The following is a 230,686-nucleotide window of genomic DNA, read 5'->3' as shown; positions in this document are numbered from 1 at the left end:
CCGGGCGAAGGCGGGCACGGGCTCTTGCCCTTCGCGCGCGCCCGCACCCTCGCCGCCCTTCAGCTCTCGCGCATCCTGGCCGTTGACGTTGCCGGGGTAGTGCCCGTTCCTCTGCGGATCGATGTCGTCGATGAGCGGCTGGAGCAGCGCCGTCGCACCCAGTGCCAGCGCCTTGGCACCGCCGGCCGCATCCGACAGGTTCTGTGCTTCGCGCAACGCACCCGCGATTTGGCCGCGCACGCTGGTGGTGTCCTGTACGCTGCCTGCCGCCCGCTCCTGGGCCAGCGTCGAGATCAGCAGGCCTTCGCCCGCGCGCGTGACCACCCATGCATCGGAGCGCAGTTCGGCACCGGTGCCGCGCCAGGCGCCGCGATTGCTTTCATCGGGCGACTGCGCGTTGAGGTGGCCCAGGTTCAACTGGCTCGCCGCATGCGAGCTGGCCAGGCGCGTGCGCACCTGGCCGGGCGCATCGTCGGCAATCCACTGGTTGTAGCCGCTGCCGTCGAGCGCACGGCTGTGCCAGCCCGAGAGCACGCCCGCATGGTTGGCCGACGAATCGGTGCCGGCCGACCACGGGGGCAGGTCTTGTCCGTTGTAGAGCTGCTGGCCGACCACCGGCCGGTCGATGTCGCCTTCGATGAACGACACCAGCACCTCGGAGCCGACACGCGGCAGATGGTGTGCGCCCCAGTTCGGACCGGCCACCGGCGCGGCCACACGCAGCCAGACCGACTGGCGGTTGCTGGCATGGCGACCGGCTGCGACCAGGCTGCCCTGTCCGCCTCGGCCCGGCTGACCCGATTGCTGTTGCGTCGCGCGCTGGGCCTGCCAATGAAAGCGCACCTGCACCCGGTGGTCGCGCTGCGTGTGGACTGCCGTCGGCGCCTCTTCGTCATCGGCGCCGACCACGAGCGCGACCATCGCCTCGGGTGCCGTGGGCTTGGGGCGCCAGTGCGGCACCACCTGCGCTTCGGCCGGCTGCGCCTCGAAGCTGTTGCGGTAGCTGCCTTTTTCAAGCGCGCCGGCTTCTAGCACCTGTGCAGCCTGCGCGCCCAGGTTGTTGGCGGCCTCGTGGCGCACGCGCAGCGCAAGGAATTTCTGGCCCTCGAAGCGGTCGTGTTGCGTGAGCGTGAAGCACTCGCCGGCGCCCAACTGCCGCACGCTGCCCGCGCCGCCATAGCGTTTGATGCGCGACTCGAAAGCCACCAGTTGCTGCTCGGCGCGACGGCCTGCAGCGGCGCTGTCGGCATAGCGCTGCGCGCCGGCGCCGTCGTAGTGCTCCAGCACGGGCACGTCGCCCGTCTCGAGCGCGCTCTGCACAGAGCCGGTGGGCGCCTGCAGCACGCTGGCATCCCAAGCGTTCAGCGTCACCGAGTTGGTAGCGACCTGGCGCCGGCTGCTCCATGCGGTGATGCTGTCCTGCTGCTCGGTGGCGTCGACGCGGTGAAAGCGGATTTCGGGCAAGGCGCAGTCGGGCGCTTTGGCCTCGCAGTCGAAAATCACCAGGCGATGGTGCGACGGTGCTGCATTGTTAGCGGCGCTGCTGCTGCCCTCGCCGCCTTTCGATTGCTCGTGCTCGAAGCGAAAGCTCAGGCCCTCCTGTGCGAGCAGGCGCAACACAAAGGCGAGATCCGACTCGCGGTACTGCACGCAGGTGGGCCGCACGGGCAGCTCCTGCGTGACTTCAAAGCTGAAGCTGGCGGCGGTGTGGTCGGCGAACACTTCGCTGACGATGTCCTGCACATTCTTGGCGGCATACACAAAGCTGTCGCGGCGCAGGCCCAGCGTGGCCAGCCAGGGCTGCAGGTGCAACCGGTAGCGCGCGAGGCCGCCGTCGCCGCCCAGTGCATCGACTGCGGTGAGGTAGCCGTGCCAGGTGCGGAAACTGCCGTTGGCGAGCAGCAGGCGCAGGCTCAGCTCTTCGCCGATCAACGCGAAGGGATCGAACTCGCTCGACGTGGCGAGGGTGTCGATGGTGAAGTCGAAAAGCTCATTGATGGCTTCGGTGCCGGTGAAGCGCTCGACGACGACGGCGTTCTGCGGCGCCGATGCGGGCAGTTGCAGCTTGATGAGGCGCGCCTGCTCGGAGAGCCGCGCAACGTTCAGGCCGTCGGACGTCCATGGCGTTGCGCCATAGGTCGGCATGAAGCTGTTTGAAGTGTCTGACATTGATTTTTTCCCTCCCTGATTTCACACCCAGTACGTTCCTACACCGCCACGCCAGGCAGACCCGCCAGCCGGGCAACCTCTTCCACACTCGACGCCGGCCCGCCGGCCGCTGCAATGACCTCTGCCGGCAACTCTGGCAGCTTGCCCGCGCCGCTGGTGCGCAAGCTCTCGCCCGGCTGGATGGCTGGGCCGCCCTCTTCCATGTAGCGCCGGATGTGCTCCCACAACCGCCAGAGTGCGGCATCTTCATACCAGCCAAGGTAGCCGATCAAGGCAATGCCTTCCAGCTTGCGCGGGTTCTGGCGCTCACCCCAGAGCAGGCGTAGCACATGGGTGTCGCGCGCCGACTCGCCGGTGAGTTGCATGATCTTGTAGCTGCGGGCCTGCAACTCGTCCCACGAAGTGGTGATCACTCTGTCGATGCCCACGCGCTCCCAGAAGCGCCAGAAGCGCAAGCGCCCCAACACGCTGATGCTGACTTCTCGGGTCCTGCGGTTGAAGACCACGGGGATGTCACGGGGGCTTAAGTAGGTAGAGCGGATGGCAAAGCAAAAAGGGAAAAATCCAAGCGCAAAAAAATACTTCCAAAGATTACGAGGGAAAGGTTTGGCCAGAAGAGAGCCTCAAAAAGAAGCCATCCTCCCATTCCCATACAACCCAAAGAGAAAACCGCAAAGGTCTTCCCATTTCCCACTGTCTCGCCGGTTCCGAACGGTGCGCCAATCTGAATCGCATCCGGGTGCACCGCCAGCAGTGAATCGCAGGTGCTCGCACCCTGGTGAACGGGCCGCTTCTTGTCTTCGGGCGCCACACGCGTGATCGTGCCATTGAGCATCGGCCGCAGCGCCTCGCCAATATCGTCGAACTGCGTCTCCGATCCCTGCCAGTCCGGCAGCAGTACCTTGTATTCAGGTAGCTTCTTCATGTCACTCCGTCATCCCCAGCGCTGTCGGCACCGCTTGAGTCTTGATAGCCGCTGGCGTCCGACTGGCAGGGCCTGGGAGCACTTTCGCTTTCAACCTACGCCTCCACGCCTGCCAGCCGGGCAACCTCTTGCGCACTCAATGCCGGCCCGCCGGCCTCTGCAATGACCTCCGCTGGCAACTCCGGCAGCTTGCCCGCACCACTGGTACGCAAGCTCTCGCCCGGCTGGATGGCTGGGCCGCCCTCTTCCATGTAGCGCCGGATGTGCTCCCACAGCCGCCAGAGTGCCGCGTCTTCATACCAGCCGAGGTAGCCGATCAGGGCGATGCCTTCCAGCTTGCGCGGGTTCTGGCGCTCACCCCAGAGCAAGCGCAGCACATGGGTGTCGCGGGCGGCCTCGCCGGTGAGTTGAATGATCTTGTAGCTGCGAGCTTGCAACTCGTCCCACGAAGTGGTGACCACTCTGTCGATGCCCACGCGCTCCCAGAAGCGCCAGAAGCGCAAGCGCCCCAACACGCAAATGCTGACTTCGCGGGTCTTTCTATTGAAGCCCACAGGGATGTCCCGGGGGGCAAGGTGGGACATGCGAAGGGCAAAAGAACAGAACAAAAATCCCATCCCAAACATGACAATCCCGACGAGCAGGGGCAACCAAAAATTTGAAGCCCCCCAAGCGACCCAGAACGCGGCAATCCCGATACCCATCATTCCGAGCGAGAACGCAATAAAGGTATTCCCATTCCCAATCACCTCCCCCGTACCCATGGGCGCGCCAATCTCAATCGCATGCGGGTGCACAGCCAGCAACGAATCACAGGTGCTCGCCCCCTCGTGAACGGGCTGCTTCTTGTCTTCGGGCGCCACACGCGTGATCGTTCCATTGAGCATCGGCCGCAGCGCCTCGCCGATGTCGTCAAACTGTGTCTCCGGCCCCTGCCAGTCTGGCAGCAGCACGTTGTATTCAGGTAGTTTCTTCATATCACTTCGTCATCCCCAGCGCTGTCGGCACCGATCGAGTCTTGATAGACGCTTGCGTCCGACTGGCAGGGGCTGAGAGTTCTTTTGGCTTGGGTTCTACGCTGCCACTAGACACACCCGCCAGCCGGGCAACTTCTTCCACACTCAATGCCGGTCCACCGGCCGCTGCAATGACCTCCGCTGGCAACTCCGGCAGCTTGCCCGCACCGCTGGTGCGCAAGCTCTCCCCTGGCTGAATGGGCGGACCGCTCTCTTCCATGTAGCGCCTGATGTGCTCCCACAGCCGCCAGAGCGCGGCGTCTTCGTACCAGCCGAGGTACCCGATCAAGGCGATGCCTTCCAGCTTGCGCGGGTTCTGGCGCTCTCCCCAGAGCAAGCGCAGCACATGGGTGTCGCGGGCGGCCTCGCCGGTGAGCTGCATGATCTTGTAGCTGCGGGCCTGCAACTCGTCCCACGAAGTGGTGATCACTTTATCAATGCCCACGCGCTCCCAGAAGCGCCAAAAGCGCAAGTGCCCCAGCACGCAGATGCTGACTTCGCGGGTCTTGCGATTGAAAACCACGGGAATGTCGCGGGGGGCAAGGTGAGACATCCGAAGGGCGAAGGAGCCGAACAAGAATCCCATGGCAAAAAAAATACTTCCGCCCAGAAGAAAAAAACTATCTAGCCAAATCGCCGCCTCGACAAGAAACCAAACCCCCATGCCCATTATTCCGAGCGAAAAAGCAATAAAGGTATTCCCATTCCCAATAACCTCCCCTGTACCCATGGGCGCGCCAATCTCAATCGCATCCGGATGCACCGCCAGCAACGAATCACAGGTGCTCGCACTCTCGTGAACGGGCTGCTTCTTGTCTTCGGGCGCCACACGCGTGATCGTGCCATTGAGCATCGGCCGCAGCGCCTCGCCGATATCGTCAAACTGCGTCTCCGGCCCCTGCCAGTCCGGCAGCAGCACGTTGTATTCAGGTAGCTTCTTCATGTCATTCCGTCATCTCAAGCGCTGTTAGCGCCGATTGCGTTGTGATGGCCGCGCGTCCGACTGGTAGGGGCTGAGAGTGCTTTGGGCTTGGGTTCTACGCTGCCACCGGACACACCCGCCAGTTGAGCGACCTCTTCCACACTCAATGCCGGCCCGCCGGCCGCAGCAATGACCTCCGCCGGCAACTCCGGCAGCTTGCCCGCTCCACTGGTGCGCAAGCTCTCGCCCGGCTGGATGGCTGGGCCGCCCTCCTCCATGTAGCGCTGGATGTGCTCCCACAGCCGCCAGAGTGCCGCGTCTTCGTACCAGCCGAGATAGCCGATCAAGGCGATGCCTTCCAGCTTGCGCGGGTTCTGGCGCTCACCCCAGAGCAGGCGCAGCACATGGGTGTCGCGTGCCGACTCGCCGGTGAGTTGCATGATCTTGTAGCTGCGGGCCTGCAACTCGTCCCACGAAGTGGTGATCACTTTGTCAATGCCCACGCGCTCCCAGAAACGCCAGAAGCGCAAGCGCCCCAACACGCTGATACTGACTTCTCGGGTCTTGCGGTTGAAGACCACGGGGATGTCACGAGAGGCTAGGTGAGACATGCGAAGGGCGAAGGAGAAGAAGAGAAAGCCCATTCCAAAAATGATGAGACCAAAAACCAATGGCTCTAGAAAACTGGCCGCGCTCGGTGGGTTGCTCCAAGGGCTTGGATCGTCGTAGGTAAACCAATTCAGCCAACGCTCCCCAGCTTTCCAAAACCAAGGAATCCCAAAACCCATACAACCCAAGGAGAAAACCGCAAAAGTATTCCCATTCCCTACCACTTCTCCGGTACCCATAGGCGCTCCAACCTGAATCGCCTCCGGATGCACAGCCAATAGTGAATCGCAGGTGCTGGCGCTCTCGTGCACAGGCTGCTTCTTGTCTTCGGGCGCCACGCGCGTGATCGTCCCGTTGAGCATCGCGCGCAACGCGTCACTGATATCGTCAAACTGCGTCTCCGCCCCTTGCCAATCCGGCAGCCGCACGTTGTATTCGGGTAGCTTCTTCATGTCAGTCGGTTATCGTCTGGTCCACCACATAGTCTCCGCTGGTGGCGTCGACCAGCACCTGAACCTGGACCTGGGCTCGTGGGTACAGCAACCCATCGGTGTCGATGGTGATATGGGTGAAGTCGCCTTCGTCGCTGCGCTTCGGGCTCTCCACACCCTTCAAGCTCAGCGGTGCCGCGGGCGGCACGCTGCGGCCTAGCAGGTAGACCAAGGTCGAGATGCCGTCGCGGCCGGCCAACGTGATGCCAATGGTCCATTCGAGGCTGTCGCGCAATGCCTTGGGCATCCACAGGCGCAACTCGACCGACTTGAACAGGCCACTGTGGTCTCCGAAGGGGTCTTTCATGAACAGAGAGCCCAGGCCAGCATCGCCGCGCGACACACCGGCCCCGGTCGTGGCCATGGTGTTCATGCCGTAGTCGAATTCGACGCGGATGCCCATGAGCAGTTTGTTGAGTTCCTGCTGCTCAACCTCCAAACTACCCCATTTGTCCTTGGCGCTGCCCCAAATGCTCTTGGCGACCCATTCTTCGGTGGGTGTGTCTTGCAGCAGCATGGCGATGTAGCCGACACCGATGGCAAGCCCGATCAGAATCAATCCCCAGCCGGTCCAAGACAGGCCCAGCAGGCCGGCACTCGCGACAGAGCCGCCTATTTGCCCAGCGGCCATCAGTCCGGCTCCACCTGCGAGTCCGAAAAAAATCGAAGAGGTGAGATACGCCGCTGCAGAGTCCGAATCCCCGCTAGCTTTTCGTTTGTAGAAGTTCAACCCCGCCAGCCCCGCATCCACAAACAGCCCCGCAGCCGACAACCTGCTCGCCATCAGCTTCAGCATGGTCGCCCTCGAAGCCCATGCACCGTTCGTCTTGGCCACCTGCTCTGCGACCTCGAGGCTGGCCGCCGTGATGCCCATGCCCGAGCCGGCCAGTCCAAACCACGCGGCAGTGCGCTGGTCTTGTGTGCCGTGCTCCAGTGTCTTGACGGACTTGGCAATCGAGAACCCATGCAGCACCGCGCCGGCCGCCGAAAAGGAGGCCGCACCGCCATTCATGACGGCGGCAGAACCCTTGGCAAAGCCGGAGAGCTGTGCGGCGGTCCAGCCGGCCGCACGGGTGGCCGCTTGCGTCGCCGGAGCGGTGGCGCTGCCGAGCGCCCGCCCTGCAGCGGTGGCAGCGGTGGCCGCAGAGCGCCCCGCCTGGGCCGTGGCGTTGACAGCGGAACGCCCTGCGAAGGAAGCCTTTTTCGTCAGCTCATCTGCCGATTCCGCCGTGAAAACCCACACGTCGATCAGCGTGTTGAGACCGCGCGAATGACCCGACAGCGCCAGGCTCAGGCCGCCCGCCAGCACCACGTTTTTTAGCTTGCCTGTGGCGGCGGCGCCAGCCTTGTTGGCCGCGGCCGCCACGGCTCCCGCGCCCTGCGCCGCGCGGCGCCCCAATTCGCCGCGCAGGCTCTCCCAGTACTGCACAGCCTCGGACAGGGTCATCTTGACCGTCTGCGCCATCGCGCCTTCGGGGCCTGCCGTGGCGGTAATGCTCTGGATGACGGCAGTGAGAAATTCCCGTGTCTTGACCGACACCGGGTCGGTGCCTGTCGTGGCCATGCTGATCCCGCCGGCGATGGTGATGAGCGGATGCACCACGCCCGAGGCGGCGGTTTTCAACGCCGGCAGGCTGCTGACGACCTTGTCGTAGAACGGATAGCTGGCAAGCAGGGCCTGGCTGGCCAACGGAACGCTTTTGCCCGCGGCAGCGTCTTTCATCGCCTGCGCTGTTTCCTCGAACAACTTGAAGATGTTCTTGGTTTCCTTGTGGACCTTGGTGGGCTTGAAGGCATCGAAGAACGCCACCTGATTGCCCAGAAGCGCGCGCGTGAGCAGCGCTTCGCTGTCGTGCGGGTTGCTTCCCACGAAGGGCTGGTACCACTCGAGGCCGGTGGCGCTCATGTGGCCGCCGAGCGTGCTCTGTGCCACGGCGTAGGCGTAGTGCAGGCCGTCGATGCGTTCGTTGGGGCCGAAGTCGTTGCCGGTCACCAGCTTGCGGGCATTCGACTTGAGCCAGTGACCGTGATCGGGCTCGACTTTGACCAAAAGCTTTTTGTCCGCCTCTGCGCGCGTGCTGAAATTCTGCAGGAAATCCCTGAACGGGTACTGTCCGCCGGATGCGAGCTTTTTGAGCAGGTCGGCCTTGCGGTTTGCGGTCTCGTGGTCGAGCTCCTTGTCGTCGGGAAAGGTGATCGTGCCGTTGACCGGATCCGGGTAAGTGCCACCGCGCCCCGTGGCGATGCCTCGGCGCACGCCCTGGTAACGCGCTTCGGGCGGCAAGGTGCCGGCCTTCTGCTGGGCCTGGAATTCTTCGTTGGTGATGGGCTTGCCTTTGAGTTGCGCCGCACCCGCCACACGCTGCTTGGCCGCCTCGCCGCTTGAATCCACCTCCTTGAGCAAGCCCTCGATGGTGAGCGCGGTCTGCAACTTCCACTGACCTTTGTCTTCCTTGTTCAACCACTCGGCTGCGGTGTTGCAACGGGCCATCCGCATATAGGCCGACTCGGAAGTCACTCCAATGGCGTCAGGTACGCAGACCATGTGGACGTTGCCCATGGTGTATTGCCCCTGCGAGGCATCCACCAGGCGCTGCGCAGCCTGCACGACCTGCACCGCCGTCTCCGGCCGCACGGCGGTGTCGCCTGCGACACCTGCCTTGACTTGCAAGGGCGGAAATGGCGAGCCCAGCAATGCATCCGGGGGCAATTTTTCGTCGTAGTCGGCAACCAGCGACAACATCGCCCCGGCGGTCAACGGCATGGAGCGCTTGGCCGTGCCGCTCGAAGCTTGTATCTGCGTCATGCGCCTGCTGCGCAGATCCGCCTTCGACGCGTAGGTATTGCGAACAGGCTCGGACCAGGGATGGTCGCTGTAGCCGACCCAGACCGAGCCGGCCTTCTTGGCTTCTGGAATCACCAGCAGCATGGCCATGGCATAAGCGTCCGAGCGCTGGCACACAAAACCACCATCGGCACTGGTGCTGTTGGTGAGCGGCGCCGCCCCCAATGGGAATGGACTGAGATAGCCCCCATTGCTGACACGGTAGAACGCCCATCCTTTGTCGGCTTTCAGTTGAGCCGTGTGGGGCTTTTCGTAATAGACCATGACAAACCCCGTACGCAGGGTTCGCATCGTGTAGCGGCTGAAGCTCAACGCCACTTCGGCCGTGTGCATGTCGAGCAAGGGACGCGCTGCGTCCTGCCTGGCTTGCGCGTAGCCTGCTTCGGCAAGACCTGGACGCACGAGCAGCACGGGCAGCCCCGCCTTGACGCACGCCGGGCACCCGCCAGTGGCGCATGCGGGAGTATTGGCAGCCGCTTTCTGCGCGCCTGCCGAGTAGCTGGGGGGCGGTGTACTAGCCAAGTTGTTCTCTCTGTTCGATGGGTCGCGTGGGGGCGAATCCGGCATCTCGCTCAAGTTCGGCCCGGATGGCGTCCCAGCCCTGCGGGTCGGGGATGTCTTCGAGTGCCTGCGCGAGGGTGACGCTTCCACTCAAGGCGCGATTGACGGCCGAGTGCAATGCCGGATGGCTTGTGAGCTGCGGATGCACTTGCAGGATGTAAGCGCCCAGCAGAACGCGGTCTTGACGATTCGTCAGCCCGGTAGCGATGACTGCGCCTGCAGCCTGCGCCGCTCTTCGCAAATAGTCGGGGGGCAACGCGCCGGCAAACCGAAGCCAGCCTCGCAACAGGTCTTGAACCGCTTCGTTCTGCTGTGCATGGGCCCATTGGTCAGGACTGAATGAGAGGGCTTGCGGCAGCACATCGGCCTGCGCCTCGTAGCACACCAGTTCGCCACAACGATCAAGAACATACCAGCGCGGTATCGGGCGCAGCAGCCCCGCCTGTTGGCGGGCTGTGAGCACAGGCCACATCCACTCGAGTACGCGCCGATCGGCCCAGCGCAGCAGCATATTGCCGGCTTTGGGCATGAGCGAGGGTTGCATGCACCGCGCAAGGTGGCGCGCAAGTGCCTCGCCCGGCGCATTGGTCAACAGCCATCCGCCAAGCGCAAACCCCTGCTGGCTTTCCTCATCGGGATCAGATTGCTCGGTGATGGCCAATGCAATGGAAGCCTCGAGCAAATGGGTGTCGTGGGGATGCAGATGGATCAACCGGGGGTGCTGACTGTCTTTGAGCAGCGGGTGACGAACGGAAACGGGCCACACCTTGCGCGACTCTTCCTGCAGCCAGTCCACAGCAAAAGGCTCCTTCAGCATCGGATCGACCAGCAAGTACGCCGAGAGCGTTTCGTCCGCCTGCAGCGCCTCGCCCAACTGTCTAGCAACGCGTTGAAGCATCTGGCTTCTGCCTCAAAGGGTTACGGCGCCGCTGGCAGCCGCATCGTTCTGTTTTGGGCACGGCTGTGCTTGCGCCTTGCCCACGCTGTTGCTCGCGCTGTCGCCTTGCGGCCCCACGAAGTTGTGCATTCCCCTGAACGTCACCTTCCCCGGCGCATGGATCTTGATGCTCGCGCCTTCGAGCTTGATGTACGCACCGGCCACGGTCAGCAGCACGTGCGTCGGGGCCTCGACGTTGACGTCCTTCGTCACGCTGGCGATCGTCACCTTCTTGTCGGCTGCGATTTTTGTGGCGCCCTTCTGGCTTTGCAGCGTCACTTTGCCGCTGGCTGCATGCATCGCGATGCCGCGCTCCTGGTTCGGCTCCTGTCCTGCGCCGGCCTTGGCGCCGAGCGTGTACAGGCTCACGCCTTTGGCCACGCTCATGGCAATCTGGCCCTGCGCCGGCAGGTCGATGTCTTGGTTGGCAACGATCGCGGTGTTCTTGCCGCTTACTGCAATCGCCTCCTTCGGCGTGACGAAGCCAATGCCCATCGGCGCACTGAACTGCAGGTGCGGCTCGCTGTACGCGGTGACGCTGCCCTGCCCGCCCTCAGTCGCCTTGATGCCACCACCCGAGCCCGCAGCGCCGCCGGTCGCTGCGTTTCCTTCCTGCTTCGTGCCCAGAACTTCCGCTACGTGTTTCAGCCCGTCGATGGCCGGCAGCTTGTCGGGGGGGCCTTCGCCCTTGATCTGCGCCTTCTGGGTCTGCGCGCTCTGGGCCAGTGAAGTGGCGAGTTCTTCAGCCTGCTTCGTCTGCTGTTGTGCCTCTTGGCTCGCCATGAAGGCGCCCTTTGCGTTCGACTGGGCATGCGCGCTCACGAGCAGGCCTGCCCCCGCGCGGATCGCGCCTTGCGCGGTGGTCGCCAGTTCGGCCCCGTGCCCCCGCCCCTTGCCGCGCGCGTTGTCGTCCTGCTGCTTGTGGTGCCCCAAGTGCAGCCGGCTCTGCGCCTGCGTGGTGGCCAGGCTCGTGCTGCCCTGCCCAGGCGTGTCGTCGAACACGAGCTGGTTGTAGCCGCCGTCGCCGCTCTGGCTGGCGCTCAGCTCCTGGGTCTTGATGCCGGAGAACACGGCGTTGTGCGCGTGTTCCTTCGCCTCCTTGCCTTCGCCAGCGAACCAGGCGGGGGCGTTGCCGGTGGACTGCGCCGCACCGGCGGGTTTCTGGTTGTGCTGGGCATCGGTCTGGCCGGCGCCGTTGTAAAGCGCCGCAACGACCACGGGGCGGTCGATGTCGCCGTGGTGGAACTCGACGAGCACTTCCTGCCCCACGCGCGGCAGGGTGACCTGGCCCCAGTTGTCGCCGGCGGCGCTGGCAGCCACGCGCACCCAGGCGCCCAGGCTGTCAGAGGCGGGTGCGTTGTCCTGGCCGTCGGTGCGAGGCTGGCGCGCACTGGAACCGCTGCCGCGCTGCCAGTGGAACTGCACCTTGATGCGGTGGTCGCGGTCGGTATGTATCGGCGCATCACCGCCCACACCAATGACGATGGCGCTCTGGCTGCCGTGCACGCTGGGCTTTGGATGGATGCGCTGGCCGTGGCCATCCATGCTCAAGGGCCGGTAGGGGATGGCGGCGCGCACGGTGCTGAACTCGTTGCGGTAGTGGGTGACGGTGTCGGGCTTCGCATCCGCATTGCCACTATCGGTTGTTGCATCGAACTCCGTGGCCACGTCGGGCAGGCCCAGGCGTTCACCAACCCCGGCCTTCACGTCTTCGTCGAAGTTGTTGCGCGCGATATGGCGCACAGCAAGCAAGGCGAAGCGGCGGTCCTGCTCGCTGTCCTTGTCGTGCTGCTCGTGGCCGCTCAGCGTGAAAGTGGTGGCGGGTGCGAGGGTGCGCACGGCGCTGCGGCCTTCAAAAGTCTTGTTGCGCAGCTCCAGCGCCTGCAGGGCATTGGCCACGAGGCGTTCGCCTTGCGCGGAGGTCTCCCAGCCATAGGCGCCGGGGTCGTCGCTCCACTGCAGCACGCGGTGGCCGCGCGACGATGCCCCCGTGCCGGTGTTGTCCGTGCCTGTGCTGCGGCTTTGCTGCTGCACGGGCCGCGCGCTCACGCTCTTGTAGTCCCAGCTCTGTTGATCGAGGCTGTTGGTCTGCAACTGGCGGCGTCCGCGCCATTGCTGGATGGTGTCTTCGGCCTCGCTCGCATCGGCCCGGTGAAAGCGGATGGTGGGCTGCGCGTTGGCGCGGAAGGCGCCCGCATGGTCGGCGATGACCAGCACATGGCTGCCGAGCGCGCCGTCCTTGCCGTTGGCGTGCTCGAACCAGTAATAGAGCCCTTCTTCGGCCAGCAGTCGGGCGACAAAATCAAAGTCGCTCTCGTGGTACTGGGTGGTGATGCCGCGCACGGGGTAGATGTCGTGCTGGGCAATCTCCCAGCGCCATTGCACGGCCAGTTTTCCTTGTTGCTGGTAGCGGGCGAACACGGCATCGACAATCTCGACCACGCCCTGGTGCTGAAACAGGCAGCTGTCTTGGCGATAGCGCAGGAACGCGAGCCACGGCTCGATGACGATCCTGTAGCGCGCCATGCCGCCGTTGCTGGCCACGCACTCGGCCTCGGTCACGTGACCGTGGAAGGGGCGCAGTTCGGTGCGGCTCTGTGCGGTCTGAAGATCGAGGCGCACGCCCTGCCCCACCAGGGTCTTGAGTTCGATGTGGGCGTCGTCGCTCAACGCGGTGAGTTCGAAGCGAAAGCCCCCGTCGTCGATGGACTCCACGCCGTCAAGACGCTCGGCCAAAAGCTTGTCGTCGCCCAGCGGCGTGTGCAGCACCAGCAACCGGTCGCGCTGTGTGGTTCCGGCGCGCAACAGCGCACCGAGTGAAGCCGAGTTGAAGTCCGCCATATTTGTAGTTCTCCCATTGACCCGAACCGCTGCCGCGCCTAGGTGACCCGGTAGCGGAACTCGCCGCTCTTGCTGCAGCTGGCCTTGATCCTGGCGAGCGGCGCCTCGTCGGCCATGCGCGTGAGCACGACCTCCGCGATCTCGGGCAGCAGCGTGCCGTTGAGGATGTGATCGACATTGCGTGCGCCCGAATCGACTTCGGTGCAACGCGCAAGCACGGCCTCCACCAGCGCGTCGTCCCACTCGAACACGGCCTTGTGGTTGTTCGCGATGCGGTCGCGGATGCGGCCGAGCTTGAGCGCGATGATCTGCTCCAACACCGCATCGGTGATCGGATAGAACGGCGCCACCTTCATGCGGCCGAGAAAGGCCGGCTTGAAGGACTTCATGAGCACGGGGCGCAAGGCATCGGCCAGCGCGTCGGGCGCGGGGCGCTCGTCGTCGGCCTTGTTGAGACAGGCCTGCATGATCTGCGACGAACCGATGTTCGAGGTGAGGATGATCAGCGTGTTGCGAAAGTCGATCTCGCGGCCTTCGGCATCGTCCATCATTCCTTTGTCGAACACTTGGAAGAACATCTCGAGTACATCGGGGTGCGCCTTCTCGACTTCGTCGAGCAGCACCACGCTGTAGGGCTGGCGGCGCACGGCTTCGGTGAGCACGCCCCCTTCGCCATACCCCACGTAGCCGGGCGGCGAGCCCTTCAGGCCCGAGACGCTGTGCGCCTCCTGGTACTCGCTCATGTTGATGGTGATGAGCTTCTTCTCGCCGCCATAAAGAATGTCGGCCAGCGCGAGCGCGGTCTCGGTCTTGCCGACGCCCGAGGGGCCGACGAACATGAACACGCCGCGCGGCTTGTTGGGGTCTTCGAGGCGTGCGCTGGCGGTGCGCACGCGCTGGGCCACGGCAGCGAGCGCGTGGTCCTGGCCGATCACGCGCTCGGCCAGCAGGGTGTCCAGGCTGCGCACGGTCTTGATCTCGTCCTTGACCATGCGGCCCAACGGCACGCCGGTCCACGCAGAGACGATCTCCGCAACGACAAGGCCGTCGACCTGCAGCGGCACCATCGGCGTGCTGCCCTGCAGCGCGCGCAGTTCGGCCAGCAAGGCGTCGAGTTGATCGCGCTCAGGGTCCGCGGCGGCAGCGGTTTTCTTGCGACCGGTGGTGCGGGCCGGTGCGGCCTTTTCTGCGGGCGGATGAGGCTCGGCCGCTGCATCGGTTGCAGCAGGCGCATCGCGCTGCGCACGCAGCGCGCGGATGCGTTCGACCAGCGCCCCCTCCTCCACCAGCCGTTGCTGGCTCGCGGCCAACTCGGCCTGCAGCGCCGCTTTCTGTTCGGCCAGTTCAGCCTGTCGCGCTTCGTGGCGTCCACCGGCAGCCGTGTCGCGCACCAGCGCTGCGCTCTCGGCCTCGATGCGTTCGAGGCCGCGGTTGGCTTCCTCGATGAGCGCGGGCGTGGCGCTCTGGCCGAGTGCGACCTTGGCGCAGGCAGTGTCGAGCACGCTCACCGCCTTGTCGGGCAACTGGCGGCCGCTGATGTAGCGGTGCGACAGGCGCACAGCCTCGGTGATGGCTTCGTCGAGCACGCGGATGTTGAAGTGCTTTTCCATCAGCGGCACCATGCCGCGCAGCATGGCAGCGGCCAGCGTTTCGCTGGGCTCTTCGACTTTCACGACCTGGAAGCGCCGCGCGAGCGCCGCGTCCTTCTCGAAGTATTTCTTGTACTCGCCCCAGGTGGTGGCGGCAATGGTGCGCAGCTCGCCACGCGCGAGCGCGGGCTTGAGCAGGTTGGCCGCATCGCTCTGCCCGGCCTGGCCGCCGGCGCCGATCATGGTGTGGGCCTCGTCGATGAAGAGCACGATGGGATGCGGGCTCTTCTTGACTTCGGCAATGACGTTCTTCAGGCGGTTCTCGAACTCGCCCTTGACGCTCGCGCCGGCCTGCAGCAGCCCCATGTCGAGCGTGTGCAGCGCCACGGCGCGCAGCGACTCGGGCACGTCCTGCGACGCAATGCGCAGCGCAAGCCCTTCGACCACCGCCGTCTTGCCGACGCCGGCCTCGCCAGTGAGGATGGGGTTGTTCTGGCGCCGGCGCATCAGGATGTCGATGACCTGGCGGATCTCGGTGTCGCGGCCGATCACGGGGTCGAGCGCGCCGTCGCGTGCGCGCTGCGTGAGGTTGGTGGTGAACTGGTCGAGCGCAGGCGTTTTGGCGGGTGCGCCCGCCGTCGGCGCATCGGCCGGTGACTGCGGCGCATCACCACCGGCAGCATCCGACGATGCACCGGCTTCCACCGCTTCGCTCGAACCATCGGTGAGCTTGTCGAAGTCGTGCTTCAAATCTTCGAGGCGGATCTTCGCGAACAGCGGCGAGCCACGCTGCGCGAGCTGCGCAAGGTCGGGCTCTGTTAGCAGCGCCAGCAGCAAATGGCCCGAGCGGATCTGCGCCACGTGCGCATCGAGCGAGGCCAGCAGCCACGCTTGCTGGAACAGCTGCTGCAGATGCTGCGAGAACACAGGCGTGCGGGTGTTGCCGTTCTTGAAGGTCTGGATCTCGCGTTCAAGATCGGACTGGATCGCGGTCGCGCTGATGCGGTTGGCGCGCAGCACGCGCGCAAGGTCGTTGTCGGTCTGCTCCAGCAGGGCCAGGAACAGGTGTTCCAGGTCCACTTCATAGTGGCCATTGGCCAGGCACAGATTGGCGGCGCGCTGCGTCGCCATGCGTGCGCTGCCGTTGAGCTTGGTGATCAGTGTTTTCAGCGATGTGCTCATGAGCGATGGTTGTCTTCTGTCGGTCTTCTTCGTTGAACGGTCGGTCACTGCAGGGGCTGGAGTTCGTACTGGGTGTCGCTGCGGTCGCTTTCAGCCTCACTGGTGGTGATGAAGCTGTCCCACCCCAGGTGGCTGCCACCGCTGTCGCTCAGCTGCACCGCGCTGACTTCTTCGCGTGCCAGGATCAGGCGCACCTCGTATTCGCAGGTCACGCCGGCAAGCAGTGCCAGCATTTTTTCGAGCGCCTTCGCATGCGCGCGGCCCGGAAAGAATTCGCGCAGCGCGCTGCGCTTGAGCGGGCCTATCCACAGACGGATGCGCAGGTCGCGCTGCCAGATGCGCTCGCCCGCCATCGCGTTCTGCCCAAGGCTCACATTGCCCTCGCCCAGCTTGGAGCGCTGCTGCTCTGGCATGTCGTACCACTTGCCCAGGAACTGCTCGATGCGGATCGTGCTGCGAAAGTAGTCGGACAGCACGCGCTGCAGGTAGGCGGCCGACATCGGCCGGTGCCGCACGGCCGCCGCGTAGCCGGCCACGGTTTCGTCGAACACCGTGCCCGTGCCGTCGGTCAGCGGATCGCGCTGCGCCGTGTGCTCCAGCCCGGCCATCGACAGCAGCACCGGCAGGTAGGCGCGGCTGCGCTCGTGCTCGTAGTGCAGCGGCAGGCGGTACTTGCGCCAGGCCGCATAGAACAGCGCGGCGGCGCGGTTGCTGAACACGTCGAGAAAGGCGCGTGCCGAGCTGTCTCGCAGGTGTTGCTCCCGCCGCATCAGCATCTCGGTGTAGACGATCGGCAAGGCGCCCGACACACCCAGCATGCCGAAGGAGGCAGGCGTGAGTTCGATCCGACTGAGCGCGCCGTCGTCATCGGGCAGCGCCGAGGGCTCGCACCATTCGGCGGCCGATACGAGCTGCCCCACCGCATCGCGCACCGTCAGTGCCTCGATCTCGCTGGGCGGAAAGTTCAGGCTCGTGGAGCTGCGAAAGCGCACCCAGCGCGACACCATGCGCTCGCCGGGCACCAGGCGATGGTGCACATCGCGCTCCTGCCGTCGCAACAGCACGAGCTCGATCAGCCGCACCGCCTGGAAGAACTCGAAGCGGTAGGGTTCGCGCAGCAGCCGGTCGGCTACAGCAGGATCGATTCGCCGCTGCGGGGTTTGCATCGCACCAGCTCCTCCTTGTCGCGCGCCGAAACGATCACCAGTTGGGTGAAGCTGTTCAGGTGCACATAGAGACCGAAGAAATGATCCATCACGCGGGCGAAGGCCTGCAGGCTGCTGCCCACGAAGCCGGCCTCGTCCACCGTGAGCGTGAGCTCGATGCCGCGCACGAAGGTGGCGAAGGGCTTGCCCGGCAGCCACTGGGTGGTGGCCTTCTGCTCGATGGCGGTGATGGCCTCGATCTGCCGCGCCGACACGGCCGAGCGGCCGAGGTCGTACAGGCGCAGCATCTCTTTCAGCGCCGGCAGTCCGCTGGTGGCCAGCGACAGGTGGTTAAGCGACAGGTGCGACACCAGCCGCCATTGCACGCCCTTGCCGCGCGGCATGCGCAGCGTCTGCGTGGGGCGGCGCAGCATGCGGATCGAGCGTGCCACCGAGTTGCCTTCGATGAACAGGTCGCCGCCGGGCAGGCCGAAGGCCAGCGAGTGCGGCAGGTCGCGGTTGGTGCAGGTGAGGTCGATGCTCAGCGTTTCGGTCTGCGGCAGCGAGGGTTGGAAGTCGATGTCGACGATCGAAAGTTCGGTCTCGTAGCCCGGGCTGCGCTGCGCCACGAGTTCGTTGCGCCGCGCGAACCAGTAGTGCTCGGCTTCCTTCGGATGCTCGCCGTGGTGCAGCGAATAGAAGGGCCTGAACTCGATGTAGGCGTCGCCCTCGGCGGTCTGCTTGACGAGCTTGACCGAGTCGATGCTGTAGACCTCGAAGCCGAAGGCCCGGCGCGCATCGGCCACCACCGGATAGGCGGCAGCGGCATGCGTGACGCGGATCGGATCGCTGCGTTGCTTGAACAGGTTGATGACGGGCGTGCAACCCAGCCGCAGGTTGCGGCTGGAAACGCCCTCGAGCAGTCGCGCCGTGGGCGAATCGGCGCGCACGCCGGTCATCACCAAGTGCAGCGTGATCGAGCGGCACGAGCCGATGTGGCGCATGGCGTTCGCCAGGTCGACGTCAACGAAGTTGAACTTCTCGGGGAACGCGAAATACTCGCTCAGGAGGCGGTAGGCCGGGTGTGAGCGCGGCGGCAGTTCGATGAGTGCATCGGCCTCGTCGAAGCCCACGGGGTGCAGTGCCTCGCCCGGCACCAGCGTCCATTTGCCGCTGCGCTCGGGCTCCACGAAGACGGCGGCTGTCTTCAGGAAGATGACATCGGCCAGCGCGGTGGCAAGCGAAGGCTCGGCGTCGATGAAGGTGCGCAGGCGCGCCATGGTCAGCGCCAGCGTGCCCAGCGATTTCTGTTCGCCGGTGGCCTCCAGCGTGACCGACAGGCACCCCGTGGCATTGCGCGGCAACGAGGCATGCGCGGGCGCGTTCACCACCGAATGGAACACCACGTTGGACACCTGCACCGCCGCCAGCGTCACGTCGAAGACGCTGCGAAAGCGGCAGGCGCCGCCGCGCACCGGCTGCGAGGTGAGCTCGGTGCCGCGCGCGATGGTGATGGGCTTGCTCAGCTTCGCGAGCGCAGCGCCGCCGGCGTCGAACTGCGCGATCGAGCAGGAGGGAAAGGGCCGCAGGTAGTGCGGATAGAGCACCTCGAGCAGTGCTTCGGTCAGCTCGGGATAGTCGTCGTCGAGCTTCTTGCTGATGCGGGCGGTGAGCAGCGCGAACGACTGGATCATTCGCTCGACATGCGGGTCTTCGCTGCTGTCGGCGGAAATGGCCAGGCGCGCCGCGATCTTCGGATAGCCCTTGGCGAACTCCTGCGAGTAGCTGCGCAGGAAGGCCAGCTCTCGCTCGTAGAAGGGCAGCAACTCGTCCATGGTGTCCTAGGCGAACCGGCTCTTGCCGGTGCCGCGCGTGATCGAGTACTGCAGCGTCGTGGGCTGCAGCATGGCGTCGAAGTTCACCGGCTCGGCCAGATCAGGCAGCACGAGCAAGGCGTTGATTCCGAAATAAAGCATGTTGGTGCTGGTCTGTGCATCGACTTCCAGCGACACCACGACATCGCGCAAGCGCGACTCATGGCGGCCGATGGCCTGCTCCAGCGAGCGGCAGATGAACGATCGGTCGTAGTGGCTTGCGAGACTCAGGCCCGAGAAATCGCTCAGGCCGTAGGTCATGACGGAACGCCGGCATTCGGGGAAAGTCTCCAGCTTCGCGTCGCTGAAGACCATGCGCGTGTTGAGCAGGGATTCAAGGTCGCGGGCGACCATGTTCTTGACTTCTTCGAGCGACAGATACCTGAGCACCGGTGAAGCCGGCCCGCGCCAGTCGTCGTCGAACAGTTTGTCGAGCAAGCCCGGTTCGAATTCGGTCATGGGTCCCCCCTCGTGCGTCCGGATATCGGGCACGGCACCGCGCGTGGACGCGGCGCCAAAAAGAAACCGCGGCCTCTCGCCGCGGTCAGCATTGCCCGACTGGCGTCAGACCGAGTAGGTCTTGTCGTTCTTCGTGAGGCTCCAGGCGCCTTGCGAATTACCGCCCTGGTTGCCGCCGATCTTTTGCTGCGTGTACTTCCATTGCACGGCGGCGTACTTCAGCGAGAAGGTCTCGCTGGGCACGCTGGCCACGTCGGTGCTCACGACCTTCGGGTTCACGCTGGCGATCAGCACGTACTTGAGCTTGATCTCCATGTACTGCACGCGCTTGCCTTCGCCGTCGGCGCGGTAGAACTGCACCGTCACTTCGTCGAAGGTGGTGCCGCCCGAAGCGTGCTGGTACAGCAGCGGGCTTACGACGTCCATGTCCTTGGTGAAGATCATTTCGCCATGCTCGCAGCGCTCGGCGGTGTGGCCGCCGGCGGTCGATGCAGTGGCCGAACGCGGCTGCACGATGGAGTGCTGCCACGAGCTGACTTCGATCCAGTCCTTGTGGTCCTTGTCCTGCGACTCACCGTTGATGGCCGGGCTGCCGAACTTGACGTAGATATCTTTCATGTTTCTTCCCCTACTTGATTGATTGATTGACCAATTGACTAACGAGTTGATGCGCAGCCGCATGGCCGCGCTCCCGATCCGCCCCTTCTTACTTGTTCACTGACTTCGGCAGATCGGCGACCAGGCGCAGTGAAATCGACAGCTCATCCAGTTGGAAGTGCGGCCGCAGGAAAGCAACCGCGCGGTACACGCCAGGCCGGCCAGGCACTTCGCCCACCTGGATGGCCGCTTCCCGCAGGGGGAATTGCGCCTTCTGTTCCTGCGTCGCGTTGTCGTCGAGCAGCACGTACTGCGCGATCCAGCGGTTGAGGAACTGTTCGACGTTCTGTGCCGAGGCAAAGCTGCCGATCTTGTCGCGCATCATGGCCTTGAGGTAATGCGCGATGCGGGACACAGAGAAGATGTACTGCAACTGCGCCGACAGCACTGCGTTGGCGTTGGCGCTGTCGGTGTTGTACTTCTTGGGCTTTTGCAGTGACTGCGCGCCGAAGAAAGCCGCGTAGTCCGAGTTCTTGCAATGCACGAGCGGAATGAAGCCGAGGTCGCTCAGCTCTTTTTCACGCCGGTCGGTGATGGCAATCTCGGTCGGGCACTTGAGCGCGATCTCGCCTTCGTCGGTCTTGAAGGTGTGCGTGGGCAGGTCTTCGACCAGGCCGCCGCCTTCCACGCCACGGATGGCGGCGCACCAGCCGAAGTCGTCGAATGCAGCGGTCAGCCGCGTGGCGAAGGCCCAGGCCGCGTTGCACCAGAGGTACTTGGAGTGGTCCGTGCCGTCGACGTCTTCCACGAAGTTGAAGCTGTCGACCACTGTGCCGTCGCGCGGGTGATACGGCAGCCGCCCAAGGAAGCGCGGCAGCGTGAGGCCCACGTAGCGCGAGTCTTCCGAATCGCGGAACGACTTCCACTTGGCGTATTCGACGGTGTCGAACACCTTGGCCATGTCGCGCGGCTTGCCCAGATCGTCGAAGCTCTCCAGGCCCAGCAGCTCGGGCGAGGCGGCGCCGATGAAGGGCGCATGGGCTGCGGCGGCCACGTGCGCCATCTGGTCGAGGAAGTACATGTCCTCGGGCTGGCGGGTGACGGCGAAGTCGCCGACCAGCGCGCCGAAGGGCGCACCGCCGAAGGTGCCGAACTCTTCTTCGTAGACCTTCTTGAACATCGCGCTCTGGTCGAACTCGACGGCGGCCTTGAAGTCGCGGATCAGGTCGCGCTTGGTGGCGTTGATGACCTTGATCTTGAGCATCGTTCCGGTGGGCGTTTCCTTCACCAGGTATTCGAGGCCGCGCCACGTGCTTTCGAGCTTCTGGAACTCGGGCGCGTGCATCACGGCGCTGAGCTGCGCGGAGATGAGCGCATCGAGGTCGGCAACGCGCGCATCGATCATGGCCGAGACGTTGTCGGAGACGATCACCGAGCCTTCGAGCACCTGGCTGACCAGTTCGCCGATGAGGTCCTTGGTGCGCGTGTGTTCCGCGTCGGACTTGGCAACCTTGCTCTTCTCGACGATCTGGTCGAGCAGGTCGACCGAAGCCTCGGGAGAAGCGGCGGCGCCCGATGCCGATAGTGCTTGCGCAGTCATGTTCAGCTTTCGTCCTTCTTGCCGGCGCCCTGGCCCAGGCGCTGGAGTTGCTCGGTGTTGTTCAGCACGTCGGCCAGCAGGTCTTCGAGCTTGCTGTTGCCGGCCATCTTGTTGCGCAGGTCGGCCAGCTTGGTGCGCGCGTCGAGCAGGCGCTTGAGCGGCTCGATCTGCTCGACCACGGCTTCGGGCGAGAAGGCGTCCATCGAGTTGAAGGTGAGGTCCACGCCGAAGCTGCCGCCGCGCTCGTCGAGTTTGTTGGACACTTGGAAGGCTGCACGCGGAGCCAGGCCCTTCATGACGTCGTCGATGTTGTCGCGGTCGATGCTGACGAACTTGCGGTCCTTGAGCTTGGGCTGCTCCACCTCGGACTGCCCCGCCAGGTCGGCGACCACGCCGACGACGAAGGGCAATTCCTTTTTCTCGATGGCATCGCCGAGTTCGACGTCGTACGTGAGTTGCACGCGCGGCGGGCGCACTTTCTGGAGGCGCTTTTGCACACTCTGTCTTTTGGTCGCCATAAGCTTCTTTACCTTCCCAATTGGACTGCGAGACGAATTACTACTTTGTGCGTCTTATTTCAAGCCACACACATGCGAATTAATGTTTTGGTTGAACAACCAATTCAGAACACCAGCGAAATCACTTCAGTGCGTCGAATGGATTGGCGCTTCCACCCGCGCGCGGGGGCGGAGGCGAAGCAGTGGCGGCGACTGCCGGCGCGGCAGTCGGGCGCACTCGCGGCGGCGGGCGTACCGCGGCAACTGGGGTTGCAACCGCCGAGCTTGTGGAAGAAGACGATGGCGAAGACCCGGCCGCCGGATTGGCCGCCACGGGGCGACGCTGGGGCGCTTTGCCGTCAGCGCTGCCAGGCACCAGCACCGAGAGGCCCAGGGTTTCGCGCAGCAATGCGGCCAGACGGTAGGCGTCGGCGTTGGCATCGCCACTCAGGCTGCTGTCCTTGCCCAGGTCTTCGATGGAACGCGCTGCCAGTCGCAGGCCGCCCACGGCGGTGATGCTCTTGGCCTGGCGGCTGGCGGGGTCGCGCCGCAGCGTTTCCTCTGCCGACGAAATGGCAAGGCTGTAGCGGCCTTCGTTGAAGTAGATCTGCGCGATCCGCGACCACGGCTCGCCGCGGGTCGGGTTGTCGGTGGCGATCTTCTGATACTGGCGGATGACGACGGACTTGTCGCCGGTGGCTGCTGCCGCAGCAGCATCGGCTTCCGCGAGGCTCTTGTTGAAAGCGTCGGTGGACTGTGCCACCGCGGCCTCAGGTGTGGTGGTGCAGGCCGACAGCAAGCTGGTGGCCGCAATGGCTCCAGCAATCATCGTGCAAGTCATGTAATTTCGAATCAACACAATCCCTCCGCTTGGATCTGACTTTTTTTGGCAGGTCGCAATCATTCATTAAGTTACGACCAATGACAATACACGATACTACATATCGATTGCATTGATTAACAGAAGATACGTAATCCAAACTGCTTAATCATCAAACCATTCGGCTAATTATTTAAACCAAATGGCATCTATTTGAATTTGATTACATCCGTCGCCCCATGAAAATACTAATCACACTTGGCGTCCTGTTGATGACGTCGATGCTCGGCGGATGCAGCTCTCCAGCCCTGGCGATCGCCAACATCGCCCTCGAGGCGAGCGGCCTGAAGAAGCCCGAGCTGCCCGAGTCGCAGAAGCCGCCGCGCAAGGTGTCGATGTCGATCGCTGCAGGCAAGAACCTCAACGCCGACAGTCGCAACCGGCCGCTGGCCGTGGTGGTGCGCATCTACAAGCTCAAGGAAACGACGGGCTTCTACCAGTCCTCCTTCGACGCCTTCGTCACTCCAGGGAGAGACAAGACGCAGCTCGGCGACGACCTTGTCGAGAGCCGCGAGATCACGCTGATTCCCGACCAGCAATACACCTGGACCGAAACCGTGCCGCGCACAGCCAACGCGGTGGGCGTGGTAGTGCTGTTCCATTCGCCCGACGCGCAGCGCTGGCGCTTCGCCTTCAACGCCGCGGAGGCCGAGAAGACCGGCATCGTGATGGGCGCGCATGCCTGCGCGCTGACGGTGACCCAGGGCGCCGTGGTCGGCCAGCAGAACGCGCAAGGCGCGGCGCCCGCGGGCTCGCTCAACCTTCTGGGGCCGGTGAACTGTCGCCCCTCGCCCGCCTGACATGCTTGTCCATTCGCAAACTACGATGCGATACTGCCGAAAAATTTGGGGAGCTGATACGACGTGAGCTATGCCGCCAAGGTCCTCTGGGGGGAGGGCCTGTTTCTACGCCCCCAGCATTTCCAGCGCCAGGACGCGTACCACGAGGCACGCTTGCGCGCCACGGCGCAGACGCTGCATCCGTACTTCTGGGGCGTGCGCTCCATCAGCTTCGACCTGGACGCGCTTGCCAGCGGCATGCTCCGCGCCTCGCAGTTGTCGCTGGTCTTTCCCGACGGCGAACCCTACTCGGCGCCGCAGGCAGACGCCCTGCCCCCGCCCATCTCGCTGGACACGCTCAACCCGGGCCAGAACGAGATCACCTTCTACCTGGTGCTGCACCCGGTGAAGGAGCTGGGCAAGAACTACACCGACCCCAACGAAGAAGGCTTTGCCGCGCGCTACACCAGCGACGCAACGCAGTCGCTGGACCTGTACACGAACGCGGTGAGCGCCGAGGTGGTGTTCCTGCGCAAGAGCGTGAAGCTGCTGGCCGACACCGAGCCGCGCGAACAGTTCGTGTCGATTCCCGTGATCCGCATCCGCCGCACCGCCGCAGGCGGCTTCGAGATCGACCGCAGCTTCGTGCCGCCGTGCACCTCCATCGATGCCTCGGCCACCATCTTCCAGCAACTGCGGCGCCTGCTCGACGTGCTGCAGGCCAAGGTCAACTCGCTCTATGGCATTCACCGCGAGCCGAGCAAGAACATCATCGAGTTCCGCTCGGGCGACATCGCTTCGTTCTGGCTGCTGCACACCGCCAACTCGGCTTTTGCGTCGCTCTCGCACCTGTTTCATCACCCGTCGCTGCATCCAGAGCGGCTGTTCCAGGAGCTGCTGAGCCTGGCCGGCGCGCTGATGACCTTCGCCAAGACCTACTCGCTGAACGACCTGCCGGTGTACGACCACGAGAAGCCGGGCCCTGCTTTTGCCGAGCTGGACCGCATCGTGCGCGACCTGCTCGACACCGTCATCTCCACGCGCTACTTCGCGATCGCGCTGACCGAGACGCGCAACGCGTTCTACCTCGGGCGGCTGGACTCCGGAAAGATCGACGAGAAGACGGTGTTCTACATGTCCGTCACCGCCAGCATGCCGGCCGCCGAGCTGGCCGAGGCGGTGCCTCAGCGCTTCAAGATCGGCGCGCCCGAAGACGTCGACAAGCTGGTGCTCTCGGCCATGCCGGGTGTGCGCATCGTCTATGCGCCGCAAGTGCCGCCAGCCATTCCGATTCGCGCGGGCGCCTGCTATTTCTCGATAGACAGCAAGAGCCAGCTCTACGACCGCATGCTGCAAGCGCAGAGCGTCACCATCTACGCACCGGCCGGCATTCCCGACATGCAGCTCGAACTGATTGCCGTGACCGGCTGACCGCAATGAACACCACCACAACCAAGGCGCCTTCCCTGATGGGCGGCGACGCGCCCGCCGCGTCGTTCACCCCCGCAGGCATTGCGCCCGATGCCGATTCGAGCCTGCTCGACCTGCTGTACGACGGCTTCGTGATGCTGTTCCTGCTGAAGAAAAAGCAGCAACCCGCCACCACCGAGCAGTTCCTCGTCGGCATCCGCAATTACCTGGCCGAGTTTGAGCGCAATGCGCGCAAGCTCAATGTGACAGCCGAGCAGATCCATGCGGCCAAGTACGCCTTCTGCGCGACCATCGACGAGTTCGTGCTCGCGGCGCCCGAGTTCGCCATTCGCTCCGAGTGGGAGCGCAGGCCGCTGCAGCTCACGCTGTTCGGTGACCAGTTGGCAGGCGAGAATTTCTTCAAGATGTTGGAGATCGAGCGGGCCCACGGTGCCGCGCGCATCCAGACGCTCGAGGTGTTCTACATGTGCCTGCTGCTGGGCTTCCAGGGCAAATACACGATCGACGGCACCGAGAAGCTTTCGTACCTCACTGCACGCGTGGGCGACGAGATTGCCAATGCCCGCGGCAAGCGCACACCGTTCGCGCCGCATTGGCCGCTGCCCGACCTGATTGCGCATTCGCTCAAGCGCGAGGCACCGCAGTGGGTGGTGGCCGCGCTGTTCGCGCTGATCGGGCTGCTCGGCTTCATCGGCCTGTCGGCCCACCTGGGCAGCACCACGCAGACCACGCTCGCGAGCTACCAGGACATCGTGAAGCTGGGCCCGCGCCAGGCCAACCTGACCATCTCGCTGCCATGACAGCACGGCTCGACCTCCCTGCCCTGCTGGCCCCGATCTCGCAGACCTCGCCCTGTGGCGAAGACATGCTGTTTTCGCGGCAATTCGATGCCATTCAAGAAGCACGCAAGCACGACGACCCATCGCTGGAGCAAGGCGAGTGGGTCATCGAGCTGAAAGAAGCCAACTGGCCCTTCGTGATCTCGGAGTGCGACAAGCTGCTGCGCGAATCCACCAAGGACTTGCGCCTTGCCGCGTGGCTCACCGATGCACTGGCCAGCCAGCGCGGCTTCGAAGGGCTTGCCGACGGCTACCGCCTGCTCACGGGCCTGTGCGAGCGCTACTGGAGCGACATCCACCCGCTGCCCGAAGGCAGCGACATCGAGATGCGCGTGGGCAACGTCGCCTGGCTGATCGCGCGCTCGGTCGAGCTGCTGCAACGCGCGCCCATCGTGAGCGATGCCAACACCGGCTATGGCGCACTGGTCTGGGAGACCGCGCTGGCGCTCGAACAGAGCATCCGCCGCACACCGGCACAGGCCGACGAGCTGCAGCGCAACAAGGTGACCGTCGAGCAGTTCGACCGCATCCGCCGCGCCACGCCGGCAAAATTCCTGCAGAAAACGCACCGCGACGTGCAGGCCTGCGAGCAGGCGCTGGCCGAATTCGAAACCGTGTTCGACAAACACACCGCATCGAATGGCCCGAGCTTTCGCACCGCGAAGGATGCGGCTGCAGCCATTCGCCAGACGCTCGAGCGCTTTGCGCGCGAGGCCGGCGTGCCCATGGACAGTGGTGCGCCACAGGCTCCTGCGGCCACGCCCGACGCGCGGGCCGCCACCGTCACGCCGTCGCGCATCGAGCCGGTGCTCGACGTCGTGGTGCCGCATCCACACCACGCCCCGGTGGCCGCCCCCGCCGCGTTGCCGGCCGGCATCCACAGCCGCGCGCAGGCCATCGCACAGCTCAAGGAAGTTGCGACGTATTTCGAGAAGACCGAGCCCTCCAGCCCTGCCGCCTACATGGCGAACAAGGCCGCGCGCTGGGCCGACATGCCGCTGCATGCCTGGCTGCGCAACGTGATCAAGAACGAGCAGGAACTGGCCCAGCTGGTGGACCTGCTCGACCTGCCCAAGAGCGACGATACGTCGCATTGAGCGGCCTGCCGTTCACGCACTGAGCGGCCTGCGCATGCAGCCCGCCCGGGCCTCGCTCAGGTACGCCCGACCCGGAACTCGATGCGCCGGTTGCGCGAGCGGCCTTCGTCGTTCGCATTGCTTGCCACCGGCTGGTCAGGACCGACGCCCGAGGTCGTGAGGCTCATCGGATCGATGCCCTTGCCCACCAGATAGCCCTTGACCGCCTCGGCACGCGACTGGCTCAACGCCAGGTTCGATGCCCGGCTGCCGGCGTTGTCGGTATGGCCGACCACCGCCACCGACTTGTTGGTGAGCTTCTGCAGGATGGGGGCCATCTCGTCGAGGATGTCGCGGCCCTTGCGCGTGAGCGTGGCGCTGCCCAGCTCGAACTCGATGGTGCGGTTGGCCAGCGCCTGGTCGACCGTGATCTGCTCGGACACGGGCACGCGCAGGCTGTTCTTGATGGTGTAGGTGGGGTTGAGCGAATTGGCCATGTCGCTCACGATCTTCTGGCGCAGTGCCTCGTTGCCAACCTCGCCGCTCAGGGCCATCTGCGTGCCCTCGATCTGGAACTGTCCACGATGGATGTCCTTGAGCGAAGGCGTGATCAGCCGCTGCACGTTGGCGGCCCAGTTGGCCGGCATGCTCACGCCGTTGACCACCTCGATCTTGTCGATCACGGCGCCGGCCCCGTAGATGCGGCGCAGCGCCTCGATGACAGCGACGCGCGTGGCCTCGTCGGGCACCTGCCCGCCGGCCACGACCTGCTCGCCCTTGCCGACGGCTGCCGTGGTGGTTTCGACGTGGGCGCCGGCGGCGCCCGTCGTCTGGGCCTGCGCGACCCCGACGAGCGCAAGCCCGAGGGCCAAAGACAGAACGCGCAAAGAACAATTCATGACCGTGTCATTCCCCGATGAAGACTTCGCGAAACGCGGAAAGCACGATGTCGAGCGGCAGCTGCGGCTGGTCGAGGTAACTCACCAGCTTGAACATCGCATAGTTGCTGTGGATGGTGTCCTCGACCCACTCCGGATTGTCGATATCGATGTTGTGCTCGGTGTAGACCTGCGGATGCAGCACACTCTGCAGGCTGCGCGGCGACAGGCCGTTGAAGCCGATCACCAGCCGCGAGCGGCCGTCAACCTCGGTGACCAGCAGCACCAGCTCGAAGTCGGCCTTGGCCAGGAACTGCGACACCAGCTCCAGCCAGAACGTGGCAATCAGCGAGCGGTCGACCGGGTTGCGCGGCAGCGGCAGCGTGAGTCCCTTTTCCAGGTGCGACACCGCACTGGCCATCACCGGCTGCAGCAGCAGGCCCAGTGCCAGGATGGCGCGGCGCAGCGACACCTTGTGGCCGTCGAAATTGAGCATCTGCTCGATGCGCAGCAGGCTGTTGTCGCGCGTGAAGGCCGCGTAGGTGGAGCGCGCCGCCGACTTCTTGAAGCCCGTCTCGATGGCCGGATCGATGGCCTCGAACTTCTTCAACTCGCTGTCGAGGTCGGTCCCGGCGGCCAGCGCATTGACCTGCACCGCCATGCGGTCCCAGTAGGGGCCGATGAGCATGGGCGCGCCGCGCATGAAGTCGAGCGCCTCGTCGACGTCCACCGAGGTGGCGGCCAGGAACGGATAGCGGCGCGACGACTCGTCGCGGCTCGCCTTGACGTGCCCGGCAATGGCCACGCGGCTGCGCGAACCCAGGCAGACGAAATCGATGGGCGCCGCGTTGTCGTAGATGAGCTTCCAGCGCGGGTCTTCCGACAGCATCTCCATGGTCTGCGACAACCAGTTGTCGAACACCTTGATGAGCTGCGGGTTGTAGAGCCCCTTCACGAAGTCGCCACGGGCCGGCAACTTGCCGAAGTAGCACAGCTGTTGTGTCTGCGGTCCGCTCATTTACCGACTCCCGATGCTGGTGCCGTTACCGGTGCGCGCGCTTGCGCGGGTACGCCAATCTCCGCGACCGACGAAGGCAGCACGGTGCCGCGCAAGCCCTTGCCCTGCGGCGAATCGCCACCCGAGGCGCCCGACTGCGTGTTCTGGATCACGCGCAGCTTGATGGTCACGCTCGCGTTGTCGCGCGTCCATGTGAGCTCGAAGCTGCCGTCGGGCAGCCGCGTGCGCTGGGCCGTGCTGAGCAGGCGCTCCAGCCCGAAGTTGCCAGGCTCGTTGATCAGCTCGACGGTGCGCCCGTCGAAGGTGACGGCGGTGATGCGCGCGCCCGGCGTCCCTTGCGCGTTGGGCCAGACGAAGTTGGACCACTGCGGCGGCGTGTTGCGGTAGCGCAGCTGCTGGCCGTCGATTTCCACCATGTATTCCGTCAGGCCTGACACAGGCTGCGGCAGGATCTGGAACAGCGTCTGCGGTTGTGCGGCGCCGCCTCCTCCGCTGGCCGCAGCGCCCGAGAGCGGCGCCACCCATTGCGCGAAGCCGTTCACGAAATCGGGACTCAGCGTGAGGCCCTGGTCGCCCCAGGCGCGCGGCGACAACAGGTCGCCACGTCGGATGACCAGCGAGCCCAGCGTGGTCGTCACGAACTTGCCGATGGCGCCTTCGGGCCCGAAGAACTGCGCGATTTCCGCCGGCGAAGCCTCGATCTTCGCGCCGGCGGCAAACGGGTACTTGGTGGCGAGCGACTGCTGGAACGGCTGGTGCACCTGTGCGCTCCAGATCTTGTTGACCTCCACCGCCGTCGGCTGGATCGTCACCGCATAGGCCTGCAGCAGCGGCCGCACCAGCAGTGGCCGCAGGGCCTGGCGCTGCGAGGCGTCCATGCCCGTGAGCATCTGCTCGTCCACGTACTTGAGCGCGTCGGCCAGCTCAGAGCCGTTGCCCTCCAGCGTCTGCTGCATGAGCTGGCGCGCACCCGGTCCGGGGTCGCCCTGGTTCTTGATCTGGTTGAAGCGACCGCGCAGCTTGGACAGCGTGCTCAGGTAGCCGCGCAGCAGCGAGGTGTTGTCGCGCTCGACCACCAGGCGCGCCACGCCTGCGAACTCCTTGCCGATCGGCCCCATCGGAATTTCCGTCGGGTTGCCGCTGGCGTCGATGGTCACGTTGAGTTGCGACGGCGTGGCGCGGCTGAAGAGGCGCTTGATCCAGTTGAACGCCCCCGTGCGCGCCTGCTGCAAGCCGGCATTGACCAGCGAGGGGTTGTCCCAGGAGGTCTGCTCGTAGACCGTGTCGAAGACCTTGCGGATCGGCGAGTTCTGCGGATCGCCCAGCAGGTTCATCGCCACCACCGCCTGCTCGAAGCTGCCCATGTCCTTGACCGCGATGCCCTGCAGGAAGCGCTGCCACTCCTTGGCGTACTCCAGCTTGTACATGGTGGCCAGCGTCTTGCGGATCTGCTCGGGGCTGCCTTCGAGCGTCAGGTCGTCATTGCCCGCAACGTTGAGCACCCAGTCCTTGCTCGAGGTTTCCTTGTTGGCGGCGTCGCGGATCGCATCGTCCACGTACTGCTGCCAGGCCTCGCGCGTGAACGCGCCCGAGATGGCGATGCTGCCGGCAATGGAGCCTTCGCTCTCGGTGCTACCGGCGGTTGCGCCCAGGATGCGTGCCACCGTCATCGGCGCGAAGCGCGTGGAAGCGCGCGCCTTGATTTCGGCGTAGACCCGTTCGCGTGCGGGCATGCCGCGCACGACCCGGCGCAGGTTTTCGCGCGTCTGCTCGACCAGCGCGAGGTTGGTGTCCGCCAGCGCGGGCCAGTTGTCGTCGCCCACGCGGCGCAGGTAGAAGGTGATCATGCGTTCGGCGTCGCGGATGACCGCCGCGCGGGGCATGTCACCGCGGTTGCTCTCGAGCCAGCCGCGCCAGAATCGCGAGATCTGGTCGGTCAGGTGCGCGGTCTCCACCTGCCGCTTGTCGGACAGCATGAGGTAGGTCTTGAGCGCGTTGTAGGCATCCTGCACGTCGGCCGGCGAAGAGCCCGCATACAGGCCGCCGCCCTCCGCGACCGGCGGCACTGCCGGCGTGGCGGCCGAGACCGCCACCGGCGCGGCCGGGTTGCCGGCCGCATCGGCGCGCTTCAAGCGCTCCGGATGCGCGTTGACCTCGCGCAGAAAGGCCTGCAGGTTGTCGGACACCGGCACCAGCATCAGCTGCTTCACGCCGCCGTAGTACTCGGCCACGAGCTTGTCTTCGAGCTGGTTGCCCTGGTAGAGCCCGAGCGACAGCGACAGCGGCCGGTCGTTGCGGAATTTCTCGAGCTGCTCGATGCGGTCCTGCAGGATGCCCAATGCCTCGAAGCGCGTTCGCAGCCCGTTGTCGCTGGCCTGCAGCTTGACCACCTTGTCGAGGTCGGCCTGCACGTTCTCCACCAACTGCTTGTTGCCGAGGTAGGACCAGGTCCAGCCGCCCAGCAGGAGCCCCAGCACGGCGACAAAGGCGAAGAAGCTCAGGTAGCGCAGCCGCGACTTGACCGGGCTGGAGAACTGCCGCACGGTCTTCTTGTCGGCAAAGATCACCTTGGAGAACAGGTCGCGCAGGAAGAACCCGTTCTGCGAATAGATTTCCTTGGACTTGGTGGCCGCGTTGTTCAGCGTGAGCCCGAAGCGCTTGGCAATGCGCTCGGTCGACAGGCTGCGCATCGTGCCTTCCTGCAGCGCACTGGTGAAGTAGAAGCCGCGGAACACCGGCTTGTGCTGGAACGGATTGCTCTCGAACAGCGTGGCCAGGAAGGCACGCAGCGCGGGCTTGATGGCCGCGAACTCGAGCGGAAAGATCAGCAGCTCGGGCGACGGGTCGCTGCTGCGATTCGTCGCGAAGTGCGAAACGCTGATTTCCTTCAGGCCCAGGTAAAGCTCATCGAAGCGCTTGTCGAACAGGGCCACCGCGTCCTGTTTTTCGTCGCCGTCATACGGCAGCGAGGCGCCCCACACGCGGTCTCGCTCCATCTTGTCGCTGTCGCCGAAGAACTCGGCGAAGCCGGTGATCAGGTCGGCCTTGGTGAACATCACGTAGACCGGCGCAAACACCTCGAGCCGCTCGGTCAGCTCCTGCATGCGCTGGCGCAGGTTCTTCGCAAGCTGGATCGCGAAGTCGGGCCGGCTGCCGATCAACTCAGGAATGCTCGCCGTGATGATGATCCCGTTGATCGGTGCCTTCGGGCGGTACTTCTTGAGCAGGTCCAGAAAGCCGAACCACTCCTTGCGGTCTTCCTGGTGAATGGAATAGCGGCCCGCGGTGTCGAGCACGATGCCTTCGGTGGTGAAGAACCAGTCGCAGTTGCGCGTGCCGCCGATACCCTGGATCACCGCGTTGCCCTTGTCGGCAAACGGGAACTGCAGGCCCGAATTCAGGATGGCGCTGCTCTTGCCCGCGGCTGGATTGCCGATGACCATGTACCAGGGCAGCTCGTACAGCGCCTCGCTGCCCGACATCTGCCCGATCTTCGAGGTCTTGATGGTCTTGACGGCTTCGACCATGCGCGCGCGCAACTCGTCGATCTCGGCCTTGCGCTCGGGGTCGCTGTCGCGCACGGCCGCATCGGCCTGCTCTTCGAGCATGTCGCCGAGCTTGCGGTTGGCCGCACGGGTGCGCATGCGCCGGATGAACCAGACCAGCAGCCACAACAGCAGCAGCACCGCGAAGATCGCGACGGCCCAGATCGCGCCGATCTCCAGCGTCTGTGCGCCGATCAGCAGGAATGCGCCCAGCGCGATGGCGCCGATCACCGACAGGGTGCGTGGGTCGACCAGGAAACTGAAAAATCGCCGCATAGTTGTTTCTGGAATCGGTCCGGTTTAAGTAACTTGGGGCGCGAGGCTCGCGCGACCGGCCAGCATGGCCGTTCGTGCGAGCGCGTCCCGCACGGAAAGCGCGAGCACGTGGTGTGACTCCCGCGTTGCGAGATGGCATGCCAGTGCCACGGCCGTCATGTCGGCTGCAGCTCCCAGGTAGCCCAGGGTGGCGCAGATGGAAAGGTTGCTCTCGAAGGGCACGTGGGGCAGCCGCTCCTGCACGAGCTTGGCCACTTCGGTGACGCGGCTGGCGCGATGGTCTGCATCGCTCACAACCCAGTCGATGGCATCGGGTTGCAACGCCGAGGCCGCCAGCAGGCGTTGAGCGAAAACGTCGAGCAAGTCGGCGTTGGGTGCGCGTGCCGTGTCGGCGGACTCGTCCCGCTGGCCGCTCGCGCAATGCGACAGCAGCACGGTGTCGGGATTGGCCGGAGCAAACAGCGCGTCGCCGGCCCGCGCCAGCAGCAGGCCTGCGGCTGCTTCGCCGGGCACACGGCCATTGCGGCGTGCCGCCGAATGCAGCAGGCCTTCGGCCTCCCACTTGGCAATGCACTCGCTGGAAATTGCAGAGTCGGCGGCCAGTGCCATCCACAGCGCGGGCCGCTGCTCTCGATGGAGCGCGATGTTGATGCGGTCGAGCAGCGCCATGGCCGAGGCGCCGGGCTCACTCTTGAAGCAGTCGACAGTCCAGTGCTGCGAGGGATAAGCCTCGCGGGCCTGGTGTTGCACCCACTGCGTGGCGATCGAGCGCTCGCTCTCGCTCCATGCACCGGGCAATAGCAGCGAGATGCACAGCACCGGCGCGGCCGCAGCGCCGGGAATGACTTCGCCGCTCGACACGAAACGCCCGGGCGCGCGCACCAGCAGTGCATCGCCCGCATTGATGATGGCATCGGCGGCCGAAGCAAGTAGCTCCTGCAGCACGTCCGACATCAGTTGAATGGCGCGCAGCCTGTCGTCGGGCAACTTGTCTGCATTCAGGGCATCCGGCGCGGACAACAGGGTCTCGCGCAGATGCTCGCGAAGTTCGTTCGCATCGATGCCGGCAACACAGCCCGCGAGAACCGGAAAGCCCTCGTTGTCGCGAAGCTCCGGGACCAGGTCGGGCATCTGCCCCTGGCTGACGGCGGCGGCCACCGCTTCTGCGTCATTGCCGCGCGGCGTGTGAAGACCGAAGGCAAGCACCGCCATTTGCAGGCGCTCCTGCAGCGCATCGGCTGCGCCTGCGGTCGATGCGCTGGCACCCGCACCGGCCACCGCAACGGATGCACCGCGCGCGGCCGAAGGCAATGCGGCGGCAGTCGGCGCACCCGTGAAGATCCGCCGCAGCACCACATAGAACACCACCAATGCCAGCGGCAGCACGATGAGGTAGAGCAGGATGTCACTCGTGCTCGGCATGCGCGCGGTGAAGTTCCAATAGACGACCACGATCACCCACACCGTGATGAACACGGCGCAGACCATGAGGACAGGTTTGATCAGTCGCGTCAACATCAGGAGTTCGTGGATGCCTGTGTCACGCGACGGCGCACGCGGTCGCCGTGCCGCAAGCCGTGCGTGCAGCCAATCGGAGGGGCTGTGTCATTCGGATGCGGAAGCGATCTGGCTGGACAGCAGCGTGCAGCCGCATGCGCTCTTGTCGCCGTGCCGCGCCACGCGCCGGCCGTCGAGCGTGACGTAGCGGCTTCCTGTGACGATCGGGTTGACGCCGTGGCCGGGAAGCGGGCATGACACCAGATCGCCGATGCGCGCCACGCGGCGTTCGTCGATGCTCGTGTTTTCGGATGCGGTGATCACGATGCCGCCATGGTCGGTCTTGTCATGCAGAACGATCCATGGCCGATCGTCATCCGCTGCGGGTTGATCCTCATCCATTCGAACTCCCCCTTGCTTGCCTCGTGGTTTGTCGATGCAACAGATGCCTTGCCGGCATTCAATCGCGTGGCAATTTGAAACCGGGCTTGCGGTACTCCACGTGACCGTAGTCCTTGAAAGACCACCGACCACCCCAGACCAAGCCCACGGACTCGGCAACTTCGCCGTAAAGACGGTAGCCCTCCATGGCCCATGGGTCTCTTTCCGAGATTACCAATTTGCCATTGCGAAAGAACGCGTTGTCTGCCGCAAGTCCGTACTGATGATAGCTTTGATTCGCCTTGGCCAATGTCACTGTATTGCCCAATGCAGCGAGTTTGGCCTGCCGTTCGGGGCTGCGATAACCCTCGAGCAACGCGAGGTCGTAGCCATGCTTCTCTTTCATGATCTTGTAGACAAGCAGCAGGCGATTGCGAAAGTCCGCATCGAGCACAGCCCAGTCGCGACTGCCCTCCTTCGTGAGCGGACGCACCTGCTCGACTTCGGCCGTCGCGAAGACTTCAGGAGGCAAGGGCTGCGGCGGCACCAGTTGCTCGCCCTTGAGCAGCGCCTCGATCTTGGGATCGCTTGTGGTCGCCCAGTCGTCGAAAAAAAGAACACGGCCGGTTCCGAAGGCCACGCTCAACATCACTGGAACAATAAGAAGGCCCATGCCCGAGAGCAACAGATAGCGATGACGTACGGCAAAAATACGCACACCCGAACCACCATCGCGCACTAACTGAAAACTTGCTTCGGACACTAATCCGAATCGATGGCCAATCTTGATGAAAAAGACTGCAGTTGCGGTGGCAATTGCGACCGTCGTTCGCAAGACACGATCGCGAAAAGAAGGGAATAAGAAGATGGCAAGCGCGGCCACCATCAGGGCAAAATAACAAAAGAGAGTGAAGAAGATCAACGGTGTTCGAAGAGTGCAATTCATTGTATGAGTCGCTCGACAATCCGAACCCGTTGCGCGCAACAACTGCATCCATGTTGCAACGTTGCGTCGTCGGTCACACCATAAAGCTGCGGGGAGAGAAGATATGCCTGCTTTCGGGACCACCCATCCATGATGGGCGCGCCAGACGCCAACAAGGGGCGGCCGAGCCTGCTCGGCTCGAACGAACCCACCACAGCAGCATCGCCCGCTGCATCCGGTGGCGAATCCACACGTGTGCTCGCGCAACTCGGCGGTCGCAATGCCGACAAACGGTCTTTCATCAAGAGACCCGGCGTGTGGGCTACGTTGGTGCTGCTGATCGGCGTTGGGGGCGCAGCAACCTACCAGTTGCAATCCAGGCGCGCCGATACGTCGGTGAATGTTGCAGTCGCCACGCCAGCGAATCCGACGCCGGCCGTTGTGGCTGCCCCCCCGAAGCCCGAGGCGCCTGTAGTCACCGCCACGGCGCCCTCCTCCGCAACGCCAGAGCCCACGCCTGCGCGCATCGTCGAAAGCGACACGCCCCCACCACAACAACAGCAATCCACGCCGTTCGCGGCGATCGGCGCGCAACCCATGGCCGTACAGCCTGCAGGCAAGTCCACGCGCGTCGCAGCCAAGCCGCCCGCGAAGTCGACTGCGCGCACCGACAAGACGACGGCGACCGCGGCAGCAAAGAAGCCTGAGCACGTCGCGTCCAAGCAGCCCGCGCGCACGGCAAGCAACAACAAGCCCGTCAAGACGGCCGCCAACGGATCGAAGACGCCACGACGCGCCAACGACACCACGCAAGCGTCGTCACGCCCTGGCAAGCCCGACCCGGACACCGACCTGCTGAGTGCCCTGCTTAAACGCAGCAAGACATCAGACCCCGCGCCACAGCCGTCGGCGCTGACCGAGGTTGCAGCGGATTGCAAATCCGGCCAGCGATGCAAACCATGAGCACCCGTGCCAACGCGAATCAAGACAATGCCAACTGCTGACCGCAGCACACTCTGGGCCGAACTCAGCCAGGCCAACCGGCTCTACCGTCTCGAGGTTCCAGGCGCTGCACCGAATGCCAGCATCGATGCCCTGCGCGTCGAAGGCTGGGTGCAGCGCGAGGCCGTGTCGCAGCCGTTCGAGATGCGCATCGTCTGCCTGAGCCTGCGCGCGGACCTTGCGCTCACCTCGATGATCGACCAGCCCCTCACGCTGATCACCGTGCTGGCCAACGGCTCACTCGGCAAACGCACAGGGCTGATCCGCGCGGTGGAATCGTTGGGCTCCGATGGCGGCCTCGCGCGCTATCGGCTCACGCTCGTGCCTTGGATCTGGCTTGCCACGCAGCAGGGCCGCAGCCAGGTGTTCCAGCAACGCTCGGTGGCCGACATCATCGAGCGCGTGCTCGCACCCTATGCCGATGCGGGCAACTGGGCCTTCTCTTCCGAAGTGAGCGGCTTTCTCGCCGATGCGCCCGTTCGCACCTACTGCACGCAGTACCGCGAGAGCGACTTCGATTTCTTCTCCCGCCTACTGACCGAAGAGGGCCTGGCCTGGCGCATCGAGGAAGACGAGAAGGCACCCATGGGGCACAAGCTTGTGATCTTTTCCGCGAACGATGCGCAACCCGTCGATCCGGGCTCGCCCATCCGCTTTCATCGCAAGAGCTCGCAAGAGCGCAGCGACGCCGTGCAGGCGCTGGTTCGCCGCATGCGGCAGTCGGTGGCGCAGGTGCACCTGAGTGCGTGGAACGTCGACGGCAAACGCCAGCTTGCGGGCAGCGCTGCCGCACGGTTCGCCGTGGGCGGCAAGAACGCGCCGCGCATCGAATACGACGACGTGCTCGGCCTGAACGATCACAGCCGTGGCTGGGACAGCAACCGCACGCTCGAGCGCTACGCCGGCCTGATGATGGAGGCAGCCGAATGCCGCGCCGACGTGATGCTCGGCCACAGCACCGTGCGCACGCTGCGCGCGGGCACCCGCATCGACATCGACGATGCGCCCGCGCTCGGCCTGCAGGCCAAGCCTGCACTGCTGCTGGACACCGTCGAGCACGTGGGCATCAACAACCTGCCGAAAGACACCGCGGCATCGATTGCCGCGCAACTGGGCGATCTGTCGGAGCACCTCGTGTTCGACATGCCATGCGCGTCTGTCACTTCCGAGGCCGATGTGTTCGGACTGGTGCCGACGGCCACGGGCAGCACACACGAAGGCGCGAACGATGTCCGCCCGCAGGCGCAGAGTCTTGCGGCCGCAAAGACCCTTGGCTACGCCAACAGCTTCTCGGCCGTGCATGTGGAGCGCCCTTGGCGCCCCGTGCTGGCGGCTGCAGACGGGGCACGGCTGCACGCCAAGCCCACGGCCAGCGGCGTGCACAGCGCGATCGTGGTCGGCCCCTCGGGCGAGACTTCGCCCAGCGGCGCCGACGAGCTCTATTGCAACGATCGCGGCGACGTGCGCGTGCGATTCCACTGGCAGAGCAACACGGCCGGGAACAGGGGTGGCAACGGCGACAACGCGCAAGACAACCGCAGCACCCGCTGGATCCGCGTAGCCCAACGCCAGGCCGGCCCCGGCATGGGCTGGCAGTGGCTGCCGCGCATCGGCCAGGAGGTGCTGGTGAAGTTCGTCGACCTCGATGTCGACCAGCCCGTCGTCGTCGGTGCCCTGTACAACGGACGCGGCGACGGCGGCATCGCCCCCACGCCTGGTGGCGCATCGCGCAATCAGGAACGCTCGGGGCAAGGCCAGGAGGCCGATGTCTTTGCGCAGGCCCACAACGCAGCGCCCAGCGCGCAAGCCAACCTCGCTGCCGGTCATGCGCCGGCCTGGCACGGTGCCAGTGCGGACGACAAAGGGCATCGCAACGCGGCTGCGCTGAGCGGCTTCAAGACCAAGGAGTTCGGCGGCGACGGGTTCAGCCAGTTGGTGTTCGACGATTCGAACCAGCAGTTGCGCGTGCAGTTGCATGCGAGCACGGCCCACAGCCAGTTGAACCTGGGGCATCTGATTCATCAGGCCGACAACTTCCGCGGCAGCTTCCGCGGCCAGGGGCTGGAGCTTCGCACCGATGGCTATGCCGCATTGCGTGGCGGCAAGGGCGTGCTGTTGAGCACGTACCACGGTGCGGGCGGGAAGCGCCTTGAGCCTGTGGGCGACTTTGCGCCTGGCATGGCGCTTCTCAAGCAGGTGCAGCAGTTGGGGCAGGCGCTGAGCGAAGCCTCGATGAAGCACGAGACCGTGCAACTGGCCGGACACATCGGTGCCGACAAGACCAATGATTCGCAGCTCGACAAGGAGCGCGCGCCTTATGCAGCGATGCTGCATGCGGTGAGCGGCATGGTGACGGACGATGCACTCGATGCGGCCTATTCAGATGCGTCAGGCAAGGCCGTTGCAACCGGAGATGGCAAGGTGCCTCATACGACCGATGCGGTGATCGCACTGGCTGCCCGTGGCGGTCTTGCGATGGTGGCCGGGCAGCAGTTGCAGATCGTGGCGGGCGAGACCGCCACGCTGGCCAGTGGTGGGGATATCAACCTTGCGCTGGCTGATGTGCTGAGGGTGCACAGCGGGCAGGCCATCGGGCTGCTGGCTGGTGCGCAGAAGGCGGATGCTGAAGCGGGCCTTTCGATCATCGCGGGCAGTGACGACCTGGACTTTCAGGCACAGCACGATGAGTTGCGGATACAGGCCAAGGATGCGTTGAAGATTGCCAGTACCGACAAGACGGTGGAGTTTGCGTCGAAGAAGAAGATTCGCATTGCCACTGCGCAAGGTGCTTCGATCACGCTGCAGAACGGGGACATCACGTTTGAGTGTCCGGGGAAGATTACTTATCACGCGGTGCAGAGGAAGCTGGCCGGACCGACCAGTTCACCGTACGGACTGCCTTTGTTCCCCCAGAGCATCTGCATAGAGTGCATGCTGAAGGCGGCAAAAAGCGGAGCTCCCTTCTCCGCCCTGCAATGAGCGCCGCACTGGAATTCGCCACCGACCCGATCGATCCCTCCAGCCTGGCGCAAGCTGTGCAAGAGCTCACCGTCGCTCAACCATCCCTCAGAGCCTGGCTGCTGATTGACGCGGCGCTGCTGGAGCCTGAGCGCCTGGCGTCGGCGCTTCGCCGCAACGAATGGACTTATGTGGGCGCCCTGGCAACCACGCCGCTGGCTGCCTATGGCACACAGGGCCCGCAGTTGCTGGAAATTCCACTGGATGACGACGTAGCGGCCGAAGGTATTCGGCGGCTCGTTTCCATCGGGCCTGAGGCTCCTGCATTCAGTTGGCTGGTTTCGAATCAGCCCATCAAGAATCTGCAGGCCTGCTTTGGATACCTTGCGCAAGCTCGGCAAGATGGATTGAAATTGCATTGCCGCATGAGCGATACGCGCGTTCTTCCGGCACTTCTTGCAACGCTTTCCGGGTCACAAACTGGTCGTGTTGCGCAAACCATTGCGCAATGGCAATGGTTCGATCGTGATGGCACCATCGTTGATTGGCTTGCTCCAGTATCGGAAGACGGCATCTCAGATACAGGCGATCATCTCGAACTCGACGCCCTGCAATTTTCCTCGCTTATCAATGCGGCGGAGGCCGATGGCATCTTTGCGCAATTGCTTGAGACGGTAGCGCAACTGGTGCCCCGAACCGGCCGTGCATTGTTTCATCGGCAGCTTCAAGGCACCCTTGGGCATGCTACGGATCTGGGAGTAACAGGCAACCCGGATCGACTTCAGTTTGTTGTGCTGTCGCTGACTTGCGGCGAGGATTTTTACAAACACCCCGCCCTTTCAGACACTTGGCAATCTGTTGCGCAGGGAGCCAGTCTTACAGCCTTGATGAAAGACTGGAGCGATGTTCTGTGGAACGCATTGGAAAACCGTACTCAATGAAACGCATCACCACCCTTACGCTTTGCGCGCTTGCACTGCTGGCTTTTCCACTGGTGGCCTGCAGTGGCAAAGAACGGGCACCTGAAGTCTATAGCGCCAATATCAGTGCCTACAACCACACGGGCAAATACATTCATCAGTTCTATGTGGACGGCGCGGGCGGTGGCAACTCGCGGCCGTATGGCGGCGGCGGCAGCTTCGTCTGTTGCATTTCCTATCCAGGTCAATGGCGTCCCGGCCTCAGCGCAAAGGTGAAGTGGACGACTTCCAGCGGCGACCCCAGAGATACAAGCCCCGAAGCGGCAGTTGAGCACTGGCACGAGAAAACTGTACTCATCGAAAAATACGACATGCCAGGTAGCACGCTCAATGTGCACTTCCTTTCTGGAGGCGAGATTCGGCTGATCATCTCCAGCAAGGGCGCAGGTGCTAAAGGCTATCCCGGCCCCGACTATCCGCTAAAGCCATCGAGCTTGAAATGATCGGTCAAGGCAAGCAAGAGACTATTTGAAGCATCTGGGAGGAAAGAGAAATGGCCAAATTTCGCGAAGGCTGGTACGAGATCAGCTTTGACGCCAATACTCGCAACCGACGCTGTCGTTACTACAAGACCACTTCGCTCTACACGGCCGAATGCATCGTCAAGGAGTCCGGGCTGCAGATATTGCTGTGGGCAGATGAGGCAGGCCGACACAGTGCATGGTCATCCAACTATCGCCCGCTGGATAACGCACCTCCGGGTGACTGGTGGGACAACGACCCCGGTGGTACCAACTACCAGCCTGGTCTGCCTGGCGATCAATCGCGCGCCAATCGCAAACTCAGCGCGCGCGAACTTTGTCAGCGTGCAGCCAGCGCCGACCCTGCCAAGGCCGATGGTCTGAGTTGCTCCAAAGAGATTCACGTGGGATTGTTTTTCGACGGTACCAACAACAACATGGCGCGCGATCTGCGCGACCAAAGCCATTCGAATGTGGTCAGCCTCTTCAACGCTCACAAAGAAGAAAAAGCCGAATACTTTCGCTACTACATGCCTGGCGTCGGCACTCGCTTTCCAGAGATTGGCGAAGACAAGGAATCCGATGACGGCAAGCGTTTTGCAAGTGGCGGCGAAGCTCGAATCCATTGGGCGCTACTTCAGGTCTACAACGCGTTGCATCGGACCTACCACACATCCGACCTTATACAGCCGGACGAGATGAAGAAGCTCTGCGTGAGCGGGTTATCGACCTTCTGGCGCCTGGGCGACGACAAGCTGATCAGCATCTTCAAGGACATTCAGGACCGCCTGTTAAAAGCCATCCGGGACCAACGGCCGCGCGTAACCAAGCTGCATTTATCGGTTTTCGGTTTTTCGCGTGGATCGGCCGAAGCACGCACTTTTTGCCAATGGATTCAAAAGGCCGCCGAAAACATGATCGTCGGCGAAGCCAAATTGGAGCTTCATTTTCTCGGCATCTTCGACACCGTAGCCTCTGTGGGACTTGCCGATTCGTCGCCGATCGGCCAAGGCTTTCAAGACTGGGCCGACGGGACGATGGACATTCATGGTGTCAATCAGACTGTTCACTATGTGGCGGCACATGAAATCCGCCAGTCATTTCCGTTGTCAACGGCACGCATTCGGGCCAAGAGCTATCCACCGAACACCAAGGAGTTTGTCTATCCGGGGGCGCATTCCGACCTAGGGGGAGGCTATCCCGCGAAATCTCAAGGCAAGGGAATGGGTGGGCGAACCGCATTGCTTTCGCAGATCCCCTTGATGGATATGTATTTCGAGGCCCTGGCGGCGGGTGTTCGATTGGATGCCAAAGACGAAATGTTGCCAGCGGCGAAAGTCGACTTCAATGTTGACTCTGCCCTGGACAAGGCTTTCAGCGACTACGCCGCCTGGACCAAAGCGCAGGAAAAACAGAATGTGGCCAATGGCGGCGAGCCGGTGCAAAACCGCATGCGCTATCACATGGAGTTGTATTGGCGCTGGCGCGCATCCAAGGCCGACAAAGCAGTATTCGAGGCCATGTCGAGCTATGTGAATTCCAAGGAGCAAGACCGACAGGACCTCTGGGAGTCTGAACTGGACTGGCGCGCGGACGTCAAGGCGGCACAAGACGCCAGCCGCCCGACACAGGTCTTCAACGCAATGTCGGGCACCTTCGTCGATCTACCACCAGCCGCCGACGAAGTGCAAAAACGCATCGTGCAGGCTGTGGCGGCAGCAAAGGATGTCCCACAGAACGCCGGTGATTTCTTCGACAAGTATGTCCACGACTCCCACGGCGGATTCTGGATGCTCGGCCCCATCACCAAGGAGAACCGTCAGGATTTCATCGCCAGCATCAAACAGAAAAAGGCCACGCGTGATCGATTGCTGAAAGAGGCAGAAGAGCAAGGCAATCCGGGGCGCGCGAGAAACTTCCGCAATCAGGCCAGCGCCTATGAACTCAACAACTTCGAACGTCGTGTGCTTGAGGCTAATGCGAAAGAGCCGGAGACGATACCGCTGATGACAGACGCGGATGCAGCCGACCTGCGCGACAACGCTGGCACCGCCGCCACGATTGCGCTGAAGATCATGGGCACCGGCACTCGCCGCGAGCCGCACGGCCATGGCCGCTATCGGCGCGTATTTGACAAAAGCTGATCCTCCTCCCGGCGATGAAAGGCGCAGCCATAGCCTTTGGTCACTTGGGCTGTTCATTTTCCTTCTACGTGCTGCTGACCGATTGCGAGCAAAAAATGGGGCTTTTTTAAAAACGTTGCTTCTCGCGCCGTTTTCTATGTTGCTGATCGGCGCGTTGGTTGCTGCCTGCCACGCCAAGGAAGCAGCGCAGCCAGTTGCCGAGGAAAAGGAGATCGGATTGCAGGTAGAAGGGCTGAACTACTCTGGCATTCCCATTGGCGTGTTCTACGTGAATGACCAATGGGCGGGTAATGTGGGCACATTCGCGGGTGGCGGAGGTGTTGCCACCAGCATCGGACTTCCTCGCGCCTGGAACCCTGGCCTGAAAGTCACGATCAAGTGGCGCAACGACCTGCTGTACGCCAAGGAACCCGAGGGCCTCTACACCAGGGTGATCGATGTTCCGCAGTACAGCGGCCTTCTCGGTGGTTCTTTCTGGGTCGCATTCCTGCCAGACGATCAGATCAAGGTCTATGCCTCCCAGTACGCCCCAGGACATCCCGAGTTCCCGAATTCAGAACTCATCAATCCCCGGCAGTACTGCTTGATACGCCCGGTGTGCCACGACAAGTTTTATCCGGGTGAGCGCGTCCCCGAGGCATGGGAGACCTTGCCGATTGCACTGCAGCCCTCGCCTCCGCCAGGCTCTGTCGCGGTCACACCCCCTTCGAAAGACGGGGAAGAAAAACCCAAGCGATGACTGCAAGCAGAGTTCTGGAGCCCAGCTGCACGAGAGAACGCCCGTTGCGTGTACGTGCATTGAAGACGCTCGCGTAACTGAATCCCTCCTCCTTCAGCCTGGCGTTGACGGCCTCTATGTCGAGCGTCGATTTCTCGATGATGAGGCGCAGGTCGTCACGAATCTCCTTGAGGGCCCATAACGTCTCGATCGCGCTGATCTCGTAACCGCTTTCGAGCGAGGCAATTTGGCCGCTGAGCGTCATGCCCAGCCCGTCAAAGGAGAGGGCCCACCTCGCGCCAACTAGCCATTGCGGCTAGTGCCCGCCCTCTCCTATCGGGCGAGGATCACTGACAGATCCGATTCCGCCGTGCCGTCCTCGCGCTTGCGCGCTGCGCGCCGGCTGCAAAAAAGCCCACACCCGGGGCAGGAGACGCGCAACATGAGCGACACAGTCACAGCGGCGATGCGATCGGCGGATGCACGCGAAGCACCGCGCTATCGCGATGCGTTCCTGTCGCGACCCACCACCGCCCACGAGATCCGCGCCGATGGCAGCCTGCTGCTCCGCTCGGTGAACACGCCGGTCGTGGCCACCGAAACCGGCTTCAGCGGCTTCGTGCCGCGCTGGGCCGTCACCCGCGGTGCGCAAACGGCTTTCGGCGAACGCAGCGGGCCGGATGCGTGGCGCACCATCACCTGGGCCGAGTTCCACCAGCAGATGCTTCGCGTCGCGGCGGCGTTGCTCGAACAGGGACTCTCCCAGTCGCGGCCATTGATGATCCTGTCGGGCAATTCAATCGAGCAAGCCCTGCTCGTGGTGGCCGCGGAATATGTCGGCATTCCGACTGCGCCGGTCTCCCCTGCCTACTCGCTTCAATCCGGCTCGTTCACGCGGCTGCGCGGCATTCACGAGTTGGTCGAGCCCGCCGCGGTCTTCGTGCAGTCGGCCCTGCCGTTCGCCAACGCGCTGGAGGCCGTGGGCATGTCGGGCAATGCAGTGATCGCGGTGAACGGCGCCGCAGATGGCCAGATCGAATGGCGCGCCTTGATCGACGCACCGCTGACGCCGTCGCGCCTGGCCGCAGTGGAAACAGCCCGCGCGGCCATCGCGCCGAAAGACGTGGCACGCATCTTCTTCACGTCGGGATCAACCGGTACGCCCAAAGGCGTGCCGCTCACCTACGACAACGTCTCGATGATGATCGGGCAGATCCTGTACGCGAACCTGCCTTCGCAGGGCGAGCCGGTGGTGATGCTGGACTGGCTGCCCTGGAACCACGCCTTCGGAGGCCTTGGCAATCTCGGCCGTGCGCTCACGATGGGAGCCTCCTACTACATCGACGACGGCCGCCCGCTGCCGGGCCAGTTCGCACGCACCGTGCAGAACCTGCGGGAAATCTCGCCCACGCTGTATGCCAACGTGCCGGCCGCGTGGGGCCTGCTCGCCACGGAACTGGACCGCGATGAGGCGCTTGCACGTTCCTTCTTCTCGCGCATCCGGTTCGTCGGCTATGGCGGCGCCAGCCTGCCGCGCGACGTCTGGGAGCGCTTCCAGGCCGCTGCGGTGCGCACCGTGGGCGAGCGCATCGTCTTCACCTCGGGTTTCGGCTCGACCGAAACCGCAGCACTGGGAATGACCTTCAACAGGCCCAGCGACGACGTCGGCAACATCGGCGTGCCGAACCCCGGGATGGAGGTGAAGCTCGTTCCACTGGAAGGCGGCGACGGCCGCTACGAAGTCCGCATGCGCGGCCGCCACCTCTTTCCCGGCTACCTCAAGCGCCCCGACCTGACCGCCGCGGCTTTCGACGACGAGGGCTTCTACAGCCTGGGCGATGCAGTTCGCCTGGCCGATCCGTCGATGCCCGAAGCCGGGCTGCGCTACGCCGGCCGCTGCGTCGAAGACTTCAAGCTCAGTAACGGAACCTGGGTGCGCACCGGGTCGACCCGGCTGGGCCTGATCGAACAGTGCGCGCCGTTGATCGCCGACGCCGTGATCTGCGGCCACGACCGCGACCATGTCGCCGCGCTGGCCTGGCCCAACGTCGCGGCCTGCCAGCGCCTGGCACCCGAGCTGGCGAATGCGACGGCGCAAGTCCTGGTGACGCACCCCCTCGTCGTCGGTGCCATCCAGCGCCAGTTGCGCGCGCAGGCCTCGACCATCGCAAGCCAGCAGATCCGGCGCGTGCTGCTGATGGCGGAGCCGCCCTCCCCCGACGCCAACGAGATCGCCGACAAGGGCTACATCAACCAGGCCACAACCCGCCAGCGCCGTGCCCATCTGGTCGAGGCGCTCTATGCCGATGCCCCCGGTGCCGCCGTGGCGACCACCGACTGATCACCCTGTTCCGTCATCCAAGGAGTTTGCGACATGCAAGTCGAACGCAGCGTCTATCGTGAGGACCACGAGACATTCCGCACCACGGTGCGCCGTTTTCTGGAACGCGAGTGCGTACCGCACCAGGCCGAATGGGACCGCGACGGCCAGGTCAGCCGCGAGGTCTGGCTCAAGGCCGGCCGCGAAGGCCTGTTGTGCACCACGCTGCCGACCGAGTACGGCGGCGGTGGCGGTGACTTCGGCCACGCGGCCATCATTGCCGAGGAGATCGCGCACGCCGGCGTCGGCGGCCTGTCGATCGGGCTGCACTCGGACATCGTGGCGCCCTACATCAACCGCCTGGGCACCGAGGCGCAGAAACAGAAGTGGCTGCCGGGCATCTGCCGCGGCGAACAGATCCTGGCGGTGGCCATCACCGAACCGGGCGGTGGCTCGGACGTGAAGTCGCTGCGCACCACCGCAGTCCGTGACGGCGACCACTACATCATCAACGGCAGCAAGACCTTCATCAGCAACGGCTTTCTCAGCAACCTGGTGGTCGTGGTGTGCAAGACCGACCCTGCCGCTGGCGCCAAGGGGGTGAGCCTGGTCGTGGTCGAGACGGACCGCCCGGGCTTTCGCCGCGGCCGCAAGCTCGACAAGGTCGGCATGCACGCCCAGGACACGGCCGAACTGTTCTTCGACGACATCCGCGTGCCGGTGCTCAACCGGCTGGGCGAAGAAGGCAAGGGCTTCGCCTACCTGATGCAGGAACTGCCGCAGGAGCGCTTCATGATCGCCATCAGCGCCGCAACCAAGCTCGAGCGGCTGCTCCAGCAGACCCTCGAATACGTGAAGGACCGGCGCGCCTTCAACCAGACCGTGTGGGACTTCCAGAACACCAAGTTCAAGCTGGCCGACATCAAGGCCCAGTCGGTGGCGCTGCGCACGATGGTCGACTACTACCTCGCGGCGCACATGAGCCGACGCCTGACGGTGGAAGAAGCCGCCATCGCCAAGCTGTTCGCCACCGAGACGCTGTGGAAGTGCATCGACGACATGGTGCAACTGCACGGCGGCTACGGCTACATGCTGGAGTACCCCATCGCACGCGCCTTCGTCGACATGCGCGTCAGCCGGATCTACGGCGGCACCAGCGAAGTGATGCGCGACCTGATCTCGCGCAAGCTGTAGGCCGGGCAAACCGGCACCCCAGAAAGGAGCATTTTCGTGATCGACAAGAACATCATCGGCATGGCGTTCCCGCCTTTCGCCATCACCGCCGAAGCCGGGCAACTGCGCTTCTTCGCCAAGGCCATCGGCGAGACCGATCCGGTCTACTTCGACGAGTCCGCCGCGCGCGACGCCGGCCACCCCACGTTGCCGCTGCCGCCCACCTTCCTGTTCTCGCTGGAGCTTGCGCGTCCGCCGAGCAACTGGCGCGAAGAAGCCGGCATCGAGCTGGCGCGCGTGCTGCATGGCGAGCAGTCCTTCACCTACCGGCGCATGGCCCATGCGGGCGACACGCTGCACTTCGACAGCCGGGTCACCGACGTCTACGACAAGAAAGGCGGCGCGCTCGAATTCGTCGTCATGGAAACCCGCGTTACCAACCAGCGCTCGGAACACGTGGCCGACATCCGCAAGGTGCTGGTGCACCGCAATGGCTGAGCACAAGGAACATCCGATGAAGACACTGAATTTCGACGCCCTCGAACCTGGCGACACCCTGCCGCCGCTGGCACTCGCCCCGATCACCCGGACGACCCTGGCGCTTTTCGCCGGTGCATCGAACGACCACAACCCGATGCACATCGACCTCGACTTCGCGCGCCGTGGCGGCATGCCCGACGTGTTCGCGCAAGGCATGCTGTCGATGGCCTACCTGGGCCGGCTGCTGACGCAGTGGGTCGACCAGCGCAAGGTGCGCCAGTTCAACGCGCGCTTCGCCGGCATCACGCACCTGGGCAACGAGATCACCTGCACGGGAGAGGTCGTCGAAAAGTTCGAAGCCGACGGCGAGGAGCGTGTGAAGGTGGAGATCCGCACCACCAACCAGGACGGCGAGGTGAAGATCCTGGGCGACGCGATCATCGCGCGCTGAACCTGCCAAAGCGTGACCCCGGTGCCACGGCGCCGGGGTCACCACGCGATCACTGCATGAAATCCGGCCCGGCGAGCCTGACCAGTTCGCGCGTGCGCGCCGACTCGCTGGCGATCAGTGTGTTGAACGCCTCCCGGCCCGTGCCGGCAAACTCCCCGCCGCTGATGCGCACCACCTGCTCGCGGAACGCCGGATCGGCGGCCGCGCGCACCATCAGCGCCTCGAACTTGCCGGCAATCGGCGCCGGCGTCCGGGCGCGGATCGCAAAGCCGATGAAGGTGAAGAGCGTGTAGTCGGCCACGCCGCCCTCCTGCGCAGTGGGCACCGCCGGCATCAACGGATGGCGCTTGCCCGACGACACGGCCAGTCCCCGCACCTTGCCCGAAGCGATCAGCGGCGCCGCGCCGCCAACGTCGATCAGCGCCGCATCGGCCACCCCGCCGATCACGTCGGCGATGGCCTGCGAAGCGCCCTTGTAGGGAATGGCGTTGAACTTCACGCCCGCGCGGCGTGCCAGATCCAACGCGCCCAACCGGTACGAGTTGCCGTAGACACCGATGCTGACCGACCCGGGCACCTTGCGTGCCGCATCGAGCAGATCGCCCAGCGTCTTGAACCGCGAGTCGGGCGACGTCACCAGCACGGCCGGAATGCGCACCAGGTCGAGCATCGGCGCGAGGTCTTCCACCTTGTAGGGCAGGTCCTTGATGACCAACGGATTGATCACCATGGTGCTGTTGCTGATGAGCACCACCGAATGGCCGTCCGGCGGCGACCCCAGCAGGTTCTGAGTGCCGACGACAAGATCGGCGCCGGGCCGGTTCTCGACGAAGGTCGCCTGCCCCGAGACCGCCCTGAACTGCTCCGCCATCAGCCGCGTGAGCGTGTCGCCGCTGCTGCCGGGCCCGATGGGCACGATGAAGCGCACCGCGCGGGACGGATAGCCCTCGTCGGCCTGGGCCAGCGAGAGTGCGGGCATGGCCAGGGCCAGGCCCAGCAACGCGAATACACCGGTCTTCTTCATGCTTTGTCTCCTTGGAAGGTCCACTGGATGCGGCGCACCAGCGGCCGGATGTTTTTCACGCAAGCGCGGACGCGGCAGCGCGCGCGGCGCGGTCGCGCTCGTCCTGCTGCGCCTGCAGCTCGCGCCACAGGATCTTTCCCGTTGCCGTCTTGGGCAAGGCATCGACGAACTCCACCATGCGCGGCACCTTGTAGGCCGACAGGCGGGTGCGCGCCCATTCCGTCACCGCGTCCGGCGCCAGCGTGCCGCGCGCGGCCGGGCGCAACACCACGAAAGCCTTGACGGTCTCGCCGCGGCGCGCATCGAAGGCCGAGATCACGCAGGCCTCCTGCACGGCCGGATGGCCGTAGAGCGAGGTCTCGATCTCGGCCGGCCAGATCTTCAGGCCCGCGGCATTGATCATTCGCTTGAGCCGGTCGGTGACATAGAAATAGCCGTCCTCGTCGTGATGGCCGATGTCGCCGCTGCGCAGGAAGCGCTTGCCGTCGATCTCGATGGTCGCCGCCGCCGTCGCCTCCGGCTGGTTCCAGTAGCCCCCGAACAAAGTGGGGCCGTGGATCACGATTTCCCCGGCGTGCGCGGGCCCCAGCTCCACGCCCGAGTCGGGATCGATCACCCGGGCATCGCAGTTGATGTGCGGCACGCCCGCGCACTGGCGCCGCGCGGCCTGCGGCGGGTTGATGTGCGAGGCGCCGCAGGCCTCCGTCAAACCGTAGCTTTCGATGAAGGACAGCCCCAGCCGTTCCTCGATCTTGCGGATCAGTGCCTCGGGCATGGCCGTGGCGCCGCCGTAGAGGCGCCGCAGCGAAGACAGGTCGCGCTGCGCGATGTCGGGTCGCGAGAACACCTCGGCCAGCATCGGCGTGACGGCGCACCAGGCGTACAGGCGCAGGCGCTCGATCAGCTCGACCACCGCATCGCCGTCCCAGCGCGACAGCAGCACGACGGTGCGGCCGACGTAGATCGCCAGGTTCATGACGTTCATGCCGGCCAGGTGGCTGGTCGGCATGACGAGCAGTTCGGTCTGGTCGGCCTGCTCCGACAGCCACTGCACGCGCTGGAGCGACGCATGGGCGAAGTTGCGATGGGTCAGCATCGCGCCCTTGGGCTTGCCGGTGGTGCCCGAGGTGTAGGCCACCACGGCGAGGTCGCTGCCCCCGCCCTGCATCGGGGTCGGCGCGATGCCGGCCGCAAGCGCGCCGGAGAACGCGTGCAGCCCGGTGCCGGTCAAGGGGCGCCGCGCCTCGCGCACGAACTCGGGAATTTCGAGAAAGGGCACCTCCTCTGGCCGCCCGGCGAACTCGCAGGCCGCGCCGACCACGCAACCGTCCAGGCGGTTGTCATCGAGCAGGCACTGCGCCCTGTCCATCATGTCCTGCGTTGCGATCAGCACCCGCGCACCGGAGTCGCTGGCGTAGTAGGCAACCTCCTGCGCGGTGCTCATCGCGTTCATTGCCACCACCACGGCGTCGCATCGCAGCACCGCGTAGTAGGCAATGACGAACTGCGGGCAGTTCTGCATCAGCAGCAGCACCCGGTCGCCGCGCCGCACGCCCAGCCGCTGCTGCAGATAGCCGGCCAGCGCCAGTACATCCGCATGCAGGCTGCGGTAGCTGGTCGAGCGTCCGTAGTAGGAGATGGCGGCCTTGTCCGGCGCGGCCTCGGCGCTTTTCGCGAGGTGGCTGAACAGGTTGCGATCGGCCACTTCCAGCGTCTGCGGAACGCCGGCGGGCCAATGTGCGTAGTGGCGGGTCAACCGTGCCATGAGAAATGCCTTGCGAAAGTCGCCGAGCGAGCGCCCGTGCTAGAAACCGCCGCGCCCGCCGCCGCAGATCAGCGTCTGGCCAGTGACGTAGTTCGACTCCGGGATGCAGAACATGTAGACCGAGCCCGCCGCTTCCTCCGGCGTTCCAGGGCGGCCCAGCGGAATTTCGCTGCTCGCCCGCTCGATGGTCTCGGGCCGCACACCGATGCGGATTTCCTTGCCCTCGATCTGGATCGTCTTGGCTTCTTTCACGGGCTGCGTGAGCCGGGTCGCGATGAAGCCGAAGGCCACGCAGTTCACGTTGACCTTCATGCGGCCCCATTCCTTGGCCAGCGTCTTGGTCATGCCCACCAGGCCCGCCTTGGCGGCCGAGTAGTTGACCTGGCCCGTGCTGCCTTGCGTGCCGGAAATGGAGGAGATGTTCACCACCTTGCGAAACACCTCCTTGCCGCTTTCGGCCTCGGCCTTGCTCACCTCGCGGAAGTACGGCTGTGCGGCGCGCAGCACCTGGAACGGCGCCTTCAGGTGGCAATCGAGAATCGCGTCCCACTGCTCGTCGCTCATCTTCTGGATCACGTTGTCCCAGGTGTAGCCGGCGTTGTTGACGATGATGTCGATGGCACCGTAGGCGTCGAGCGTAGCCTTGACGAAGTTGTTGCCGAAGTCCGTCGCGGTCACGCTGCTGGCAAACGCGACGGCCTGGCCGCCGGCGGCGCGGATCTCCGCCACCACCTCGTCGGCCGGTCCCGCATCGAGGTCGTTGACCACCACCTTGGCGCCTTCATCAGCGAATTTCAGCGCGATGCACCGGCCGATGCCGCGTCCTGCGCCGGTGACCATGGCCACTTTGCCTTCGAGTTTTCTGTTCATGCTTTCTTTCTCCTGTGGATGAATGTCAAAGGGCGGCCACCACGGCTTCGCCGAGGATCTTCACGTCGCCGTTCTGGTTGGCGCACTGCACTTCGACGCGCAGGCGCGGCTCGCCTTCGTGTTCGAAGCGCTCGGTCACACGGCCGGTACACAGCGGCACGTCGTGCACCTGCGTGATGCCGGTGAAGCGCACATGCAGGCGCCGCAGCCGCTGCTGCCCCGCCCAGTTCGTGACCAGCCGCCCCACGTAGGCGGCCGAGAGCATGCCGTGCGCGAACACGTCGTCCAGGCCGGCGTTGCGGGCGAAGTCGATGTCGATGTGAATCGGGTTGTGATCGCCCGAAGCGCCGGCATACAACGCCAGCGTGGTGCGGGAGATCGCGGGCAACTGCAGTGCGGGAATGCTGTCGCCCACCTGCATGTCTTTCAGTGCCAGAGTCGTCATGTCTTCATGCCTCCGTGAGCTGGCGTTGCACAAGGGCCGTGCGCAGGTCGGCGATGTGCACGCCGTCCTGGTTGGTCACGCGCGTCTGCTTCACCAGAAACTCCAGCGTTCCGCCCTTCTTGTCGTAGACATCGACGATCTTGGGTTCGTAGCTGAGGGTGTCGCCGGCATAGGCCTGCGCGTGGTATTCATAGGTCTGCTCCGCGTGCAGCAGGCGCTTCAGGTCGATGCGGGCCAGCTCCAGCAGCGCGCGCGTCTGGAACAGCCGGCCTTCCAGGCACGACAGGAAGGTGGGTGGCACGCGCAGCGCGCGGTGGCCGGCGTCGCGCGCCGCGGACGCGTCGAGGCAGGTCGCATCGGTCTCGCCGATGGCCTGTGCATACGCGCGCACGGCGCCTTCTTCGACGGTGAGGCTGCGCTTGCCGAGGGTGTGGCCGATGAGGTTGCGGTCGAGCATGTCGCTTCTCCCTTCAGTTCCGGCCGTACAGCGTCACCACGCAGGCGCCGCCAAGACCGAGGTTGTGCTGCAGCGCGAGCGTCACGCCATCAACCTGCCGCTGGTCGGCCGTGCCGCGCAACTGGTGCGTCAACTCGTAGCACTGCGCCAGGCCGGTGGCACCCAGCGGATGGCCCTTGGACAACAGGCCGCCCGACGGGTTGGTCACCACCCGCCCGCCATAGGTGTTGTCGCCGTCCTCGACGAACTTCTCGCCCTCGCCCACCGGGCACAGGCCCAGCGCCTCGTAGGTCAGCAGTTCGTTCTGGGCAAAGCAGTCGTGCAGCTCGCAGACACGGATGTCCTTGGGGTCGACGCCGGCCTTCTCGTAGACCTTGTGCGCCGCCGCCTGCGCCATGTGGAAGCCGGCGTAGCTGATCATCGACGGCGGATCGAAGGACGCCACCGGATCGGTGGTCATCGCCTGCGCCAGGATCTGCACGTCGCTGCGCAGGCCGTGCTTTTTCGCGAACTTCTCGGACACGATCAGCGCGGCGGCCGCGCCGCAAGTCGGCGGGCAGGCCATCAGGCGCGTCATCACGCCGGGCCACATCACCTTGTCGTTCATCACGTCCTCGGTGCTGAGGACGTTCCTGAAAAGCGCCAGCGGATTGCCGGCCGCATGCCGGCTGGCCTTGGCGCGGATGGCGGCGAAGGTTTCCATCTTCGTGCCGTACTTCTGCATGTGTTCGCGGCCCGCCCCGCCGAAGGTGCGCAGGGCCTGCGGCAAGTCGGCCACGTCGGCCGTGAGGTCGCTGACGATGTGCGCGACGCGTGCGCGCGTGCGCGGCCGGTCGTCCCAATGCGACTTGAGCGCACCGGCCTGCATCTGCTCGAAGCCCAGTGCCAGCACGCAGTCGGCGTCGCCGAGCGCCACGGCCTGGCGCGCCAGGTAGAGCGCGGTCGAGCCGGTCGAGCAGTTGTTGTTGACGTTGACGACCGGAATGCCGGTGAGCCCGACTTCATACAGCGCGGTCTGCCCGCAGGTCGAGTCGCCGTACACGTAGCCCACATACGCCTGCTGCACCAGCTCGTAGCCGATGCCGGCGTCGGCCAGTGCGCGGCGCACCGCGTCGGCCCCCATGTCGGTGTAGCTCGGGCTCGCGCCGGGTTTGGAAAACGGGATCATGCCGACGCCGCCGACCAGGACTTTTTCACTCATGGGTTCTCCAGTTCAAAAAAGGAAAAGGGATGCAAACAGCGCAGGCTCACAGCTTGCGTGCGATGAGGTCGCGCATGACCTCGTTGGCGCCGCCCACCACGCGCGAGACGCGGTAGTCGGTGAAGGCGCGTGCAATGGGGTACTCCAGCATGTAGCCGTAGCCGCCGTGCAGCTGCACCATGTCGTCCAGGCACTTCCACAGAGCCTCCGTGGCGTACATCTTGGCAATGGCGGCCTCCTGCACGCTGAGCTTGCGGCGCAGGTGTTCACCCAGGTAGTAGTCGACCATCGTGCGCACGGCCACCGACTGCGCCTTGACGTCGGCCAGCTTGAACTTGGTGTTCTGGAAGTCCCACACGGTCTGGTTGAAGGCCCGGCGGTCCTTCACGTATTCGAGCGTGAGGCCGAGCAGGCGCTCCAGCGCAACGGCCGCGTACAGGGCGATGATCAAACGCTCCTGCGCCAGCTCCTGCATCAGGTAGGCGAAGCCCTGGTTCTCTTCGCCCAGGCGGTTGGCAACCGGAACGCGCAGGTTGTCGAAGAACAGCTCGGCGGTGTCGGCCGCTGGCTGGCCCACCTTGTCGAGCTTGCGGCCCCGGCGAAAGCCCGCGCGGTCGGCCTCGACCATGATCAGGCTCACGCCCTTGGCGCCGGCGGCCGGATCGGTCTTGCACACCAGCAACACCATGTCGCAGCTCAGGCCGTTGCTGATGAAGATCTTGCTGCCGTTGATGACGTAGTCATCACCGTCGCGCACGGCGGTGGTGCGGATCGCCTTCACGTCGGAGCCGCCACCCGGCTCGGTGATCGCCACCGCCAGGATCTTCTCGCCGCGGCAGATGCCCGGCAGCCACTGCTGCTTTTGCGCCTCGGTGCCAAGCCGCACGATGTAGGGCGCGACGATGTCGGAGTGCAGCGAGAACCCCGCGCCCGACACACCCGCGCGGTGCACTTCTTCGAGAACGATGGCCGCATGGCCGAAGTCGCCGCCACCGCCGCCGTATTCGGCAGGCACCGTCACGCAAAGCAGGCCTTCGCGACCGGCCTTGCGCCAGGTCTCGCGGTCGACCATGCCGGCCTTGTCCCACGCGGCCTGGCGCGGCACGCACTCGCGTTCAAAGAACCGCCGCGCGCTGGGCCTGAGCATTTCGTGGTCTTCGCGAAAGACCGTGCGATTCACTTCCACTGGGAGCTCCTCTCGATGCGTCTGTTGATGGAACTGCGGCTTCGGGAAACCGGGCCGCCTTGGGGTTCATGATCGCCAGTCGCGCCGCAAAATTCACTAGCCGTAATGGCGAGTCGGCCCGCGCAATCGCCCTGCCGGCACGCGCGCTCAGTCCATCCGTGCGCCCGAGATCCGCACCAGCTTCTCGATGACCGGCCCACTGGCCTCGAAGCCCTCACGTGCCTCTTTGGCGCTGTTGCCGACTCCGATCAGGCCGAAGACCTGAAAGCGCGCCTTGAGCTGCGCGGTCTGGATCGCGGCGCGCGCCTCTTTCTCCAGGCGGGCGAGCACGGGCGCAGGCGTGCCGGCGGGGACCATCATGGTCAGCCCGCCGATGATCTTGAATTCCGGGTCGCGAAAGCCGGCCTCGATCAGCGTCGGCACGCCCGGCAGGTCGTCGAGCCGCTGCTCACCCACCACGGCCAGCGGCCGCAGTTGGCCGCTCATGAAGTGCGGCGACAGGGAGCCGGCCGTGGCGAAGGCCCATGGGATGTGGCCGCCCACGAGGTCCTGGATCATCGGTGCCTCTCCCTTGTAAGGCACATGGGACATGCCGAGCTGGCGCGATTCGCTGAGGTAGGAGCTCATCAGATGCCCCGAGGAGCCCACCCCGTAGGACCCGTAGCTGACATGGCCTTTTCTGGTCTTGGCCCATGCAATGAACTCCGTCATGTTCCTGGCAGGCACGTCCTTGTGCACAGCCAGTACCAGGCTCGCATCGCAGATGTGCGTCACGAATGCGAGGTCGCGGCGCACGTCGTAGGGCACCTTCGCGAACGTGTAGTGCGCGTAGTAGATCGGTGTGGTGTGCGTCACCAGCAGGGTGTAGCCGTCGGCCGGTGCACGCGCGACGAGCTGCGTGGCCAGCATGCCCGACGCGCCGGGTTTGTTGTCGACGATGACGATCTGCCCCAGCGCCTTGCCCATCGTGTCGGCGAGCGATCGCGCGATCGCATCGGAGGCGCCGCCGGCGGGCGCAGGCACGACCATGGTGATGGGCCGCCTGGAAAAGTCCTGGGCGAAGCCGGGCGCGCTCCCCGCCAGGGCGGCGGCAAGCACGAAGGTCGGGATGCGGTTCATGGCGGACTCCTTGCCGGGCGTGTGGCTCCGGTCACGTGGCGGGGTGAATGGAAGGGCCCGCAATGCCGCTCGGCGTGCCGGCGGGCGAAGACCTGCGCGCTATTCCGGCTGGAGGCCCGTGGTGGTGATGTAGTGCTTCCACCGCGCCTGGTCGTCCAGGATGGCTTTCGCGAACTCACCCGACGCCGCCGGATAGGCCGCCGTTCCACGCTGCGTGAAATGCCTGTTGGCTTCGGGCGAACTGACGAACTCCACGGCCAGCAGCGAGAGCTTGTCCACGACGGCCCGCGGCGTGCCGGCCGGTGCGAACAGGCCCAGCCAGCTCGTCAGCGTGGCATCGCCCAGGCCCAGTTCGTTCAGCGTGGGCACGTCGGGCAGCGCGGCGACGCGCATCGGGCTCGACACCGCCAACGCCCTCAGCTTGCCGCCTTCCACCTGCGGCACGGCCTGCGACACCTCCAGCATCGCGTAGTCGAGCGTGCCGGAGATCAGGTCGGGCAGCAGCGCGGCCGAGCTCTTGTAGGGAATTTCCAGCGCCTGCACCTTCGCAAGGCCGTTGATCGCGGCCACCATGACCTTGTAGCCGGTGGTGCTCGTGCCGTAGCTGAGCTTGCCGGGCTGCGCACGCGCGCCCGCCATCAGGGCCTCCATGCTGCGGTACGGCGAGGTGGCCGGCACCATCACCACGATGGGCACCACGGACATGCGTGCAATCGGCACCAGGTCCTTGTTGGCGTCGTAGGGCAGCTTCTTGTAGAGGTAGGGGTTGGCCGTCACCGCGCTGGCCGCGGTCAGCAGCAGCGTGTAGCCGTCCGGCACGGCCTTGGCGACGTGGTCGGACGCCAGGATGCTGTTGGCGCCCGGGCGGTTCTCCACGTAGAAGTTCTGGCCGGTCTTCCGGCTCAGGTACGTTGCCGCGAGCCGCGTGAAGTCGTCGACCCCGGTGCCCGCGCCGCTGACCGACACGATGCGCACCGGGTGCGCGGGGTAGGACGCCGGCTGCGCCATCGCCGGCACGGACAAGCCCAGCCAGGTGCAACACAGGCTGGCCAGCACGCTCCGTCGATGCCGCGCAGTAGATTCTTGCGAGTTCTTGACCATGGCCTTGTCTCCTGGTGTTCTGAAAGAAATCAATGCTTGCCGTACAGCGTGACCACGCAGGCGCCGCCCAGGCCCAGGTTGTGCTGCAGCGCGAGCCGCGCACCGTCGACCTGGCGCTTGTCAGCCGTGCCGCGCAACTGGTGCGTCAGCTCGTAGCACTGGGCCAGGCCGGTGGCGCCCAGCGGGTGGCCCTTGCACAGCAAGCCGCCGGAAGGGTTGGTGACGACACGGCCGCCGTAGGTGTTGTCACCGTCAAGCACGAACTGCTCGGCGCCGCCTTCGGGGCACAGGCCCAGCGATTCGTAGCTCAGCAGCTCGTTGTGGGCAAAGCAGTCGTGCAGCTCGACCACCGGAATGTCCCGTGGGTCGACGCTGGCCTGCTCGTAGACCGCGCGCGAGGCGCGCTCGGCCATGTAGGCGCCGACGAAGCCTTTCATGGTCGGTGGCTCGAAGGATTCCTGCGGGTCCGTGACCATGGCCTGCGCCAGGATCGCAACGTCGGTGCGCAGACCGTGCCGCCGCGCGAACGCGGGCGAGCATACGATCGCGGCGGCCGCGCCGCAGGTGGGTGGGCAGGCCATCATGCGGGTCATCACGCCTTCCCACATGACCTGGTCGTTCATGACGTCTTCGGTCGTCACGATCTTCCTGAACAGCGCCAGCGGGTTGTTCGCCGCGTGGCGGCTGGCCTTGGCGCGGATCGCGGCGAACGTGGACATCCGGGTGCCGTACTTGCGCATGTGTTCGCGGCCGGCGCCGCCGAAGGTCACCAGATTGCGCGGGATCTCGCCGGCATCGCCGCACAGCGCGTCCTGTATCGGCAGCACGTCACCGCGCGGAATCGGGCGATCCGGAAAGTTGGAACGCGTGGCCCCCGGCTGCATCTGCTCGAAGCCCAGCGCCAGCGCGCACTCGACCTGCCCGCTCTGCACCGCGGCGCGCGCCAGGTAGAGCGCGCTGGAGCCGGTGGCGCAGGCATTGTTGACGTTGAACACCGGGATGGCCGTGCGCCCCACGCGGTACAGCACACCCTGGCCGCAGCTCGTGTCGCCATAGACATAGCCGGCGAACGCCATCTGCAACTGCCCGTAGCCGATGCCGGCATCGGCCAATGCCATGCGCACGGCATCGCCGCCCATCTCGAGGTAGCTGGGGCCAGCGCCGGGCTTGGTGAAGGGCACCATGCCGACGCCGGCGATCAGAACGTTTTCAGTCATGCGTTTTCCTTTGCGATTCAGGAGGCAGGACGCCCGGCCGCCATGCGGTCCCAGTCGTAGCGGAAGGCGCCGTCGCGCGCGAAGTCGGCCACGGCCTGGGCGTGGTAAGGCGTTTGCATGGCCACGGCTTGCGCGCTGGCCTCGGCCATGAACATCGCGGCGCAATCGGTCTCGAAACTCCTGTTGACCAGGTTCTTGGTCATGCCGGCCGCCTCGCGCGGGCCTGCGCACAGGCGCTGCGCAAACGCCCTCGCCTCGGTTTGCAGCGCATCGTCTGCATGGACCGCATGCACGAGGCCCCACGCCTGCGCTTCCTGTGCACCCAGGCGGCGCGCCGTCAGCATCAGCTCCTTCGCGCGGGACAGGCCCACGATGCGCGGCAGCGTGTGCAGCAGGCCGAAGTCGGGCACGGCACCCAACCGCGCGAAAGAAGCACAGAACACGGCGCGCGTCGATGCCAGTACGAAGTCGGCCTGCAAGGCAAGACCGAAGCCCGCGCCGTAGGCCGGCCCGTCGACCGCGGCAACGACCGGCACTTCCAGCTCGCGCAGGCGGGTCAGCCACTGGTGGGCCTTGCGCAGCCGGCCGCGCATGTAGTCCGCCGTCGCCACGCCCGGGTCGGTCAGCCGTTCGCGCATGAACTTGACGTCGCCGCCGGCAGAGAAGCTGCCGCCCGAGCCGGTGATCAGCAGCACGCGGATCTCGCGGTCGCTCTCGACGCGCGCGATGACGTCGGCGTAGTCCATCTGCAGTTCGGTGGACAGCGCATTGCGCAGCGCCGGGCGCTGGTGGCTGAGCTCGGCGATGCCGCCTTCGATGCGCAACTGCGAGGCGCGCAGGGTTTCGGTGGTGTCGTTCATGTCTGGGTCTCCTTGCTCGGTTCGGCCTTGGCATAGCGCTCGCGCAGCGCGCGCTTATAGAGCTTGCCGGTGGGAAGGCGCGGCATCTCGTCGATGAAGTCCACCGAGCGCGGCAGCATGTAGCTCGCGACCTTGCCGCGCAGGAAGGCGATGAGCGCTTGCGCCAATGCCGGCGTGGGTGCCACGCCGGGCGCGGGCTCGATGACGGCCTTCACGGCCTCGCCCATCTCGGCGTCGGGCACGCCGATCACGGCGGCGTCCTGCACGCTGGGGTGCAGGGCCAGCGCATCCTCGATGGCCTGCGGGTAGATGTTCACCCCGCCCGAGATGATCATGTAGAAGAGCCGATCGGTCAGGTACAGGTAGCCGTCCGCGTCCAGGTGGCCGATGTCGCCGATCGCGGTCCAGTTCGGGTGCCGTGGATGCTGGGCCGCGCGGGTCTTGCCGGGGTCGCGGTGATAGTGAAAAGGCAGGCTGTCGCGCTCGAAATAGATCAGCCCGTCCTTGCCCGCCGGCAGCTCGTTGCCGTCGTCGTCGCAGATGCGCAGCACGCCCAGCACGGCCCGGCCCACCGAACCGGGGCGCGCGAGCGCTTCCTGGCTGTCGATCGAGGTCAGGCCATTGCCTTCGCTGCCGCCGTAGTACTCCCGCACGATGGGCCCCCACCAGTCGATCATGCGGCGCTTGACCTCGGCGGGACACGGCGCCGCGGCATGGATGGCCACGCGGTGGCTGGACAGGTCGAAGGCTTCGCGGGACGCATCCGGCAGCTTCAACAAACGGATGAACATGGTCGGCACCCACTGGCTGTGGGTGACGCGGTAGCGCTCGATCAGCGCCAGCGACTCGACCGCGTCGAACTTGGGCATGAACACCACGGTGCCGCCGAAGAAGTGCGTGTTGGTCGCATAGGACAGCGGGGCTGCGTGGTACAGCGGCGCCGTGGACAGGTAGACCGAATCGGCATTGAAGCTGTAGCGGTGCATCATCATCAGCCGCGGGTCCGCCACGTCCTCATCGAAGCGCGCACGGGCCGCCGCACGCACGATGCCCTTGGGCCGGCCTGTCGTGCCCGAGCTGTACAGCAGCGTGCCGCCCACCCATTCCTCGGCCAGCCGCTGCGCCGGCGCACAAGCCACGGCCTGCTCGTAGGACTCCCACCCGGGGATGACGCCGTCCATCATCAGCCGGCGTGCGCAGTGCGGCGTGGTGCCGGTCAGTTCGGCCGCGACACCGGCCATGGCAGACGAGGAGATCAGCACCTGCGCGCCGCTGTCCTCCACGATGTAGGCCACCTCCCCCGCCGTCAGGAACCGGTTGACCGCCGTCACCAGCAGCCCCGAGCGAAAGGCCGCCCAGGCCACCTCGAAACAGCGCATGTGGTTCTCCAGCAGCATCGCGATGCAATCGCCGCGGCGCAGGCCCTGGGCATGCAGCACCTGCGCCAGCCGGTTGGAACGCTCATCCAGTTCGCGGTAGCTCAGGCGCTCGCCGCTGCTGCCGTTGATGACTGCAGGCTTGTCCGGCGTCAGAGCGGCAAAGTCTCCAAGGTAGTTCGCCGTTTTCATGCGGTGTCTCCTGCCGCGGACCGGTGCCCGCAGTCCTTGTTCATGTCACGCGTTCGACGGATTCAACTGGCCGCTCAGGTCGGCGTTCGGCGCCGCGCGTGCGACCAGGCCGGGCAGCACCTCGCCCAGTTCGGCAACGGTCCAGCGACTGTCTTTCTGCACATGGGGACCCGCGCGCCACCCCTCGGCCACCGTGATGCGCCCGCCCTTGGCGCCGAACACCCGGCCGGTGACAGCGCCCGAATGCACACTGCCCAGCCAGACGACCAGCGGCGCCACGTTCGCCGCGTCCAGTGGATCGAACCCGGCGGCGCCGGCGGGCGCCTTGGGGTTGAGCTGTCCGCTCTTGAACAGGTCTTCCGTGAGGCGGCTCATCGCGGTCGGGTAGATCGCATTGACGGTCGCGCCATAGCGCTCCAGCTCGCGCGACGCCACGATGGTCATGTTGGCGATGCCGGCCTTGGCCGCGCCATAGTTGGTCTGCCCGACGATGCCGTACAGGCCGGACGACGAACTGGTGTTGATGACGCGCGCCACGCGCGGGCGCCCGGCCTTGGCTTCTTCGCGCCAGTATGCGGCGGCATGGCGCATCGGTGCGAAGGTGCCGCGCAGATGGACGCGGATCACGGCGTCGAAATCGTCGATGTCCATGTTCACGAGCGTCTTGTCGCGCAGGATGCCGGCGTTGTTGACCAGCACGTCGAGCCCACCGAACGTGGTGATCGCGGTCTGGATCAGCCGCTGCGCGCCCTCCCAGTCGGACACGTCGTCGGTGTTGACCACGGCTTCGCCGCCCATCGCACGGATCTCGGCCACCACTTCCTGGGCGGGGCCGTTCATGGCGCCCGTGCCGTCGGGCTTCGCGCCCAGGTCGTTGACGACCACCTTCGCGCCCTGGCGCGCGAACTCCAGTGCGTATTCGCGGCCGAGGCCACGGCCGGCGCCGGTGATGACGACCACGCGGTCCTTGCAGAGTTGCTGCATCTCCATTCCTTTCGTTTCGCTGGGATCGATGTGCCGGACCGGGCGGTCCGCAGCGGCAGTGGGTGCCGCATGCATCGATGATGCGAAGCCGAAGGCCGCGAGCCACTAGCCGCGATGGCTAGCCGGCGTTCAGCGCAGCTTGGGGGTTTCCCGCAGCAGCGAGAGATCGCGCATGCGCGCGACCGCTTCGTCGCGCTCGGCGACGCCCAGCTTGCTGTAGATCTTGCGCAGATGCCACTTCACGGTGTGGGGCGTGACGCCGAGCACGCGGGCGATCTTCTTGTTGGGCATGGCCTGCGCGACGAGGTCGAGCACCTCGCGCTCGCGCTCGTTGAGCAGGTCGACGGCAACGCCTTCGGCTGCGGCGCTCGCTGCAACGCCGACAGCCGCACGCGCGCGTCGCGTGGCCGCGGCCGCATCCACCAGCCGCTGCGCATAGAACGCGAGCACCGGGTCGAGCGCCGCGTCCGCCAGCAGCGCATCGAGCAGCGACGGCACGTTCGCCGACACGTCCAGCAGGCTGCGCACGAGTCCGAGCCTATGGCCCAGCCGCAAGGCTTCGATCGCCTGCTGGCGCGCGGTCCGCTGGTTGCCGCGCCCCGACTCCGCGATGGCCAGTTGCAGCCGAAGCGCGGCCAGGATGCGCCACCGGCCGGCCGACGCGGTGCACTCGACGAGGGGCTTCAGGCAATCGACGGCGCCGTCGAAGTCGTTCCAGTGCAGGCACATGTCGGCGCGCGCACGCTCGGTGATGCGCCAGGTTTCGGCCGCCGTGCCCTTGCCCGCATCGGCATGGCGTGCATTCAGCACCTTGACCCGCTCGAACACCTGGTCGGCCTGTGCGGTCTCGCCTTGCTTGAGGTACAGGCGCATGCGCAGGACCAGCGCATGCGCGAGCAGGCGGTCCAGGCCGTTGCGCACGGCGTAGTCCTCCAGGTGGTCGAGGTGGTCGAGCGCTTCGAGGCGCCGGCCCGCCAGCCAGTGCGCGCATGCCAGGACGACGAAGGCGCGCAGCACCGCATCGGGAATCGAGGCGCGTTCCAGCACTTCGATGCGAGGCTCCAGCAGACTGCAGGCAGCTTCGAGTTCGTTCCACTCGTAGAGCACATCGCTTTGCAGGCCCGCGGCCATGCTGGCCACGCCGATGCGGGCGGCGCCGTGCCCGTGCGCCTCTTGCAGGACCGCACGGAACAGGTGTTCCGCCTCGGTCATGCGGCCTTCGAGCGCGTAGCTCATGCCGGCGAGACAGCGCCCGATCAGGCCGCGGCCGGTCGAGGTGCCGTGCTGCTGCGCGGCCTCTTCCAGCAGCGTGCGGGCCTCGCCGTAGGCGTCGCGGTACATGTGCATCCAGGCCAGGAGGTGGTTGCGCCCGGCGAAGATGGCCTGTGCATCGTCCGGAATGGCTTCGAGCTGCGGCGCAATCGCCAGCAGGGTCTCGGTGTCGTCACGCTGAAGCGCCAGACCGCCGCGCAGCAGCGTGAGACCCCGGCGCTGCAGTGCGTCCAGCGTGTCGAACTCCGCTTCCAGTTGCGCGATGCTGCCTTCAAGCGCTTCGATGTCGCGCGCATACAGGCGCAGGTAGGCGGCCACGAGCCGAAGCTCAAAGCGCGCCTGTACCTGCGTCGCAGGCAGCCGCCGCATCAGGCCGCCCAGCGAGGCCAGCTCGCCCCGGGCCAGCAGATCGGACGCGCAAGCCTCCACGATGTCGGCGGCCGCGTGCGCGTCGCCCGCCAGCACCGCATGGCGCACGGCTTCGTCGAAATGCCCGTGCGCCTCGAACCAGCGCCAGGCTTCGCCATGCAGCGCGCGGCGTTCGTCGCCCGGCAGTCTTTCCAGGCGTGCCAGCAGGATCTCGCGCAGGAGCGGATGCACGCGATACCAGATTTCACGGTCGTGGCTGCTGACCTGGCTGATGAACAGGTTCTCGCTGTCCAGCCGTGCCAGCCGCAAGGCCATGCCCGCGCCGGCGTGCGGCAGCGCCAGCAACGCGGCGCACAGGGAGGCGCAGAAACGGTTGCAGATGGCCAGCCGCGTGAGCAGCGCAAGCTCTTCGGATGGCAGGTGCGCCAGCACCTCGCCTTCGAAGTAGCTGGCGAAGGCCTGCGCGTCGCGCACCTGCACCCGCGCATATGCGGCGCCCTGCTTGGCCTGCATGTCGACCACGAACAGTTGCAGGCCGGCGACCCAGCCATCAGTGAGTTCGTGCAGCACCTGCACATCGCGCTTGTCGATGCTGCCCAACTGCTCGCGCAGGAAGCGCTCGGTTTCCTCGGCGGTGAAGCGCAGGTCACGCAGGTCGAACTCGCTCACGAGTCCTTGCGAGCGCAGCCGTGCGAACGACAGCGGCAAGGCGTTGCGCGAAGCAAAGGCCAGGTGCAGCCGCGGCGGTGCGTAGTCGAGCAGCCATTGCAGCACCTGGAAGATGCGGGCGTCCTCCAGGTGCTGGAGATCGTCGAGCATCAGCACCAGTTCCCGCGAGCGGGACGAGATGGCCTGCACGACGGTGATCACGGCGTGCTCGAGCGCCGACTCATCGCTGTCCCGCCCCATCAGGAGCGCCGCCTCGCGCACCGCGTCGGGATCGATCTCGCCGATGCTGGCCAGCAGGCAGTCGAAGAAACGTGTCGGCTCGCAGTCTTCGGCAGACAGGGACAGCCAGGCGACGTCGAAGTCCAGCGCCAGCAGTGCCTGCCGCCACGCCACCAACGTGCTGGTCTTGCCGCTGCCCGCGGGGCCCTGCACGACCACGCAGCGCTGGCGCCGGGCCTCCAGCAGCCGCGCCTGCAATGCGTCGCGCGGCACCAGCCGGCGCGACGGGCGCGGCGGAAGCAGCTTGGTGCTGGCGACCGGCTCGATCCTGCGGTCGGACACCACCGCAAGAGTGTTGTTCAAGGATTCATCCATGGACACGAAGGAAGAGATTCCTCGCAGTATGGAGCGTCCATGCCGGAATCAGTTTCGCGCGGCGCGCCATTCGGCGGCAATGGCGGCGAGATCGGCGTCCGGCAATTCCCGGGGTGGCCTGGGCATGGCCGGCACGGTGCGGCTGAAGCGTGGTGCCGGGGCCGGCTGCACCACGCCGTCGACCTCGACGAAGGTGCCGCGCGCCTTCATGTGTGCATGCTGGGGTGCCTCGGCAAAAGACAGCACCGGTGCAAAGCAGACATCGCTGCCTTCGAGCAGGTCGCACCACTGCTGTCGCGTGCGCGACTTGAAGCGCTGTGCGATCTGCACCTTGGCCTGCGCCCACGCGCTGCGGTCGTGCTGGCCGCCGAGTGCTTCGGCATCGAGGTCCAGCTTCTGCAGAAGCTGCGCATAGAAACGCGCCTCGATCGGGCCGACCGAGATCCATCCGCCGTCCTGGCATTCGTAGACCTCGTAGAAAGGCGCGCCGGAGTCCAGGATGTTGGTGCCGCGCCGTTCGTCCCACAGCCCTGCGGCATGCAGGCCGTAGAAGGAAGTGGCCAGCGAGGCCGCACCGTCGACGATGGCGGCGTCGACCACCTGGCCCTTGCCGGAGCCGCGTGCTTCCAGCAACGCCGCGAGCACGCCCATCACCAGGTAAAGCGCGCCACCGCCCATGTCGCCGGCCAGGGCCAGGGGAATCGAAGGCGCCTGGTCCTTGCGGCCGATGGCGTTCAGGGCGCCGGTCAGTGCGAGGTAGTTCACGTCATGGCCAGCAGCGTGGGCGAGCGGGCCGGTCTGGCCCCAGCCTGTCATGCGGCCGTACACGAGGCGCGCGTTGCGCGCGAGACAGGGCTCAGGCCCGAGCCCGAGGCGTTCGGCCACACCGGGCCTGAATCCCTCGATCAGCACATCGGCGTTTTCCACGAGTTCCAGCACCTGCTCGACGGCTGCGGGTTGCTTCAAGTCGAGCATTGCGCATTGGCGGTTGCGCAGCAGCAGGTTGTATTTGGCCGGGCGCTTCACGCCAAGGTCGGCCGCCTCGGTGCGATCGATGCGCAGCACCGTGGCGCCCAGGTCGGCCAGCAGCATGCAGGCCATGGGGCCCGGGCCGATGCCGGCAAGCTCCACGATCCTGATTCCTTGAAGGGGTCCCATCCGCTTGTCTCCTTCGATGCATGGCGACTGCCGGCCATGCTGATTGGTAAAAATTCAGGCAAGGGCCGGCGCGGACAACCGCAGCCGGACGAAATCGAACAAGCCGTCGGGCTGTGCCAGCAGGGCCTGGCCCAACAGGCGCGCGCACTGCGTTTCCGTGCCCGGCGCGGCCCGCCATTCATGCAGGCGGCGCGTGTACAGGCCGAGCACGTGCTCCTCGGTGATGCCGATGGCGCCGAACACGGCGTGCGCGATGGCACAGACGCTGCGCGCCGCCTCGCAGGCCCGCAGTTTCGCGGTGGCGGCCAGCAGCGGATCGGGCCGCATGCCAACAGCGCTGCAGCCCAGGCGGGCGGCCAGTGTGGCCGAATGCGCCTGTTCGGCCAGCACGCTGAGTTCCTGCTGCACGGCCTGGAACTGCGCGATCGGCCGGCCGAACTGCTTGCGGTCGCGTGCGTAGTCGGTCACCAGTTCGAGCACGCGTGCCATGGCACCCGCCATGCCTGCGGCGTGAAGCGCATTGCAGAGCGCCACGGCATCGGCGGCGCCTGCATCGAAGCGCGCCACCGCGAGATCGGGTGTGTGCCACTGCAAGGTGGCCGAAGCCTGCGGGCGCCACGCACCCGGCGTGGCCGCTGCGCGCTCGCGCGGCAACAGAAGCCACTCGCCTTGCCAGCTCACGAGCACCTGCTGCGCCAGCGCGCCGCCAGGCACGTCACGGCAAACGATGGCACCTGCGTCGCCGGGGATGCCGGGCGCGATCGCGATGGGCCCGGCGCCGTGCCGCTCGCCATGACCCGCCGCGGCCAGCAGAGCGCGCGCGACGGCGGTTTCGCCGAAGGGAAGCCCCAGCCCGGCCTTGCCTGTGGCGAACACCAGCGCGAACAGCTCGCGCAGCGACAGGCCCGCACCGCCCTGCTCTTCCGGCACGAGCGCATCGGTGTAGCCCAGCGCGTCGATGGCATGCCACAGCGCATCGGTGGACGCGCCCGCCTCGATGGCGCGCAGGCTGTCGTCGGTGCAGAGTTCGCGCAGCGGGCGTTCGAAATCGTCAAGGAGTGTGTCGTTCATCATGTGTCCTTGTGTGCCGTGCTGCTAGCGAACGCCCAGCCCGCGGGCGATGATGCCGCGCATGATCTGGCGCGTGCCGCCGCGCAGGGAAAAGCTGGGCGCCAGTTGCGTCACGTAGGCCAGGGTCTGCAACAGGCCCACCGATGGCACCGGATGGCCGGGCGCATCGAAGGCTTCCTCGATCCATCCGGGTATTGCCTGCTCGAACTCGGTGCCCAGGTCTTTCACCAGCGAGGCCTCGAAAGCGGGATCGAGCCCTCGGCCCAATTGCTCGGCCACGGCCAGCGACATCGCGCGCAGCACCGCCATGCGTGCGGCGATGCGCCCCGCAATGACCTGCACGCTGGCCGCCGGCGCCGCGCTCTGGCGCAATTCAGCGAGCCAGGCTTCGGCGAGCACGAGGCTGGAGTAGATGCGCTCGGGCCCGCTGCGCTCGAAAGCCAGTTCGGCCGTTACCTGTTGCCAGCCCGCGCCCTCTTCGCCAACCAGTGCATCGGCCGGCAACTCGACGTCCTCGAAGAGCACCTCGCAGAAGTGGCCGTCGCCACTGAGATCGCGGATCGGCCGCACGGTGACGCCGGGCAGCGCCATGTCGACCAGCAACTGCGACAGGCCCTTGTGCCGGTCTTCCGGCATGCCCGAGGTGCGGACCAGCGTGCACATGTAGTGCGCCCGGTGCGCATTGGTCGTCCAGATCTTGCGGCCGTTCAGGCGCCAGCCGGTGGCGGTAGGAACAGCCCGCGAGCGGACGCTGGCCAGGTCGGAGCCGGTGTCGGGCTCGCTCATGCCGATGCTGGTGAAGAGTTCGCCGCGCGCGATGCGCGGCACGAAGAACGCGCGCTGCGCCTCGGTGCCGTAGCGCAGGATCAGCGGCGCGGTCTGCCGGTCTGCGATCCAGTGGGCCGACACGGGTGCGCCTGCCGCGAGCAGTTCTTCCAGCAGCACGAAGCGCGCGAAGCTGCTGCGCCCCGCACCGCCATAGGCCGTGGGCAGCGTCAGGCCGATCCAGCCCTGGCGCCCGAGCGCGCGGCTGAAGTCGGCGTCGAACCCCATCCAGGAGCGCGCCCGCACGGCCGGCGGCACGCCGTGCAGCGCCGATTGCAGAAAGGCGCGGACCGGCGCGCGCAAGGCTTCGTCCTCCGGTGGAATCGCGACCAGCGAAAACGATTGCAGGGTGTTCAATGGTGTGTCCTCACAGATGCTTCATCGGGTTTTGCCCGCTTCGGGCGATGGATGCGAGCGCCATAATCCGTGTGGCTCCTGCACCGTTTGGCAGCCGCAGCGGGCCACCCGTCACTGCCGCAATCACCGAGACATTCGCCCCCATGGAGCTTCGCCAACTGCGGCAGGTCATCGTCCTGTCGGAGACGCTCAACTTTCACCGCGCCGCGGAACGGCTGCACATGGCGCAGCCGCCCTTGTCCACCTCGATCAAGAAGCTCGAGGAAGAACTGGGCGTGCTCCTGTTCGACCGGCTCTCCACCGGCCTGCGGCTGACCGCCGCCGGCGAAGCCGTGCTGCAGAACGCCAAGCGCGCGCTGTTCTTCGTCGACGAGGTCCGCCGCGCGGCGCGTGACGGCGTGGCCGGCGAAGAAGGCCTGCTGCGCATCGGCTTCGTCGGCTCGGCCACCTATTCGCTGATGCCGCAGATCGTGCGCAGCTTTCACCGCCAGTACCCGCGCGTGGACCTGGAGATCGAAGAGTCGACCACCACCGAGCTGCTGCGGCGCATCGAGGACCACTCGCTCGACCTCGCGCTGGTGCGCCATCCCGTCTTGACGCCGACCGCCGCGCAGCTCACGGTGCTGCAGCTTGACCACCTGGTGCTGGCCGTGAGCGCCGATTCGGCCTTCGCGCAGCGCAGCGAGATCGCCATCGCCGAGCTGGAGGGCGAGCCCTTCGTCGCGTACTCGCGCACGCTGGTGCCCACCATGCACGTGCTGACCATGCAGGTGTTCCAGGATGCCGGCGTGCAGCCGCGCATCACGCAAGAGGCGGTGCAGGTTCAAACGATCCTCGGCCTGGTGGAAAGCGGACTGGGCATGGCCCTGGTGCCGGCGGTGGTGCAGCGGTATGCCAGCAACGGCGTGCGCCTGATCCCGCTGACCGACATGCCCTCCAAGTACACCGTGGGCATCGCGATGGCTTCGCTGCCCGATGCCCTGACGCCGGCCGCGCGCAATTTCATCGCGGTGGCGCATGCTGCGGTCCATCCGTCTGCAACGCAGCCACCGGCTCAGTCTTCGTAGCCGATGTTGGCGGTCTTCACGATGCGCCGGGTCTTCTCTATCTCGGCGCGCTGAAACTCGCCGAAGGCTTGCGGCGCGCTGTAGAACACCGCCCCGCCCTGCAAGGTGATGAAGGCCTTGGCCTCGTCGCTTTCCATCAGCGCCCTGATGGCCTGCGATGCCCGGTTGAGAACGGGCTCGGGCACGCCTGCGGGAAAGAACACACCGGTCCAGGCATACGACTCGTAGCCGGGCGTGCCGCTCTCGCTCACGGTCGGCACCTGAGGCAGTTCCTTGATGCGTTCGGTCGCGGCGACGGCCAGCGCACGCACCTTGCCGCCGCGCACCAGCGGCATCACCGCGCTGACCTCGGCCATCGTGTAGTCGATGTTGCCGCCGGCCAGGTCGGTCATGGCCGCCGAGGTGCCCTTGTAAGGCACGGCCGTGGCCTTGATCTGGTTGCGCTCGTGCAGCAGTTCGAGCGCAACGCGGTAGGTGGCGGTGCCGCTGCCGAAGTTGAGCTTGCCCGGCGCCAGGCGCGCAGCCGCCACGAGGTCCTGAAGGGTCTTGAAGGGCGAGCTGGCGGGCACGACCAGCACCATCGGAAAACGGGCGATGCGCGCCAGCGGCTGGAAGTCTTTCACCGCGTCGTAGGGCAGTTGCCGGAACACGGCCACGTTGGTCACCATCGGCGAGTTGCTGGCGACGAACATCGTGTAGCCGTCGGCCGGTGCGGTGGCCACGGCGCGCGCGGCAATGAAGCTGTCGGCGCCGGGCCGGTTTTCCACGAGGAAAGGCTGGCCGAGTTTTTCGGTCAGGTGCCTGGCCAGAAAGCGCGCGGTGGTGTCGGCGCCGCTGCCGGGCGGCAGCGACACGATCATCTTGACGGGCTTGTCCGGGTAGCCGGCCGCGGCCGCCAGCGTGGCGGCGCAGCCGAGTGAGAGCGCCAGCAGCCAGCGTGCGAGCAAAGGGGTCTTCATGTCTCGGGTTCCTTGTAGTTGTTGTACGGCCCGGTGTTCCGGGTCCGCTGTCTGTCGTCTTACTCTGCCTCGATGCCCGCCGCCTGCACCGCGCCGGCCCAGCGCTTGAGTTCCGCGCGCAGGTAGATGCCGAACTGCTCGGGCGTGGAAGACTGGAGCAGCACGCCCTGCGGCTCGAACTGGCTGCGCAGGCCTGGGTCGGCCACCGCCTTGTTGACCGCTTCATTGAGCACCTTGACGATGGCCGGCGGCGTGCCCCTGGGCACCAGCAGACCGTGCCAGGTGGGTGCATCGAAGCCCGGAATCAGCGACTCGCCCAGCGCCGGCACGCCGGGCAGCACGCTGATGCGCGCCTTGCCGGCCACGGCCAACGCGCGCACACGGCCATCGCGGATGAAAGGCAGCGACGAGTTCACGGCGTCGAGCAGGAACTGGGTCTGCCCGCTCATCAGGTCGGCCATGGCGGGTGCGGTGCCCTTGTACGGCACATGCACCGCATCGAGCTTCAGCGCCTGCAGGAACAGCGCGACACCCAGGTGCGTGACGTTGCCCTGCCCGCCCGAGCCGTAGCTGAGCTTGCCGGGCCGCGCCTTCATGTACTGCACGAACTCCTCGATGTTGGAGACCGGCAAGGTCGGGCTTGCCATGAGCACGGTCGGGATCAGCGCAGGCAGTGCCACGGGCACGAGGTCGCGCAGCGTGTCGTAAGGCAGATTCTTGTGCAGCGCCGGACTGATGGCCAGGCCTGAGGAGTGGTACAGCACCGTGTAGCCGTCCGGTGCCGAGCGGGCCACGAACTCGGTCGCGATGTTGCCGCTGGCACCGGTGCGGTTGTCGACGATCACCGGTTGCCCGAGCAGTTGCGAGAGCCTGAACCCGATGGCGCGTGCCACGACGTCGGTGGGGCCGCCGGCAGCGTAAGGCAGCACCAGCCGGATCGACTTCTGCGGCCAGGCGCCTGAATCGCCGGCTGCGCGGGCCAGCGGCATCGCTGCGAGCGCGCCCGCAGCGGCAAGGATGTGGCGGCGTTGAAAGGACATGTTCATTTCCTGGTGTCAGCCACGCGCAGCGGCACGGGCCGCTGCAGCGTCGAGAAAGGCATCGAGTGCAGCCTCGTGCGCGGCGGTGTGGTGTGCCAGCGCCTGGAAACCCGCCGACATCTCCAGCACCGTGTCGAGCCGTGCATGCTGTGCTTCGCGCAGCAGGCGCTTGGTCATGCGCAAGGCATGCGACGGATTGCTGGCGATGCGCTGCGCGAGCCGCAGCGCGGTGGGCATCAGCGCATCGGGCTCGACCACATCGGAGACCAGCCCCCATTGCAGCGCCTGCGCAGCATCGATGGGATCGCCGGTGAAGGCCATCTCGCAAGCGCGCGACATGCCGACCGCGCGGGGCAGCAGCCACGCACCGCCATCGCCCGGAATCAGGCCGAGCTTGACGAAGCTCTCGGCAAACACGGCGGTGCGAGAGGCGATGCGGATGTCGCACATGCATGCCAGGTCGCTGCCCGCGCCGTAGGCCGGCCCGTTGACGGCCGCGATGGTCGGCACTTCGAGGTTGCACAGCGCCAGCGGCAGGCGCTGGATGCCGTCGCGGTAGGCGTAGCGGCTGTGCACCGGCTCGCCCAGACCGCTGCCGACGATGTCGCGCAAGGTCTTCAGGTTGCCTCCCGACGAGAACGCCGTGCCGGCACCGGTCAGCACCACGGCGCGCACGGACAGGTCGCGGTTGACGGTGTCGCACAGCGCGATCAGCGACTCGACGGCATCCGCATCGGACAGCGCATTGCGGGTCTGCGGACGGTTCATCGTCACCACGGCGACACCGCCGTCGCGCTCGATCTTGAGGAAGTCTTCCATGTCAGTGCGCCTTCGTTTCGTTTGCAGGCTTCATGCGCATCATGCGCAGCGGCGTGTAGGTCAGGACGGTCTTGCCATGCTGGTTGAGGACCGCATTGCGGGTGCGCACGAGGCCGCATCCGGGCTTGGCGGTGGCACGACGCTCGATCACCTCGCACTCGACATGGATCGTGTCGCCCACGAAGGTCGGCGCGGCGATGTCGAGTTCGGCATTCAAAAATGCGAGCCCTGTGCCCTGCATGGACGGCGTGATCAGTCCTTCGGCGAAGGCATAGATCAGCGCGCCCGGCACCACCCGGCCCGGAATCGCCATGTGGGCCCGGTCGCTGGTGTCGGTGAACAGTTCCTCGTTCAGCCAGCTCAGGTTGATGAAGCTCACGAGGTCTGCCTCGGTCACGGTGCGGGCGCGGGAGCGAAAGCGCATGCCCGATGGCAGGTCGTCGAAATAAAAGCCGGTGTTCAGCTGGATCAAGAGGTCGCTCCGTTCGGGTCAATACGATTTGGGAAGGCCGAGCACCTTCTCGGCAATGAAGCACAGGATCAGCTGCGGGCTGATCGGCGCGATGCGCGGGATCAGCGATTCGCGCAGGTAGCGCTCGACGTGGTATTCCTTGGCGTAGCCGTAGCCGCCGTGCGTCATGACCGCGGTCTCGCAGGTCTTGTAGCCGGCCTCCGCCGCCAGGTACTTGGCCGCGTTGGCTTCGGCGCCGCAGGGCTCGCCGCGATCGAACTTTTCGGCGGCATGGAACACCATGAGGTTCGCCGCTTCCAGTTGCATCCAGCATTCGGCCAGCGGATGCTGGATGGCCTGGTTCTTTCCGATCGGGCGGTCGAACACCACGCGTTCCTTCGCGTACTGCGTGGCCCGTGCCAATGCCGCACGGCCCAGCCCCACCGCCTCGGCGCCGACGAGGATGCGCTCGGCATTCATGCCGTGCAGGATGTAGTGGAAGCCCTTGCCTTCTTCACCGATGCGGTCCTCCACCGGCACCCGCAGTCCGTCGATGAAGACCTGGTTGGTGTCCACCGCCTTGCGGCCCATCTTGTCGATCTCGCGCGTTTCCACGCGCGCACGGTCGATGGTGGTGTAGAAAAGGCTCAGGCCCTCGCTGCGGCTGCGTACATCGGCCAGGGGCGTGGTGCGCGCAAGAATCAGCATCTTCTCGACACTGCTGGCGGTGGAGATGAAGGTCTTGGCGCCGTGGATCAGGTAGTGGTCGCCGTGGCGGTCCGCACGGGTCGTCAACTGCGTGGTGTTCAGGCCGGTGTTGGGCTCGGTGACTGCGAAACAGGCGCGCTCGGTGCCCGCGATCAGCGGCGGCAGCATGCGCTGCTTCTGCGCCTCGGTACCGAACGCGATCACCGGGTTCAGCCCGAAGATGTTCATGTGCACGGCCGATGCGCCGCTCATGCCGGCCCCCGACTCCGCGATGGCCTGCATCATCACCGCGGCCTCGGCAATGCCCAGCCCCGTGCCGCCGTAGGCCGGGGGAATGCAGATGCCGAGCCAGCCGTCTTGCGCGAGCGCTTGATGCAGCTCGAAGGGGAATCCGCCGACGCGGTCTTTCTCCAGCCAGTAGTCGGCATCGAAGCGCGCGCAGGTCTTGAAGATCGACTCGCGAATCTCGCGGTGTTCGGGTGAAAGGTTCAACACCATGGGGTTTCAGCTCGCTTCGGAAATCAGTTCGGCGGGCAACAACGTGGCGCCCTGCGCAGCAAGCGCCTCGATCTGCGCCGTGCTGTAGCCGGCCTCGGCCAGCACCTCGGCGCTGTGCTCGCCGAGCCGGGGCGCCTGGCGCGACACCACGGGGGGCGAGTCAGACCACCGCGTCGGGATCGCCATGGTGCGCAGCCGCCCTTCGCTGGGGTGTTCGACGGTTTCGAAGAATCCCACGGCTGCGAGGTGCGGGTCTTCCATCAGCGACTCGAGGGTGTGCATCGGCATGACGGGGATGTCGGCGGCTTCGAGCCGTGCGGTCCAGTCGGCCGATGTGCGGGTTTTCATCACCTGGCCGACCAGTTGGTACAGCTCGCCGATGTTCTCGGTGCGCCGGCCGATGGTGCGAAAGCGCGGATCGGCCTCCATCTCCTGCGTCTTGCCGATCAGGCCGAAGAAGGTCCTCCACTGCTTGTCGTTGTAGATCAGCACGCACAGATGACCGTCCAGCGTGGCATAGGGACGGCGGTGCTCGTTGAGCAGCCGCGCATAGCCGGCAGGCCCGATGGGTGGCTCGAAGGTGTGGCCGCCCATGTGATCGCCGAGAACGAACTGCGCCATGGTCTCGAACATGGGCACGTCGATCGACTGCCCTCTGCCAGTGCGCTCGCGATGGAACAGGCCTGCCGACACCGCATTGGCCGCGCTCATGCCCACGATACGGTCCACCATCGCACTGGGAACGTAGCGCGGCACGTCGGCGCCCGCGCGCACGCTCAAGGTGGGAATCGCGGTTGCGCCCTGGATCAGGTCGTCATAGGCGGGCTTGGCCGCGTACGGCCCGTCCTGACCGTAGCCGTACACGCCGACATACAGGATGCGCGGATTGACGGCGGCAACGGCCGCGTAGTCCAGTCCCAGGCGCGCCATGGCCTGCGGTCGAACGTTGTAGATGAGCACGTCGGCATCGGCGGCCAGCCGCAACAGCGCGGCGCGGCCATCGGGCTGCTTGAGGTCCAGCACCACGCTGCGTTTGCTGCGATTGGCGTGCAGGAAGATGCCGCCCATGCCGGGGTTCCGGCCGGGCCCGATGCCGCGAACGGTGTCGCCGCCGGGTGGTTCGATCTTGATGACGTCGGCGCCGAGGTCGCCGAGGATCTGGGTGGCATAGGGCCCCATCAGCACCGAGGTCATGTCGACGATGCGCACACCTTCAAGGGGGCCGCTCATGGGGAAACCCGTTTTCTTGAAGTCGGCTGTGCTGCGCCGGGATGCAAGCGACTCACCGCATGCGCTGTCCGTGTATCCATTCGGTCTCCGTATCGTTGGAACGATGCTAGGGGGACGAAGGCTCGCCGTGAAATACCGTCTGGGTGTCGGGCGATACGCGCGCGGTATCAGTTGCTTGTTGCGTTGCGGCAAAGATCACGAGACTCCGATCTGCTGGCGCAGAGGGAGCGTGGCATCGGATATGGACGCCTACCTCAGGGCCTTCCTGGCTGGCGCCTTCGCACCTTGGCGCAGCGCGCGTTGCCGTACCGTCGAGCCCGAGCCTCGCGGCGGGCGTGCAACGACCACGTCGTGCTGGCTTGCCCGCAAGGTGAAGTCGCAGGTCTTGACGGCCAGCTCGACGATGCGCGCCAGCGCCGGACTGGCGTTGTCGCGCCGGTAGACCGCGCTATAGACCAGCGGCGGCGGCATGGGGTCGCTCTTCACGATGCGCAACAGGCCGCTCTTGATGTCCGGGCGTACATAGTCGAGTGCCTGCTGGCTGATGCCGAAGCCGCTGATCGTCAATTCGCGCAAGACGGTCGTGCTGTTCGTCAGCATGACCTTGCCGAAGCGGAATCCGTGCTCCGCGCGCCACGCCTCGTAGAACCTGTTCTTCGAGGCGCCAGCGGGCTGCTCGATCACCGGGTAGTCGGCGAACTCGTGCGGTTTCAGTGCCCGATGGGGAATGTCCAGCCGCGGACTCGCGATCCAGGCCTGATCGACCTGCCCCACCTTGATCGATTCGAAGGCCTGCCCCCAGAAGATGCCGGGCATGATGGACAGGTCCAGCTTGTTGGCTTCGAGGCGCTCGAAGAGCGTCAACCCCGCGTCCACCACCGGCTCGAGCGTGAGCTGGGGATGCAGCTTCTGGAGCAACTGAATCAGGCGTGTGAGCCAGGTCATGGCGATCAGCTCCGTCACGCCCACGCGGAAGGTGCCGCGCAGCGTTTTGTCGACACTGATGTCGTGCTGGATGCGCTGCCACAGGCGCAGGGCCTCTTCCGCGAGAGGCAGCAGTTCGCGGCCGGGCTGGGCCAACTCCAGGCCGTGGGAGGTGCGATGCAGCAAGGGGCCGCCCAGAGATTCCTCGAGTTCCGCCAGGCGCTTGGAGATGGCCGACTGCGTGGTGTGCAGCTTCACCGCCGCGGCGCTGAAGCTCTGGAGCTTGGCGCTGAAGAGAAAGGCCTCCAGCTGCTTGAAGGTGAAGTTCATAGCTGCGGAATGTACGCCGATGGGCTGCCAGGAAAAAAAGGAATACCTCGCTCCTCCGATTTCTCGTTTGTCCTGCGGCACTCCGACTTTGATACTGCGGGCATGCTTCACATCGCACCACGCCTGAATCGAATCAAACCATCCCCCAGTTCCATGGCCGGCCAGAGGGCGCGCGAACTGCGCGCGATGGGCCGGGACATCCTCGGCCTCACCGCGGGCGAGCCCGACTTCGAGACACCCGGGCACATCAAGGAAGCGGCAATCCGGGCGATGGCCGACGGCCAGACACGGTACACGGATGTGGGCGGCACGCCGATGCTGAAGGAAGCCATCGCAGGCAAGTTCCTGAATGAGAACGGGCTGTCTTACGCGCCGGGCGAGATCATCGTCGGCACCGGCGCCAAGCAGGTGATCTTCAACGCGCTGATGTGCACGGTTGCAGCGGGCGACGAAGTCATCGTGCCGGCGCCCTACTGGGTGTCCTACCCGGACATCGCCCTGCTGGCCGGGGGCGTGCCGGTCTTTGTCGACTGTCCGGCGGCGGCAGGCTTCAAGCTGCAGCCCATGGACCTGGAGCGCGCCATCACCGGCAGGACACGCTGGCTGATGCTCAACTCGCCGAACAACCCGAGCGGCGCGACCTACACGCGCAACGAACTGCAGGCACTGGCCGAGGTGCTTCGGCGCCACCCGCAGGTCTGGGTGCTGACCGACGACATCTACGAGCACCTCATCTATGGCGATGTCGAATTCGCCACCATGGCCCAGGTGGCGCCCGACCTCAAGGACCGCACGCTGACGGTGAACGGCGTTTCCAAGGCCTACGCAATGACAGGCTGGCGCATCGGCTACGGCGCAGGCCCTGCGGCGCTGATCAAGGCGATGGTCAAGCTGCAGTCGCAAAGCACCTCCGGCCCCAACTCGATCGCCCAGGCCGCAGCGGTCGCGGCGCTGACCGGGCCGCAAGACACGATTGCCTCGAACCGGCGCGAATACGAGAAGCGGCGCGACACGGTGGTTGCTGCGCTCAATGCCATCGACGGCATTCGTTGCGATGTGCCGGACGGCGCGTTCTACGTCTTCGCGTCATGCAGCGCGCTGTTCGGTCTTCGCTCGCACAAGGGTGCGGTCATCGAGAGCAGTGACGACTGGGTGATGCACTTGCTCGATTCGCAGGATCTCGCGGCGTTGCAAGGCAGCGCCTACGGCGTGCCGTCGCATTTCCGTCTCTCATTTGCCGCCAGCACCGAACAACTGCTGGAGGGTTGCCGCCGCATTGCGCGGGCGCGCGGCGAACTCTCGGGCCAAGCCATCAACCAGGAACCGCAATGAAACTTCGCCCTCTTCTCACGCTGCTGCCGGCCCTTGCCGCGGGCGCCGTCTGGCTCGGTGCCACACCGGCGCAGGCTGCAGATGCCTTCCCGTCGAAACCGGTGAAGATCCTCGTCGGCTTCTCACCGGGTGGCTCCAACGACGTGGTGGCACGCCTGATCGCCCCGAAGCTGGCCGAAGGGCTCGGACAGCAGGTCCTGGTCGAAAACCGGCCCGGCGCCGGCGGCAACATCGCGGCATCGACGATGCTCGGTGCGCCTGCGGACGGGCACACGCTGCTGATGTGCACCACGGGAACCTTGTCGATCCAGCCGCACATCTTGAAGAACATGCCCTTCGATCCCGAGAAAGACATCGCACCGGTCACCCAGGTCGTCAACGCACCCTACATGCTGCTGGTCAATGCAACCCTGCCGGTGAAGAGCGTCAAGGAACTCGTTGCCTACGCCAAGCAGAAGCCCGGGGAGATCAACTTCGCCTCTTCGGGCACGGGCACCGGCGGGCATCTTGCCGGGGAGATGCTGAAGAGCCGCGCGGGCATCGACATCGTCCACGTGGCCTACAAGGGCACCGGCCAGGCGATGACGGATCTCATTGCAGGCCAGGTTTCGATGATCTTCGACCAGCCCGTCAGCTCGATGCAGTACGCGCGCGCGGGCAAGCTGCGCGCACTGGCGGTGGCCAGCCCGCGCCGGCTCGCGGCCTTTCCGGACATTCCGACCGTAACGGAAGCTGGCGTTCCGGACTTCGACCCCGTGACCTGGGCCGGCATCTGCGCGGCAAAGAACACGCCACCAGCCGTGGTCGAGCGCATTCAGCGCGAAGTTGCCAAGGTGCTCGCGATGCCAGAGATCGCCAAGCGGCTCGCCGCCGACGGACTGGAGCCCGTGGGAAGCACCCCCGAGCAGTTCCGCGCCTTCCTGGCCGCTGACAAGCGCAAGTGGGGCCGCGTGGTGAAGGACGCCGACGTCAAGGCCGAGTAAGAAAGAGACAGACTATGAAACAGCTTCCCGATATCGTGCGCGACTTCGAGCGCGTTCCCTCCGATCTGGTCCGGCAGGCCGCGGCGTTCCAGCCTGCCATCCTTGCCGACGTGGCAGGCCGCCGGGGCGCCCTGCACGGTCGCATCCAGGCCTTGCGCCACCGGATGAAGCTGGCTGGCAGCGCGCTCACGGTCGAAGTGCGGCCGGGCGACAACCTGATGATCCACGCCGCCATCGCGCTGGCAAAGCCCGGCGACGTGCTGGTGATCGATGGCAAGGGCGACCAGAGCGCCGCCCTGATGGGCACGATCATGATGAACGCCTGCAGGCAGGTCGGTATCGCCGGCGTGGTCATCGATGGCGCGGTGCGCGACAGCGTCGAGATCGACGAGATGGACTTTCCTGTTTTCTCGATCGGCACCAATCCCAACGGCCCGACGAAGCTGGCCTCCGGGCGAATCGGACATCCGGTGTCCGTCGGCGGCGTAACCGTTCGTCCTGGCGACCTCGTTGTCGGCGATGCCGATGGCGTGGTGGTCGTCGAGCGGGAGAAGATCGAGATGCTTCTTCAGGCTGCGGAAAAGAAGGTCGAGGATGAAGCAGCGCGCATCGATGCCATCAAGAAAGGCAACACGGCGGCCAAGTGGCTGGACTCTGCGCTGCGCAACGCCGGTGTGCTGAAGGAAAACGAGAGCTTGTAAAACCAGATAGCGGAGGTCGGGCTGAGCCTCGAGAAGTCGCACAGGTTACTGCGCACCAAGCCGCGTACGTGCTGTTTGTGCCTAACATCGCCTCACTTCAGGAGACGACAAACATGCCATACGCGCAGGTCAATGGACAGAATCTCTACTACGAAGACAGCGGCGGCGACGGCCCTGCGGTTGTGTTCTCGCACGGCCTGTTGATGGATGGCAGCATGTTCGAGCCGCAGGTGGCTGCGCTGAAGTCGCACCATCGCTGCATCGTGTGGGACGAGCGCGGCCACGGCCGCACCGCTACCGATACCTGCGCGCCCTTCACGTACTACGACTCCGCGAACGACCTCGCCGCCTTGCTCGCCCATCTGGGCGTCCGGCGCGCAGTCCTTGCAGGCATGTCGCAAGGCGGCTACCTGTCGCTGCGCTGCGCGCTGACGCATCCGGCACTGGTGCGCGCCTTGATCCTGATCGACACCCAGGCGATGCTCGAGGACCCGACCCAGATGCCCCATCACCAGGCCCTCTTGGAGGACTGGACCCGCAACGGCCTCAGCGATGCCAACGCGGGCGTGATCGAAAGCATCATCCTCGGCGACGGATGGTCCGGTGCGGCAGCCTGGCGCGCCAAATGGAAGCAGACGCAAGTCGTCAACCTGCTGCAGTGCTTCACCACCCTGGCCATGCGCGACGACATCAGCGCGCGAATTCCTGAAGTGACTGTGCCTGCCCTCGTGGTTCACGGCGAAGCCGACAAGGCCATCGACCTGTCGCGCGCCATGGCCATGGTCAAGGCACTTCCCAACGTGCAGCTCGTCACCGTGCCGGGCGCCGGCCATGCGGCCAACCTGACGCATCCTGAAGTGGTCAATCCGTCGATTGCGCAATTCCTGCAGGGGCTGAACGACAGCTAAGGGCGAAGAGCGCTCGCTGTGAAGGCCTGCCGGCTCAACCCATGTGCGCACCACCATTCACATCGATCGTCGCGCCCGTGACATAAGACGAAAGCTCGGACGCGAGAAACAGGCAGGCCCCCGCGATCTCGCTCGCATGCCCCGCGCGGCGCAGCGGCCAGCCGCTGGTGGACGCGTGCTTTTCTTCGTCCGTGCGCCCGCTGCGCGAGAAGTCCGTGAGGATGAGCCCCGGCGCGATCGCGTTGGCGCGGATGCCGTCCGGCCCCAGCTCGCGCGCCATGGCACGCGTCAGCCCCAGCACGCCGGCCTTGGCAGCGCAGTAGTGCGCGCCGCCGAAGATGCCGCCGCCCTGCTGCGCCGACATCGAGGAGATGCAGACGATGCTCCCCTTGCGCTGCGCACGCATCGCCGGCAACACCGCCTGCGACAGTTGCAAGGTGCCGCGAAGCACGACATCGGTAATGAGCGCGTAGTCGTCGTCGGCAATGTCGGCCAGGCCGCGCTTTTGCGTGAGTCCGGCGTTGTTGACCAGCACGTCGATGCGGCCCTCGCCGGGCGCCCAGGCCAGTACCTGTGCAATCGCGGCTTCGCAGTCGCCGCGCTGGCGGACGTCGCAGGCGAGGCCCAGGGCCAGGCCTTCGTCGCTGCCGGCCACGTCACGCGCCGCGGCCTGCGCCCCTTCGCCGTCGAGGTCCAGCAAGACGACGCGCGCGCCATGCTCGATGAAAAGACGGGCCGTGGCCTTGCCGATGCCGCGAGGACGCCCCGCACCGGAGATGACGGCGGTGCAGCCTTGCAGCAGCCGGGACGAGGGAGTGACGGGTGCCTGCATGCCGTGTTCGCTTTCTTTTTTCAATCGAGCTTGAGGTTGGCGTCCTGCGCCACCTTCTTCCAGACCTGCACGTCGCGTGCATTGATGGCCGCCTGCTGCTCGCCCGGCACGAAATCGACCGAGATGCCAAGGTTGAGCAGCTTGGTGACCACGTCGGGCTCCTTGAGCGAGGCCTGCAGCGCGCCGGCGATCGCATCGCGCACCGGCTTGGGCACGCCGGCCGGCGCATACATCACCCAACTGAGCGTCTGGTCGAAATCGATGCCCTGCTCCTTGTAGCTGGCCACATTCGGCACGCTGGGCGAACGCTGGGTGCACACGGCCAGGGCCTTGAGCTTGCCGTCTTTCACGTACGGCGTGCCCGTGGCCATGTCGACAAGGCCGACCTGGATGTGACCACCGAGCATGTCGCCCACCAGCTTCGTGGTGCCATTGAACGGAACATGCTGCAGTTCAAGGCCCGCCTTCTGCGCCAGCACTTCACCGCAGAAATGGCCGGTCGAGCCGATGCCCCAGCTTCCGTACTGCACCGAGCCGGGCTTGGCCTTGGCGAGCGCGATGAAGTCCTTGAGGTTGTTGGCGGGGAAGTCGTTGGTCGCGAGCACCAGGATCGACGAGTTGCCGATGCGGCCGATGACGGAAAAGTCCTTCACCGGGTCGTACGGCAGCTTCGAGTACGTGGCCGGCGCCAGCACGTGCGTCGTCATGCCGCCGATCATGATCGTGTAGCCGTCGGCCGGCGCCATCGCCACCATGTGGGTGCCCAGCGTGCCCGCCGCGCCGACCTTGTTCTCCACGAAGATGCTCTGCTTGAGGCGCTTGCCCATCTGCTCGCCGAGCACGCGACCCAGCAGATCGCCGCCACCGCCGGCCGCGAACGGCAGGATCATGCGGATCGGCTTGGACGGATAGTCGCCCGCGGCCTGCGCCTGCGCGCCGGCTGGCAGCAGCGCGGCGCCCAGGCCCATCAGCAGGCCGAGGGCCAGCATCGTCTTCTTCATGGTTTGTCTCCAGGTGGTTGTCTTGTTCTGCGCGCGCGGCTGCGGCAGGTTCAGCCGAGCGACACGCCGCCGTCCACCACCAGCTCCAGGCCGGTGACGTAGGCGGACTCGTCGGACGCGAGGAACAGCGCTGCGTTGGCGATGTCCTGCGGCGAACCCTGCCGGCCCATGGGGCAGCGGGCGTCGCGCTGCTGGCGGCCGGCTTGTGCGGCGGCCGCATCCGGGTAGAGCGCCGCGGCGTGCGGCGTGTCGATGAGGCCCGCGACGATCGCGTTGCAGCGCACCTGGTGCTGTGCGTACTGCCGCGCCACCACGCGCGTCATGTGGTTCAGCGCCGCCTTCGACGTGCTGTACGACAGGAACTGCATCGGGCTCCACTTGCGGCTGGCAATCGAAGACATGTTGATGATCGAGCCGCCGCGCTGGCGGATCATGTGCGGCATGGCCTCGCGCGCGGCCAGCATCGCGCCGCGCAGGTTGATGGCGTGCACGCGGTCCCACGATTCTTCGGTGATGTCGAGCAGCTCGCCGAACTCCTCGATGCCGACATTGTTGTGCAGCACGTCGATGCGGCCATGCAGCGACAGGCAGGCGTCGACCATGGCCCGCAGTTGTTCGGCGCTCTGCACGTCGGCCACGATGGCGCTCGCCTGGCCGCCTTCGGCTTCGATGCGGCGCACGGTTTCGTGTGCGGCATCGAGCGAGCGGTCGGCGCACAGCACTCGGGCGCCTTCGCGGGCGAAGGTGATGGCGCAAGCGGCGCCGTTGCTCAGGGCCCCTGCCGGGGTGCCAGCACCAACCACGATGGCGGCCTTGCCATCGAGCCGCAGCGGCTGCGGCGAACGGGTGGCGTTGTTCATTCCGCCGTCCGCTTCGTGGGCTTGCGCAACGGCACGGCCTCGCGCGGCGCCGGGCGCGGTGCGGCCGGCGGACTGCAGGACTCGCGCAGCACCATTTGCGTGGTGATGACGATGCGCTCCGCTTCCAGGCCGTCATGCGCCGGTGCCGTGGGCAGCCGCTTGAGCATCAGCTCGGCAAGCGCGCTGCCGACCGCGTCGAAATCCCAGGTGAGCGAGGTGATGGCGGGCGAAAAAAGCTGCGACAGGTCGGTGTCGCCGACGCTGATCACGCTGGCATCGTCGGGCGCGCTCAGGCCCGAATGGCGCAGCCCCTGCAACACGCCGGCCAGCAGCCGCGTGCCGAGGCAGACGAAGGCCGTCGGCGGCTGCGGCGACGAGAGCAAGGCCAGCACTTCGCTGAACGCGAATTCCATCGCCGAGGGTTCGGCGCGAATCAAGCGTGGCTCCGGCTGCATGCCACGCTCCGCGAACGCCGCGCGAAACCCGTCGATGCGCTCGCGCCCCGGCCGCACGGCCTTGCCGGGCGTGAGCAGCGCGATGCGGGTGTGGCCCAGGTTCAGCAGGTAGCGCGTGGCCTGCAGCGCACCATGGAAATGGTCCACGTGCACGCCGCTGACGCCGGCGTTGAAGTCCCGGTCGAGCGCAACCACGGGCATGCCCTGCGCATGCAGCGTGTCCAGCAGCTCCGGGCGTTCGAGTTCGCAGGGGCCGAGGATCAGCCCGTCGACGCGGCGGCGCCGGAAGAAATCGATCATGGCGCGTTCGCGCGCGGCGTCGGAGTGCGTGTTGGCCAGCAGCAGCGCGCAGCCGTCGCGCTGCAGCCGTGCTTCCACCGCGTTGACGATGCGGGCGTAGAGCGGATTCGCCAGGTCCGACACCAGCAGGCCCACCACGCCGGTGCTGCGCGTGCGCATGCTCTGGGCGATGGCATCGGGCTCGTAGCCCAACCGGTCGGCGGCGGCCTGCACGGCGGCGATGGCCGCTGGGCTCACGCGGCCCGCACGGTTGAGCGCACGCGAGGCGGTGCCGATCGATACGCCGGCCTGTTCCGCGACGTCGCGAATGGTCGGCCGGCGGCCGGCGGCAGCGGGTGTCGGGCGCCGGGTGCTCACGATGCCGCGCCCCCGGCGTGTGGCGCCTCCTCTGGAACCTCGGCCTGCATCAGCCCCGGGGGAAAGCGCCGCGCGCCCTCTTCCAGCGGCACGCCCGTGCTGTTGAGGAAGAACGCGGCCATGTGATAGAAGCTCGACGCCAGGATCAGCTCGACGATCTGGTCGTGCGGCCAGTGCGCGCGCAGCGCCTGCCAGGTGGCATCGCCCACGGTCGAATGCGCGTGCAGCTCGTCGACCATGCGCACGATCACGCGCTCCTTCTCGGTCCACAACGCCTCGCTCAGCGGGTGGCTCACAGGGCCGAGCGTCAGCTCCAGCACCTGCGCTTCGCTCAGCCCGCAACGCTCGGCATAGATGCTCACATGCATGCCCCATTCGTACTCGGAGCGCGTGAGCGCGCCGGTGCGGATGATCGCGATCTCGCGTTCGCGCTCCGACACCGCGCCCTTGAAGAGCACCACATGCGCCATCTGCTGGAACGCGGTGGCCAGTTGCGGTTCATGCGCCAGCACAAGCCGCAGGTTCTGCGGTGACAGCCCGCCCTTGAAGGCACTGTTCCCAACCGCCTTGGCGACGGCATCGGTATAGGGCGGCGCGCGCAGGGGCATGCGCGTCGACGCCGCGAGATCGTGGGCGGTGCTTGGGAGGGCAACGGCGGAAGTGAGGGGGGCAGCAGACATGGGCTTTGAATGAAGGGCTGTAGAAACGTTTCTACAAGCACTCAGTTTGCGCCTTGTCGATGCATGGCCTCCATCCGTAAAAACCCGCTCCTGCCTTGTGAATCAACGAAGAACAATGAATGCGTAAACGTTTTTACATTCAGGAGATTTCCGTATGAGCATCCATTTCGGCGCCGCAAGGCAGGTCGGCTTCGTCGTGCGCGACATCGAGAAGGCCATGGCGCACTGGAGCACCGCACTGGGCGTCGGCCCGTGGTTCTACAAAGAGGCGGTGGGCACCACGGAATTTCGCTACTACGGGCAAGACTCGGCGCTGCCCGCGTTGTCGATCGCGCTCGCCAATTCAGGCAGCCTGCAGATCGAGCTGATCCAGCAGCGCAACGACGCGCCGTCGCTCTATCTCGACACGCTGGCGCGCAACGGGGAATGCGCGCAGCACATCGCCTACTGGACCGACGACCGCTTCGACGCGATGCACCAACAGCTTCGCGAGGCCGGCTATGTGGAGGGCCACGGCGGGCGCATGGGCACGCGCGGGCGCTTCGCGTACTTCGTTCATACGGACCTGCCCAGCGGGATGATCGAACTGTCGGAAACCACGGGCGGCAAAGGCGCCTACTTCCAGCAGATCGCAGCCGTGGCCGAGGCCTGGGACGGGCACACCGAGCCGATCCGCCGCGTGGCCGGCGCGACCGTGGACCTTGCCCGCTCTTCTCCCGCAAGCACCACCTGAGTTGCACCCACGGGTGTTGATGCCACCCTTGCCCCATCACCGAATTCACAACATTCGCAAATCGCCTCTCTCCCGTTCGCAAGTCTTCGCCCTTTCAGTCCTTCTCTCCGAAGGCCTTTCTGCGTAGATTGCGAACCATGACGACATCCGTTGGAACCACCGAACTTCGCGAACTGGTGCTGCCGGTGCATGCCAATCACCGCGGCACGTTGTTTGCCGGCCAGGGCCTGCAGCTGATGACCAAGGCGGCCTTTCTGGCCGCGCGCGGCCTGGCGCAGCGCGAGGTGGTGATGGCCGGCGTGACCAGCGTCAGCTTTCTCTCGCCCGTGCCGGTCGGCCATCAACTCATCCTGCGCGGATGGGTCAGCCGCATCGGCCGCTGTTCGATGACCGTGTGCGTGACCGGCCTGGCCGACACGCCAGGGGCTCCCACGGAAGAAGTCCTCAAGGGCGTGTTCGAGATGGTGGCGGTCAATGCCGCCGGTCGCCCCGCTGCCATTGATCGCTCTTATCTGGACAAGGAAACCGCATGACCACCACGACCGAAACCGCCGCACCGGCAGGCTTCAGACCCAAGAAATCCGTTGCCCTGTCGGGCGTGACGGCGGGCAACACCGCGCTGTGCACCGTGGGCCGCACCGGCAACGACCTGCACTACCGGGGCTACGATATCCTGGACATTGCCGAGGTCTGCGAGTTCGAGGAAATCGCCCACCTGCTGGTGCACGGCAAGCTGCCCACGCGCGCCGAACTCAAGGCCTACAAGGCGCGGCTGAAGGCCATGCGCGGCCTGCCGGCGAACGTGAAGGGCGCACTGGAGAGCCTGCCCGCCGGCGCCCACCCGATGGACGTGATGCGCACGGGCGTCTCGGCGCTGGGCTGCATCCTGCCCGAGAAGGACGACCACAACCTGCCCGGCGCACGCGACATCGCCGACCGCCTGATGGCCTCGCTCGGCTCGATGCTGCTGTACTGGTATCACTGGAGCACGCAGGGCAAGCGCATCGACGTGGAGACCGACGACGACTCCATCGGCGGCCACTTCCTGCACCTGCTGCATGGCCACAAGCCCTCCGATGCCTGGGTGCGCGCCATGCACACCTCGCTGAACCTGTACGCCGAGCACGAGTTCAACGCCTCGACCTTCACCGCGCGCGTGATCGCCGGCACCGGCAGCGACATGTATTCGTCCATCGCAGGCGCGATCGGCGCCTTGCGTGGCCCCAAGCACGGCGGCGCGAACGAGGTGGCCTTCGAGATCCAGAAGCGCTACGACTCGCCCGACGAGGCGGAGGCCGACATCCGCCGCCGCGTGGAGGCCAAGGAGGTGGTGATCGGCTTCGGCCACCCCGTCTACACCGTGAGCGATCCGCGCAATGGGGTCATCAAGGGCGTGGCGAAGCAGCTTTCCGATGAAGCCGGCTCGGCCAAGATGTACGACATTGCGGCGCGACTCGAATCGGTGATGTGGGAGGTCAAGAAGATGTTCCCCAACCTCGACTGGTTCAGCGCGGTGAGCTATCACATGATGGGCGTGCCCACTGCGATGTTCACGCCGCTGTTCGTGATCGCACGCACCAGCGGCTGGGCCGCGCACGTCGTCGAGCAGCGGGTCGACAACAAGATCATTCGCCCGAGCGCCAACTACACCGGTCCCGAGGACCTTGAGTTCGTGCCGATCGAGGCACGCGTCTGAGCCGTACACGATCTCCGGTATCCGGCGGCGCCTGAAGTCTGCGAGGTGCAAACTACGGTGTGCCACCGCGATGGCGCACCGTCGCGGGACGCATGAACAACAACACTGGAGACAACTGCATGACCCTGAATCGCCGCGCCTTCACATCCGCTGCCCTGGCCGGGCTGGCACTTCCCGCAGCCCGCCCGGGCTGGGCCCAGGATGCCTTTCCGGGCAAGCCGCTCAAGATCGTCTGCCCCTTCGCCCCCGGCGGAGGCTCCGACTTCATTGCGCGCGTTGCATCGAACGTGCTCAGCCAGCGGCTGGGCCAGGCCGTGGTGGTGGACAACCGCCCTGGCGCCGGCGGCACGCTGGGCACCGAGTACGCGCTGCACACGCCCGGCGACGGCTACACGCTGCTGCTGGTTGCGGGCAGCTACACGGTCAACCCCTCGCTGTACAAGCTGCGCTTCGACCCCATCGCCGACATGACGCCGGTGATCCAGTTGTCCAAGGGCGCCTACGTGCTGTGCGTCAACCCGGCCAAGGTGCCGGCGAAGAACCTGCAGGAGCTGCTTGCCTACGGGCGGCAGAACCCCGGCAAGCTGACCTTCGCCTCGGCCGGCAACGGCAGCCACCTGCACATCGTGACCGAGTACATGTTCGGCATGGCCAAGGTCAAGGCCACGCATGTGCCCTACCGTGGCACGGGGCCGGCGGTCACCGACCTGGTGGCGGGCAACGTGGACATGCTGATCGCGGGCACGGAGGCGCTGATGCCGCACGTGCAGTCGGGCCGGCTGCGCGCGTTCGCCGTCACCACGGCGCAGCGCCTGCAGGCCTACCCGGACATTCCCTCGATTGCCGAGGCCGGCGGCCTGCCCGAGTACGACGTGGTGGCATGGCACGGGTTGATCGCACCCAAGGGCGTGCCGGCCGCCGTGCTGGCCAAACTCAACGGCGCACTCGATGCCGGCCTGAAGGCGCCCGAACTCAACGCCAAGCTCGAGCCCACCGGCGTGTCGTCCGCAGGCGGAACGGCAGAGCACTTCGGGGCGCTGATCCGTACGGAGATTCCGCGCTACGCCAAGGTCGTGAAAGACAACAACATCCGCTCCGAATAAACCTGCTTCTTCCAGAAGAAGCGCCCGGCGCAGCCTGCTGCGCCGGGCCCATTGACCGATTCGCCACGATGAACTCCCCCTACAGAAAACAACTCCCGGGCACCGGCCTGGACTACATCGACGCCCGCGCCGCGGTCGATGCGCTGCGCCCCGGCGCCTGGGACACCCTGCCCTACACCGCGCGCGTGCATGCCGAGAACCTGGTGCGCCGCTGCGACCCCGCCATCCTGGACGAATGCCTGCTGCAACTCATCGAGCGCCGGCGCGATCGCGACTTTCCCTGGTTCCCGGTGCGCGTGGTGTGCCATGACATCCTGGGCCAGACCGCGCTGGTCGACCTGGCGGGCCTGCGCGATGCCATCGCCGCGGAAGGCGGCGACCCCGCGCAGGTGAACCCGGTGGTGCCGGTGCAACTGATCGTGGATCACTCGCTGGCGGTGGAGTGCGGTGGATTCGATCCGCAGGCCTTCGAGAAGAACCGGCAGATCGAAGACCGCCGCAACGAAGACCGCTTCCATTTCATCGACTGGACGAAGCGCGCTTTCGCCAATGTCGAAGTGATCCCGGCGGGCAACGGCATCATGCATCAGATCAATCTGGAGAAGATGTCTCCGGTGGTCTACGTACAAGACGGCCTGGCATTCCCCGACACCTGCGTGGGCACCGACAGCCACACGCCGCACGTCGATGCGCTGGGCGTGATCGCGGTGGGCGTCGGCGGCCTCGAAGCCGAGAACGTGATGCTGGGCCGCGCCTCTTGGATGCGCCTGCCGGACATCGTCGGCGTGGAGCTGACCGGCCGGCGCCAGCCGGGCATCACCGCCACCGACATCGTGCTGGCGCTCACCGAGTTCCTGCGCAAGGAAAAGGTGGTCGGTGCGTACCTGGAGTTCTTCGGCGAAGGCACGCTAGGCCTGACGATCGGCGACCGCGCCACCATCTCCAACATGTGCCCCGAGTACGGCGCCACCGCCGCGCTGTTCTACATCGACGACCAGACGCTCACCTACCTGAGGCTCACGGGTCGAGAAGATGCGCAGGTCGCGCTGGTCGAAACCTACGCGAAGACGGCCGGCTTCTGGGGCGACGCGCTGAAGACGGCCAGCTACGAACGCGTGTTGAAGTTCGACCTGTCCAGCGTGGTGCGCAACATGGCCGGCCCGTCCAATCCGCATCGCCGGCTGCCGACCTCGCAACTGGCCGAGCGCAACATCGCTGTCGGTCTTGCCGAAGCCAGGCTGCAGGAGGCGGCGGGCCTGATGCCCGACGGCGCCGTGATCATCGCGGCCATCACCTCGTGCACCAACACCTCCAACCCGCGAAACGTGATCGCGGCCGCGCTGCTGGCGCGCAATGCCAACCGGCTGGGCCTCCAGCGCAAGCCATGGGTCAAGTCGTCGCTGGCACCGGGCTCGAAGGCGGTGGAGCTGTATCTGCGCGATGCCGACCTGCTGCACGAGCTGGAGCAGCTCGGCTTCGGCATCGTCGCCTTCGCCTGCACCACCTGCAACGGCATGTCGGGGGCGCTGGAGCCGAAAATCCAGCAGGAGATCATCGAGCGCGACCTGTACGCCACCGCGGTGCTCTCGGGCAACCGCAACTTCGACGGCCGCATCCATCCCTATGCGAAGCAGGCCTTCCTGGCATCGCCACCGCTGGTCGTGGCCTACGCCATTGCGGGCACCATGCGCTTCGACATCGAGCGCGACGTGCTGGGCGTGGTGGACGGCAAGGAAATCCGCCTGCAGGACCTCTGGCCGAGCGATGAAGAGATCGATGCCATCGTCGCGGCCTCTGTGCGGCCCGAGATGTTCCGCAAGGTGTATGAGCCCATGTTCGCGATCCACGCGGACAACGGCGAAAAGGTGAGCCCGCAGTACGACTGGCGGCCGCAGTCCACCTACATCCGCCGCCCGCCCTACTGGGACAGCGAGGGCGTGGGCGCGCTCGCGGCCAATCCGCGCACGCTGCGCGGCATGCGACCGCTGGCCATCCTGCCGGACAACATCACGACCGACCACCTGTCGCCCTCCAACGCGATCATGCGGGACAGTGCCGCCGGCGAGTACCTGGCGAAGATGGGCCTTCCGGAGGAAGACTTCAATTCCTACGCCACGCACCGCGGCGACCATCTGACGGCCATGCGCGCCACCTTCGCCAATCCGCAGCTCGTCAACGAGATGGCGGTGGTCGATGGCGTTCAGAAGAAGGGCTCGCTCGCGCGCATCGAGCCTGAAGGCCAGGTCGTGCGCATGTGGGAGGCGATCGAGACCTACCTCAACCGCAGGCAGCCGCTGATCATCGTGGCCGGTGCCGACTACGGCCAGGGCTCGTCGCGCGACTGGGCCGCCAAGGGCGTGCGCCTGGCCGGCGTGGAGACGGTCGTGGCCGAGGGCTTCGAGCGCATCCACCGCACCAACCTGCTCGGCATGGGCGTGCTGCCGCTGGAGTTCAAGCCCGGCACCACGCGCCTCACGCTGGGCCTGGACGGCACCGAAACCTACGACGTGGCCGGCGAGCCCGCGCCGCGCACCGACCTCACGCTGGTCATTCGCCGCAAGAACGGCGACACGCTGCAGGTGCCGGTGACCTGCCGTTTGGACACGGCGGAAGAAGTGTCTATCTACGAGGCAGGCGGCGTGCTGCAGCGTTTTGCGCAAGACTTCCTGGCCGAGAACAAGCCGGCCGCCTGAGAAGACAACCACCATTCCCATCACCATGGCATCCGTTCCCCAGATCAAGATTCCCGCCGTCTACATGCGCGGCGGCACCAGCAAGGGCGTGTTCTTTCGCCTGCAGGACCTGCCTGCGGCAGCGCGCCAAAGCGGGCCGGCGCGTGATGCGCTGCTGCTGCGCGTCATCGGCAGCCCCGACCCTTATGCCAAGCAGATCGACGGCATGGGCGCGGCCACCTCCTCCACCTCAAAGACGGTGATCCTGTCGCGCTCCACGCGACCGGAGCACGACGTCGACTACCTGTTCGGCCAGGTCTCCATCGACAGCGCTTTCGTCGACTGGTCGGGAAACTGCGGCAACCTGTCCGCAGCGGTCGGGCCGTTCGCGATTTCGCAGGGCCTGATCGACCGGTCGCGCGTGCCCCAGAACGGCACGTGCACCGTGCGCATCTGGCAGGCCAACATCGGCAAGACCATCGTCGCCCATGTACCCATCGTCGAAGGCGAGGTGCAGGAAACCGGCGACTTCGAACTCGACGGCGTGACCTTTCCCGCCGCCGAAGTGCCCCTGGAATTCATCGACCCGGCCGACGAAGGAGACGGTGACGGCGGCGGCGCGATGTTCCCGACCGGCAACATGGTCGATGACCTCGAAGTGCCTGGCGTGGGCACTTTGCGCGCCACGCTGATCAACGCGGGCATTCCCACCATCTTCGTCAACGCCGGCGAGATCGGCTACACAGGCACCGAGCTGCAGGACGCGATCAACAGCGATGCGAAGGCGCTGGCCATGTTCGAGGCGATCCGCGCGCATGGCGCGGTGAAGATGGGCCTCATCAAGGACATCGGCGAGGCGGCCAGGCGCCAGCACACGCCCAAGGTGGCCTTCGTCGCACCTCCCACTGGCTACACGGCCTCCAGCGGCAAGGCCGTGAAGGTGGCGGACGTGGACCTGCTCGTGCGTGCGCTCTCCATGGGCAAGCTGCACCACGCCATGATGGGCACGGCCGCGGTTGCCATCGGCACCGCCGCAGCGATTCCCGGCACATTGGTGAACCTTGCGGCCGGCGGCGGCGAGCGCCAGGCCGTGCGCTTCGGCCACCCTTCGGGCACGCTGCGCGTCGGTGCCGAAGCGCGCAAGGTCGATGGTGGTGAATGGGTGGTGACCAAGGCCCTGATGAGCCGAAGCGCCCGTGTATTGATGGAAGGCTGGGTGCGCGTACCCGGCGACAGTTTCTGATTGATTGAATGGAATTTCTCTGATGTCCACCCGCAAGCAACTCAAGTCCCTCGCCGAGGCCCGTCGCGGCCTGATCGTTCCAGGCGCCTTCAATGCGCTGTCCGCCAAGGTCATCGAAGACCTGGGCTTCAAGGCGATCTACATCACCGGCGCAGGCGTCACCAACATGTGGTTCGGCATGCCCGACCAGGGCTTCATGGGCCTGGCCGAAATCGCCGACCACACGGCGCGCATCCGCGATGCGGTCTCGGTGCCGCTGATCGTCGATGCCGATACCGGCTTCGGCAACGCCTTGAACGTGCGCCACACGGTGCGCACGCTGGAGCGTGCCGGCGCCGACTGCATCCAGTTCGAAGACCAGGTGGCGCCCAAGCGCTGCGGCCATTTCTCGGGCAAGGAAGTGATCTCCACCGAAGAAGCCGTGAGCAAGATCAAGGCGGCCGTCGACGCACGGCAGGACCAGGACCTGCTGATCATGGCGCGCACCGATGCGGCGGCCGTCCACGGCTTCGAGGCCGCGGTCGAGCGGGCGCAGAAATTCGCCGAGGCTGGCGCCGACATCCTCTTTGTCGAGGCAGTCACCAGCGCCGACGAGATCCGTTCGTTGCCCCAACGCCTGGCCAAGCCGCAACTGATGAACATGGTGATCGGCGGCAAGACCCCGATCTTCAACGCCACGGACCTGGGCGAGCTGGGCTACGGCATCGTCCTCTACGCCAATGCCACTCTGCAGGGTGCCGTCGCCGGCATGCAGAAGGCCCTGACTGTCCTGCGCGACGAGAAGGAAGTGCAGGAATCCAGCGGCCTGGTCGTGACATTCGCAGAGCGCCAGCGGCTGGTGGGCAAGCCGGAGTGGGATGCGCTGGAGAAGCGCTATACGTGACGAATGCGAGAAGGAAGTCGAAGCCGAACTGACTTTTTCGCGTCCAATCAACTAGCGCGAAGCAGCCCAGGCAACGCGGTTCCAGGCCGACTGCGGATCGCGCAGCAGTGCATGCATCGCATCCGCCAGATCGTCGTAGTGCGAGACCGCCTCTTTCTCGGCCGGCGTCAACTGCGCGTCGAAGACGCGCTTGCTGAACAGAACGCCCTCGCCGAAGTCGGCCCATGAGCCGAACTGATCGAAGCTGAGTTCGTGGGCCTGCCGCAGAAAACCCAACGCTTCCGTGCGCGTCAGGTAGCCCACGTAGAACCCGTGGCGCGCAAGGTTGGCATAGCGGGCCACGTCCCAGGCCAGCAGCGCGCGATGCGCCAGGCTTGCAGACGCTCCCGCATCGACGGCCTGCCCCGCCTGTGCCCGTTCCTCGGCGGCAAGCCGCTCGGCCTGCCGGCAAAGACCGGGGTCCGAACGATGGCCGGACTGCAGGCCGGCATTCATCTGCTCGCGCATGCGCGCGGGCGCCTCGCGCCCTCCGACATGCCACACGGTTTCAAGCATCTGCTTGACCTCTTTGGCATGGCGCATGTCTTTCCGGCCGCTCAGGGTGCGTTCGTCCATGCTGTTCAGGCGACCGTAGATCGCACCGAGCGCCAGTTGTCGCTGAAGCAGCGGATCGCTGACGTCGTCGTTGCGTGACGCTCGCCGTTCCCGAAGGTACATGACCAGCGCAAGAATCAGCATGCCGACGACCAGCGCCGGTGTGTAGTTGGTAGAGGATGCCAAGAGATTTCCTTTGCCTGTCCGAGATGCAAGGTCCGAACCGACGATGTCCGGGCGGGCCTGGGCGCGAATGCCATAGCGTAGCTGGCTATATTCGATGCCTCCCGATCTCTCGCTGAAAAAGATGCCGTTGAATGCCCACGAACTGAAGCAGCTCGCCGAAGCCGGTGAACAGTCGACCGTATCCGCCTGCGGGTGTTGGCTGCACCGGACGGATTCCTGGGAGAGCATCACCGAAGAGCGCTGGCCCGCCGACCTGCTCCAGCGCGTCGGTACACTGCGCGCCGACGACATCGACGAACCCACTTTTGAAGAATTCCATCCGAACGGCACACGCTACGACTCGGCCGATGCGCCGATTTCGGTCGCACACTTTCCGTTCAACCGCTGCGACGTGTTCCGCTGTGTGGCCTGTGCGCGGCTGGTGCTGCGCTACACCGAGTTCGGCGGCTACTACATCGACCATCGGGCACGGCGGGTCGATGCCGCGCTGGTGGCTGTTTAGGGAATCAGTCCAGCAGGCCCTTCCAGTACAGGTGCGCCGCAGCCAGCACGGTTCGCATCTGCGTCGTGTGGGCCAGCCGGAACGCCGGGCCGCGAACCGTTTCGTCGGGAAACTCCGTGATGAGCGTGAACGGCACCGTGGAACGCTTGTCGGTCATGACCATGCAGGGAATGCCGTTGATGCGCTCGAATGGCAGCTCGCCCACATGGGCATGCCACATGCGCTGCTGGCTCGCATTGAACTCGGCAAGCTCCGCTGAACCGGACTGCAGCTCCTCGGTGAGCGCGTTCAGGAAGCGCATGCCGTCGTGCCCCGGGTGGCGACGCAAGATCAGGAAGAAGCCCTTGGGCACCGTCCACAACTCGTTGTACCGTGGCACATAGCCGGCGCGGGGGCGCGTCCACTCGTGGGCGGGATAGCCGTGCAGGCTCAGGTGCAGCCGGGCACCGGTGCGTTCGATGGCTTCGAGCCGCGCGGCCTTTTCTCCGAAGGGCGGTGTGATCCGCGCCTCCAGATCGTCCCCGAGTGCCGTGTACCGGGCCGCATGCGCCATGTGCGCTGGATGGCTTTCTTGCAGATGGTGGTGAAGCGCCGCACCGTCGGGGTTTTCGAGCGGCACGAGCGCGTAGTGGGCACCGCGCTCGCGGTTCAAGTGGCGGGCCGCGCGCAATGCACCGACCACGCCCGAGCTTTCGTTCGCATGCTGTCCAGCGGTGACCACCAGGCCCGGCAGCGCGCCGCGCACATGAACGCCGGCAACCTTTCTACCCTGGTGCGAGGTCACGGAGAACGGCTCGCCAGGAAGCGCCGCCACGGCAAGCTCGACCTCTGCGGGCACCAGCGAACGATCGGCGGTGTCCAGCGCCACTGCACCGCCTGCGGGTGGATCGACGCGGCGATGGGTTGTGAGCCGCACCGCGACGCGCGTGTCCCCATCGACTTGCGAGATCAACGGAACGATCTGTCCCGGCTGCAGCGTGCGGTCGGCATCGGCCAGGCCTGCACGCGCCTTGAAGAATTCCAGGGCGCCGTAGTAGCAGTCTTCATGAAGCCCCTCGAAGGTGCTGATGGTCTCGTGGCCGAACGAGAGCCGCCGCTCGATGCCGGTGGTCGCGATGTCGATTTCCAGTGTGTCGAACAGCGGCAGCGTGGCCGGCCATGCGTGGCGGCGAACGGCGCCGAGTGCGGCGTCGCAGGCGATCTCGCATTCGGTTCGCAGCGCCGCGTCTTCGGTCAGCGTGTCGCCTTGCCAGACGCGCAACCAGCCGCATGGCGACGCGGTGTCGTCGTTCGGTGCGAACACCTGCCAGTGCCTGTTGCCGGCCGTGACGCGATAGTCCGACTGAAGAGCGGTGCCCTCGACGAACCGCAGCGTGGCTGCATCGCCGATCAGGCCTGCCAGTGGATAGGCTTCGAGACGGAAGCGTTGGCCCTTGCCTGCAGGTGTCTGAACCGCGATCTCGCCCATTCCGGTGCCATCGAACTCTTCGAGAAAGAAGTGCACCAGCGGCTTGTACGCGCTGCGCAGCACGGCTTTCACTCCCGCCCTGGCCAGGGTTTGCTCTGCCGCCCGGCGGGCTGCCGCATCCTCGAACAGCCAGGCCTCGATCCGAGTCACCGGATTCGCGGTAAAGCGCTCGATCAGTTGCGCCAGCGTGCGGGGAATGACGGTGTCGATCAGGAGGGTCATAGGATGAGGCGGGTTCAGGAGATGGGTGTTTCGGACGTTCATTCCACAGCCCTCGGTTCGCGCGCGGCCCTGCGGCGCTCGCCCAGCAGTTCCAGGCGCGGCAGCAGGCTTTGAATGACCCGTGGCAGCAGATAGATGGGCAACTGGGCGCATGCGAAGAACAGCGCAACGGTGGGCGTTGCCGCGGCTCCGAGCGCAGCCCACAACAGCCCGACGTTGCGGTTGCCCATGAGCAGCGCGACATTGAGGCGGGTCCGCACGCTGCCCGGCGTGAGCAGGTACGCAACAGCCTGAACGCCGACGTTCGCCGCGAATGCCAGCGCGATCACCGACGTGACAAGACGCGGATCGTCGAGCAAGGACTTCTGCATGCCGGCCATGGTGCCGACCGCAAAGACCAGCAGCGCGACGACCACGATGCCGTCGATCGCGCCCGCGTGGGCGGCAAGGCGTTCCTTCGCGAACCGGCGCACCAGGAGCGCCACGCCTTCGGCCGTGCCGACCAGAAACAGCAGCCGCAGCGCCAGGCTGGACGGCTCGATCGCAACGCCCGGATCGCGGCCGAACCATTGCGCCAGCAGCGGCGCGGTGAACGGCACGATCGCCATCGCCGCCAGGGTCGCGACCAGCGCAACGGCCGCATCCAACCCCAACATGCGGGCCACGGCCGAGGTGCCGCTGGCCGGCGGCGCGCAATAGGCGAGCACCAGCGCAAGGGTCCACGCAGGCGGCAGGCCCAGCGCATGACCGGCGAGCCCTGCCACCACCGGGCAGACGACGATGGCGCACAGGGGCAGCAGCACCGAAACCGCAGGCCGGCGCAAGACCGACAGCACGGTGGCCGGATCGACGCGCAAGAGCGTGCCAAGAACGAAGATGAACACGGTCACCGGCATCAGCGGGCGTGCCGCTTCCGCGAATGCCGGCACCAGCAGGCCGAGGAAGACGCCTGCGGCCAGGACGCTCGGGCCCTTGCTTGCCATGAAAACTCCTTGAATGTGGCTACAGGCACGGGGCAACGCGCGTCGCCGGGTAGCGCCTGGGTGTGCCGACGCTGGATGCGAGGCTACGGTCCATTTTTATCTCCAAATCGAATTTGTTGAATGTTCTATATCTGATAATCAGATTTACAATCTTCAGACGATTGCACCAAGAGGAACGCCATGGACCGTGTATTGCTCGAAACCTTCAAGGCCGTGGTGGACGAAGGCGGCGCCCTGAAGGCGGCCAACATGCTCGGCTGCGCCCAGTCCAATGTGACGACGCGGCTCAAGCAACTGGAGCAGCGCCTCGGCGTCCAGTTGTTCAACCGTCTGGGCAAGCGCCTGCAGCTCAGCGAAGCCGGGCAGCGCTACCTGCCCTATGCGGCGCGCATCCTCGACCTGATCGATGAGGCAACCGTCAATGCGCGCGCAGAGACGCTTGCGGCACAGCGCCTGCGCCTGGGCACCATGGAGAGCACGACGGCCATGCACCTGCCCGGCGCGCTGGCGAGCTTGCGCCAGGCTTTTCCTGCGCTGGAACTCCAACTGGAGGTCGAGGCCGAGCCGGCCCTGTCGCAGATGCTGCTGCAGCACCGCCTCGACCTTGCCGTGACCGCGCGCACGGCCGAGCGCGCAGGCTTGATCTACGAGGCCGCCTTCGACGAACCGCTCGTGCTGGTGGCCCAGGAAGACCCGGCGGAACTGCTTGCGCAGGCGCCTTCGCATGCACCGACACTCCTTGCCTTTCGCGAAGGCTGCCCCTACCGCACCATGGCGCAGCGCTGGCTCGAATCGCGGCACATCGCCTGTGCGCGCGTGCTGTCGTTCAGCACCTATGGCGCAGTGCTGGGCTGTGCAGCGGCGGGCATGGGCATTGCGGTGGTGCCGCGCCGGCTGGTGGAATCGCAGGCGCAGAACTACCAATTGCAGGCCTATAGACCACGCGACCTGGCACCGGCCACCAGCTATTTCGTGCATCGCACCGACTGGCAGCCGGGTGTGGAAGCCAGGGCGCTGATGCAGGCGCTGCGGCGCTCCGCGCGCCGGCCGATGGCGCCGCTCTGACGATGCGTGCGAAGGCCAATGCTTCATTTGGCAAAACCAATCGGTTAAAAGATCAAACTCGCCCGAAAATCAACGAGCCGAATACGCCTTGACCGCTCCATCACCCGCCACCCATCCGCACTACGACCGCCTGATCGCCGCCGCACGCGAACTGCCCGCGCTGCGCGTCGCCGTGGTCCATCCCACCAACGAGGTGTCGCTCGAAGCCGCACTCGCTTCGGCACGGCTGGGGTTGATCGCCCCCGTGCTGATCGGCCCACGCGCACGCATCGAAGCGGCGGCGCTGGCGATCGGCGCGAATCTCTCGGACCTCGTGATCGTCGATGCACCGCACAGCCATGCCGCCGCCGACCTGGCGGTCGCCATGGCCCTGCGTGGCGAAGTCGATGCCTTGATGAAAGGCAGCCTGCACACCGACGAGCTGATGGGCGCGGTCGTGCGCCGCGAAGGCGGCCTGCGGACATCCCGCCGCATCAGCCATTGCTTCGTGATGGACGTGCCCGGCCATTCGCAGCCGCTGATCATTTCGGACGCGGCGATCAACATTGCGCCCACGCTCGAGGAAAAGGTCGACATCGTCCAGAACGCGATCGACCTTGCGCATGCGCTGCGGATGCCGGCCGTGCGCGTGGCGCTGCTTTCGGCAACGGAAACCGTCAACGCCAAGGTGCCCTCGACGCTCGACGCCGCCGTGCTGTGCAAGATGGCCGACCGGGGACAGATCACCGGCGCGCAGCTCGATGGCCCGCTGGCGATGGACAACGCCATCGATCCCGAGGCGGCCCGCATCAAGGGCATCACATCACCAGTCGCGGGCCGTGCCAACGTGCTGATCGTGCCCGACCTGGACGCCGGCAACATGCTGGCCAAGAGCCTGACCTTCCTGGCCGGCGCCTATGCCGCAGGGATCGTGCTGGGCACGAAGGTGCCGGTGATCCTGACGAGCCGCGCCGATTCCGAGCCGGCACGGCTCGCGTCCTGCGCGGTCGCCTCGATGCTGGCGAAGGCCGGGCGCGAGCGGCTCATCAAGGCGGTCGGCTGAGCGCCTTGATCCCCCAGCGCTCTCAGAGCGCCGCGGCGTCGTCGGCCTCCGCCTGATCTCCAGGGGCCTGCACTTCGCTGGCCAGCAACGGCTTGCCGACGGGCGCTCCGGCCTTTCCTACCTGGACTGCGGCCATGTCGGCGTCATTCGGGTATTGCCCCGCGATCCAGTAGTCGAACACGCGGCGCACGATGGGCGCCGCATGCGCCGCGCCGAAGCCCGCGTTCTCGACGATGGCGGCCACCGCGATGGTCGGGTTTTCCGCCGGCGCAAAAGCCATGTAGAGCGCGTGATCGCGCTGCCGTTCGTCCAGCGCCTTGCCGCTGGCGCGCGCCTTGGGCCCCAGGCTCACGGCCTGCGCGGTGCCCGTCTTGCCTGCCGAGGTGTACGCGGCACCAGCAAACACACGGGTGCCCGTGCCGCCCTTCGTGACCGCCACCATCGCATCGCGCACCACGTCGACGTGCTTGCGCGCGTAGCCCAGGTCCTGCGCCGGTGGCTGCACCTGCTGCACGACCTCCCCGCTGACCGTGTCCCTGATGGCGCGAACCAGATGCGGTTGATAGCGCACCCCGCCGTTCGCCAGCGTGGCGTTGGCCGACGCGAGCTGCAGCATCGTGAAGCTGTTGTAGCCCTGGCCGATGCCCAGCGAGATGGTTTCGCCAGGATGCCAGGTCTTCATGTCGGCGCGTCGATACGCAGCGCGCTTCCATGCCTTGCTCGGCAGCACGCCGCGCGACTCGCCCTGCAGGTCGATGCCAGTGAACTGGCCGAAACCCAATGGCGCCATGAAGTCGTGGATCAGGTCCACGCCCATCTCGCTGGCGAGCGAATAGAAGTACGTATTGCTCGAGAACTGGATGGCGCGGTGCATGTCGACACCGCCCAGCCCGCCCCGGTGGCTGAGAAAGGTGCGACCGCCGAAGTTGTAGAAGCCCGGGTCGTTCTCCACCTTGTCCGCCGTGCGCTTGCCGGTCTGCAGCGCGGCCAATGCCATGAAGGGCTTGTAGGTCGATCCCGGCGGATAGGTGCCGCGCAACGCGCGGTTCAGCAAGGGGTTGTCGAGCGATTCGCTCAGTGCCTTCCAGCTCTCGGTGTCGATGCCTTCGACAAACAGGTTGGGGTCGAAGGTCGGCTTGCTCACGAAGGCCAGCACCTCGCCGGTCTTGGGGTCGATGGCCACCAGCGCACCGCGGCGCTCGCCGAACATGTCTTCCACCAGCTTCTGCAGCTTGATGTCGAGCGACAGCATCACCGTCTGGCCCGGCGTGGCGGGATGGCGGGACAGCCGCCGGACGGCGCGCCCGCCGGCCGATGTTTCCATCTGCTCCACGCCGGTCTGGCCGTGCAGGGCCTTCTCGTAGCTCTGCTCGATGCCCAGCTTGCCGATGTAGTCCGTGCCCCGGTAGTTCGCGCGGTCTTCTTCTTCCCAATCGTCCATCGCGGTTTTCTCGCGCTGGTTGATGCGGCCGATGTAGCCGATGACGTGCGAGGCCACATCGCCATGCGGGTAGGTGCGGAACAGTCGCGCCTTGATCTCGATGCCCGGGAAGCGGTAGCGCTGCGCGGCGAAGCGCGCGACTTCTTCATCGCTCAGGCGCGTGCGGATCGGAATGGAGTCGAAGCTGCGCGAGTCTTCGCGCAGCCGCTGGAAGCGGCGCCGGTCCTTGGGCGTGACTTCGACGATGGCACCCAACTCGTCCATGGCCGCGTTGATGTCGGCCACTTTCGACGGCGTGACCTCCAGCGTGTAGGCCGCGTAGTTGGACGCCAGCACCACGCCGTTGCGGTCGAGGATCTGCCCCCGGTTGGGCACGACCGGCACGATGGCGGTGCGGTTGCTCTCGGCCCGGTCGGCCAGCTCTTCGTGCCGCACGACCTGCAGGAATGCCAGGCGCGCGCCGATCAGCCCGAACCCGAACAGCACCACGCAACCGACCACCACCACACGGCGACGGAAACGAGAGAGTTCGGCGGCGGCATTGCGGATTTCATTCATCGAGGAAGCGGAGAAACTGGGTAAGAGGACCGCAGCGCCCGTAGGTTCCGCAACTCAACCCGCATCCACTGTCTCTCTGCGAAGCTCGATGATGTTCACGCCACCGGCGAACACCTCGCGCACGAACGGCAACAGGTGATCGTGGTGCGTGAGAAAGACCACCTGCGTGCGCTTGGACAGCTCGCACAGCGCCCTCAAGCCGGCCTTCGCCCGCTCGTCGTCGAAGTTGACGAAGAGGTCGTCGGCCACGAAGGGAAGCGCCTTCGCGTTCTCCAGATGAAGCTCAAGCGCGGCGATGCGCAAGGCCAGATAGAGCTGGTCGCGCGTGCCTTCGCTCAGGCCCGAGACCTCCACCACCTGCCCGCCCTTGCGCCGGGCGTACAGCGCAGGCGTGTCCTTCTCGTAATCCACGCCCAGCTTGGTGAAGTCGCCCAGCGTGAGTTCGCAGAACACCGTGCTGGCGCGCTGGAGCATCGGCCCCTGCTTGCGGTCGCGATACCGGTCGATGGCCCATTTGAGGAGCTTGCCCGCCGTCGCGACTTCCAGGTATTGCTCGGCGACTTCGCCCATCGCGGCCAATGCCTCTTGCCGTCTTGCCTCGGCCGTCGCGGCATTGGCCTGCCCCGCGATGGCAGAAAACGCCTGCTCTGCGGTAACGCGCTTTTGCACCAGCAGATTCAGGCGCTCGGTCACTGCGGCCAGATCGTTCCTGGCCTGCTCCAGCAGCCCGAGGACTTCTGTCGGAACGTATTCGGAAATCTCGGCTTCGATGGCCTCGCGGGCGAGCCCGTCACCGTCCTGAATCAGCGCCTCGCGTGCCTCGGCAAGCTCCTTGCGAAGCGCCCGCTGCCTGTCGGAGCGCTCCACGAGCGGAACGGCCTCGGGCGCCGACTCGACGCTGGCGAGTTCCAGCAACGGCTTCAGCCGCGCTTGCGCCGTGCTTACGCGAAGGCCGGCCTCGCTTTCCTGTGATTGCGCCGTGAGCAGCGCGGCATCGGCCAGCCCTGCCTTCTGCGCCGCGCTGGCCGTTTCCTGAAGGCGCTGCGACAGGCGCCTGGACACCTCGGGCCAATCGCCCAGCGAGAGCAGTTCCGGGTCCAGTTGCGCTGCGAGCCGCTTCGCTTGCGCCTCCAGCTTTTCCAGGTCCGCCCGCATGGTGTCGATGCGCTCGCGACGAATGCCGTCCGCCCTGTCGAGCCGGTCCGCCACCTCGTTGGCCAGTTCGACGGCGCCTTCGGCTTCGGCGAAGGTCGCGGAAGCCGCTTGCAACTTGGCACTTTGAAGGGCAGCGGACCATTGAAGCGCCCATGCCTCGTACTGGCGCGTCGCCGATTCGGCATTCGCCTTGAAGCCCTCCAGCGCGCGCCGGGCCTGCGTCACCTGTTGCTGCAATCCACTCTTTCGCGCAAGCGTTGCGTCGACCTGGCTCACGTGAAGACTGGCAGCGGTGCACAGCGCCGCGAGGTCGCCCTCGTCCTGCGTGGCAACGGCCGCGTCTTTCAGCGCCGAAACCAGCGCCTCGCGTGCATGACGCGAAGAAGCAACCTCTTCGTCCAGATCGCGTTGCCGTTGCTCCAGCGCTTCCTGCGCTTCGAGAGTTTCTGTCCGCTTGTCGAGCCAATCGGCGGCATCGTCCAGGGGCATGCCTGTCCAGCCGGCTGCCGAGGCGGCGGTTGCCCAGTTCAGTTCGAGTTGTTCGAGTTCGGCCGTGCGGTCGGCAAGCAACTGTGCATGCCGCAAGGCATCCGCCCTCGCCTGTTCCAGCCGCTGCCTGATGCTCTGCAGGGTCGCGGCATCGGTCGCCGTGCCGAGCTGCGAATCAACCAGCTCGTCCGCAAGCCGGATGGCCGCGTCGAGCGAGGGCGCGCCAGTGGCGACCTGCACGTCACCGCGCTTGATCGACGTCCACGTCGCATCGCGGCTCGTTCGGGCTTCATGCACCTCGGTCGGTGTGACCACCTTGTGCGCGTGCTCGAAATGCGCCACTTCGAGTTCGAGCCGATCCACTTCGGCACGGGATGCGTCCAGCTTCTCGCGCGCATGGGTGCATGCCGTCGCGCTTTCATGGCGCTGGCGCTGCAGCGCTGAAATTCGCGTGGTGGACGGCACCTCCATGGCACGCAGCTTGTCGACCGGCGCGCTCCAGCGGCCCAATGCCGCCAGCGCATGGCCCAGCCTCGCGCTCGCCTGATCGACCCCGGCGCCCAAGCTTCGCTGCCTGGCGCCGCTGGCCTTGAGCGGCAATGCTTCGTCGAGTGCCTGCCGCAATTTCAGGGGCACCTCCGACGACTGGAGCCCTTCCAGCTCCGACAGATGGCCGTCGAGGTCCACAGTTTTTTGCTGCTCGGCCTCTTCGGCGCTGCGCATCGTCTGATGCACCGCGCCACGGTCCCGCAGCAGGTTGGAAACCGCCTTCAGCGCGAGCGCCGTCGGCAGGCTGGCGCGAATGCCCGCCTCGTCCGCCGGCCACCCCAATTGCGCGGCGGCGGCCTTGGCCTCTTCGAGAAGCCGGTCGACTTCGGCCTGCCGCAAGGGCAAATCCCGCGGATGGTTCGCGCACAGGCTTCGCAGGGCATCGAGCGCTTCGATGTCCTTGCGGAACGCCAGCGCGGCACCGTCGAACGACACCTCGTCGCACGCTTGCCGACGCGCCTTCACGTCCATGGCGCGCGCCTGCAGAAGCGCCTCGGCAGATGAAAGCTCGGCTCCTCCGGCGCTCAGGTCCGCAAGGGCGCTGGCCGGGAACTCGACCACCTCGCCCAGTTCGGCCAGCTCTTTCTCGCGGGTCTGGAGCTTGAGCAGGAAAGGCGCGAGGCGGCGCACCCGCTCCAGTTGGGAGCGCGACGTTTCCACCGACAGGCGCCGGGCCTCCTCGGTGGCGATCTCGTTCACAGCCTCGTCCAGTGCGCTCTTGGCTTCGCTCCACACCTTCGTCTTGACCTGTGCGTTCTTCAGTTCGGCGCTGGCTTCCTCGAAACGCTGTGCCGCCAGCGCGTAGTCGCTGCTTGGCTTGCGGGGTGCCCACAGGCTGCTCGCCTGCTTCTCCAGCGCCTCGCGCACGGGGCCCAGGCTCGCGATGCCGGCTGCGGACTGGAACAGGACGCGCCCGACGTCTTTCGAGCCATCGAGGATGCTCTTTCCGCCTTCGACAAGCTGCTCGTGGTCCATGCAGAACATCTGCTCGAAGAAGGCCTTGTCGGCGGTTCCGAGGAACGGCGCGAGATGGTTCTCGGGCAGCGTGTCGTCGGCCGGCGTGCGCAACGGCGTTCTGCCCCGGGCCCGGTGGAATTCCGTCTCTGCGGCTTCACTTTCCAGCGTGCCGCCCAGGCGCATCTCGGTGAGCGCATGCCTGAAGTCCAGTTTCGTGCGCAAGGGCATGCCGAACAGCAGCTCGGAAATGGCATTGCGAACCGTCGACTTGCCGGCCTCGTTCGGCCCGACGATGACATGGAAATCGCACGTGGCCTTGGGAAACTCGATGGACGTGCCATCGAACTTGCCGTACTTGAGCAGTTGCAGTTGTCGGATGCGCATGGCCTTCACTCCCCGTCCATCAGGCTGGCCAAGAGCGCCGGCGACACATGCGCGAGCAGCGCGGTGAAGTCGCCCTCGCGCGCCATCGCGAGGAAGGGCACATCCTCCTTCACATCGGCCGCCACCTTGCCGAAGAAGGGTTGCAGTTCGCTGCGCAACTGTTCCAGGAACGCCGGGTCGGCCGCCGCCTCGCCAAGAATCTCCTGCAGATCGGCAATCGCGTCCATGCGGGCGCCGACATCCTTCATCGCATCGAAGGGCTGCGTCGCGAGCTTCACCTTTTCGAGCCACAGGCGTTCATTGCCGATGGCCGCGATCTGCCCCAGCACTTCCGCGCGAAGCTCGTTGGCCTTGCCGAACAGCGCGCCGTGCGCCCGCGTGCGCCCACGCAGCGTGACCCGAACGGCGCGGGGCACATGGCCGTCGACCAGGAGCAGGTCTTCCAGCGAACGGCCAACCTGGCGGGCCACGTCGGCCATCGAGTGGCACTCCGAGGCATCGACCTCGACCGACTCCCACCGCAGCACATCGAGGAACAGTCGCTCGACGTTCGTGCGGCCCTCTTCCACCGTCACCAGCACCGCGCCACGGCGGCCGGTTTCGCGGATATGTCGCCCCTGCAGGTTGCCGGGAAAGACGATCTCGGACTGCTCCGACCAGTGCTGGAACTCGTGCACATGGCCCAGCGCCCAGTAGTCATAGCCCCGGGCATTGAGTTCGGCCAGCGAGCAGGGAGCGTAGTTGGCGTGGGCGCTGTATCCCTCCAGCGCCGTGTGAAGCACGCCGATGTTGTAGTAGCCGGCGACAGGCTCCGGATAACGGAGCGCGAGGTTGTCGGTGATGGCCTTGTCCTTGAAGCTCTGGCCATGCAGCGCGACCTTCAGGTCGTCCAGCCTGTGCACTTCGGGCTTGCGCGAGGAAAAGCTCACCACGTTGTCCGGCAGCGTGAGCTTCTTCGTCATCTCGCTCTCGGCGTCGTGATTGCCGAAGAGCAGGAACACCCGGATGCCCGCACGCTTCAGGCGCCCCATCTCCTTGCTGAAGAAGATGCCGGTGTTGTGGTCCTTCCAGTCGCCGTCGTACAGGTCGCCGGCGATCACGACAAACGCCACCTGCTCTTCGATCGCGCGTTCGACCAGTTGCGAAAACGCGTCGCGCGACGCGTTGCGCAGTTGCGCGGCGGGCGCGTCGGGGTACGCGCTCAGGCCGTGCAAGGGGCTGTCGAGATGGATGTCCGCGGCATGAATGAATTTCACGCGGCCTCGCTTGGTTGGTAGTTGGTGTCAGGCAACCGCGCATTATCGGTTCCGCTGCATCGGCGCCGTGGGCCGGGCACACCGCAAGCCGGCGTCACAATCCATCCTCAGGAGATACACACGATGGACGGTCTGGAAGAAACGGCGGAAGCGGCCAAGGGCAAGCTCATATATCCCTTCGCGGAGCTGCCGCAACGCGGCAAATCGATCGAGGTGGCGGCCGGCGTGCACTGGATACGCATGCCGCTGCCCTACTCGCTCGATCACATCAACCTGTGGGCACTGGACGACGGCGCCGGCTGGGCGGTGGTGGACACGGGCGTGCGCACCGAAGACACCGTGGCGGTCTGGCGTGAACTGTTCGCCAACTCGCCCGATACGCGCGGGCTGACCCGCGTTTTCGTGACGCACATGCACCCCGACCACGTGGGCATGGCGGGCTGGCTCACGCGCAAGTTCGGCGTTCGGCTGTGGATGACGCGCTCCGAATACCTGATGTGCCGCGTCATGGTGTCCGACACCGGGCGCGAAGCGCCGGACGACGCCATTGCCTTCTACCGGCGCGCCGGCTGGAGCGATGCGGCCATCGAGACCTACCGCACGCGCTTCGGCAACTTCGGCAAGCACATCCATCCGCTGCCCGACAGCTTCAGGCGCCTTCGCGACGGCGAGGTCTTGCGCATCGGCGCGCACGACTGGCGCATCGTCACCGGCAACGGCCATTCGCCGGAGCATGCCTGCCTGTACTGCCCCGACCTCAAGGTGCTGATCTCGGGCGACCAGATCCTGCCGCGCATTTCGTCGAACGTCTCGGTGTCTCCCGCCGAGCCCGATGCCGATCCGATGGGCGACTGGCTCGCGTCCCTGGCCAAGCTCAAGCGCGAGATACCCGACGACGTGCTGGTGCTGCCCTCGCACAACGAGTGCTTTCGCGGCCTGCACGCCCGCATCGACAGGCTTCAGACGGGGCAGGAACGCGCGCTCGAGCGCTTGAAGAACGCGTTGAAGACGCCCAAGCGTGCGGTCGATGTGTTCGGCAGCCTGTTCGCGCGCGCGATTGCCGAGTCCGACGTTCCGCTGTTGGGCATGGCGACGGGCGAGAGCCTTGCTTGCCTCAACTACCTGCTGCACCGCGGCGAGGTTGTCCGCGAGACCGACGACGCCGGCATCGACTGGTACAGGACCCAAGCCGGCGCCTGAACCCTCGCCTTCAGCGCAGGCCCGGCACCAGCAGCGTGATCGCCAGCCCTGCTGCGCCGCACAGGCCCAGCAGCGGCATCACACCGACCTTGAAGCGGAACAGCGCCACGCCGGCGGCAACGGCGATGACCGCCGAGACGATGTCGAAGTGCCCACCGAAGCCCTTCGGCCAGAGGACGTGGTACGCGAAGAACAACGCCAGGTTCAGGATCACGCCCACCACGGCCGCAGTGACGGCCGACAGCGGCGCCGTAAAACCCAGCTTGCCATGCGTGGCCTCGATGGCCGGCCCGCCCGCGAGGATGAAGATGAAGGACGGCAGGAAGGTGAAGAAGGTCACCACGCTGGCCGCCAGCGCCCCCGACAGGAACAAGGCGTCCGGCCCGATCACCTGCTTCAACCATCCGCCGACAAAGCCGACGAAGGCCACCACCATGATCAGCGGGCCGGGCGTGGTTTCGCCAAGTGCCAGGCCATCGATCATCTGCACACCCGACAGCCACTGGTATTGCTCGACAGCCCCCTGGTAGACATAGGGCAGCACCGCATACGCGCCGCCGAAGGTCAGCAGCGCCGCCTTGGTGAAGAACCAGCCCATCTGTGTCAGCGTACCGTGCAGGCCCTGCAGGGCGATGAGCACCCCCATCGCCAGCAACCAGAGACCCAGGCCGACGCCCAGCACCTTGGCGAGATGCGAACGCGAGAAGCGCGCATGCGGCGGCGGTGGCGTGTCATCGTCGATCAGCGCCGGGCCGTAGCTCTTGCTGGCGCTTCCGTGGCCGCCGCCGATAGCGAACACTTCCGGATGCCATCGCGCGCCGAAGTAGCCGATGAGCCCGGCGCCGAGCACGATGGCTGGAAACGGCGTGTCGAACGCAAAGATCGCCACGAAGGCAGCGGCAGCAATGCCCCACATCCACCCGTTCTTCAGCGCGCGGGTGCCGATGCGATGCGCCGCGTGCACCACCAGCGCCGTCACGGCCGGCTTGATGCCATAGAAGATGCCAGCCACCACCGGCACATTGCCAAAGCGCAGGTAGACCCACGACAGCGCGACGAGGATGAACAGCGAAGGCAGCACGAACAACGCACCGGCCACGATGCCGCCCTTCGTGCGATGCATCAGCCAGCCGATGTAGGTCGCCAGTTGCTGGGCCTCGGGGCCGGGCAGCAGCATGCAGAAGTTCAGCGCGTGCAGAAATCGCTTCTCGCTGATCCAGCGCCGGCGCTCGACCAGTTCGGCGTGCATCAGCGCGATCTGCCCTGCCGGGCCGCCGAAGCTGATGAAGCCGAGCTTGAGCCAGAAGCGCAAGGCTTCGGCGAACGAAACCGGCTCGATCGGCCCTGCAGGCGCTGGCGTTGCGGGAGGCTGTGGGGTGTCCGCGGATGGCTTCGTCATGGGTCGCCCACATTACCAACATGTAATCTCCGCCGGACGACGCGCCGATAAAATTTTCGGCATGTGTCGTTTCCGTGCGTTCTTGCTGTGGGCCGTGATGCTCGCGATTCCCTTTCAGGGATTTGCGGCCGTGTCCCAGGCGTTCTGCGCACCGGCACCGGCACCGACCCAGGCGCAGGCGGTGCATGTGGCGTCTTCTTCGCATGACCACGTCGCGCCGGACGGCGATACCGCCCACAAGTGCGGCACTTGCGGCGCCTGCCAGGCAGCGGCGCTGATGCCTTCGGCATCCGTCATGGCCTTCCCTCATCTGCCGGCGGCGGATCTGGTGGAACTGCACAGCGCCATGCAGGCCATCGCGCCCCGCGTTCTCGAAAAACCTCCTCGCGCCTGACCACGCCCGTTGTCGTGCCCGTGATCCGTCACGGGTGCGGCTGCGCGCGCTCGTTCATCTGGCTCCCGATTTTTCTCTCACATCCCCCGACACAAGGAATTTCATGACAACGCTTCACTCCCTGGCCCTGTTCGCCCTTTCCGTATTCACCGCCGCGAGCGCCAGCGCAGCCGGCAGCCATGCGGGCGGCCACGACACCGACGACGCCACGGGCAAGCCCGGCGTCGCCGCCAAGGTCACGCGCACGGTCAAGGTCGACATGACCGATGCGATGCGCTTCACGCCCGCCAACATCGACGTCCGGCAGAACGAGACCGTGCGTTTCGTCGTCACCAACTCCGGCAATCTGAAGCACGAACTCGTGCTCGGCACCGAGAAGGACCTCAAGACGCACTACGAGGCGATGAAGAAAAACCCCGAGATGGAACACGCCGAGCCGAACATGGTGACGCTCGCGCCCGGCAAGACGGGCGAGATCGTCTGGCAGTTCACCGAGGCCGGCAAGGTCGATTTCGGCTGCCTTCAGCCCGGCCACTACGACATGGGCATGAAGGGCGCCGTGAGCGTTGCCAAGGCGGCCGGCAAGTAGGTCGGCAGCGGTTCCCTGGAGGCTGCGTCGGGCTCGCCCTTCGCCGCCCCCAGGTCAGGTGTTGAACCAGTCCCCGGCCGACCGCCCCTGGTCCGGCCCCAGCATCGAGAACCCGCCATCGACCGGAATGTCCGCGCCCGTCACGAAGCGCGCCGCGTCCGAGCACAGGAACATCACCACCTGCGCCACGTCGTCGCCGTCTCCCGCGCGACCCAGCGGGTGCATCGGCGCCGCGACGCGGTCCGCATGCGCCCGGTCGCCGCCGGACATGCGGGACAGCGCGTCCGACCACGTCCAGCCGGGCGACACCGAATTCACCCGCACGCGACGGGGCGCAAGGCTCACCGCCTGGTTGCGCGTGAGCTGCAGGATCGCTGCCTTGGCCGCGGGATACAGCGCCCGGCGCGCCGCGCCGAACTTGCCGCCGACGCTGCCCATGTTCACGATCGCCCCACCCTGCGCCGCCAGCGCGTCGGCGGTCTTCTGCACCAGCATCGCACCGGAAACCAGGTTGACGTCGAGCGCGTGCAGCCATTCGCCGCGCGAAGCCTCCAGCCCCTTGTCGCCGTAGACGACCGCGTTGTTGACCAGGAAGTCGATGCGGCCCGTGCTGGCGAGCGCGTCGGCCACCAGTGCATCGAGCGCCGTGTCCGATGCGATGTCGCAGTTCACGAAGCGGCACAGCGGCCCCAGTTCGGCCTGCAACGCTTCGCCGCGCGCAGTATCGATGTCCACCGCGAGCACCTGCGCGCCGGCCTGTACGAAGGCCCGCACGATGGCGCTGCCGAGCATTGCGGCCGCGCCGGTGACGATCGCGACTTTTCCCTCGAAGCTCATGGCATGGCCTCCATCTGCGCGATCGCGCTGTCGACATTCATCACATCCGCGAGCATGGCCAGCGTTTCCAGGCTGGCCGCGTGCAGGTGTGCCTGCGCGGTGCTGCAGGCATCGGCCACGACCGCCACCTCGAAGCCCAGGTCGCTGGCGTGGCGCGCGCCGTGCTCGACCACATGATTGGTCGCAATGCCTGCCACGTAGAGCCGCGAGGCGCCGGTGCGCCGCACGGCCTCTTCGAGACCGCTGGCCCAGAACGGGTTGTTCCGCTTGTGGGTGATGACGGCCTCGCCCGGCAGCGGTGCCAATTCGTCATAGAACTCCGCGCCCCACTTCCCGTCGAGCACCGCGCCCGTTTCCGCCACGCGCCGGAACAACGTGCAGTTGCGCAGGCAGTCCGCGTAGCCCGGCGCAAAGGCGATGCGCACGAAGATCACGGGCACGCCGTTCGCCCGCGCCCCGGCGATCAGGCGCGCGGCCGATGCGATCAGCCGGGGGCGCGCGGGATCATCGGCCGCCACCCCCACCCGCACCTTGCCGTCGACGTGCAGCACGTCGTTCTGGTAGTGCATGGCCAGCAGCGCGGCGGTCACATGAACACCTGCAGGGCTTCGTGCGCCGCGTCGCAGTTGATGAGGTCGACGCGCTTCATCTGGATGCGGAAACCGCGGCCCTCGCGCTGCAAGGTATGCAGCACGCTGCCGCCGAAGCTGCGCTGCTCGGTCTTGCGCCATTCGAGCAGCAGGAAGGTCGAGCGCACGACAACGCCTGTTTCACTGCGTGATTCGAGCGAGATGTTGCCCAGCACATGCACGGTGCGCGTGGGCGGCTGTTGCGAATAGGCGCGGGCCTGTTCGAGCCGCCGCGCCCGCATCGAGCGCAGCAAGGCGTCTTCGCAGAACAGCGAGGCGTGGTTGAGGTGGTCGGTCTGGCCGTGCACCAGCGGCACCCAGTACAGCCCGTCGGGCGTGAACAGCCGCTGCCATTCGTCCCAGCGGTGCTCGTCCAGGAGGCGTGCTTCGTGGTGCAGGAACTGGGTGATCTCCTGCTGCTCTTGCCAGTCGTTGAAGTTCATTCGGCACCTCCGGCCTGCACGCCCATGTACGCGGCCCAGGTTCGGAACATGTTGCGCGCCGGCATTTCGCTGTTGCCGTTGGAGGCGCGCCCACCAGGCAAAGGCTGGTCGCGCCCGGCCGCCCGGTGCATGCTGACCCAGTCGCCGCCGTCGGAGGCCAGGCCTTCCTGCACGCGATTGTAGGCTTCCAGGTCGTCGGGCATCACGTTCGACGAGGGTGAATTGACGATGTTGGTGTACTTGAGCGTGCGCTGGAAGGTTGCCTCTGGCGCGCCCTTCAGCCGGAAGCTGAAGATTTCCACCAGCGTGCGATCGACCGACAAGGGCCGGATCACGCGGATCTGCTGGAACGAGGTGTGCGGCGAACAGCTCGGGTAGACGATGGTGTTGTGCCGGTTCACGCGCAGGATTTCATCGGCACGCTGCGCGCCCTGGCTGGCTTCGAGCGAGGCCACGTAGGCCAGGCTCACCGGATCGGTCGGCGGCACGAAGATGCCTTCCATGAAGCCGTGGCCATGGTCGTAGCCCTTCAGTTCCAGGTTGGCCCAGAACTCCAGCGGCTCGCCGTTGCCGTCGACGATCACCACCTCGAAGGGCTTGGGCGTGCCGGCCGGCATGGCTTCGTACTCTTCCTTGGCCGCGCGCCACGACGACTCGTGCGTGGCCACCGCGTGAATCGTGTCGTGCAGGTTCTCGAAGAAGATTTTCCAGTTGTTGCGTTGGATCACGCGCTGCACGCCGCCTGCCACCTCCACTTCGCCCTCGGGTGCACGGTCGCAGAAGTTGTCGAGCGACGTGGCCACGCCACCCAGGAATTCGCTGAGTTCGGGGCCGTCCTCGGACAGGCTCGCGAACACGAAGCCGCGGTGGCTGGCCACGCGCGCCACCTTGCGCACCGAATACGCCGGGCTCTTGAGGTCGAGCGCCGTGTCTTCATAGCCGCTGCGCAGGGGCACCGACAGCAGACTGCCGTCGCACTTGAAGGTCCAGCCGTGGTACAGGCAACGCAGGAATTTTCCGGCGCTGCCGCTGCCGTCGGGCACGATCTTGGCGCCCTTGTGCGGGCAGCGGTTGTACAGCACATTCACCTCGCCGTCGGTGTGGCGCACCATCACCACCGACTCGCGGCCCAGGCGCGTGGTGAAGTAGTCGCCGACGTTGGGCACCTGGCTTTTGTGGCCGACGTACAGCCAGGCCTGGCCGAAGACGCGGTCCATTTCCAGCTCGAAGATGGCGGGGTCGGTGTAGACGCGCTTGTGCACGCGGTCAGGCTGCACGAGCGCCTGCAGGTCGATGGTCGTTGTCGTCATGGGGTGAGTCTCCTGAAACTTCGTCAGATGTCGAGCACCAGGTGCGGCGTCTTCGCGCGGGACACGCAGGTGCACATGGTTCGGCCCTCGGCCTTCTCGCGTGCGCTGAGGTTGTGGTCGCGGTGATCGGGAATGCCCTCGACCACATCGACGGCGCACACGCCGCAGTCGCCCTGGCGGCAGTCGTACAAGGGGTCCAAGCCGGCGGCGATGAGCACGTCGAGCAGGCTCTGGCGGGGTGAAACGGTCAGTGTCTTGCCCGAACGCAGGGTGCGCACCTCGAAGGCCGTGTCGCCCGTCTGTTCGAGGGCGCCGGCAAAGAGTTCGCAGTGCACGTGGTCGTCGGGCCATCCGAGCGCTCGGGCGGTGTCCACCACGGCCTGCACCATGCCCCGGGGGCCGCAGACATGCAGATGGCGCCCGGCTTGCGGCCCGGTCAGCACCGCGCGCAGGTCAAGGCCGCGCGACGGGTCGCCACCGTCGTGAACCACCGTGCCGCCCAGCGAACGCACTTCATGCAGATAGGCCGTGGCCTCTTCGCTGCGGGTGGCGTAGTGAAAGTCGAAGGACAACCCTTCGGCCGCCAGCGACCTCGCCATGCAAAGCAGCGGCGTGATGCCGATGCCACCGGCGATCAGCAACGGCGGCGCGCTCCCTTTATGCAGTGCGAAGTCGTTGCGCGGCGGATGCGTGGCAAGGATGGCGCCTTGCGCAAGGCCGTGCATCCAGGCGGAGCCGCCCGCGCCTTGCGGCTCGTGGAGCACGGCGATCTCGTAGCAGTCTTCGCCGGCATGCGGCGCCACCAGCGAATACGCACGCTGCCCGATGCGCCCATTGGGCTGGACCACCTGCACGCCCAGGTGTGCGCCCGGCGCAAACGGCGGCAATGCGCCGCCTCGCGCATCGCTCAGCACAAAGGACTTGATGGCCGGCGTGAGCGGCCTCACGGCCGCCACCACGAGTTCCAGCATGGCGTCGGCGTCTTTCATCCCAGCGGCAGCGCGGGGTCGGCGATGGTCAGCCCGTTCGACTTCGACCAGCGCGGCATCAGGGTGTTCGACGGTTGCGTTTCGTCCACCAGCTTGCGCGCGGTTTCCACGCCCGCCACGGGCAGGCCCTGGGTGTCGAGCAGGCCGATCTGCGCCAGCACGCTGGCCTGGTCCCAATAGATGTGCTCGTGAAAGAGCTTGTCGCCGCGAAATTTCACGATGGCCACGAGCGGAATCTCCACGGCTTTGCCCGTGGGCGCGATGCCCGGCAGCATCCAGTCGATCTCGACCGTGTGGGTGAAGCAGAACAGCATCTCGTCGACGATCTGCGTCGCGCCGACGGTGCGCGAGATGGGCGTGAGCCGCGTGTCCGGCGGTGTGCTCGGAATGAAGTGGTGCTTGTAGAAGCGCGACAGCTCCTTCGCACCCACACCGCCGGTCATGGTCGGGATGTGGTTGACGTAGGGCTCGCTCACCATCGTAGCCATGGTGGCGACCACGTCGCGCATTGCGAACTCGTACTCGCAGTGCTTGTCCCAGAGCGCCGACAGGTCGTAGACGGGCCCGATGGCTTCCTTGAACAGCGCCATGGAGCGCTGGTGCGCCATCAGCGTGGAGGGTTTGTCGAAATGCTCGCCGCCGGTGCGCGCGAAGGCATGGTCCACGCCGGGGTACACATACATCTGCGCGCCCTGCTTGCCGGCGAAGGCATCCAGCACCTGGGTGCGCGCCTCGGCCGGGCAGAACTTGTCGAGTTCGGCAAAGTGCAGCGCGATCGGGCATTCGATCTTCGGCACCAGGTCGAGGGCGGCCTCGATGCCGACGCCGTAGTAGCCCACGGCGGCGTCCACGCCCGAATGCGCGGCCGCCATGTAAGCCAGCTTGCCGCCCAGGCAAAAGCCCAGTGCGCCGACCTTGCCGGTGCAGGCCGGGTGCGCTCGCAATGCCTTCACGCTGGCGGTGACGTCCGAGATGCCCGCCTCGATGTCGAACTTCTGGAAGAAGCCGAATGCGCGTTGCCAGTCTTCCGGCGAATAGCCCAGATCGACATTCGGCTCCATCCGCCAGAACAGGTCGGGCGCCAGCACCACGTAGCCCTCTTCGGCATAGAGATCGGCCACCTCGCGCACGTAGTCGTTGATGCCGAAGATTTCCTGGCACAGCACGATGCCGGGGCCTTTCCCCGAGGCGGGCAATGCCAGGTAGCCGCGAAAGGTCTGGCCGTCGGCGGCCGGGATGTCGATGTACTGACTCATCGTGGGTGTCTTCCGAAGTGATGGGGTTTGCGGGCAATTCTGGGCAGCGCCCTGCCCGCTGTCTGTCCATTTCGTGCAGCCACCCACGCTGCAAGAAACGGATAGCCCGCCGTCACGGCGGCACGCAGACTCCGACCCGCGCTTCGCATCCCCCCACGTCACCCGAATCACCCCGAGAGGAGATTTTTCATGTCGCAGGCAAGCATCAGAACGGCCTTGTTGGCCATCGCCGTCGTCACCGGCGCATCGCCGTCGCTATCGCAGGCACAGGCACAGGCACCGGCCGTCAAGGTCGGTCTCGCGATGGATCTTTCAGGCCCGTTCGCGGTCGGTGGCGCAGAGGCCAAGGCCGGCTTCGCCGTCGCGATGAAGCAGCTCGACGGCAAGCTCGGCGGCGTGCCGGTCGAGTTCGTCGAGGCCGACACCGCCGGCAACCCCGAGACGGCCAGGCAGGTGGTGGATCGCATGCTGTTGCGCGACAAGATCGACCTGTTCACCGGCCCTGTGGGTTCATCCGTCGCGCTCGCCGTGGGGCCACCGCTCTTCGCCGCCAAGGTGCCTTATCTGTCGAGCAACGCCGGGCCGAGCGACTATTCGGGCGCGCGCTGCAACCCGTACTTCTTCGGCGCGTCGTACCCCAACGACGCGTACTACGAATCGGCCGGCAAGTTCGCCTCCGACAAGGGGTTCAAGAAGGTCGCGATGATCGCGCCCAGCTACCCCGGCGGCAAGGACGCCATCAACGGGTTCAAGCACACCTTCAAGGGCACGGTGGGCGATGAGCTTTACACCAAGCTGGGGCAGCTCGACTACTCGGCGGAACTGGCGCAGATCCGCGCGTCGAAGCCCGAGGCGCTGTACTTCTTCCTGCCCGGCGCGATGGGCGTGAGCTTCATCAAGCAGTTCGTCGCCGCGGGGCTGTCGAAGGACGTGGCACTGATCTCGACCGCGTTCTCGGCCGACGAAGACATGATTCCCGCCGTGGGCGAGCCGATGCTCGGGCTCTTCAACACCGCGCACTGGTCGTTCGACCTCGACAACCCCGCCAACCAGCGCTTCGTGGCCGCGTTCCGCCAGCAGAACAACGGGCGCAACCCGTCGTTCTATGCCGGCCAGGCCTACGACGTGCTGATGGCCATGGATGCGGCCGTGCGCGACATTGGCGGCAAGGTGGCCGACAAACCCGCGCTGCTCAAGGCGATCAAGGCGGCGAACTACAGGTCGGTGCGTGGCGACTTCCGCTACGGCCCCAACAACTTCCCCATCCAGAACTACTACCTGCGCGTGATCGCCAGAGATGCCAACGGACGCATTGCCAACAAGGTGATCGGCACCGTGTTCCAGAACTACCAGGACAGCTCGGCCGTGAAGTGCGCGATGAAGTCCTGATCAGTGTCTTGAGGCAGGCTCCCGCGAGGTGTCGCGCGGGAGCTGGCCGAAGCGCTCGCGGTAACAGGCGGCAAAACGGCTCAGGTGCGAGAAGCCGCAGTTGAACGCGATCTGCGTCACGCTCGCGCCGTCGTGTCGTGCCAATTGTTCGTGCGCGGCATCGAGCCGCATGTTGCGCAGCACTTCCATTGGCGAAAGATCGCGGTGGCGCCTGAACAGCAGCGCCAGCATGCGCCGGGTCACCCCGGCAGCATCCGCCACCTCTTCCAGCGACAGCGGGGCTTCGAGCCGGCTGCGCATGAATTCCTCTGCCCGCCGCAACTGCCGCAGGCTGGTCGCCTCCGATCCGAGCCGCAGGGCATCGTGCTGCCTTCGCACCGAGTTGGGCCGGTGGCACAACAGGTAAAGCATGAGGTTGTCTTCGCAGTGCGCGAGCCACCGCGGATCGTACGGTGTGCTGCCGTTAGATGGCAGCAACGACGCCAGGTTGGCCACCATGCGGCACCACTGCGTGCCGGCGGCGTCGTCGAGCCGCAGCGGCATCTCGAAGTCGATCTCGCCGATCTCGTCCGCATGGCGCGCTGCAAAGGCGCGGCGCGCCACTTCCTGCAGGCGGCTGAGTTCGATCTTCAGCATGAGCTGTTCGCAGTCCGCATGCCAGCGCAGCCGCACGGGCTTGTGCGCGGACACCACCGCGCCCTGCCCGGGATGGATATGCAGCGTCTCGCCGCCCGCGTGGATTTCGGCGTGGCCCCGCAAGGGCATCTGGACCAGCACGAAATTGCCCAGCGCATCGGGCTCGATGTCGACATCGCAGCCATAGCGCAGGATGCACAAGGACAGTGCGCCCAACTCGGCGCGGCAGAAGATCGAATCGACCTTGCCGCGCCCCCAGACGCTGCGGTGCGCCTTCAGCTCATGGGCAACCAGCGCATGCGTCTCGTCCGCCTTGCGCGAGCGGAAGACCTCGCGTCCGTACAGAGGAAAAAGCTGCTGGCTCGACCATGCGTCCACGAACACTCCCAAGGGCCAAAGTGGGGAAATTTACTGCCGGCTGGCGCTTCCTGCCATGGGGGTTGCCCGGGCGGTAGCGCCAAAGCTGCAAGAAGCTTGCCCGGCCATGAGCCCCGCCGGGCCCTCAGCGGGCCGCTTCGAGGTGCGTCACGGTGGGCTTGCCCTTCATGACCTCCACATGGAACTTGACCTTGTCGCCGGCCTTCACCTGGTCGAGCATCTTCCTGTCGGCGACATCGAAGCCCATGGTCATGGGCGGCATGGCGAGGTTCGGAATGTCGCCGTGCTTGAGCACGATCACGCCGCCCGCCATGTCGATCTTCTGGACGACCGCGTCGGTCAGCATGCCGGCCGCCTGCGAAGCGGGTGCCGCTGTCTTCATGGACGACATTTCGTCCTTCGACATCTGGGCCTGGGCAGCAACGGCCGATGCTGCGAGCAGCACGAATGCGAGGGAATGCAGGGCTTTCATGGGGTAACTCCTTCAATGGGTTGGGTGGAAACAGCAGACAAACGGGTGCGCGCGGCATTGCCACGCCGGCGCATCAAGTACCAGGCGGCCGGAACAACGAGCATGCTGAGCAGCGGCGCGGTGATCATGCCGCCGACCATCGGCGCGGCAATGCGCGTCATCACCTCCGAGCCGGTACCGCTGCCCCACAGGATCGGCAGCAGACCGGCCATCACCACGGCCACCGTCATGGCCTTGGGGCGCACGCGCAACACCGCGCCTTCGCGGATCGCGGCCAGCAGGGTGTCGTCGTTCATAGGTTCGCCGGCTTCCAGGCGCCGCGCCAACGCGTTCTTCAGGTAGACCAGCATCACCACGCCGAACTCGGTCGCCACGCCCGCCAGCGCAATGAAGCCGACCGCCGTGGCCACCGAGATCGAATGGCCCAGCGCCCAGATCAGCCAGAAGCCGCCAATGAGCGAGAACGGCACGGCCGCCATCACCAGCGCCGCATCGCCGAACGAGCGGAACAGCAGGTAGAGCAGCACGAAGATGACCGCCAGCGTGACGGGCACGACCAGCTTCAGCCGCTCGGTCGCGCGCTCCAGGTACTCGAACTGGCCCGACCACGACACCGCATAGCCGGCGGGCATCTTCACGGCCTTGTCGACAGCGGCCTGCATGTCGTTGACGGCGGAACGCAAGTCGCGGCCGCGCACGTCCACATACACCCAGCCCGACAGCCGCGCGTTCTCGCTGCGCAGCATCGGCGGGCCGTCTTCGATGGTGATCTTCGCCACGTCGCCGAGCAGCAGTTGCGCGCCCTTGCCGGTCACGAAGGGCAATTGCCGCAGACGCTCCAGCGAATCGCGGATCTCGCGCGGGTAGCGCACGTTGATCGGATAGCGCTCGCGGCCCGAGATGACTTCGCCCACGTTCTCGCCGCCGATGGCCGTGGACACCACCGCCTGCACATCGGCCACCGAGAGCCCGTAGCGCGCGGCAGCCAGCCGGTCGACATCGACGTCGATGTAGCGCCCGCCCGTCAATCGTTCCGCCAGTGCCGACGACACGCCGGGAACGTTCTTCACGGCCGCTTCGATCTGCGTGGTCAGCGCATCGATGGTGGCCAGGTCGGCGCCCGCCACCTTGATGCCCACAGGGCTCTTGATGCCGGTCGCCAGCATGTCGATGCGGTTGCGGATGGGTGGCACCCACACGTTGGTCAGGCCCGGCACCTTCACCGCGCGGTCCAGCTCTTCGACCAGCCTGTCGGCCGTCATGCCCGCGCGCCATTGCGCCTTCGGCTTGAACTGGATGGTGGTCTCGAACATTTCGAGCGGGGCCGGGTCGGTCGCCGTGTCCGCGCGACCCGCCTTGCCGAACACGCGCGCAACCTCCGGCACGGTCTTGATGAGGCGGTCGGTCTGCTGCAGCAGCTCGGAGGCCTTCGACACCGACAACCCCGGCAGCGCGGAGGGCATGTAGAGCAGGTCGCCTTCGTCCAGCGGCGGCATGAACTCACCGCCGAGGCGCATCAACGGCACCGCCGTCAGCGCCAGCAGCACTGCGGCCATGGCCAGCGTTCCCTTGGGAAAGCGCAGCACCAGTTCCAGCGCGGGCCTGTACACCGCCATCAGGAAGCGGTTCACGGGGTTGGCGGCTTCGTGCGGAATGCGCCCCCGGATCAGGTAGCCCATGAGCACCGGGATCAGCGTCACAGACAGCCCCGCCGCAGCCGCCATCGCGTAGGTCTTGGTGAAAGCCAGCGGTGAGAACAAGCGCCCTTCCTGTGCTTCGAGCGAGAACACCGGCACGAAGGACAGCGTGATCACCAGCAGCGAGAAGAACAGCGCGGGCCCGACTTCCACGGAGGCATCGGCAACGAGCTGCCACCGTTCCGCCACGGTCGGTTGCCGGTCATGCGTCGTCTCGAAGGTCTCGATGTGCTTGTGCACGTTCTCGACCATCACGATGGCGCCGTCTACCATCGCGCCGATGGCAATCGCGATGCCGCCCAGCGACATGATGTTGGCGTTGACGCCCTGCCAGTGCATGACGATGAACGCAGCCAGCACGCCGACCGGCAAGGCCACGACCGCCACCAGCGCCGAGCGCAGGTGGAACAGGAAGACCGCGCAGACCAGCGCAACAACGATGAATTCCTCGATCAGCTTGGCGCGCAGGTTCTCGACGGCGCGGTCGATCAGCAGCGAGCGGTCGTAGGTCGGCACGATCTCGACGCCCGGCGGCAGGCTGGGCTTGAGGGTTTCCAGCTTCGCCTTGACGGCCTCGATGGTCGAGCGCGCGTTCTTGCCCGAGCGCATGACGATCACGCCGCCGGCCACTTCGCCCTCCCCGTCCAGCTCGGCGATGCCGCGCCGCATCTCGGAGCCGACCTGCACCGTCGCCACATCACGCAGCAGCACCGGCGTGGCGCCGGACACGGCCAGCGGGATCGTGCGGAAGTCGTCCAGCGAGCGCAGGTAGCCGCGCGAGCGCACCATGTACTCGGCCTCGGCAAATTCGACGACCGAGCCGCCCGATGCCTGGTTGGCCTTCTGCAAGGCGTCCACCACCGTCTGTTGCGTGATGCCCAGCGCGCGCATGCGGTCGGGGTCGAGCACCACCTGGTATTGCCGCACCATGCCGCCGATGCTGGCGACTTCGGCCACATCGGGCACGGTCTTCAGCTCGAATTTGAGGAACCAGTCGTTGAGCGCGCGCAACTGTCCGATGTCGCGCGTGCCCGTGCGATCGACCAGCGCGTATTCGTAGACCCAGCCGACGCCCGTGGCGTCAGGGCCCAGCGAGGCGTTGGCGCCTGCGGGCAGCTTGCTCTGCACCTGGTTCAAGTACTCCACCACGCGCGAGCGTGCCCAGTACGGATCGGTCTTGTCGTCGAACAGCACGTAGACGAACGAATCGCCGAAGAAGGAATAGCCGCGCACGGTCTTGGCACCGGGCACGCTGAGCATGGTGGTGGTCAGCGGATAGGTCACGAGGTCTTCGACCACCTGGGGCGCCTTGCCCGGGAAAGGCGTGCGGATGATGACCTGCGTGTCCGAGAGATCGGGCAATGCATCGAGCGGCGTGCGCGCCACCGACCACCAGCCGGCGGCCACCAGGAACACGGTCGCGATCAGCACCAGGAAGCGGTTGCCGACCGACCAGCGGATGAGCGCGGCGATCATGGCTTGGCGCCCGCCTGCACGCGCTGCACGGAGACCAGTTCATAGCCCGTGGGGCCACCTTCCTTGAACTCGAAGCGAACCGTGTCGCCGGGCTTGATGTCCGGGAAAGCAGCCGGCGCGGTCTTGGCGAAGCCCATCGTCATGGCCGGCCACTTGAGCGTTGCGACGGGGCCATGCGAGATGGTGATGCCGTCGGGCGCCACGCTTTCGACCTTGCCTTGTGCCTTGTGAATTGCGACGGCCGGCGCCGAGGCTGCTGTGGCCGGAGCGGTTGCCGGTGCAGCCATGTTGCCCAGCACGGAGCGCAGCCGCGCTTCGGAGTCGATCAGGAACTGGCCGCTGGCCACCACCTGGTCGCCGTCGACAAGACCCGAGACGACCTCGATGTCGTCGCCCATGTCCGCACCCAGCGACACGTCGCGCGGCTCGAACGCGCCATCGGCCTTGCGCACGATGACGACGGCACGCTTGCCGGTGCGGATCACGGCTTCGGCGGGCACGACCAGCCGGGTGCTGCTGGCACCGGCCACCTGCAGCCGCAGCAGCATGCCGGGCACCAGCTTTCCGTGCTTGTTGTCGACCTCGAAGCGGGCTTTCAGCGTGCGTGTGGCCACGTTGACTTCGGGAAGGATCTCGTCGAGCGTGCCGTCGAAGGACTGCGCCGCATCGGCCTGGAGAGTCGCCTTGACCTTCTGGCCGCGCACAAGGCGCACCGCCTGCGCTTCGGGAATCTCGACCACCGCCCAGACTTTTTCCAGGCCAGCGATGCGGAACAGCGTCATGCCGGGCGTGACCGCGACGCCTTCGCGCACGCCGAGTTCGGCCACGACGCCATCGGCCGGCGCGGCCAGAACGTAGCGCGCCTGCGCGGTGCCCGTCTCTTCACTGCGCCGGATGAGATCGCCCGGAATCGACATGGCCCGCATGCGCTCACGCGCCGCCGCGATGAGGTCGGAAGAAACGCCGGATCGCTTGAGCGCAAGCAGCTCGTTCTGCGGCCCGAGCCATTCCGGCGCGAAGACCGTTGCCAGGGCCTGCCCCTTGCGCACACGCTCCATCGGCGCGCGCACCGACAGGTGTTCGACATACCCGCCAACGCGGGTCTGCACCGCGACATTGAGCCGTTCGTCGAACTGCACGCTGCCGACCGCGTCGAACGAGGCGGAGGTTTCCGTCCGTCGCACGCTGGCATAGCGGATGCCCAGGTTCTGCTGGACCGAGGGACTGACCTTCACGCCCTCCTCGCCACCCGAGCCCGTTGTGCTGTCGGCGTACACCGGGACCAGTTGCATGTCCATGAAGGGTGACTTGCCGGGCTTGTCGAAACGCTGGCCCGGCACCATCGGATCGCGCCAGTAGAGAACCTTGCGGCCATCGGCAGCCGGAGCCGCCATCGACGCATCCGCAGGCTGCGCGGTCTTGCGGCCCAGGTAGAAGGCGCCTGCGGCGAGCAACAGGGCGGCCAGCAAAAAGGCGCCCATCGTGTGTGTTCTGTTCATTGCGCCACCTCGGCGGTCAGCGGCCGCAAGGCCAGTTGGATTCGAGCTTTGGCAAGGTCGCGCTGCAGCGTCAGCAGCTTGCGCCGTGCCTCGACTTCGGCGTGCCGTGCCTCGAACAGCACGACGAGGCTGCCCTGGTTGGATTGGTAGGCGGCTGTCGCGGCAGCCGTTCTTTGACCGGCGGGAACGACGACGCCGCTGCCATAGCGGTCGATGCGCTGCTGCAGGCGCTGCGCATCGCCGTACAGCGACCGGTACTCGGCGATGGCAACCCGGGTGGCTTCGGCCAGATCGGCTTCGGCCTTCTCGACCAGCGCCAGCTTGCTCGCGGTGTCCCGGTCCTGGCGTTCGCCAGGCGCCACGGGCAGCGGGATGCTCACGCCCACCGACACCATGTCGGAATAGCCGGTGCGCTGGCCGTAGGCCACCTCCCAGGTCCAGTTGGGCTTGCGGTTGGACGCTGTGACGTCTGCCGCCCGCCTGGCCATATCGACATCGCGCTGCATCGCGGCGACTGTGGGGTGGCTGGCGATGTAGCTTTGCTCGGTGGGGAGCGGGATGACCCCCGGGGGCATCAATTCGTCGGGCGGTACGCCGACCCAGCGCTCGAATGCGACGCGCGCGGTGTTCTGTTGCTGCCGGACTTCGGCCGTCTCGTCTTCCGAGATGCCGCGTGCGCCGGCCAGTGCCAGCACGTCCTGGCTGTTCCCCACCGCCGAGGACAGGCGTGCGCGCGATGCTTCCAGCTCTTCATGAGCGTGGTGTTCCATGAGCGTCGAGAGCTTCAAAGTCTCGCCGGCATAGAAGGCGTCGAGGTACGCGAGCGCGGCTTGCAGTCGGGCGTCGGCCGCAGCGACGCGCGCCTGCACCGCCTCCCGGTCGACCGAGGCATCGGCCGCCGCTTGCCGCGCTGCGCGCTTGTCGGCGGACAGCCATTCCTGGCTGATGCCGATGCGCTTCATCGTCATCGAGTCGCGCGTGGTGTGGAAGCGATCCGGGCCCGTTGCCGGCAGGTTGTCGATGCCGATGCGCAGCGTCGGATCGGGAAACTGGGCCGCAGCCCGGGATGCTTCCGTGGCGCTCAGTACGCCGGCACGGGCAGCGCGCGCCGTTTCGGAGCGCTGGACGGCGAGCTGAAGGGCTGTATCGAAAGAAAGAGGCGTGGCCACCGCGAGGTACGGCAGCAGCGCAGCGGCCAAAGCGGCCGCGCGCGGGAAAGGAATGGACATGGAAACTCCGCAGACGAACGAGGCAATCGCTGGCGAGCGGACAAGCCGCACCAGCACCGGTCAGTCAACGGAAATTTCAGACGCGAAGTCTGCGCGTGGCCAGAAAAACGGGGTCGGGCGGCGGATGCTGTCGCTCGGGTTGGGCCTGCACTGGCAGTGCATGGCCCAGCGAGACCAGCACCAGTGGCATGACCACCATCTGCACGATGGCGGGCAGCGATGGCGTGGCCAGCTTCACCGGCTCGAACGACAGCGACATGTCTGCCGCGTGCTGGTAGCAGAGCACGGGCTGCGCCATGTCCATGCCTTCGCACGGCTCGCCCGTGGCCATCATCTGCGCCATCGAGGACGTGTCGGGCACGCCCGGACAGACGTAGCTTGCCAGCGCCAGCTGCGAGAACAGCAGCGACAGGACCACGAGGAACGCGGTCATGCAGCGATGGAAGGAGGTGCGGCGCATGTGCGGCGGGAGTGTAGCGCTGTTGGCCCGAACAGCGCGAAGCCCGTTTATTTGGCCGGCAGGTACTGACGCGGATCGACGGCCTTGCCGCGGTAGCGGATCTCGAAGTGCAGCTTGGCCTCGTTGCCCATCTCGGCGATCTTCTGGCCCCTTTGCACCTTCTGGCCTTGCTTGACCAGCATGGTCCGCACGTTGGTATAGACCGACATGTAGGAGCCGCCGTGATCGACCATGAGCACGCTGCCATAGCCGCGCAGCGTCTCGGTTGCCGCGACCGAGCCCGCGCCGATCGACAGCACCGCTTCGCCGGGGCTGCCGCCGATGTCGATGCCCTTGTTGCTGCTGCCGTTGAAGCCCGCGACCACCGCGCCCTGCGCGGGCCAGCCCCAGTCGCTGCGCCGGGACGCCGGTGGCACGACGGGGTCGGGCTCGCGGGCCGGTGCCGTGGCCCGGGGCGGCCTTGTGCGTTCGGCGTTGCCACCGCTCCTGGGCGGGGGCGACGCTTCGGACGATGCGCCACCGGGCGGCACCACGCGCAGCACCTGCCCGGCTTCGAGGCGGTCGGGGTCCTGGATATTGTTCCAGCGGACGATGTCGCTCGCCGACCGGCCCGACTTCGACGCGATGCGATAGAGCGTGTCGCCCGGCTGCACGACGTACTCGCCGGGGCCCGCCACCGGGGTCTTGGGTGTCGTGGTGCACGCGCCCACCATCAATGCCGCCATCAGCGCGAGGCTCGCGCGCCACTTCCTGCCTGTCACAACCACTACCGGATTCCTTCCTGGAAGACTTGAATCACGCGCCCCCATGTGCCCGGAGTCGCGCTCGAAGAATCCGCAGAGGCTACCAGCAGTCGCTGAAGGGCTGTCCGGCTTCCGGCGCCCTGCTCACTCCAGCCGGGAAAAGTAGAGCCCCGTGAACGCCGGGATCGCGCGTTCGGGATGCCCCGGCAGATGCAGCGAACGCTCCGGCGTCAGCCACTGGTCTTCCAGCGCATAGCCCAGCGCCTCGATGCCGCGCACGAAGCGCAGGCGGTTGTAGATGTGCACCGGCGCATAGCAGTGATCGCCGATGTTCTGGGTGGTCACGAAGTCAGGCCCGGCATACAGCGGCAGCTTGTTCAGCAGGATGTGGCGCGGCCGCGCGCCGGACTGCTGCAGCAGATGGTCGATTCGCCCGGCTTCCAGGTACTGCAGCGCACCGGCGGAAAGCCACACGTCGGCGTCCCTGCCGCTTTGCGCCATGTCTTCGGTGAAGTGCAGCGCCGTGGCATGGTTCGTTGCGGCCAGGTCGCGACCGATGGACGCGATGGCCGGCACTTCGGCGACATGCCAGGCCAGGTTGTCCGGCATTTCGAAATAGCGGCGGTAGGCGTAGTAGTGCACCCCGACCGATCCGCCGATGTCCAGCAATGACGCGGCGCCGTTGCGAAACGCGCGTTCCAGCCACCACATCACCGGATAGTCGTAGGCAAAGATGCGCTGCGTGCGGACCTGCACGTACTCCTGGGCGAGTGCGGCATGGTCGAACTCCGCGCTGGGCGGAAGCCAGGCGCGGGCCGCGTCGAAGCTTTCGAACACGCCGAAGCAGGCGCCGAAGCCCTGCGGCGTAAAGAACTGCCTGCGCTTCAGATGCAGCATGGCGGGGCGCGCAATCGGGTCGGCCAGCGCGTGACGCAGTTGCCGGCCCATCGTGAGAACGTTCATGGTCATGGTGTCTCTCCTGTGTCGGATCCGGGTCATGCCGTTGCCATCGGCTCTTCATGCACCACGCGCCTGGCGATGCACATGAGGGACAACGCGCTCGCGGGCGCCGCCGGGTCGCGGCCCGACAGCACATTGCCCATGCGGTACTTCCATTGCGCGGGGCCGACGCTGCCGCTCAGCGCCTCCGCCCCGACCTGGTGGTTGTGCGGATGAACGCTGACCTCGAAGCCCAGCGGCTCCAGCGTCTTCCTGAAGAACTCGTTCGTGACGCCGTCGCCGGGCCGGTGATGCACTTCCGTCTTCAGCCCCCACGACTGCTGGCTGCCGGTCTTGTGAAAACCGTGCCGCGTCGCGCGATAGACCCACAGCCGCGCGTCCCACATCAGCCGGGCCAGGCCCTTGTAGTCCCACGCGGTCAATTGCGGGTCGTGGTCGGTGATGAGGATGCCGTCGGGCTTCACCAGCCGTGCGCCCTCTCGCAGCACCGCACCCATGTCGTCGCAGTGATGCAGCGACGCATTGATGGCCACGATGTCCGCCACGCCCGAGCGAAAAGGCGTGTGCGCCGCATCCGCCAGCACCGCCGTGTAGCCCAGGCTCGCGGCCAGCTCCAGCGAGCCGGCGGCCACGTCGACGCCGATCAGCAGCCTGGGCTTGCCGCCCAGCGTGGCAAAGACATTGCCGGGCCCGCAGCCCAGGTCGATGACGACCTTGTCGGTCCAGTCGCCGCCCGCCGCGAGCCATCTGGCCCTGAAGTGCGTGTCCCGATGGCAGAAGTCCAGGTATTCCTGCGCCCACTCCGCGTTGCCGAAATAGATGGCGTTGGCGGTCAATGCATCTGAATTGTTCGGAAGAATCGACTCGAAGTAGTGATTGCAACGCTTGAGAACTACATCGGGTAATAGGATGTCGCTAAGCATTTTTGACTTTCAAGAGAGTTGATTCTGCATAAAAACAGACACTTCGCGAAGTCTTGATTATTTCTGAGTTTTGTACAGATATTTTTTATCCAGTTACAGACTCGATGAATTAATAACAGCGGATTTCGCTGTAAATGCTTCATTCCCCGAACACCTGGCTGTGCGTTTTCCGCATGACTCCCTGCGAGGCGCTCAGACAAATCCAGTTATGCCGACAGAACGATCATTGCCACCCTGACAGGCCTGATCTCCTCTGTTTCTCCCCTTGAGTACCCCGCTTCGCCGACCTCTCCCGACGCCGAAATCCGATCGGCGGACTCACCTCCTTCCCTCAAACCACGCATCAGTTACCTCGTACGTGACAGTTCGGGTAGTACGTTTTAGAAATAACCTTGTCTAACTGTAACTTAGGCCTAAAGGCCGCACATTCCCGGTAGCAAACCTCCTAGTATTCAGTCAAGAAAAACGAATAGATCCACCTCAGAACGCCAATTGAATGGGCGGTATTTTCGCGCATTCAATTAATTCCAATGTATTTATTCCCCGGGTGTTTACATGGAAATTCAAACTGTTTCGCCAGCACGCCGCGGCGCTCCGGATTTGCTTCTGGGCGACCTCTTCGTGCCGCGATCCAACCCGGAAAAAGCAAAGGGCCGGCACGCCGGTTCGCTGACGCTCGATGCGCAATTCGCGCAATGCCAGGCGCAGGCTCTCGCCGCCACCAGCCATTTGCCAGACACCCTCTTCGCCGGCGCATGGCTGCTGCTGCAGTCGCGCTGGCTCGGCACCCTGTGGCCTGCACTGTGTGAGGCAAGGCACGGAACGATCACCGTCGCGTTCGATGCCACGAAGACGGCCAGCGCCTGGCTGACTGAACTGGACGCCGGCCGCCGTGCCGCATCCGCAACGCCGCGGGCCGGCGCCGTGCCCGCCTCACTCTGGCTGCGCGATGACGTGGGCCTTGCCGAAGTGGATGCCGATGCGCCCGTCAGGCTCTGGCTGAGCGGCACCGCGCCGGACGCACCGCTGCGCCTTCATATGGATGCGGCAGCGAGCCTGATGGACATCGGCGCGCTCGAACAACTGCTCGCGGCCCTCGCCGACACGGCCGCTGATCTGCTGGCCCGACCCGACGCCGCGTTGAGCGACATCCGCACCCTGCCGGCCGGCGACCTCGACGCCCAACTCACCGCATGGACCACCGCGCCCGCGCCTGTAGACCGCGCGCTCACCGTCACCGGCCTGTTCAGCCGGCAGGCGGCCGCTTCCCCCGACGCCGTCGCGCTCGCCGAGGGCGACGCGCACATGACCTACGGTGAACTCGACCAGCAATCCGTCCGGCTCGCGCATAGCCTGCAAGACGCGGGCGTGCACGCGGGCGACAGCGTCGGCCTGCTGCTGGACCGCTCGATGGCCGCCATAGTTGCACTGCTCGGCATCCTCAAGGCCGGTGCAGCTTACGTCCCGGTGCCGACCGATTTCCCGCCCGAGCGGATCGCCTACATGCTCGGCGAGGCGCGCACCCGGCAGGTGATCACGACCCAGCCGCACCGCCACCTCGTGCCCGCGACGCAAGCCGTTCTGCTGTTCGACGATTGCATCGGCAATACAGATCGCAGTGCTTGGAATGAACCTGCCATCGCCGGCGAATCGGTGGCCTATGTCATGTACACCTCGGGCTCCACCGGCACGCCCAAGGGCATCGAGATCTGCCATCGCGCGATCCTTCGCCTTGTTGTCGGTGTCGATTACGTGCAGCTCGCCCCCGGCCTCGCGATGCTGCACGCCGCGCCGCTTGCCTTCGACGCCGCCACGCTCGAAATCTGGGGCCCGCTGCTCAACGGCGGCCGCTGCGTGATCCACGGCGAACGCGTGCCCACCGGCGCGGGCCTTGCGCACACCATCGCGCAGCACGACGTGCACACGGCCTGGCTGACGGCCGCGCTCTTCAACGCCGTGGTCGACGACGACCCGGCACATCTGAAGGGCCTGCGGCACCTGATCACCGGTGGCGAAGCCCTGTCGGTGCCGCATGTGCAACGCGCCCTCGCCGCGCTCCCCGGCCTGGCGCTGAGCAACGGCTACGGCCCGACCGAATGCACCACCTTCGCGGCCACGCACCGCATTCCGTCCGCGCTGCCGGCCCGCCTGCGCTCGGTGCCGCTCGGCCGTCCGATCAAGGACACCGTGCTGCGCGTGCTGAGCCCTTCGATGGCGTTGCTGCCCTCCGGCTTCGTGGGCGAGCTGTGCATCGGCGGGCATGGGCTGGCCCGTGGCTACCTGCAGCAACCCGCGCTCACCGCGGAGCGCTTCGTGCCCGATCCCTTCGGTGGCCCCGACGACCGGCTCTATCGCACCGGCGACCTCGCACGCTGGCTGCCCGACGGCACCATCGAGTTCATCGGCCGGCGCGACGGGCAGGTGAAGATCCACGGGCACCGCATAGAGACCGGCGAGGTTGAAGCGGCCATCCTTGCCCACCCCGAGGTGCAGTCCTGCGCCGTCGTCGCGCGGCCCGATGGTGACGGGCAACTGCGCCTCGTGGCCTACCTCGTCGCCCGGTCGCACAAGCTCCCGTGGGACACGCTGCGCGCCCACCTCGCGACCCGCTTGCCTGCCGCGTTGATTCCCTCCGCGCAGGTGTGGCTGGCGCAGCTTCCGGTCACGCCCAACGGCAAGCTCGATCGCAATGCCCTGCCCGAGCCCGCCGGCGAGCGCCCCGACCTGGCCCAGCCCTTCGAGGAAGCGCGCGATGGCGCCGAGCAGCAAGTGTGCGAAGCCTTCGCCCGCGCGCTCCGCATCCAGAAGGTCGGGCGCAACGACAACTTCTTCGATCTCGGCGGCGACTCGCTGTTGGTGCTGCAGGTGCTGGCCGAGCTGCAGCGCGACACCGTGCAGCCTCTGTCGACCAACCTGTTCTTTCGCCATCCGACGCCGCAGGCCATGGCAACCCGCCTGCATCCAGCCAGCGAAGAACCCATCGCGACGCAAAGCAGCACCGCACGTCCCGCCACAGACACCCTCGATGCCGTCGCGCTGATCGCCACGGCCGGCCGCTTCCCCGGCGCTGCCGACGTCGAACAGTTCTGGGACAACCTCGTCGCCGGCCGCGACACCATCAGTTTCTTCGACGACGCCACGCTAGACGCCGGCATCAGCGAGGCCCTGCGCACGGACCCGGCCTATGTGCGCGCACGCGGCGTGATCGACGGCATCGAGGACTTCGACGCGGCCTTCTTCGGCATCGGCCCGAAAGAAGCGGCGCTGATGGACCCGCAGCAGCGCATCTTTCTGGAAATCTGCTGGGAATGCATGGAGCGCGCAGGCTATGTGCCCGACGCCGCACCCGGCCCGGTGGGCGTGTACGCGGGCATGTACAACGCCAGCTACTTCCAGCGCCACGTCGCCACGCGGCCCGATCTGGTGGAAGCGGTCGGCGAGTTCCAGGTGATGCTGGCCAACGAGAAGGACTACATCACCACCCGCGTGGCCAACCGGCTCAACCTCACGGGCCCGGCCGTCAGCGTGCACACCGCCTGTTCGACCTCGCTGGTGGCCGTGGCGCAGGCCTTCCATGCGCTGCGCACCGGCCAGTGCTACATGGCACTCGCGGGTGGCGCCTCGGTCACCTGCCCGCCGCGCAGCGGCTACCTCTACAACGAGGGCTCGATGCTGTCGCCCGACGGGCACACGCGCAGCTTCGATGCGAAGGCCCAGGGCACCGTCTTCAGCGACGGTGCGGCGGTCGTGCTGCTGAAGCGGCTGGCGGACGCGCAGGCCGATGGCGACACCATCTACGCGGTGCTGCGCAGCGCCTGCGTCAACAACGACGGCGGCGCCAAGGCCAGCTTCACGGCGCCCAGCGTCGACGGACAGGCGGCGGTGATCCGTGCCGCGCTGGCGGCGGCGAATGTCGACGCCCGCAGCATCTCGTATGTGGAGGCGCATGGCACGGCCACGCCGATGGGCGATCCGATCGAGGTCGAGGCGCTGGCCGTGGCCTTTGCCGAACACACCGATGCGCTGGACTTCTGCACGCTCGGCTCGCTCAAGAGCAACGTGGGCCACATGGTCACGGCTGCGGGCGCGGCCGGGCTCATCAAGACCGCGCTGTCGCTGCACCACGGACTGATTCCGCCGACGGTGCATTTCAACGCGCCGAATCCGGTGATCGACTTCGCGCGCACGCCGTTTCGCGTGAGCAACGTGCTGCAGCCCTGGCCGCGCGCCGATGTGCCGCGCCGTGCGGGCGTCAGCTCCTTCGGCGTCGGCGGCACCAACGCGCATGTGGTGGTCGAAGAGGCACCGCTGCGGCCGGCCCCGGCGACCGTGGCGGGCTATCAGGTGCTGCCGCTGTCCGCCCGTTCCGAAGCCGCGCTGGCCGTGGCGACCGAACGGCTCGCGGCGCACCTCGAAACGCACCCGGAGCTGTCGCTGCCCGATGCCGCGTACACATTGAGCGTCGGCCGCAAGGTCCACGCCTTCCGTCGCGCCGTGGTGGCCGGCGATGCCGCCGAAGCCATCGCGGCCTTGCGCGACGAAGCCTCCCCGTGGCGCACCAGCGGCAGCATCGCTTCGCGTGCCCCGCAACTCGTGTTGATGTTCCCGGGCCAGGGTGCGCAGTACGCGGGCATGGGCAAGAACCTGCATGCGCACGATCCGGTGTTCGCGGCAGCGTTCGACGATGGCCTGCGCGCCTTCGACGGCGCCATGGACTTCGACCTGCGCGCGCAGATGTTCAGCGTCGACGCGCAATCGCTCGCGCCCACCGCCATCACGCAACCCGCCATCTTCACGCTCGAATACGCGCTGGCGCAGCGGCTCCTTGCAATGGGTGCGCGGCCGCAGGCGCTGATCGGCCACAGCGTGGGCGAGTTCGTCGCGGCGGTGCTGGCGGGCGTGATGCGGCTCGAAGACGCAGCCCGGCTCGTGGCCCGCCGTGGCGCGCTGATGCAGGCGCAGCCGGCCGGCGCGATGCTGTCGGTGCGGCTCGGTGTCGCCGACCTGTTGTCGCGGCTCGGCCCGTCGCTGTCGCTCGCGGCGGAAAACGGCCCCACCGCCTGCGTCGCCGCCGGCCCCTTCGAGGCCATCGCAGCCCTGCAGGCAACGCTGGACGCAGAAGGCATTGCCAACCGGCCGCTGCAGACCTCGCACGCCTTTCACTCTTCGATGATGGACGCGGCCGTCGCGCCCTTCGAGGCACTGGTGAGCCAGGTCGCGCTGCATGCGCCGCTCATCCCGATCTTCTCGACGCTCACGGGCCGACTGCTCGAAGCAGAAGAAGCGACCAGCGCCGCCTACTGGGCCCGCCACCTGCGCGACACCGTGCATTTTTCGCCGGCGGTGCGCAGCGCGATGGCGCACATGGCCCATCCCGTCTTCGTGGAGGCCGGTCCGCGCAACACGCTCTCGACGCTGGTGCGCCAGCACGGCGCCAACGCAGCCGTGCCCCTGCTGCACGGCGAGCCGGCCGACGAAGCCCGCACGCTGCGGCTGGCATTCGCAAGGCTCTGGTCATGCGGCGCCGAGATCGAACTCTCGCGCCTTGCCGCTCATGCCGGCGCGCAGCGCGTGTGCCTGCCCACCTATCCCTTCGAGCGCAAGCGCTTCTGGATCGACATCGCAACCCGTCCGGCCGCCTTGCCGACCTCGCCCGCCCTTTCCGTCCCCTCAATTCCACTGGAGCCGATCGTGACAGCTGCAGCGCCCTCGCCTCTTCCGCCTTCTTCTCCCGCCTCGTCGACCCCTTCCATGGATGCGCGGCTGCGCACCCTGTTCGAGGACATCTCCGGCATCGACATGGCCCAGGCCGAGGGGCACGCACTCTTCGCCGAACTCGGACTGGATTCGCTCACGCTGACGCAGGCGGCCACGCAGATCAAGAAGCGCTTCAAGGTGAACCTGAGCTTCAGGCAGTTGATGGAGAACTACCGCAGCTTCGACACCCTTGCAGCCTTCCTGCGCGAGAGCCTGCCACCCGAAGCGGTGCCCGTGGCCGAGCCGGTGGAAGCCGTGCTGGCCAGCCAGCCGCTTCAACCCGTCCCCTACCCGGTGCAACAGTTGCGGCCGCTGCAAGCCGGCGATCTGAACGGCACGCAGCTTCCCCAATTGATTGCGCAGCAAATGGAATTGATGCGCCAACACCTGGCGCTGCTGTCGGGCACGGTGACGGCCGCGCCCTTCGTGCCCTCGCAGGCAACACAGATGCTGGCCGTCGCTACGCCCGCCACATCGCCAGTTTCCGAGCCAGAGGCAGCGAAGGAACCGCTGCGCTATGACGTCGCCAAGGCATTCGGCGCCATCGCCCGCATCCACACCCAGCGCACCACCGAGCCCAGCGGCCGCCAGAAGGCCCGGCTCGCGGCCTTCCTGCGACGCTATGTGGAACGCACCCGCAAGAGCAAGGAATTCACCGAGGCGAACCGCGCCCACATGGCCGACCCGCGCGTGGTCAATGGCTTTCGCCCGGTGACGAAGGAGATCACCTACCAGATCGTCATCGAACGCTCCAAGGGCTCCAGGCTCTGGGACATCGACGGCAATGAATACGTCGATGCGCTCAACGGCTTCGGCATGAACATGTTCGGCTGGCAGCCCGATTTCGTGCAGGAGGCCGTGCGCCAGCAGCTCGACGCTGGCTACGAAATCGGGCCGCAGCATCCGCTGGCCGCCGATGTCACGCGCCTGATCTGCGAACTCACCGGCAGCGATCGCGCCGGCCTGTGCAACACCGGCTCCGAAGCCGTGATGGCGGCGCTGCGCATCGCCCGCACCGTCACCGGCCGCAGCACCGTGGTCGTGTTCACCGGCTCCTACCACGGCACCTTCGACGAAGTGCTGGTGCGCGCCGGCAAGGGCGCCAAGGGCATCTCGGCCGCGCCCGGCGTGATGAGCGGCATGTTCGGCGACATCCGCGTGCTGGACTACGGCACGCCCGAGGCGCTGGCCTTCATCCGCGAGAACGCCGACGACCTGGCCGCCGTGCTGGCCGAGCCGGTGCAAAGCCGCCGCCCCGACTTCCAGCCGCGCGAGTTTTTGCAGGAAGTGCGCGCGATCACCGAGCAAAACGGCGTGTGCCTGATCTTCGACGAGGTCATCACCGGCTTTCGCGTGGCGCTGGGCGGTGCGCAGGAACTGTTCGGCGTGCGTGCCGACCTTGCCACCTACGGCAAGGTGATCGGCGGCGGCTTTCCGGTCGGCGTGATTGCCGGCAAGCGCGCCTACATGGACGCGCTCGACGGTGGAGGCTGGCAGTACGGCGACGACTCGATCCCCGGTGTCGGCGTCACCTACTTCGCCGGCACCTTCGTGCGGCATCCGCTCGCGCTGGCCGCTGCCAGGGCTTCGCTCACGCATCTGAAAGAAGCCGGCCCCACGCTGCAGACCGGCCTGAGCGCGAGCACCGCCGCCATGGCCGACGAACTCACGGCCTGGTGCGTCGCGGTTGGCGCGCCCATCGCGATCCGCCACATCGCCTCGCTGTGGCGCGTGAGCTGGCTTGAAGACCATCCGCTGCAAGACCTGCTGTTCGCCATGATGCGCAGCCGCGGCGTGCACATCCTGGACAACTTCCCCTGCTTCCTGACGAGCGCGCACAGCCAGGAAGACATCGCCACGATCCAGCGCGCCTTCAAGGAGTCGGTGGCCGAGATGCAGGAGTCCGGCTTCCTGCCGCGCCGCGCGGCGGTCGTGACCGGCTTCGATGTACGCAAGCCCTCGCAGGAAGGCTCGGTGCTGGCGCGCGACGTCGACGGCCAGCCCTTCTGGTACGTGCCCGACACCCAGGCATCCGCCCACCTCGTGAATGGAAAGGCCGCCGCATGAACGCCGTTCTTCGCCCCGTCGCCGACATCGGAACGGGCCCCGCCGCCGGCGGGTTCATCGAATGCGTGATCCCGACCACCGAATCGCAGCGCGAGGTCTGGCTCGGCGCCATGCTGAGCGCCGATGCTTCGCTGGCCTACAACGAATCGGTGCTGTTGCGCCTGCACGGCCCGCTGGACAGGCGCGCGATGGCACGGGCCGTGGCGCGGCTGGTCGAGCGGCACCAGTCGCTGCGTTCCACCATTGCGCCAGACGGCAGTTGCATGCTGGTCGGCCAGCCTGAAGCAGACCCGCTGGCTCTGAAAGACCTGGGCGCGCTCGCCCCGCAAGCCCGCACGCAGGCGCTGGAAGCGGCGCGCAACGCGGCGGTGAGCACGCCGTTCTCGCTGGAGCGCGGCCCGCTGTTCCGGGCGGTGCTGTTCCGGCTCGACGACAACGCGCACGAACTCGTCATGTCGGCGCACCACGTGGTCTGCGACGGATGGTCCTGGGCGGTCATCACCGAGCAGCTCGGCCATCTTTATGCCGAACAGACCGGCAACGGACTGCGGCTCAAGGCGGCGCCTTCCTTCGCGGACTTTGCCGCCGAAGAAGCCGCAGAGGCCGCGCAGCCCGACATGCAACTGCATGTGGACTACTGGCTGGAGCGTTTCGCCGGCGGTTCGCTGCCCGTGCTCGACCTGCCGCTGGACCACCCGCGCCCGGCGGTGCGCACCTTCGCCTCGCGCCGCACCGAGCGGCTGCTCGACCGGCGCCTCGTGAGCAGCCTGCGTTCGATGAGCGCCCGAACCGGCGCCAGCCTGTTCGTCGGCCTGTTCTGCGGCTTCGTGGCCACGCTGCACCGGCTCACCGGGCATGACGACATCGTGGTCGGCATCCCTGCGTCCGGCCAGTTGGCGCGCGACATGCCCGGCCTCGTCGGCCACTGCGTCAACCTGCTGCCGCTGCGCGTGACCGCGCATGCACAACTGCGCTTCGATGCGCTGATGGGCGAATGCAGCACCGCTGTGCTTGATGCCTTCGAGCACCAGTCGCTGACCTACGGCGCGCTGCTGGGGAAGCTCTCGCTGCAGCGTGACGCCAGCCGGCAGCCCTTGGTGAGCGTGATGTTCAACGTCGACCCCGACGTCGCGGTCGGCGCGCAGAGCTTCATCGGCCTCGAAGTCACGCAGGACACCGTGGGGCGCCAGTACGAGAACTTCGAGCTCTTCCTGAACCTGAGGCCCTTCGACGGTGGCCTCGTGGTCGAAGCGCAATACAACACCGACCTGTTCGACGAGACCAGCGTGCAGCGCTGGCTCGACATGTTCGAGTGTGTGCTGCGCTCGGCCGCACGCAGCCCCGCCGAAGCGATCGGCCGGCTCGAAGTGCTGTCGCCCGACTCCACCGATGCGCTGCTCGCCCTGCAGCCACGGCCCACGGACCTTGTGGGCGAACCCTTTGCCCACGCCGGCTTCGTGGCGCGCGCCTTGCGGCAACCCAGGCATCCCGCGATCCGCGACGGCGCGCGAAGCCACAGCTACGAAGAGCTTGATGCCCAATCCAACCGGCTGGCCCATGCACTGCGCGAACGCGGCATCGGCCGGGGCCAGCGCGTCGGCCTGTGCCTGGAGCGCGGCATCGACATGGTCGTCGCGCTGCTGGCCGTGCTGAAGTCGGGCGCCGCCTATGTGCCGCTAGACCCCGCCTTTCCGCAGGCGCGGCTCGACCACTACGCAGAAGACGCCCGCCTCGGCCTGCTGCTGACCTCGTCGGACATCGTGGCTGCACCGCGCAACTGGCGCGTCGATGCCAGCGCGCACCTGTTCGAGATCGACCGCGACACCGACTGGCACCAGGCCAGTCCCGACGCGCTGCCGCCCTCCGGTGACGACGCGGAACCCGAAGACGCGGCCTACGTGATCTACACCTCCGGCTCCACCGGCCGGCCCAAGGGCGTGTGCGTGCCGCACCGCGCGGTGGCCAACCTGATCCAGTCGATGCAGCGGGAACCCGGCATCGGCGCGGGCGACCGGCTCGCGGCGGTGACCACGCTGTCCTTCGACATTGCGGTGGCCGAGCTGCTGCTGCCGCTGGCCGCCGGCGCCGAGATCGTGATGGTGCAGCGCGACACCGCGATGGACGGCAACCGCCTGCGCGCCCTGCTCGAAGAAGAGCAGGTCACCATCCTGCAGGCCACGCCCGGCATGTGGCAACTATTGCTCGACGCCCAGTGGCCGGGCGCCCCGGGCTTCAGGGCCTGGATCGGCGGCGAGCCGGTGCGCTCGCGCCTGGCGCTCGAACTGCTCGACCGCTGCGAGCAACTGTGGAATGTGTACGGCCCGACCGAGACCACCGTGTGGTCCACCGCCTGGAACATGCAGCGCGATGTGGTCGCTTCGCGCGGCGTGTCGATCGGCCGGCCCATCGACAACACCGAAGTCTGGGTGCTCGACGACGAGCTGCAGCCCTGCCCCATCGGCGTGCCGGGCGAAATCTGCATCGGCGGCGACGGCGTCACGCTGGGCTACCTCGAGCGGCCCGAACTCACGGCCGAGCGCTTCGTCACGGCCCGCGTGCTCGGTGCCGCAAGGGCGATGTACCGCACCGGCGACCGTGGCCGCTGGCGCAACGACGGGCTGCTTGAACACCTGGGCCGGCTCGACTTCCAGGTGAAGGTGCGCGGCTACCGCATCGAGCCCGGCGAGATCGAGGCCCGCTGCAACGAAGTCGCGGGCGTGTCGCGCAGCGTGGTGGTGGCGCGCGAAGACCACCCCGGCGACGTGCGGCTGGTGGCCTACCTTGCGCTGGTGCCCGGTGTCGATTTCGACCTCGATGCGCTCATGCTGCATCTGCGCGAGCGCCTGCCTGCCTTCATGCTGCCGCAGCACGTGGTGACGCTCAAGGCGCTGCCCACGCTGCCCAACGGCAAGCTCGACCGCGTTTCGTTGCCCGCACCGCAGGCCCTGCCGCGCGACGAAGTGCAGCGCGGCGCGGGTCCGCGCAACGACAGCGAGCGCAAGGTACTCGCCGCCATGGAGCAGGTGCTGAGCCTGCCGGGCCTGGACATGCAGGACGATTTCTTCACCATGGGCGGCCATTCGCTGCTGGCTGCACGCCTGGCCACGCTGCTCAGCCGCGAGTTCCAGGTGACGCTGCCGCTGCGCACGCTGTTCGAGGCACCCACCGCCGAACGGCTGGCCGCCGCCATCGAAGGGCTGCAGGGTGCGGGCGTCGGCGTGCAGGCGCCGCTGGCCTGCACACCCGATCGCGCGTCGGCGCCGATGACGCCGTCGCAGGAGCGCATCCGCTTCATGGAAGAGCTGCACCCCGGCCGCTCGGTCTACAACGCGCCCTCGGCGCAGCGGCTGCTCGGGGATCTCGATGCCCGGCGCTTCGAGGCGGCGGTGCAGGAAATCATTCGCCGCCAGCCCGCGCTGCGCACGCACATGGGTGTCGATTCGCGCAGCGGCCAGCTTGTCCAGTCCATCACGCAGTCTGTGGAATTTGCATTGCCTGTGATCGATCTGCGCGGCATGCCGGCAGACCAGCGCGAAGCCGAGCTGGCCGAGCGCATGCAGGAACTGGCCGACCGGCCCATCGACATCCATCGCGCGCCGATGGCGCATGCAGCCCTGTTCCAGCTCGACGACAAGGACCACGCCTTCGTCTTCGTGCCGCATCACCTGATCTGGGATGGCTGGTCTTTCGACCTGCTGCAGCGCGAGCTGTCGGCGATCTACGACGCATCGGAACGCGGCCGTCCGCATGCGCTGCCCGCGCTCGCCACCACGCACGGCGACTACGCCGAGTGGCTGGCGCAATGGATGGAAGAGCCGACCTTCCAGGAACAGCTCGACTTCTGGCGCCGGCGTTTCGCGCAGGCACCGCTGCCCCGCCTTCCCAGCACCGACATGCCCCGCCGCGCGGGCAAGAGCGGCCAGGGCGGCACCCAGTGGATCAGCATCGACCTGGCGACCACGCAGCATCTGCGCGAAGTGGCGCGCGGCATGGACGTGACGCTCAGCATGCTGACCTTCGGCATCTACGCGCTGACGATGGCACGCGTCATCGGCTCCGATGTCATCGTCATCGCCAACCCGGTGCGCGGCCGCCAGCAGCCCGAGACCGAGGACGTGATGGGCGTCTTCAACAACGTGCTGCCGGTGTCGCTGCGCATCGACCTGCGCCAGACGCTGCCCGAGTTCATGGGCTACGTGAAGCAGGAACTGCTCACGCTCATGAACTACCAGCAGGTGCCCTTCGAGCGCCTGACGGCCGAGACGGGCCTTGGCGCTCAGATGCGCACTTCCGGGCCCTACCAGTCGATGTTCTCGTTCCAGGACGCGCGCGACCGCTCGCGCCGCATCGGCAGCCTGCAGACCCGGCAGATGCACCTGATGCAGCGCGGCGCCACCGACGACATCGGCGTGTGGCTGATGGACAAGTCGCACGGGCTCGAAGGCGCGCTGATCTACAACGCCGACGTGTACCTGCGCGAGACCGGGGCACAGTTGCGCGAGCGTTATCTCGAACTGCTGCGCCGGGTTGCCGACCGGCCCGAGGCGACGCTCGATTACATCGCCAGCGCCGAGGGCTCCACCAGCGCGGCCTACCTGCAAAAGCTCGCGGCGGTCGATACAGCGCACGCAGCCACCGCAGTGCCGGGCGCGAAAAAGCCGCAGCAGAGCCTGCTGAACCCGGCGCATGCGCAGCTCGCGCAGATCTGGGCCGGTGTGATCGGCATCGACGTCAACGACATCCGCGCGAACGACAACTTCTTCGACCTCGGCGGCGATTCGCTGCTGGTGCTGCGCGCCGTGCAGCAGACCGAATTGCTGCTCGGCTACCGCGTGGAGCCGCGCCGCTATCTGTTCGAGAACCTGGGCCAGATCGGCGCCTCGCCGCGCAGCACGGGGCCCGACAGCATGCCGTCGGAACTGCAGGGCCTGCCGCTCGATGGCGCTGCGGCCGCGGCACGCGGCAGCCACGGCAGCGGCCTGCTGGGGCGTGCCTTCGGCGGCTGGCTGCGCAAGGGGTGATCGATCATGGGACACCTCGCATCCGCCCTTTCCATCGACGCACCGGTGTGCCGGTATGTCGACCTGGACAGCTTCACCGACCTGCTGCCGGCGCAGATCCTGTCGGACGAAGAGCGGGCGCGTGCCGCCGCCTTCCGCTTTGCCGCCGACCGGCAGCGGTTCGTGGCCTCGCACATCGCGCTGCGCCAGGCGCTGGCCGAGCATGCGGGCCTGCGGGCCGAGGCCCTGCATTTCGCCACCGGCGCCTTCGGCAAGCCCTCGCTGTCGGGCTGCCCGCGCACCCGCTTTTCGATGAGCCACAGCCGCTCGCTGGCGCTGATCGCCATCGGCGGGCGCGGGCCGCTGGGCGCGGACGTTGAGCAGTTGCGCGCGGTGCCCGATGCGCCGGCGCTCGCCGCGCGGCACTTCACGCCGCGCGAGAACGAGGCACTGGCTGCCCTGCCCGCGCGCGAACGCGACCAGGCCTTTCTGACCTGCTGGACCCGCAAGGAGGCCTGCCTGAAAGCCATCGGCGTGGGCCTGCTGGTGCCATCGGACAGCTTCGAAGTGGGCATTACGCCGGACTGCCGCAGCATCGAGCTGCCGATGGCCGGCCGTATCCTGTGGCTGGTTCTGGGCCCGGCGCCTTCCCGCATGGACAGCGTGGGGTCGCTCGCGGAGTGGCGCGAGACGAACATCCGCGCCACCGCACCGCGCTCCCTGACGGAGGCCTGCGCATGAACCCGCTCGCGCTCATGTTCGGGCCGGCATCGCGCCAGGTCTTCGGGCTGTTCCATCCCGCCGAGCAGGCGCAGGACGGCGACACCGCCGTGCTGGTCTGCCCGCCCTTCGGCCCGGAAGGCCTGCGCACCCACCGCTTCTTCAAGGTGCTGGCCGAGCGCCTGGCGCGCAGCGGCATTGCCACGCTGCGCTTCGATTTCTACGGCTCGGGCGATTCGCCCGGCGACGAAAGCCAGGGCGAGTTCGACGGCTGGCGCCGCGACCTGTGCTCCGCGCACGAAGAGCTGCGCCGGCGTGCGCCTCACGCGCGCATCGTGTGGATCGGTGCGCGCCTGGGCGCCACGCTCGCGGTGCTGGCCGCACGCAACGGGCGCTGCGACCCGGTGCGGCTGGTGCTGTGGGAGCCGGTGATCGACGGCCGGCGCTATGCGCGCTTTCTGCGCGAGCAGCACGTGGCGGCGGTCGATGCCTCGTTCTGCATTCCCGACACCGCATGGCGCCGCAGCCTCGAAAGCGAACCTGCCGCGTTGCCCGAAGAAGCGCTGGGCGCATCGCTGTCGCCCGCGTTGCGCGCGCAACTCGCGGCCCTCACGCCCGACGCGCTGCCGCTCACGGCGCTGCACGACACGCTGGTGCTGGCACCGCCCGAAGACGAGCACACCGCGCAGTGGGCCGCGAGCCAGCAGTCGCGCCACATGCCGGTGCGGCTGGCCTATTTCAAGCACAGGCTGGACTGGACCTCCGACCCGTATCCCAACAGCGCCATGGTTCCGTCCGATGCGCTCAACCGTCTGCAAGGGGCTCTCCATGAATGACATGACGCAAAGCCCGGTCCGCTTCGGCCGCGGCGGCTCGCTGGTGGGCATGGTTACCACCCCCGCGCGGCACGCGCCCGCCCCGGTCGCCTGCCTGATGCTCAATATGGGCGCCAACCATCGCGTGGGACCGCGCCGCATCAACGTCAAGCTGGCGCATGCCTTGGCCGCGCGCGGCGTGAGCAGCCTGCGGCTGGACCTGGGCGGCGTGGGCGACAGCGATGCGCTCGACAACGCGCCCGACCTGCAAACCCGCGCGGTGCACGACCTGCAGGCCGGCATGGACCTGATGGAAGCCACGCTGGGCATCCGGCAGTTCGTGATCGTCGGCATGTGTTCGGGTGCGGAGCACGCCATGTCGACCGCCGCGGCGGATGCGCGCGTCATCGGCATCTCGATGTTCGACGGCTTTGCCTTTCCGCAGCGGCGCGTGCGCTGGGAGCGCACGGTGCGCCGCGCGCTGGCCGCGCCCGTGCATCCGTCGTTCGCGGGCAAGGCCGTGCGCTGGTTCAAGCGCCATCTGCTGCGCACGCAGGCGGCCAGGCCGCTGCCGGGCTTCTTCACCGAATCCATATCGCCCGCGGTCACCGCCGCGTGGTTCGCCACCACCATGGCGCAGCTTGCAGAGCGCAAGGTGGCGATGCAGATGCTGTATTCCGGCTCGCTGCATGTCTGCGACCGTGACCGCGACCAGCTCGGCCCGTTCCGGAACGAAGCCTTTGCGCAGTCGCTGCACTACGAATTCATGCGGGAGGTGGACCACACCGTCTGCACGGCGAAGGGACAGCAGTTGTTCCTCCAGTCCGTCGGCGACTGGGTCACCGACCGCTGTTTCGGCACCAGCACGGAGCGGCGAAGCCAGAGCCGCCCGCTCGCCGGTGCCGGGCGCGCCATGCCCACCACCTGGGCCGCGCCATGACCCCCCGCCAGTACCGGTTCCCGGCCGTCAAGGAGATTTCCATGCAACGCATCGATCCAGCGAAGCCGTCACGCGGCACGCGCACGCTCTCCACCCTTGCCCTGGCCGAGCACCGTTTCCGGTGGCTGGCCCTGGCGATGCTGCTGTCGCTCGGCCTGTGCGGCTGTGCGCCGGGTTTCGGGACACCGGGGCCGCTGAACTTCAACAACGGCGCATCGGGCAACGCGGGTGCAACGCCATCCACGGGTGGCGACGGCGGAAAGATCATCTCCATCACGCCCGACCTGATCCGCGCGCAGATCGCGCAGCGGCCCAAGACGGTGCCCGAAGACGTGCAGCGCCTGTTTGCCGCGCCGCCGGTCTACACCATCGGGCCGGGGGACGTGGTCGGCATCATCGTGTACGACCATCCCGAACTGCTGCCGAATGCCGGCGCGGTCATCGCGCAGCAGACCGACCCGACCGGCGTCAGCGTGGCGCCGGGCTTCATCGTCGGCGCGAACGGCGAGATCAGCTTTCCGTATATCGGGCGCACCAAGCTGCAGGGGCTGACCGAAAGCGGCGCGTCGGAGCTGATTGCGCGGCGCATCAAGGCCTTCATCAAGGAGCCGCAGGTCACGGTGCGCATCCAGTCGTTCCGCAGCCAGCGCGCCTATGTGCAGGGCGAAGTCCGCACACCGGGCCTGCAGATCTTCACCGACATCCCGATGACGCTGTCGGAGGCCATCAGCCGGGCCGGCAGCTTCACCCAGATCGGCGACCGCTCCCGCGTGACGCTGACGCGCGGCAACCGCACGACGGTGATCGACCTGCCGCTGCTGCAGAGCTTCGGCGCCGACGGCAACCGCATTCCGCTGCAGAACGGCGACATCGTGAACGTCGGCACCCGCGAGGACAGCCGGGTCTACGTGATGGGCGAAGTCAGGGCGCCGTCCGCGCTGCAGATGCGCAACGGCCGGCTCAGCCTGAACGAAGCGCTGGGTGACGCGGGCGGGCCCGACCTGCTGTCGTCGGACCCCGGCCAGATCTACGTGGTGCGCAACGCACCCGACGACCTGGACACGCAGCTGATCTTCAACCTCAACGCGAAGAACCCGGTGGCGCTGGCGCTGGCCGATCGCTTCGAGCTGCAGCCGCGCGACGTCGTCTACGTGGACCACGTGCCGCTGGTGACGTGGAACCGCGTCGTCAGCCTGATTCTTCCGGCGGCCCAGGTCGTCAACCTCAGCCGCGACACCGCCCGGCGGTGAGTGCCCGACCCCGCAACACGAAAAGGTGAAACCCATGAACGCGCGTTGGCAACCCCTGCTTCCCGCACCTCCGGGCGCGGAACCCGTCTGGCCCCAGCACTCGAGGTTCCAGGAATACCTGGACATCCTGATCGACAGCCGCTGGCTGATCGCGGGCATCACTGCACTGGTGCTGCTGCTGGGCAGCGCCTACGCGCTGCTCGCACCGCGCGTGTACGAGGCCAACCTGCTGATCCAGGTCGAGGACGCCGACCGCTCGGCTGGCAACTTTCCGGGTGACTCGGCAGCCACCGGCGGCCTGAACGTGAAGACGCCCACCGCCGGCGAAACCGAAATATTGAGGTCACGCATGGTGCTCGGGCAGGCGATGGAAAACACCAAGCTGTACATCACGGCGCAGCCGCACTACCTGCCGCTGGTGGGCGCGTTCATTGCGCGGCACTCGAAGGCGCTTTCCACGCCGGGGTTCCTGGGCCTTGGCAACTATGTCAGCGGCACCGAGCGGATCACGGTCGCGCAGATGGACGTGCCACCGGCCTTCGAGGGAAAGCGTTTCCTGCTGGTCGCGGGCACCGGCGGCAACTACACGCTGACCCAGTCGGGCCTTGAAACGCCACTGCAGGGAACGGTGGGCGTGCCGCTGGACGCCAGCATTCCCGGCGGTGCCCTGCACCTGCTGGTGGGCTCTTTCGAGGCCGAACCCGGCGGTGCCTTCGAGCTGGTGCGCAACTCCAAGCAGCTCACCCTGCTCGGGCTGCAGAACGACCTGCGCGTGATCGAGAAAGGCAAGCAGTCGGGCGTGCTGGACATCAGCCTGCAAGCCGGCAACCGCATGCAGTTGGCCGATGTGCTCAACGAAATCTCGCGCCTGTATGTGCGTCAGAACATCGACCAGAAGACGGCGCAGGCCGAGCGCGCGCTGGCCTTTCTGGGCACCGAGCTGCCCAAGTTCAAGCAGCAGCTCGAACAGTCGGAAGACAGCTACAACCAGTACCGCAACCTGAACGGCACCATCAGCCTGGACGACGAGGCCCGCAATGCGCTGTCGCAAAGCGTGGACCTGCAGGCCAAGCTGCTGGACGCCAAGCAAAAGCGCCTGGACCTTGTCGGCCGCTTCACCGCCGCGCACCCCGCCGTGATGACGCTGGACACGCAGATCGCCTCGCTCAAGAAGGAACTGGGCGGCGTGGACGGGCGCATCCGCCGCATGCCCATGCTGCAGCAGAACTCGCTGCGCATGCAGCGCGACATCAAGGTCAACACCGACCTGTACGCCTCGCTGCTGAACAGCTCGCTGCAGATGCGGCTGGCCAAGGAAGGCAAGGTCGGCAACGTGCGCGTGGTCGACCAGGCGCTGCTGCCCGAAAAGCCGATCCGGCCCAAGGCGTTGATCGTCATGGTGCTGTCGCTGGCGGCCGGGCTCTTTCTGGGCGTGCTCACAGCGCTGCTGCGCAAGACGCTGAAGAAGTCCATCGGCAGCCCGGCGGAGATCGAGGCGCTGACCGGGCTCGACGTCTACAGCACGATCACGCTGAGTCCGCAGCAGCGCGTGCTCGACCGCGCCATCCTGAACGGCCGGCCCGGCGTGAAGCTGCTGGCCGCGCAGTATCCGGACGACCTGGCGCTGGAAGGCTTGCGCAGGCTGCGCACGGCGCTCAAGTTCGTGATGCTCGGCGCACCGAACAACCGCATATTGATTTCAAGTGCCACGCCCGGTGCGGGCAAGACCTTCGTGTCGGCCAACTTCGCGGCGGTGCTGGCGTCTTCGGGCAAGCGCGTGCTGCTGGTCGATGCCGACCTGCGCCGCGGCAACCTGTGCAGCCAGTTCGGGCTGGACCGACACGGCGGCCTGTCGGACGTGCTGGCCGGCAGCCTGCGGATCGAGCAGGCGATCCATCCGCTGGTGCTGCCGCATCTGGACGTCCTGACCACCGGCGAGTTGCCGCGCGATCCGGCCGGCATGCTGACCAGCGACGCCTTTGCGCAGACGCTGGCCACGCTCTCCGCGCGCTACGACGTGGTGGTGGTGGACGCGCCGCCCACGCTGCTTGCATCGGAGACCGCCGCGATGGCGCCTTCGATGGGCACGCTGCTGCTGGTGGCGCGCGCCGGCGACAGCGAAATGGGCGAGCTGCACGAAAGCGCCAAGCGGCTGGCGCATGTGGGCGCTTCGTTCCACGGCGTCGTCTTCAACGGGCTGGACACCAGCCTGCGGCACAACGGCAGCCGCAGTTACGGCTATGGCTACGGCGTTGCGCATTTCCGCGATCGCCCGCTGGGCCTGGCCAACGGGGCAGCGGCGCGCATCGACCCGGAGCAGGTGCCGTCATGAACACGCTGCGCTCGGGCACACCCACGGCATCGCCCGCGCGGCCCGACCGCGCTGCGCCAGCCGTTGCAGCTGCCACTCCGGTCGGTGGCTCGCGGCTGCTCCAGGCCAGCAAGCGCGCGGTGGACATCCTGATGGCCGGCTCGTTCTTCCTGTTCTTCGGCTGGGCCTATGCGCTGATATGGATCGGCGTGCTGTTCACATCCGGCGGCCCCGCCATCTACATGCAGCCGCGCTACGGCAAGGACGGCAGGGTCTTTCGGTTCTACAAGTTCCGCTCGATGGTGCCCGACGCCGATGCGGTGCTGGCCCGCCACCTGCGCGACAACCCGGTGGCGCGGCTCGAATGGACGGTCTTCCAGAAGCTGGAGCACGACCCGCGCATCACCCGCTTCGGCGCCTTCCTGCGCAAATACAGCATCGACGAATTTCCGCAGTTCTGGAACGTGCTCAAGGGCGACATGAGCATGGTGGGGCCGCGCCCCTGCATGTTTGCCCAGAAGTACCTGTACGGGAACTACTGGGACCACTACTGCGCCGTGCGACCCGGTATCACCGGCCTGTGGCAGATCAGCGGCCGCAACGAGGTGAGCTACCGCCGCCGCGCCGCGATGGACGCCGAGTACGTCGCCACGCTGTCCGTGTTGCGCGACCTCGTGATCGTTCTGAAGACCTTCCGCGTCGTGTTCGGCGCACACGGCTCCCGCTAGGCGGCGCCTGTCCGATCAACCCCTTCACCGAAAGCACATATGCGTATCTTTGTTGCAGGTCATCGCGGAATGGTGGGCCAGACGCTGGCAAGGCGGCTGGGCGAACAGGGCCATGAGGTCGTCACGCGCAGCCGTGCGGAACTCGACCTGCTGGACCAGGCGGCGGTTGCACGCTTCTTCGCGACCGAGCCCATCGACCAGGTCTACCTGGCAGCGGCCAAGGTCGGCGGCATCCACGCCAACATGACCTACCCCGCGCAGTTCATCTACGAAAACCTGGTGATCGCGGCCAACGTCACGCACCAGGCTTTTCTTGCCAACGTCAAGCGGCTGCTGTTCCTGGGTTCGAGCTGCATCTATCCGCGCCTGGCCGACCAGCCGATCCGCGAAGACGCCCTGCTCGCCGGCAAGCTGGAGCCGACCAACGAGCCGTACGCCATTGCCAAGATCGCCGGCATCAAGCTGTGCGAAAGCTACAACCGGCAGTACGGCGCCACCCACGGCATCGACTACCGCAGCGTGATGCCGAGCAACCTGTACGGCCCCGGCGACAACTACCACCTGGAGAACAGCCATGTGGTGCCGGCGCTGATCCAGCGCTTTCACCTGGCCAAGATCGGCAAGGCGCCCACCGTGCTGATCTGGGGCAGCGGCCGTGCGCGACGCGAGTTCCTGTATGTCGACGACATGGTCGAAGGCTGCCTGGACGTGATGAACCTCTCGCGCGGTGCCTACGAGCAGCACACCGACCCGATGCGCGGCCACATCAACCTGGGCACCGGCGAAGACGTCTCCATCGCCGAGCTGACCGAGCTGATCCGCGAGGTCGTGGGCTACGAAGGCAGCATCCGCTACGACCTGGCGCAGCCCGATGGCGCACCGCGCAAGCTGCTCGACGTGTCGCGCGCCGCGACCATCGGCTGGCGGCCGACGATGCCTCTGGCCGAGGGGCTGCGGCGCACCTATGCGGACTACCAGTTGGCACAGGGAGTCGCTGCCAACACCCAAGAGGCCGCACATGTCTAAGCGCGCACTCATCACCGGCATCACGGGCCAGGATGGCTCGTACCTGGCGGAGCTTCTGATCGCCAAGGGCTACGAGGTGCATGGCATCAAGCGGCGGTCGTCGCAGTTCAACACGGGACGCATCGACCACCTCTACTCGGATGTGCACACGAAGACAGAGCGCCATCTGCACCTGCACCACGGCGATCTTTCGGACGGCAGCAATCTCACGCGGATCGTGCAGGAGGTGCAGCCCGACGAAATCTACAACCTGGGCGCCCAAAGCCACGTGGCCGTGAGCTTCGAAAGCCCGGAGTACACGGCCGACATCAATGCGCTGGGCACCTTGCGGCTGCTCGAAGCGATCCGGTTGCTCGGCCTGCAATCCAGGACGCGCTTCTACCAGGCCAGCACGAGCGAGCTTTACGGACTGGTGCAGGAGGGCCGCCAGAGCGAGGCGACGCCGTTCTACCCGCGCAGCCCGTACGGCGCGGCCAAGCTCTATGCCTACTGGATCACCAAGAACTACCGCGAGGCCTATGGCATCTACGCGTGCAACGGCATCCTTTTCAACCATGAGAGTCCCCGCCGTGGCGAGACCTTCGTGACCAGAAAGGTCACGCGCGGACTGGCCAACGTTGCGCAGGGTCTGGAGCAGTGTCTCTTTCTGGGCAACATGAACGCGCTGCGCGACTGGGGCCACGCCAAGGACTATGTGCGCATGCAGTGGCTGATGCTCCAGCAGCCGACGGCGGTCGACTATGTGATTGCCACGGGCGTGCAGTACAGCATCCGAGATTTCGTCAGCAAGGCGGCAAAGCAGCTCGGCATTTCGCTGGTGTTCGAGGGCAGCGGTCTGGACGAAGTCGCCATTGTTTGCGCGATCGACGGCGACGACGCGCCGGCCGTCTGCGTGGGCGACGTGCTGGTGCGCGTGGACCCGCGCTACTTCAGGCCGGCAGAGGTCGAAACGCTGTGCGGCGATCCGTCGAAGGCGGCCGACGACCTGGGGTGGGTGCCCGAGATCACGCTGGACCAGATGATTTGCGAAATGGTCGGTGCCGACCTGGAACTGGCCAAGCGCCAGGCGCTGCTTCAGCGCCACGGGTATCACACGCCCATGAGCATCGAGGCCTGAGCGCCGGAGCCCACATCATGAGAACCCTCGTTTTCTGGTTCGGCATCGCTTGCGCACTGCTCGCCGGGCTGGTCGATCCGGTGTGGGGCTACGCGGCCGTGTTCGCGGTGTCGCTGGTGCAGCTTGTGCTGCTCGGCGCCTCGGGTGCCAGCGTGTTCCTGCTGATCCACTACGCCACGATCCTGACCTACTTCTCGCTGGCGCCGGCGATGCAGATCGCCCACGACGTCGAGTTCTGGGACACCGGCGTGATCGGCTCGGCCGCGCACACGCAGGCGCTGATGCTCCTGCTGCTGTACATGGCGGGCGTGGAGGCCGCGCGGATCGGCGTGCGCGACCTGCCCGCTTCGCGCGCGGGCGGCCTGTTCAATACGCATGCGGTCGGCGTGGCCCACCCCTTCCTGCTGCTGTTGAGCTGTTCGCTCGCCGCGTTCGCCGCGCTCTTCATCCGGCCCGACCTGAACTTCGTGGCGCGCGGCATTCTGGGCGACGACGACAGTGTGCCGGTCGACTACATCGTCTATTCGACGCTGCCCAAGCTCGTGGTGCTGATGTGCTTCGTGGCGCTGGCCATCCACGCGTTTCGCCGGCAGACGCTGTGGGCGTGGTGCGCGGCCGGTCTGGCGCTTGCGCTGGCCGCCGTCGCGGCGAACCCGGTCAACACGGCGCGGCAGATCCTGCTGATCGGCCTGTTGCCGCTGTTCATCCATGGCTTCGGCCGGAGGCGGCGCTGGTTGCTGGCCTCGCTGATCTTCGGCGCCATCGCGGGTCTGGGGCCGGTGCTGAACCTGTTCTCGCGCGGGAATTTCTGGGGCGAAGGGCTCTCGACCTTTCCCTACAGCCAGGACTTCGACGCCATGTTCGTCGTGGCCGGCATTCTGGAGCGCGCGCCCATTCCGGATCTTGGCTTCGGGCGCTACCTGCTCTCGGCTTTCTCGTTCTTCCTGCCGCGCGACCTGAAGATGTTCCCGGACTTCGATCCGCTGGGCTGGTCGGCCATCCTTGGGAATTTCTCGCAGAGCAACCTGTCGCTGCCGCCGTTCACCACGGCGTATTTCGACTTCGGGCTGCTGGGTCCGCTGATGCTGGGCTTTGCGATCTCGGCGGGCTTTCGCCTGATCGACAAGGCGGTCGATCCGCACCGCGGGCTGTCGGGTGCGTATCTCTCGGCGCTGGTGCTGCTGGCTGCGTACGTGCCGTTCATGCGCGGTCCCATCCTCGGCTGGGGCCCCTTCGCAACCTCGGGGCTGATCGCGGCGGTGATCGCCGGTGCCCTGAGCGCACGCGGCCGCCGCCCGCAACACTGGGCCGCGCGACGCGGCCTGCCCATTGCCTGAGGACGCGACATGGCCACTTACCTGTTCTACGACACCATCCGGCTCAACAAGGGCGCGGGGGGCGTGCTGAATGTCTCCGAGGTGCTGCTGCGAAACATGCGGCTGTCCGCCGACGACCAGGTGCAGCCGATCAGCGAACGCCATCCGCGCGTGTACGAAGCGGCGCGGCGGCTGAAGGTGAGCCGCTTCCTGCTGGACACGCTGCTCTACAACTTTCACCGGTTGCTGGCGCTGCTGTCCGGCGAGCGGGTGTTCTCGCTGTTCCCGAACTACTTCCTGCCGCTCACGCTGTTCGGGCGGCACCAGGATTCGATCGTCATCGTGCACGACCTGCAGTACAAGGCGTACCCGCAATACTTCACGCGGCAGAAGCGGCTGTGGCTAGACTGGAGCCTCTGGCGCATCGCCCGCAGCGCCGCGGACGTGGTCTTCATCAGCAAGAGCAGCCAGCAGGATTTCGAGCGGCACTTCCGCGCCTGCGAGCGCGCAGCGGTCATCTTCAATCCGGTGGACGCCATCCACGGCGCAGCCCCGACCGGCACGACGGCACCGCGCGAGCGCTACCTGATCGCGGCCTACCACTACTACCCGCACAAGAACTTCGGCGGCATCCTGAAGCTGTTCGAGCGCATGAAGCGCGCAGGCCTGGTCGATTGCCTCGACATCACGGGGAACGGCGCTGCCGATGTCGAACGCATGGTCGCGGCGCTGGCGCCGGAGGTGCGCGGCGCCGTGCGGCACCGGGGGCTGGTGTCGCGCGAAGAGCTGGTGCGGCTGTACCTGGGCGCGACGGCGTTCATTTCGCTCTCTACCTTCGAGGGTTTCAATCTTTCCGCAGCCGAAGCGGCCACGCTCGGCGTGCCGCTGCTGCTGTCGGACATTCCGGTGCACCGGGAGCTTTTTTCGGGCTACGGCTTCTTCGTCGGCAGCGCGCCCTGCGATCCCTACAGGCTGGCGCGCTACCTCGCGCGGCACGAACGCACGCGCCCGGCGTGGTCGCTGGCCACTGCCTGCGCACCCGGCGCGGTGGCAGCGAGCTACCTCACGCTCAAGCGCAGGCCTGTTGCGTTCGCCAGGGCCATGCAATGAAGACGCGCACGGCTCTTCTTCTGCGCCTTCTGGCCGTGCTGCTGCTCGGAGCAGCATCGACGGCCGTGCTGGCGCAGCAGCCGGAGCCGCCGCTGCCGGGCTTCGGCGTGATGGTGCATTACCTGCCCGAAAAGCAATCCATCGCCGAGGTCATGCGTTTCGATGTGGAGGCCTTCGCGACTTCGCTGGCGCTGATGCGGGCCTCTCACCTGATCCTGACGCTGGGGCAGAACAACGGCCAGTACATCGCACCCAACCCCGCGTTGGAAGTGCTGTGCCCCGGCACCGCGAAGAACCGGCCGCCGCGCGACCTGCCGCTCGAAATCGGCCAGGCGTTGCGCCGCAGGGGCATCTCGCTGATTCTCTATTTGCCATTTCGTGCGCCCCAAGCCGACCCGTACCTTATGGAATGCCTGGGCGATGTCTCGGAACAATCGCCGCCGCCACCGCGTTTCATCGCGGCCTGGTCCAGCGTGATCCGGGACTGGTCCGAGCACTACGGCCCGCTCGCCACCGGCTGGTGGTTCGACGGTGTCTACAACACCCGGGGCATGACGGCGGCCGACTGGGACATGCTGTGCGGGGCAGCGCGCAGCGGCGCACCCAACCGCTGGCTGGCCTTCAATGCCGGCGAAGGCGCGGCGCGCTTCAGCCTCAAGAGCGCGCCCTGCCAGAACCTCATGGCCGGCGAGTTCATGCAGCCGCCCGAGCATCTTTCCACGCCGCCTTCCGAACTCATGTTCCATGTGCTGACGCCGCTGGGCACGTCCTGGGCGCGGCCGTCGGAGCCGCGCTTCCCGGCCGCGCAATTGCGCGCCTGGATCGCCGAGGCCAACGCAGCCAAAGGCATGTTCACGCTGGACATGCCGGTGGACGACAACTTCCGTTTTCTCCCGGCGCACCTTGCGCTGGTCCGAAGCGCCACGGCGCGCAAGCCCTGACCCTTCCCCAACCCCACACATCGACCCAGCCATGAGCCAACCCCTGCCCTTCATCGTGGTGGAAGACCGCCAGAACCAGACGCTGTCGCTGTGCCGCGAGTCGGCCGCGCAGGCCGACGAGCAACTGCTCGTGCTGTCGGACACCGACGCCGGCCCCGCCTACGAGCGTTTTCGCCACGCCTACATGCACCTGTCGAGCAATTCGCCCGAGTTCGAGAAGATCTGCTTTCGGCGCTACTTTCTCCTGGCGCAATACCTGGCCGCGCACCCCGAGTGCAGTGAGTTCGTGCTGATCGACAGCGACGTGCTGCTGTTCGAGGGCGCCGGCACGCACATCAGGCGGCTGGCGGGCAAGGCCGATTTCTCGGGCTCCTACATTCGCCCCGCGGACGGGTGGAACCCCTGCCAGATCTCGCCGCACGTGAGCTACTGGACATCGAACGGACTGCAGCGCTTCGTCGCCTTCGTGCTCGACACCTACGCAACGCCGGCCGGCAAGCGAAAGCTGCGCCAGATTGCCGCGCGTTTCGCGGCGCGCGGCATTCGCGGCGGCGTCTCCGACATGACGCTGCTCTACCTCTGGGCCCAGGCCACGGGCAACGCCGACCCGATCAACCGCGTGCTCGACGGCCACGTGATCGACCACAACATCAACAGCTCGCACAACCATCTGGCGCATGAGTTCCGCATTCGCGGCGGTGCCAAGCGCATCGCCTATCGCGATGGACAGCCCTGCCTGGTGATGTCTTCGGGTGACATGGCGCGCGTGCTGGCGCTGCACTTCCAGGGCAGCGCAAAGATGGCGATGCCGCATGCGCTGCGCGGCCGTGTGCGAACGGTCGCGGCGCTCACCTACGCGCTGCTGGTGGCGCGCCGGGCCAAGAACAGCGCGTTCAGGGTCGCCACGCGCGCGCGCCGGGTCTTCGACACGCTGCGCGTGGCCGATGCGCCGGCGGCCAAGTAAGCGCACAGACAAGCGGCGCACGCCATGAAGCCCTTCAGACCCTCACTCGCACTGCCCGGTGGCCGCATGGCCCGGTTGCTCGGGCTGGGCGCGCTGGCGTCGCGGCTGTACGTCTACCTGTCGGGCTTTCTGGCGATCTTCCTGATGGCGGCGAACGTGTCGCCCGCGCGCTTCGGCGAGTACTCGATCTACCAGTCCGTGATGGAAGTGGCGCTGGTGGTCGGCACGCTGGGCAGCACGCTGCTGTTCTCGCGCAATGCGGCCAGCGTGCCACCGGGCGTGTTCAGCGGCGATGTGGCTCGCACACTGGGCATCGGGCTGCCGCTGGCAACGCTGCTGGTGGTGGTCATCCTGGGCATGCAGCGCTTGCCGGTCGCCGACCTGCCGTTTCTGCTGGTGGTGGCCACGCTGGCGATTTTTTCGTTCAACAGCCTGCGGCTGGCGTACAGCCGAGGCCTGGGCCATGCGGGGCTGCTCAACCTGGAAGCCGGCATCCGCTCGACCATTCTGGTGCTGGGCGTGGCGGCCTGTGCCTCGCTGGGGTTCGAGCTGGGCGTGGCGCATCTGCTGCTCATCAACCTGTTCGCCTTCGTGGTCGTGTGCGCGGCCATCGTCCTGTCCTCCCACGGCGTGGCGCCGCCGAACGGACGGCATGCGCTGGCCCTGGCTTCGCAGGGCAGCGCGACCGTCTATTCGCTGCTGACCTTCCTCCTGCGCAAATCGGACCTGCTCATCGTGGCCTTCTTCATGCCGCTGAGCTATGTGGGGGCGTTCAAGCTCGCATTTTTGCTGGCGGAAGCGCCCTCGCAGTTCGTGCAGGCTTTTCTGTACACGAAGACGCCGGCCATGCTGGGCGCCAGCGCAGAAAAGCTCGCGGCGTCGAAGCTGCAACTGGCAAAGCATTCCTTCCTGCTGGGCTGTGCCCTCTTCGTCGGGCTCGCAGGCCTCATCACGGTGGCAGCGCCGCTGCTCAAGATGGGCAACGAGGCGCGCAGCATCTTCCTGTGCATCGCGCCGTACTTCCTGCTGCGCACATACACGGTCCACCACGAGATGGTGCTGTCGCTCAACACCTCGATGGGCTCGCTCGGCCGCTGGGCGCTGCTGGAGGTGGTGCTGCGCTTCCTGTCTTACGCCGTGGTGGTGGCGCTCTTTCCCGACAAGCCGCACTACGTGTTTTTCCTGGCGTGCGTATCCGACTTCGCGCTGTACGAAACACGCATGCGCCTGGCCTTCGGTTTCTTTCCGTTCATGCGCTTGCTCGGCCTGTCTCGCGTGAGGTCACCGTCGTGAAGATCCTCCTCTACTCGATGAACTTCACGCCAGAGCTGGCCGGCATCGGCAAGTACTCGGGCGAGATGGCGCAATGGCTGCATGCGCAGGGGCACGATGTTCGCGTGATCGCATCGCCGCCCTTCTTTCCACGCTGGGCGGTGTTCGAGGGCTACTCGGCCTGGACCTACCGCAAGAGCGACTGGAATGGCATCACCGTCTGGCGCGCGCCGACCTGGGTGCCGAAACAGCCGCGCACGCTGGCACGCATGGGGCATCTTTTCTCTTTCATGCTGTCGAGCATGCCGCTGCTCTTTGCGCAGATGCGCTGGAAGCCGGACCTGGTGTTCGTGGTGGAGCCGCCGCTCTTTTGCGCGCCGGCCGTTCTGCTCTTCTCGAAGATGCTGGGCGTCAAGTCGTGGCTGCACATCCAGGACTACGAGGTGGACGCCGCCTTCGGCCTGGGTTGGGTGCGCGGCGAGCGCGTGAAGCGCTTTGCCCTGTCGGCCGAACACTGGCTGCTGAGCCGCTTCGACCGGGTGTCGACCATCTCCACCGCCATGATCGAGAAGGCAAAGAGCAAGGGCATCGACGACAGCCGGCTGGTGCTCTTTCCCAACTGGGTGGATGTGAAGGCGATCCATCCTTCGGCCAGCCATGCGCCGCATGCTCCCGGGCTGGCAACCGGGTACAGGCTGGAAATGAACATTCCTGCCGATGCGGTGGTGGTGCTCTATGCGGGCAGCCTGGGCAGCAAGCAGGGCATCGAGCTGCTTGCCGATGCGGCGCGGCTGCTGGTGTGCTCGCACAACATCCACTTCGTGTTCTGCGGCAACGGCCCGAGCCGCGAGCCGTTGATGGCCGCGTGCATCCGGCTGGGCAATGTGCATTTTCTCGACCTGCAGCCCGCCGACAGGCTCAACGAGTTGCTGGGCACGGCCGACATTCATGTGCTGCCCCAGCGCGCCGATGCGGCCGACCTCGTCATGCCGTCGAAGCTGGGCGGCATGCTCGCGAGCGGCCGTGCGGTCATCGTGACGGCGCATGCGGGCACCGAGCTGAGCAACGTGGTGTCGGGGCGCGGCGTGGTGGTCGAACCGGGCGACGCGGCCGCGCTCGCCGATGCCATCGAGCAGTTGGCGATGTCGCCGCAGACAAGAGATGTGATGGGCACGGCCGGCCGGCGCTTCGCCGAAGCCGAGCTGGACCAGGACACGATCCTGCGGCGGCTGGAGCAGGAACTGCTGCGCTGCGTGGCCGGCTGACATCGGCTGCCACCTACCGAGCCACGACCATGTCCCACACCCACATCCTCGTGACCGGTGGCGCAGGCTTCATAGGCAGCCACACCTGCGTGGCCCTGATCGCGGCGGGCTACCTGCCGGTGGTGCTGGACACGCTGGTCAACAGCGACGCGCGCTCGCTGCAGCGGGTGGCCTGCATCACGGGCGTGCAGCCGGTGCTGGTGCGCGGCGACGTGCGCGACGGCACGGCGCTCGACCGCGTTTTCGCGGCGCACGACATCCACGCGGTCGTGCATCTGGCGGGCCTGAAAGCTGTCGGCGACTCGGTGGCCGACCCGGTGAGCTACTACGACGTCAACCTCGCGGGCACGCTCACGCTGGTCCAGTCGATGGCACGCGCGGGTGTTCGCGTGCTGGTCTTTTCTTCGTCGGCCACGGTCTATGGCGACACGCACCCCTCGCCCATTCCCGAGACCGCGCCGTATGCCGCCGTCAACCCCTATGGCCGCACCAAGGCGATGGTGGAGAACCTGCTCGCAGACCTCGCGCATGCCGACGCGCGCTGGGGCATTGCCTGCCTGCGCTACTTCAACCCCATCGGCGCGCATGAAAGCGGGCTGTTGGGCGAGCGCCCGCACGGTGCACCCAACAACCTGATGCCCTACATCGCGCAGGTGGCGGCGGGCGAGCGCGAGCACCTCGTGGTGCATGGCGCCGACTACGACACCATCGACGGCACCGGCGTGCGCGACTACGTGCATGTGATGGACGTGGCGGAAGGCCATGTGGCGGCGCTGCGCCACGCGGCGCGCCAGCCCGGCGTGCTGATGACCAACCTGGGCACGGGGCACGGCGCCTCGGTGCTGGAGGTCGTGGGCGCCTTCGAGCGCGCCAGCGGCCGCCGCATCGCCGTGCGCATTGGGCCGCGCCGCCCCGGCGACGCGCCCGCCTACTGGGCCGATGCGTGCAACGCCTACACAAGCCTCGGCTGGCGCGCACGGCGCGACCTCGACCAGATGTGCGCGGACTGCTGGCGCTGGCAGGCCGCCAATCCGCACGGTTTCGACGACCCGGTGCCGCCGCTGCAGTCCGCATGGCGGCCCGCGCCCGATGGCAGCCCGGTCTTCGCCTCAGGTACGCCGCTCCTTCACACCTCCAACCTGGGACATTCCAATGTCTGACCCTGCATACCGCCCTCCCGGCGAGCTTGCCGATGGCCGACCGGGTTACCCGGCCGGCGTTTGCCAGCCCGTCGCGCCGCTGTGGCCCGGCTTCCTGAACGGACAGGAAGATGCGCCGGTTCGCGTGCTGCTCGTCGACGACGACGAGTTCATGCGCCGTGTGATTGCCCAGGAGCTGCTGTCCGACCTGCGCATCCAGCTAGAAGGCCAGGCCGGCAGCCTGCGCGAAGGCCGCCGCCTGCTGGCCACCCATGACTTCGACGTGCTGATGGTCGACCTGCGGCTGGGCGACGGCACCGGCTTCGACCTGATCCGCGAAGCGCGCAAGCACCACCGCAACGTCGAGATCATCGTGATCTCTGCGCTGGAAGACGAATCGCATGTGCTGCATGCCTTCGAGCTGGGCGCCACCGGCTACCTGCTGAAAGACGCCTGGCTCCAGAGCTTCGCGCAGGCGGTGCTGCAGGTGGTCAACGGTGGCGCGGCCATCACGCCGCGGCTGGCCCGCCGGCTGCTGGGTCGGCTGAGCCACCGGCCCGCCGAGGTGTCGCCGATCGATCCGCCGCAGCGCGAGACGGCCTTGACGCGCCGGGAGTGCGAAATTTTGCGCTTCGTGGCGCGCGGCCATGTCACCGAGGAGATCGGCGCCCAGCTCGGCATCTCGGGGCAGACCGTCAACGCCCACATCAAGAACATCTACAAGAAATTGCATGTGCACTCGCGCGCGCAGGCCGTGAGCTACGCGGCCTATTCGGGCCTCATCTGAAAGGCGACCCATGACCACCACCACCATTCATCCCGTCGTTCTTTGCGGCGGCAGCGGCACGCGCCTGTGGCCGCTCTCACGCAAGGCGCTGCCCAAGCAGTTCGCGCCGCTGGTCGGCGGCAAGAGCCTGCTGCACCTCACGCTGGAGCGGCTGGGCAGCCTGAACACCAACGTGACCTGCATCGCGTCGGAAGACCATCGCTTCCTGGTGCGCGAGACGGTTGAAAGTGCGCGTACCACCGGCCGGCAGATCCTGGAGCCGGTGGCGCGCAACACGGCTGCGGCCATGGCCTGCGCCGCGCTGCTGGCCGACAAGGACGACCTGCTGCTGTTCGCACCGGCCGACCATCACATTCCCGACACCGCGCTGTTCGCGCAGACCGTGCGCGGCGGTGTCGAAGCCGCGCTGGCGGGCCGCATCGTCACCTTCGGCGTGGTGCCTAGCTTTCCGAGCACGGCCTACGGCTACATCGAGGCGGGGCAGGCATCGGGCGACGGCTGCAGCCATGCCGTGGTGCGCTTCGTGGAGAAGCCATCGGAAGAAGTGGCCGTGTCGCTGATCCTGCATGGCGGCTATTGCTGGAACGCGGGCATCTTTCTCGTGCAGGCCCGCACGCTGATTGCGGCGCTGCGCACGCACGCGCCCGACATCCTGCTGGCCTGCGAGCGCGCCACCGCCGACGTGTCGACCGATGGCAGCTTCCTGCGGCTGGACCGCGAGGCCTTCTCGGCCTGCCGCAGCGACAGCATCGACTACGCCGTGCTCGAAAAGCACAAGGACATCGCGGTCGTGAAGTTCGAGGGCGGCTGGAGCGACGTCGGCAGCTGGAACGCGGTGGCCAACCTGTACCCGGCGGACGACGCCGGCAACCGCCTGAGCGGAAAGGCCAGCGCACTACACTCGCGCAACACCTTCGTCCATGCGCCGCACCGGCCGGTGGTCGCGCTGGGCACCGACAACCTCATCATCGTGGACACGCCGGACGCCGTGCTGGTGGCCGGCGCGGGCTGTGCCGAACAGGTGGCGGACGTGGTGCGGATGCTTGCGCTGGAAGGTCGCGCGGAGGCCACCGAACACCGGCGCGTGGTGCGGCCCTGGGGCGCGTACGACAGCGTCGACACCGGCGAGCGCTTCCAGGTCAAGCGCCTGACCGTCAAGCCCGGCGCCAAGCTGTCGCTGCAGATGCATCACCACCGCTCGGAACACTGGATCGTGGTGCAGGGCACGGCCAAGGCGACCTGCGACGGCGTGGTCACGCTGGTGCGGGAGAACGAGTCGATCTACCTGCCGCTGGGCGCCATCCACCGGCTGGAGAACCCCGGCAAGACCATGCTGGAGGTGATCGAGGTGCAGACCGGCGGCTACCTGGGCGAAGACGACATCGTGCGTTTCGACGACACCTACGGGCGCTGCGCGGTCATCCGCACGCGGGCCGAGATGACCAAGCAGCCCGTACTGACCGAAGCCAGCGCCGACCTGTTGCCGTCACCACCCGTGGAAGCGCCCCCAGCGCGCCAGGCTTCCGTCTTCTGACAGCGCGTGGTATTCGGGAAACTGCGCGCCAGTGGCGCAGGCGTGGTTGGGCAGGATGCGCAGGCGCGTGCCGAGCGGAAAACGTGTGGCGATGTCGGTGTCGGGCGTGCCTTCGCGCGACAGGATGCCGTGTTCCTGGTTCGCGCCGCCGAGCACATAGCCTTCGAGCACCGTGCCGTCGACATCGCAAACCTGGCCGTAGCCAAAGTCGCGCTTCTGCTTTTGCGTGCCACGGTCGCGGCTCATCGCCATCCAGCCCGCATCGACGATGGCCCAGCCCTTCTCGACCTGGTGGCCGATCACCGTGGTGAGCACGCTCAGTGCGAGGTCGTCCGTGCTGCACACGCCGACGTTGCGCATCACGAGGTCGAAGAACACGTAGACGCCCGCCCGCACCTCTGTCACGCCATCCAGCCGCTCGGCCATCAGCGCCGTGGGCGTGGAGCCCACGCTGACCACCGGGCACGGCAGACCGGCATCGCGAAGCCGCTGCGCGACGCGCACGCAGCCGGCGCGCTCTTGCTCGGCCATGGCGCGCAGTGCCTCGGGCGTGTCGAAGTCATAGCTGGAACCGGCATGCGTCATCACGCCGCCCAGGCGCATGCCGCCGTCGTGCAGCACGTGCGCGACTTCGAGCAGCACGTCGTCTTCCGGGCGAATGCCGGAGCGGTGGCCGTCGGTGTCGACTTCGATGAGCACCTCGAAGACTTCACCCTGCGCGCGGCCGAACTCGGCAATGGCGCGCGCCGAAGCCACGCCGTCCGTGAGGATGACCAGCGCGCAACCGCGCCGGCGCAGGTCCAGCGCATGCGGCAGCCGGTGCGGCGCCATGCCGACGGCATAGAGGATGTCGGTGAAGCCATCGACGAAGAACTGATCGGCTTCCTTCAGCGTGGACACGGTGATGCCCTGTGCGCCCGCATCGCGCTGCGCACGGGCGACCTCGGCGCACTTGGTGGTCTTGACGTGCGGGCGAAAGCGCACGCCCAACTCGTTCATGCGCTGCTGCATGCGCGCGATGTTGTGCTGCATGCGCGAGCGTTCGACGATGGCGGCGGGTGTGTCGAGGGTCGAGAGAGTCAAGGCGGCGTCGTTGTTCATCGGTTCATCAATCCAGGTAGTCGCCCTTGGCCTTGAGCGCGGGCACGTCGTCGCGCAGTCCACGCGCGATCAGCGCCGACACAGCCGCAGGCTTGAGTGCATCGGGCGTCGGCAGGTCCACGCCCACGGCGTGCATCTGCCGACGGAAGTCGGGGTCGGCCGCGGCATCGGCCAGCGCGGTGCGCAGGCGCGCCATCACCGGCTCGGGCGTGCCGCGCGGCGCGAAGATGGCGTTCCAGGCCCGCACGTCGAGCGGGTAACCGGCTTCGGCTGCGGTGCCGACGGCGGGCAACTGCGGCAGCCGCGCTGAAGACAGCACGGCCAGCGCCTTCACCTTGCCACCGGCCACCTGCGGCAATGCGGTGGTGGTCTGGTCGCACATGAAGTCGGTCTGCCCGCCCATCAGGTCGTTCATGGCCGGGGCCACGCCCTTGTAGGGAATGTGCGCCACGTTCTGCTGCAGGGCAGACAGCAGCAGCACGCAGCCGTAGTGCGAGATGGAACCCACGCCCGCGCTGCCGAACGAGGCCTTGCCCTTGTGCGTGCCGAGCCAGGCGACAAATTCCTTGAGGTTGTTGGCCGGCAGGTCGGCCCGCGCCAGCAGCAGCATGGGCGCGGCGCCGGCGAGGCCGACAGGCAGGAAGTCCGTCTCGGGGTTGTAGGGCAGCTTCTTGTACAGCGCCACGTTGGCGACGTGCGTGCCGATGGTGCCGAAGGCCAGCGTGTAGCCATCGGGCGCCGCCTTCGCGGCCTTGGTCAGGCCGATGGTGCCGCCGGCCCCGGCCACGTTTTCGATGATGACGGCCTGGCCGAGCTGCTTGCCCATGTGCAGCGCAAAACCACGGGCCAGCGCATCGCTCGGCCCACCGGGCGGGAAGGGAACGATCAACGTCACGGGCCGTTGCGGAAAGCCCGCGCCCTGCGCGAGCGCAGGCGCGTGCAAGGCGAAGGCCGCCGTCAATGCGAGCGCGCCACGCTGGAGCCAGGCGACGCGGCTCATGCAAGCCGCCCGAAGGACTGGAGCCACGGCAGCGCCGGTGCCAGCGTCGCGCCCTGCTGCTCGGGCGACAGCGCGCCCTGCGGCAGCGCCAGCCCCACGCGGTTGTGCCAGTAGGTGCGAAGGCCGACGACCGAGGTGCCGAACATGTCGTAGCCCGAGCCGGCGACGAAGGCTGCGTCTTCGGCTTGCACACCCAACTGATCGAGCGCAGCGCGGTAGGGACGCGGATCGGGCTTGTAGAAACCAGCCTCTTCCGAGGTGACGACCACGTCCCAATCGACGCCGAGCAGCGAGGCCGCGCGATGGCCGAGCCGGCGCGAGCAGTTGGTGACCACCGCGAGCTTGCAGTGCGGCTTGAGCGCCAGCAGCAGTTCGCGCGCGCCGTCCCATACGGGCAGAGTGTCCCAGTGGGCTTCGAGCGCGTCGGGCGCCGAGTCGGCCATGCCGGTGTTGCGCGCGGCGTCTTTCACGAGCTGTTCGTAGGGCACATAGGCGCCGCAGCCGTAGGTCAGGCGCAGGTACTCGGCGCGCCAGGCACGGCCTTTGTCTTCCGAGCCTGCGGCGACGTTCCAGACGGTCCAGGAATCGAGCAGCGCGGTCAGCAGGTCGAAGAGAACGGCACGCGGATAGAACGCTTCGGTGGGGGCGATGGGTGCTTGCATGAGCACGGACTGTACGTTTCAAGACCCCTGCTGTGCTTCAATGCAGCGTCATCAATCGTTAAGCACAAGTGAATGATCCAGATCGAGGACATGCAACTGGCGGCCGCCCTGCTGCGCGAGCCGTCCCTGAGCGCCGCAGCCCGCGCGCTGGACGTGACGCCGCCCGCGCTGTCGATGCGGCTGCGCAAGCTGGAAGCCGCACTGGGCCTGTCGCTCGCCACCCGCACGTCGCGAAAACTGAGCCTGACACCTGAAGGCGAACGCTTCGCACGCGAAGCCGCCGCGCTGCTCGGGCAGATCGAGGGGCTGCGCGAATCGATGCAGCGTGACGACCGCCGGCTCACCGGCACGCTGCGCATCGCCGCGCCCTTCGGCTATGGCCGGCAGTACGTGGCGCCGATGCTTGCGCGTTTCGCGCGCCTGCATCCGGGGCTGCATGTGCAGCTCGATCTGCGCGAGACGCCGTGGCCAGACCGGCACGATGCCGACGCGGTCATCCACATCGGCGCGGTGCGCGATTCTTCATGGGTGGCGCGCACGCTCAGTGCCAACGAGCGCTGGCTGTGCGCAAGCCCGGATTACCTGCGCACACACGGCGTGCCGCAAGTGCCGCGCGATGTGATGGCGCACGACTGCATCAGCATCCGCGAGAACGACGAAGATGTGACCTTGTGGCATGTGCGCACCGCAGGCAAGCGCGCTTCGGCACGCGAGACCCTGCGCATCTCCCCCGCCTACGTTACCAACGACGGCGGCGTGGCGCGGCAATGGGCCGAGCAAGGCATGGGGCTGGTGCTGCGTTCGGAGTGGGATGCGGCGGACGCCATTGCGCGCGGCACGCTGGTGCGCGTGCTGGCCGACTGGCAGTTCGACAGCGCGCCGGTCACCCTGCTGGTGCCGACCCGCAAGGGACGCACCGCACGCATGCAGGCGCTGGTCGAATTTCTGGAGAGCAGCTTCGGCGCCTCGCGCAAGTGAGCCGGGCCGCCTCGTCAAGACAATGACGCGGCATGCGCATCCAGCTCGGACTGGATGCGCGTCGCCAGATCGACAAGCGCGGCACTGCGCCGCAACAGGAGCCGCCCCGCGTCGGTGAGATTCACCACGCGCGTGCTGCGATGAAGCAACTGCATGCCGACCTGCGCTTCAAGCTCGGTGATGTATTTGCTGACCGTCGACTTCGACAGTTGCATCGACGATGCGGCGCGCGTCAGGTTGCCGTGGCGGGCGACTTCGCGAAGCGCCCCGACGAGTTCAAGGCTGAAGGGTGTGGACAAGGGGAATCAGGCGGGGAGACGAAAGCGCACGACGATACGGCGCGCCCGGCCCCTCGTGAACGAAGCAATCGGCAGATGCTTATGCCTTCACCGTCTCCTGTGGCTCACCCAGCGACAGCATCAGCCGGTTGGCCCAGTTGAAGAAGGCGGCGCCGTGGATCACGTCGGCAATGGCCAGGTCGTCCAGCCCTTGTGCGCGCAGTTGCTCGATGTGGTCGGGTCCGAAGCTGGACGGCGTGGACGACAGCGCGACCGAGGCCGCGACGATCGCATTCCAGCGCTCGCCAAGCTCGGCGTTCACGCCTTCGTCGAGCAGACGCTGCACGTCTTGCGTGCGGTGCGAGAAATGCGAGGCGAAGCGCACATGCACCGAGGCGCAATAGATGCACCCGTTGTAGCGCGAAGCCGCCGCAGCCGACAGCTCGCGTTCGGCACGCGGCAGGCCGGCTTCGGCGTTGTAGAAGATGTCCTTGTCCGTGCGCGTGCGGGCACCCAGGATGTCGGGGTCGCGCGCCAGCAGGCGGAAGTACGGCGACTTGGCTCGGGCCGCGTCCACCAGGCCGGCGTAGTGCCGCTCGGTCAACTCGGCTTCGGGCAGCGGCTCCAGCCACGGCAGCCATTCGAGCTGGGCCTGCGTGAAGACGCTCGGGTGCGTGTTGTCGGGATGGGTCAGGGTCGATTCGGTGGTCATGGTGTTCAAGCCGTGGTTGCGGGGGCGGGACGTTGGGCCAGCGCCTGCAGGCCGGTGACGACGCGGATCTGGAACGCAAGAAAAGCCACGAGCTGCGACAGCGTCACGATCTCGGTGCTCGACCAGCCTGCGTCGAGCAGCGCCTGCAGGGCGGCCGGGCTCGCATCGCGCGGATGGAACACGAGCAGGTGCGCGTGCACGAGGGCCGCAAAGAGACGGCCGCCCAGCACCTCGCGGTGCGTGTCGCTCACCGCATACAACGGGCCGGCCGTGTCTTCGGCACTGAGTGGCCCTGCGGGATAGCGGCCATACGGCCCTTGCGCTGTGCCGTGCTTCGTTTCTGCGGCAATGGCCTCGGCCAGGCCGGCACGGGCGCCCTGCCCGGCCAGTTCGGTTGCATAAAAGCGCGCCACATCGGCCTGCCCATGCAGGCCGGCGACGAAGGCCGCAACGGCGAACCGGTCCACCGCATTGAAATGCCCGAACACAGGCGGCGTGGGCGCGAACAGCGACAGGTAGCTCTGCTGCGCATGCGTGCGCGCCTCCTGGCGATGCGCGCGAACGAGGTCGATGTGATCTCCCGGCGCAACGCCGACAAGTCGGTCGATCACATCGGGAATGGAAGACACGGGAGGAGAAACGATGGCGTTCATGCGGCCTTGAGAAGCGTGTTGGCGGGTTGATGAAGTTCTGCCGCACCCGCATCGCGCACCCAGCCCAGGGCCGGCGCGACCACGGTGGCGGTCAGTTCGATGGAGCGCAGGATGGCGTCGTGCGGCGGGTCGATGGAATGCACCTGGCACACGAGATCGGTCACGCGCTGCAGCGTGCTGTCGGCGCGCAGCGAGGCGATCACGTCGTCGGGTGCGCCGACGTGCACGTCGTAGGCGGCGATCAGTTCGTCCAGCGTGGCATCAGGGCCGACACGGCCCGAAAGGCCGGCTTGCCCCGACGCGGCGAAACGGGCAGCGGCGCGGCGCAACCCGATGTCGGCAAGGCGCAGCGCCTCCTCGCGGGTCTCGGCCACGAAGACGCTGCGCGAACCGACGATGCGCGGCGCCTTGCCCGCCGGCAACGCGGCCAGGTAGGCATCGACGATGGGGTTCTGGATGTCGGCGAGCGTCGCGTTCGGTGCCTCGGCGGAACGCGGCTGCGTGCGCGAGAGCATCAGGCCATCGCCCACCTGCCCCGCACGCGTGCCGCCGCTCACCGAGAAGGTAGCCTGCCAGATGCGGTCGAGCAGTTGCGAGGCCGCCGGGTACAGCGTGTCGCCGCCAACCAGCGGCTGACCGGCCCATGCGGCGCGCACCACGGCGAGGTGCTTCGCGAAGATGGCCGAGCGGTCGTCACTGTGGAGCCCGAATGCGGCGAAAGCCTCGGGCGTGCCGCCCGTTCCCACGCCCACTTCGAGCCGGCCGCCGGACAGCAGGTCGAGCACGACCGCGTCTTCGGCCACACGCACCGCGTTTTCCAGCGGCAGCGTCACGATGCCGGTGCCCAACCGAATGCGCCGGGTGCGCGATGCCACGTAGGCGAGAAAGACGAAAGGCGACGGCAAGCCGCCCTCGTGTTCATGGAAATGGTGCTGCGCGACCCAGGCCGAATCGAAGCCGAAGGCCTCGGCATGCGCGATCTGCGCCGCGACAAGCCTGTAGCGTTCGGCGGCGGTTGCGTCGTCGAGCAGCCGGCTGAAGAAGCCCAGGCGCAGGGGCGCGGCGTTCGCAGAAGGCCGGGGTGTGAAGGAAGGATGGGACAAGATCGAGGTGCCTTCCGCCGGGAACGGTGTGCGCGATCTGATGCCCGGCATCCGGAAGGGAAAAGTTGCGAAGAAGCCTTCGAGTGTTGCCCGCAACACCGCATCACCGGAAATGCGGATTTGGAGTTTGCTTATCTGTTTTTCACGCGCGTCGTGTCGTGTCGTGTCGTGTCGTGTCGTGTCAGCGCAGCGTGTAGCCGCCGTCGACGTAGATGGTCGAGCCGCTCATGTTGCCGTTGTCCAGCAAAAAGAGCGCCGCGCCCGCCGCTTCGGCCACGGTGCCGAAGCGGCGGTTGAGCGTCAGCTTCTCCCACATCTCGCCCACGGCCTTGAAGACTTCGGGCGGCTTGTTGCGCCACAGCTCGCTGTCGATGGTGCCGGGCGACACGCAGTTGACGCGGATCGGCGCCAGCTCCAGCGCGAGCGCGCGGGCCAGCCCTTCGACCGCCGCGTTGCAAGCCGCATAGGCCGGCGCGCCGATGGGCCGCACCGAGGCCGCGCCTGACATCAGTACCACCGACGCATCCGGCGCGAGGTGCGGCAAGGCCGCGTGCACGGTCCAGTACTGGCCCCAGAACTTGGCCTTGAACACGGCCTCGGCCGCTTCTTGCGAGTCTTCGCGAAACGACACGGAGTGATTGACCGAGCCGGGCGTGAACAAACCGGCGAGCCGGCCGCTGCCCTCGAAGAAGGCGGCGATGGATGCGCGCTCCCTCGCGTCGACTGTGCGCGCGGTGGCCAGCGGGCCGAGCTTCTGCGTCGCGGCTTCGGCTTTTTCACTCGAACGTCCGCCGATGAGGACGCGGTCGCCGCGCGCCACCAGTTGCTGGGCCAGCGCGAACCCCATGCCCGAGGTGCCGCCGATGATGGCGTAGGTCTTGACTGTGCTGTTGCTCACGAGGTGCTTTCGTTGTGGGTTGAACTCATGCATCGATGCTATGAAGGCCACTCCCACAGGTAAAACGATAAGATTTCGCGAGACCCGCGCACTGGGTTCCGCAATCGATCTCCACCTTTCCCTGCATGTCCAACCTCGAGCCGCAAAGCCCCATCCGCGTCTTCCTGGCCGTCTGCCAGGCAGGCAGCTTTGCCAAGGCCGCCGACGGACTGGCGCTGACCGCATCGGCCATCGCCAAGACTATCGCGCGGCTCGAAGCGCGCCTGCAGGTGCGGCTGTTCGACCGCACCACGCGGCGGCTGTCGCTGACGCGCGAAGGCCAGACTTACCAAGAAGCCTGCCTGCGCGCGACAGACGACATCGACCGGGTTGAGGCCTCGCTCGCGCAGGCGGCCTCGGTGCCCAGCGGCACATTGCGCGTCAGCCTGCCGCCGCTGTTCGGCACGCAGGTGATCGCGCCGGTGCTGTATGGGCTCGGCGAACGCTATCCGGCGCTCGCCTTCGACATCTCGCTGGACATCGAGCGCGTCGATTTGCTCGCGCGCGGCATCGACCTCGCGGTGCGCATCGGCGAGCTGCCCGATGTGACCGGCCTCACGGCGCGACGGCTCGGCACGCAGGGACTGGTGATGTGCGCTTCGGCGGGCTACGTCGAGCAGCACGGCGAGCCGGCCACAAAGGACGATCTTGCGGGGCATGCGCTGATCACGACCACGCATCGCGGCCAGGCTGTGCCCTGGCAATTGACCGACGCCGAAGGACGCATCGAGAGCTGGTCGCCACCCTCACGGCTGCGCACCGACAGCAGCATGCTCACCCTGGCCGCGGTGCGTGCCGGCCGCGGCATCGGCCTGCTGCCTCGCTGGCTGGTGGCCGATGACCTTGCCGCCGGCCGCCTTCGCGCGCTGATGGCCGAGCGGCTCGCGGGGCATCTGCCCATTCATGCGCTGTGGCTCACGGCGCCGGTGATGCTGCCCAGGCTGAGGGTGGCCATCGATGCGATCGTCGACGCGGTGTGAAGCCTGCTGTCGTGTTTCACTGGGGATGGAATTTCTTTCACTGAACTTGGAACTACCGCGAGGCTGTCGACAGAGAGCGCCGCCCACCCCCGAGGTCGACCGCTGGATCGACTTGGGCGACGACCGGCGCCGCGGGGTGCTTCGCTGGCGCCAGCCGCGCTACGCGCACCCTGGGCAGGGCGCGGGAGGGCGCGGGAGGGCGCGGCAGAATACGACCGACGGCCGCAGTCGGCCAGAAGCAGACTTTCCCTTAGCCTTTTCCACCATCGACCATGGCATTCACTCTGACTCACCGTTACGGCAGCATGGACCCAGGCGGCCCCAACGTGGACTTCCTGGCGCTGCTGCGCGAGCTTGAAGATAGGCCGGAGGATACCGAGCATGGTTCCGTGGCGGTCGCCCATGAATCCGAGTGGAGCTTGGGTGTATCGCGGGGCGGCTACATCACCTTCGAGAATCTCGAAGCGGAAGGCGGGGGCGAGCGGCACATGGATGAGGTGCCAGTCAGCAAGATTCTCGAGCTGTTCCAACACCTTGCTGAAGGAAATCTTGCCGCTATTGAACGGGAGCCCTGGCTACCTGGCTACTAGCCAGCGCAGGCAGAAATCGGCCAGGAGCAGACCTTCCCCATGACCACCCAGCTTCGCCTCGGAATCACCTTGCTGCTTGTTGCGGTTGTCGTCGCGACCGCCGGCATCTGGCTCGCACGCGAGGTGTCGATAGACAAGTGCTTGGACCGCGGAGGCGCGTGGGACCACGAGCAAGCACGTTGCCTCTTCGCAGCGGCGCGATAGAGCAAAGGCAGAATGCGGCCAGAACCACACTTCCAGCTTGCACGAGCAAGATTTTCGAAGGCGACGTTTTCCCCAAAGCATGACCAAAGAAATCGCCAATTTCCCGCAGGAGAGTTGTGCGCATCTCTTGGAAGTGTTGCATGTGCTGGGATGGGAGTTCCAGAACCCGAGCGACTCCAGGATCACGGGGTGGAGCAATCTCGGTGAAGAGATGACGCTCGAATCCCCGGAGCACGCTCGCCAAGTACTTGAGGCGTCGGTCGGTCACGGAGTTCAGCTTTGGGAGGCTCCTTGCCAAGATCTTTTCATAAGTTGCAATGAGTACCCCCGAATCCACTTCGACGGATTTACTGCGAAGGAGAGTTCGTCTCTTCAGGCCGCACTGCGGGAGCACGGGTTGACACTTGAAATGAGTTGGGACTATTGATCAACGCAAAGACCGCTTGGTGCCCAGCGCCATTGACGGTGCTTCGGCTGAAGTCGGTCAAGAGCAGTCCTTCGCGCCGCTCGCTGTAGCTTTGTCAGTGGCTCAGCTTCGGCTTCTGCACCCTTGTTGAAACGTGGCCAGATTGCGCGTCAAAAAAATTCATGACTGAATGCCCTGTCTACTTCCACCTTCTGCCCGGCCACTCTCTGCCCAGTATTGAGCACCTGGCTCCTTTTCGTGCTGTGGTGGTCATCGAAGGGGTGGTTTCTAGCGATTGGCGTGCCGATGTCAGCGACTGGCTTGTGCGCTCGGGCTGTCTGTACATGATGGCGTGGGGTCAGAATTGCAGTTTGTGGGACGACTCGGTCGACGCTGCAAACATTGAAGCCTTCAACTTCAAAGAAATACCCGAGGATCGATTCGTCATCACTACTTGGCATGACGATAGCCCCTTAAGCGACGCCTTCTTTTTTTGCAAGCGCCTCGCCGTTCACCCAGCAGTGGAGTTACCTCAAGCCATCTTGCTGCACGTTGCGCCCAGCGGAAATGAAGGCCGAATGCTGCGTGCGTATGCCGATGCCTAAGCCGCAGCGACGCAACCCACTGAGGCAACAGCCAGCCACCACCTCCCGCTTGCCGCGTCCGGCAAACTTCGGCCAACAGCAGCCGTTCAGCGGCCAGGCACAATTTTTCCGAAAACGCAGGCGTTCGACTTCTCCATGGCTGACGACTACCTGGACAAGACCACGGACTGCGGGTTGTTCCCCAGCGCCACCGTCGGCGTGGCCATCGGGTTCAAGGCGCCGGTGCTGGCATCGATGGTGTAGGCCGACACGTTGTTGGTGAGGCCATTCACCACGTAGGCAAACCGGCCTGTGGGGTCCACCGTGATGCAGACGGGCACACCCCCTGCAGCCACCGTCTGCGTGGCCATCAGGCTCAAGGCGCCGGTGCTGGCATCAATGGTGTAGATCGACACGCTGCTGGAGATGTAGTTCGCCACGTAGGCAAACCGGCCTGTGGGGTCCACCGCGATGGAGGTGGGAAAGCTCCCTGCAGGCACCGTCGGCGTGGCCATCGGACTCAAGGCGCCGGTGCTGGCTTCGATGGTGTAGGTCGACACGTCGTTGGAGGTCAAGTTCGTCACGTAGGCAAACCGGCCTGTGGGGTCCACCGCGATGGAGACGGGAAAGCTCCCTGCAGGCACCGTCGGCGTGGCCATCGGGCTCAAGGCGCCGGTGCTGGCATCGATGGTGTAGGCCGACACGTTGTTGTCGCCGTTGTTCGCCACGTAGGCAAACCGGCCTGTGGGGTCCACCGTGATGGAGTTTGGGCGAGTCCCCGCCGCCACCGTCGGCGTGGCCATCGGGCTCAAGGCGCCTGTGCTGGCATCGATGGTGTAGGCCGACACGTTGTTGGAGAAGGTATTCGCCAGGTAGGCAAACCGGCCTGTGGGGTCCACCGTGATGGAGGTGGGGCTGTTCTCCGTCGCCACCGCCGGCGCGGCCATCGGGCTCAAGACGCCGGTGCTGACATCGATGGTGTAGGCCGACACGTTGCGGGAGCCGCCGTTCACCACGTAGGCAAACCGGCCTGTGGGGTCCACCGCGATGGAGACGGGGCTATTCCCCGTCACCACCGCCGGCGTGGGTATCCGGCTCAAGGCGCCGGTGCTGGCATCGATGGTGAAGGCCAACAGGGTGTTGCCGACGTAATCTTCTGAATAGGCAAAGCGGGCTGCGGGCGCGGCGCAAGTCACCGCCACGTTGGTGACGGTGGCATCGGCGACAGTGCCGGCGCCGTTGCTGACGGTGCAGACCCGGGTCAGGATCTTGGACTGGCTCTTGACCGTGACCGCATAGTTCGCGCCGCTGGGCAGCGCGGAGCCGAAGCTGAAGCTGCCGTTGGCCGTGATGGCCAAGTCATCGCCGGCGTTGTTTTGCAATACCAGCCCGGTGCCGAGCAGGCCGGTGACGCTGCCGCCTACGGTGTAGATGGGGGCGGAGGGCGCGGGCGCTGCTGGGGCCGCCGGTGCGACCGGCGCCGCTGGGGCCGTTGGTGCGGCGGGCGCTGCTGGCAGGGGTGAGAGAGAGCCCCCGCTGCCTCCCCCGCCGCAGGCTGCAATCGCGAACGTCGCGCTGGCGATAAGAGTCCAGCCGATGCGGCTTGGACGTCCAGACGAAAGAAGCGCGGCAGCGGTGCGGCGCATGAAAAGCTTGAACATGAAATTGGGCACCGGGGAACAGGCGCAACAAGATGTGGACTTATGTAAGCGTAGTTTCCTCATCACAAGGAGTCACTCACCAAAACGTGTGAGTGCGTCTTGGAAACCCCGGGGGCGGTCCGCAGGGGCAGTGCGCAAGTGCATGTCGCACCGGGTCTTCCGAGCGGCCGCTTGGGAGCGTGGTGTACAGCCGCAACGGGCCTGAACCTGACATCGGCGTCACTCGAAAGCGGCCACAGAAGATGACCAAGCAAGGCCGTGGTCGTAGCGCGGCCTCGGGCTTTGTCTGCGGGCTCGTGCATCACTACGGCAAAGGAAATGGGATGCCGACGATTGCCTTCACAGTCACATTGAACGTCGGCGTATCTTCGGCACGCGCGCCGGTCGCCATAGAGAATCCGACCTCAAAATACGGGCTCGCTCGAGAGAGGGTGGAATTGACCGGGACAAAGGCGAAGCACATAAGAAACTCGCTCTCGTATCGACGCGCTTCGGCGCCGAAATCAATGGTCAAGAGTCGCCACTTTCCATCTCCCGGAAGAAAAGGTGCGATTAACTGGACTGCTCGTTTGCCGAGATAGGCCCGGCACTGGACCACCGAAATTGCCTTCTCTATATCGGCAGCGTCGGGGCGTCCTTCTTCATCATCGACCACTACTTCTGTCGCGTCGGGCAGCGTGGCCATCCACTCGTCGTGGGGAGCCATCGAAGACATGCGGCGTATTCGGATGAAGTCGCCGATCACCGTGGCATACGGCAGGGCTTGATCGGGGTCTTTGATCGTTTCAGGGGGTGATGCGAATGTCATGGTGCGCCCGAAGGACTGGATGCAGTCAATCTATCGAGGGCATCGAATTCACACGCGCCGATTCCGGTCTTCGAATTCTTGACAACGGATCGTGCTGTCGCTGAACTGGCGCACTGCGGTGCATCGCGACTTTGATGAGCACCGTCCGGTCCTGGCCGATTACAGTCTTGGGCTCGGGGCAACGCACCGCCACAACAGTCTCCGCGTCAACGCCAAGGCCGCAATTCAGCCGCCAAATTCCAAACCCAGAAAAACAAAACCCGCCGGATGCGGCTCAGTCAGGCCTCGGCGCGCCGGGGACGAAAGATGGCGTAGTTCCCGTTCGCCTGCGCCACGAGGACCTGGTCCAGATACAGCCGTGACTCCAGGTTGGCAACGGCCTTGCCACGGTTGAGCAGCTCCGTCTTGCAGACGAGCTTGCCTTGAAACACAGGCTTGAAGTAGTTGATCTTGATCTCGATCGTGGCGCAGATCTCGCCCTCGTCGAGCGTGGGATAGAGCGCCGATCCCATGCCCGTGTCGGCCATTGCGAACAAGACGGCACCATGAACCACTTGATGCGGATTCAGGTGTTGAGAAGCGGTGACCAGCGTCACCGTGCTCGAGCCGGCTTTCGCTTCCTCGAAGTGCAGATTGATCAGTTCGGCAAAGGGATGTTTCATGGTGCGAGTTTGAGGCCTGGCGCGGCTAGCGCATGTACCCGAGGTCTCTCACGTCGGAGCGGACCGCCGCCCTGTCGGCCCCGTGCATCGGCAGGCTGACCAGCAGCTCCAGCCGGCGGCGCAGCGAGAACAGCATCTGGATCGCGGCATGGGCGGTCTCTTCCGCATCCTTGCCGGCGGCCACGTCCGGGTAGGCCCACAGCGCGGCGTCGGGCTGGCCGGGCCACGACGGCTGCAGGGGCTGGCAGGCGGCATCGAGCGTGATGATGAAGTCGGCCACGACCGAATTGGATCGCGCGAGTTCGTCCCAACTGCGCAGCCCCCTGTTCGGAATGGGCATGCTGGCACTTTGCAGCGCACCGATGGCCGCGGGATGGATCGCGCCGGCAAGTTGCCCCGGCTGACCGCAGGAATGGGCCGAGAACCGCATGGGGTCCAGATGCGCAAGGCAAGCTTCGGCGAGGATGCTGCGCAATGAATTTCGCCGCGAGACGAAGATCACCGCTATTCGTTTTTGCATGGAGCCCTGACTATAGCGATGCTTCGTGACCCCTGCGGCAACGCATCAATTGAGCACGAACACACGCCGAAAGGTCTGCACGCCGCCATCCCCGTTGCCCTTGATGCCAAGCTCCAGTTCCAGCCCTGTCGCGGCGGCGCGCGCGGGTGCAACGCCCGGCAGGTTGCGCCATCCCTGGCCGGGCTCCCATGCGCGGAGCTGGAAAACGGAAACCGCATCCAGCACCGCCACGCGCGCGGCCGCATCCGGTGCCGGCAAGGGAAACGAAGCGGCAGCCGCGCCCGTGGCCCGATAGAGCGCGTCGCCGCGCCGCCACCATTGCACGCGCTGCCAGTAGCCCGGCGCGGCCGGTGCGGCACGAACGATCTCTAAAAAAAACGGCAAGTCGTTCTGCCTGCGCACCTGCAGTGCGGACGGCAGCAGTTCGATGGCGGCGGCCGGCGACAACTCGGTGGTGGCGCGCTGGGCCACGTCGCGCTCCAATTGATCGAGCGCGCGCATGAGGCGGGCGATGCCTTCCGTGCGTTCCTCCAACCTGCTGTTGGCCCGCGTCACGCTGTCGAGGCCGCGCCATGCCATCACGCTCAGCACCGCCATCAGCGTGATGGCGATCATGACTTCGATCAGCGTGAATCCAGCTTGCTGTCGCGGCTGCATCTAGCGGGTCTCCTGCAGGCGCGTGCGCAGCGAGGCCAGCCGGTTGCCGCCCTCTTCCGCAAGGTACACATCGACCGTTGCCGCGCGCAGTCCGTCGACGGCGGGGCTGAGTTCCAACCGACAGACCAGCCGCACGCCACCCTGTGGGCATGGGCTGCGAACAACGCCCGGCGTGTTCGGGCCCTGCCCGATCTGCAACTCCGCAAGCGTGTTCTCCGCAGACAGCATCGCGAGCGATTGCTGCTGCAGCAAACCAAGGTTGGTGATGGTCAGGCTCGACGCACGCACGATGGCCGCGAGCGCGATGCTGACGATGGTCAGCGCCATCAGCACTTCGATCAGCGTGAAGCCGCCGATGCGCGGGGACGATGATGATGAAGGCCGTGCGCGCATGCCTTATCGAACCTCGTAGCCGCCCGCCGCATCGCGCAGTACGACGACGGTTGCACTGCCGTGGCGCAGCTCCATGCGCCAGCTCGCACCGATGGGCTCGGAGGTCAGCAAGACCGGCCGCGCGGGCGTGACTTCCACCGGCGTCACGCGCCACTGCCGGGGGCGCAGTTCATCGTCGCGCACGAAGGTGTCGAGCGCGCCCGCCGTCGACACCACCGGGATCGCGCTGCCGGGCGCGGCATGCCAGGTGCCGCGCGCAAAGCTGTAGCCATCGCCATTCGCCTGCCACGCGATCACGCGGCCGTCGACGCGCACCTCGTTCTGCGCGACCGCCAGGTGCTGCACCAGTTCGCGCGCATCGCGCCGCAGGTCTTGCGCGGGATCGGGCGCGATGCTCAGGCTGATTGCCGCGGTCGCAATGCCGACGATGACCATCACGACCATCAGCTCGATCAGCGAGAAGCCGCGTTCGCCGGCTTGCAAGGTTCCCTGTGGCATGCGCACCTTCATGTCGCGGCGCCCGGAGGATTCACGAGGCCGCCGCCCATGCTAGGAGGCCTGTGTGATGCGCGCATGAAAGCACTGACACGAAACCCCAACACCCCTGTGATAGACACGAAGCCCGCCACCCAGCACCCGCGACAAGGAAAGCCATGACCACCGCAACCGCCCGCCCCTTCGCGAAGTACATCGTTCATGCGGTGGGTCTTTTGCTCGTCGTGGCGGGCGTGGCGGCATGGGCCCATCTGCTGCGCCAGCCCGCGCCGCATGCAGCCCCCGCGCAGGTGCAGGGCACGCAGGCAGACCCCACGGCCGATGCGCTCGCCGCATGGTTCGGCCCCGGCGAGCTGCGCGCGAACATCGCGGTCAAGGGACTCATCAAGAGCGCGGACCAGGGCGTCGTGGTGCTGGCCGTCAACGACGCGCCCGCAAGGCCCTACCAGGTCGGCGAGGCATTGGCCCGCTCGGTCACGCTGAAGGCCATCGAGGCGGATGCGGTGGTGATCGACAAGGCCGGCACCCCCGAGCGCATTGCAGCGCCGGTGATCCCGCAGCCCGCGACGCCGGGCATCGTCAGGGCCACGCCGGCCGACGCGGCGCGCCAGTAGCGTCCGCACGCCGCGCCGGCGGGCCGGCATCTACCGCACCACTTCGTGCGGCCTCGCACCGGGCGCGCCAGACGGCGCCGAGGCCCAGGCCGACAGCGCATGCAGCAGCCCGCGGTTGACGCGGAAGTCGCCATCGCCCGACTCCGGCAGGAAGGTGTGCGACAGGCAGCGCGTGATGACGCGCACCGCCCGCGCATCGGCCCCCACGGCATTCAGCTCGCGCGTGAATGCGGCGCGCGCGGGCAGCTCGTCGGCGAACTTCTCGAAGCCCACGAACCAGCGGAACAGCATGTTGTAGGTCAGGCTCTCGTGCACCTTCTCGCCGTCTTCCAGCGAATAGATGATCTGCAGCATCAGGCACTTGAACAGCCTTGCCGCGCCGATGGTGCTGCCGTGCTGGCGTTCCAGGTCGGCGAGCAGGTCGCGCTCGTAGCGCAGCGCGTCTTCCACCAGGTCGTGCAGCGGCACGAGGGGGTGGCTCTGCGGCACCAGCGCACGCAGGTTATCGGCCTGCACCCAGGCCTGGTGGCTCACGATCCAGACCCACGGCGAGCCGTAGCGGTTGACCGCCACCGGCTCTTCGCGCGCCCGCTCCACGATCTTCGAGAGCTTGGCATCCAGCTCCTGCATGGTGACCCGCATGGGCGACATCCACTTCATCATCTGACTCCCTCCACGTCCCGAATGACTGTGCAACAGGATGCGTGACGGCGGCACGCGCAGAGGCCTCGCATCCGGTCATCCACTCCCTGATCGATCATCAACGCAGCACGCCCAGGGCCTGCCGCAGCGCGGTGTCCACCTTGCGCACCGACACACCGTGGCGCCGCGCCACCTCCTGGCGCGACATCTCGTGCCAGCGCAAGGCCAGCAGGACCGACTGATGGCGGCGCGGCAGGCGCTGCATGGCGCGGTCGACCGCCGCCACTTCCGAGCGGGCCTCGGCGATCAGCTCGGGGCCGGGCTGCAGGTCGGCGATGACATCGACATCCGCCCCTTCGTCGTTCAGGCCCAGCCAGCGCTTGCGCGTGCGCAGGCTGTCCATCGCGAGATTGCAGGCCACGCGGTAGATGTAGGCGTCGGGGTTCGCCGGCGACTCCTGCGAGCGGCGCTCGCCCAGCCGCAGCCATGCCTCGTGCAGGCATTCGCTCGCCAGGTCCGCACACCCGAGCTGGCGCTCCAGCCGCCGGTGCAGCGCGTTGTAGTGCGCTGCCAGATGCGCCTGCAGATCGATCGCGGGCACCGTTGTCTTCGTCGGTGCACGCGCCGCCACGGCCGACAGCGCGATGCGCTCGTCCTGCAGCCGCCAGACCGATGGGAACAGCATGGAGAACCGGTCCGGCGCACTGCGAATCGCCTGGGTGTTGGGGGTCATGATGGTTTTCGCTGAACGCCCGGCCTGCCCGCGCCCGGGATCGCCGGTTGCGGGAAGGGCCAGGCCTTGAGACAAGAAATGAACAGGTGCGCCCGTCGACCGGGGCGCCGGGCGCGGATCAGCGTTGCAGGTTGGCGCGCTCCTCGTCCGTCAGTTGCCGGCTCGCCGAAGGCGGCAGGCTGCCACCGCCACCGAGCACGCGGATCACGCTGCGCGGGTTGTAGCTGACCGGCGTGCTGGAAGCCTTGTCGGCCGGCGCATCGCTGTTGCTGTTGCCGGCGGCCGGTTCGTTGCCGAAGCCGAGCACCCGCACCGTGAAGACCGAAGGCAGCGCCTGCCGTGCGGCGGCGCGGTCGCGCTGCATCGCGTCCTGTGCTGCCATGCTGGCCTGCGAGGCGGCCGCGCTGGCATTGGTCAATGCGCCCACGTTCACCGACGCAATCACCGGCAGGCCCGACGATTCGCCCTTCACCTGGATGTTGGCCGCATTCACCACCTGCAGCGCCGCCACGTTGACGTTGCCCGACACCCGGATGCCGGCCTCGCCCGCATCGATGGTGCCCAGCGGCGCGATCAGGTCGACGTCGCCCGGCGGCACTTCGGCAATCGGCGCCAGCGTCGCGATGCCCGCGCCCGAACTCGGCACCTGCGGCGAGATCTCGACGTTGCCCAGGTTGTCGTACACCACCTTCGGCGGCGTGAACAGCACCGTGGTCTTGGAGCCCCGGCCCGCGTTGATGTCACCCTTGACCGACCACGCCAGGATGCCGCCACCGAAGGTCGTCATGATGCGCGACAGGCCCAGCAGCAGGCTGCCGTCGCTGAACAGGCGGATGTCGCCCTGCCCCTGCGTCATCACGCCCGACGTGGCCGGCGGCACCGCGCCCTGCACGCCCACGATGATCTGCCCACCCGGCGCCATCATCTCGATGTCGCCACCGAAATTGGTGCGCACGCCCGAGCCGCCGAACATCGTGATGTCGCCGCTGCGCGCGATCGGGGTGCCGGCCGCGTCGTTGTCGGGGAACAGCGTGGCGATCATCTCGCGGCCGCGCAGGTACGAGCCTGAGCGGCTGCTGGCCGTGTTGTTGTATTCGCGGCCGCCTTCGCGCAGCTCGGCGTAGTACACCTGCCGCAGGAAGATGCGTTGCTGCTCGGGTGCGAGGCCATCGAAGTACGACAGCGCCTGCGCGGTGTTGCCGCTGAAGCCGTAGCGCGCCTTCAGCCAAGCGGCGAGTTCGACTTCGTAGGTCTTTGCGGCCTTGCCCGGCTGCTCGGCCAGCGGTGTGCCTGACGCCGCGAGCTTCGACGGATCGAGGTAGCGCGCACGGATGGCCGACATGTCGAGGCCCGAGGCGCCGACGCCGGCCATGAGCGCGACGGAGGCACCCGGTCGCTTGTCGCCGGATGCGACGGGGCCGATCGAGGCGATGCCGCCGCGGTCTTCCTGCAGCAGGTTGCGGCCGGCAGAGACTTCGAGCGTGCCGGGGCCGGCGACATCGAAGTTGGCATAGAGGATGTCGCGCCCGGCCGAGACGATGGAAACGTCGGTGGGGTTGGCGTGAACGATCAGGTTGCCACGCACGCTGGTAGGGCCGCCGAAATCGCCGGTGCCCGGCGTCGTGGCGCCGGGTGCATCGCCAGTGTTGACGATGTCGCGGCCGGCCTTGATCCAGGTCGGGCCGGCGCCGTTGTACCAGGTCTGCGCGCCGTTGTTCCTGTCCACGGTCTCGCCTGTCTTGAGCCCGACGATATCGCCACCCGCCGCATAAAAACGGATGGGCGGCGCATCGGCGGCGCGATCCAGCCGGACCTGTGCGCTGTTCGGGCCGAAGGCAAAGAGCGAAGGTCCGTTGAACTTCTTGTCGGAAACCGCTGCGCCGTCGCTGGAGGCGTTGGTCACCAGCACAGCGCCCTGGCCGTCGCTCCCCACGAACGCGGGATTGAACGGCGTGGGCAACGGCGTGCCCGCGCCGGACATGCTCACCGAAGACTGGCCGGCATAGATCGAACCACCGGCGAGCATCTCCAGTTCGCCCTTCGGGGAAGGTGCAAGGACCAGGCCGAAGTTCCCCGCTTCCGGGGGCGGCGTCGACAGCATGGCGGCCTGGCCGTAGTAAAGGCTGCCGGTCAGGGCTGCCGCCCGGAAGATCGAGGGATAAACGGTCCACACGTCACGGGGCGTGGTGGACAGTTGGCTGCGGTCCCTTGTCGTTGCCATGCTGGGCGTCAATGCGCCGCCTGCGGACACCAGGTTGATCGCGCTGCGCCCGGTCCAGAGACTGAACCACCCCTGGCCGCCGCCACTGAAATCCTCTGCGTTGACCGAGAAGGCCGAGCTGTTCGGCGTGTCGCTGCGCCCCGGGTCGGCGGCGGTGCCCAGCGCCAGGTCGCCGAGCGTCTGCAGGTAGATGGCCGTGTCGCCCGGAATCAGGTTGATGCCGCCCTTGGCGTCGGCACGCGTCGCGGCGAACGGATCGACGCCGCGCGTATCGATGGTGTCGACGCCATACATGCGCCCGAGGCTGCCGATCGACGCCGCGCGCACCTGCGTGGCACCACGCAGATTGGCAACGGCGCCCGTGAGCGAGAGCTTTTCGATGGAGCCGAGGGGGGCCAGCTTGCGATTCGGGTTCAGGGCACCCGCGATGCGCATGTCGATGTCGCCACCGCCCGTGAGCGCGAGCGAGCCGTCGGCACCGACCCGGCCGGTGCTCCCGACCGCGACCACCAAAGCCTCGCTGCGGTCCGACATGATCGTGCTGCTGGCGCTTTCTCCACGCAGGCCGATCGTTCCAGCGTCATCGCCTGCGCGCACCGCGACGTTGCCGCCGCCGAGCGCACCGATGCCCGTGAAGCCGGTCAGGCCGGGCGCGCTGGCATCGTTCGCCGTGTAGGCGCCGAAGTTGATCCACCAGGCTGTCGGAATCGCGGCACCGACGGTGGCCGTGCCCGAGCCCTGCCGCCACAGCCAGTTGCCGGCGACGGCGCTGGTGGTCCCTCGCGCGTTGACGGTCTGGGAGCCGCCGAGGTCACCCACGAGCCTGCCACCGGCAGCCACCAGCACATTGCCGCCCTGATCGGGGTACCAGGCGCTGTAGGCGGCCAGGCTCCCGGCGTATTCGGGCAGGTCGGACTGCGCGCCGATCACCGTGCCGTCGGCGCCCGTGCCGCGCGCACGGTTGTAGGTCGCATCCACAGGCGTCGCCGTGCCGGCGGTGTAGATGCCGTAGAGCGAGTCCATGCGGATGTCGCCCGCTGCAATCAGCGAGAGGTCGCCGGTGCCGGTACGCAGCACGCTGAAGGCGTCGGGAGACAAGTTGCCGCTGCCGACCCCGTCCAGCGAAGGGTCCACCACATAGTGCGTGTCGGCCAACCGGATGGCGCCTGCCGAAGCAGGGTTGAGCGCGCGCCGGTCGGCCGCGCCGAGGTCGGCACCTGCCACCAGCTTCAGGTCCCACGAGGTGGCGCCCGCGCCCAGCATCGGCGCGACGGCCCAGTTGCGGCCCTGCGCGCCGTCGACCACCGGCCGCAGGTTGACCGGCAGGCCGTCCTGCAATTGCACCGTGGTCATCGACGGGATGAGCGAGCCCCGCTTCAGCTCGACCTGCTCGGTCGTGGTCATCGCCACCGGCAAGGGCACGCCCTTGGGCCAGGTCAGCGCGGCCACGTAGGCGTCCGAGCGCAGCGCCATGCCTGCGCCCAGCCGCATGTCGACCCCCAGCACCACGGAGGCTGGCAGCACCGTGCCCGCGGCATAGGCCACGGTCCCGTCGGCGTTGTAGATATTGGCCCCCACGACGGTGCCCGCCGGCAGGCTCATTTCTCTCGTGAGCACGGCATCCACGGGCAGCCGCGTGCCGGCCGGCAATGGCACATCGGCATCGGTCACCACGGTCACGGGGTAATTGAGGACCACACCGGCCCGGAAGATCGTGCCGATCTCGAGCTTCACGCCATCGATCGGCACCACGATGTCGCCGCCGAATCTGCTGCTGCCGCTGGTCAGCACCCAGCTGCTGTCGCCGGGCGTGGCCGCGGGCGGTGCGAAGCCGTCGTTGATGCTGCCGTTGATGTTGAGGCTGCCGGCGGCACGGATCGCCAGCCGGCCGGGCTCGCCGAAGCCCAGCCGCGCCGGATCGCCGCGGTTGGCGTCGGGGCCATAGCGGTAGCCTGAAAAATCGAGGTCGCCGTCGACCGTGAGATCGCCGTGCGGATTGGTCACGCTGTTGCTGACGATCTCGACGCCGGGGCGCAGGTGGTAGCGGCCCAGGCCCGCGAGGCGGTTGCTCAAGGCCGTGTTGCCGAGCGCAGCGTTGATGAAGGCCTGGCTGTCGCGGTCGATGCGGTCCAGCTCGAACTGGTTGATCAGTTGCGGCGTGTAGCCCGACACATCGGCCTGGGGTGCCAGCGGCATGTCGTCGTAGCGGCGGAAGGCATTGACCGCCACGCTCTTCGCACCCTGCACGACCGGCGCGCCATTGACCGTGACTGCCACGTCGTTGGTGCCGACGCGCGGTGCATTGAGGTCAAGCGTGCCGCGCGCGCGGCCGTCGTTCTGGCCCGCACCGGTGCCCACGGCCACGTCGGTGCCGGCGCGCAGGTCGATGCGTGCACCGGCGCCCAGCGTCAGCGTGCCGTCGCTGCTTGTCAGATCGACCACCGCGCGGTTCGGGCTGTCGATGATCTTGCCGTAGCTGTCCACGCGCAGGCCTGTGCCGTGTGCATCGAGCGTGCCGTTGACCATGAGGTCGCCCTTGGCCGCCAGGCGGATCGAGCCTACCTGGTAGCCGCTCGCATCGATGCGGCCATCGACGCGCAGGCTGCCGCCGTCGAGCGCGATCGACACTTCGCGCGCCTTCACGCCGTCGCCCACCACAAGATCGCCCTGCTTGATCTGGAAGCGGCGTGCACCGAACACGGCGCCTTCGTTCAGCCGGCTGTTCAGGCCTGCAAAGTCGCCAAGGGTCTGCGCGCGCACCGTGAGTTCGGCCGCGTCGTAGGGCACGAACGTGCCGCCGGCGTCGTAGGTGCCGCTGCTGGCGCCGCGGATCGCGCCGGCCAGATCGACATGGCCGGCACCCACGCCGAGCGCCGTGGCGTCGATGGTGCCGCCACGGTTGAAGCGGGCCGAAACGTCGATGAGCGAGCCGCCCGCCTGGGTGATGTTGCCGGCCGCGCTCGACAGCACGAAGTCCCCGCCCCAGCTGTACTTGTCGACATCGAACAGCGACACCTTGCGGCCCGACAGGTCGATGCGCGAGGCTGCGCCGAGCACGATGTCGTCGGTGGCCGACAGCACCAGCCGGCCCGAAGGCAGCGCGATGTTGCCGTCGACGGCGATGCTTTGCCCCTTCAGTTCCAACGTCGCGCCCAATGCATCGCTCGATGCGCCCGCGCCGGAGGCTGCGGCCACGGTGATGGCACCACCCGCGGTGATGCGCGTCTTCGATGCCGCCTGCCCGGTCAGCACCGGCGCCGCAATGCGCAGGTTGCCGCCTTCGTACGCATAGCCCTCGCCCGGCGTGTAGTCGCCCTGGCGCCGGTACACGGCGAGCGTGTTGCTGCCGCTGGAGCTGACGCGCTCGGAAGCCGTCAGCTTCACGTTCCCGAAGCCGAGCGCCACGCGCGCGTCGGTCGTCACGCCGTCCGGCTGCGCATAAGGGCCGGGCCCGAGCACGATCGAGCGGGCTGCAATGTCGAGCGTGCCGTCGCCCAACAGCGCGGCCATCGCCGCGCCGGGCGCCGCTGCGGAGCCGGTCCAGACGAATTCGCCCGCGCGGATTGCAGCCACATCGCCGGCCGCGCCATAGCCATAAATGGCGGGCGTACCGAGCACCAGCCGCTGCAGGCCCGATGCGTCGAGCTTCACGGAGCCGAAGACGTTGACGGCATCGCGCGCATTGAGCGTCAGCGTTTCCAGTGCCGGTGCGCCGATGGCTGTGTTGCCGGCCAGCAGCTGGTCGAGCTTCGCCTGGTTCAGCACGAGGCCGCGCGGCAGTTGGCCGTTGGCGTCCGCGTTCGCAATGCCCGCGTCTTCCCCGAGATTGATGGCAGCCAGCGCGAGCGACAGGTTGCGCGTGCCGTAGGAGACCTTGGGCGTCAGCGTCAGCGCGCCACCGGTGGCGATGGCCAGCGTGCCTTCGGACACCAGGCGCGTCGTGCCGCCGCAGACGGTGCTCACGCAACTGCCGATGTCGATGGCCACCGTGGTGGTCAACCCATCCACCGGCGGCGCCAGTTGCAGGTTCAGCCAGCCGTTGGAGAGCGCCACCACGCCGGCGCCCGTGAACAGGTAGCCCGCGCGCGAATCGAAGCCTCCGCTGGCCTTGCCGATCGTGCTGATCGATGCGCCCTCTTCGATGACGATGCGGCGGTCTCCATTGGAGTCGCTGCCACCCGTGAGGAAGACATCGCCGGCCGACAGGCTCGCGCCGCTGCGCAGCACCAGGTCGAGCCGAAGGATGTCGGCGACGACCTCGGCGAGGTAACCGTTTTTCCCATAGCTCGTGGTGATCGCACCATTGAGCACGAGCCGCGGCGCGTGAAGCTTGTTCAGTTCGTCGGCATGGACGGAGGCACCGACCAGGCCGTCAGTGGCAGCCTGCCCCGGCGCCAGGACCTCGCCGAGCAGGCGCACATTGACCGTACCGCTGTAGCCCGGCGTGCCGGGCTCGGCACCTAAGCGCGTTTCGCCGTCGAACTTCAGGCTGGTGCGCTCGGTGTCCGCATCGGCCGGCTTCACGAGCGAGATGTCCAGCGTCTTCGCGTCCGAGGTGATCATGCCGCGCAGAAAACTGTGCCGCGCCGCATCGCCCAGCACGAAGGCGTTGTAGTCGGTCTCGTTGTAGCTGGAATGCCTGCGCACCTGGCTGCCCGGCGTGACGATGAGCTGGTTCGGCAGCGACTCGCGAACCGCGCTGTTGGTCACGCTCAACTGCCCCGCCATGCGCCAGGAGCCGCCGCCGACATTGCTGACGCCTGGAATGCCGAGCGGGTCCGTAGCCCCGATCTCCACCCGGAACGCGCCGGGCAGCAGGGCGTAGTTGGACGGCATCAGCGTGTAGATGCCGGCCGCCAGGCCCGGCACGCCCGCCGGCACGGTGACCTGCTGCCCGATGCCCGGCGTGCCGAAACCCGCTTCGGGCGCCACCGGTGCATAGCTCCCCGCGTAGCCGGGAACGATCGCATAGACCGTGTTCTTCGCGCTGCTGTAGCTGTTGGCCGGATTGGCGTTGGCCAACGGCGTGGCCAGGATGTCGACCGAGCCGCCACGACCCGCGACGAAGCCGGCACCCGCGAGCGTGCCGCCGCCCGACAGGTCGAGCACTGCACCGTTCTGAACATCCACGTGGCTGCCCTTGAGGCCGATGCCGCGCCCGACAGTGGCGCCTCCGGATGCCACCATGCCACCGACGCTGTCCGGCGTCACGGGCTTGCCGTTGTACCTGTAGCTCAGGCCATCGGTCGTGCCGCCGTAGGGCATCACCAACCCTGCGCCGCTGACCGAGGTGAGACTGCCCGCAAGCAGGTTCACCAGGCTGGCGGTCGAATTGTCTTCATGGGAGCCCAACATGATCCGGCCCAGCGGCGCGCGCACGACGCCGCCCTGTTCGATGGTTTCGGCCCCGAGAATGAGGCTGCCAAAGGCCGAGTAAGGCATGGCCGGATCGGCATCGCCCTGGCGGCGAATGGCCAGCACGCTGCCCGATGCGTAGTTGCGCGGCAGGCCCGTTTCGGGATCAAAGCCCGGAAGCGGAAAGCCGGCCAGGATCTGGACATTGGCACCTGTCGCCGGATAGATCTGCGCGGCGGTCAGTGTCATGCTGCCTGGCGTCGAGAGTTCGGTGGTCCGGTCGGAGCCAAGAGGGCCCAAGCCGCCGAGCAGGCGGATGTCACCGCTGCTGTTGAGATCCATCATCGCGAAGCCACGACGATCCACGGTGTAGCGCCCACTGCGCTGGTCGATCTCGACGTTTGTGCCGGAGCCGACCGAGTCGCGGACGTCGATCAGGTCGGCCCGTACGGACAGCGTTCCGGTCTCTTCCTGCAGCGACGGTGTGGCGCCCGCGCCGCTTCGCCATAGGGCCGCGGGCAGCGTGTTGCGGTCCAGCTGCGGGTGCGTCACGCCCGCAAGCCGCACGTAGGGCGCCGACAGCGACACCGCCGACCCGGCGGCGGCGCTCTCACCCAATGCATAGGTGCCCGCATACAGGCGCAGGCTCTGGTCCATGCGCAGGGCCACATTGCCATCGAAGCTCAACGGACCGAAGACCAGCATCGAGAGGTTGTCGAAGCCGCCGGCCTCGATCCGGTCGACACCGATGCGCGCCGTGCCAGTGGCCAGGAGCAGGCGCGCATCGGGCAAGGTCTGCGCCGCCGCCACCGCGCTGGCCCCCTGCGTCTGCGCCAGTACCAGTTCGCGATGGTGCAGAACGTCCCCGCGGATGGGCCGATCGATCGGGTAGTTCGTCGACTCGAGTGCCAGCCCGAGCGTGCCGCCTGCGGCACCGGCACCGCCCGAGGCGGCACGCATCGTGCCGTCGAGGTACAGGCCCTGGGTCGAAGCGAGCACGATCGAGCCGCCATTGCCAGCCACCGCCACGCCCGTGCCAACGCCGGTCCCGATGTCCAGCACGGCACTGCTGCCCGACGCATCGAGCAGCGCCCCCGGCCGCAGCACGATGAAGGCATTCGCCGCGCCGGCCTGGCCGGTGGCCTCCCAGTCCAGCGCACCACCGATGCGGATGGTGCCGCCATCGGCAACTCGCCCATAGGTCCGGCCCGACACATCCCGCGCGGTGGCGGCGCGTGATGCGGCATCGAGCACCGCATGGTCGCCGATCCAGATCAGGCCGCTTCCTGCCACATCCGCGTTTCCGCCGCCAATCGCGATCGTGCCGCCGGGCGCAACCAACCGGCCGTCAACGCTGACATCGCGGCCCTGCAAAGAGATCGACTGGCCAGGGTCGACCGTGATCGCCACGCCCGGCCGAACATCGACCACGCCGCTGATCATGAATCCAATGCCGGTGCCCACGCTCGATTGCAGAACCAGGCTCGCGCCGCCGCGCTGCGTGAGCACGCTCTTCATCGGGTCTTCGGTCCAGACCGGTGGCGTCCAAAGCTCGAGCGCGTTCGCCGGCTGCTCGCCGGTGGCGAAGTTCCTCGACGTGTCGGTGAAGCGGTAGACCGGCATCTTCACATCGAGCGCAACGTTGTCGGCCACGACCACGCCCATGTGGCCGTTGACGTCGTAGCGCGCAAAGCCCGACTGGAAGACGCCGGGATCGAGAGCCACGTTCGCACTGGTGGCCACCGGCCGCGTGAACACGGCGCCAGCCCCGATCCGCGTGCCGCTCTTGATCGTGAAGTCGGCGAACGCCACACGGCCGGCGCCCACCGTCGATGTCTCGGCAATGATCGCGAACCCTGTCGGGAACACGCTGGCCGGCACGATGTAGCCCTTGGGAAAGTTGTCGCCGTTGATGGAGATCCGCGTCACCTTCGCGCCCGCCGGCACCGTGTCGCTCTTTTTCCCGTCGGCATCGTTCGTCGTGTAGGCCCGAAATGTCTGGGACCTGCCGTTGACGATGGCACTCACGGAATAGAGGCCGGTGTTGGTACCGACCGCATCCGGCAATTTCCAGGGTGCCGCCAGCGTGACAGCATTCGCGTTGACATCGAAGAACGGTGCCGACGACACGGCCTCGCCCGGCAGCGCGCGCGTGCGCTGGTAGCTGTAGTCCACCGGCAGGATGTCGCCCGCGCGGACCTGGTAGTCCTGCAGCAAGATTGCATCGGTCAGCGCCGCGTGGCCCGCTTCGAGCAGGCCCCCTCCCACGTTCTTGCCGCCGACGATGATCCCCGTACCCGACGCCAGCCGCAGCGTGCCGCCGCCATTGACGCCATAGCCGCGGATCTCGCCATCGACGGTCAGCAGCGCATGGCTGTTCTTGTCCACCGGCTGCATGTCGGCAAACAGCGTCACGTCGCCACCGCGCCCGCCGCGCGTCTTGCCGCCGGGCAGCACCGCGCCGCCCGATGACACGTCGATCAGCGCGCCGGCCGAAAGCATCACCGCGCCCGAGCTGCGAATGTCCACGCTGCCACCGTCGATGTACGGCAGGCCGCGCGCGTTGCCCCGATCAAGCTGCAGGTTGCTCCACAGGCCGCGCGCATCGAGCTTCACATCCTTGGCCACCACCACCTCGATCGGCGTGTCAGCGGCCGCGGGCAACGGGCCTTCCTTGAAGCCGGTGTTGGTCATGCTGCCCAGCAGATTGCCCAGCACGATGTTGCCGCCACGCGCCGTGAGGTCGGCATCGACCGCGACCTGCGTTGCATGCAGACGGATGCGCCCGCCGGGCACCACCGACAGCGCGCTCTCGACCTTCACGCTGTTGCTAGCCAGCGCCGTGAGCTCGCCGAGCCCGAATCCGTTCAGGCGTTCGCTGTCGATGTAGAGCGCGTCCTTGCGCTCGGGCGGCAGCGGCGTGTCGGGCGAGAGCCCGGCGCCGATGTCCGGTTGCGTGGTGCCGAAGACGACGCGCTTGAAGGTCGGCGCCAACAGACGGAAGGCGCCCACAGGGCCCAACGACGCATCGGCGTTGTAGCTGGTGACGTAGCTGCCGAGGATCAGTTGCGCCGCCCGCGCCGCCGCGTCGTGCGACTGTGCGTAGCCGTCGAGCCCGGCATCGGGCCGGCTCACCTGCCCCGGCCCCTGGTAGGCCGAGGAAGTGATGCCGCCTTCCAGCACCGCCGCATCGGTGGCCACCACCAGCCGGCCCGCATCGCGGCCCACCGTGTAGCCGTTCTCCAGCCGTTGCTGCGGGCCGATCAGCGGGTTGTAGAAGAAGCCCGTGGTCTTTTCGCCCCAGCGTTTGTGCTCGTCTTCGAAGCCGCGGTAAAGGCCGGTGTAGGCGATGTCGTCGCGCGCCTTCGAGACTTCGTAAAGCCGTCCGTCCGGCCCCTTGAGCCAGCTCTGGCGGATCATGCCGGTCTGCACGTCGAGCGTGCCGCCCGACAGGTTGATGTTCGAGCCCGCGTGCGTGACCACCTCGCCGCCGGTGAAGGTCACGCTGCCGCCCTGTCCCGCCCACTCGCCGATGCTGTGGCCCTGCAGGCCCAGGTAGCCGCCGACTTCGAGCAGCCCGCCCGGCGTGTACCAGCGGTCCTTGTCGTAGCCGCCCGTGCCCGCGGCCAGGCGCTGCAGCTTGCGGCGGTCGATCCACACGTTGCGGTTGTTCAGCAGCGCGTTGTCGCGGTTCAGCGGCGAATCGCGCTGTTCGTTGCCCTGGATGTTGATCTCGATGTTGTTCGACGCCATCGCAACCTGCACGCCCACGGCGCCCGAGACGTCGAGCCGCGCGCCGTCGGCCACGGTGGTGCGGCCGGTGGCCTTGCCCGCGCTCACGGCGAGCTGGCCGCCGGTGGCCAGCGTGATGGAGCCGCCCTCGAACAACACGTTGCCACCCGAGACGATCTCGATGCGCGACAGGTCGCGCCGGTCGTCAAGCAGCGAGAGGTTGTCGAAGACACCCGTCACGCTCGCCAGCTCGCGTGGCGCACCCATCATCAGCGCATCGCGCTGGCTGTCCAGCGCTGTGCGGCCGTTCCGGTCATCGATCAGGACAGCGTTCAACGCCTTCGGTGTCACGGTGACACTGCCGAGCTTGTCGCTGGCCGAATTCAGCAGGTGGATCGTGCCGCGCGTGTCCACGGTGGTGGTGGCCAGCGCCACGCCGTCCTGCACCACCTTGCGACCGGCCAGCGTGACGTCGCCTTCGGGCGCTTGCAGCAGACCGCTGTTGACCACGCGGCCCGCTGTGCTGTCGGCATTGAACTGCGGCGCCACTTCATTGCCGCGCGTGGTGGCGCCCTGGTTGGCCGCCGTGCCCTGGCCAGGCCGCACGATGAAGAAGTCGCCGGCGGCCAGTTGCACCTGGCCGCGCGGCGTGGTGATGATGCCGGCATTGCTCACGTCCTGACCCAGCATCAGCACGTAGCCGCCGCCCTGCTTGACGGAAGCCGGCGTGGCCGTGGTGATTTGCGCGCCCGCCTCGACCTTCACCGCGCCGCCCGCGTCGGTGAAGCTCGGCGCGTAGCTGTTGCTCGTTTTCGCGCTGTGGATGCCGCGCGCCTTGAACTGCTCGTCGCTGATCTTCGCGGCCGCCGCCACGAGGTTGCGCGTGTCGACTTGGCTGGTGCCGTTGAAGACGATGCCGTTGCGGTTGGCGATCAACACCGTGCCGTCGGCCTTGATCTGGCCCTGGATCTGCGAAGGCCGCGCCTGCGGATCGTTGACGCGGTTGAGCACCGCCCAGTCGCTCTGCTGCTGGAACTGCACCGTGGTGTTGCGGCCGACGTTGAAGCTTTCCCAGTTCAGGATCGCGCGGTCGGCGGTCTGCTGGATCGCGACGTTGGTGCGGCCGTTGGCCTGCGACTGCACCGGCACGTTGGCATTGAGCCAGCCTGCGGTAAGGCTGTTGGTGTCGACGCGCAAGCCGCCTTCGGCCAAGCCATCGGGCACCGACGAGGGATCGTCCTGCGCTGCGCGCCGCGCCGCGGCCTGCGCCGCCTGCTGCGCGGCGATGGCCTGCGCCGCGAGGTTGAGGTTGCCGAGCGAGCGCTGCAACTGCGCCTCGGCCTGCTGTCGCTGCGCGGTCGGCCCGTTGAGCGTGGATACCGGCATGCCGTTGGGCAGCCGGCCTGTCTGCATCGCGTCGGCCTGCGCCGCGCCCTTCGCAGCCATCCACGCGGGGCTGAAGGCCTGGCCCGCCTGCGCCGTGGCCAACGTGCCCAACGTGGCGAGCGCGATGGCGATGGCGCGCGCCAGCGGCGCCGGGTGAAGTTCGCTCCCATCCGTGGTGCGTTGTGCCGCGAACGAACGCGTGCGTGAGATGTGCGAATTCAAGACCATGATTGCCTGGATTGCCTGCGGCGAAAGTGCGTGGAAGATGTGTCTGAAACTGCTCCGCGCGCGGCCACGCGGATGTCGCCCGCCGTGCTCGCGATCAGTGGACGGCGGGCACTGCCCGGGCGACGGGCGGCCCGTGGCACGGCGATGCTGCGCGCGGCCGGCAGCAGCAGCGCCCACAGCGCCACGGCCTCGCGCCAGGCCTGCGCATGCGCCGCACTGCGCGCGCACCAGCGGCGCAGCGCACGCGCCTCCTGCTCGGCTTGCTCATCAGCATCGCTGGCGCGCATCCGGTTCAGGCGCACCAGCAAGTCGAGCGCCTCGTCCAGACAGGCCTCGGCGTCGCGGGAAGCGCGCGTCGGGTCGTCGGGGAGCGTCTGTTTCATCCTCCATGACGATCCTGTGGAGGACAACCCGTAAATTATTTTTTGCGGGAAGGCAGCAATGACGCGATGCGCGGCATCAGCTCAGCAGCACGATGCCGCCGGGCAGGTTGCGCAGCCTCGCGCCATACAGCTCGCGGATCATCACCGGCGCGTTGTCGATGCTGCGCAGCGCCACCTGCATCCGCACCGGCGTGCGGGCCAGCCCCTCGTTGCGCAGGATGATCCGGCCGGGGCGATAGCGGTTGATCTCGGCGATCACCTCGGCCAGCGGCGTCTGGTCGAAGGACAGCGTGCCGCTGCGCCAGGTGCTCACGCGCGCCAGGTCGGCGCGCTCTGTTTCCTGCATGCCCGCACGGTCGTAGACCAACTGGCGACCGGCTTCGAGCGAGCGCTGCTGCCCGGCCACCGACACCGACACGCGGCCATCGAGGCAGGTCACGCAGACCTGCGGGCCGGTGTAGCGCACGTTGATGCGCGCGGTGCGCGCCTGCATGCGGCCACCGCCGGCCTCGATGAAGAAATCGTCGGGGCCCTTCGCCTGGATCTCGGCTTCGCCGCTCACCAGCTCCATGCCGCCGCTCTCGGCACCGGCCTTGCGGTTGATGAGCGTCTGCGTGTTCATGCTGATGTTGACGCTCTGGCCGAGCGCCACCTGACGCTGCTCGCCGGTGGCGGTGCGGTAGTCGGCCGTCAGCTCGCCGACCGAAGGCCACAACCCGAGCGGTGGCTCGACCATCAGCACGCCAGCGGCCACCGAGGCCGCGACCGCACCGCCAAAGAAGGCGCGGCGACCGGGCGAATGCAGCGCCTGCGACAGCCCGTTGATGGAAGGCCATGCCAATGAGAAGGCGCCGGCGCGCGAAGCCTGGCGCCGTGCTTCCTCGGCCAGCAGCGGATCGAGTGCGGTCCAGGTGCGCATCACGTCGCGCCAGGCCTGGGCGTGTTCCTTGCTGCGCGTGGCCCATTGCCGGAATGCCTGGGCATCGGCGCGGGTCGCCTGGCCCGAATGCAGCCGCACCCACCAGGCGTCGGCCTGGCGGCGAAGCATGCCGGGTTCGGTTTCAGGGGAAGACATGATGGCGATCATCAGTATTTTCTCGCACCGGCATAGTGGCCGCGTTGCGCCGCCTCGACATTCGGCAGGTGCTTCTTGCAGAACTCCAGCGCCGCGCGAAGTTCCTTCTCGACCGTACTCACCGACACATCGAGGTGCCTGGCGATCTCGCTGTTGAGCTGGCCCTCGACCCGCGCCGCCACCAGGATCGCGCGGCGTCGCGCCGGCATGCGGTTGAGCACCTGGCTCAGCGCCTGCACGTCGCTGCGTGCACTCGCAACGCGCTCGGGGTCGGTGGCCTCGTCGACGATGTGCACCAGCTCGGCGATCTCGCCGCGCACCAGCAGCACGTTGTCCTGGCGGTACTGGTCGGTCGCGATGTTGGCGGCCATGCGCAGCAGGTAGGCGTCGGGGTTGTGCACGGTGGCGCCCTCGCCCATCGCGGCCAGCCGCAGCCAGGTTTCCTGCATGGCATCGGCAGCGTCGTCGCGCGAACCGACGATGCGTTCGAGCTTGCCGCGCAGCTCGGTATAGCGCGCGACCATGCGCGCGCGCAGCGAGGACGAAAGGTTGTCGTTCATGGTGCGCGCACGGTGGTGCTGCCGCAGTCCGATTCCGCGCCCGGCCCTTCGGGCAGCAGCAGGATCACCAGCGGCTGCGGCAGCGAAGGCGGCGGCGGCACACCGACCGCGAGGCCGCGCACCTTGCGCTGGACCGCCGCATCGCGCGCCGACTCGCCGGTCGTGCTCAGCAGCCGGAAGCGCTCCACCGCGCCTTGCGCATCCAGGCGCAACTGAAGCGCGAGCCGATAGCCACCGGGCCGTGTCTGCGCCGATTCGCACAGGCTGCCGCGCAGCGCCTGCTGCACCTGGGCGGCATACGAGCGGTGCGCGGCGTCTCCCGTGCTGAAGCCCGACTCCTCGATGGCCATTGCCTCGCCTCCCGCCGCGCGCGTCGCGACGCCGGGCGTGCGCGCCGCACGGATCACGATCGAGCCTGCGTTCGCGTAGCGCGCCTCCAGACCAGTTCCTGACAGCATTGCCTCCAGTGCCTCCATTGCAGTCAGCGTGCCCCGCACCGCGCTCGAAGAACGCTGCGCCTGCTCGCCATCGATCAAGATGTCCAGCCCCGTCGCCTTGCTGAAGGCCTCGATGGCATCGCCCAGACGCTGGGCCGTGATGTCGAATTCGATCTGCGCCACCGGCGCCGCCTGCAAGGCCGGCACCGAAGGCTGTTGTTGTTCTTGCGGCTGGGCATGTACGCCGCGCACGGCGAACAACGCGGCCGCACCGGCCAGACACCACGTCAGTGCCAGCACACTGACCGATGCCGAATTCGCTGCCATACCGTGTTGACGCACATGTTCCTGAGTTGCCGCGTCTGCCAGACCGCACACCCGGGTGTGCCCTACACACCGGGGTTACGTTAGTCCGGCGTAGTGACGTTCCCATGACATTCGTTACACACATGTGTGCTTATGTCATTCAGTTCTGCAGCGGCCGCCCGATGCCGTTGCAGACGTTGACGTTGCCGATGCCCAGCGGGTTGTTGATGTCCAGGAAGGTGTTCGCAATGGCCGTCCGCCACGCAGCCGGCAGCGCGATCAGGCCGTCGCCGAAGCTCGTGGTGCCGTAGAAGCCGGCCAGGAAACTCCGGAGCTTCGTCTGTACCGCCAGGTCGCGATAGCACTGGCCCAGCAGCAACTGGGTAGTACCGAAGATCGGATAGGTGGCGCCGGCGCCCGTGGCCGGCACCGGCTTCGCATAGGGCGGCACCCACGCGAGCAGGTTGCCCGCGGCGGCAGTGCCCACGCCCGGCAGTGCCTGGACCGCGAGCGCCGCCTGGATCGATGTCGCGACCGGCAGCAGGCCGTTGACCTTCGCGACGACCGCGTTGCTGGTGCCCGTGAAGACCGCATCCGGCGTCAGGTAGCCGATGCGCCCATCGGTGCCGAACGATGCAGCCATCGCGCTGTCGCCGGCCGCGCCGACCCAGTGCGAGGGAATGAGGCCGCCCGCAACCGCGCCGGCCACCACGGCCGCGAAATTGCCCGACACCGCGAAGCCCGCACCCGGACAGGCCGCGACCAGATAGCGGCTCAGCCATTCGGTGGCGCCACTGCCGTCGGTGCGATAGACCAGCTTGATCGTGCTGGTGTCGCTGGTGCCGAGCACCTGGCCCCAGGTCATGCCGCCCGCTCTGTGGGAGAAAACGGCGCACATCTGCGCGTCGGACAGATCGAGGTTGCTGATGCCGGCGCGCTTGTAGGGAACCAGCACCGGCACGGCGAGCGCGGGCATCTGGACCATGCGGCCCCAGGCCGCCAGGTGGGCGACGTTGTTGTTCGAGACTTCCGGTGCGGTCAGCGTGAAATCGCTGTCGGCGAAGTGCACCGATTGCGTGAGTGGCCAAGCGGGACGCGTGGCCAGCGACTCATTCCTGAAGGCCGTCGCATCGTTGTTGAAGAAAGCCGTCTTTCCGGCTGCGCTGCCAATGCCGGTGCAGCTGAAATAGGTAAAGCCCACGCCGCTGGGCATCAGCTGGTCGTAGGTGGCCTTGGGCAGCACCGAACCGCCACCGACGGCCATCTGCGCATGGGCCGTGGCGCACGCCAGCAGGCCCGCCACCCCTGTCGCGGCCGCGCACACGAACGCAGCCATCTTGTGCTTTGCACGCATGGAAGCTCCTTGGGTCGCATGGACAGGAAAAAGCCTCGAGGGCCAGGGTCGCACCGCATGCGGCACAACCCGTCGCCTCGAGGCGGGTCCGGAACCCGGTGCACCGTGGTGCGTCAGGTTCAGGCGAGCGGCTACCGCTCGACCCGTCGCTTACGGACGGCCGATGCCGTTGCAGACGTTGGTGTTGCCAATGCCCAGGTTGCTGCTCGCCGTCAGGAAGTTGTTGGTGATCGCGGTCTTCCAGGCAGCCGGGACGTTGACGAAGTTGTGCGGCTCGACGTCGGTGTCATACAGGCGCGTCAGGAAGTCCAGGACCTTGGCTTGTGCGCCGGCGTTCGCGTAGCACTGGTTCACCAGCAGGTTGGTCGTGCCGAAGATCGGGTAGACCGAACCCGTACCGGTGGCCGGGGTCGGCTTCACGTACGCGGGAACCCAGTTCAGCGGCTTGGTGGCATCGCCGGTCAGCGGCAGCGATTGCGCGCCGAGAGCCGTCTGGATCGAGGCGGCGGTCGGCAGGTTGCCGTTGACGCGGGCAACGACTGCGTTGCTGCTGCCCGTGTAGGCCGGATCGGGGCTCAGGTAGCCGAGGCGGCTGTCGGTGGTCAGGGCGGCTTTCACGCCGTCGCTGCCCGTCGCGCCGACCCAGTGAGCGGGAATCGTGCCGCCCGTGAGCGCGGTGCCGACCACGGTCGCGAAGCTGTTCGAGATCGTGAAGTTGGAGGTGGGGCAAGCGGCCTTCAGATAGCGGCTCAGCAGCTCGGTGGTGCCGCTGGTTTCGGTGCGATAGATCACCTTGACGGTCGTGGTGTCGCTGGTGCCGCGCAGTTGGCCCCAGGTCTGGCCGCCGGTCTTGTTCGAGAAGACGGCGCACATCTGTGCGTCGGTCAGGTTGAGGTTGGCGATGCCTGAACGCTTGTAGGGAACCAGCACTGCCGTGCCCACGCCGGTCACCTGGATCACCGGACCCCAGCCGCTGAGGTGGGCGGGGTTGTAGGCATCCAGCTCGGCCTGGGTCAGCGCGGAATCGCTGCCGGCGAAATGCACCGACTGGGTCGTCGGCCAGATCGGACGGGTCGATTGGCTCTCGTCACGGAACTCGCTGCCGCTCGTGGCTTGCGGGTTGTTGTTCAGGAATGCCTTCTTGCCGGCGCCGCTGCCCGTGCCGGTGTAGGTGTAGTCCGTGAGGCCCACGCCGCTGGGGAGAAGATCCTTGTACAGGGCCTCGGGCAAGGTTGCGCCACCGCCAACAGCGGTCTGCGCCGACACGGCACCGGCAGCCATCAAACCCGCCATCATCACGGCCGACAGGGCGACCGTCTTGAACTTTGCATTCATGGAAACTCCTTTGAATGGACCAAAAGAAATGAGCTACCAAGGACAGGCGTTGTTTGTGTGGTTCGCCTGCCCTTTCGCTTCCTGCGTCGCCCCTCTGGCGACGCCTTTGATCTTGCTTTTGGGAGGTGACAACAGCCCGAAAAAAGCTCGGGAACACCGCGCTGAAAGCTCCCGGATTCATCGCGCTTTTTTCGCGCGATGCTCCCGAAGATTCAATGCACCATCTGGTTGATTTCCATGATCGGCATGAGCACGGCGAGCACGATCAGCATGACCACGCCGCCCATCGCAAGGATCATCACGGGCTCCAGCAAGGTGGTCAGGCGCATCGCGCGGCGCTCCAGGTCACGGGAGAGGTTCAGCGCGGCACGCTCGAACATGGCCGCGAGCGCACCCGTCTTCTCGCCGCTGGCCACCAGGTGCACGAGGTTCGACGGAAAAATCTTTTGCGCCTTCAGTGCCGCCGCGAGCGGCGTGCCCTCTTTCACGCGGCCGGTGGCTTCGAGCACGCAGCGCTTGAGCCATTCGTTCACCAAGGTCTGCCGCGCGGCCTCGAGTGCGCGCAGCAACGGCACGCCAGCATCCATGAGGATCGACAGCGTGGACGCGAAGCGCGCGGTGTCCACGCCCAGTGCATAGCGCCCCACCATCGGCATGCGCAATATCAAACCGTGCCAGCGCAATCGCCGCCCCGCATCGCGCAGCGACGCGCGAGCCAGCACCCATGCGCCCACGATCAGCCCGGCAGTGAGCCAGCCCCATTCGCGCACGAAGGCGCTCGCGGCCAGCATGAAGCGGGTGATGGCCGGCAGCTCTTGCCTCGCCTGGGCAAAGGCGCCGATGACCTGCGGCACCACATACCCCAGCAGGAACACGACGATGCACAGCGACACGAAGCCGACGATGGCCGGGTAGATGAAAGCGGTGAGCACCTTGCCGCGCAGGTTGTCGCGGTTCTCCAGGTAGTCGGCCAGCCGCTCCATCACGCGTGCGAGATCGCCCGAGTCTTCGCCCGCGCTCACCAGTGCGCGGTATATCTGCGGAAAGTCGCGCGGCCGCTCGCCCAGCGCATCGGCCAGTCGCATGCCGGCGCGCACGCTGTCGCACACGGCGCTCAATGAGTCGGCCATGTGCTTGCGCTCGGCCTGCTCGATGGTCGCGACCAATGCGGCTTCCAGCGGCAGGCGCGCGCCCAGCAGGCTCGACAGTTCGCGCGTGGCCCAGCACAGGTCGGCCGCGCCGAGCTTGGGGCTCAGCCATGCGAGCGCACCGCCGCTGGCCGCCTTCTCGCGGATGTCCAGCGGCGTGAGGCCGCGCTCGCGCAGTTGCGCACGCACCGACCGCGCGGACTCGCCCTCGGTGGTGCCGCGCTGGATCTCGCCGCCGGCAGTGGCGGCCTCGAACTCGAAACGTGCCATGTCGTGCAGCCTCCTCAGGCGTCGCGCGTCACGCGCAGGATCTCCTCGGCGGTGGTGATGCCTTCGCGCACCCAGCGCTGCCCGTCTTCGCGCATGGAGCGCATGCCGTGCCGCACCGCCGCGGCGCGCATGGCCTGTTCGTCGCCGCCTTCGTGGATCAGGCGCCGGATGTCTTCATGCACCACGAACAGTTCGTGGATGCCGGTGCGCCCCTTGAAGCCCGAATGTCCGCAGGCCGGGCAGCCCACCGGCACCCAGGCCACGCTGCCGTCGGGTTTGGTCTGCTGCACCTTGCATGCGGGGCACAGGCAGCGCACCAGCCGCTGCGCGAGCACGCCCAGCAGCGAAGAGGACAGCAGGAAGGGCTCGATGCCCATGTCGCTCATGCGGGTGACGGCGGAGACGGCATCGTTGGTGTGCAGCGAGGCCAGCACGCCATGCCCGGTGAGCGAGGACTGCACCGCGATCTGCGCGGTCTCCAGGTCGCGGATCTCGCCGATCATGATGTTGTCCGGGTCTTGCCGCAGCGCCGCGCGCAAGGCCGCGCCGAAGGTCATGCCGATCTTGCTGTGCACGGGAATCTGGCCGATGCCCGACAGGTCGTATTCGACCGGGTCTTCGACGGTGAGGATGTTGCTGGTGCTCAGGTCGAGCTGCCCCAGCGCCGCATACAGCGTGGTGGTCTTGCCGCTGCCGGTGGGGCCGGTCACGAGCACGATGCCGTGCGGCTGGCGCACCAGCCGCGTGAGTTCGGCCAGCGTGTCGGGCGCCATGCCCAGGCGTTCGAGCCGCAGGCGGCCGGCATCTTTTTCGAGCAGGCGCAGCACGGCGCGCTCGCCGTGCGCGGTCGGTACGGTGGACACGCGCACGTCGATCGGACGGCCGCCCACACGCAGCGTGATGCGCCCGTCTTGCGGCAGGCGCTTTTCGGCGATGTCGAGCTGCGACATGATCTTGATGCGCGAGATCAGCGCCGCATGCAGCGCCTTGCGCGGCGCCACCACGTCGCGCAGCGTGCCGTCGACGCGGTAGCGCACCACTGAATGGGTCTCGAAGGATTCGAGGTGCACGTCGCTGGCGCCATCGCGCGCGGCCTGGGCCAGCAGCGCGTTGATCATGCGGATGACGGGCGCGTCGTCCTGCGCGTCGAGCAGGTCGGTGACGGCGGGAATGTCCTGCATCAGGCGGTCGAGGTCGACCTGCTGCTCCACCGCGCCGACCACCGATGCGGCGTCGTCGGCATCGGCATAGCTGTTGCCCAACAGCGCGTCCATCTCCTGCGGGCCGACCTGGCGCAGCGGCAGTTCGCCCAGCAGCAGGCGCGCCTCGACGATGGCCCAGCCCGGCGTGCGCTGGCACACGAGGAGCGTCGGCACGCCGCCATCGTCGTGCTGCACGATGAGGCGCTGGCTGCGCGCCCACGCATGCGGCAGCGTGGTGGCTTGCAACACAGCGCTCATGGCGCCACCACCATCTCCGGCCGGTAGCCGAGTTCGCGCAGCACGGTGATGGCGTTGTCCACCGACTGCGGATCGCGCGGAACGTCTGCGCGCACCATGTTGCCCTCCCCGCCCGGCCCGCCCACGATGTAGGCGCCAATGCCGCTGATGCGCACCCGCTTGACGATGCGCACCGCATCCTGTTCGTCCTTGGCGTCGGCGATCTGCACCACGGCGAGCTTGTCGTTGGCGCCTCCATAGAGCGCGGCGGGGTCCGAATCCACCGTCACGCCCCGAGGCAGCTGCGAGCGCGTCACCGGTGGCGGCGGGGCCAGTTCCGCCGGCATCTGCCGCGTCTGGCTGGCCGACGCGGTGGGCGGCGGTGCCTGCTCGCGTGTGCGCTCCCAGTTCTGCGGACGCAGGTCGACCTCGGGTGTGCGGCCTGCCGTGGGCACGTCCGACGGGGGCAAGGCGGGTCCGCCGAGATCGGGCAGCAGGCCGTGGGGCATCGGCCGCGAGCGTCCCTGCCGCGCGCGCATGAAGTTGTAGCGGTCGAGCGTGAGGTTGCGGCTCGCGTCGGCATCGCGAATCACGTAGGGCCGCAGGAAGATCATCAGGTTGGTCTTGACCCGCTGGCGCTTGTCGTAGCGAAACAGGTTGCCCAGCACCGGCAGCGAGCCCAAGCCCGGCACGGCGTCGGTGCCGTTGGTGACGTTGTCCTCCATCAGCCCACCGAGCACCATGATCTGGCCGTCGTCGACCAGGATGCTGGTGTCGAGCGCCCGCTTGTTCGTGACGATGCCGCTGGCCGCGCTGGATGCCTGGTCGTCGATGCTCGAGACCTCCTGGTAGATGTCGAGCTTGACCGTGCCGCCTTCGGAAATCTGCGGCCTGATGTTCAGCTTCAGGCCGATGTCCTCGCGCTGGATGGTCTGGAAGGGGTTGGTGCTGCTGTTGCCGTTGGTGATGTATTGACCGCTCACGAAGGGCACGGTCTTGCCCACCATGATCGAGGCCGCTTCGTTGTCCAGCGTGAGGATGTTGGGCGTCGACAGGATGTTGGCGCCGCCCTTGGTCTGCAGCGCGCGCGCCAGCAGCTTGAGGTTGAGGATCTCGCCCACGCCCGGCAGGTTGACGGTGCCGTCGACGATGCCGATGTTCAGGCCGCGCGGCATGGCCTCGATGGTGTTGCGCGCGTTCGGGTTGAGCGTGGCGCCGCCGAAATTCGTGCCTGCGCGCACCCCACGCCCGTTGCCGCCGCCGGCCATCCACTGAATGCCCAGCTCCGAAGCATCGGTCTCGGTCACTTCGACGATCAGGCTTTCGACCAGCACCTGCGCGCGCCGCTGGTCCAGCGTGTCGATCACGCGGCGCAGGCTGCGGTACATGGGCTCGGGCGCGGCAATGATCAGCGTGTTGGTGGAGGCGTCGGCCTGCACGGTGACGCCGCCGGCCGAGAAGGCGGCGGAGCCGCTGCCACCACCCGCTGCGCCGGTCTGGCTGCCGGAGCCACCCGCGCCGCTGACGCCGCGCAGGCCGCCACCCGTCGAGCTGCTGCTGCCGCTGCTGCCGGTCGTGCCACTTGCACCGCCGGTGCTCCGGCTTGCGGCGCTGCTGTTTGCGGCGCCATTGCCCGCACCGTTCGCGCCCCCGGCACCGCCGAGCATGCCGCCCGCGCCCAGCGCCGCGCGCACCGAACCGCTGCCGCTGGTGGCCGGGTCCGGCGACTCACCCGTGAGCAGCCCGCGCAGCACGCCCGACAGATGCACCGCCTGCGCATTGCGCAGATAGACCACGTGCAGGTTGCCCGGATCGCTCTGCACGCTTTCGAGCTTGGCGACCAACTCGCGGGCCAGTGAGGTTCGCCCCGGGCTGCTGGAGCGGATGACGATGCTGTTGGAGCGCGGATCGGCCAGCACCACGATGTCGCGCTTGCCCTTGTCGCCGCTGCCTTCCAGCAGTTCGGTGGCGAGCCCGGCGATGTCCACCGCCACGCCGTTCTTCAGCTTGATGACTTCCGAGTCCAGCGAGGTCGGCGTGTCGATGCTCTCGATGATGCGGGCCAGCCGTTCGAGGTTGTCGATGTAGTCGGTCACCACCAGCGTGTTGTTGGCCTGGTAGGCAGTGATGGTGTTCTCGGCCGCAATCAGCGGCTTGAGCACCGGCACCATCGCCTCGGCGTTCTCGTAGTTCAGCCGGAAGGTGCGCGTGGCCAGCCCGCCGCCGGGGTTGCGCGTGTTGACCGAACCGCCCTGCATCTTGGCGTCCGCCACGGGCACGACGCGGCTGACCTCGCCCACGTCGACGATCGCAAAGCCGCGCATGCGCAGCGCCGATGCCAGCATGCCGTAGGCCGTGGCCGCAGGCACCTCGCCTTCGGAGACCAGCGTGATCTGCCCTTTCACGCGCGGGTCGAACAGGAAGTTGCGGCCCAGGAACCGGGCCAGCGCCGAGACCACGGAGGTGATGTCCGCATCGATGAAGTTCAGGACCACCTTCTCGTCCTTGCCGCTGCGGGCGGGTTGCGGCGCGGGTGCGCGGTCCGCGACACGGGCCGCGGGCGCAGGTGCGCTGGTTGTCGCGCCGGCCGCACTCAACGGCAAGGCTGCCATGCCGATGCAACAGGCCACGGTCCATCGGCGCATTACTGCGCCCTTCAGCTCTCGTATCACGGGCCATCCTTGTAGAGTGCGGTGGACTGCAGGTCCACCACGCCGCGCACATGCCCTTGCGGGCCGGCGGCAGGGTCTGCGGCGGCGCCGTCCGTGCGGTCGAGCACAGCGCCGATGAGTTCGATGTCGGTGCGGGCAGACACTGCCCGCAACCAGGGGAAGAGTCTTGCGGCGGCAACGGGCTTGACGAACTCGATCCGCCATGCCTTTGCTGGTGGCGCCTTGCCGGTGGTTGGGGGTGCATCGGCCACGATCACATCGATGCGGTAGAGACCTTGCAGGCCCACGCGGTCCAGGCTGGCCTGCGGCGACTCGCTTGCGCCGGCAACAGGTTGCGCGGTGGGCACATCCGAGAGCACCTGATCGAGTTCGGCGGATTGCGCGCGCAGTTTTGGCAGGTCGTGCTGCCAGCGCGTGATGTTCTCCAGCGCCGGCTTCGCGAAGGCCAGCCACAGCACGGCGAGCGTCATCACGAGGGCTGCGCCGCCGACGGCGAGACGGTCGCGTGCTGACAACGCTTGCCATCGGGTCGAGCCTTCCCTCATCCATTGCCGTGCCGGGGCCAGGCGACGAAGCATCGGGCGCAGGCGGTCTAGGATCACGGCGCGCCTTTCTTGACGGTGGCGCTGTCAGCCATGGGTGCGCTGCTTGCCACGGTCACGCGCATGCCATCCGTGTCGCTTTGAACGGCCAGCCCTTGTTCGGTGGCCTTCGCCTGCAGGGCGTGCCATGCCTCCGCACCCGGCGCGGCGCCCTCACGCCAGCGGACACGCAGCTCGCCCGCCGCATAGCGCAGCCCTTGCACCTGTCCGGGCGCGGTCTGCGCCAGCAAGCCCGCGGCCGCGCGCATGAGACCCGTGGCATCGCCGGAGACCGACGGCACCACGCCGGCCGCGATCGCCTCTTTCTGCTGCTTCGCCTGCTTCACCGGATCGACGACCACCGGCACTTCCGGAAAGGCCGCCTTCACGCGCGCCGCCATCTGGCGCTTCAGCGTCTGCCCTTGCGACGCCAGTTGGTTCGCGTAGACATTCAAGCCGGTCAGCCACACGGCAACGGCGACGACACCCCAGCCGACCGCTGGCCCGACCAGCGCTGCGCCAACTCCGCCAGACCCCGCGTTGCCCGCCGACAGCGCCCAGCGCCAGCCGTCGCCCGACCAGCCTTCGGCCGGATCGCCGTCACCGGCCCACTGCACGGCCGGGAGCGCCGCATCGCTGTCCGCTTGCGCTGCCGTGAGGCCAGCCGTGCGGTCCGTGCCTTCAGGCAGCCACTGCGTGAAACCGTGGCTCGGCCCGGTGCGGACCACGAGCCAGCGGTCGATCTGGCACGCGACCCAACCCTCCACCGGGCACGGCAGGAAGGCGGCGGGGAGTTGCAGCTCGCGCACCGCCAGCCCGTGTTTTCGCAGCAACGCGAGCCAGCCGTTCATTGCGTGGCGCGCGATCCATGCGGCGGGCACCACGCCGTCTGCCCCGCGCGGGCCGAAGCCGATCACAAGGCTGTCCAACGGCTGCAGCGCACAAGGCTCGATGGCGCCCCGCACCGCCGCCTGCAGGCGCCGGCCCGACAGCGGTGGCAGCGTGAACGCGGCCATCGGCACGTCGCCGGGATGCAGGGCAACTTCGAGCCGCCTCGCGCTGAAGTCTGCGGCGATGGCCGACAGCGTTTGCACGCCGCCATCGCGCCAGCGCCCATCGGGCTGGCGGTAGCCGCAGCGCACGGCAACATCGGGCGCATCGCAGCCCGTCCACGGCGGCAGCATCAGGCGCAGCAGGTCGACCTTCACACGCCCTCCCGCAGCCACACCACGCGCGGCAGCGAACGCTTGTCGTCATGCAGCAGGACCGTCAGCACGAACTTCGTGCGCACGGTGTCGAGCACGCTCGCCACGCGAAACCAGTTGCTGGTGATGCCTATGCGCAGCTCGGCCAGGTCTTGCTCCGGCATGCGCAGGCGCTGGGTGAAGTCGCCACGGTTGATGAACCACTGGCCCTTGTCGCGCGCCGCCAGCAAGGCGCGGGCGCGCTCCAGCGAAAGCCCCGGCACGCCAGAGGCCACGACTTCCGGGCTCGCGGTGTTCGAGTTGATCCAGGTGCGCTCAGGCAGCACGGTCACGAAGGGCGTCAGCCTTGCGAGCACGCTGGCGTCCACGCCGGGCACGGCCAGCAGGTCTTCCAGCGCGCGCAGCCGGGGCGCCTGTGCGGTGCGCGGCAGCTCCGCCGGCAGGCCGAGGCTTTCGGCGAGCTTGGCCGCCTGCGCGCGGACGGCGTCCGGCACGGTGCCGGACGATTGCACATCCGCGTCGCCCAGGCTCACGACCACGCGCCGCATGATCGACTGCGCCTGCGGCGCGGGCACGCCCACCAGCGCGCACAGGCGCGTGAACACCTCGGCCTCTTCGGGGTCGATGCGCCCCCGGTCCACCAGATTGCGCAGGTTGAACTTGCCCTGCTCGTCCGTGATCTCGCTGACCAGCCGCCCTCCATCCGCTGCCACCTGCCCCGAGCCCTGCCGCGAGAAAGACTGGTTCCACAGCCCGTCGAGCCGGGTGGTCGGCTCGCGCACCGCCTCGGCACGCAGCGTGCGCTGTGCCTGGCTCACTTCGCCACGCAGCAGCCACCGGGCCTGCGCGCGGAACTGCTCGCCCTGCGTGGTACGGATGAAGGCCGACTGCCGCCCCAGCAGGCTGGCCGCCAGCACCGCGATCACCGCGACGATCAGCAATGCGCTCACCACCGCCATGCCGCGCTCGTGTTCTCGCGCAGACGGACAGTCGCCCGCCTTCACGCCCCCCGGTTCGTGGGGCATGGCGCTACCAGGAGCCGATGTCGGCGTTGGCTTTCTCGCCGCCGGGCTCGCCATCGGCGCCCAGCGAAAACACGTCGATCTCGCCGTGGGTGCCCGGGTTCAGGTATTGGTAGGCATTGCCCCAGGGATCGGCGGGCAGGCGCTCCAGGTAGGTGCGCCAGTTGGCCGGCGGCTTGCCGGCGGTGGGTTTTTCGACCAGCGCGCGCAGGCCTTGCGCGCCGCTGGGGTAGCCGCCGTTGTCCAGACGATAGAGCTTCAGCGCCTGCATGATCGCGGCCACGTCCTGCCTGGCGGCGGTGGCGCGGGCCTGGTCGGGCCGGTCCATCAGGCTGGGCACGATGAGCGCGGCCAGCACCCCGATGATGACCAGCACCACCATCAGTTCGATGAGGGTAAAGCCGCGCTGCAGCGGGGAAACGGAGCGCCGACCTGCGCGACAACGGGTTGAACGTGCGGCCATCTTCCACTCCCGGAACAAAGGACATCAAGGGCTTTCACGCAGACGATCCTCGCAGCGCAGCATGTCAGTCAGATTGAAAATCCTCGGGAGTTCGGTGTCGGCGGTCGTCACGCGCGTTCATCACATCAGCCGCGGACATCCAGCCCCTGGAGGCCTTGGAGCCAAGGCTCCCCGGGAGAAGGAGTTCGGTTCGACTGAATTTGCCCTGGGCTCGGCACAGGGGATCGGCGTCGGCGAATGCGCCAACAGCCTTGCGGCGGGGCTGCGCTATCCCGCCGCCACGATCACATGCGCCTGAATCTTGCCGGCCACCGGGCCTTCGCCACTGCGGCTGGCGATGGCCTCCGTCGCGCGGTCCGTCGCGAGCTGAAGCAAGCTGGCGTCGCGCGCCTCGATTTCGTTGCGCAGCGGCGTTCCCTGGCAATAGGCAGTGGCCACCTCGCGTGCCGAGGGCGCGCGACTCATCTTCTCGCGCGTTTCGATCTCGATGTCGGTGAACCCTGCGCGGCTCAAATCCTCGCGGATCAGTGCGATATCGTGATAGCCGTGCGGCGTGCGGGCGAGGAATCGCGGAGGGTCGTGCGGAAACACCGCGGCGACGGCGTTGGTGACGTCGTCGGCAAAGGCGTTCTCTTCGATGCGGTCCCAGACATTGAAGACAAAGCGCCCGCCTGGCCTCAGCACGCGACGCGCCTCGGCGTAACCGGCGACCCGGTTGGGAAAAAACATCACGCCGAACTGGCAGCAGACGACGTCGAACGAGGCTGCTTCGAACGGCAGGGCCAGCGCGTCCGCCTGCCGCCACTCGATGCGGCTGTCGGATGCCTGCCGGGTGACGGCATAGTCGAGCATGGCCTGGTTGAGGTCGGTCACCACGTAGCGTGCGTCGGCGCCGAGTTTGGGCGCAAGCGCCCGCGTGACCACGCCGCTGCCGGCCGCCGTTTCAAGCACCGAGCCGGGCGAGAAGGCAGCGACAAGCTCCGCCAGGTCGATGGCATAGGCCTCGAAGATCAGGGGGACCATCAGCGTGTCGTAGAACTTCGGGATCGAGCCCGCGAACACCTTGTCGCTTGCAGCTATGAGATCTCCTTGAAAGCTCTGAACGGCGCCCTTGACCACCCATTCCAGAGCGGGCCTGGCCTCTCCAGTGAGTCCGCCGCCGAGTTGGGCATTCGCGACGATCCGCTATGGTGACCCTGCATGCCACCCTCGTCAACGTCGTCCTGTGGTCTTCTCCATCATGCTTGCCGGTTGCTTTATTCGTCCGCAAACGGACGCTCGACCGGCCGGGTCGAAAAAACCAATGCCTCTATGGCTGTGGCGCGCGGAAAACGCCATCAATCACCGTCTTGAATTGCTCATTCGTCGGTGGCTGATAAAGGACAGGACTGTCGAAATCCGCGAGCGCGCCGACAAGCCCGGCTGCGATCCCCGCTCCCACGCCGGCTTGCAGAGGAGACATCGTCGGTGGAGCGCTTTGGAGGGCGACGGCTGTCGCCGCATCGATACTGCCATCGCGAACCGGACTCCCCTTTGTCGCCAGCTCCCTCCTCTGCGAAAGAGCATCGGCCAGGGTTTTTGCTCTGATCTCCTGATAGCCGTAGTAGAAGTAAATGCGCGGCGACTTCGATGAATCCGTGGGCATCCACACACCGCCTCTCAAAAGCGCCAGGTCTGAGCCGAGCATCCACCATACCGAGTGCAAATCTCCGAGATAGAACTGACCGGATGCGTTTTCCTTCTCGAGGCGATATGTTCCCGGCAAAAGATGGACCTCGGCCTCTTTTCCAAAGGCTCCCGAGAACTTGTACGAGGCGTCGGCTTCAAGGTTGACGATGCGCGGCGATGTCGCCTTTTGAAGGCTGGAAACCTCCGGCGGGGCTGCACACCCGAGACCCAGGGAGCAGATGGCGCAGGCCAGCAAAGTTCTCAGAATGCCCATCATCAAGAATCCTTCTTTGTTTTCGTGTCTGTCGCGGAGCGACGCAAGTGAGCACGGCTCGCGCGCCGCGCTCAAACGTTTGCCGATGCCTCGCGCAACGCCTTGGTATCGATCTCGCTGGTCCTTGTGGGTCGACGCATGCGCCCAGCGGCGACTTCCCGGACGAGCACCCAGACCGAGCGTGTGATCGGGTCGTCGGGTTCGGCGGAACGTGCAGTGTCGATTTCCTTGCGAGCGGCGGCCATGTTGCCGGCGAACAGATGGGCGACCGCGAGATTGGTCCGCAGTCCTGCGTCCCCGGGCGTCGCCTTGAGCGCCTCTTGCGCATAGAAGACGGCGACATCCAGCTTGCCAGCCTCGGTCGCGCTGATGCCCGCCTCTCTTGAGTGGGCTGTGTTGCCCGGATCGATGAGATACGCCTTGGACAGGCAATCGAGCGACGCGTCGAACTCACCAAGCAACTGGAGAAACTTGCCTTGCATCCATAGTGCGGCTGCATTGCCCGGATGCAGGGCCAGGACCTTTTCAAGCAGCGCAATTGCCTTGCGCATCTCGCGCGCGACGAGAAAGCCAGGCTTGAACGGTGGAACCAGCGCGTAGATCTTGTGCTTGTCCGCAATGCCCCGAGCCTGGTCCCAAACGCGATTGTGTTCGTCGCGTTGAGCGTCGGAAAGCGCCCGCCCGCCACTTGGCTGGGTCCCGTACGGCCGCCCCACATAGACCTCGCACTGCTGCTCTTTGTCCCAATAGACCTCGACGTTGCCCTGGCTGCGAATGAATTCCAGGCGCGAGGCGTCCGTGCGCACGAAGTCGAGTGGTTTTTGCGAGACCGATCCCTGGAACTTCCAGCCCCCAGGCATCACGATGCGCTGCTCGCGCGTTCCCTTGAGGAACGCGACTGCGACTTCGCCTCCGATTTCATCGAGGGACATCCGCGTTGTGGCGAGCCAGGGCGCTGGCGCGCCGCTTCGTCCGAGCTGCTCTATCAGGCACGCGTCAACTTCGCCTGCGCCAGAAGTCACGCGCAGGCCCAGCGATTGCATGTGAACAAGAAAGGTCTCGGCGTCCGCAACAGCCATGAACCCGACGCTCGCAAGTTCGTCGTCGAAGCAGAACGCTCCAGTCGGAACGGCGGCGGCAAAGGCGGCCCATCCTCCAGGGATTCGCTCTTCGATGGCGTCACGCCGCACGACCGCGCACACCGCTTCAATCAAGACCGCCATATCGCCCTCCAGCGACATCAAGAGACGCCAAATGGTACGGGACACGAAAACCCGTTTGGATTCATCCCCCGATCAAGGCAGACTAAGGCATGGACAAGCATTTCCTGACCCCGCTTTTCGCCCCGGCTTCCGTCGTCGCCTTCGTCGGCCACACCGACGATCCGGGCGGCCAGGCCCCCGCGGGCCGCACGCTGCGCGAGGCTTTTCGCGCCGACCGCTTCGGCGGCACCCTGCGCTTTCTGGACGTTCGCACCAAGGGCACGCTGGAAGAACTGTCGCAGACCCATGCCGACCTGGCACTGATTGCGCTGGCGCCGCGCGACGTGGCGGCTGCGCTGGAGATCGCCGGGCGCATCGGTTGCAGCGCCGCCGTCGTCATTTCGAGCGGCATCAGCGCCGAGCAGGCCGACCAGTGGCGCAAGATCGCGCGGCGCGAGGGGGTGCACCTGCTGGGGCCGAACTCGCTGGGCTTCCAGCGTCCGCTGCTGCATCTGAACGCCAGCATCGCCGGACCGCTGGCCAAGGCGGGGCCGCTCGCGCTGGTGTCGCAGTCGGGCGCCCTCACCGCGTCGATGCTCGACTGGGCGCGGCACAACGGCGTCGGCTTTTCCAGCGTGGTGTCGCTCGGCCCGCACACCTCGGTCGACATTCCGCAGGTGCTGGACTTCCTGGCCAACGACCAGGCCACGCACAGCATCATCGTGTACCTCGAAGGCATTGCCGACGCGCGCCGCTTCATGAGCGCGCTGCGCTCGGCTTCGCATGCCAAGCCGGTGGTGGTGCTCAAGGCCGGCCGCAAGCCTGCCGGCAACGAGGCCGCGCAAACCCACAGCGCCGCCATCGTGGGCAGCGACGACGTGTTCGATGCCGCACTGCGCCGCGCCGGCGCCGTGCGGGTGCGCTCCTTCGTCGAGCTGTTCTCGGCGGCCAAGTGCCTGGCCTCGCGCTACCGCCCGGTGGGCAAGCGGCTGGCCGTGGTCACCAACGGCGGCGGGCCCGGCGTGCTGGCGGCCGACTGGATCAACGAGATCGGCCTCGATCTGGGCAAGCTGTCCGCCCCCGCGCAGCGGCTGCTGCAACCGACGCTGCCGCCGCTCGCCTCGCTGGCCGACCTGATCGACCTGTCGGAAGACGCGACACCCGCGCACTACCGGGCGGCCATCGATGCCGCCTCGGCCGACAGCCAGGTCGATGGCGTGCTCGCCATCTTCTCGCCCAAGGCCGGCGCCGATGCGGCCGCCACCGCCAAGGCACTGGCCGACATTCCGCGGCCGATGAACAAGCCGCTGCTGTCCTGCTGGATGGGCGACGCATCGGTCGGCAAGGCGCGCACCGTGCTGGCCGATGCCACCATCCCGAGTTTTCGCACGCCCGAAGCGGCGGTCGGCGCCTTCGGCAACATCGCGGCCTTCTATCAGAACCAGCAGTTGCTGCAGCAGACGCCGCCGCCGCTGTCGGAGATGGCCAAGCCCGACATCGAAGGCGCACGCCTGCTGATCGAAAGCGTGCTGGCCGAGCGCCGCCGCGTGCTGACGGAGATGGAGTCGAAGTCGCTGCTGTCGTCCTTCCACATCCCGATCACGCGCACGCTGCTCGCGCGCAGCGCCAACGAAGCCATGATGATCGCCACGCAGTTGGGCTTTCCAGTGGCGCTGAAGATCGATTCGCCCGACATCTCGCACAAGTCCGACGTCGAGGGCGTGGCGCTCAACGTGATGAACGGCACCAGCGCGCGCGACACCTACATCGAGATGATGGAACGCGTGGCGCGCCTGGCGCCCGAGGCGCGCATCAACGGCGTGACCGTGCAGAAGATGGTGCGCGCGCGGCGCGGCCGCGAAATCTATGTGGGCATGGTGACCGACCAGCCTTTCGGCCCCGTCATCGTGTTCGGTGCGGGCGGCACCATGATCGAGCTGCTGAACGACCGCGCGATGGAGCTGCCGCCGCTCAACCAGTTCCTGGCGCGCCGGCTGATCGAACGCTCGCGCGTGGCTGAGACATTGGGCGAATGGCGCGGCGCGAGCGCTGTCGACATGGAAGCGCTCGAACACGTGCTGCTGCGCGTATCGGAAATGGTGTGCGAGCTGCCCGAGCTGCGCGAGATGGACATCAACCCCATCATCGTGGACGAATCGGGTGCCATTTCGGTCGATGCGCGCATCGTGGTCGACAGCAGCACGCAGGCGGTGGCGGGCCATGTGGGCAACGGCTACCAGCACCTGGCGATCATGCCGTACCCCGCGCGCTACCGCCGCGAGTGGCCGTTCTCGGGGGGCGGCACCTACATCGTGCGGCCGGTGCATCCGAACGACGCGCAGATGCTGCAGGCGCTGGTGCAGGGCCTGTCGCCCGAAAGCCGCTGGTTCCGTTTCGTCTCGCGCTTCCACGAGCTGCCGCCGTCGATGCTCTCGCGCTTCACGCTGATCGACTACGACCGCGAAATGGCGCTGGTGGCGGTGGTGCTGGACCGCAGCATCACGCCCGACGGTACCGTGCTCGAAAGCGAACGCATCGTGGGCGTGTCGCGCTACATCACCAACCCCGACCAGACCAGTTGCGAGTTTTCGCTGGTGGTGGCCAACGAGTTCAGCGGCAAGGGCATCGGCTCGCGCCTGATGGAAAGCATCATCGACGTGGCCCGCGACAAGGGCCTGGCCGAAATCGACGGACTGGTGCTGGCCAACAACCCCGACATGCTGAAGCTGGTGCGACGGCTGGGCTTCAGCGTCAAGCCCTTCCCGGAAGACCCGGACTTCAAGCTCGTGACGTACTTGCTGTAGCCCCCCGCCCTGGAGCGGGAGGCCACGGCAGGCACGCAGCGCCGCTCAGTCCGCGTGGTTCATGTCCGTGCATTCATGCGGATCGGCGCGGCACATCTTCTCGTAGGCCACCACGGCCTTCCTGCGCTCGCTCAAGGCCAGCGGCGTGCGGAACGGCGCGAGGATTTCCGCGAGCGACATGCTCACGCCGTTCTTCACCACGTACTCGACAGCGGCCGCGGCCTTCAGGTCTTGCAGCGGATTGCCGCGCACCATCACCAGGTCGGCCAGCTTGCCGACCTCGACCGTGCCCAGGTCCTTGTCGACCCGGCTCATCTTCGCGGCGTTGAGCGTCACGTCCTGCAGCGCCTGAAAGTTCGAGGCCGCCATGCCTGCCGCGCGCAGGTTGGTCTGCAGCGCGATGCCCGGCGCGACCAGCGGCGTGTCGGTGCCGATGGCCATCAGGCCGCCGGCGCGTTGCACCTTGGCCGACTGTTCGGCGTCCTTGCGAGCGCCTTGCAGGATGGCGTCGGTCGGCACGGCCGTGCCCGTGAGGCCGGTCAGGAAGTTCGGCGGAATCAGCAGGTTGAAGCGCTCGTCCGTGGTCATCGACGTGTCCTGCCCCACCAGCGCAAGCGAAGAGAACAGCGTGTCGACCAGATGGAAGTCGGCCTTCGCATGCAGGTCGTAGGCGTCCTGGTACGTGAAGCCGCCGACCGACTTCGACCAGCCATAGCCCATGCGCTGCGTGGCCGACAGGTGCGTGGTGCCGGCGATGCCCGCCGCCGCGCCCGGCGCCAGCATGTGCGTGCCGGTGGGCACACCCATGTCGAGCCCGGCCTGCGCGATCTTCGTCATGATCGGAATCGGCGCGCGCACATAGGACTTCAGGTAGTCCACGCCCATCGCCTTGGCCTTGGCGATCTCCAGGTCTGCCACCTCGGGCGTACGCAGGGTCCGAGCAAAGCTGTAGAAGAGCCGGTTGCCTTCCCACAGCGGCGGCGACACGAACAAGCGCGGCCCGACGAGGTTGCCCGAGTCCAGCGCCTCGCGCATCTCGATGCTCTGGTGCAGCGGCCCCGCGACCGATTGCGTCGAGGTGATCCCGTAAGCCAGCATCGACGCGGCCACCTGCCCGAACTGCCCGCCCTGGTAGAGCGTGAGCGGATGAAAGTGCGGGTCCCACAGACCCGGCATCACCGTGAGCGCCGAAGCGTCAATGAACTTGGCGGCCGTCTTGGCCGATGCGGGATCGTGCGGCCGGATCGCGGTGATGCGGTTGCCGTCGATCACGATGTCCATGTCGGTCTTCAGCGTTTCGCTGTTGCCGTCCCAGAGGCGGCCGGCATGCACGATGGTCGTTCCCTTCGACACGGCCTGCGTCCACGATAGGTTCAGCGGCACTTCGGTCGCGCCCGAGCCATCGGCGGCAATGGTCTTGAGCTTGTCGGTGGACTTGTAGAGGATCGTGCGCGAATCGCCGGCCCATGAAGGCAGGTCGGCCGCTTCCTTCGTGATCGCCACCGGCGCACCGGCCGGCGAGCCGTCGGGCTTCAGCGGCATCACGTGCAGCACCGAATCCATGATGAAGGCGACCTTGCTGCCGTCCGGCGAAACGGTGGCGGCGCCCTCCTCGCGGTCCGATATCTGGCGCGGCACTTCGGCCACCGGATAGAAGGTGCCAGTCTTGCCCGCCACGTCGATCACGCGCAGCTTGTTGTAGCCCTCGCGGAAGCGGTTGTTCATGCGCTCGTTGTCGACCAGCACCACCTTCTTGCCATCGGGCAGCCACGACGGCGTGCTCACCTGCGAACTGACCTGCGCGATGACGGTCTGCGCCGTGCGCGAGCCCACATCCCACACTTCGAGCTGGCCCGAGCCGGTGGTGTAGGCGATGCGGTCACCCGAGGGCGACATCTTCGGCGTGACCATCGACTTGGCGCGGATCGCGGCCAGCCGCGTGCGCTTCTTCGATGCGATCTCGACCTGGTCGATGGCCAGCGCGCCCGCGTTGTCCTTCTCCGTGGAGAAGTAGACCGACAGGCCATCGGGCGTGAACTGCGGGCTGCCGTCGCGTGCGATGTCGTTCGTCAGGCGCACGGGAGCCTGGCCGATCTTCATCACCCAGACGTCGTTCAGCGCGACGAAGGCCACGCTCTGCCCGTCCGGCGAGATCACCGGGCCGCTGATGCCGTGCACCGGCTGCGGGCCCATCAGGTTGAAGCCCCGGTCCTTCTGCTTGTTGATGGCCGGGCGGCGCACCGTCAGCATCGCGCTGAACGGCACGTCGGCCGGCTCGGTGCCGGTGGCGCTGCGAATCTTGATCTTGCCGTCGGCCGTGTACATGAAGCGGCCGTCCGCCATGTAGCGAACCGGGAACGGAAAGAAGTCTTCATTCGGCGCGATGTCCTTGCCGGCGACCGTCAGGGCCTTGCGGTCGTTCTGGAACACGAGGCTCGCGCCGTCGGGTGTCCATGCGGGCATGGTGCCGGCGCCGACGAGCTTCGGCGCCTCGCTGCTGCCGATGGGCTTGGTGAAGACCCGCGCCGTGTCCACGAAGGCAAGCTGCTTGCCGTCGGGTGACACGACCGGGTTGCTTTCCGCACCGGGGCCGGTGGTCAGCGCCACATAGTTCGGCTCGGTCAATGACACGCGCCAGATCTTGTACTGGCCGTCGTTGCCACGGTCCGATGCGAAGACGAGGCCGTTGCCATCGGGTGTCCACGTCGGCTCGCGGTCGTCGTAGGGGCCGGTCGTCACGCGGCGCAGGTCCGCGCCGTTGGGCCGCACGACCCAGATGTGATAGTTGCCTTCCGCGTCGTAGTTCTGGAACGCGATCACGCTGCCGTTGGGCGACCACACGGGGGCGGTGGGCTCCATGTCCCAGCTCGTGATGCGCGTGGCGGTGCCGCCGGCGAAGGGAATGATCCAGAGCGCGCCCATGGCCGTGAACGCGATGCGCTTGCCGTCGGGCGAGGGCGTGGCCGCCATGTTCGTGCCCTCGTGGAACTCGACCGACACGTCCTTGGTCGAGCCCTGCAAGGTGTTCACGCTCACCACCGGCACGGCGGGTGGCGTGATGCCCGAAAGATCGACATACGGATTCCGGCCGCCGCCGTCACCACCGCATCCCGCGACGAACAGCGACGCTGCGGCCACCGCCACGAGCGTTGCCCTGCGGGTTCTGGCAAATGGGTTCGGAAGGGGGTTCGAGTGAAGTACCGGACGGTACGAAACCGACGGACGTGCGAGTGCCGCCGCATGCTTGCGCATGTTCATGAGCTTGTCTCCTGTTGGTCTTTTTTCTATTCGCAACTTCGCTTGCGAACGCGCGGCACCTCACATGAGGAATGCAAGGTGCCAGGCCACTTTGTGTGTGCTTTCTGACAGTCCGCTTACCTGTTACGGTTGGAGATAATTGCGGCACTCACTTTTTGAAGCTCCGAATGTTCCTGCGCTTTTTTGGCCGCCTCTCGGCATCGCTCCTCGTGCTGCTGTCCGCGCTGTGGGCCTGCCTCGCGCTCTGGTATCAGTTGCCGGTGCCATCGGCATTGAAGATCGCCGCAGCGGTGCTGTGGGCCGGCTTCGGCCTTGTCGCCATCGCGCTGCTGTGGCGCGGCAGGGCTGCACGCGCCCTGCTCTCTTACGCCGTGGGCTTCGCGATGCTGATGTCCTGGTGGGGCACCATCCTTCCATCGCAGAACCGCGAGTGGGCAGACGACGTGGCACGCCAGTTGATTGCCCATGTGGACGGCAGCGTGGTCACCATGCAGAACGTACGCAACTTCGACTGGCGCAGCGACACCGACTACACCCAGCGCTGGGAAACGCGCCGCTACGACCTCGACCGCATCCGCTCGGTCGACGTGGCCCTTTCGTACTGGACAGGCCCTGCCATCGCGCACACGCTGGTGTCCTTCGGCTTCGACGACGGCCAGTTCGTCACGTTCTCCATCGAGATCCGCAAGAAACGCGGCGAGAGCTTCTCGTCCATCGGTGGCTTCTTCAAGCAGTTCGAAACCAGCCTCGTCGCGGCAGACGAGCACGACATTCTTCGCGTGCGCACCAACGTGCGCGGCGAAGACGTCTACATGTACCGCGTGAGCCTGCCGCAGCCGGCGATGCGCTCGCTGTTCATGGGCTACCTCGACGAAGGCGCGGCGCTGGTGCGCGCGCCGAGCTTCTACAACACGCTCACTGCCAACTGCACGACCATCGTGTACGCACTGGCCAAGCACGTCGTGCCCGGGCTGCCGATGGACTGGCGGTTGCTGGCCTCGGGCTACCTGCCCGACTACCTCTATGACGTGGGCGGCCTCACGGCGGGCTACAGCCTGGAAGCGCTGCGCGCACAAGGCCGCATTACCGACCGCGCCATCGCCGCGGACAAGACGCCTGGCGCCGATTTCTCGCAAGCCATCCGGCAAGGCCTCCCGGGCACCGGGGCCACGCCGTGATGCGTGCGCGCAGCGTCTCGCTGCCCGCATTGCTGCTGTGCGCCGCCCTGCTGATGGCAGGTTGCGCGGGTGTGCAGGTCGGCTCGATCTCGCCGGCCGAATACCTGGCCCAGCGCCGTGGCGACGTGCTCACCACCGGCCGCCTGAGCACCTCGGCGCAAGAGGTGCTGCGCGTGATCGGCTCCGACGCCGACCTGTGCAGCAAGGACGGCCAGGCTTGCCGGCAGGCACTGGCCGATTCGCCGGGCATTACCGACGAGCAGCGGATGTCGGCGCTGTCGGAAGTCTGGTTGCAGGTCGCGCTGGCGGAAGAAAAAAGCGGCGCGGCCACCAAGACACCTGCCACCGCGGCCATCGACGCATGGCTGGAATCCGCCCGCTACGCCTACGCCTACCTCTTCTTCACCACGCGCAACCCGCGCGACCGCGCCTTCGAAGACCGGCAGACCCAGGTACGCGACTACTACAACTACGCGGTGCAGCAGGCCATCACCGGCCTGTTCAGCCGCTACCAGAAGAGCAACCCGTCCGGGCCCGATGGATCGCAGCCGGCCATTCCGCAAGTGGGTGACTGGCACATCGACAGCGACCTGTCGGCGCTGCAGTTGCCCACCGGCGCGATGCTGCCGCGCGAGCTGATTCCTGCGGCCTCTCTCACCTTCTCGGGCCTGCGCAACATCTACCGGCGCGACGGCTTCGGGGCCGAGCTGGTGGCCGTGACCGACGAGCGCCCGCACCAGGACAAGGTGCCCTACCGCGAAACGCCATTCCCCGCGCTCACCGCCGTGCTGAAGTTCGATGGCGCCGACCTCGCGCAAGTGCTTGCCACGCGTTCACTGCAGATCGTGGCCTTCGACCCCTACAAGACATCGACGGTGAAACTGGCCGGGCAGGACATCCCGCTGGCCGCCAATTTCACCTCGGGCTACGGCCTGTGGCTTGCGCGCTCCGACTTCGCGCTGCAAGCCCTGCGCAGCCTGTTCGGCAGCGCCGACGGGCTCACGCAGCCACGCATCTACCTGATGCAGCCCTACGACCCGAACCGCCGCACGATCATCATGCTGCACGGCCTGGCCAGCAGCCCCGAGGCCTGGATCAACGTGGCCAACGAGGTGCTGGGCGACGAGACCCTGCGCCGCCGCTACCAGATCTGGCAGGTCTACTACCCCACCAACGCGCCACTGCCGATCAACAACCTCGCGATCCGCGAGGCCGTCACGCAGACGCTGGCGCACTTCGACCCGACGGGCCAGGCCGAAGCCTCGCGCAACATCACGCTGATCGGTCACAGCATGGGCGGTGTGCTGTCGCGGCTGATGGTGTCCTCGTCGGAAGACAAGCTCTGGGATGCGCTGCTCGAGGGTTACCCCATGCAGGGTGCACAGCAGGCGCGCGTTGAAAAGCGGCTCGCGCCCTATCTGCGCTTCGAGCCCTTGCCGCAGGTCAGCGATGCCATCTTCATTGCGTCGCCGCATCGCGGCACGGACTTCGCCAACAACCGCATCTCGCGCTGGATGGCCAACCTCATCACGCTGCCGGTGACGATGCTCGGGCAGCTCAGCGACATCTCGCGCGAGCTGATCCGCATCGCACCCGGCAAGCAGGACCTGGGACCGCTGCGCATTCCCAACAGCATCGACAACCTGAGCGACCGCGATCCCTTCGTGCGCCTGTCGTCGGGCCTGCCGATGAACCCGCGCGTGCGCTTCCACTCGATCGTCGGCAACGACACGCCGGGCGTGCCGCTGGCCGAATCGAGCGATGGCATCGTGCCCTATGCGAGCGCGCATCTCGATGGCGCGGCGTCGGAGCTGGTGATTCCGTCGCAGCACAGCGTGCAGGAGAACCCGCTGGCGATCCTGGAGATCCGAAGGATTCTGAGGGAGCAGCTGGCGTTGCCGGTGGCGGCAACACCGGCGGCAACTGCGAAGCCTTAGGCGCGCACCGCGTGGAGCGGTCAGTCAGGCATGGGTCCAGCGCGCATGCAACCATCGCGCAAAGGCGTCCAGCAGATACCCCAGCGCCCCGATCAGCAGGATCACGGCCATGAGCTCTGAATACGCGAGCCGGTCGCGCGTGTCGAGCACGAAGTAGCCCAGCCCGGCCGAGACGCCCAGCATTTCGGCCGGCACGAGCACGATCCAGACGATGCCGATGGCCAGCCGAACGCCCGTGAGAATGTGCGCGGTGATGCCCGGCAAGATCACGCGCAGCACGGTCTCGCGCCGCGTGGCGGATAGCCCGCGCGCGAGCATCAGCCAGTGCGGATCGATCTGCGCCACGCCTGCGGCGGTGTTGAGCAAGATCGGCCACACGGCGGCGAACGCGAGCAGAAAGTACACGGGCAGGTCGCCCACCCCGAGCACCATGACGGCAATGGGCATCCACGACAGCGGCGAGATCATCCGCAAGAACTGGAACACCGGCGTACTGCCCTGCGCAAAGCCGCGCGACAGGCCGGTGAGCACGCCCAGCGGCACGCCGAGCACGATGGCCAGCAGCAACCCGATGGCCACACGCTGAAGACTCAATAACGCGTGGTGCCAAATGTCGGCGCCCACGAGCAGGTGACCGAGCGCCACCAGTGACGGTCCGGGAGCGAAGGCGGCGGCAATGGGTGTGCGCTGCGTCAGCATCAGGCTTCCGGCCCACCATGCCGACAGCACTACAGCCAGGCCTGCAAGGGGCAACAACCAGCGGCGTTGCATCTCAGTTTTTCTCCGCTTGGTGTGCTGCTGGGTGCGTTCGGGGTGCCTGCGTTGGGGGCACGTGCATTCGGGACGCGTGCACAGGACACCGGGCACCCGAGCACGCTGTGCGTTTGCGGCCGATCAACAACCGCTGCGCACAACGCTCACGCCGTCGGCGTGGGCGCCGCCCTGAACAACGAACACCAAACACAACGGGGCAAACAAAAATACAGACGTTCATCAAACCGAGATCGTTTCGCGACGTGTGTAGTCCGCCGCCACGCCAAACACCTGCGGCCCGCCCACACTCTCGATGGCCTTGCGTACGAACCGGTCGTCGACCAGGTCGCGTGCCACGAACTTCGGGTCGAGCGCGCGCAGGAATGCGTTGTCGCCCTCTACCTTCGTGCCCTGCACCGCGCGCACCAGCTGCTCGGTGTACGAGGCAAAGGGGTACGGCTGGAAATCGATGCGGCGCTGGCTCCAGCCCTTGTGGCGCACCACACCGCTGGCTTCGTAGCTTGCGTAGTCGGTCGAGGCGAGCACCTTCGCCAGTGTCTGCGGGGGGTGTGGCGTGTAGCGGCGCTCGCCGGCGTTCGAGAGCAGGCGTGCCGCGTCGAGCCGGTTGTCGCGCGTCCACAGCTGCGCCTTGACGATGGCTGTCGTCACGCGTTGGGCCCACTCGGGCTTTTCGGCGATGTCGCGCTCGGCCATGAAGGTGACGCAGCAGGCGTGGTCCTTCCAGACGTCACCGGAAAAGCGCAGTACCTTGCCGACACCCGCGATCTCCGCTGCGGCATTGAAAGGCTCGGCCACGATGAAGCCGGCGATCGACTTGCCTGCCAGCGCCGACACCATCTCGGCCGGCGCCAGCACCACGAGGTTGACTTCCTTCGGCCCGATGGCGCCGCTGGCCGCGCGCGTGACCGCCGTCAGGCCTTCGGCGCGAAGCATGTCCTGCAGCAGCACGTTGTGGATCGAATACCAGAACGGAACGGCCACGGTCTTGCCGCCGAGGTCGGCGAGCTTGTTGATCTCGGGCAGCACCGTCAGCGCGGAACCGTTGATGTGGTTCCAGGCCGCGATCTTGGCGGGGAACTTCGAGCCGTAGCGCACCCACAGCGTGGCCGGCGTGAGCAGGTGGATCACGTTGACCTGCCCGGCCACGAAGGCCTCGACGATCTGCGCCCACGAGCGGAACATGCGGGGCGTTTCCGCGCGCAGGCCTTCCTTGTCGAACAGGCCGCGGGCGTGCGCGATCAGCAGCGGCGTGGCGTCGGTGATGGGCAGGTAGCCGATCTTCACGGGCTGGTCGTCGCCCTTGAAACCCTGGGCCATGGCATCGCCCGCGGACAGGAAAGGCGCGGCCACGGCAGCGCCGGCCAGTGCGGAAAGGCGCAGCATGTCGCGCCGCGTCAGGCCGCAGTCGCAGGCCGACGATGCACAGACGTGCGGCGATTGGCGAAGGGATGCGGCGGGAACGAATGGAGAGTCGGTCATTCGGCAGGCTTTCAGGAAGAAGAAACGGCAGCGGTTGCGGCTACAGCAGGACCGCCACCGGTCGCATGCGCCGCATGCAGCGCCGCGAGGATGTCGAGCCGCAAGGCAGTGAAGGCTGCCGCGTCTGCGGTGCGCGGGCGGCCGACGTCGACGCGCCATTCGCGCACGATGCGGCCCGGCTTGTCGCCCATCAGCAGGATGCGATCACCGACCAGGATGGCTTCGTCGATGTCGTGCGTGACCAGCAGCGCGGCGGTCTGCCAGCGGTGCACGAGCTCGACCAGCAGGTCCTGCATCTGCGCGCGCGTGATGGCATCGAGCGCCGAAAAGGGTTCGTCGGCCAGCAGCAGCACGGGCTCGCGGGCCAGTGCGCGGGCCAGCGCCACGCGCTGCGCCATGCCGCCCGACAGCTGCGAGGGAAAGAGCCCGCCCTGCCCAGCCAGGCCGACGGCGGCCAGCGCCTCGTTCACGCGCTGTTCGCGCAGCGCACGCTCCAGCCTGGGTTGCCGGACGAAGTCCAGGCCAAAGCCGACGTTGCGCGCGGCATCGAGCCACGGCAGCAGGCCGGGCTGCTGGAACACCAGCGCCGCGCGGGGGTGGGGCGCTGTCAGCGCTTCGCCGAGGAAGCGGATCTCCCCCTTAGCATGGCTTGCATGAGACGGCTCCAGATGCGCCAGCCTGCGCAGCAAGGTCGACTTGCCGCACCCGCTGCCGCCGAGCAGGCAGACGATTTCGCGCGGTGCCACTTCCAGCGACACGCCCTCGAACACCGGTGCGGCCTTGGCGTAGCCGAAGGCGAGATCGCTCGCCTCGAGCACCGGCTGGCGCGCGACGGCTTGTGGCTCTTTCTGGTTCACGTTGCGCGGGCGGCCATCGTCGCGGCCAACTGCTGCTGCGCCGCCGCGCGCTTGGCCAGCTCGCCCTGCAGTTGCGTGACGCTCGGCGTCACGATGGGAATGAAGGCCGCTTCGCGCCAGCGGCGGGCAAACGTCAGCGGCTGGTCGCGGTGGTAGCCACGGCCGCCACTGGCCTGCAGTTCGAGCTGCACGGCGTTCTGCGCCATCTCGGCCAGCGAGAGCCGCGCACGGAACAGCGCCTCGGGCTGGGTCTTGAACCGGCCGTCCGCCAGGCCTTCGTACAGCCCATCGACGATGGCGGCCAATGCCGCGCGCTGTGCGGCAATCGGCGCTTCGAGCACCGAACGGCCGGCACCGCCGCGCTCGGTTGCGGTGTCGAGCGCGGCGCGCGCCAGGCCGATCGACAGGCCGCATTGAAGCCCCAGGAAATCCGGCCGCACGGCGGGAAGAAAGCGGTTGGCCTCTTCGTGGATCAGGTCGGCCGCCTCCAGCCGCGCGCCTTCGATGCGCAGAGATGCCGTGTTGCTGCCGCGCAGCGCGATCAGGTCGAGATCGGCGCTGCGCACCACGCCCTCCTGCCCGGCCGTGAGCACCGCCACCAGCGGCACGCCGCCTTCAGCGCGCTGCACCGCGACGGCCGTCACGAAGCCTTGCGGGCGCAGGTTGGTGCACCACGGCACGGACCCATCGAGCCGCCAGCCGTTGTTCTGAGGCGTGGCGGTGATCTGCAGCGCCTCGATGCCGCCGAGGTACTTCATTGCGTTCGACAAGCCGGTGGCCCCGGCCTGCGAACCGTCGAGCAAGGCAGCGAGCCAGCGCTCGCGCAGCGCCGCGTTGGGCGACTGCAGCAGGTATTCGATGAAGGCGCGTTGGCCCCAGAAGGTGAAGGCGGCGGCCAGCGAATGGCCGGCCACGGCGGCAATGGCCTCGACGGCATCGCGCACGTCGCCGCCCTGCCCGCCCAGCGCCTTCGGCACGCCGAGCCCGAACAGCCCGGCGCACGCCAGGCGCGGGACCACCTCGTGCGCGAGCGCGTTGTCGGCGTCGAGCGCCTCGGCGTTGTCGCCGAGCCAGCGCCGGTCGGCCTCAGCCAGCATGGGCGGGCGCTCCATCGCGTTGCAGGTTTTCAGGCAGGTACGGTTGCAGTTGCGCGTTGACCGGGCTGCCGGCCAGGCTGTTCGCGAAATTGCACAGCGTGGCAAGGCTCACGCCCAGCACGACTTCCAGCGCCTGCCGCTCGGAAAAACCGGCGCCCCGGAAGGCGGCCAGGGCATCGTCCGGCACCTTGCCGCGCGTGGCGATCACGGCTTCGGTGAAGAGCCGCACGGCGTCAAGCCGGGCTTCACCACTCGCCTCGCCGCGCTGCAGCTTGCCCACGGCCTCGGCCGGCAGCTTGGCCTGCTTCAGCGCGGCGGCGGTGTGCCCGGCCACGCAGAAGTCGCAGCCGTGGATGCGCGCGGCCGTGATCTGCAACGTCTCGCGCTCGGCCAGCGTGAGCTCACCGCGCGCGGTGGCCTGTGCCACGCCCAGGTAGGTTTCGAGCGCCTGTGGCGAGTTGGCGAGGATGCCGATCAGGTTCGGCAAGAAGCCGTTGTTGGCAATGGCACGTTGCACCAGCGGGCGGCTGGCTTCGGGGGCGGTGGCTTCGGTGTGAAGGGTCAGGCGTGTCATGGCCGGGGGCAATTGCTTTTGTTGCAGCCTTTGCTGCTGATGAGGTGGCGCGTCGATTCTTCAGGCGCCGCCGCCGCGCATCAATGACCGGACGTCTCTGATCTATGCCGGTTCGTCCCCGCGCGGTGCGGCAGGCCGCGACGTGTCGCCACTGCGCGCTCGTTGCCAGGCACCGGGCTGCTCGCCCATCACTCGCTTGAAGGCGCGCGAGAACGCGGCATAAGACTCGTAGCCCACTGCCTCGGCCGCCTGCGAAATCGAATCGCCCTGCGCCATGCGTCGCGCCGCCAGTTGCATGCGCAACAGCAGCAGGAACTGCAGCGGCGACTGGTCGCAGGCCTGGCCGAACTGGCGAAAGAAGGCGGTGCGCGAAAGGTTCACCCGGCGCGCCATCTCGGCCACGCTCCAGTCGTGCGCGGGCGATTGCAGGATGTCGGCCAGAAGCGGCGCAAAGCCGCGCTTGCGCAGCAGCGTCCACAGGCCCTGCGCGTGCACCTCGCTGTGCGCCACATGCCGCAGGCCATAGAAGAACAGCAGGCCCGCGAGCCGGTCCATCGCCACCGAAGGCTCGGCGCCCACCCGCAAGGCTTCGCTGCGCATCAGGTCGAACAGCGTGGCCGCCGAGGCCATGGCCAGGTCGCCCGCGCGCAGCACCAGGCAATCGGGGAAGGCGCTGGCGATCACGTCGCGAAACGGTCCGTCGAAAGAAAAGAAGCCACAGGCCAGCCCGGTTTCGCCGAGGGCGGCGCTGCCCGACAAGGGCTGCATCTGCCGCGGTGCGCAGTCGATGCCGGGGTCGGCATAGGGCGAGAGAAAGTGCGGCACGTCGCGCATCAGGAACACGCCGTCGCGCGGCGACAGTTGCACCGATTCGCGCCCCGGCATGTGCAGCCAGCAGCGCCCTTCGAGGATCAGGTGAAAGCTGGCCCGCGCACGCCCCGCCGTCGAGGCGCGCCAGCGGCCGCAGTACTGGCCGACATGGAACAGCGTGGCGTTCCATTCGAGGCTGCCCAGCAGCCAGTCGACCACGCGGTCGGCCTGCGCGTCCGCGCCGGCATCGGCGGAAGGAGCGCGGGCATCGAACTGTCGTACGAAAGACATAAGGGCCCGAGTGTGGCCGAGCACCCTGGCAGAACCAAAGAACGAATCGGAGTGAGCTTATGCCCGGCGTGAATCCCCTCGATGGCGAACCCGCCGCATTGGCGCTCGACATGGTGCCGATGCCGAACCGCCCTTCGAGCTTGCCGAGCGCGGGCTCAGCCCCTTGCTGTGGGCCGATGCGCGCGTGCTGTTCGACCCGCTCACCAAGACGGAAGGCCTGAACGAGCACGCGCACTCCCTCAAGGGCACGGTCACCGAGGGCGTGATCCGTTGGTTCGGCACCGCGCGCCAGAACATCAAGATGGTGTCGCCGTACTTCGTGCCGTCCGATGCGTCGGTGGCCAGCCTGGCGGGCGCGCAGGCGTCGGGCGTCAGCGTGGAACTGCTCACGAACTCGCTGGCATCGACCGACGAGCCCTGGGTGTATGTGGGCTATTGGCCGCACATCCATCGGCTGCTGCAGGCGGGCGTGACCATCTATGAACTCAGCCCGCCCCTGAGCGTCAAGCGCGGCAGGCTCGGCATCTTCGGCCGCCGCACGGGTGCGCTGCACATGAAGAACGGCATCGTGGACCACAAGCAGGTGTTCCTCGGCTCGATGCGACCGGCCAGCGTGTCGAGTAGGTCGAGTGGGTCGAGGAAGACGACAACGCCAAGGAAACGGCCTACGACGTGCCGCCCGAGACCTCGGCGTGGCAGCGCATCAAGCGGCGACTCATCGGGCCGATCATCCCGCAGAGCCAGCTATAGAAATGCTCGCCGCGAAGGGGCTGCGGGGCGCACGCATGTCGGGCACCGCCGCCATCAGCGCCTGCGTGTAGGCGTGCTTCGGCGCATCCAGCACTTCGGCAGCGCTCCCCTGCTCCACCAGCCGCCCGCGCTGCATCACGCCCACGTCGTCGCACATGTGGCGGATCACGGCCAGGTTGTGGCTGATCAGCAGGTACGTCAGGCCGAACTCGTCCTGCAGGTCGCGCATGAGGTTCAGCACCTGGGCCTGCACCGACACGTCGAGCGACGAGGTCGGCTCGTCGCAGACGATGAACTCGGGCTTGCTCGCCAGCGCCCGCGCGATGGCGATGCGCTGGCGCTGGCCGCCCGAGAACTGGTGCGGGTAGCGCCGGCCATCGTCGGGCGACATGCGCACGCGGCGCAGAGCCTCGACCACACGCTCCGCCGTTTCTTCGGCGCTGCCGGCCAGGCCCAGCACCTCCACCGGTTCGGCGATCAATTGGTCCACGCGCCAGCGCGGGTTGAGGCTGGCGTACGGGTCTTGAAAGATCATCTGGAAGCGCCGTCGCAGCGCCGCAGTCTGCGCGGTGCTGCCCCAGCGATCGATGCCGTCGAACAGCACCGCGCCCGCGGTGGGCCGCGTCAGGCCGGCGATCATGCGCGCCACGGTCGACTTGCCCGAGCCCGATTCGCCGACCAGCCCGAAGGTGCAGCCGCGCGCAATGTCGAAGTGCACGTCGTCGACCGCGCGCAGCACCTTCTTCGGTTCGCGCGCCAGCGTGCGGACGAGCCAGCCGGCGGACAGGTGGAACTCGCGCGACAGGCCTTGCACGCGGACCAGTGGCGCGCTTTCTTCAGATGCTGCCACCGCACCCGTCTCGATCTGCACTGGCGGCAACACGTCAGCCTCGGCAATGTCCGCGCCGATCTCCGGCACCGGCAACCGGTGCAACCTGTGGCGCACCGAAGGAATCGCGGCCATCAGCGCGCGGGTGTAGGGCTCGCGCGGGCGGTCGAGAATCTCGCGCACCGGGCCGGTCTCCAATACGCGGCCCTGGTACATCACCATCACCCGGTCGGCCGCCTCGGCGATCACGCCCATGTCGTGCGTGATCAGCATCGCAGCCGTGCCGCGCTCGCGGCAGACGCGGCGGAACACGCGGATCACCTGGGCCTGCACCGACACGTCGAGCGCGGTGGTGGGTTCGTCGGCAATCAGCAGTTGCGGCTCGGCACACAGCGCGAGCGCAATCGCCACGCGCTGGCGCATGCCGCCCGAAAACTGGTGCGGGTACTGGTCGATGCGGCTTTCGGGGTCGGGAATCTCGACGTCGGCCAGCAGCGCCAGTGCGCGCTGCCGTGCCTCCTGCTCGCTCACGGGCAAGTGCGTGCGGATGGTCTCGATCAGGTGGCGGCCGATCGGATAGACGGGGTTCAAGCTGGTCAGCGGGTCCTGGAACACGCTGCCGATGCGGCGCCCTCTCACGCGGCGCATGTCTTCGCCGCGCAGCGTGTCGATGCGCTCGCCGTGCAGCTCGACCGAGCCACCAGCGATGCGCCCCGGTGGCGGCACCAGTCCGATGACGGCGGCGCCGACCATCGACTTGCCCGCGCCGGATTCGCCGACCACGCCAAGAATCTCGCCCCTTGCGATCTCGAAGGACACGCCGTCGAGCACGCGCACGACGCCCCGGTGCGTGTCGAACTCCACGCCCAGGTCGCGCACCTGCAGCACAGGCAACACTGGCGCCGGAGCGGCCGACCATTCGTCGCGCGCGCTCATTGCAGCCTCGGGTTCAGGGCGTCGCGCAGCCAGTCGCCCACCAGGTTGACCGACAACGCCAGCGCCAGCAGCACCAGCCCGGGAAACAGAAGAATCCACCACTCGCCCGAGAACAGAAAGCCCTGCCCGATGCGGATCAGCGTGCCGAGCGACGGTTGCGTGGGCGGCAGCCCGACACCCAGGTACGACAGCGTCGACTCCGCCACGATGGCCAGCGCAAAGCTGATGGTGGCAATCACCAGCACCGGTGCCAGCAGGTTCGGCAAGATGTGCCGCACCAGGATGCCGGTGCGCGAACGGCCGATGATCTGCGCGGCGGCCACATAGTCCTTGTGCTTCTCGACCATCACCGCGCCGCGCACCGTGCGCGCGTACTGCACCCATTCAGACAAGCCAATGGCCGCCACGATCACATACACCGCCATGTCGTCGCGGTAGCCCTCGGGCAGCATCCCGCGCGCAATGCCGAAGATCAGCAGCGCCACCAGCAGCACCGGAAAGGTGAGCTGCACATCAGCGACGCGCATCACCAGCGTGTCGAACCAGCCACCCGCATAGCCCGCCGCCAGCCCGAGCGGCACGCCGATGGCCAGCGACAGCGCCACCGCACTGATGCCCACCAGCAGCGACATGCGCAGCCCATAGAGGATGGCCGAGAACACGTCGCGCCCCTGGTCATCGGCGCCCAGCGGATAGAAGGCGCCGGTCACGCCCTGCTGCCCCGGCGGCGTGAAGGCGTCGATCAGGTCGAGGTTGGCCGGATCGAAAGGGTTCTGCCGTGCGATCCACGGCGCGAACAGAGAAGCCACTGCGATCAGCAGCAGCACCAGCGCGGCCAGTTGCACGGTGCGCGAGCGTGCGAACGCGCGCAGCACGGGCGAATCGGCGTTGCGCCAGCGGCGCGGTGCATTCGCGGCGGGTGAAGAAGGAAGCGTCATCAAGGAAAAAAAGAGAAGAAGGTTCAGGCACGCCGCAGGCGCGGATCGACCAGCACATACAGCAGGTCGACAACAAGGTTGATCGCCACATAGAGCAGCGCAATCAGCAGCAGGTAGGCCGCCACCACCGGCACGTCCACCCCTTGAATCGAGGAGATGAACAGCAGGCCCACGCCGGGCCACTGGAACACCGTTTCCGTGACGATGGCAAAGGCGACGAGCGAGCCGATCTGCAGCCCGGTGATGGTGATGACCGGAATCAGCGTGTTGCGCAGTGCATGCCCGTAGTTCAGGTCGCGCTCGCGCAGCCCGCGCGCGCGGCCGAAGCGGATGTAGTCGGCGCGCAGCACCTCCAGCATTTCGGCGCGCACGAGCCGCATGATGAGCGTGAGCTTGTACAGGCCCAGCGTCAGCGCCGGCATCAGCAGCGAGGCCCAGCCCGAGAGCGTGAGCAGCCCCGTGCTCCACCCGCCGAGCTGCACCGTGTCGCCGCGCCCGAACGACGGCAGCCAGCGCAGCTCGACCGCAAAGAGGTAGATGAGCCCGATGCCGATCAGGAAGGTGGGCAGCGACACGCCGACCAGCGACGCGGTCATGACCACGCGGCTCGCGATACTGTCGCGCCGGATCGCGGTGTATACGCCCAGCGCCACACCGCCCACCACCGCCAGAACAGAGGCCACCAGCGCCAGTTCCAGCGTGGCCGGCAGCCGCTCGGCGATGAGTTCGACCACCGGCCGCTTGAGCCGGTACGACACACCCAGGTCGCCCTGCAGCGCATGGCCCACATAGCGCAGGTACTGGATGGGCACCGGGCTGTCGAAGCCCAGCTCGGCCGTCAGCGCCGCGCGCTCTTGCACGGTTGCGTCTTCGCCGAGCAGGCTGATGGTCGGGTCACCGATGTGGCGAAACACCAGGAACGAGACGAAGGACACGACCAGCAACACCAGCACGGACTGGCCGAGCCGGCGCAAGAGATGAACCAGCATCGCGCGCCGTTACTTCTTCGCCACCTTCACGTTCTTGAAATAGACAGTGCCATCGGGGCTGACCGGGATGTCGAGCCGCGGAGTCGATGCGAAGTTGAGCACCTGGTCGTGCAGCGCGATGTAGATGCGCTCTTTCTGCACCGTCTGCCAGATGCTCTTGATGGTGGCGTCGCGCTTGCCCTTGTCGCTTTCGGAGGCCAGCGATGCGATCTGCGCATCGACCTCGGGGTTGCTGTAGCCGGTGGCGTTGGTCGGGCCGCGACCGTCCTTGCCGCGCGTGTAGACCAGGTAATCGAAGATGTAGGCCGAGTCGTAGGTGGGCACGCCCCAGCCGAACAAATAGAAGTCGGTGTCGGCCGTGTTGATGGCAGTGCTGTGCAGCGCGATCGGGCGTGCCGCCACCGTGGTCTTGATGCCGATGCGCCCGAGGAAGCCCGACACCGCCGTGCTGATGGCCTCGTCGTTCACGTAGCGGTCGTTCGGCGTGTGCAGCGTGATCGAAAAGCCGTTCGGATAGCCGGCCTCGGCCAGCAGCTTCTTGGCCTGGGCGGCATTGGCCTTCGGGTAGGCCGCAAGGCTCTTTTCATAGCCGTGCACGAACGGCGGCGCGATGATGCCCGAGGGGTTCGACAGGCCGCGCATCACGGCCGTCTTGATGGCGTCGCGGTCGATGGCCAGGCCGATGGCTTCGCGCACGCGGGGGTCGGCCAGCGGGTTGCGGCCCTTCACGTCCGAGTACTTGAGCTCCTTCGCGCCCACGTTCAGACCCAGGAAGATCGACCGGTTCTCGGGCCCTTCGGTCACGCGCAAGCGCTTGTCGGCCTTGAGCCGGCCCACGTCCTGCGCGGGCAGGTCCTGCACGAAATCGACCTCGCCCGACAGCAGCGCGGCCACGCGCGTGGCGGGCGACTTGATCGGCACGTAGATCAGCTCGGTCACCTCCAGCGGAAACTGGCCACGGCCCCAGTACTGCGGGAACTGCTTGAGCACCGTGCGCGTATCGACCTCGCGCGATGCCAGCACATAGGGGCCGGTGCCGTTTTCGTTGCGGGTGGAGAAGTTCTCGGTCTTGCTCGCCACGTCCTGCGACTGCTCGGCCTTGTTCGCCTTCGCCCATGCTTCGCTCAGGATGAAGATGTTCGTGAGGTTGTTCGGAAAGATCAGGTTCGGCCCCTTGGTCTTGACCTGGACCGTGAGCGGATCGATCTTCGTCACCTCGGCCACCGACGTCAGCAGCGATTTCAGCGCCGACGTCGGCGCCTGTGCCCGCTTGAGCGAGAACACCACGTCGTCGGCCGTGAGCAGCGAACCGTCATGGAACTTGACGCCGGGGCGCAGCTTGAACTCCCACACCGTTGCGTCGGCCGTGAGCTTCCACGAGGCGGCGAGGCCGGGTTGCAGCTTGCTGTCGGCACCGCGCACGACCAGCGGTTCGTAGATCTGGTGCAGCAGGCCGAAGTTGGTGCCGGTGTTGACCGCATGCGGATCGAGCGTGGCCGGGTCGGCGCTGCGCGCCCAGCGCACGGTTTCGGCGGAAGCGATGGACACCTGCAGCAGGCCGGCGGCCAGCAAGGTCGCGGTCAGAAGTCGTCGGAGCATGAAGAATCCTCGGGATTTTTTTTTGAAGAAGAAACGGGCGGATGGCCATGGCTCGCACGTTGTTGCGAGGCGCGACTGTGCCCCGCCTCGCGCCATACCCAAAGAAGCAATCCGCATATCGAAGCACAGAGAAAGCGAGCACAAAGACGCGCGAGCGCCCCTATGCCAGACCGGCCCGACGCTTCAAGCGCAGTCCGGCCCACTCCTTGTGAATGCAAAAGAAAGAGAGCAGGTTGCACTCCAGGAAGTTCGGTCACGATCACCAACGAAGCGATTGCGATAAGTCCAGAACCTAGGCATCTGAATCGCTCGTGCAGGAGAACCCACCGGTCACCCTGGAAATCCGCCGCATCCTCGGGGAAGCGCTGCAGCCCGCCTGGCGATTGCTGCAGGCATGCGTTAATACCGCTCCATGGACAACTTGCAAGCATTGCAGTCGCTCGGCATCTCGCTGCCGAGCCCGGCCTACATCGTCGGCGTCGTGCTGTTCGGCCTCGCGGGCATCGCGGCGTACCGATACGGCAAGCGCTCCGGGCGCTGGAAAAGCAAATGGCTCGGCATCGCGCTGATGCTCTACCCCTACGCGATTTCGCGGACCTGGATGCTCTACGTCGTCGGCATCGCGCTGTGCGCGGGCATCTTCATCGATCACGATTGAATCGTCCGGCGGCGTCAAAAAAACGAGCCCGAAGGCTCGTTAAAAGTCGCCCGTCGAGTTGGCAAGCAACCCGGCTCCGACTCACCTCGAACTCATCCGATCCGGCCGTCTAACCGGCCTCCAATGTCTCTTCGAGCACCGCCGCTGCCGCTCCGGGCGCGTGCCAGCCCAGTGCCGGCGCGATGCGTTGCGCGAGGTCGTGCAGGATCTGTTCGTACTCCTCGCCGCTGAAGTTGTAGGGCAGTTCAACGCGCAGTTCACTCACTTGCGGCAGCACCGGGTCCTTGCGCAGCCGCTCCAGGATTTCATCGGACGTGCCTACGAGGTCGGTCGCGAAGAGCGTGCGCCGCTCGCCTTGCGGCGCCAGCGTGCGTTCGACGCGGCCCGCGGCGAACGCACGGTAGCGCCGGCGCGTGGCGGCATCGGCGCTGTCGAGCGGCACGATGACACGGCCCAGTGCCACCCTGCCCTTGCGTTGTACGTCTTCGCTGGCGCGGTAGCGTTCGATGAGCCCCGACTGCGCCTGCAGAAAGTCGCTCGTGGTCTCGCCCGACAGCACATTGCCCAGCAGCAGATTGAAGCCGTTGCGCCCCGCCCATTCCACCGAGCGCAGCGAGCCGCCCCCATACCAGAGCCGGTCGACCAGCCCCGGTGCATGGGGCTGCACGCGTGGACGCAGGCGCCCGCCCGCCGACTCGACGAAGGTGTCTTCGTCGCCGAGCAACGAGTCTTCCAGGTTGGCCCGCAGCCGACCCACGCGCTTGTGCGTGAAGTCGATGGTGTTCGGCGCTGCGTCGTAGAAGCGGTTGCCGAGCAGCGCGCCATGCAGCGGTGCACCCGCACTCAGGCCCACCTGCAAGCGGCCGCGCGACAGCACATCGACGGTGGCAAGGTCTTCGGCGAGCCGGAACGGGTTCTCGTACCCCATCTGGATCACCGCGGCCCCCAGCTCGATGCGTTGTGTGCGTTGTGTTGCTGCAGCAAGAAAGGTGGAAGCCGATGAAACGCCACGCTCCAGGTGTCGCTGGCGTACCCAGGCGCCGTCGAAGCCGCGCTTTTCGCCGAACTCGAACAGCTTCAGCGCGGCTTCGAGGCCGGCCAGCGGATCTGCTTCGGCATAGTTGCCGGGCGTGAGAAATCCAAGGTGTCGGATGGTCATGGTGCGGTCTGTTCTCGATGTCTTTTCCCCAAGACTTCTGTTCGGGGCACTTTTGTTTTAGCGGCGCTTGTGTTTGGGTCGTTGTTCAGGGCGGGTGCGAATGACACCGGGAGCTCCCCTGTGCGAATGTCCCCCGCTTCGCTCCTCCTTTATTTCGCTGCGGGGAGCACCCGGTGTCATTCGCACAAGGGCACGCTGCTGGTGATCGCCGATCAACAAGTGCTCTGAGCGCTCGCGCCGATACGGGGCTCTTTTTAGCTAAATAAAGGAGGAGCGAAGCGGGGGACATTCGCGAAAAAGAGCACCGTGTCGGCGTGAGCGTCGCCCTGAACAACGCACTTCCTAGAACTTGGGCAACCCAGGAGGATTGGTCTCGGACTTCGGCAAGGCCTCTTCCGCAAGGCTCCAGCGTGCAAGCGCTTTGGCGTAGGTGTCGTTGCGGATCAGGCCGTTGGTTGCCGTGGTCAGCGCCGCAGCCAAGCCGCTCCCCTTGCGCGTGGCAACCGCCACATCGGACTTCAGCGGCCAGCCGGCATTGACGGTGCCCACCAGCCGCAGTTGCCCGTTCTTCGCCGACTCGTACGCCTGTGGCGCATTGGGATTGAAATTGGCATCGACCCGCTTGGTGGTCACAGCCAGCCAGCGCGTCACATCGTCGTCGTAGTACTGGATCTCGACCGGCTTCAGGCCAGCGGCAATGTTCTGCCGGTTCCATTCGAGCAGGATGCGTTCCTGATTCGTGCCCGCGCCGGTCGTGAGCTTCAAGCCTGCCACGTCCTTCGGCTCCTTGATCGACTTGATGGCACTGTCGGTACGCACATAGAAGCCGTGCAGGCCCAGCCGGTAAGTGGAGAAGTCGAACTTCTCCTTGCGCTGCTCGGTCACGCCCACGTTGGAGATCACCGCGTCGTACT

Annotated in this window: 184 protein-coding genes and 1 pseudogene (2 of these 185 only partly in view); 63 read left to right on the top strand and 122 right to left on the bottom strand. The window is 66.8% G+C overall.

Going from position 1 to position 230,686, the window contains the following annotated elements; translation table 11 throughout:
• The 17 genes from H7F35_RS28920 to H7F35_RS28840 all read right to left on the bottom strand — a co-directional run.
• Nucleotides 1-2,169 carry the 5' portion of a type VI secretion system Vgr family protein gene (locus H7F35_RS28920; protein WP_261803400.1) on the bottom strand. Its footprint begins 747 nt before the window's first position, so 2,169 of the gene's 2,916 nt are visible here — the first part of the coding sequence; it begins with the start codon at nt 2,167-2,169; the stop codon falls past the left edge of the window.
• A 38-nt stretch (nt 2,170-2,207) separates the two neighbouring features.
• On the bottom strand, nt 2,208-2,675 hold the full coding sequence (locus tag H7F35_RS28915) for a hypothetical protein (RefSeq protein WP_261803399.1): 468 nt from the start codon (nt 2,673-2,675) through the stop codon (nt 2,208-2,210).
• Between the two features lie 17 nt (nt 2,676-2,692).
• Nucleotides 2,693-3,094 (bottom strand): hypothetical protein, encoded by a 402-nt coding sequence (locus tag H7F35_RS28910; RefSeq protein WP_187109942.1) that lies wholly within the window; start codon nt 3,092-3,094, stop codon nt 2,693-2,695.
• A 95-nt stretch (nt 3,095-3,189) separates the two neighbouring features.
• Entirely contained in the window at nt 3,190-4,071 is an 882-nt protein-coding gene (locus tag H7F35_RS34925; RefSeq protein WP_261803398.1) for a DUF6708 domain-containing protein, read from the bottom strand.
• Nucleotide 4,072: 1 nt separating this feature from the next.
• Nucleotides 4,073-5,053 (bottom strand): DUF6708 domain-containing protein, encoded by a 981-nt coding sequence (locus H7F35_RS34640; protein ID WP_222621980.1) that lies wholly within the window; start codon nt 5,051-5,053, stop codon nt 4,073-4,075.
• Nucleotides 5,054-5,067: 14 nt separating this feature from the next.
• The gene (locus H7F35_RS34635; protein ID WP_222621979.1) at nt 5,068-6,093 is read right to left on the bottom strand and encodes a DUF6708 domain-containing protein; all 1,026 of its coding nucleotides are present in this window, start codon (nt 6,091-6,093) and stop codon (nt 5,068-5,070) included.
• 1 nt (nt 6,094) lies between these two features.
• The gene (locus tag H7F35_RS34630; RefSeq protein WP_222621978.1) at nt 6,095-9,388 is read right to left on the bottom strand and encodes a T6SS effector BTH_I2691 family protein; all 3,294 of its coding nucleotides are present in this window, start codon (nt 9,386-9,388) and stop codon (nt 6,095-6,097) included.
• A gap of 103 nt (nt 9,389-9,491) precedes the next feature.
• The gene (locus H7F35_RS28885) at nt 9,492-10,436 is read right to left on the bottom strand and encodes a DUF4123 domain-containing protein (protein ID WP_187109941.1); all 945 of its coding nucleotides are present in this window, start codon (nt 10,434-10,436) and stop codon (nt 9,492-9,494) included.
• Between the two features lie 12 nt (nt 10,437-10,448).
• Complete coding sequence (locus tag H7F35_RS28880) at nt 10,449-13,316, bottom strand: type VI secretion system Vgr family protein (RefSeq protein ID WP_187109940.1); 2,868 nt, start codon at nt 13,314-13,316, stop codon at nt 10,449-10,451.
• Between the two features lie 38 nt (nt 13,317-13,354).
• Nucleotides 13,355-16,087, bottom strand: a complete 2,733-nt coding sequence (tssH, locus tag H7F35_RS28875) for a type VI secretion system ATPase TssH (protein ID WP_187109939.1) — start codon at nt 16,085-16,087, stop codon at nt 13,355-13,357.
• Between the two features lie 44 nt (nt 16,088-16,131).
• A complete protein-coding gene (tssG, locus tag H7F35_RS28870; RefSeq protein WP_187109938.1) occupies nt 16,132-17,253 on the bottom strand; it encodes a type VI secretion system baseplate subunit TssG in 1,122 nt (373 codons plus the stop codon).
• The gene (gene tssF / locus H7F35_RS28865; protein WP_187109937.1) at nt 17,217-19,067 is read right to left on the bottom strand and encodes a type VI secretion system baseplate subunit TssF; all 1,851 of its coding nucleotides are present in this window, start codon (nt 19,065-19,067) and stop codon (nt 17,217-17,219) included. The genes tssG and tssF overlap by 37 nt, the downstream gene beginning before the upstream one ends.
• Before the next feature lie 6 nt (nt 19,068-19,073).
• On the bottom strand, nt 19,074-19,565 hold the full coding sequence (gene tssE / locus H7F35_RS28860; protein ID WP_187109936.1) for a type VI secretion system baseplate subunit TssE: 492 nt from the start codon (nt 19,563-19,565) through the stop codon (nt 19,074-19,076).
• A 105-nt stretch (nt 19,566-19,670) separates the two neighbouring features.
• Nucleotides 19,671-20,183 carry an Hcp family type VI secretion system effector gene (locus H7F35_RS28855; RefSeq protein WP_062474768.1) on the bottom strand — a complete coding sequence of 171 codons (513 nt, stop codon included), beginning with the start codon at nt 20,181-20,183 and terminating at the stop codon, nt 19,671-19,673.
• 88 nt (nt 20,184-20,271) lie between these two features.
• Entirely contained in the window at nt 20,272-21,762 is a 1,491-nt protein-coding gene (tssC, locus tag H7F35_RS28850) for a type VI secretion system contractile sheath large subunit (RefSeq protein ID WP_187109935.1), read from the bottom strand.
• 2 nt (nt 21,763-21,764) lie between these two features.
• Complete coding sequence (gene tssB / locus H7F35_RS28845) at nt 21,765-22,280, bottom strand: type VI secretion system contractile sheath small subunit (protein WP_187109934.1); 516 nt, start codon at nt 22,278-22,280, stop codon at nt 21,765-21,767.
• 121 nt (nt 22,281-22,401) lie between these two features.
• Nucleotides 22,402-23,088, bottom strand: a complete 687-nt coding sequence (locus tag H7F35_RS28840) for a hypothetical protein (RefSeq protein ID WP_261803397.1) — start codon at nt 23,086-23,088, stop codon at nt 22,402-22,404.
• 230 nt (nt 23,089-23,318) lie between these two features.
• Here H7F35_RS28840 and tssJ point away from each other — a divergent pair, with 230 nt between their 5' ends.
• From tssJ to tssA, 4 genes are all read left to right on the top strand, one after another.
• The gene (tssJ, locus tag H7F35_RS28835; protein WP_187109933.1) at nt 23,319-23,939 is read left to right on the top strand and encodes a type VI secretion system lipoprotein TssJ; all 621 of its coding nucleotides are present in this window, start codon (nt 23,319-23,321) and stop codon (nt 23,937-23,939) included.
• 63 nt (nt 23,940-24,002) lie between these two features.
• The gene (tssK, locus tag H7F35_RS28830; RefSeq protein WP_176661955.1) at nt 24,003-25,349 is read left to right on the top strand and encodes a type VI secretion system baseplate subunit TssK; all 1,347 of its coding nucleotides are present in this window, start codon (nt 24,003-24,005) and stop codon (nt 25,347-25,349) included.
• Nucleotides 25,350-25,354: 5 nt separating this feature from the next.
• Nucleotides 25,355-26,149 (top strand): type IVB secretion system protein IcmH/DotU, encoded by a 795-nt coding sequence (gene icmH / locus H7F35_RS28825; RefSeq protein ID WP_187109932.1) that lies wholly within the window; start codon nt 25,355-25,357, stop codon nt 26,147-26,149.
• Entirely contained in the window at nt 26,146-27,285 is a 1,140-nt protein-coding gene (gene tssA / locus H7F35_RS28820) for a type VI secretion system protein TssA (protein WP_187109931.1), read from the top strand. The genes icmH and tssA overlap by 4 nt, the downstream gene beginning before the upstream one ends.
• A 56-nt stretch (nt 27,286-27,341) precedes the next feature.
• Here tssA and H7F35_RS28815 read toward each other — a convergent pair whose 3' ends face one another.
• From H7F35_RS28815 to H7F35_RS28790, 6 genes are all read right to left on the bottom strand, one after another.
• Nucleotides 27,342-28,163 (bottom strand): OmpA family protein, encoded by an 822-nt coding sequence (locus H7F35_RS28815; protein ID WP_187109930.1) that lies wholly within the window; start codon nt 28,161-28,163, stop codon nt 27,342-27,344.
• Between the two features lie 7 nt (nt 28,164-28,170).
• Nucleotides 28,171-29,160: a type VI secretion system-associated protein TagF gene (tagF, locus tag H7F35_RS28810; protein ID WP_187109929.1), complete on the bottom strand. Its 990-nt coding sequence runs from the start codon at nt 29,158-29,160 to the stop codon at nt 28,171-28,173.
• The gene (gene tssM / locus H7F35_RS28805) at nt 29,157-32,981 is read right to left on the bottom strand and encodes a type VI secretion system membrane subunit TssM (protein WP_187109928.1); all 3,825 of its coding nucleotides are present in this window, start codon (nt 32,979-32,981) and stop codon (nt 29,157-29,159) included. The genes tagF and tssM overlap by 4 nt, the downstream gene beginning before the upstream one ends.
• Nucleotides 32,982-33,005: 24 nt before the next feature.
• A complete protein-coding gene (locus tag H7F35_RS28800; RefSeq protein ID WP_187109927.1) occupies nt 33,006-34,499 on the bottom strand; it encodes a hypothetical protein in 1,494 nt (497 codons plus the stop codon).
• A gap of 87 nt (nt 34,500-34,586) precedes the next feature.
• On the bottom strand, nt 34,587-34,880 hold the full coding sequence (locus H7F35_RS28795; protein ID WP_187109926.1) for a PAAR domain-containing protein: 294 nt from the start codon (nt 34,878-34,880) through the stop codon (nt 34,587-34,589).
• Between the two features lie 58 nt (nt 34,881-34,938).
• Nucleotides 34,939-35,781, bottom strand: a complete 843-nt coding sequence (locus tag H7F35_RS28790; RefSeq protein WP_410010736.1) for a M15 family metallopeptidase — start codon at nt 35,779-35,781, stop codon at nt 34,939-34,941.
• A 153-nt stretch (nt 35,782-35,934) separates the two neighbouring features.
• Here H7F35_RS28790 and H7F35_RS28785 point away from each other — a divergent pair, with 153 nt between their 5' ends.
• Genes H7F35_RS28785 through H7F35_RS28760 form a run of 6 tightly spaced genes read left to right on the top strand, consistent with a single transcriptional unit; the run spans nt 35,935 to nt 44,068 of the window.
• Nucleotides 35,935-36,747 carry a hypothetical protein gene (locus H7F35_RS28785; RefSeq protein ID WP_187109924.1) on the top strand — a complete coding sequence of 271 codons (813 nt, stop codon included), beginning with the start codon at nt 35,935-35,937 and terminating at the stop codon, nt 36,745-36,747.
• A gap of 27 nt (nt 36,748-36,774) precedes the next feature.
• Entirely contained in the window at nt 36,775-39,765 is a 2,991-nt protein-coding gene (locus tag H7F35_RS28780; protein WP_187109923.1) for a type VI secretion system Vgr family protein, read from the top strand.
• Nucleotides 39,762-40,685, top strand: a complete 924-nt coding sequence (locus H7F35_RS28775) for a DUF4123 domain-containing protein (protein WP_187109922.1) — start codon at nt 39,762-39,764, stop codon at nt 40,683-40,685. The genes H7F35_RS28780 and H7F35_RS28775 overlap by 4 nt, the downstream gene beginning before the upstream one ends.
• On the top strand, nt 40,682-41,167 hold the full coding sequence (locus H7F35_RS28770; RefSeq protein WP_187109921.1) for a DUF3304 domain-containing protein: 486 nt from the start codon (nt 40,682-40,684) through the stop codon (nt 41,165-41,167). The genes H7F35_RS28775 and H7F35_RS28770 overlap by 4 nt, the downstream gene beginning before the upstream one ends.
• Nucleotides 41,168-41,217: 50 nt before the next feature.
• Nucleotides 41,218-43,329: a T6SS phospholipase effector Tle1-like catalytic domain-containing protein gene (locus H7F35_RS28765; RefSeq protein WP_187109920.1), complete on the top strand. Its 2,112-nt coding sequence runs from the start codon at nt 41,218-41,220 to the stop codon at nt 43,327-43,329.
• Nucleotides 43,295-44,068 carry a DUF3304 domain-containing protein gene (locus H7F35_RS28760; RefSeq protein WP_187109919.1) on the top strand — a complete coding sequence of 258 codons (774 nt, stop codon included), beginning with the start codon at nt 43,295-43,297 and terminating at the stop codon, nt 44,066-44,068. The genes H7F35_RS28765 and H7F35_RS28760 overlap by 35 nt, the downstream gene beginning before the upstream one ends.
• On the opposite strand, the gene H7F35_RS28755 is transcribed toward H7F35_RS28760, so the two are convergent.
• A complete protein-coding gene (locus H7F35_RS28755) occupies nt 44,025-44,312 on the bottom strand; it encodes a hypothetical protein (RefSeq protein WP_187109918.1) in 288 nt (95 codons plus the stop codon). The two genes, H7F35_RS28760 and H7F35_RS28755, sit on opposite strands and share 44 nt — an antisense overlap.
• Before the next feature lie 177 nt (nt 44,313-44,489).
• Between H7F35_RS28755 and H7F35_RS28750 the strand changes: the two genes are divergently transcribed.
• From H7F35_RS28750 to H7F35_RS28735, 4 genes are read left to right on the top strand one after another with little or no spacing between them, the layout of a single operon-like run.
• A complete protein-coding gene (locus tag H7F35_RS28750; protein ID WP_261803396.1) occupies nt 44,490-46,388 on the top strand; it encodes a feruloyl-CoA synthase in 1,899 nt (632 codons plus the stop codon).
• Between the two features lie 33 nt (nt 46,389-46,421).
• Entirely contained in the window at nt 46,422-47,561 is a 1,140-nt protein-coding gene (locus H7F35_RS28745; protein WP_187109917.1) for an acyl-CoA dehydrogenase family protein, read from the top strand.
• A gap of 36 nt (nt 47,562-47,597) precedes the next feature.
• Nucleotides 47,598-48,038 (top strand): MaoC family dehydratase N-terminal domain-containing protein, encoded by a 441-nt coding sequence (locus tag H7F35_RS28740; RefSeq protein ID WP_410010735.1) that lies wholly within the window; start codon nt 47,598-47,600, stop codon nt 48,036-48,038.
• Nucleotides 48,039-48,054: 16 nt separating this feature from the next.
• Nucleotides 48,055-48,471 carry a MaoC family dehydratase gene (locus H7F35_RS28735; protein ID WP_187109916.1) on the top strand — a complete coding sequence of 139 codons (417 nt, stop codon included), beginning with the start codon at nt 48,055-48,057 and terminating at the stop codon, nt 48,469-48,471.
• 49 nt (nt 48,472-48,520) lie between these two features.
• Here H7F35_RS28735 and H7F35_RS28730 read toward each other — a convergent pair whose 3' ends face one another.
• The 17 genes from H7F35_RS28730 to H7F35_RS28650 form a co-directional block, all read right to left on the bottom strand.
• On the bottom strand, nt 48,521-49,495 hold the full coding sequence (locus tag H7F35_RS28730) for a tripartite tricarboxylate transporter substrate binding protein (RefSeq protein WP_187109915.1): 975 nt from the start codon (nt 49,493-49,495) through the stop codon (nt 48,521-48,523).
• Between the two features lie 55 nt (nt 49,496-49,550).
• A complete protein-coding gene (locus H7F35_RS28725) occupies nt 49,551-51,260 on the bottom strand; it encodes an AMP-binding protein (protein WP_187109914.1) in 1,710 nt (569 codons plus the stop codon).
• 39 nt (nt 51,261-51,299) lie between these two features.
• Complete coding sequence (locus H7F35_RS28720) at nt 51,300-52,130, bottom strand: SDR family NAD(P)-dependent oxidoreductase (protein WP_187109913.1); 831 nt, start codon at nt 52,128-52,130, stop codon at nt 51,300-51,302.
• A gap of 25 nt (nt 52,131-52,155) precedes the next feature.
• The gene (locus H7F35_RS28715) at nt 52,156-52,575 is read right to left on the bottom strand and encodes a MaoC family dehydratase (protein ID WP_187109912.1); all 420 of its coding nucleotides are present in this window, start codon (nt 52,573-52,575) and stop codon (nt 52,156-52,158) included.
• A gap of 4 nt (nt 52,576-52,579) precedes the next feature.
• A complete protein-coding gene (locus tag H7F35_RS28710) occupies nt 52,580-53,032 on the bottom strand; it encodes a MaoC family dehydratase N-terminal domain-containing protein (protein WP_187109911.1) in 453 nt (150 codons plus the stop codon).
• Between the two features lie 13 nt (nt 53,033-53,045).
• Complete coding sequence (locus H7F35_RS28705) at nt 53,046-54,233, bottom strand: lipid-transfer protein (RefSeq protein WP_187109910.1); 1,188 nt, start codon at nt 54,231-54,233, stop codon at nt 53,046-53,048.
• 46 nt (nt 54,234-54,279) lie between these two features.
• Nucleotides 54,280-55,419 (bottom strand): acyl-CoA dehydrogenase family protein, encoded by a 1,140-nt coding sequence (locus H7F35_RS28700; protein ID WP_187109909.1) that lies wholly within the window; start codon nt 55,417-55,419, stop codon nt 54,280-54,282.
• Between the two features lie 147 nt (nt 55,420-55,566).
• Nucleotides 55,567-56,538 carry a Bug family tripartite tricarboxylate transporter substrate binding protein gene (locus tag H7F35_RS28695; protein ID WP_187109908.1) on the bottom strand — a complete coding sequence of 324 codons (972 nt, stop codon included), beginning with the start codon at nt 56,536-56,538 and terminating at the stop codon, nt 55,567-55,569.
• 99 nt (nt 56,539-56,637) lie between these two features.
• Nucleotides 56,638-57,639 carry a Bug family tripartite tricarboxylate transporter substrate binding protein gene (locus H7F35_RS28690; protein ID WP_261803395.1) on the bottom strand — a complete coding sequence of 334 codons (1,002 nt, stop codon included), beginning with the start codon at nt 57,637-57,639 and terminating at the stop codon, nt 56,638-56,640.
• A 29-nt stretch (nt 57,640-57,668) separates the two neighbouring features.
• Complete coding sequence (locus H7F35_RS28685) at nt 57,669-58,856, bottom strand: lipid-transfer protein (protein ID WP_187109907.1); 1,188 nt, start codon at nt 58,854-58,856, stop codon at nt 57,669-57,671.
• Nucleotides 58,857-58,873: 17 nt separating this feature from the next.
• Complete coding sequence (locus tag H7F35_RS28680; protein WP_187109906.1) at nt 58,874-59,716, bottom strand: enoyl-CoA hydratase/isomerase family protein; 843 nt, start codon at nt 59,714-59,716, stop codon at nt 58,874-58,876.
• On the bottom strand, nt 59,713-61,284 hold the full coding sequence (locus H7F35_RS28675) for an acyl-CoA synthetase (protein WP_187109905.1): 1,572 nt from the start codon (nt 61,282-61,284) through the stop codon (nt 59,713-59,715). The genes H7F35_RS28680 and H7F35_RS28675 overlap by 4 nt, the downstream gene beginning before the upstream one ends.
• Nucleotides 61,285-61,329: 45 nt before the next feature.
• Nucleotides 61,330-62,268 (bottom strand): SDR family oxidoreductase, encoded by a 939-nt coding sequence (locus H7F35_RS28670; RefSeq protein ID WP_187109904.1) that lies wholly within the window; start codon nt 62,266-62,268, stop codon nt 61,330-61,332.
• Between the two features lie 129 nt (nt 62,269-62,397).
• On the bottom strand, nt 62,398-65,160 hold the full coding sequence (locus H7F35_RS28665; RefSeq protein WP_315970463.1) for a LuxR C-terminal-related transcriptional regulator: 2,763 nt from the start codon (nt 65,158-65,160) through the stop codon (nt 62,398-62,400).
• A gap of 60 nt (nt 65,161-65,220) precedes the next feature.
• Nucleotides 65,221-66,330, bottom strand: a complete 1,110-nt coding sequence (locus tag H7F35_RS28660; protein ID WP_187109902.1) for a CaiB/BaiF CoA transferase family protein — start codon at nt 66,328-66,330, stop codon at nt 65,221-65,223.
• A gap of 54 nt (nt 66,331-66,384) precedes the next feature.
• Nucleotides 66,385-67,401, bottom strand: coding sequence for an acyl-CoA dehydrogenase family protein (locus H7F35_RS28655; RefSeq protein ID WP_187109901.1), 1,017 nt, complete (start codon nt 67,399-67,401; stop codon nt 66,385-66,387).
• Between the two features lie 24 nt (nt 67,402-67,425).
• Nucleotides 67,426-68,583, bottom strand: coding sequence for an acyl-CoA dehydrogenase family protein (locus H7F35_RS28650; RefSeq protein ID WP_187109900.1), 1,158 nt, complete (start codon nt 68,581-68,583; stop codon nt 67,426-67,428).
• Nucleotides 68,584-68,726: 143 nt separating this feature from the next.
• Between H7F35_RS28650 and H7F35_RS28645 the strand changes: the two genes are divergently transcribed.
• Nucleotides 68,727-69,650: a LysR family transcriptional regulator gene (locus H7F35_RS28645; protein WP_187109899.1), complete on the top strand. Its 924-nt coding sequence runs from the start codon at nt 68,727-68,729 to the stop codon at nt 69,648-69,650.
• On the opposite strand, the gene H7F35_RS28640 is transcribed toward H7F35_RS28645, so the two are convergent.
• The 7 genes from H7F35_RS28640 to H7F35_RS28610 form a co-directional block, all read right to left on the bottom strand.
• A complete protein-coding gene (locus tag H7F35_RS28640) occupies nt 69,638-70,609 on the bottom strand; it encodes a Bug family tripartite tricarboxylate transporter substrate binding protein (RefSeq protein ID WP_187109898.1) in 972 nt (323 codons plus the stop codon). The two genes, H7F35_RS28645 and H7F35_RS28640, sit on opposite strands and share 13 nt — an antisense overlap.
• Nucleotides 70,610-70,668: 59 nt before the next feature.
• Nucleotides 70,669-71,649: a tripartite tricarboxylate transporter substrate binding protein gene (locus tag H7F35_RS28635; protein ID WP_187109897.1), complete on the bottom strand. Its 981-nt coding sequence runs from the start codon at nt 71,647-71,649 to the stop codon at nt 70,669-70,671.
• Nucleotides 71,650-71,664: 15 nt separating this feature from the next.
• Entirely contained in the window at nt 71,665-72,468 is an 804-nt protein-coding gene (locus tag H7F35_RS28630; protein WP_187109896.1) for a crotonase/enoyl-CoA hydratase family protein, read from the bottom strand.
• A gap of 1 nt (nt 72,469) precedes the next feature.
• On the bottom strand, nt 72,470-72,892 hold the full coding sequence (locus H7F35_RS28625) for an acyl dehydratase (RefSeq protein ID WP_187114445.1): 423 nt from the start codon (nt 72,890-72,892) through the stop codon (nt 72,470-72,472).
• A gap of 66 nt (nt 72,893-72,958) precedes the next feature.
• Nucleotides 72,959-74,125, bottom strand: a complete 1,167-nt coding sequence (locus H7F35_RS28620) for an acyl-CoA dehydrogenase family protein (protein ID WP_187109895.1) — start codon at nt 74,123-74,125, stop codon at nt 72,959-72,961.
• Between the two features lie 6 nt (nt 74,126-74,131).
• Nucleotides 74,132-75,355, bottom strand: a complete 1,224-nt coding sequence (locus H7F35_RS28615) for a CaiB/BaiF CoA transferase family protein (protein WP_187109894.1) — start codon at nt 75,353-75,355, stop codon at nt 74,132-74,134.
• A 249-nt stretch (nt 75,356-75,604) separates the two neighbouring features.
• Entirely contained in the window at nt 75,605-76,609 is a 1,005-nt protein-coding gene (locus H7F35_RS28610; RefSeq protein ID WP_187109893.1) for a LysR family transcriptional regulator, read from the bottom strand.
• A 102-nt stretch (nt 76,610-76,711) separates the two neighbouring features.
• On the opposite strand from H7F35_RS28610, the gene H7F35_RS28605 reads away from it, so the two are divergent.
• From H7F35_RS28605 to H7F35_RS28590, 4 genes are all read left to right on the top strand, one after another.
• The gene (locus H7F35_RS28605) at nt 76,712-77,941 is read left to right on the top strand and encodes a pyridoxal phosphate-dependent aminotransferase (RefSeq protein WP_187109892.1); all 1,230 of its coding nucleotides are present in this window, start codon (nt 76,712-76,714) and stop codon (nt 77,939-77,941) included.
• Entirely contained in the window at nt 77,938-78,924 is a 987-nt protein-coding gene (locus H7F35_RS28600; RefSeq protein ID WP_187109891.1) for a Bug family tripartite tricarboxylate transporter substrate binding protein, read from the top strand. The genes H7F35_RS28605 and H7F35_RS28600 overlap by 4 nt, the downstream gene beginning before the upstream one ends.
• 14 nt (nt 78,925-78,938) lie before the next feature.
• Nucleotides 78,939-79,625: an RraA family protein gene (locus tag H7F35_RS28595; protein WP_187109890.1), complete on the top strand. Its 687-nt coding sequence runs from the start codon at nt 78,939-78,941 to the stop codon at nt 79,623-79,625.
• Between the two features lie 113 nt (nt 79,626-79,738).
• A complete protein-coding gene (locus tag H7F35_RS28590) occupies nt 79,739-80,533 on the top strand; it encodes an alpha/beta fold hydrolase (protein WP_187109889.1) in 795 nt (264 codons plus the stop codon).
• Nucleotides 80,534-80,567: 34 nt separating this feature from the next.
• Here the strand turns inward: H7F35_RS28590 and H7F35_RS28585 are convergent, their stop codons facing one another.
• The 5 genes from H7F35_RS28585 to H7F35_RS34920 are packed head-to-tail and all read right to left on the bottom strand — an operon-like array spanning nt 80,568 to nt 85,018.
• Nucleotides 80,568-81,365, bottom strand: coding sequence for an SDR family NAD(P)-dependent oxidoreductase (locus H7F35_RS28585; RefSeq protein ID WP_187114444.1), 798 nt, complete (start codon nt 81,363-81,365; stop codon nt 80,568-80,570).
• A 20-nt stretch (nt 81,366-81,385) separates the two neighbouring features.
• On the bottom strand, nt 81,386-82,366 hold the full coding sequence (locus H7F35_RS28580) for a Bug family tripartite tricarboxylate transporter substrate binding protein (RefSeq protein WP_187109888.1): 981 nt from the start codon (nt 82,364-82,366) through the stop codon (nt 81,386-81,388).
• A 50-nt stretch (nt 82,367-82,416) separates the two neighbouring features.
• Complete coding sequence (locus H7F35_RS28575) at nt 82,417-83,226, bottom strand: SDR family NAD(P)-dependent oxidoreductase (protein ID WP_187109887.1); 810 nt, start codon at nt 83,224-83,226, stop codon at nt 82,417-82,419.
• Nucleotides 83,223-84,338, bottom strand: coding sequence for a LacI family DNA-binding transcriptional regulator (locus H7F35_RS28570; RefSeq protein WP_261803394.1), 1,116 nt, complete (start codon nt 84,336-84,338; stop codon nt 83,223-83,225). The genes H7F35_RS28575 and H7F35_RS28570 overlap by 4 nt, the downstream gene beginning before the upstream one ends.
• Entirely contained in the window at nt 84,335-85,018 is a 684-nt protein-coding gene (locus tag H7F35_RS34920; protein ID WP_261803393.1) for a carboxymuconolactone decarboxylase family protein, read from the bottom strand. Before H7F35_RS34920 ends, H7F35_RS28570 begins: the two co-directional genes overlap by 4 nt.
• Before the next feature lie 154 nt (nt 85,019-85,172).
• Between H7F35_RS34920 and H7F35_RS28565 the strand changes: the two genes are divergently transcribed.
• The 7 genes from H7F35_RS28565 (at nt 85,173) to H7F35_RS28535 (ending at nt 93,348) form a co-directional block, all read left to right on the top strand.
• Nucleotides 85,173-85,751, top strand: coding sequence for a VOC family protein (locus H7F35_RS28565; protein ID WP_187109885.1), 579 nt, complete (start codon nt 85,173-85,175; stop codon nt 85,749-85,751).
• Nucleotides 85,752-85,888: 137 nt separating this feature from the next.
• The gene (locus H7F35_RS28560) at nt 85,889-86,284 is read left to right on the top strand and encodes an acyl-CoA thioesterase (protein WP_187109884.1); all 396 of its coding nucleotides are present in this window, start codon (nt 85,889-85,891) and stop codon (nt 86,282-86,284) included.
• Entirely contained in the window at nt 86,281-87,447 is a 1,167-nt protein-coding gene (prpC, locus tag H7F35_RS28555; RefSeq protein WP_187109883.1) for a 2-methylcitrate synthase, read from the top strand. The genes H7F35_RS28560 and prpC overlap by 4 nt, the downstream gene beginning before the upstream one ends.
• A gap of 119 nt (nt 87,448-87,566) precedes the next feature.
• Nucleotides 87,567-88,550 (top strand): tripartite tricarboxylate transporter substrate binding protein, encoded by a 984-nt coding sequence (locus H7F35_RS28550; protein WP_187109882.1) that lies wholly within the window; start codon nt 87,567-87,569, stop codon nt 88,548-88,550.
• Between the two features lie 68 nt (nt 88,551-88,618).
• Nucleotides 88,619-91,243 carry a Fe/S-dependent 2-methylisocitrate dehydratase AcnD gene (gene acnD / locus H7F35_RS28545; protein ID WP_187109881.1) on the top strand — a complete coding sequence of 875 codons (2,625 nt, stop codon included), beginning with the start codon at nt 88,619-88,621 and terminating at the stop codon, nt 91,241-91,243.
• A gap of 25 nt (nt 91,244-91,268) precedes the next feature.
• Nucleotides 91,269-92,465: a 2-methylaconitate cis-trans isomerase PrpF gene (gene prpF / locus H7F35_RS28540; protein WP_187109880.1), complete on the top strand. Its 1,197-nt coding sequence runs from the start codon at nt 91,269-91,271 to the stop codon at nt 92,463-92,465.
• 22 nt (nt 92,466-92,487) lie between these two features.
• Nucleotides 92,488-93,348, top strand: a complete 861-nt coding sequence (locus H7F35_RS28535) for an oxaloacetate decarboxylase (protein ID WP_187109879.1) — start codon at nt 92,488-92,490, stop codon at nt 93,346-93,348.
• 51 nt (nt 93,349-93,399) lie between these two features.
• Here H7F35_RS28535 and H7F35_RS28530 read toward each other — a convergent pair whose 3' ends face one another.
• Nucleotides 93,400-94,128, bottom strand: coding sequence for a DUF1266 domain-containing protein (locus tag H7F35_RS28530; protein WP_187109878.1), 729 nt, complete (start codon nt 94,126-94,128; stop codon nt 93,400-93,402).
• 94 nt (nt 94,129-94,222) lie between these two features.
• Between H7F35_RS28530 and H7F35_RS28525 the strand changes: the two genes are divergently transcribed.
• Nucleotides 94,223-94,630, top strand: a complete 408-nt coding sequence (locus H7F35_RS28525; RefSeq protein ID WP_261803392.1) for a hypothetical protein — start codon at nt 94,223-94,225, stop codon at nt 94,628-94,630.
• Between the two features lie 4 nt (nt 94,631-94,634).
• Here H7F35_RS28525 and H7F35_RS28520 read toward each other — a convergent pair whose 3' ends face one another.
• Together H7F35_RS28520 and H7F35_RS28515 are read right to left on the bottom strand one after the other, a co-directional pair.
• Nucleotides 94,635-96,320, bottom strand: coding sequence for a hypothetical protein (locus H7F35_RS28520; protein WP_187109877.1), 1,686 nt, complete (start codon nt 96,318-96,320; stop codon nt 94,635-94,637).
• 38 nt (nt 96,321-96,358) lie between these two features.
• Entirely contained in the window at nt 96,359-97,303 is a 945-nt protein-coding gene (locus tag H7F35_RS28515; RefSeq protein ID WP_187109876.1) for a hypothetical protein, read from the bottom strand.
• Nucleotides 97,304-97,483: 180 nt separating this feature from the next.
• Between H7F35_RS28515 and H7F35_RS28510 the strand changes: the two genes are divergently transcribed.
• The gene (locus H7F35_RS28510; protein ID WP_187109875.1) at nt 97,484-98,368 is read left to right on the top strand and encodes a LysR family transcriptional regulator; all 885 of its coding nucleotides are present in this window, start codon (nt 97,484-97,486) and stop codon (nt 98,366-98,368) included.
• Between the two features lie 88 nt (nt 98,369-98,456).
• Nucleotides 98,457-99,410, top strand: coding sequence for a phosphate acetyltransferase (locus tag H7F35_RS28505; RefSeq protein ID WP_187109874.1), 954 nt, complete (start codon nt 98,457-98,459; stop codon nt 99,408-99,410).
• Nucleotides 99,411-99,432: 22 nt separating this feature from the next.
• On the opposite strand, the gene mrdA is transcribed toward H7F35_RS28505, so the two are convergent.
• The 3 genes from mrdA to H7F35_RS28490 are packed head-to-tail and all read right to left on the bottom strand — an operon-like array spanning nt 99,433 to nt 106,199.
• Nucleotides 99,433-101,409, bottom strand: a complete 1,977-nt coding sequence (mrdA, locus tag H7F35_RS28500; RefSeq protein ID WP_187109873.1) for a penicillin-binding protein 2 — start codon at nt 101,407-101,409, stop codon at nt 99,433-99,435.
• Nucleotides 101,410-101,463: 54 nt separating this feature from the next.
• The gene (locus H7F35_RS28495; protein WP_187109872.1) at nt 101,464-104,943 is read right to left on the bottom strand and encodes an ATP-binding protein; all 3,480 of its coding nucleotides are present in this window, start codon (nt 104,941-104,943) and stop codon (nt 101,464-101,466) included.
• Nucleotides 104,944-104,948: 5 nt separating this feature from the next.
• A complete protein-coding gene (locus H7F35_RS28490; protein ID WP_187109871.1) occupies nt 104,949-106,199 on the bottom strand; it encodes an exonuclease SbcCD subunit D in 1,251 nt (416 codons plus the stop codon).
• Nucleotides 106,200-106,322: 123 nt separating this feature from the next.
• Here H7F35_RS28490 and H7F35_RS28485 point away from each other — a divergent pair, with 123 nt between their 5' ends.
• The gene (locus H7F35_RS28485) at nt 106,323-107,399 is read left to right on the top strand and encodes an MBL fold metallo-hydrolase (RefSeq protein ID WP_187109870.1); all 1,077 of its coding nucleotides are present in this window, start codon (nt 106,323-106,325) and stop codon (nt 107,397-107,399) included.
• Between the two features lie 10 nt (nt 107,400-107,409).
• On the opposite strand, the gene chrA is transcribed toward H7F35_RS28485, so the two are convergent.
• Nucleotides 107,410-108,798, bottom strand: a complete 1,389-nt coding sequence (chrA, locus tag H7F35_RS28480) for a chromate efflux transporter (protein ID WP_187109869.1) — start codon at nt 108,796-108,798, stop codon at nt 107,410-107,412.
• Nucleotides 108,799-108,859: 61 nt separating this feature from the next.
• On the opposite strand from chrA, the gene H7F35_RS28475 reads away from it, so the two are divergent.
• Nucleotides 108,860-109,192 (top strand): hypothetical protein, encoded by a 333-nt coding sequence (locus tag H7F35_RS28475; protein WP_261803391.1) that lies wholly within the window; start codon nt 108,860-108,862, stop codon nt 109,190-109,192.
• A 103-nt stretch (nt 109,193-109,295) separates the two neighbouring features.
• On the top strand, nt 109,296-109,781 hold the full coding sequence (locus H7F35_RS28470; RefSeq protein ID WP_187109868.1) for a plastocyanin/azurin family copper-binding protein: 486 nt from the start codon (nt 109,296-109,298) through the stop codon (nt 109,779-109,781).
• 54 nt (nt 109,782-109,835) lie between these two features.
• Here the strand turns inward: H7F35_RS28470 and H7F35_RS28465 are convergent, their stop codons facing one another.
• Genes H7F35_RS28465 through H7F35_RS28440 form a run of 6 tightly spaced genes read right to left on the bottom strand, consistent with a single transcriptional unit; the run spans nt 109,836 to nt 115,245 of the window.
• Entirely contained in the window at nt 109,836-110,618 is a 783-nt protein-coding gene (locus H7F35_RS28465; protein WP_187109867.1) for an SDR family oxidoreductase, read from the bottom strand.
• Nucleotides 110,615-111,208: a cysteine hydrolase family protein gene (locus H7F35_RS28460; RefSeq protein ID WP_187109866.1), complete on the bottom strand. Its 594-nt coding sequence runs from the start codon at nt 111,206-111,208 to the stop codon at nt 110,615-110,617. The genes H7F35_RS28465 and H7F35_RS28460 overlap by 4 nt, the downstream gene beginning before the upstream one ends.
• Complete coding sequence (locus H7F35_RS28455; protein WP_187109865.1) at nt 111,205-111,690, bottom strand: aromatic-ring-hydroxylating dioxygenase subunit beta; 486 nt, start codon at nt 111,688-111,690, stop codon at nt 111,205-111,207. Before H7F35_RS28455 ends, H7F35_RS28460 begins: the two co-directional genes overlap by 4 nt.
• On the bottom strand, nt 111,687-113,000 hold the full coding sequence (locus H7F35_RS28450) for an aromatic ring-hydroxylating dioxygenase subunit alpha (protein WP_187109864.1): 1,314 nt from the start codon (nt 112,998-113,000) through the stop codon (nt 111,687-111,689). The genes H7F35_RS28455 and H7F35_RS28450 overlap by 4 nt, the downstream gene beginning before the upstream one ends.
• Nucleotides 113,001-113,023: 23 nt before the next feature.
• A complete protein-coding gene (locus H7F35_RS28445) occupies nt 113,024-113,989 on the bottom strand; it encodes a PDR/VanB family oxidoreductase (protein ID WP_187109863.1) in 966 nt (321 codons plus the stop codon).
• Nucleotides 113,986-115,245, bottom strand: a complete 1,260-nt coding sequence (locus H7F35_RS28440) for a dienelactone hydrolase family protein (RefSeq protein ID WP_187109862.1) — start codon at nt 115,243-115,245, stop codon at nt 113,986-113,988. Before H7F35_RS28440 ends, H7F35_RS28445 begins: the two co-directional genes overlap by 4 nt.
• 189 nt (nt 115,246-115,434) lie before the next feature.
• On the opposite strand from H7F35_RS28440, the gene H7F35_RS28435 reads away from it, so the two are divergent.
• On the top strand, nt 115,435-116,634 hold the full coding sequence (locus H7F35_RS28435; protein ID WP_187109861.1) for an ABC transporter substrate-binding protein: 1,200 nt from the start codon (nt 115,435-115,437) through the stop codon (nt 116,632-116,634).
• On the opposite strand, the gene H7F35_RS28430 is transcribed toward H7F35_RS28435, so the two are convergent.
• The 9 genes from H7F35_RS28430 to H7F35_RS28390 form a co-directional block, all read right to left on the bottom strand.
• Nucleotides 116,635-117,648 carry an AraC family transcriptional regulator gene (locus H7F35_RS28430; protein ID WP_187109860.1) on the bottom strand — a complete coding sequence of 338 codons (1,014 nt, stop codon included), beginning with the start codon at nt 117,646-117,648 and terminating at the stop codon, nt 116,635-116,637.
• A 124-nt stretch (nt 117,649-117,772) separates the two neighbouring features.
• On the bottom strand, nt 117,773-118,120 hold the full coding sequence (locus tag H7F35_RS28425) for a copper-binding protein (RefSeq protein ID WP_261803390.1): 348 nt from the start codon (nt 118,118-118,120) through the stop codon (nt 117,773-117,775).
• On the bottom strand, nt 118,117-121,293 hold the full coding sequence (locus H7F35_RS28420) for an efflux RND transporter permease subunit (RefSeq protein WP_261803389.1): 3,177 nt from the start codon (nt 121,291-121,293) through the stop codon (nt 118,117-118,119). The genes H7F35_RS28425 and H7F35_RS28420 overlap by 4 nt, the downstream gene beginning before the upstream one ends.
• Nucleotides 121,290-122,792, bottom strand: a complete 1,503-nt coding sequence (locus H7F35_RS28415) for an efflux RND transporter periplasmic adaptor subunit (protein ID WP_187109859.1) — start codon at nt 122,790-122,792, stop codon at nt 121,290-121,292. The genes H7F35_RS28420 and H7F35_RS28415 overlap by 4 nt, the downstream gene beginning before the upstream one ends.
• Nucleotides 122,789-124,021 carry a TolC family protein gene (locus tag H7F35_RS28410; protein WP_187109858.1) on the bottom strand — a complete coding sequence of 411 codons (1,233 nt, stop codon included), beginning with the start codon at nt 124,019-124,021 and terminating at the stop codon, nt 122,789-122,791. The genes H7F35_RS28415 and H7F35_RS28410 overlap by 4 nt, the downstream gene beginning before the upstream one ends.
• 76 nt (nt 124,022-124,097) lie before the next feature.
• Nucleotides 124,098-124,454, bottom strand: coding sequence for a hypothetical protein (locus tag H7F35_RS28405; protein ID WP_261803388.1), 357 nt, complete (start codon nt 124,452-124,454; stop codon nt 124,098-124,100).
• Between the two features lie 74 nt (nt 124,455-124,528).
• Nucleotides 124,529-125,248, bottom strand: coding sequence for a peptidoglycan DD-metalloendopeptidase family protein (locus H7F35_RS28400; protein ID WP_261803387.1), 720 nt, complete (start codon nt 125,246-125,248; stop codon nt 124,529-124,531).
• Nucleotides 125,249-125,368: 120 nt separating this feature from the next.
• Nucleotides 125,369-126,193, bottom strand: a complete 825-nt coding sequence (locus tag H7F35_RS28395; RefSeq protein ID WP_187109856.1) for a methyltransferase, TIGR04325 family — start codon at nt 126,191-126,193, stop codon at nt 125,369-125,371.
• Between the two features lie 26 nt (nt 126,194-126,219).
• Nucleotides 126,220-127,020 carry a class I SAM-dependent methyltransferase gene (locus tag H7F35_RS28390; protein WP_261803386.1) on the bottom strand — a complete coding sequence of 267 codons (801 nt, stop codon included), beginning with the start codon at nt 127,018-127,020 and terminating at the stop codon, nt 126,220-126,222.
• 642 nt (nt 127,021-127,662) lie between these two features.
• Between H7F35_RS28390 and H7F35_RS28385 the strand changes: the two genes are divergently transcribed.
• Genes H7F35_RS28385 through H7F35_RS28295 form a run of 19 tightly spaced genes read left to right on the top strand, consistent with a single transcriptional unit; the run spans nt 127,663 to nt 159,166 of the window.
• Nucleotides 127,663-134,931, top strand: a complete 7,269-nt coding sequence (locus H7F35_RS28385) for a polyketide synthase (protein WP_187109854.1) — start codon at nt 127,663-127,665, stop codon at nt 134,929-134,931.
• A complete protein-coding gene (locus tag H7F35_RS28380; RefSeq protein WP_187109853.1) occupies nt 134,928-139,952 on the top strand; it encodes a non-ribosomal peptide synthetase in 5,025 nt (1,674 codons plus the stop codon). The genes H7F35_RS28385 and H7F35_RS28380 overlap by 4 nt, the downstream gene beginning before the upstream one ends.
• A gap of 6 nt (nt 139,953-139,958) precedes the next feature.
• Nucleotides 139,959-140,672 (top strand): 4'-phosphopantetheinyl transferase family protein, encoded by a 714-nt coding sequence (locus tag H7F35_RS28375; protein ID WP_187109852.1) that lies wholly within the window; start codon nt 139,959-139,961, stop codon nt 140,670-140,672.
• Complete coding sequence (locus H7F35_RS28370; RefSeq protein WP_187109851.1) at nt 140,669-141,487, top strand: serine aminopeptidase domain-containing protein; 819 nt, start codon at nt 140,669-140,671, stop codon at nt 141,485-141,487. Before H7F35_RS28375 ends, H7F35_RS28370 begins: the two co-directional genes overlap by 4 nt.
• Nucleotides 141,480-142,406 carry a hypothetical protein gene (locus H7F35_RS28365; RefSeq protein ID WP_187109850.1) on the top strand — a complete coding sequence of 309 codons (927 nt, stop codon included), beginning with the start codon at nt 141,480-141,482 and terminating at the stop codon, nt 142,404-142,406. The genes H7F35_RS28370 and H7F35_RS28365 overlap by 8 nt, the downstream gene beginning before the upstream one ends.
• Before the next feature lie 41 nt (nt 142,407-142,447).
• Entirely contained in the window at nt 142,448-143,656 is a 1,209-nt protein-coding gene (locus tag H7F35_RS28360) for a polysaccharide biosynthesis/export family protein (RefSeq protein WP_187114439.1), read from the top strand.
• Between the two features lie 34 nt (nt 143,657-143,690).
• The gene (locus H7F35_RS28355) at nt 143,691-145,988 is read left to right on the top strand and encodes a polysaccharide biosynthesis tyrosine autokinase (RefSeq protein WP_187109849.1); all 2,298 of its coding nucleotides are present in this window, start codon (nt 143,691-143,693) and stop codon (nt 145,986-145,988) included.
• Nucleotides 145,985-146,695: a sugar transferase gene (locus tag H7F35_RS28350; protein ID WP_187109848.1), complete on the top strand. Its 711-nt coding sequence runs from the start codon at nt 145,985-145,987 to the stop codon at nt 146,693-146,695. The genes H7F35_RS28355 and H7F35_RS28350 overlap by 4 nt, the downstream gene beginning before the upstream one ends.
• A gap of 39 nt (nt 146,696-146,734) precedes the next feature.
• Nucleotides 146,735-147,721: a GDP-L-fucose synthase family protein gene (locus H7F35_RS28345; protein WP_187109847.1), complete on the top strand. Its 987-nt coding sequence runs from the start codon at nt 146,735-146,737 to the stop codon at nt 147,719-147,721.
• Nucleotides 147,714-148,838, top strand: a complete 1,125-nt coding sequence (gene gmd, locus H7F35_RS28340; protein ID WP_187109846.1) for a GDP-mannose 4,6-dehydratase — start codon at nt 147,714-147,716, stop codon at nt 148,836-148,838. Before H7F35_RS28345 ends, gmd begins: the two co-directional genes overlap by 8 nt.
• 17 nt (nt 148,839-148,855) lie before the next feature.
• Nucleotides 148,856-150,175: a hypothetical protein gene (locus H7F35_RS28335; protein WP_187109845.1), complete on the top strand. Its 1,320-nt coding sequence runs from the start codon at nt 148,856-148,858 to the stop codon at nt 150,173-150,175.
• Nucleotides 150,176-150,184: 9 nt separating this feature from the next.
• Nucleotides 150,185-151,264 carry a glycosyltransferase gene (locus H7F35_RS28330; RefSeq protein WP_187109844.1) on the top strand — a complete coding sequence of 360 codons (1,080 nt, stop codon included), beginning with the start codon at nt 150,185-150,187 and terminating at the stop codon, nt 151,262-151,264.
• Nucleotides 151,261-152,205, top strand: coding sequence for a hypothetical protein (locus H7F35_RS28325; protein ID WP_187109843.1), 945 nt, complete (start codon nt 151,261-151,263; stop codon nt 152,203-152,205). Before H7F35_RS28330 ends, H7F35_RS28325 begins: the two co-directional genes overlap by 4 nt.
• A gap of 31 nt (nt 152,206-152,236) precedes the next feature.
• Nucleotides 152,237-153,169 (top strand): hypothetical protein, encoded by a 933-nt coding sequence (locus tag H7F35_RS28320; RefSeq protein ID WP_187109842.1) that lies wholly within the window; start codon nt 152,237-152,239, stop codon nt 153,167-153,169.
• Nucleotides 153,170-153,193: 24 nt separating this feature from the next.
• Nucleotides 153,194-154,462 (top strand): lipopolysaccharide biosynthesis protein, encoded by a 1,269-nt coding sequence (locus tag H7F35_RS28315; protein WP_187109841.1) that lies wholly within the window; start codon nt 153,194-153,196, stop codon nt 154,460-154,462.
• Nucleotides 154,459-155,706: a glycosyltransferase WbuB gene (locus H7F35_RS28310; RefSeq protein WP_187109840.1), complete on the top strand. Its 1,248-nt coding sequence runs from the start codon at nt 154,459-154,461 to the stop codon at nt 155,704-155,706. Before H7F35_RS28315 ends, H7F35_RS28310 begins: the two co-directional genes overlap by 4 nt.
• A gap of 29 nt (nt 155,707-155,735) precedes the next feature.
• The gene (galE, locus tag H7F35_RS28305) at nt 155,736-156,866 is read left to right on the top strand and encodes a UDP-glucose 4-epimerase GalE (RefSeq protein WP_187109839.1); all 1,131 of its coding nucleotides are present in this window, start codon (nt 155,736-155,738) and stop codon (nt 156,864-156,866) included.
• The gene (locus H7F35_RS28300; protein ID WP_187109838.1) at nt 156,859-157,632 is read left to right on the top strand and encodes a LuxR C-terminal-related transcriptional regulator; all 774 of its coding nucleotides are present in this window, start codon (nt 156,859-156,861) and stop codon (nt 157,630-157,632) included. The genes galE and H7F35_RS28300 overlap by 8 nt, the downstream gene beginning before the upstream one ends.
• Before the next feature lie 10 nt (nt 157,633-157,642).
• Nucleotides 157,643-159,166 carry a mannose-1-phosphate guanylyltransferase/mannose-6-phosphate isomerase gene (locus tag H7F35_RS28295; protein ID WP_187109837.1) on the top strand — a complete coding sequence of 508 codons (1,524 nt, stop codon included), beginning with the start codon at nt 157,643-157,645 and terminating at the stop codon, nt 159,164-159,166.
• Here H7F35_RS28295 and H7F35_RS28290 read toward each other — a convergent pair.
• From H7F35_RS28290 to H7F35_RS28280, 3 genes are read right to left on the bottom strand one after another with little or no spacing between them, the layout of a single operon-like run.
• Nucleotides 159,119-160,267, bottom strand: coding sequence for a DSD1 family PLP-dependent enzyme (locus H7F35_RS28290; RefSeq protein WP_187109836.1), 1,149 nt, complete (start codon nt 160,265-160,267; stop codon nt 159,119-159,121). The genes H7F35_RS28295 and H7F35_RS28290 overlap by 48 nt on opposite strands.
• A gap of 7 nt (nt 160,268-160,274) precedes the next feature.
• Nucleotides 160,275-161,267: a tripartite tricarboxylate transporter substrate-binding protein gene (locus H7F35_RS28285; protein ID WP_187109835.1), complete on the bottom strand. Its 993-nt coding sequence runs from the start codon at nt 161,265-161,267 to the stop codon at nt 160,275-160,277.
• Nucleotides 161,264-161,929, bottom strand: coding sequence for an HAD family hydrolase (locus H7F35_RS28280; RefSeq protein ID WP_187109834.1), 666 nt, complete (start codon nt 161,927-161,929; stop codon nt 161,264-161,266). Before H7F35_RS28280 ends, H7F35_RS28285 begins: the two co-directional genes overlap by 4 nt.
• A gap of 72 nt (nt 161,930-162,001) precedes the next feature.
• Here H7F35_RS28280 and H7F35_RS28275 point away from each other — a divergent pair, with 72 nt between their 5' ends.
• Nucleotides 162,002-162,907, top strand: a complete 906-nt coding sequence (locus H7F35_RS28275; RefSeq protein WP_187109833.1) for a LysR family transcriptional regulator — start codon at nt 162,002-162,004, stop codon at nt 162,905-162,907.
• Between the two features lie 14 nt (nt 162,908-162,921).
• Here H7F35_RS28275 and H7F35_RS28270 read toward each other — a convergent pair whose 3' ends face one another.
• From H7F35_RS28270 to H7F35_RS28250, 5 genes are all read right to left on the bottom strand, one after another.
• A complete protein-coding gene (locus H7F35_RS28270; RefSeq protein ID WP_187109832.1) occupies nt 162,922-163,206 on the bottom strand; it encodes a LysR family transcriptional regulator in 285 nt (94 codons plus the stop codon).
• Nucleotides 163,207-163,285: 79 nt separating this feature from the next.
• On the bottom strand, nt 163,286-163,897 hold the full coding sequence (locus H7F35_RS28265) for an alkylhydroperoxidase domain protein (protein WP_187109831.1): 612 nt from the start codon (nt 163,895-163,897) through the stop codon (nt 163,286-163,288).
• 5 nt (nt 163,898-163,902) lie between these two features.
• Nucleotides 163,903-164,550 (bottom strand): CMD domain protein, encoded by a 648-nt coding sequence (locus H7F35_RS28260; protein WP_187109830.1) that lies wholly within the window; start codon nt 164,548-164,550, stop codon nt 163,903-163,905.
• Nucleotides 164,547-165,653 carry a putative FMN-dependent luciferase-like monooxygenase gene (locus tag H7F35_RS28255; RefSeq protein WP_261803384.1) on the bottom strand — a complete coding sequence of 369 codons (1,107 nt, stop codon included), beginning with the start codon at nt 165,651-165,653 and terminating at the stop codon, nt 164,547-164,549. Before H7F35_RS28255 ends, H7F35_RS28260 begins: the two co-directional genes overlap by 4 nt.
• Nucleotides 165,654-165,834: 181 nt before the next feature.
• The gene (locus H7F35_RS28250; RefSeq protein WP_222621977.1) at nt 165,835-166,551 is read right to left on the bottom strand and encodes an SDR family oxidoreductase; all 717 of its coding nucleotides are present in this window, start codon (nt 166,549-166,551) and stop codon (nt 165,835-165,837) included.
• A gap of 125 nt (nt 166,552-166,676) precedes the next feature.
• Here H7F35_RS28250 and H7F35_RS28245 point away from each other — a divergent pair, with 125 nt between their 5' ends.
• The 4 genes from H7F35_RS28245 to H7F35_RS28230 all read left to right on the top strand — a co-directional run bounded on the left by H7F35_RS28245 (nt 166,677) and on the right by H7F35_RS28230 (nt 169,375).
• On the top strand, nt 166,677-167,570 hold the full coding sequence (locus H7F35_RS28245) for a LysR family transcriptional regulator (protein WP_187109827.1): 894 nt from the start codon (nt 166,677-166,679) through the stop codon (nt 167,568-167,570).
• Nucleotides 167,571-167,842: 272 nt separating this feature from the next.
• Nucleotides 167,843-168,160 carry a hypothetical protein gene (locus H7F35_RS28240; RefSeq protein WP_187109826.1) on the top strand — a complete coding sequence of 106 codons (318 nt, stop codon included), beginning with the start codon at nt 167,843-167,845 and terminating at the stop codon, nt 168,158-168,160.
• 283 nt (nt 168,161-168,443) lie between these two features.
• Nucleotides 168,444-168,791 carry a hypothetical protein gene (locus H7F35_RS28235; protein ID WP_187109825.1) on the top strand — a complete coding sequence of 116 codons (348 nt, stop codon included), beginning with the start codon at nt 168,444-168,446 and terminating at the stop codon, nt 168,789-168,791.
• Between the two features lie 161 nt (nt 168,792-168,952).
• Nucleotides 168,953-169,375, top strand: a complete 423-nt coding sequence (locus H7F35_RS28230) for a hypothetical protein (RefSeq protein ID WP_187109824.1) — start codon at nt 168,953-168,955, stop codon at nt 169,373-169,375.
• 146 nt (nt 169,376-169,521) lie between these two features.
• On the opposite strand, the gene H7F35_RS28225 is transcribed toward H7F35_RS28230, so the two are convergent.
• From H7F35_RS28225 to H7F35_RS28195, 7 genes are all read right to left on the bottom strand, one after another.
• Complete coding sequence (locus H7F35_RS28225) at nt 169,522-171,015, bottom strand: lactonase family protein (protein ID WP_187109823.1); 1,494 nt, start codon at nt 171,013-171,015, stop codon at nt 169,522-169,524.
• Nucleotides 171,016-171,319: 304 nt separating this feature from the next.
• The gene (locus H7F35_RS28220; RefSeq protein ID WP_187109822.1) at nt 171,320-171,823 is read right to left on the bottom strand and encodes a hypothetical protein; all 504 of its coding nucleotides are present in this window, start codon (nt 171,821-171,823) and stop codon (nt 171,320-171,322) included.
• 278 nt (nt 171,824-172,101) lie between these two features.
• Nucleotides 172,102-172,485: a PaaI family thioesterase gene (locus H7F35_RS28215; RefSeq protein WP_187109821.1), complete on the bottom strand. Its 384-nt coding sequence runs from the start codon at nt 172,483-172,485 to the stop codon at nt 172,102-172,104.
• Nucleotides 172,486-172,510: 25 nt separating this feature from the next.
• Nucleotides 172,511-173,005 (bottom strand): protein tyrosine phosphatase, encoded by a 495-nt coding sequence (locus tag H7F35_RS28210; protein ID WP_187109820.1) that lies wholly within the window; start codon nt 173,003-173,005, stop codon nt 172,511-172,513.
• 45 nt (nt 173,006-173,050) lie between these two features.
• Nucleotides 173,051-173,662: a prepilin-type N-terminal cleavage/methylation domain-containing protein gene (locus tag H7F35_RS28205; RefSeq protein ID WP_187109819.1), complete on the bottom strand. Its 612-nt coding sequence runs from the start codon at nt 173,660-173,662 to the stop codon at nt 173,051-173,053.
• Complete coding sequence (gspI, locus tag H7F35_RS28200; RefSeq protein WP_187109818.1) at nt 173,663-174,055, bottom strand: type II secretion system minor pseudopilin GspI; 393 nt, start codon at nt 174,053-174,055, stop codon at nt 173,663-173,665.
• 3 nt (nt 174,056-174,058) lie between these two features.
• A complete protein-coding gene (locus tag H7F35_RS28195) occupies nt 174,059-174,553 on the bottom strand; it encodes a prepilin-type N-terminal cleavage/methylation domain-containing protein (protein WP_187109817.1) in 495 nt (164 codons plus the stop codon).
• A gap of 155 nt (nt 174,554-174,708) precedes the next feature.
• Between H7F35_RS28195 and H7F35_RS28190 the strand changes: the two genes are divergently transcribed.
• Nucleotides 174,709-175,164, top strand: coding sequence for a type II secretion system protein N (locus H7F35_RS28190; protein WP_187109816.1), 456 nt, complete (start codon nt 174,709-174,711; stop codon nt 175,162-175,164).
• Between the two features lie 30 nt (nt 175,165-175,194).
• On the opposite strand, the gene H7F35_RS28185 is transcribed toward H7F35_RS28190, so the two are convergent.
• The 19 genes from H7F35_RS28185 to H7F35_RS28095 all read right to left on the bottom strand — a co-directional run bounded on the left by H7F35_RS28185 (nt 175,195) and on the right by H7F35_RS28095 (nt 206,894).
• The gene (locus H7F35_RS28185) at nt 175,195-175,824 is read right to left on the bottom strand and encodes a transposase (RefSeq protein WP_187109815.1); all 630 of its coding nucleotides are present in this window, start codon (nt 175,822-175,824) and stop codon (nt 175,195-175,197) included.
• Nucleotides 175,825-175,924: 100 nt separating this feature from the next.
• The gene (locus tag H7F35_RS28180; RefSeq protein WP_187109814.1) at nt 175,925-176,539 is read right to left on the bottom strand and encodes an RNA polymerase sigma factor; all 615 of its coding nucleotides are present in this window, start codon (nt 176,537-176,539) and stop codon (nt 175,925-175,927) included.
• A gap of 118 nt (nt 176,540-176,657) precedes the next feature.
• A complete protein-coding gene (locus tag H7F35_RS28175) occupies nt 176,658-189,455 on the bottom strand; it encodes a filamentous hemagglutinin family protein (RefSeq protein WP_187109813.1) in 12,798 nt (4,265 codons plus the stop codon).
• Nucleotides 189,452-189,844 carry a hypothetical protein gene (locus H7F35_RS28170; RefSeq protein ID WP_187109812.1) on the bottom strand — a complete coding sequence of 131 codons (393 nt, stop codon included), beginning with the start codon at nt 189,842-189,844 and terminating at the stop codon, nt 189,452-189,454. The genes H7F35_RS28175 and H7F35_RS28170 overlap by 4 nt, the downstream gene beginning before the upstream one ends.
• A gap of 76 nt (nt 189,845-189,920) precedes the next feature.
• Complete coding sequence (locus tag H7F35_RS28165; protein WP_187109811.1) at nt 189,921-190,919, bottom strand: FecR family protein; 999 nt, start codon at nt 190,917-190,919, stop codon at nt 189,921-189,923.
• An 11-nt stretch (nt 190,920-190,930) separates the two neighbouring features.
• A complete protein-coding gene (locus H7F35_RS28160; RefSeq protein ID WP_187109810.1) occupies nt 190,931-191,479 on the bottom strand; it encodes an RNA polymerase sigma factor in 549 nt (182 codons plus the stop codon).
• Nucleotides 191,476-192,243, bottom strand: a complete 768-nt coding sequence (locus H7F35_RS28155; RefSeq protein ID WP_187109809.1) for an STN domain-containing protein — start codon at nt 192,241-192,243, stop codon at nt 191,476-191,478. The genes H7F35_RS28160 and H7F35_RS28155 overlap by 4 nt, the downstream gene beginning before the upstream one ends.
• 139 nt (nt 192,244-192,382) lie before the next feature.
• Nucleotides 192,383-193,576 carry a substrate-binding domain-containing protein gene (locus tag H7F35_RS28150; protein ID WP_187109808.1) on the bottom strand — a complete coding sequence of 398 codons (1,194 nt, stop codon included), beginning with the start codon at nt 193,574-193,576 and terminating at the stop codon, nt 192,383-192,385.
• 150 nt (nt 193,577-193,726) lie between these two features.
• Nucleotides 193,727-194,911 (bottom strand): substrate-binding domain-containing protein, encoded by a 1,185-nt coding sequence (locus H7F35_RS28145; RefSeq protein WP_187109807.1) that lies wholly within the window; start codon nt 194,909-194,911, stop codon nt 193,727-193,729.
• A 212-nt stretch (nt 194,912-195,123) separates the two neighbouring features.
• Nucleotides 195,124-196,329, bottom strand: a complete 1,206-nt coding sequence (gene gspF, locus H7F35_RS28140; protein ID WP_187109806.1) for a type II secretion system inner membrane protein GspF — start codon at nt 196,327-196,329, stop codon at nt 195,124-195,126.
• Between the two features lie 14 nt (nt 196,330-196,343).
• Nucleotides 196,344-197,789, bottom strand: coding sequence for a type II secretion system ATPase GspE (gene gspE, locus H7F35_RS28135; RefSeq protein ID WP_187109805.1), 1,446 nt, complete (start codon nt 197,787-197,789; stop codon nt 196,344-196,346).
• Nucleotides 197,786-200,413 carry a type II secretion system secretin GspD gene (gene gspD / locus H7F35_RS28130; protein WP_187109804.1) on the bottom strand — a complete coding sequence of 876 codons (2,628 nt, stop codon included), beginning with the start codon at nt 200,411-200,413 and terminating at the stop codon, nt 197,786-197,788. Before gspD ends, gspE begins: the two co-directional genes overlap by 4 nt.
• Nucleotides 200,414-200,436: 23 nt before the next feature.
• A complete protein-coding gene (gspM, locus tag H7F35_RS28125) occupies nt 200,437-201,018 on the bottom strand; it encodes a type II secretion system protein GspM (protein ID WP_187109803.1) in 582 nt (193 codons plus the stop codon).
• A 20-nt stretch (nt 201,019-201,038) separates the two neighbouring features.
• The gene (gspL, locus tag H7F35_RS28120; protein ID WP_187109802.1) at nt 201,039-202,229 is read right to left on the bottom strand and encodes a type II secretion system protein GspL; all 1,191 of its coding nucleotides are present in this window, start codon (nt 202,227-202,229) and stop codon (nt 201,039-201,041) included.
• Complete coding sequence (gene gspK, locus H7F35_RS28115; protein WP_187109801.1) at nt 202,226-203,251, bottom strand: type II secretion system minor pseudopilin GspK; 1,026 nt, start codon at nt 203,249-203,251, stop codon at nt 202,226-202,228. The genes gspL and gspK overlap by 4 nt, the downstream gene beginning before the upstream one ends.
• Nucleotides 203,252-203,255: 4 nt before the next feature.
• A complete protein-coding gene (gspG, locus tag H7F35_RS28110) occupies nt 203,256-203,711 on the bottom strand; it encodes a type II secretion system major pseudopilin GspG (RefSeq protein WP_187109800.1) in 456 nt (151 codons plus the stop codon).
• Between the two features lie 267 nt (nt 203,712-203,978).
• Complete coding sequence (locus H7F35_RS28105; protein WP_187114438.1) at nt 203,979-204,791, bottom strand: class I SAM-dependent methyltransferase; 813 nt, start codon at nt 204,789-204,791, stop codon at nt 203,979-203,981.
• A gap of 229 nt (nt 204,792-205,020) precedes the next feature.
• The gene (locus H7F35_RS28100; protein WP_187109799.1) at nt 205,021-205,656 is read right to left on the bottom strand and encodes a hypothetical protein; all 636 of its coding nucleotides are present in this window, start codon (nt 205,654-205,656) and stop codon (nt 205,021-205,023) included.
• A 68-nt stretch (nt 205,657-205,724) separates the two neighbouring features.
• Nucleotides 205,725-206,894, bottom strand: a complete 1,170-nt coding sequence (locus H7F35_RS28095) for a tetratricopeptide repeat protein (protein ID WP_187109798.1) — start codon at nt 206,892-206,894, stop codon at nt 205,725-205,727.
• Nucleotides 206,895-206,965: 71 nt separating this feature from the next.
• Here H7F35_RS28095 and H7F35_RS28090 point away from each other — a divergent pair, with 71 nt between their 5' ends.
• Nucleotides 206,966-209,659, top strand: a complete 2,694-nt coding sequence (locus H7F35_RS28090; RefSeq protein ID WP_187109797.1) for a bifunctional acetate--CoA ligase family protein/GNAT family N-acetyltransferase — start codon at nt 206,966-206,968, stop codon at nt 209,657-209,659.
• A 45-nt stretch (nt 209,660-209,704) separates the two neighbouring features.
• Here the strand turns inward: H7F35_RS28090 and H7F35_RS28085 are convergent, their stop codons facing one another.
• Nucleotides 209,705-212,917, bottom strand: a complete 3,213-nt coding sequence (locus H7F35_RS28085; protein WP_187109796.1) for an amidohydrolase family protein — start codon at nt 212,915-212,917, stop codon at nt 209,705-209,707.
• A 167-nt stretch (nt 212,918-213,084) separates the two neighbouring features.
• Between H7F35_RS28085 and H7F35_RS28080 the strand changes: the two genes are divergently transcribed.
• Together H7F35_RS28080 and H7F35_RS28075 are read left to right on the top strand one after the other, a co-directional pair.
• Complete coding sequence (locus H7F35_RS28080; RefSeq protein ID WP_187109795.1) at nt 213,085-214,095, top strand: DUF4105 domain-containing protein; 1,011 nt, start codon at nt 213,085-213,087, stop codon at nt 214,093-214,095.
• The gene (locus tag H7F35_RS28075) at nt 214,095-216,032 is read left to right on the top strand and encodes an esterase/lipase family protein (protein ID WP_187109794.1); all 1,938 of its coding nucleotides are present in this window, start codon (nt 214,095-214,097) and stop codon (nt 216,030-216,032) included. The genes H7F35_RS28080 and H7F35_RS28075 overlap by 1 nt, the downstream gene beginning before the upstream one ends.
• A 24-nt stretch (nt 216,033-216,056) precedes the next feature.
• Here H7F35_RS28075 and H7F35_RS28070 read toward each other — a convergent pair whose 3' ends face one another.
• The 6 genes from H7F35_RS28070 to H7F35_RS28045 form a co-directional block, all read right to left on the bottom strand.
• Complete coding sequence (locus tag H7F35_RS28070) at nt 216,057-216,803, bottom strand: ABC transporter permease (protein ID WP_187109793.1); 747 nt, start codon at nt 216,801-216,803, stop codon at nt 216,057-216,059.
• A gap of 222 nt (nt 216,804-217,025) precedes the next feature.
• On the bottom strand, nt 217,026-218,285 hold the full coding sequence (locus tag H7F35_RS28065; protein ID WP_187109792.1) for an ABC transporter substrate-binding protein: 1,260 nt from the start codon (nt 218,283-218,285) through the stop codon (nt 217,026-217,028).
• An 11-nt stretch (nt 218,286-218,296) separates the two neighbouring features.
• Nucleotides 218,297-219,142 (bottom strand): ABC transporter ATP-binding protein, encoded by an 846-nt coding sequence (locus H7F35_RS28060; protein ID WP_187109791.1) that lies wholly within the window; start codon nt 219,140-219,142, stop codon nt 218,297-218,299.
• Entirely contained in the window at nt 219,139-220,239 is a 1,101-nt protein-coding gene (locus H7F35_RS28055; RefSeq protein ID WP_187109790.1) for an acyl-CoA dehydrogenase family protein, read from the bottom strand. The genes H7F35_RS28060 and H7F35_RS28055 overlap by 4 nt, the downstream gene beginning before the upstream one ends.
• Nucleotides 220,229-220,813: a carboxymuconolactone decarboxylase family protein gene (locus H7F35_RS28050; protein WP_187109789.1), complete on the bottom strand. Its 585-nt coding sequence runs from the start codon at nt 220,811-220,813 to the stop codon at nt 220,229-220,231. The genes H7F35_RS28055 and H7F35_RS28050 overlap by 11 nt, the downstream gene beginning before the upstream one ends.
• Before the next feature lie 102 nt (nt 220,814-220,915).
• Complete coding sequence (locus H7F35_RS28045; protein ID WP_187109788.1) at nt 220,916-221,914, bottom strand: AraC family transcriptional regulator; 999 nt, start codon at nt 221,912-221,914, stop codon at nt 220,916-220,918.
• A gap of 301 nt (nt 221,915-222,215) precedes the next feature.
• On the opposite strand from H7F35_RS28045, the pseudogene H7F35_RS34915 reads away from it, so the two are divergent.
• A pseudogene (locus tag H7F35_RS34915) lies at nt 222,216-222,455 on the top strand (phospholipase D-like domain-containing protein); the annotation flags it as partial.
• A gap of 186 nt (nt 222,456-222,641) precedes the next feature.
• Here H7F35_RS34915 and H7F35_RS28035 read toward each other — a convergent pair.
• From H7F35_RS28035 to H7F35_RS28020, 4 genes are read right to left on the bottom strand one after another with little or no spacing between them, the layout of a single operon-like run.
• Nucleotides 222,642-224,429 carry an ABC transporter ATP-binding protein gene (locus H7F35_RS28035; protein WP_187109787.1) on the bottom strand — a complete coding sequence of 596 codons (1,788 nt, stop codon included), beginning with the start codon at nt 224,427-224,429 and terminating at the stop codon, nt 222,642-222,644.
• The gene (locus tag H7F35_RS28030; protein WP_187109786.1) at nt 224,426-225,367 is read right to left on the bottom strand and encodes an ABC transporter permease; all 942 of its coding nucleotides are present in this window, start codon (nt 225,365-225,367) and stop codon (nt 224,426-224,428) included. The genes H7F35_RS28035 and H7F35_RS28030 overlap by 4 nt, the downstream gene beginning before the upstream one ends.
• Nucleotides 225,368-225,390: 23 nt before the next feature.
• Nucleotides 225,391-226,356, bottom strand: a complete 966-nt coding sequence (locus H7F35_RS28025) for an ABC transporter permease (protein ID WP_187109785.1) — start codon at nt 226,354-226,356, stop codon at nt 225,391-225,393.
• 9 nt (nt 226,357-226,365) lie between these two features.
• Nucleotides 226,366-227,955 carry an ABC transporter substrate-binding protein gene (locus tag H7F35_RS28020; protein WP_187109784.1) on the bottom strand — a complete coding sequence of 530 codons (1,590 nt, stop codon included), beginning with the start codon at nt 227,953-227,955 and terminating at the stop codon, nt 226,366-226,368.
• Nucleotides 227,956-228,367: 412 nt separating this feature from the next.
• On the opposite strand from H7F35_RS28020, the gene H7F35_RS28015 reads away from it, so the two are divergent.
• Complete coding sequence (locus H7F35_RS28015) at nt 228,368-228,613, top strand: hypothetical protein (protein WP_187109783.1); 246 nt, start codon at nt 228,368-228,370, stop codon at nt 228,611-228,613.
• A 109-nt stretch (nt 228,614-228,722) separates the two neighbouring features.
• Here H7F35_RS28015 and H7F35_RS28010 read toward each other — a convergent pair whose 3' ends face one another.
• Together H7F35_RS28010 and H7F35_RS28005 are read right to left on the bottom strand one after the other, a co-directional pair.
• A complete protein-coding gene (locus tag H7F35_RS28010; RefSeq protein WP_187109782.1) occupies nt 228,723-229,772 on the bottom strand; it encodes an LLM class flavin-dependent oxidoreductase in 1,050 nt (349 codons plus the stop codon).
• Nucleotides 229,773-230,114: 342 nt separating this feature from the next.
• Nucleotides 230,115-230,686, bottom strand: the 3' portion of a protein-coding gene (locus tag H7F35_RS28005; protein ID WP_187109781.1) for an ABC transporter substrate-binding protein. The gene runs 355 nt beyond the window's last position; 572 of the gene's 927 nt are visible here — the last part of the coding sequence; the start codon falls outside the window, past its right edge; the stop codon is at nt 230,115-230,117.

It is taken from the genome of Variovorax sp. PAMC26660 (assembly GCF_014302995.1).
GTDB lineage: Bacteria > Pseudomonadota > Gammaproteobacteria > Burkholderiales > Burkholderiaceae_C > Variovorax.
Note: the sequence above shows the minus strand (reverse complement) of the source record. Positions and strands in the feature narration are given on the sequence as shown.

Bases quoted from the DNA above. Each gene is read 5' to 3' on its own strand.
- H7F35_RS28910 (WP_187109942.1), bottom strand. From the start codon at position 3,094: ATGAAGAAGCTACCTGAATACAAGGTACTGCTGCCGGACTGGCAGGGA.
- H7F35_RS34925 (WP_261803398.1), bottom strand. From the start codon at position 4,071: ATGAAGAAACTACCTGAATACAACGTGCTGCTGCCAGACTGGCAGGGG.
- H7F35_RS34640 (WP_222621980.1), bottom strand. From the start codon at position 5,053: ATGAAGAAGCTACCTGAATACAACGTGCTGCTGCCGGACTGGCAGGGG.
- H7F35_RS34635 (WP_222621979.1), bottom strand. From the start codon at position 6,093: ATGAAGAAGCTACCCGAATACAACGTGCGGCTGCCGGATTGGCAAGGG.
- H7F35_RS28885 (WP_187109941.1), bottom strand. From the start codon at position 10,436: ATGCTTCAACGCGTTGCTAGACAGTTGGGCGAGGCGCTGCAGGCGGAC.
- H7F35_RS28880 (WP_187109940.1), bottom strand. From the start codon at position 13,316: ATGGCGGACTTCAACTCGGCTTCACTCGGTGCGCTGTTGCGCGCCGGA.
- tssH (WP_187109939.1), bottom strand. From the start codon at position 16,087: ATGAGCACATCGCTGAAAACACTGATCACCAAGCTCAACGGCAGCGCA.
- tssG (WP_187109938.1), bottom strand. From the start codon at position 17,253: ATGCAAACCCCGCAGCGGCGAATCGATCCTGCTGTAGCCGACCGGCTG.
- tssF (WP_187109937.1), bottom strand. From the start codon at position 19,067: ATGGACGAGTTGCTGCCCTTCTACGAGCGAGAGCTGGCCTTCCTGCGC.
- tssE (WP_187109936.1), bottom strand. From the start codon at position 19,565: ATGACCGAATTCGAACCGGGCTTGCTCGACAAACTGTTCGACGACGAC.
- H7F35_RS28855 (WP_062474768.1), bottom strand. From the start codon at position 20,183: ATGAAAGATATCTACGTCAAGTTCGGCAGCCCGGCCATCAACGGTGAG.
- tssC (WP_187109935.1), bottom strand. From the start codon at position 21,762: ATGACTGCGCAAGCACTATCGGCATCGGGCGCCGCCGCTTCTCCCGAG.
- tssB (WP_187109934.1), bottom strand. From the start codon at position 22,280: ATGGCGACCAAAAGACAGAGTGTGCAAAAGCGCCTCCAGAAAGTGCGC.
- H7F35_RS28840 (WP_261803397.1), bottom strand. From the start codon at position 23,088: ATGATTGCTGGAGCCATTGCGGCCACCAGCTTGCTGTCGGCCTGCACC.
- tssJ (WP_187109933.1), top strand. From the start codon at position 23,319: ATGAAAATACTAATCACACTTGGCGTCCTGTTGATGACGTCGATGCTC.
- icmH (WP_187109932.1), top strand. From the start codon at position 25,355: ATGAACACCACCACAACCAAGGCGCCTTCCCTGATGGGCGGCGACGCG.
- tssA (WP_187109931.1), top strand. From the start codon at position 26,146: ATGACAGCACGGCTCGACCTCCCTGCCCTGCTGGCCCCGATCTCGCAG.
- H7F35_RS28815 (WP_187109930.1), bottom strand. From the start codon at position 28,163: ATGAATTGTTCTTTGCGCGTTCTGTCTTTGGCCCTCGGGCTTGCGCTC.
- tagF (WP_187109929.1), bottom strand. From the start codon at position 29,160: ATGAGCGGACCGCAGACACAACAGCTGTGCTACTTCGGCAAGTTGCCG.
- tssM (WP_187109928.1), bottom strand. From the start codon at position 32,981: ATGCGGCGATTTTTCAGTTTCCTGGTCGACCCACGCACCCTGTCGGTG.
- H7F35_RS28800 (WP_187109927.1), bottom strand. From the start codon at position 34,499: ATGTTGACGCGACTGATCAAACCTGTCCTCATGGTCTGCGCCGTGTTC.
- H7F35_RS28795 (WP_187109926.1), bottom strand. From the start codon at position 34,880: ATGGATGAGGATCAACCCGCAGCGGATGACGATCGGCCATGGATCGTT.
- H7F35_RS28785 (WP_187109924.1), top strand. From the start codon at position 35,935: ATGATGGGCGCGCCAGACGCCAACAAGGGGCGGCCGAGCCTGCTCGGC.
- H7F35_RS28780 (WP_187109923.1), top strand. From the start codon at position 36,775: ATGCCAACTGCTGACCGCAGCACACTCTGGGCCGAACTCAGCCAGGCC.
- H7F35_RS28775 (WP_187109922.1), top strand. From the start codon at position 39,762: ATGAGCGCCGCACTGGAATTCGCCACCGACCCGATCGATCCCTCCAGC.
- H7F35_RS28770 (WP_187109921.1), top strand. From the start codon at position 40,682: ATGAAACGCATCACCACCCTTACGCTTTGCGCGCTTGCACTGCTGGCT.
- H7F35_RS28765 (WP_187109920.1), top strand. From the start codon at position 41,218: ATGGCCAAATTTCGCGAAGGCTGGTACGAGATCAGCTTTGACGCCAAT.
- H7F35_RS28760 (WP_187109919.1), top strand. From the start codon at position 43,295: ATGGCCGCTATCGGCGCGTATTTGACAAAAGCTGATCCTCCTCCCGGC.
- H7F35_RS28755 (WP_187109918.1), bottom strand. From the start codon at position 44,312: ATGACGCTCAGCGGCCAAATTGCCTCGCTCGAAAGCGGTTACGAGATC.
- H7F35_RS28750 (WP_261803396.1), top strand. From the start codon at position 44,490: ATGAGCGACACAGTCACAGCGGCGATGCGATCGGCGGATGCACGCGAA.
- H7F35_RS28745 (WP_187109917.1), top strand. From the start codon at position 46,422: ATGCAAGTCGAACGCAGCGTCTATCGTGAGGACCACGAGACATTCCGC.
- H7F35_RS28735 (WP_187109916.1), top strand. From the start codon at position 48,055: ATGAAGACACTGAATTTCGACGCCCTCGAACCTGGCGACACCCTGCCG.
- H7F35_RS28730 (WP_187109915.1), bottom strand. From the start codon at position 49,495: ATGAAGAAGACCGGTGTATTCGCGTTGCTGGGCCTGGCCCTGGCCATG.
- H7F35_RS28725 (WP_187109914.1), bottom strand. From the start codon at position 51,260: ATGGCACGGTTGACCCGCCACTACGCACATTGGCCCGCCGGCGTTCCG.
- H7F35_RS28720 (WP_187109913.1), bottom strand. From the start codon at position 52,130: ATGAACAGAAAACTCGAAGGCAAAGTGGCCATGGTCACCGGCGCAGGA.
- H7F35_RS28715 (WP_187109912.1), bottom strand. From the start codon at position 52,575: ATGACGACTCTGGCACTGAAAGACATGCAGGTGGGCGACAGCATTCCC.
- H7F35_RS28710 (WP_187109911.1), bottom strand. From the start codon at position 53,032: ATGCTCGACCGCAACCTCATCGGCCACACCCTCGGCAAGCGCAGCCTC.
- H7F35_RS28705 (WP_187109910.1), bottom strand. From the start codon at position 54,233: ATGAGTGAAAAAGTCCTGGTCGGCGGCGTCGGCATGATCCCGTTTTCC.
- H7F35_RS28695 (WP_187109908.1), bottom strand. From the start codon at position 56,538: ATGAACCGCATCCCGACCTTCGTGCTTGCCGCCGCCCTGGCGGGGAGC.
- H7F35_RS28690 (WP_261803395.1), bottom strand. From the start codon at position 57,639: ATGGTCAAGAACTCGCAAGAATCTACTGCGCGGCATCGACGGAGCGTG.
- H7F35_RS28685 (WP_187109907.1), bottom strand. From the start codon at position 58,856: ATGACTGAAAACGTTCTGATCGCCGGCGTCGGCATGGTGCCCTTCACC.
- H7F35_RS28680 (WP_187109906.1), bottom strand. From the start codon at position 59,716: ATGAACGACACCACCGAAACCCTGCGCGCCTCGCAGTTGCGCATCGAA.
- H7F35_RS28675 (WP_187109905.1), bottom strand. From the start codon at position 61,284: ATGAAAACGGCGAACTACCTTGGAGACTTTGCCGCTCTGACGCCGGAC.
- H7F35_RS28670 (WP_187109904.1), bottom strand. From the start codon at position 62,268: ATGCAGCAACTCTGCAAGGACCGCGTGGTCGTCATCACCGGCGCCGGC.
- H7F35_RS28660 (WP_187109902.1), bottom strand. From the start codon at position 66,330: ATGGGACCCCTTCAAGGAATCAGGATCGTGGAGCTTGCCGGCATCGGC.
- H7F35_RS28655 (WP_187109901.1), bottom strand. From the start codon at position 67,401: ATGAACGACACACTCCTTGACGATTTCGAACGCCCGCTGCGCGAACTC.
- H7F35_RS28645 (WP_187109899.1), top strand. From the start codon at position 68,727: ATGGAGCTTCGCCAACTGCGGCAGGTCATCGTCCTGTCGGAGACGCTC.
- H7F35_RS28640 (WP_187109898.1), bottom strand. From the start codon at position 70,609: ATGAAGACCCCTTTGCTCGCACGCTGGCTGCTGGCGCTCTCACTCGGC.
- H7F35_RS28635 (WP_187109897.1), bottom strand. From the start codon at position 71,649: ATGTCCTTTCAACGCCGCCACATCCTTGCCGCTGCGGGCGCGCTCGCA.
- H7F35_RS28630 (WP_187109896.1), bottom strand. From the start codon at position 72,468: ATGGAAGACTTCCTCAAGATCGAGCGCGACGGCGGTGTCGCCGTGGTG.
- H7F35_RS28625 (WP_187114445.1), bottom strand. From the start codon at position 72,892: ATGCGCTTTCGCTCCCGCGCCCGCACCGTGACCGAGGCAGACCTCGTG.
- H7F35_RS28620 (WP_187109895.1), bottom strand. From the start codon at position 74,125: ATGGTGTTGAACCTTTCACCCGAACACCGCGAGATTCGCGAGTCGATC.
- H7F35_RS28615 (WP_187109894.1), bottom strand. From the start codon at position 75,355: ATGAGCGGCCCCCTTGAAGGTGTGCGCATCGTCGACATGACCTCGGTG.
- H7F35_RS28610 (WP_187109893.1), bottom strand. From the start codon at position 76,609: ATGAACTTCACCTTCAAGCAGCTGGAGGCCTTTCTCTTCAGCGCCAAG.
- H7F35_RS28605 (WP_187109892.1), top strand. From the start codon at position 76,712: ATGCTTCACATCGCACCACGCCTGAATCGAATCAAACCATCCCCCAGT.
- H7F35_RS28600 (WP_187109891.1), top strand. From the start codon at position 77,938: ATGAAACTTCGCCCTCTTCTCACGCTGCTGCCGGCCCTTGCCGCGGGC.
- H7F35_RS28595 (WP_187109890.1), top strand. From the start codon at position 78,939: ATGAAACAGCTTCCCGATATCGTGCGCGACTTCGAGCGCGTTCCCTCC.
- H7F35_RS28590 (WP_187109889.1), top strand. From the start codon at position 79,739: ATGCCATACGCGCAGGTCAATGGACAGAATCTCTACTACGAAGACAGC.
- H7F35_RS28585 (WP_187114444.1), bottom strand. From the start codon at position 81,365: ATGCAGGCACCCGTCACTCCCTCGTCCCGGCTGCTGCAAGGCTGCACC.
- H7F35_RS28580 (WP_187109888.1), bottom strand. From the start codon at position 82,366: ATGAAGAAGACGATGCTGGCCCTCGGCCTGCTGATGGGCCTGGGCGCC.
- H7F35_RS28575 (WP_187109887.1), bottom strand. From the start codon at position 83,226: ATGAACAACGCCACCCGTTCGCCGCAGCCGCTGCGGCTCGATGGCAAG.
- H7F35_RS34920 (WP_261803393.1), bottom strand. From the start codon at position 85,018: ATGTCTGCTGCCCCCCTCACTTCCGCCGTTGCCCTCCCAAGCACCGCC.
- H7F35_RS28565 (WP_187109885.1), top strand. From the start codon at position 85,173: ATGAGCATCCATTTCGGCGCCGCAAGGCAGGTCGGCTTCGTCGTGCGC.
- H7F35_RS28560 (WP_187109884.1), top strand. From the start codon at position 85,889: ATGACGACATCCGTTGGAACCACCGAACTTCGCGAACTGGTGCTGCCG.
- prpC (WP_187109883.1), top strand. From the start codon at position 86,281: ATGACCACCACGACCGAAACCGCCGCACCGGCAGGCTTCAGACCCAAG.
- H7F35_RS28550 (WP_187109882.1), top strand. From the start codon at position 87,567: ATGACCCTGAATCGCCGCGCCTTCACATCCGCTGCCCTGGCCGGGCTG.
- acnD (WP_187109881.1), top strand. From the start codon at position 88,619: ATGAACTCCCCCTACAGAAAACAACTCCCGGGCACCGGCCTGGACTAC.
- prpF (WP_187109880.1), top strand. From the start codon at position 91,269: ATGGCATCCGTTCCCCAGATCAAGATTCCCGCCGTCTACATGCGCGGC.
- H7F35_RS28535 (WP_187109879.1), top strand. From the start codon at position 92,488: ATGTCCACCCGCAAGCAACTCAAGTCCCTCGCCGAGGCCCGTCGCGGC.
- H7F35_RS28525 (WP_261803392.1), top strand. From the start codon at position 94,223: ATGCCTCCCGATCTCTCGCTGAAAAAGATGCCGTTGAATGCCCACGAA.
- H7F35_RS28520 (WP_187109877.1), bottom strand. From the start codon at position 96,320: ATGACCCTCCTGATCGACACCGTCATTCCCCGCACGCTGGCGCAACTG.
- H7F35_RS28515 (WP_187109876.1), bottom strand. From the start codon at position 97,303: ATGGCAAGCAAGGGCCCGAGCGTCCTGGCCGCAGGCGTCTTCCTCGGC.
- H7F35_RS28510 (WP_187109875.1), top strand. From the start codon at position 97,484: ATGGACCGTGTATTGCTCGAAACCTTCAAGGCCGTGGTGGACGAAGGC.
- mrdA (WP_187109873.1), bottom strand. From the start codon at position 101,409: ATGAATGAAATCCGCAATGCCGCCGCCGAACTCTCTCGTTTCCGTCGC.
- H7F35_RS28495 (WP_187109872.1), bottom strand. From the start codon at position 104,943: ATGCGCATCCGACAACTGCAACTGCTCAAGTACGGCAAGTTCGATGGC.
- H7F35_RS28485 (WP_187109870.1), top strand. From the start codon at position 106,323: ATGGACGGTCTGGAAGAAACGGCGGAAGCGGCCAAGGGCAAGCTCATA.
- chrA (WP_187109869.1), bottom strand. From the start codon at position 108,798: ATGACGAAGCCATCCGCGGACACCCCACAGCCTCCCGCAACGCCAGCG.
- H7F35_RS28475 (WP_261803391.1), top strand. From the start codon at position 108,860: ATGTGTCGTTTCCGTGCGTTCTTGCTGTGGGCCGTGATGCTCGCGATT.
- H7F35_RS28470 (WP_187109868.1), top strand. From the start codon at position 109,296: ATGACAACGCTTCACTCCCTGGCCCTGTTCGCCCTTTCCGTATTCACC.
- H7F35_RS28465 (WP_187109867.1), bottom strand. From the start codon at position 110,618: ATGAGCTTCGAGGGAAAAGTCGCGATCGTCACCGGCGCGGCCGCAATG.
- H7F35_RS28455 (WP_187109865.1), bottom strand. From the start codon at position 111,690: ATGAACTTCAACGACTGGCAAGAGCAGCAGGAGATCACCCAGTTCCTG.
- H7F35_RS28450 (WP_187109864.1), bottom strand. From the start codon at position 113,000: ATGACGACAACGACCATCGACCTGCAGGCGCTCGTGCAGCCTGACCGC.
- H7F35_RS28445 (WP_187109863.1), bottom strand. From the start codon at position 113,989: ATGAAAGACGCCGACGCCATGCTGGAACTCGTGGTGGCGGCCGTGAGG.
- H7F35_RS28440 (WP_187109862.1), bottom strand. From the start codon at position 115,245: ATGAGTCAGTACATCGACATCCCGGCCGCCGACGGCCAGACCTTTCGC.
- H7F35_RS28435 (WP_187109861.1), top strand. From the start codon at position 115,435: ATGTCGCAGGCAAGCATCAGAACGGCCTTGTTGGCCATCGCCGTCGTC.
- H7F35_RS28425 (WP_261803390.1), bottom strand. From the start codon at position 118,120: ATGAAAGCCCTGCATTCCCTCGCATTCGTGCTGCTCGCAGCATCGGCC.
- H7F35_RS28420 (WP_261803389.1), bottom strand. From the start codon at position 121,293: ATGATCGCCGCGCTCATCCGCTGGTCGGTCGGCAACCGCTTCCTGGTG.
- H7F35_RS28415 (WP_187109859.1), bottom strand. From the start codon at position 122,792: ATGAACAGAACACACACGATGGGCGCCTTTTTGCTGGCCGCCCTGTTG.
- H7F35_RS28410 (WP_187109858.1), bottom strand. From the start codon at position 124,021: ATGTCCATTCCTTTCCCGCGCGCGGCCGCTTTGGCCGCTGCGCTGCTG.
- H7F35_RS28405 (WP_261803388.1), bottom strand. From the start codon at position 124,454: ATGACCGCGTTCCTCGTGGTCCTGTCGCTGCTGTTCTCGCAGCTGGCG.
- H7F35_RS28395 (WP_187109856.1), bottom strand. From the start codon at position 126,193: ATGACCATGAACGTTCTCACGATGGGCCGGCAACTGCGTCACGCGCTG.
- H7F35_RS28385 (WP_187109854.1), top strand. From the start codon at position 127,663: ATGGAAATTCAAACTGTTTCGCCAGCACGCCGCGGCGCTCCGGATTTG.
- H7F35_RS28380 (WP_187109853.1), top strand. From the start codon at position 134,928: ATGAACGCCGTTCTTCGCCCCGTCGCCGACATCGGAACGGGCCCCGCC.
- H7F35_RS28375 (WP_187109852.1), top strand. From the start codon at position 139,959: ATGGGACACCTCGCATCCGCCCTTTCCATCGACGCACCGGTGTGCCGG.
- H7F35_RS28370 (WP_187109851.1), top strand. From the start codon at position 140,669: ATGAACCCGCTCGCGCTCATGTTCGGGCCGGCATCGCGCCAGGTCTTC.
- H7F35_RS28365 (WP_187109850.1), top strand. From the start codon at position 141,480: ATGAATGACATGACGCAAAGCCCGGTCCGCTTCGGCCGCGGCGGCTCG.
- H7F35_RS28360 (WP_187114439.1), top strand. From the start codon at position 142,448: ATGCAACGCATCGATCCAGCGAAGCCGTCACGCGGCACGCGCACGCTC.
- H7F35_RS28355 (WP_187109849.1), top strand. From the start codon at position 143,691: ATGAACGCGCGTTGGCAACCCCTGCTTCCCGCACCTCCGGGCGCGGAA.
- H7F35_RS28350 (WP_187109848.1), top strand. From the start codon at position 145,985: ATGAACACGCTGCGCTCGGGCACACCCACGGCATCGCCCGCGCGGCCC.
- H7F35_RS28345 (WP_187109847.1), top strand. From the start codon at position 146,735: ATGCGTATCTTTGTTGCAGGTCATCGCGGAATGGTGGGCCAGACGCTG.
- gmd (WP_187109846.1), top strand. From the start codon at position 147,714: ATGTCTAAGCGCGCACTCATCACCGGCATCACGGGCCAGGATGGCTCG.
- H7F35_RS28335 (WP_187109845.1), top strand. From the start codon at position 148,856: ATGAGAACCCTCGTTTTCTGGTTCGGCATCGCTTGCGCACTGCTCGCC.
- H7F35_RS28330 (WP_187109844.1), top strand. From the start codon at position 150,185: ATGGCCACTTACCTGTTCTACGACACCATCCGGCTCAACAAGGGCGCG.
- H7F35_RS28325 (WP_187109843.1), top strand. From the start codon at position 151,261: ATGAAGACGCGCACGGCTCTTCTTCTGCGCCTTCTGGCCGTGCTGCTG.
- H7F35_RS28320 (WP_187109842.1), top strand. From the start codon at position 152,237: ATGAGCCAACCCCTGCCCTTCATCGTGGTGGAAGACCGCCAGAACCAG.
- H7F35_RS28315 (WP_187109841.1), top strand. From the start codon at position 153,194: ATGAAGCCCTTCAGACCCTCACTCGCACTGCCCGGTGGCCGCATGGCC.
- galE (WP_187109839.1), top strand. From the start codon at position 155,736: ATGTCCCACACCCACATCCTCGTGACCGGTGGCGCAGGCTTCATAGGC.
- H7F35_RS28300 (WP_187109838.1), top strand. From the start codon at position 156,859: ATGTCTGACCCTGCATACCGCCCTCCCGGCGAGCTTGCCGATGGCCGA.
- H7F35_RS28295 (WP_187109837.1), top strand. From the start codon at position 157,643: ATGACCACCACCACCATTCATCCCGTCGTTCTTTGCGGCGGCAGCGGC.
- H7F35_RS28290 (WP_187109836.1), bottom strand. From the start codon at position 160,267: ATGAACAACGACGCCGCCTTGACTCTCTCGACCCTCGACACACCCGCC.
- H7F35_RS28285 (WP_187109835.1), bottom strand. From the start codon at position 161,267: ATGAGCCGCGTCGCCTGGCTCCAGCGTGGCGCGCTCGCATTGACGGCG.
- H7F35_RS28280 (WP_187109834.1), bottom strand. From the start codon at position 161,929: ATGCAAGCACCCATCGCCCCCACCGAAGCGTTCTATCCGCGTGCCGTT.
- H7F35_RS28275 (WP_187109833.1), top strand. From the start codon at position 162,002: ATGATCCAGATCGAGGACATGCAACTGGCGGCCGCCCTGCTGCGCGAG.
- H7F35_RS28265 (WP_187109831.1), bottom strand. From the start codon at position 163,897: ATGACCACCGAATCGACCCTGACCCATCCCGACAACACGCACCCGAGC.
- H7F35_RS28260 (WP_187109830.1), bottom strand. From the start codon at position 164,550: ATGAACGCCATCGTTTCTCCTCCCGTGTCTTCCATTCCCGATGTGATC.
- H7F35_RS28245 (WP_187109827.1), top strand. From the start codon at position 166,677: ATGTCCAACCTCGAGCCGCAAAGCCCCATCCGCGTCTTCCTGGCCGTC.
- H7F35_RS28240 (WP_187109826.1), top strand. From the start codon at position 167,843: ATGGCATTCACTCTGACTCACCGTTACGGCAGCATGGACCCAGGCGGC.
- H7F35_RS28235 (WP_187109825.1), top strand. From the start codon at position 168,444: ATGACCAAAGAAATCGCCAATTTCCCGCAGGAGAGTTGTGCGCATCTC.
- H7F35_RS28230 (WP_187109824.1), top strand. From the start codon at position 168,953: ATGACTGAATGCCCTGTCTACTTCCACCTTCTGCCCGGCCACTCTCTG.
- H7F35_RS28225 (WP_187109823.1), bottom strand. From the start codon at position 171,015: ATGTTCAAGCTTTTCATGCGCCGCACCGCTGCCGCGCTTCTTTCGTCT.
- H7F35_RS28220 (WP_187109822.1), bottom strand. From the start codon at position 171,823: ATGACATTCGCATCACCCCCTGAAACGATCAAAGACCCCGATCAAGCC.
- H7F35_RS28215 (WP_187109821.1), bottom strand. From the start codon at position 172,485: ATGAAACATCCCTTTGCCGAACTGATCAATCTGCACTTCGAGGAAGCG.
- H7F35_RS28210 (WP_187109820.1), bottom strand. From the start codon at position 173,005: ATGCAAAAACGAATAGCGGTGATCTTCGTCTCGCGGCGAAATTCATTG.
- H7F35_RS28205 (WP_187109819.1), bottom strand. From the start codon at position 173,662: ATGCAGCCGCGACAGCAAGCTGGATTCACGCTGATCGAAGTCATGATC.
- gspI (WP_187109818.1), bottom strand. From the start codon at position 174,055: ATGCGCGCACGGCCTTCATCATCATCGTCCCCGCGCATCGGCGGCTTC.
- H7F35_RS28195 (WP_187109817.1), bottom strand. From the start codon at position 174,553: ATGCCACAGGGAACCTTGCAAGCCGGCGAACGCGGCTTCTCGCTGATC.
- H7F35_RS28190 (WP_187109816.1), top strand. From the start codon at position 174,709: ATGACCACCGCAACCGCCCGCCCCTTCGCGAAGTACATCGTTCATGCG.
- H7F35_RS28185 (WP_187109815.1), bottom strand. From the start codon at position 175,824: ATGAAGTGGATGTCGCCCATGCGGGTCACCATGCAGGAGCTGGATGCC.
- H7F35_RS28180 (WP_187109814.1), bottom strand. From the start codon at position 176,539: ATGACCCCCAACACCCAGGCGATTCGCAGTGCGCCGGACCGGTTCTCC.
- H7F35_RS28170 (WP_187109812.1), bottom strand. From the start codon at position 189,844: ATGAAACAGACGCTCCCCGACGACCCGACGCGCGCTTCCCGCGACGCC.
- H7F35_RS28165 (WP_187109811.1), bottom strand. From the start codon at position 190,919: ATGTCTTCCCCTGAAACCGAACCCGGCATGCTTCGCCGCCAGGCCGAC.
- H7F35_RS28160 (WP_187109810.1), bottom strand. From the start codon at position 191,479: ATGAACGACAACCTTTCGTCCTCGCTGCGCGCGCGCATGGTCGCGCGC.
- H7F35_RS28155 (WP_187109809.1), bottom strand. From the start codon at position 192,243: ATGGCAGCGAATTCGGCATCGGTCAGTGTGCTGGCACTGACGTGGTGT.
- H7F35_RS28150 (WP_187109808.1), bottom strand. From the start codon at position 193,576: ATGCGTGCAAAGCACAAGATGGCTGCGTTCGTGTGCGCGGCCGCGACA.
- H7F35_RS28145 (WP_187109807.1), bottom strand. From the start codon at position 194,911: ATGAATGCAAAGTTCAAGACGGTCGCCCTGTCGGCCGTGATGATGGCG.
- gspF (WP_187109806.1), bottom strand. From the start codon at position 196,329: ATGGCACGTTTCGAGTTCGAGGCCGCCACTGCCGGCGGCGAGATCCAG.
- gspE (WP_187109805.1), bottom strand. From the start codon at position 197,789: ATGAGCGCTGTGTTGCAAGCCACCACGCTGCCGCATGCGTGGGCGCGC.
- gspD (WP_187109804.1), bottom strand. From the start codon at position 200,413: ATGCGCCGATGGACCGTGGCCTGTTGCATCGGCATGGCAGCCTTGCCG.
- gspM (WP_187109803.1), bottom strand. From the start codon at position 201,018: ATGCTTCGTCGCCTGGCCCCGGCACGGCAATGGATGAGGGAAGGCTCG.
- gspK (WP_187109801.1), bottom strand. From the start codon at position 203,251: ATGCCCCACGAACCGGGGGGCGTGAAGGCGGGCGACTGTCCGTCTGCG.
- gspG (WP_187109800.1), bottom strand. From the start codon at position 203,711: ATGGCCGCACGTTCAACCCGTTGTCGCGCAGGTCGGCGCTCCGTTTCC.
- H7F35_RS28100 (WP_187109799.1), bottom strand. From the start codon at position 205,656: ATGATGGGCATTCTGAGAACTTTGCTGGCCTGCGCCATCTGCTCCCTG.
- H7F35_RS28095 (WP_187109798.1), bottom strand. From the start codon at position 206,894: ATGTCGCTGGAGGGCGATATGGCGGTCTTGATTGAAGCGGTGTGCGCG.
- H7F35_RS28090 (WP_187109797.1), top strand. From the start codon at position 206,966: ATGGACAAGCATTTCCTGACCCCGCTTTTCGCCCCGGCTTCCGTCGTC.
- H7F35_RS28085 (WP_187109796.1), bottom strand. From the start codon at position 212,917: ATGAACATGCGCAAGCATGCGGCGGCACTCGCACGTCCGTCGGTTTCG.
- H7F35_RS28080 (WP_187109795.1), top strand. From the start codon at position 213,085: ATGTTCCTGCGCTTTTTTGGCCGCCTCTCGGCATCGCTCCTCGTGCTG.
- H7F35_RS28075 (WP_187109794.1), top strand. From the start codon at position 214,095: ATGCGTGCGCGCAGCGTCTCGCTGCCCGCATTGCTGCTGTGCGCCGCC.
- H7F35_RS28070 (WP_187109793.1), bottom strand. From the start codon at position 216,803: ATGCAACGCCGCTGGTTGTTGCCCCTTGCAGGCCTGGCTGTAGTGCTG.
- H7F35_RS28065 (WP_187109792.1), bottom strand. From the start codon at position 218,285: ATGACCGACTCTCCATTCGTTCCCGCCGCATCCCTTCGCCAATCGCCG.
- H7F35_RS28055 (WP_187109790.1), bottom strand. From the start codon at position 220,239: ATGCTGGCTGAGGCCGACCGGCGCTGGCTCGGCGACAACGCCGAGGCG.
- H7F35_RS28050 (WP_187109789.1), bottom strand. From the start codon at position 220,813: ATGACACGCCTGACCCTTCACACCGAAGCCACCGCCCCCGAAGCCAGC.
- H7F35_RS28045 (WP_187109788.1), bottom strand. From the start codon at position 221,914: ATGTCTTTCGTACGACAGTTCGATGCCCGCGCTCCTTCCGCCGATGCC.
- H7F35_RS28035 (WP_187109787.1), bottom strand. From the start codon at position 224,429: ATGAGCGCGCGCGACGAATGGTCGGCCGCTCCGGCGCCAGTGTTGCCT.
- H7F35_RS28030 (WP_187109786.1), bottom strand. From the start codon at position 225,367: ATGACGCTTCCTTCTTCACCCGCCGCGAATGCACCGCGCCGCTGGCGC.
- H7F35_RS28025 (WP_187109785.1), bottom strand. From the start codon at position 226,356: ATGCTGGTTCATCTCTTGCGCCGGCTCGGCCAGTCCGTGCTGGTGTTG.
- H7F35_RS28020 (WP_187109784.1), bottom strand. From the start codon at position 227,955: ATGCTCCGACGACTTCTGACCGCGACCTTGCTGGCCGCCGGCCTGCTG.
- H7F35_RS28015 (WP_187109783.1), top strand. From the start codon at position 228,368: ATGGACAACTTGCAAGCATTGCAGTCGCTCGGCATCTCGCTGCCGAGC.
- H7F35_RS28010 (WP_187109782.1), bottom strand. From the start codon at position 229,772: ATGACCATCCGACACCTTGGATTTCTCACGCCCGGCAACTATGCCGAA.